Annotated in this window: 160 protein-coding genes and 2 pseudogenes (1 of these 162 running past the window's edge); 95 read left to right on the top strand and 67 right to left on the bottom strand. The window is 64.6% G+C overall.

The genetic code is table 11. The annotated features are described in order from the left end of the window. Positions 1–388 precede the first annotated feature (388 nt). Together NTD82_RS24395 and NTD82_RS24390 are read right to left on the bottom strand one after the other, a co-directional pair. On the bottom strand, positions 389–6,688 hold the full coding sequence (locus tag NTD82_RS24395) for a DEAD/DEAH box helicase (protein WP_262130617.1): 6,300 nt from the start codon (positions 6,686–6,688) through the stop codon (positions 389–391). A gap of 16 nt (positions 6,689–6,704) precedes the next feature. Next, positions 6,705–9,995, bottom strand: a complete 3,291-nt coding sequence (locus NTD82_RS24390; protein ID WP_262130616.1) for an STY4851/ECs_5259 family protein — start codon at positions 9,993–9,995, stop codon at positions 6,705–6,707. 518 nt (positions 9,996–10,513) lie between these two features. Between NTD82_RS24390 and NTD82_RS24385 the strand changes: the two genes are divergently transcribed. From NTD82_RS24385 to NTD82_RS24370, 4 genes are read left to right on the top strand one after another with little or no spacing between them, the layout of a single operon-like run. Beyond that, the gene (locus NTD82_RS24385) at positions 10,514–10,684 is read left to right on the top strand and encodes a hypothetical protein (protein WP_262130615.1); all 171 of its coding nucleotides are present in this window, start codon (positions 10,514–10,516) and stop codon (positions 10,682–10,684) included. Continuing rightward, positions 10,677–11,924 carry a hypothetical protein gene (locus NTD82_RS24380; RefSeq protein ID WP_262130614.1) on the top strand — a complete coding sequence of 416 codons (1,248 nt, stop codon included), beginning with the start codon at positions 10,677–10,679 and terminating at the stop codon, positions 11,922–11,924. Before NTD82_RS24385 ends, NTD82_RS24380 begins: the two co-directional genes overlap by 8 nt. 11 nt (positions 11,925–11,935) lie before the next feature. Then, on the top strand, positions 11,936–12,826 hold the full coding sequence (locus NTD82_RS24375; RefSeq protein ID WP_262130613.1) for a cupin domain-containing protein: 891 nt from the start codon (positions 11,936–11,938) through the stop codon (positions 12,824–12,826). Further along, positions 12,826–13,845 carry a radical SAM/SPASM domain-containing protein gene (locus NTD82_RS24370; RefSeq protein WP_262130612.1) on the top strand — a complete coding sequence of 340 codons (1,020 nt, stop codon included), beginning with the start codon at positions 12,826–12,828 and terminating at the stop codon, positions 13,843–13,845. The genes NTD82_RS24375 and NTD82_RS24370 overlap by 1 nt, the downstream gene beginning before the upstream one ends. Positions 13,846–13,907: 62 nt before the next feature. On the opposite strand, the gene NTD82_RS24365 is transcribed toward NTD82_RS24370, so the two are convergent. After that, on the bottom strand, positions 13,908–14,252 hold the full coding sequence (locus NTD82_RS24365) for a hypothetical protein (protein WP_262130611.1): 345 nt from the start codon (positions 14,250–14,252) through the stop codon (positions 13,908–13,910). A gap of 198 nt (positions 14,253–14,450) precedes the next feature. On the opposite strand from NTD82_RS24365, the pseudogene NTD82_RS24360 reads away from it, so the two are divergent. Continuing rightward, a pseudogene (locus NTD82_RS24360) lies at positions 14,451–15,263 on the top strand (autotransporter outer membrane beta-barrel domain-containing protein); the annotation flags it as partial. A gap of 33 nt (positions 15,264–15,296) precedes the next feature. Here NTD82_RS24360 and NTD82_RS24355 read toward each other — a convergent pair. After that, positions 15,297–16,277 (bottom strand): helix-turn-helix transcriptional regulator, encoded by a 981-nt coding sequence (locus NTD82_RS24355; protein WP_262130610.1) that lies wholly within the window; start codon positions 16,275–16,277, stop codon positions 15,297–15,299. A gap of 128 nt (positions 16,278–16,405) precedes the next feature. Then, a complete protein-coding gene (locus tag NTD82_RS24350) occupies positions 16,406–17,494 on the bottom strand; it encodes an HNH endonuclease (RefSeq protein WP_262130609.1) in 1,089 nt (362 codons plus the stop codon). Between the two features lie 288 nt (positions 17,495–17,782). Here NTD82_RS24350 and NTD82_RS24345 point away from each other — a divergent pair, with 288 nt between their 5' ends. The 15 genes from NTD82_RS24345 to NTD82_RS24275 all read left to right on the top strand — a co-directional run bounded on the left by NTD82_RS24345 (position 17,783) and on the right by NTD82_RS24275 (position 37,135). Next, the gene (locus tag NTD82_RS24345; RefSeq protein ID WP_262130608.1) at positions 17,783–19,384 is read left to right on the top strand and encodes an FAD-binding protein; all 1,602 of its coding nucleotides are present in this window, start codon (positions 17,783–17,785) and stop codon (positions 19,382–19,384) included. Next, on the top strand, positions 19,381–19,734 hold the full coding sequence (locus tag NTD82_RS24340; protein ID WP_262130607.1) for a ferredoxin family protein: 354 nt from the start codon (positions 19,381–19,383) through the stop codon (positions 19,732–19,734). The genes NTD82_RS24345 and NTD82_RS24340 overlap by 4 nt, the downstream gene beginning before the upstream one ends. A 29-nt stretch (positions 19,735–19,763) precedes the next feature. Beyond that, complete coding sequence (locus NTD82_RS24335) at positions 19,764–20,852, top strand: alkene reductase (protein WP_262130606.1); 1,089 nt, start codon at positions 19,764–19,766, stop codon at positions 20,850–20,852. 18 nt (positions 20,853–20,870) lie between these two features. Continuing rightward, positions 20,871–21,563: a peroxiredoxin-like family protein gene (locus NTD82_RS24330; protein WP_262130605.1), complete on the top strand. Its 693-nt coding sequence runs from the start codon at positions 20,871–20,873 to the stop codon at positions 21,561–21,563. 34 nt (positions 21,564–21,597) lie between these two features. Next, positions 21,598–22,926 (top strand): LLM class flavin-dependent oxidoreductase, encoded by a 1,329-nt coding sequence (locus NTD82_RS24325; RefSeq protein ID WP_262130604.1) that lies wholly within the window; start codon positions 21,598–21,600, stop codon positions 22,924–22,926. Between the two features lie 713 nt (positions 22,927–23,639). Next, positions 23,640–24,449, top strand: coding sequence for a class II aldolase/adducin family protein (locus tag NTD82_RS24320; RefSeq protein ID WP_262130603.1), 810 nt, complete (start codon positions 23,640–23,642; stop codon positions 24,447–24,449). Positions 24,450–24,459: 10 nt separating this feature from the next. Further along, on the top strand, positions 24,460–25,428 hold the full coding sequence (locus tag NTD82_RS24315) for an ABC transporter substrate-binding protein (RefSeq protein ID WP_262130602.1): 969 nt from the start codon (positions 24,460–24,462) through the stop codon (positions 25,426–25,428). Between the two features lie 177 nt (positions 25,429–25,605). Then, positions 25,606–28,044: a TonB-dependent receptor plug domain-containing protein gene (locus tag NTD82_RS24310; RefSeq protein WP_262130601.1), complete on the top strand. Its 2,439-nt coding sequence runs from the start codon at positions 25,606–25,608 to the stop codon at positions 28,042–28,044. Positions 28,045–28,096: 52 nt separating this feature from the next. Continuing rightward, positions 28,097–29,416: an LLM class flavin-dependent oxidoreductase gene (locus tag NTD82_RS24305; RefSeq protein ID WP_095153648.1), complete on the top strand. Its 1,320-nt coding sequence runs from the start codon at positions 28,097–28,099 to the stop codon at positions 29,414–29,416. Positions 29,417–29,425: 9 nt separating this feature from the next. Further along, entirely contained in the window at positions 29,426–31,027 is a 1,602-nt protein-coding gene (locus NTD82_RS24300) for an ABC transporter substrate-binding protein (protein WP_262130600.1), read from the top strand. Positions 31,028–31,030: 3 nt separating this feature from the next. Continuing rightward, a complete protein-coding gene (locus NTD82_RS24295; protein WP_262130599.1) occupies positions 31,031–31,990 on the top strand; it encodes an ABC transporter permease in 960 nt (319 codons plus the stop codon). After that, positions 31,987–32,829 carry an ABC transporter permease gene (locus NTD82_RS24290; RefSeq protein WP_262130598.1) on the top strand — a complete coding sequence of 281 codons (843 nt, stop codon included), beginning with the start codon at positions 31,987–31,989 and terminating at the stop codon, positions 32,827–32,829. Before NTD82_RS24295 ends, NTD82_RS24290 begins: the two co-directional genes overlap by 4 nt. Then, the gene (locus NTD82_RS24285; RefSeq protein ID WP_262130597.1) at positions 32,826–34,439 is read left to right on the top strand and encodes a dipeptide ABC transporter ATP-binding protein; all 1,614 of its coding nucleotides are present in this window, start codon (positions 32,826–32,828) and stop codon (positions 34,437–34,439) included. Before NTD82_RS24290 ends, NTD82_RS24285 begins: the two co-directional genes overlap by 4 nt. 503 nt (positions 34,440–34,942) lie before the next feature. After that, on the top strand, positions 34,943–36,331 hold the full coding sequence (locus NTD82_RS24280; RefSeq protein ID WP_262130596.1) for an MFS transporter: 1,389 nt from the start codon (positions 34,943–34,945) through the stop codon (positions 36,329–36,331). 54 nt (positions 36,332–36,385) lie between these two features. Continuing rightward, positions 36,386–37,135: an SDR family oxidoreductase gene (locus NTD82_RS24275; protein WP_262130595.1), complete on the top strand. Its 750-nt coding sequence runs from the start codon at positions 36,386–36,388 to the stop codon at positions 37,133–37,135. 20 nt (positions 37,136–37,155) lie between these two features. On the opposite strand, the gene NTD82_RS24270 is transcribed toward NTD82_RS24275, so the two are convergent. Next, positions 37,156–38,166: an Ldh family oxidoreductase gene (locus NTD82_RS24270; protein WP_262130594.1), complete on the bottom strand. Its 1,011-nt coding sequence runs from the start codon at positions 38,164–38,166 to the stop codon at positions 37,156–37,158. A gap of 149 nt (positions 38,167–38,315) precedes the next feature. Here NTD82_RS24270 and NTD82_RS24265 point away from each other — a divergent pair, with 149 nt between their 5' ends. The 6 genes from NTD82_RS24265 (at position 38,316) to NTD82_RS24240 (ending at position 43,612) form a co-directional block, all read left to right on the top strand. Beyond that, a complete protein-coding gene (locus tag NTD82_RS24265) occupies positions 38,316–39,185 on the top strand; it encodes a MurR/RpiR family transcriptional regulator (protein WP_262130593.1) in 870 nt (289 codons plus the stop codon). 32 nt (positions 39,186–39,217) lie between these two features. After that, on the top strand, positions 39,218–39,976 hold the full coding sequence (locus NTD82_RS24260) for a transporter substrate-binding domain-containing protein (RefSeq protein ID WP_262130592.1): 759 nt from the start codon (positions 39,218–39,220) through the stop codon (positions 39,974–39,976). A gap of 126 nt (positions 39,977–40,102) precedes the next feature. Beyond that, positions 40,103–40,822 (top strand): ABC transporter permease, encoded by a 720-nt coding sequence (locus tag NTD82_RS24255; RefSeq protein WP_095153658.1) that lies wholly within the window; start codon positions 40,103–40,105, stop codon positions 40,820–40,822. Then, complete coding sequence (locus NTD82_RS24250) at positions 40,819–41,529, top strand: ABC transporter permease (protein WP_262130591.1); 711 nt, start codon at positions 40,819–40,821, stop codon at positions 41,527–41,529. Before NTD82_RS24255 ends, NTD82_RS24250 begins: the two co-directional genes overlap by 4 nt. Positions 41,530–41,554: 25 nt before the next feature. After that, complete coding sequence (locus NTD82_RS24245; RefSeq protein WP_262130590.1) at positions 41,555–42,796, top strand: NAD(P)/FAD-dependent oxidoreductase; 1,242 nt, start codon at positions 41,555–41,557, stop codon at positions 42,794–42,796. Between the two features lie 30 nt (positions 42,797–42,826). After that, entirely contained in the window at positions 42,827–43,612 is a 786-nt protein-coding gene (locus tag NTD82_RS24240) for an amino acid ABC transporter ATP-binding protein (protein WP_262130589.1), read from the top strand. A gap of 58 nt (positions 43,613–43,670) precedes the next feature. Here the strand turns inward: NTD82_RS24240 and NTD82_RS24235 are convergent, their stop codons facing one another. Both NTD82_RS24235 and NTD82_RS24230 read right to left on the bottom strand, forming a co-directional pair. Next, entirely contained in the window at positions 43,671–44,228 is a 558-nt protein-coding gene (locus tag NTD82_RS24235; RefSeq protein ID WP_095153662.1) for a DUF4174 domain-containing protein, read from the bottom strand. Positions 44,229–44,441: 213 nt separating this feature from the next. Beyond that, positions 44,442–46,808 (bottom strand): DNA polymerase II, encoded by a 2,367-nt coding sequence (locus NTD82_RS24230; protein ID WP_262130588.1) that lies wholly within the window; start codon positions 46,806–46,808, stop codon positions 44,442–44,444. Between the two features lie 276 nt (positions 46,809–47,084). Here NTD82_RS24230 and NTD82_RS24225 point away from each other — a divergent pair, with 276 nt between their 5' ends. The 10 genes from NTD82_RS24225 to NTD82_RS24180 all read left to right on the top strand — a co-directional run bounded on the left by NTD82_RS24225 (position 47,085) and on the right by NTD82_RS24180 (position 61,257). Next, the gene (locus tag NTD82_RS24225; RefSeq protein WP_410017088.1) at positions 47,085–47,726 is read left to right on the top strand and encodes a sel1 repeat family protein; all 642 of its coding nucleotides are present in this window, start codon (positions 47,085–47,087) and stop codon (positions 47,724–47,726) included. 76 nt (positions 47,727–47,802) lie between these two features. Beyond that, positions 47,803–48,498 carry an AzlC family ABC transporter permease gene (locus NTD82_RS24220; protein ID WP_262130586.1) on the top strand — a complete coding sequence of 232 codons (696 nt, stop codon included), beginning with the start codon at positions 47,803–47,805 and terminating at the stop codon, positions 48,496–48,498. Next, positions 48,498–48,821 (top strand): AzlD domain-containing protein, encoded by a 324-nt coding sequence (locus tag NTD82_RS24215; protein WP_371864250.1) that lies wholly within the window; start codon positions 48,498–48,500, stop codon positions 48,819–48,821. The genes NTD82_RS24220 and NTD82_RS24215 overlap by 1 nt, the downstream gene beginning before the upstream one ends. Beyond that, positions 48,818–49,672: a helix-turn-helix transcriptional regulator gene (locus NTD82_RS24210; RefSeq protein WP_262130585.1), complete on the top strand. Its 855-nt coding sequence runs from the start codon at positions 48,818–48,820 to the stop codon at positions 49,670–49,672. The genes NTD82_RS24215 and NTD82_RS24210 overlap by 4 nt, the downstream gene beginning before the upstream one ends. A gap of 116 nt (positions 49,673–49,788) precedes the next feature. Then, positions 49,789–51,414 carry a methyl-accepting chemotaxis protein gene (locus NTD82_RS24205; protein ID WP_262130584.1) on the top strand — a complete coding sequence of 542 codons (1,626 nt, stop codon included), beginning with the start codon at positions 49,789–49,791 and terminating at the stop codon, positions 51,412–51,414. Between the two features lie 67 nt (positions 51,415–51,481). After that, positions 51,482–52,189: a GNAT family N-acetyltransferase gene (locus tag NTD82_RS24200; RefSeq protein WP_262130583.1), complete on the top strand. Its 708-nt coding sequence runs from the start codon at positions 51,482–51,484 to the stop codon at positions 52,187–52,189. Between the two features lie 162 nt (positions 52,190–52,351). Then, the gene (locus tag NTD82_RS24195; RefSeq protein WP_410017085.1) at positions 52,352–52,972 is read left to right on the top strand and encodes a cell wall hydrolase; all 621 of its coding nucleotides are present in this window, start codon (positions 52,352–52,354) and stop codon (positions 52,970–52,972) included. A gap of 208 nt (positions 52,973–53,180) precedes the next feature. Next, positions 53,181–54,032, top strand: a complete 852-nt coding sequence (locus NTD82_RS24190) for a CAP domain-containing protein (RefSeq protein ID WP_262130582.1) — start codon at positions 53,181–53,183, stop codon at positions 54,030–54,032. A 90-nt stretch (positions 54,033–54,122) separates the two neighbouring features. Further along, complete coding sequence (locus NTD82_RS24185; RefSeq protein WP_262130581.1) at positions 54,123–58,430, top strand: SpvB/TcaC N-terminal domain-containing protein; 4,308 nt, start codon at positions 54,123–54,125, stop codon at positions 58,428–58,430. Then, the gene (locus tag NTD82_RS24180; protein ID WP_262130580.1) at positions 58,423–61,257 is read left to right on the top strand and encodes an RHS repeat-associated core domain-containing protein; all 2,835 of its coding nucleotides are present in this window, start codon (positions 58,423–58,425) and stop codon (positions 61,255–61,257) included. The genes NTD82_RS24185 and NTD82_RS24180 overlap by 8 nt, the downstream gene beginning before the upstream one ends. 373 nt (positions 61,258–61,630) lie before the next feature. Here the strand turns inward: NTD82_RS24180 and NTD82_RS24175 are convergent, their stop codons facing one another. From NTD82_RS24175 to NTD82_RS24165, 3 genes are all read right to left on the bottom strand, one after another. Beyond that, positions 61,631–65,755, bottom strand: a complete 4,125-nt coding sequence (locus NTD82_RS24175) for a neuraminidase-like domain-containing protein (protein WP_262130579.1) — start codon at positions 65,753–65,755, stop codon at positions 61,631–61,633. Then, entirely contained in the window at positions 65,752–71,310 is a 5,559-nt protein-coding gene (locus tag NTD82_RS24170) for a Tc toxin subunit A (RefSeq protein WP_262130578.1), read from the bottom strand. Before NTD82_RS24170 ends, NTD82_RS24175 begins: the two co-directional genes overlap by 4 nt. A gap of 721 nt (positions 71,311–72,031) precedes the next feature. Beyond that, complete coding sequence (locus NTD82_RS24165) at positions 72,032–73,588, bottom strand: sensor domain-containing diguanylate cyclase (RefSeq protein ID WP_262130577.1); 1,557 nt, start codon at positions 73,586–73,588, stop codon at positions 72,032–72,034. Positions 73,589–73,962: 374 nt separating this feature from the next. Here NTD82_RS24165 and NTD82_RS24160 point away from each other — a divergent pair, with 374 nt between their 5' ends. Together NTD82_RS24160 and lpxO are read left to right on the top strand one after the other, a co-directional pair. Next, complete coding sequence (locus tag NTD82_RS24160) at positions 73,963–74,478, top strand: AidA/PixA family protein (RefSeq protein ID WP_095153674.1); 516 nt, start codon at positions 73,963–73,965, stop codon at positions 74,476–74,478. 159 nt (positions 74,479–74,637) lie between these two features. Continuing rightward, positions 74,638–75,537, top strand: a complete 900-nt coding sequence (gene lpxO, locus NTD82_RS24155; protein WP_095153675.1) for a lipid A hydroxylase LpxO — start codon at positions 74,638–74,640, stop codon at positions 75,535–75,537. Positions 75,538–75,580: 43 nt separating this feature from the next. Here the strand turns inward: lpxO and NTD82_RS24150 are convergent, their stop codons facing one another. Beyond that, positions 75,581–76,135, bottom strand: a complete 555-nt coding sequence (locus NTD82_RS24150; protein ID WP_095153676.1) for a helix-turn-helix domain-containing protein — start codon at positions 76,133–76,135, stop codon at positions 75,581–75,583. Between the two features lie 77 nt (positions 76,136–76,212). On the opposite strand from NTD82_RS24150, the gene NTD82_RS24145 reads away from it, so the two are divergent. Together NTD82_RS24145 and NTD82_RS24140 are read left to right on the top strand one after the other, a co-directional pair. Beyond that, positions 76,213–77,610 carry an L-lactate permease gene (locus tag NTD82_RS24145; RefSeq protein ID WP_262130576.1) on the top strand — a complete coding sequence of 466 codons (1,398 nt, stop codon included), beginning with the start codon at positions 76,213–76,215 and terminating at the stop codon, positions 77,608–77,610. A gap of 95 nt (positions 77,611–77,705) precedes the next feature. After that, positions 77,706–78,050: a carboxymuconolactone decarboxylase family protein gene (locus NTD82_RS24140; protein ID WP_095153678.1), complete on the top strand. Its 345-nt coding sequence runs from the start codon at positions 77,706–77,708 to the stop codon at positions 78,048–78,050. Between the two features lie 27 nt (positions 78,051–78,077). Here NTD82_RS24140 and NTD82_RS24135 read toward each other — a convergent pair whose 3' ends face one another. Continuing rightward, the gene (locus tag NTD82_RS24135) at positions 78,078–78,554 is read right to left on the bottom strand and encodes a GNAT family N-acetyltransferase (RefSeq protein WP_262130575.1); all 477 of its coding nucleotides are present in this window, start codon (positions 78,552–78,554) and stop codon (positions 78,078–78,080) included. A gap of 224 nt (positions 78,555–78,778) precedes the next feature. On the opposite strand from NTD82_RS24135, the gene NTD82_RS24130 reads away from it, so the two are divergent. The 4 genes from NTD82_RS24130 (at position 78,779) to NTD82_RS24115 (ending at position 81,623) form a co-directional block, all read left to right on the top strand. Then, entirely contained in the window at positions 78,779–79,336 is a 558-nt protein-coding gene (locus NTD82_RS24130; RefSeq protein WP_262130574.1) for a GNAT family N-acetyltransferase, read from the top strand. Positions 79,337–79,514: 178 nt separating this feature from the next. Next, a complete protein-coding gene (locus NTD82_RS24125) occupies positions 79,515–80,021 on the top strand; it encodes an HNH endonuclease (protein WP_262130573.1) in 507 nt (168 codons plus the stop codon). A 151-nt stretch (positions 80,022–80,172) separates the two neighbouring features. Further along, a complete protein-coding gene (locus tag NTD82_RS24120; RefSeq protein ID WP_262130572.1) occupies positions 80,173–80,955 on the top strand; it encodes an SDR family NAD(P)-dependent oxidoreductase in 783 nt (260 codons plus the stop codon). Positions 80,956–81,320: 365 nt separating this feature from the next. Beyond that, positions 81,321–81,623, top strand: coding sequence for a DUF3077 domain-containing protein (locus NTD82_RS24115; RefSeq protein WP_095153683.1), 303 nt, complete (start codon positions 81,321–81,323; stop codon positions 81,621–81,623). Positions 81,624–81,666: 43 nt separating this feature from the next. Here NTD82_RS24115 and NTD82_RS24110 read toward each other — a convergent pair whose 3' ends face one another. Then, positions 81,667–82,308 carry a LysE family translocator gene (locus tag NTD82_RS24110; protein WP_262130571.1) on the bottom strand — a complete coding sequence of 214 codons (642 nt, stop codon included), beginning with the start codon at positions 82,306–82,308 and terminating at the stop codon, positions 81,667–81,669. A gap of 361 nt (positions 82,309–82,669) precedes the next feature. On the opposite strand from NTD82_RS24110, the gene NTD82_RS24105 reads away from it, so the two are divergent. From NTD82_RS24105 to NTD82_RS24095, 3 genes are read left to right on the top strand one after another with little or no spacing between them, the layout of a single operon-like run. After that, a complete protein-coding gene (locus NTD82_RS24105) occupies positions 82,670–84,715 on the top strand; it encodes a TonB-dependent receptor plug domain-containing protein (protein WP_262130570.1) in 2,046 nt (681 codons plus the stop codon). Further along, the gene (locus NTD82_RS24100; protein ID WP_262130569.1) at positions 84,702–86,000 is read left to right on the top strand and encodes an ABC transporter substrate-binding protein; all 1,299 of its coding nucleotides are present in this window, start codon (positions 84,702–84,704) and stop codon (positions 85,998–86,000) included. Before NTD82_RS24105 ends, NTD82_RS24100 begins: the two co-directional genes overlap by 14 nt. Beyond that, positions 86,000–87,319, top strand: coding sequence for a di-heme oxidoredictase family protein (locus NTD82_RS24095; protein WP_262130568.1), 1,320 nt, complete (start codon positions 86,000–86,002; stop codon positions 87,317–87,319). Before NTD82_RS24100 ends, NTD82_RS24095 begins: the two co-directional genes overlap by 1 nt. An 87-nt stretch (positions 87,320–87,406) precedes the next feature. Here the strand turns inward: NTD82_RS24095 and NTD82_RS24090 are convergent, their stop codons facing one another. The 3 genes from NTD82_RS24090 to fepB are packed head-to-tail and all read right to left on the bottom strand — an operon-like array spanning position 87,407 to position 90,390. Next, positions 87,407–88,441 carry a FecCD family ABC transporter permease gene (locus NTD82_RS24090; RefSeq protein WP_262130567.1) on the bottom strand — a complete coding sequence of 345 codons (1,035 nt, stop codon included), beginning with the start codon at positions 88,439–88,441 and terminating at the stop codon, positions 87,407–87,409. After that, entirely contained in the window at positions 88,438–89,448 is a 1,011-nt protein-coding gene (locus NTD82_RS24085) for a FecCD family ABC transporter permease (RefSeq protein WP_262130625.1), read from the bottom strand. The genes NTD82_RS24090 and NTD82_RS24085 overlap by 4 nt, the downstream gene beginning before the upstream one ends. Before the next feature lie 39 nt (positions 89,449–89,487). Continuing rightward, positions 89,488–90,390 carry a Fe2+-enterobactin ABC transporter substrate-binding protein gene (gene fepB, locus NTD82_RS24080; protein ID WP_262130566.1) on the bottom strand — a complete coding sequence of 301 codons (903 nt, stop codon included), beginning with the start codon at positions 90,388–90,390 and terminating at the stop codon, positions 89,488–89,490. Positions 90,391–90,517: 127 nt separating this feature from the next. Here fepB and NTD82_RS24075 point away from each other — a divergent pair, with 127 nt between their 5' ends. Beyond that, positions 90,518–91,309, top strand: coding sequence for an ABC transporter ATP-binding protein (locus NTD82_RS24075; protein WP_262130565.1), 792 nt, complete (start codon positions 90,518–90,520; stop codon positions 91,307–91,309). Positions 91,310–91,352: 43 nt separating this feature from the next. Here the strand turns inward: NTD82_RS24075 and NTD82_RS24070 are convergent, their stop codons facing one another. Then, positions 91,353–92,123 (bottom strand): IclR family transcriptional regulator, encoded by a 771-nt coding sequence (locus tag NTD82_RS24070; RefSeq protein WP_262130624.1) that lies wholly within the window; start codon positions 92,121–92,123, stop codon positions 91,353–91,355. A gap of 284 nt (positions 92,124–92,407) precedes the next feature. Here NTD82_RS24070 and NTD82_RS24065 point away from each other — a divergent pair, with 284 nt between their 5' ends. Both NTD82_RS24065 and NTD82_RS24060 read left to right on the top strand, forming a co-directional pair. Beyond that, positions 92,408–94,498 (top strand): TonB-dependent receptor, encoded by a 2,091-nt coding sequence (locus tag NTD82_RS24065; RefSeq protein WP_262130564.1) that lies wholly within the window; start codon positions 92,408–92,410, stop codon positions 94,496–94,498. Positions 94,499–94,589: 91 nt separating this feature from the next. Continuing rightward, positions 94,590–95,894, top strand: a complete 1,305-nt coding sequence (locus NTD82_RS24060) for an NtaA/DmoA family FMN-dependent monooxygenase (RefSeq protein ID WP_410017084.1) — start codon at positions 94,590–94,592, stop codon at positions 95,892–95,894. A 45-nt stretch (positions 95,895–95,939) separates the two neighbouring features. Here NTD82_RS24060 and NTD82_RS24055 read toward each other — a convergent pair whose 3' ends face one another. Further along, a complete protein-coding gene (locus tag NTD82_RS24055; RefSeq protein ID WP_262130562.1) occupies positions 95,940–97,610 on the bottom strand; it encodes an AMP-binding protein in 1,671 nt (556 codons plus the stop codon). A 179-nt stretch (positions 97,611–97,789) separates the two neighbouring features. Here NTD82_RS24055 and NTD82_RS24050 point away from each other — a divergent pair, with 179 nt between their 5' ends. The 4 genes from NTD82_RS24050 to NTD82_RS24035 all read left to right on the top strand — a co-directional run bounded on the left by NTD82_RS24050 (position 97,790) and on the right by NTD82_RS24035 (position 103,437). Beyond that, entirely contained in the window at positions 97,790–98,953 is a 1,164-nt protein-coding gene (locus NTD82_RS24050; protein ID WP_095153692.1) for an isovaleryl-CoA dehydrogenase, read from the top strand. 99 nt (positions 98,954–99,052) lie between these two features. Then, positions 99,053–100,657, top strand: a complete 1,605-nt coding sequence (locus tag NTD82_RS24045) for a carboxyl transferase domain-containing protein (RefSeq protein WP_262130560.1) — start codon at positions 99,053–99,055, stop codon at positions 100,655–100,657. Between the two features lie 3 nt (positions 100,658–100,660). Further along, positions 100,661–101,479 carry a gamma-carboxygeranoyl-CoA hydratase gene (locus NTD82_RS24040; protein WP_262130559.1) on the top strand — a complete coding sequence of 273 codons (819 nt, stop codon included), beginning with the start codon at positions 100,661–100,663 and terminating at the stop codon, positions 101,477–101,479. Continuing rightward, positions 101,476–103,437, top strand: coding sequence for an acetyl/propionyl/methylcrotonyl-CoA carboxylase subunit alpha (locus tag NTD82_RS24035; protein WP_262130558.1), 1,962 nt, complete (start codon positions 101,476–101,478; stop codon positions 103,435–103,437). Before NTD82_RS24040 ends, NTD82_RS24035 begins: the two co-directional genes overlap by 4 nt. Positions 103,438–103,501: 64 nt before the next feature. On the opposite strand, the gene NTD82_RS24030 is transcribed toward NTD82_RS24035, so the two are convergent. Continuing rightward, a complete protein-coding gene (locus tag NTD82_RS24030) occupies positions 103,502–104,116 on the bottom strand; it encodes a LexA family protein (RefSeq protein ID WP_410017083.1) in 615 nt (204 codons plus the stop codon). Between the two features lie 126 nt (positions 104,117–104,242). Here NTD82_RS24030 and NTD82_RS24025 point away from each other — a divergent pair, with 126 nt between their 5' ends. The 3 genes from NTD82_RS24025 (at position 104,243) to NTD82_RS24015 (ending at position 106,721) form a co-directional block, all read left to right on the top strand. After that, on the top strand, positions 104,243–104,581 hold the full coding sequence (locus NTD82_RS24025; RefSeq protein WP_095153697.1) for a DUF6124 family protein: 339 nt from the start codon (positions 104,243–104,245) through the stop codon (positions 104,579–104,581). A gap of 438 nt (positions 104,582–105,019) precedes the next feature. Continuing rightward, positions 105,020–105,532, top strand: a complete 513-nt coding sequence (locus NTD82_RS24020; protein ID WP_262130557.1) for a sigma factor-like helix-turn-helix DNA-binding protein — start codon at positions 105,020–105,022, stop codon at positions 105,530–105,532. Positions 105,533–105,584: 52 nt separating this feature from the next. Beyond that, entirely contained in the window at positions 105,585–106,721 is a 1,137-nt protein-coding gene (locus tag NTD82_RS24015) for a M14-type cytosolic carboxypeptidase (protein ID WP_371864253.1), read from the top strand. A gap of 32 nt (positions 106,722–106,753) precedes the next feature. Here the strand turns inward: NTD82_RS24015 and NTD82_RS24010 are convergent, their stop codons facing one another. The 7 genes from NTD82_RS24010 to NTD82_RS23980 form a co-directional block, all read right to left on the bottom strand. Further along, on the bottom strand, positions 106,754–107,722 hold the full coding sequence (locus tag NTD82_RS24010) for a spore coat protein U domain-containing protein (protein ID WP_410017082.1): 969 nt from the start codon (positions 107,720–107,722) through the stop codon (positions 106,754–106,756). Continuing rightward, the gene (locus NTD82_RS24005) at positions 107,719–110,013 is read right to left on the bottom strand and encodes a fimbria/pilus outer membrane usher protein (RefSeq protein ID WP_218241193.1); all 2,295 of its coding nucleotides are present in this window, start codon (positions 110,011–110,013) and stop codon (positions 107,719–107,721) included. Before NTD82_RS24005 ends, NTD82_RS24010 begins: the two co-directional genes overlap by 4 nt. A 116-nt stretch (positions 110,014–110,129) precedes the next feature. Continuing rightward, on the bottom strand, positions 110,130–110,921 hold the full coding sequence (locus NTD82_RS24000) for a molecular chaperone (RefSeq protein ID WP_262130556.1): 792 nt from the start codon (positions 110,919–110,921) through the stop codon (positions 110,130–110,132). Positions 110,922–110,972: 51 nt separating this feature from the next. Then, positions 110,973–111,479 carry a spore coat U domain-containing protein gene (locus NTD82_RS23995; RefSeq protein ID WP_262130555.1) on the bottom strand — a complete coding sequence of 169 codons (507 nt, stop codon included), beginning with the start codon at positions 111,477–111,479 and terminating at the stop codon, positions 110,973–110,975. A 3-nt stretch (positions 111,480–111,482) separates the two neighbouring features. Further along, positions 111,483–112,010, bottom strand: a complete 528-nt coding sequence (locus NTD82_RS23990; protein WP_262130554.1) for a spore coat U domain-containing protein — start codon at positions 112,008–112,010, stop codon at positions 111,483–111,485. A 13-nt stretch (positions 112,011–112,023) separates the two neighbouring features. After that, positions 112,024–112,554: a spore coat U domain-containing protein gene (locus NTD82_RS23985; protein ID WP_095153705.1), complete on the bottom strand. Its 531-nt coding sequence runs from the start codon at positions 112,552–112,554 to the stop codon at positions 112,024–112,026. 34 nt (positions 112,555–112,588) lie between these two features. Continuing rightward, positions 112,589–113,101, bottom strand: coding sequence for a spore coat U domain-containing protein (locus NTD82_RS23980; RefSeq protein WP_262130621.1), 513 nt, complete (start codon positions 113,099–113,101; stop codon positions 112,589–112,591). A 225-nt stretch (positions 113,102–113,326) separates the two neighbouring features. Here NTD82_RS23980 and zapE point away from each other — a divergent pair, with 225 nt between their 5' ends. Then, positions 113,327–114,421 (top strand): cell division protein ZapE, encoded by a 1,095-nt coding sequence (zapE, locus tag NTD82_RS23975; RefSeq protein WP_262130553.1) that lies wholly within the window; start codon positions 113,327–113,329, stop codon positions 114,419–114,421. Positions 114,422–114,436: 15 nt separating this feature from the next. Here the strand turns inward: zapE and NTD82_RS23970 are convergent, their stop codons facing one another. Continuing rightward, positions 114,437–116,326: a propionyl-CoA synthetase gene (locus NTD82_RS23970; RefSeq protein WP_262130552.1), complete on the bottom strand. Its 1,890-nt coding sequence runs from the start codon at positions 116,324–116,326 to the stop codon at positions 114,437–114,439. A gap of 143 nt (positions 116,327–116,469) precedes the next feature. Between NTD82_RS23970 and NTD82_RS23965 the strand changes: the two genes are divergently transcribed. Then, positions 116,470–117,759, top strand: coding sequence for a leucine-rich repeat-containing protein kinase family protein (locus tag NTD82_RS23965; protein ID WP_262130551.1), 1,290 nt, complete (start codon positions 116,470–116,472; stop codon positions 117,757–117,759). Between the two features lie 77 nt (positions 117,760–117,836). On the opposite strand, the gene NTD82_RS23960 is transcribed toward NTD82_RS23965, so the two are convergent. Beyond that, entirely contained in the window at positions 117,837–118,547 is a 711-nt protein-coding gene (locus tag NTD82_RS23960; protein ID WP_262130550.1) for a YebC/PmpR family DNA-binding transcriptional regulator, read from the bottom strand. Positions 118,548–118,776: 229 nt separating this feature from the next. On the opposite strand from NTD82_RS23960, the gene NTD82_RS23955 reads away from it, so the two are divergent. Next, positions 118,777–119,364 (top strand): LysE family translocator, encoded by a 588-nt coding sequence (locus NTD82_RS23955; protein WP_262130549.1) that lies wholly within the window; start codon positions 118,777–118,779, stop codon positions 119,362–119,364. Here the strand turns inward: NTD82_RS23955 and NTD82_RS23950 are convergent. The 3 genes from NTD82_RS23950 to NTD82_RS23940 all read right to left on the bottom strand — a co-directional run bounded on the left by NTD82_RS23950 (position 119,353) and on the right by NTD82_RS23940 (position 123,354). Continuing rightward, the gene (locus NTD82_RS23950) at positions 119,353–120,138 is read right to left on the bottom strand and encodes an AraC family transcriptional regulator (protein ID WP_262130548.1); all 786 of its coding nucleotides are present in this window, start codon (positions 120,136–120,138) and stop codon (positions 119,353–119,355) included. The two genes, NTD82_RS23955 and NTD82_RS23950, sit on opposite strands and share 12 nt — an antisense overlap. 52 nt (positions 120,139–120,190) lie before the next feature. Further along, entirely contained in the window at positions 120,191–122,740 is a 2,550-nt protein-coding gene (locus tag NTD82_RS23945) for a hypothetical protein (RefSeq protein ID WP_262130547.1), read from the bottom strand. 74 nt (positions 122,741–122,814) lie between these two features. Next, positions 122,815–123,354, bottom strand: coding sequence for a helix-turn-helix domain-containing protein (locus tag NTD82_RS23940; RefSeq protein ID WP_262130546.1), 540 nt, complete (start codon positions 123,352–123,354; stop codon positions 122,815–122,817). A gap of 163 nt (positions 123,355–123,517) precedes the next feature. On the opposite strand from NTD82_RS23940, the gene NTD82_RS23935 reads away from it, so the two are divergent. Beyond that, on the top strand, positions 123,518–124,300 hold the full coding sequence (locus tag NTD82_RS23935; protein WP_095153715.1) for an aldolase: 783 nt from the start codon (positions 123,518–123,520) through the stop codon (positions 124,298–124,300). A 21-nt stretch (positions 124,301–124,321) separates the two neighbouring features. Continuing rightward, complete coding sequence (locus NTD82_RS23930; protein ID WP_262130545.1) at positions 124,322–125,206, top strand: dihydrodipicolinate synthase family protein; 885 nt, start codon at positions 124,322–124,324, stop codon at positions 125,204–125,206. A 15-nt stretch (positions 125,207–125,221) separates the two neighbouring features. Here the strand turns inward: NTD82_RS23930 and NTD82_RS23925 are convergent, their stop codons facing one another. After that, positions 125,222–125,464 (bottom strand): DUF2790 domain-containing protein, encoded by a 243-nt coding sequence (locus tag NTD82_RS23925; protein ID WP_262130543.1) that lies wholly within the window; start codon positions 125,462–125,464, stop codon positions 125,222–125,224. A gap of 146 nt (positions 125,465–125,610) precedes the next feature. Between NTD82_RS23925 and NTD82_RS23920 the strand changes: the two genes are divergently transcribed. After that, positions 125,611–127,044 carry a PLP-dependent aminotransferase family protein gene (locus tag NTD82_RS23920; protein WP_262130542.1) on the top strand — a complete coding sequence of 478 codons (1,434 nt, stop codon included), beginning with the start codon at positions 125,611–125,613 and terminating at the stop codon, positions 127,042–127,044. Here the strand turns inward: NTD82_RS23920 and NTD82_RS23915 are convergent. Genes NTD82_RS23915 through NTD82_RS23905 form a run of 3 tightly spaced genes read right to left on the bottom strand, consistent with a single transcriptional unit; the run spans position 127,037 to position 129,388 of the window. Then, the gene (locus tag NTD82_RS23915; protein ID WP_262130541.1) at positions 127,037–128,251 is read right to left on the bottom strand and encodes a cyanate transporter; all 1,215 of its coding nucleotides are present in this window, start codon (positions 128,249–128,251) and stop codon (positions 127,037–127,039) included. The two genes, NTD82_RS23920 and NTD82_RS23915, sit on opposite strands and share 8 nt — an antisense overlap. Further along, a complete protein-coding gene (locus tag NTD82_RS23910; protein WP_262130540.1) occupies positions 128,248–128,703 on the bottom strand; it encodes a nucleoside deaminase in 456 nt (151 codons plus the stop codon). Before NTD82_RS23910 ends, NTD82_RS23915 begins: the two co-directional genes overlap by 4 nt. Before the next feature lie 19 nt (positions 128,704–128,722). Then, positions 128,723–129,388, bottom strand: coding sequence for an ankyrin repeat domain-containing protein (locus tag NTD82_RS23905; RefSeq protein ID WP_410017081.1), 666 nt, complete (start codon positions 129,386–129,388; stop codon positions 128,723–128,725). 91 nt (positions 129,389–129,479) lie between these two features. Here NTD82_RS23905 and NTD82_RS23900 point away from each other — a divergent pair, with 91 nt between their 5' ends. Both NTD82_RS23900 and NTD82_RS23895 read left to right on the top strand, forming a co-directional pair. Further along, positions 129,480–130,331 (top strand): LysR substrate-binding domain-containing protein, encoded by an 852-nt coding sequence (locus NTD82_RS23900; RefSeq protein WP_262130539.1) that lies wholly within the window; start codon positions 129,480–129,482, stop codon positions 130,329–130,331. 125 nt (positions 130,332–130,456) lie between these two features. Then, positions 130,457–130,894: a carboxymuconolactone decarboxylase family protein gene (locus NTD82_RS23895; protein ID WP_095153723.1), complete on the top strand. Its 438-nt coding sequence runs from the start codon at positions 130,457–130,459 to the stop codon at positions 130,892–130,894. On the opposite strand, the gene NTD82_RS23890 is transcribed toward NTD82_RS23895, so the two are convergent. Further along, positions 130,891–131,901, bottom strand: a complete 1,011-nt coding sequence (locus NTD82_RS23890) for an AraC family transcriptional regulator (RefSeq protein ID WP_095153724.1) — start codon at positions 131,899–131,901, stop codon at positions 130,891–130,893. The genes NTD82_RS23895 and NTD82_RS23890 overlap by 4 nt on opposite strands. Before the next feature lie 176 nt (positions 131,902–132,077). Between NTD82_RS23890 and NTD82_RS23885 the strand changes: the two genes are divergently transcribed. Genes NTD82_RS23885 through NTD82_RS23875 form a run of 3 tightly spaced genes read left to right on the top strand, consistent with a single transcriptional unit; the run spans position 132,078 to position 134,737 of the window. Beyond that, positions 132,078–133,262, top strand: a complete 1,185-nt coding sequence (locus NTD82_RS23885; RefSeq protein ID WP_262130538.1) for an acetyl-CoA C-acyltransferase family protein — start codon at positions 132,078–132,080, stop codon at positions 133,260–133,262. A 14-nt stretch (positions 133,263–133,276) separates the two neighbouring features. Beyond that, on the top strand, positions 133,277–134,128 hold the full coding sequence (locus NTD82_RS23880; RefSeq protein WP_095153726.1) for a 3-hydroxybutyryl-CoA dehydrogenase: 852 nt from the start codon (positions 133,277–133,279) through the stop codon (positions 134,126–134,128). A gap of 6 nt (positions 134,129–134,134) precedes the next feature. After that, the gene (locus NTD82_RS23875; protein WP_262130537.1) at positions 134,135–134,737 is read left to right on the top strand and encodes a TetR/AcrR family transcriptional regulator; all 603 of its coding nucleotides are present in this window, start codon (positions 134,135–134,137) and stop codon (positions 134,735–134,737) included. Between the two features lie 3 nt (positions 134,738–134,740). On the opposite strand, the gene NTD82_RS23870 is transcribed toward NTD82_RS23875, so the two are convergent. The 6 genes from NTD82_RS23870 to NTD82_RS23845 all read right to left on the bottom strand — a co-directional run bounded on the left by NTD82_RS23870 (position 134,741) and on the right by NTD82_RS23845 (position 142,722). Next, positions 134,741–136,045, bottom strand: coding sequence for a T6SS phospholipase effector Tle1-like catalytic domain-containing protein (locus tag NTD82_RS23870; protein ID WP_262130536.1), 1,305 nt, complete (start codon positions 136,043–136,045; stop codon positions 134,741–134,743). 99 nt (positions 136,046–136,144) lie between these two features. Next, the gene (locus NTD82_RS23865) at positions 136,145–136,522 is read right to left on the bottom strand and encodes a response regulator (protein WP_095153729.1); all 378 of its coding nucleotides are present in this window, start codon (positions 136,520–136,522) and stop codon (positions 136,145–136,147) included. 56 nt (positions 136,523–136,578) lie between these two features. After that, positions 136,579–137,823, bottom strand: a complete 1,245-nt coding sequence (locus NTD82_RS23860) for a hybrid sensor histidine kinase/response regulator (RefSeq protein WP_095153730.1) — start codon at positions 137,821–137,823, stop codon at positions 136,579–136,581. Beyond that, a complete protein-coding gene (locus NTD82_RS23855; RefSeq protein ID WP_095153731.1) occupies positions 137,817–138,392 on the bottom strand; it encodes a chemotaxis protein CheB in 576 nt (191 codons plus the stop codon). Before NTD82_RS23855 ends, NTD82_RS23860 begins: the two co-directional genes overlap by 7 nt. Continuing rightward, positions 138,389–139,210: a CheR family methyltransferase gene (locus NTD82_RS23850; RefSeq protein ID WP_095153732.1), complete on the bottom strand. Its 822-nt coding sequence runs from the start codon at positions 139,208–139,210 to the stop codon at positions 138,389–138,391. Before NTD82_RS23850 ends, NTD82_RS23855 begins: the two co-directional genes overlap by 4 nt. Beyond that, entirely contained in the window at positions 139,207–142,722 is a 3,516-nt protein-coding gene (locus NTD82_RS23845) for a response regulator (RefSeq protein WP_262130535.1), read from the bottom strand. The genes NTD82_RS23850 and NTD82_RS23845 overlap by 4 nt, the downstream gene beginning before the upstream one ends. Positions 142,723–142,993: 271 nt before the next feature. On the opposite strand from NTD82_RS23845, the gene NTD82_RS23840 reads away from it, so the two are divergent. The 7 genes from NTD82_RS23840 to glgX all read left to right on the top strand — a co-directional run bounded on the left by NTD82_RS23840 (position 142,994) and on the right by glgX (position 154,512). Continuing rightward, complete coding sequence (locus tag NTD82_RS23840) at positions 142,994–143,350, top strand: response regulator (RefSeq protein WP_095153734.1); 357 nt, start codon at positions 142,994–142,996, stop codon at positions 143,348–143,350. A 446-nt stretch (positions 143,351–143,796) separates the two neighbouring features. Beyond that, positions 143,797–145,356 carry a glycogen synthase GlgA gene (gene glgA / locus NTD82_RS23835; RefSeq protein WP_262130534.1) on the top strand — a complete coding sequence of 520 codons (1,560 nt, stop codon included), beginning with the start codon at positions 143,797–143,799 and terminating at the stop codon, positions 145,354–145,356. Between the two features lie 3 nt (positions 145,357–145,359). After that, complete coding sequence (treZ, locus tag NTD82_RS23830) at positions 145,360–147,126, top strand: malto-oligosyltrehalose trehalohydrolase (protein ID WP_262130533.1); 1,767 nt, start codon at positions 145,360–145,362, stop codon at positions 147,124–147,126. Continuing rightward, a complete protein-coding gene (gene malQ, locus NTD82_RS23825) occupies positions 147,123–149,189 on the top strand; it encodes a 4-alpha-glucanotransferase (protein WP_262130532.1) in 2,067 nt (688 codons plus the stop codon). The genes treZ and malQ overlap by 4 nt, the downstream gene beginning before the upstream one ends. Further along, positions 149,186–151,987, top strand: coding sequence for a malto-oligosyltrehalose synthase (locus NTD82_RS23820; protein ID WP_262130531.1), 2,802 nt, complete (start codon positions 149,186–149,188; stop codon positions 151,985–151,987). Before malQ ends, NTD82_RS23820 begins: the two co-directional genes overlap by 4 nt. Before the next feature lie 2 nt (positions 151,988–151,989). Next, positions 151,990–152,265, top strand: coding sequence for a DUF2934 domain-containing protein (locus tag NTD82_RS23815; protein ID WP_262130530.1), 276 nt, complete (start codon positions 151,990–151,992; stop codon positions 152,263–152,265). A 93-nt stretch (positions 152,266–152,358) separates the two neighbouring features. Next, on the top strand, positions 152,359–154,512 hold the full coding sequence (gene glgX, locus NTD82_RS23810; protein WP_262130529.1) for a glycogen debranching protein GlgX: 2,154 nt from the start codon (positions 152,359–152,361) through the stop codon (positions 154,510–154,512). A 56-nt stretch (positions 154,513–154,568) separates the two neighbouring features. On the opposite strand, the gene NTD82_RS23805 is transcribed toward glgX, so the two are convergent. Further along, positions 154,569–154,814 (bottom strand): indolepyruvate ferredoxin oxidoreductase subunit alpha, encoded by a 246-nt coding sequence (locus NTD82_RS23805; protein WP_262130528.1) that lies wholly within the window; start codon positions 154,812–154,814, stop codon positions 154,569–154,571. 531 nt (positions 154,815–155,345) lie between these two features. On the opposite strand from NTD82_RS23805, the gene NTD82_RS23800 reads away from it, so the two are divergent. Next, positions 155,346–156,404, top strand: coding sequence for an autotransporter outer membrane beta-barrel domain-containing protein (locus tag NTD82_RS23800; protein WP_262130527.1), 1,059 nt, complete (start codon positions 155,346–155,348; stop codon positions 156,402–156,404). Between the two features lie 442 nt (positions 156,405–156,846). Here NTD82_RS23800 and NTD82_RS23795 read toward each other — a convergent pair whose 3' ends face one another. After that, entirely contained in the window at positions 156,847–157,743 is an 897-nt protein-coding gene (locus NTD82_RS23795) for a universal stress protein (RefSeq protein WP_262130526.1), read from the bottom strand. 133 nt (positions 157,744–157,876) lie between these two features. After that, complete coding sequence (locus NTD82_RS23790) at positions 157,877–158,224, bottom strand: hypothetical protein (RefSeq protein ID WP_262130525.1); 348 nt, start codon at positions 158,222–158,224, stop codon at positions 157,877–157,879. 304 nt (positions 158,225–158,528) lie between these two features. Here NTD82_RS23790 and fdnG point away from each other — a divergent pair, with 304 nt between their 5' ends. The 8 genes from fdnG (at position 158,529) to NTD82_RS23750 (ending at position 167,831) form a co-directional block, all read left to right on the top strand. Beyond that, the gene (gene fdnG / locus NTD82_RS23785; protein ID WP_262130524.1) at positions 158,529–161,579 is read left to right on the top strand and encodes a formate dehydrogenase-N subunit alpha; all 3,051 of its coding nucleotides are present in this window, start codon (positions 158,529–158,531) and stop codon (positions 161,577–161,579) included. A gap of 10 nt (positions 161,580–161,589) precedes the next feature. Next, on the top strand, positions 161,590–162,483 hold the full coding sequence (gene fdxH, locus NTD82_RS23780) for a formate dehydrogenase subunit beta (protein ID WP_095153745.1): 894 nt from the start codon (positions 161,590–161,592) through the stop codon (positions 162,481–162,483). Further along, on the top strand, positions 162,480–163,127 hold the full coding sequence (locus NTD82_RS23775) for a formate dehydrogenase subunit gamma (protein ID WP_262130523.1): 648 nt from the start codon (positions 162,480–162,482) through the stop codon (positions 163,125–163,127). Before fdxH ends, NTD82_RS23775 begins: the two co-directional genes overlap by 4 nt. Then, a complete protein-coding gene (gene fdhE / locus NTD82_RS23770; protein WP_262130522.1) occupies positions 163,124–164,011 on the top strand; it encodes a formate dehydrogenase accessory protein FdhE in 888 nt (295 codons plus the stop codon). The genes NTD82_RS23775 and fdhE overlap by 4 nt, the downstream gene beginning before the upstream one ends. 247 nt (positions 164,012–164,258) lie before the next feature. Continuing rightward, positions 164,259–164,858, top strand: coding sequence for a 2-hydroxychromene-2-carboxylate isomerase (locus tag NTD82_RS23765; RefSeq protein ID WP_262130521.1), 600 nt, complete (start codon positions 164,259–164,261; stop codon positions 164,856–164,858). A gap of 2 nt (positions 164,859–164,860) precedes the next feature. Next, complete coding sequence (locus NTD82_RS23760; RefSeq protein ID WP_095153749.1) at positions 164,861–165,565, top strand: SDR family NAD(P)-dependent oxidoreductase; 705 nt, start codon at positions 164,861–164,863, stop codon at positions 165,563–165,565. A gap of 67 nt (positions 165,566–165,632) precedes the next feature. Beyond that, entirely contained in the window at positions 165,633–166,223 is a 591-nt protein-coding gene (locus tag NTD82_RS23755) for a TetR/AcrR family transcriptional regulator (protein WP_262130520.1), read from the top strand. A gap of 84 nt (positions 166,224–166,307) precedes the next feature. Further along, on the top strand, positions 166,308–167,831 hold the full coding sequence (locus NTD82_RS23750; RefSeq protein ID WP_262130519.1) for an FAD-dependent monooxygenase: 1,524 nt from the start codon (positions 166,308–166,310) through the stop codon (positions 167,829–167,831). Here the strand turns inward: NTD82_RS23750 and NTD82_RS23745 are convergent. Then, on the bottom strand, positions 167,798–169,018 hold the full coding sequence (locus NTD82_RS23745) for a sugar transporter (protein ID WP_262130518.1): 1,221 nt from the start codon (positions 169,016–169,018) through the stop codon (positions 167,798–167,800). The two genes, NTD82_RS23750 and NTD82_RS23745, sit on opposite strands and share 34 nt — an antisense overlap. A 457-nt stretch (positions 169,019–169,475) precedes the next feature. Between NTD82_RS23745 and NTD82_RS23740 the strand changes: the two genes are divergently transcribed. The 3 genes from NTD82_RS23740 to dsdC all read left to right on the top strand — a co-directional run bounded on the left by NTD82_RS23740 (position 169,476) and on the right by dsdC (position 172,664). Continuing rightward, positions 169,476–170,156, top strand: coding sequence for an N-acetyltransferase (locus tag NTD82_RS23740; protein ID WP_262130517.1), 681 nt, complete (start codon positions 169,476–169,478; stop codon positions 170,154–170,156). Positions 170,157–170,397: 241 nt separating this feature from the next. Next, on the top strand, positions 170,398–171,735 hold the full coding sequence (gene dsdA, locus NTD82_RS23735; protein ID WP_262130516.1) for a D-serine ammonia-lyase: 1,338 nt from the start codon (positions 170,398–170,400) through the stop codon (positions 171,733–171,735). Then, a complete protein-coding gene (dsdC, locus tag NTD82_RS23730; RefSeq protein ID WP_262130515.1) occupies positions 171,735–172,664 on the top strand; it encodes a DNA-binding transcriptional regulator DsdC in 930 nt (309 codons plus the stop codon). Before dsdA ends, dsdC begins: the two co-directional genes overlap by 1 nt. 32 nt (positions 172,665–172,696) lie before the next feature. On the opposite strand, the gene NTD82_RS23725 is transcribed toward dsdC, so the two are convergent. From NTD82_RS23725 to NTD82_RS23710, 4 genes are read right to left on the bottom strand one after another with little or no spacing between them, the layout of a single operon-like run. Further along, on the bottom strand, positions 172,697–173,815 hold the full coding sequence (locus tag NTD82_RS23725) for an agmatine/peptidylarginine deiminase (protein WP_262130514.1): 1,119 nt from the start codon (positions 173,813–173,815) through the stop codon (positions 172,697–172,699). A gap of 37 nt (positions 173,816–173,852) precedes the next feature. Further along, positions 173,853–174,947, bottom strand: coding sequence for an extracellular solute-binding protein (locus NTD82_RS23720; RefSeq protein ID WP_262130513.1), 1,095 nt, complete (start codon positions 174,945–174,947; stop codon positions 173,853–173,855). Then, entirely contained in the window at positions 174,944–175,852 is a 909-nt protein-coding gene (gene aguB / locus NTD82_RS23715) for an N-carbamoylputrescine amidase (protein WP_262130512.1), read from the bottom strand. The genes NTD82_RS23720 and aguB overlap by 4 nt, the downstream gene beginning before the upstream one ends. Further along, positions 175,849–176,910: an agmatine/peptidylarginine deiminase gene (locus NTD82_RS23710; RefSeq protein ID WP_262130511.1), complete on the bottom strand. Its 1,062-nt coding sequence runs from the start codon at positions 176,908–176,910 to the stop codon at positions 175,849–175,851. Before NTD82_RS23710 ends, aguB begins: the two co-directional genes overlap by 4 nt. A 135-nt stretch (positions 176,911–177,045) precedes the next feature. Here NTD82_RS23710 and NTD82_RS23705 point away from each other — a divergent pair, with 135 nt between their 5' ends. Next, entirely contained in the window at positions 177,046–177,903 is an 858-nt protein-coding gene (locus NTD82_RS23705) for a LysR substrate-binding domain-containing protein (protein ID WP_262130510.1), read from the top strand. Here NTD82_RS23705 and NTD82_RS23700 read toward each other — a convergent pair. The 5 genes from NTD82_RS23700 to NTD82_RS23680 form a co-directional block, all read right to left on the bottom strand. Further along, entirely contained in the window at positions 177,894–178,625 is a 732-nt protein-coding gene (locus NTD82_RS23700; RefSeq protein ID WP_262130509.1) for a CPBP family intramembrane glutamic endopeptidase, read from the bottom strand. The two genes, NTD82_RS23705 and NTD82_RS23700, sit on opposite strands and share 10 nt — an antisense overlap. A 470-nt stretch (positions 178,626–179,095) precedes the next feature. Next, positions 179,096–180,766 (bottom strand): FAD-dependent oxidoreductase, encoded by a 1,671-nt coding sequence (locus tag NTD82_RS23695; RefSeq protein WP_262130508.1) that lies wholly within the window; start codon positions 180,764–180,766, stop codon positions 179,096–179,098. A 39-nt stretch (positions 180,767–180,805) separates the two neighbouring features. Next, positions 180,806–181,126 (bottom strand): NIPSNAP family protein, encoded by a 321-nt coding sequence (locus NTD82_RS23690; RefSeq protein WP_262130507.1) that lies wholly within the window; start codon positions 181,124–181,126, stop codon positions 180,806–180,808. Between the two features lie 2 nt (positions 181,127–181,128). Then, complete coding sequence (locus NTD82_RS23685) at positions 181,129–182,859, bottom strand: FAD-dependent oxidoreductase (RefSeq protein WP_262130506.1); 1,731 nt, start codon at positions 182,857–182,859, stop codon at positions 181,129–181,131. 10 nt (positions 182,860–182,869) lie between these two features. After that, a complete protein-coding gene (locus NTD82_RS23680; RefSeq protein ID WP_262130505.1) occupies positions 182,870–183,679 on the bottom strand; it encodes a shikimate dehydrogenase family protein in 810 nt (269 codons plus the stop codon). 145 nt (positions 183,680–183,824) lie between these two features. Between NTD82_RS23680 and NTD82_RS23675 the strand changes: the two genes are divergently transcribed. Continuing rightward, entirely contained in the window at positions 183,825–184,595 is a 771-nt protein-coding gene (locus NTD82_RS23675; RefSeq protein ID WP_262130504.1) for an IclR family transcriptional regulator C-terminal domain-containing protein, read from the top strand. A gap of 315 nt (positions 184,596–184,910) precedes the next feature. Here NTD82_RS23675 and NTD82_RS23670 read toward each other — a convergent pair whose 3' ends face one another. From NTD82_RS23670 to NTD82_RS23635, 8 genes are all read right to left on the bottom strand, one after another. Continuing rightward, entirely contained in the window at positions 184,911–186,554 is a 1,644-nt protein-coding gene (locus NTD82_RS23670; protein ID WP_262130503.1) for an acetolactate synthase large subunit, read from the bottom strand. A gap of 47 nt (positions 186,555–186,601) precedes the next feature. Further along, complete coding sequence (locus NTD82_RS23665) at positions 186,602–187,327, bottom strand: transporter substrate-binding domain-containing protein (protein ID WP_262130502.1); 726 nt, start codon at positions 187,325–187,327, stop codon at positions 186,602–186,604. Positions 187,328–187,418: 91 nt separating this feature from the next. Next, positions 187,419–188,672 carry an OprD family porin gene (locus NTD82_RS23660; protein ID WP_262130501.1) on the bottom strand — a complete coding sequence of 418 codons (1,254 nt, stop codon included), beginning with the start codon at positions 188,670–188,672 and terminating at the stop codon, positions 187,419–187,421. Positions 188,673–188,794: 122 nt separating this feature from the next. Continuing rightward, on the bottom strand, positions 188,795–190,111 hold the full coding sequence (locus NTD82_RS23655) for an MFS transporter (RefSeq protein WP_262130500.1): 1,317 nt from the start codon (positions 190,109–190,111) through the stop codon (positions 188,795–188,797). A 73-nt stretch (positions 190,112–190,184) separates the two neighbouring features. After that, complete coding sequence (locus NTD82_RS23650; protein ID WP_262130499.1) at positions 190,185–191,237, bottom strand: lactonase family protein; 1,053 nt, start codon at positions 191,235–191,237, stop codon at positions 190,185–190,187. A gap of 63 nt (positions 191,238–191,300) precedes the next feature. Further along, positions 191,301–193,979, bottom strand: a complete 2,679-nt coding sequence (acnA, locus tag NTD82_RS23645; protein WP_262130498.1) for an aconitate hydratase AcnA — start codon at positions 193,977–193,979, stop codon at positions 191,301–191,303. A 147-nt stretch (positions 193,980–194,126) separates the two neighbouring features. Beyond that, positions 194,127–195,017: a LysR family transcriptional regulator gene (locus NTD82_RS23640; protein WP_262130497.1), complete on the bottom strand. Its 891-nt coding sequence runs from the start codon at positions 195,015–195,017 to the stop codon at positions 194,127–194,129. A gap of 19 nt (positions 195,018–195,036) precedes the next feature. Further along, positions 195,037–195,600, bottom strand: a complete 564-nt coding sequence (locus NTD82_RS23635; protein ID WP_262130496.1) for a TetR/AcrR family transcriptional regulator — start codon at positions 195,598–195,600, stop codon at positions 195,037–195,039. A 143-nt stretch (positions 195,601–195,743) separates the two neighbouring features. Here NTD82_RS23635 and NTD82_RS23630 point away from each other — a divergent pair, with 143 nt between their 5' ends. Both NTD82_RS23630 and NTD82_RS23625 read left to right on the top strand, forming a co-directional pair. Beyond that, positions 195,744–196,541: a crotonase/enoyl-CoA hydratase family protein gene (locus NTD82_RS23630; protein ID WP_262130495.1), complete on the top strand. Its 798-nt coding sequence runs from the start codon at positions 195,744–195,746 to the stop codon at positions 196,539–196,541. A gap of 20 nt (positions 196,542–196,561) precedes the next feature. Beyond that, positions 196,562–197,431: pseudogene (locus NTD82_RS23625) on the top strand (alpha/beta fold hydrolase); the annotation flags it as partial. A gap of 4 nt (positions 197,432–197,435) precedes the next feature. Here NTD82_RS23625 and NTD82_RS23620 read toward each other — a convergent pair. Next, positions 197,436–198,140, bottom strand: a complete 705-nt coding sequence (locus NTD82_RS23620; protein ID WP_262130494.1) for a FadR/GntR family transcriptional regulator — start codon at positions 198,138–198,140, stop codon at positions 197,436–197,438. Positions 198,141–198,417: 277 nt separating this feature from the next. Between NTD82_RS23620 and NTD82_RS23615 the strand changes: the two genes are divergently transcribed. Genes NTD82_RS23615 through NTD82_RS23600 form a run of 4 tightly spaced genes read left to right on the top strand, consistent with a single transcriptional unit; the run spans position 198,418 to position 201,235 of the window. Further along, positions 198,418–199,197: a transporter substrate-binding domain-containing protein gene (locus NTD82_RS23615; RefSeq protein WP_262130493.1), complete on the top strand. Its 780-nt coding sequence runs from the start codon at positions 198,418–198,420 to the stop codon at positions 199,195–199,197. A gap of 10 nt (positions 199,198–199,207) precedes the next feature. Then, positions 199,208–199,873 (top strand): amino acid ABC transporter permease, encoded by a 666-nt coding sequence (locus tag NTD82_RS23610; RefSeq protein WP_262130492.1) that lies wholly within the window; start codon positions 199,208–199,210, stop codon positions 199,871–199,873. Next, positions 199,870–200,520 (top strand): amino acid ABC transporter permease, encoded by a 651-nt coding sequence (locus NTD82_RS23605; RefSeq protein ID WP_177431563.1) that lies wholly within the window; start codon positions 199,870–199,872, stop codon positions 200,518–200,520. Before NTD82_RS23610 ends, NTD82_RS23605 begins: the two co-directional genes overlap by 4 nt. Continuing rightward, on the top strand, positions 200,507–201,235 hold the full coding sequence (locus tag NTD82_RS23600) for an amino acid ABC transporter ATP-binding protein (protein ID WP_095153769.1): 729 nt from the start codon (positions 200,507–200,509) through the stop codon (positions 201,233–201,235). Before NTD82_RS23605 ends, NTD82_RS23600 begins: the two co-directional genes overlap by 14 nt. A gap of 72 nt (positions 201,236–201,307) precedes the next feature. Here the strand turns inward: NTD82_RS23600 and ycaC are convergent, their stop codons facing one another. Both ycaC and NTD82_RS23590 read right to left on the bottom strand, forming a co-directional pair. Next, positions 201,308–201,931, bottom strand: a complete 624-nt coding sequence (ycaC, locus tag NTD82_RS23595; RefSeq protein WP_262130491.1) for an isochorismate family cysteine hydrolase YcaC — start codon at positions 201,929–201,931, stop codon at positions 201,308–201,310. A gap of 65 nt (positions 201,932–201,996) precedes the next feature. Further along, positions 201,997–202,202, bottom strand: partial view of an amidohydrolase gene (locus tag NTD82_RS23590; RefSeq protein WP_262130619.1) — the final stretch only. Its footprint extends 1,642 nt past the window's final position; only the last 206 of its 1,848 coding nucleotides appear in the window; its start codon lies off the right edge, out of view — the gene reads right to left on this strand; it ends in the stop codon at positions 201,997–201,999.

The following is a 202,202-nucleotide window of genomic DNA, read 5'->3' as shown; positions in this document are numbered from 1 at the left end:
GTCTTCAAGGCCCTGGTTTTGCAGGTGGGTAGCCTTCAGCCCCCTGCTCTACACGCTCAATACCCCGACGGGCTACCAGTTTCGCCACATTTTCTTGGCGCCCTGGAATAGCTTTCTAGCCCAATTGCACGCCGATGCTTGCAGCAGTCAAAAGCAGCGGGACTGAAACTGGTGCCTCAGCGATCAGCCCGCCGATATCCGCCATGCCAACCAATCCGTCGATAACACCTGAACCTTTCTCTGCACTTCGATCTGACGCCTCAGCACCCGTACACTCGCCCTTGCAGTACTTGTAGCTGTCCTGGCCGATGATCAGTCCGCTCTGCACTACTAGGCCCGCCAATTTCCCCCCGTGCCATGAACCGCTGCAATGTTCCCAAATGCGCGATTACGTCTCGTTAATGCAGCTAATATATGTCGGCCACTGCCCACCCTGCTGCATCTGCGCCCGAGAATGCTTCTCTCCCATCTCGTCAATCTGTCGCTGTGCAGTCGCCTGAAAATCGAAACCCAGCTCATCTCGGTAAGGCATGCGCGGGCGCCAATAGCCCATTCCTTGATCCAGCAGAATCTGACTGACTCGCCCTGAACACCATGTCACCTTTAAGGACCTGCCGTGCAGTACATCGCGGCTACTATGCAGCAGCGAAACTTTCGGCTCGATGCCGACCTGCTGGGTCAACCATTCGGCCATGATAGCTCTCTGGTCCTCAGCACGTAGCCAGTCATGACTCATCAATGAGCTAGGCTGGCCACCGCCTACGGCCAAGGTATCCACGGAGATAGACTTGAGCTCGGACCCTTCAAATAATTTGACGAATTCTGTGAACAGCATCAGCGACCAAGGCGACTTCAAATACCGATCGGAATAGCTAATGGTTACGGCTTCATCTGTCGCCAGCAGTTGGGAAAGCTCAGGCATCTTGCTATCGATCAAGGCAGCCAATCGCTTGCTCAACGTATTCACCGGCCCATCCAGCTCGGAGGTAACTTCAACTATACGGGCTGCTTGGGTGTCGCTCTGCCACGAATTGGTATTGAGCGGCTGGCCTCGCAGCGTTGGCACTGCGCAAGTGGCAACCCAGGTGATGTTCCCTTGGCTGCTCAGCCAACCGGCACCTGGTAGTGCCGCTGATACCTCGCTCGCGTAAACGCCGTGGCAAAGGTTGCCGGTGTCGAGCTGTGCGAGCAGTAGCGCGCTGGGCGAGGCGCCGCTTTGAGAAAGCTCAGCGAGCTCTATGCCCATCCGAGCCAGTTGTAGCAGCACGTTTTTTTGATCGGCGCTCAGTGCACAGTCCCTAGAAATGCCAAGGGTAACCTTAAGGCCATCCGCTATTGCCCAGGTGAGCACCTGCTGCCTGAAGTTTGGGTGGTCCAGATCCCAGTCTTGTGGGTCGCCCTGCAAGCACAAGAGCAGCCGAGCTGGGTTAGCACTCTGCTCATGACTGTTCAATGCACTGGCCAGATAACGCAGCGGCCCGACTGGGCAGTAGCGCGCTCCAGGGATTCCATCGAATACTGTCGGCAAACCCAAATGGTCGACGAAGGCCGCGTCGATTAACCACTGCAAGGCAAGGCGGCGATCGAGCTCCTCGCGCTCGACTCGGCTATCTTGCCCAGCGAGGCAGTGCGAACACACGGTTTCGCAATCGGCCGGACAACTCAGGCGCACCATGGCTTTTGCTAACAGGCTAGTGATGTCGTTAAGCCCTTCGAGGACGAAGCCTGCCCCGCCGCTGACCTCGTCGTATAGCTGAATCACCGCCCTGCCCTGACGGCTTTCGCGGTCGCGGTCGACTCTATGACTAAAACCCATTTCAGTACTGACGATTCCGAGCTGGTCGGCGATTACGTCTCTGAGCGCAGCGCCTAAGGTCGCAGCGACGACTCGGCCATCGGCTGAGTCGGGCAACCATTGACCGGTCAGTGGATTACGCAGGTATAGCTCCAGCACGTCGGTGTGGATCTGGTAGCCCAGGTGCACTTGATGGGTCACCGCCTCCCCGGAGCAGTCTTTGTCCTTTCGGCTGCCAGCCAGCCCGCCGACCGGCCGATGTTGCTGGTCGGCGCGTAGGCCTCGAGGTACTTCCGCTCCCGGGAGCATCGATTCTGCCCGCCCGCAACTCAAGCATACGGCGTAACCTTGCTCGTGTTCACCGGACGAGTGATGGAAAACCGTGCCGTCGTGGCCGAAGTGGAAGAATCCGCAGCGAGGATCGGGCAAGGCGCTGATTTCCCCGTTCAGCTGAATGCGCGGTTCCTCGACGCGGATAAATTTCTGCGAAGTGACGTCGTTGGTAGTCTCTTCGTAAAAGTCAGTGACAAAACCGGCGGGGCGAAGCACGCGGCGACGTAACTCGGCGGGGATCAAGGTACTGCAATGGGTGCAGCGCACATTGTCGCTGTTGGCATAGGCGTTCTCGATCATGCCGCTGTTGCCGCACTCCGGGCAACGCCAGGCCAGGTCGAATTTCTGTGCTTCGTTGATCTCGCCATTGGCGTGCCATTGCAGGCTGACGCCGGCCGAGCGAAACACACGACCGTCGATGACGATTTGCGCACCCGGTGCATATTCGCGAATGGCTATGTTCAGGCCGCGCGAGGGCATTTCGCGGCTACTGGCTAAGCTATCTTCGCGACTGCCTCCTTTCTCTTTGCGCTCTTGCACGAAGTCTTCAATGTTATACGTCTTTAGGGCGACCACATCGGTCGGGAAGCCATAGCCCGGCAAAAACGCGCGCGAAGCAAGATCGCGTAGTAAGTACTCGCCCTCATGCCGCTGCTTCTCCAAGGTCAACGCGCGCTTATAGGCATCGTCCTTGGCACCCTGGATTTTTTCGTTGAGGTTGCGGTACTCGTCCAGCCAGCGCTGCTCCAAAGCGTTGAGCGCGACGAGGGTGCTCTCGACCACATAGTTCATGGCCCGCCCTGCGAGGCTGGTGCCTGCCACAAGCTGACGCACAGCTGGCGCGTATTCATCCGGGCAAGCCTGCAGCCACCCTGCCATGTTCTGGCAGGGCGAGCTGTCCGAGCCGAAGAACCAGTGCAAGGTCAGCTTGGTGCGGTCACCGTCGGAGCTGCTGCGCGCCCGCAAAAATATGCCTAGCAACAGCGAGTTAACATGCCGCTGCACGATACGCGTCGAGCTCAACGTGATAGCGGGCGCCGGAATAGCTGTAACGAACGGCCACTTGGGGTTGGCAAACGCACGCTGGTTATGCGGGTCGGCCTTGCATAGCGTATAGGCAATGGCGCGTGCCTCGTTACGCCGCCCGGCGCGGCCAGCTCGCTGCAAATAGTTGGCTGGATGCGGTGGCAGGTTGTTCATCACCACTGCGGAAATACCGCCTATATCCACACCCATTTCCATGGTGGTCGAACAGTTCAGCACGTTGATATCGCCACGCTTAAACTGCTCTACATACTTGTCGAGCAACTCTGCAGACTGTTGGGCAGAGTGCTCGGCGACACGGTAGTAGAAGCCACCCTCCAAGGTGCGGTCGCAGATGTCGCTCCACAGCCCTTTCTGGCGGAGGTCTGCAACAGTGGCGTCGGCATTGACGAGCTTGCGAACTTGCTGTTGCTTAGGCTCCGAGCTGGCATCCGGGCTCAGCGTAACGAAGTCAGGAAGATTGACGCGGGCGCAGTGATAATTCTGCGTGCCTACAGTTCGCGGCAGATAAGGGGTGAGCCCGCGAAACGTTGTTTCCAACAGCCGATGGGTAATCGGGCAAACCCACGCTTTGGTTGGCAATGAAAAATTCAGGGTTTCAAGCTTCAGGCGGTAGCCGGTGTCTGAAGATTCGAGAATATGAGCACCGACCAAAGCACCCCAAGCGGCCTCTAGCCAGCTGCCCATTGTTGCGGCGTCGCCGGGGGCGCGCCGGTCCATTCCGGTTGCCACTTCCAGCAACTTGACCAATCGGTGCGCGCTGTGAGGCTTTATTTGTGGCCACTTTTTGACGGTGCTGCTCTCCTGCACATCGCTGGTCGGCGCATACAGTGCTTTGGGGCTGAAACGGCTGCCCATCCAGCGGCGCATCTTGCTTTCCATCGAGATAAAGGTGTTCTCCCGCACGAAAAAGTCCAGAGCCACATGCAGAAAGTCGCGCCAGTCCTGCAGCGTCAATGCGGTACGGGGTGCCTGTGCCGGGCCACTGGCGACATAAGCTGGAGTAGCGGTCCAAAGTGGTGGGGTGATTGCGACCTTGTCCAGTCCGGTGTAACCGATTTGGATCAGCCCAAGGGTTTCGGAACTGTTCTGAAATTTCGGTCGTCTAGAGAACTCACGACTCATCAGGAGACGCGCCATGGTGACGCCGCCTTCATGGCCATCGAACAATGCACGGTTAGCTTGGCGGTTGTATCTGAGGATGAAGGGGTCGATATCCTTGGCTGCCGCCAACACCTGCAGGATCTCGGACCAGGTCAACGAAACAACGGTCGATGTAGCGGATACTCCAGCTTGCATCTCTGCTGCGGTTTGACGGAGTTTGGCCGCCTCTACCACCATGCCGATCGCATCCAGCGCAGCGGCGTTGGCGAGGAACTGCTCCGGGCTGCCAGTTGGCACATTCTGCGGTTGCGAATCAGCCTTGGCTTGAGCGTTTCTCAGGGTCTCGAACACCAGGCCGCGCAGTCGCGAACGTTCGGCCTCCTGTTGCATGCGCACCGCCATGCGCGCGGTGCCCTGGCGGCTATCGGTAAAAGTAATCAGTTTACGGCCACGGCCCGGCAGCTCTTCCGGGGAGCGCCCCTCTGTGTCGCTCTTTTCGGGATCCGGGCAAAACTCGAGCAAGGTTGGCACAGCGTTGGCCACATAGAAAGGCGCCCCTAGATAGGCGCGGCGCAGAAAACGGCTAGAACCGAACACTGCATGCTCGCAGGCGCTGCAGCAGGCGAAGATTTCAGGGCCATTGACGCTTTCATCCCGGCCTTCGGTGGCGATCGCAATATCCAAGGACCGTTGCGCGTTTACAGAGCCTAGTTTCTGCGTAACGAGGTCGAGTGGCTGGCGTTGGAATGGACCCGCAAGACTGGCTCCGCCTGCAATCACCAAACGCTGGGCAGGCGTTCGCACTCTTTTCAACGGGCCAGTATTCCCGCCCTCGCCTTCATCGGCGTCGTCATGATTCAGCGCAAACTCATCCCCGGCAAAGGCGCGCGGCTGCAGCAACTGACCATCCCGGTCTTCGGCCAAGAGGTGAGGCGCCTTGCATTCTTCGCAGAAGCCGATCTCGTATACCGGCGCTTCGCACTCACAGCGTACCTTTTGCAATACATAAACATTGCCGAACGGCCAATCCTGCAAATGTTCGGACTTGCTGGTGCATTGCGGATCGATACATGACCACAATCCGTGCAGCATCCGCTGAAACATGTGAATACGTAACTTAAGAAACGGCGGCTGGTTTGCCGCCGGGCGAGTGCCGGTCAAAACATCAAGCCACTGCAGCGCTTCACGTTGCTGCGCGGCGAGCGTAGTGCTATCAAACTGCGCGCACACTTCACCGACAAGGTCGTTCAACCCGAGCGGCTTCCCTGAGCTCACGACGGCGTGACGTAGTTGTCTTGCAATCGGATGATCACACAGCGCCTGATAGCGCTCATTGGACACTTCTTCCGCCGGCTGTATGGCCTGCAGCCTGGCGAGGCTCAATGCTTGATGGCTGCTCGCGTCAGGCAAATCTGGCCATTTACGCGAGCCATCGATCACATCCACCTGCTCTTCCGCAACTCCAGCCAAGCGCGCCAAATAGCGGCGCAGGCGGTCGGTGGCCTCAGGCCCGGCAATGGTTGCAGAAGTGGCGACAAACCTCAGTTGCTCTGGGCTGCGCCCAAAAGCATGTACTACCCTGCGCAATAGCATGGACAGTTCCGCAGCCTGCGAACCGACGTAGGTGTGTGCTTCATCGAGGACAATCCAGCGTAGCGACTGACTCTGGCGGGAAATCTCCAGTATCGGGCTGTCAACTTGGCGGACCAGCATGTACTCGAGCATTGTCGCGTTGGTCATCAGGATCGGAGCGGGCTCGCGGCGTAGCAACTCCCTGGACAGAATCTGGTTCTGCTTCAGCTTTTGCTCATTGCGAACATACGAAGCCTTGTCCGGTGTTTTGCCGTTGTACAAGCAAAAGCGGATGTTGTTCCCGTAGCGCTGAGTCCAAGCGTTCAGGCGCTCCTGTTGCGAATTGATTAGGGCGTTCAGAGGGTATAGAAATAAAGCGCGCACACCGACCAAAGCCTGTTTGGTGAGCTGATGCTCGCGAATCAAGTTCTCCAGAATCGGCACCATGAAGCACTCGGTTTTACCAGAGCCGGTGCCCGTGGTGACGATAGCCGAACGCGGCTTTTCGTTGAGCAAGGAGCGCCAGGCCTGCACCTGATGGATATAGGGCCGCGCAGTCTTGGGGAAGACGTAGGCCGGTGCTGTCGCCAGCGTTTCAAGGAGTTCAGCGCTGAGCAGTTTCTCCGCCTGAAGATCCTGCAGTTGCAAGCCAGCTTCATGCCAGCCGAAGGTATGTTCGAACACCGGAGGAGCGAGCAGGCAGCCCTCCGCCCCCAGCTCGGAACTCAGACTTTGGTGTAAATGACGCCGTAGCCCCCCATCATTGATACCGAGTACACCCAAGGTCGCCTCACGCGTACGGTCAAGGGTTTGCTCGACAAGATCAGTGAAGTTACGCATGGCAGTTCCCTAGCTATCAGTAATGGGTTGCAAGTAAATAAGAGACGGTGAGCGCATGTACCGGGTTGAACCATCCGTGTCGATCAAAATCGGCCAGCCACCGCGCGGCAAACTTGAAGTGAGCGGGTGGAATACCGAGATCGTTCACCGAAGCTTTGCCTGCGGTCACGTAGGCCATGAAGATTGGCAAGTAGGTGACCGCATCCGTGTATTCGGTCAAAGACAATGACTTGACGCGTTGCGGCAACTGTCGAGCCTCGACCCAATTCGCCAACGCTTCTCCGAGCACATTTGGCCAGTCGGAGTTAGCCGCATGAAAACGACGCAAGTCCTGGTACCACATCGGCAAAATGTCTTCGGCTGGCAGGCGCCTGAGTTCGGTACAGTCTCCAGTACCGAGATAATTGCCGACATAGTCGAAACCGGAAACGATGTAGCGCAACACGATGGCGCGGTCCTTCACCAGCCGGTCGACCAGTTCCGTCGGCAGCCCCGTCAACCTGATACCTTCGGCAAATACTTGATAGGCATGGGCCCACGTGGGCAAGGGTACGGTTTCCCACATGAGCGCCAGTTCATCGGCGATGCGAGCGCAAAATCCTTCGTCCATTTCCAGCCTGAAAACCGCCAACCCCAGTGCTTGAGGGTTTCTGGCCAGGGCTTTCCAAGCTTCGAATGAGGACAATGGCAGATGGGCATACTGACGCTTCAAATCGGCCAGGTATTGCCAGCCGTTGTGGCCAAAGTCTGTCGCCATCGCCTTTATCTGCTCTTCTATTGCCTCAGGGCAGTGGATCGGATGAAATATCTGGGCGGCATGGTGCAGGGAGCGAACCTGCTTATCAGCGGGCACGCTCATACAGGCAGGCAAATAGAGCTGAGGCCGGAATTGAATGGGCGATTCCTTACCAGGGTAAATTAACCAAGGGCCGTCAGTCATCATCGGCTGAGGGATAGAAAAGCACCCAGTTCCCACCCCTTCACTGGTCTTTTCAATCAGCTGCAAAGGCGACTTCCTAGGGTCGGATAGCAGCATTGCTTCGGCCCGAGCGCCATCAATGATGTTGGTACTTTCTACGCCACAAACGTAGAAGGCAGTGGCTTCTTCCATCAGCACCCTGCCGCCGTACCTTCTGATATCCAGCTGCATCAATGGCTGTTCGGTTTCGACGGTCAAGTGAACATAGGCGTCCTGCTCATCGACTGCAGCCAGCATGGTGTGAAGATCGGCGACATAACTGAAGAGGTTGAGGACGGTAGGCATCTGCCCGACGCGAAGGGCGAACACTCTTTTTGGTCGGGACTGCTCCCGGCACATCAGTTCAAGTTGTAGATAAAACATCTGCCCCTGTGGCAAGCCGGAACTAAGCTGAAGGCGATACCCGACCAGCTCGGCTAGGTTCAAAGCCTTGGCAGCGATAGATTGGCCTTTGGCATCGAGCAGGCGGGCACCTTGATACGGAAACGGCAAGCTCAATTCCACGGGATTCGTTGCGGGGCCGACTTGCAAAGTAAAAACTTGCGGGCATTGCTGAGCGCTCAGTTCCATCTGGTAGCCACCCTCGCTACGCATGCAGAGTAGCCCTTCACCCAATACCTGCAGCGCCAACTCTCCGGCATTCTTCACTAGCAACCGGGCAGGGCGCCGACCGTACGCAGGAATAAGTCCGAGCGCGAGTCCTCGGGGCAACACGCCGAACCGACGCCGCAGCAGTGTTTCTCCTTTGCGGCTTCGCACGGTGTAATTAATCGCGCCAAAAACTGGAGCATCACGCCGATCAAGCAACCGGCCGTTAGCGTATTCCGACAGCTCATCCCTACGGTAGGGACTACCCTCAGGTAACTCCAATACCGGCCAGCCCAAATAAACGGTAGATGGCGAACACTCGAATAGAGCGTAAACACCGGTCAGCACCAAAGGCGCGACATCGCCCCCTGGCTGCGCCGGACGTATCTCGTAGCGCTCGCTATCATCCCTGAGGATCAGATCCCCAGTCGCCTCAATCCACTTTCCACCCTCGGAGTCTGTGACCACTGGGGCAGTTGCCGGTACCGAATGACTGACGCTGAAGCGCTCAGGGACCCGTATCCGAACTTTGCTGCTGGCTAGTTTGCAGCTTGATGTCGCCACCAAGTGCCAGCGGTCAGCTCTGCATTCGAACACCAGAGGTACGTCTTGATAATCGAGCGCACTATTTTCAAAAACGAAAGTGTGGACGGTGCCGCCGTTCTCCATTACCCGCAAGCTCACAGGCTTATCCAAGAGTCGACGCCGCAGCGATACCTGCACGTTGGCAAAACGGATTTTCACCCCTTGCTCCGCCAGCTGTGCATACACTGCCGGACCTCGCTCGAGTAACGTTTCACCTTCAAAATAAGCCAGTTCAAGGCGTGTGTTGCGAAGAGAGGAGACGTCGATCGGCAATACCGTTTCTGGAGGCAGGTTGAGCTCGGTTAAGACTGTCCAATACGGCAACTGCCCTTGCTGAATATGCTCACAGGTGAAGGCTTTGGCTTTGGCCAACGCCTCTTTGCGCTCCTGTCTTTTGATGCCAGCGTCACGCAGCCATTCGTTGAGCAGATGACGCGCGTTGGTTTCGTCCAGCGGTATAGGAAACGCTTCGTGCCAATGCGGATCGACTCTGTCCAGATAGGCAGCCGGGTCTGCTTCATCTTTGATCGGGTAACGGTCGACCAGCGCCATCAATTGATCGACGATGCCAGCGAGGAGCGTTCGAGTTTCAAGATTCCGGAATGACAGCGGCAGTTCGTCTTCAAAGTCGGCAAGCAAATCGGAAGTAGTACGCCGGTGGCCCTCGGTCCGATAGAAGTGCTTGATTCCTCGGCGTACTGCCCGCCCAAATCCATGGGATTCGCTACTAAGCAGCGGCCAAGGCAGTCCACCTTCTGTAAACAATGTTCCGAGCCAGTCCCGACCTTGCTCTCGAGTGCGTACTTCACGCTTCCAGTAACCGAGGCCCTTGCTAGTGAGGCTAGCGTGCTGCTGTGGGGAAAGGGTCACACCTATCCGGGACTCAGGCCCCTGCCATGACCAGTTACCGTCGTAATGTCGGCGGTAGTTCTCACTGACGAACAAGCAAAAACAAGCCGCTACATAAAGCTCATGAGTAGGGCTATCAGCTGCCAAAGCCTTCTTGAGCATTGCCGCCAGCCCAGAATACTCGTCCTCAGTAACATGGTAGCTGTAAAGTGGTAGGCCACTGGGCCCTTTGAACAGGGCTCGGGTGAGCAGAAATTCAGTCAGCCAAGCTTTGGCTGGGAGGTGGTTAACTGCCAACTGAGTCATCGAAAATCCCTTTTAGATCTTGGCCGCTGAGAGCAGTGCCCCTTCATCCAGAATTAAGCTGCTGATGCATTAGGCTTTGAAACTCAAGGCGCGACTCTTGAGGTTATCTGTGCGTGTGAAATTCTCAAGCAGATCAAAAGTTAGGTTTCACCTCTCTCCCTGCAATTCGAGCTCCCCTCTCAAGCAGCTGTCAGAAAAACGTCAACGCTGAAACTCAGGATGCATCCAGCAAGCAGTCGAATCTAGCGTTTTCCAATCTGCCGCGCCAGCCCGCACATCATGCTCTACGACTCGTTTAAACCTCTGATTCACACGCTCGCACTCAAATGCCGCTGGGTCGAGAGCACCTCCATGCTATTCAACCATGGCGAATGCGGAACGCTCATTTTGGCAAAATTCCCCCTCCCGCCCGCGAAATAATCGTTCAAGCTCAGACGCTCGACCAGTTGCCAGAGGGATCCAATACGGCCTAACATCGTGCATTCATACCCAGCTCAATCCGATAAGGGACACTCGTGATGCAAGCCAAAAAAACTGAAATGCAGTTCTCAGCGCTGGATCAAGCGACCGAAGTCAAACGCCAGACGCTTAAATTGAGTGACCTGGATCAGAGTACGCTTTCCGACTTCGAAGCGATGTTTGGCTTGTGGAAAGAAGCAGATCACTGCGACAAAGACCTGCGTGACTAACGCGGAAGTCCACCGCGTCGATGGTAGAGCGGGCGATCTGCAGATTGTTTCAGGCTTGCCATCGACTTCACCGCTTCTGAACCAATTTAGCAACGCCCTCGCATCTCGTGGGTATCGCATCCCGCCCTGTATTCAGTTGCTCGATACCAACACTCATGAGGGTACGAGCTATCCGACGCTTGGGGCGCAAACTACGATCTTGCTAGTGCTACCTATTCTGGGTGATAACGACCTGCCATCTGAACAGTTTCGGATGATTCAACACTGGCGAGATACGCAATCCTTAGCAGGACAGCGGATCTTCATTCTGCTTAAAGGTGATCGTCATATTTCGGATGAGTTTGTTTCTCCGCACTATCCCATCCACATAAAACTGAGAAAGCTGTTCTATTTCCTCTCGGGCCTGAACATTCTGCCCATGAAGCTGGACCTGGATACCGCCGAACGGATTGCGGCGCAGATTGCCGATGCGCTGGAAACAAACATCTTCTCTCCCTGCAAAAATTGGGATCACCTAGTCGAATTGATGGGGAGACCGCCTTTGTGGGACTCCAGCTGCAAGTTGCTTGATTTTGATGACAGAGAGACAGGATCTAGCCTGCTCCACGAGATTCCCTTCGCGCAAATGGACCGCATATTTCGAGCGGCTCTTTCGCTTGCTCCTCATGTCCTCAAACTCAATCATGCACGCCTCACAGACAACAAGATAATGCGCATGCCTGCTTCACCCAGCGTGCTGGCAGCGGAGTTGAACAGCAACTGCCTGAGCCTGCGAGGCGTGGCTGCTGCATTCCCTAACTGCGCCTGGATCAGCTTGGGAGCGAATGGGCTTACAACGCTAGACCTGACAGCTGCGAGCCCATCGCTGCATACCTTATTGGTTCACAAGAACTGCCTAGAGGAATGGCAGTGGCCAACAGTGGCACGCTACCGCCTGAAACACGTGAGCCTCTACCGCAACAGATTCCGTGACATCGAATGGCATGCTCAGCAGACGGAGATCGAACGGCTCAACCTGGGAGCTAACCCTATTAAGGCATTGCCCGAACAGTTGGCAAATGCCCGACACCTGCGCTATCTGGGCATTGCCAGAACTCACATACGGCATCTGCCGGACTGGCTATTCGAGCTCCCAGCATTGGCGGAAATCGACATCAGTCACATTGAAGACAGATTGCCGTCGACCCAACTGCAAAAATTGACCGATTCGGGTATCACGCTCATAAAAAAGCCTGCTTAGAGCCCTACACCATGACAATCTTCAGCTTCGTGTTTGAACTCATCAGCAAACAACAGTTTTTGAACGACTATTTCGACCGCGCTCCCCTGCACATCAAAGGGAGCCGAGAGAAGTTCTCCGATTTATTCGACATGCAGGCCTTCAATCAGATTCTCAATAGCAACACACTGCTGTACCCGAAAGTGCGTATCACAAACCATAACAACACCATCCACAAATACAACCTTATCGACGATGTAGACCGCTATTCGAACAACCAGAACAACATTCTGAACAAACAGAAGATGTTGCACGCGATTGCCCGAGGTGGCACCCTGGTGTTCGATAATATCCAGCAGCACAGCCCACGACTGGAAGACTTCAGCGACAAACTCGCTGAAGAACTGAACACCCGCGTCAGCATAAATGGCTACTACACGGCTGCACATCAAACAGGCGTCAATCCTCACTTTGACAGGCATGATGTGCTGGTGCTCCAGACTCACGGCAGCAAACGCTGGTACTACCGTAGCGATCAGCATGTGTTGTCAAAAGCCATCCGCCATCAGGCAGTTCCGCTGATCGACACCGATGCCACAGGATGGTCTTCGGTACTGCTCGAACAGGGTGATGTTTTTTATTGCCCTCGCGGCGTTTGGCACTTCACTCGCACAGAGGCTCAACACTCGGGTCATTTGGCCGTGGGGCTATACCCGCTCACGCTGAAGGATTGGCTGCTGCGCCAAGAACAGGACGAAAAATTCGCCTCACTGCTGGAAAGCTATGTCCGCCAGCCTTTCCAGAACCCAGTATCGCTCATCGAAACAGCTCCACTGCATTCGCTCGTGAATCATTTGGTGAACGCCGCGCAGAAGGATTTCGACGTTGACCTGCAGCCACGCCCCTATCTCGAGCTCGAATAATGGAACAGTTCTACTTCGTCCTGACTGAACGCTGCAATCTTGCATGCAGCCACTGCATCCGGGACTCTTCACCCTATCGCGATGAGACTGCCGAAAGGACGATGATCCTCGACACTCTCTCGCAGATCCACCGCCACTTTGCAGGTAGCCTGATCCTGCTGACTGGCGGAGAACCTACCTTACATCGCCATTTCGACAGTATTCTGGAAACCAGTCTTTCACTCGGAGAGCAGACCAAGATCAACAGCAACGGGGTGACATCGTTCTACAAAAGACACGCCCTTAAGCGATGGGCCAATCATCCAGCACTGTCAGTACAGATTTCTCTGGATGGTACAGAAGCTGAGCATGACCGAGTCCGCGGTAGGGGCACCTACAAACGGGCACTCCGGACACTCTCCACCCTGCGAGCAGAAGGTATTTCGTGCAGTGTGTCAGCCACCGTCATCGACCTCGATTTCTTCGAGCGAATAGAAGACTTCATCCGACCTCTGGATGCCTTGGGACTGACTCATATTGCGATCAAGCGGGCGACTTATGCAGGACGCGCGTCATCAGGCATGGAAGTCTGTAGCCAGGTATGGAACCAGCATGTTTACGCTTTGAGGGAAAAAACCTACAGGACACGCATATTGGCATTTCCAATGTACGACTTCAGTCGGCTGGATGCATTGGGCGACGATGCCATTGCCGAACTCGGCAGAACGATCACGACAAAAAACTGCGGTGCCGCAACCGCAAAAGTCTATATCTACCCTAACGGGGACGTGTGCTCCTGCACCTGCTTCAAATCTCATCCAATGGGTAATCTCTACGAACAACCGCTGTCGGCCATTCTCGAACAGCCATTCGACATCAAGGTGGAACATCCCATCTGCCAAAGCTGCCGCTATTTTTCCGTTTGCAACGGTGGTTGCCTGGGTAGTGGTTATCAACATAGTGGTGAACTGGGGCAACCGGACCCCCGATGCCCGCAGATTCAGGCCGGGCGCAGTGAGATTCCAGTTTTCAATCTCTGATGCGCGTTAAGGCCTAACCAGCTTGACACACTCCGGCCAGCCATTGACTACCACGCTAACTGTTACGCGCCATTCCTGAGTCCACAGTCGAGCGCAGAGGTCTCAATCTGCTCGTCATAACGCTCACTCAGGTAGTGGAAGTACTGATTGCGCGACCCGACCCAGTTACGCAGAGTTTCAGATCGAGTGGCGTCATACGTCTCACCCACTAGGACATCAGTGGACGCCAGCAAGTCCTCGGCTCCTGCCGGCGCGATCTCGTGATCTTCGGCCAGTGAGTATCCGCTGATACCATCACGGGCAATCCCAGCACCTGTACGCCTTGGCCACAAGCGCCAGCCCCATAATTGGGTGATCACGTGGTCTTCAAAGGCAGACGCAGTTTTCTGGCAAGGGGACTTCGGCATGAGAGCCGCGTGCTGGAAATGCCGGCGCACGACGAGCTAGTGGTCAAAAACCGATTTCAGTGATTTCGTCTTTTGTGCCATACCTGATGGATCTTATTCGCTGTAAATGACCACAATGCGATAAGAGCTGGGTGGACTGCAGACCTTTACTTACGGCGCTTAGCAGCATTTGAGCGCACTCAGCGACGATCAAAATTCCTGTACCGCATTGGCCTCGCCGGCTATCTCGGCACCGACGGCTCGGCCCAGGCGGCCAGCAGCAACGAACACACCCAAGGCGCGCTGTTCGGCCTGACCCAACGCTTCTCCGAACAGCTCAGCGGCCATGCCGGTTTCGGCTACAGCCGTGGCAGCGTCGGCAGCAGCAGCGGTGATGTCGACACCGACCTGACCTTCCTCAAAGCCGGCGCCCGCTATGCACCGGGCAGCCTGGAACAGGGCCTGTTCATCGACGCCGGGATCAACGCCGGCTGGCTCGACTACAACGGCAAACGGGAACTGGGCACCGGGCTCGGCAGCGCCAAGGGCGATACCCACGGGACATTGAGCGGCGCCAGCCTTGCGCTGGGCTATCGCATTCCATTGAGCGGCATGACCCTGGAGCCGAGCCTGGGCCTGCGGGTCAGCCATCTCGACCTCTCCGGTTTCCAGGAAAAAGGCAGCGAACTGGCGCTGGACGTCGATGGCCTCCAGGCCACCCGGCGCAGCGCCACGGCAGGCGTGAAAGCCACCTTCGCTGCGCTCGGCCTGAGCGGCGGCTGGCAACTGGTGCCGGGCATCGAACTGAGTTACGACCATGCCCTCGGCGATCATCAGGTGCAAAGCGATGGCCGCCTACTCGGGCTGGATATCCAGCAACGCGCAGCCTTCGACAACCGCGACCAATTCAACGGTGCCTTCAGCCTGACCGCAAGCCTGGATGCCCTGAGCATCGGAGCAGAGGTCGGTGCCGTCGCCGGCGGTGAAAGCCACGGTGTCAGTGGCGGCCTCAAGGCCAGCTATCAGTTCTGACCGAAAGCTAGCCCGGCCTTACGACCGGGCGAGCTAGCGGCCCCGCCTGAGTTCTGCCGGACTCACGCCGTATGCATTCTGGAAGTACTGACAGAAGCGTCCCACGTTGCTGAAGCCCAGGCTTAGCGACAGCTCGCTGATGGACTGACCGCAATCCGCCCGCAGCGCCGCATGCGCCCGTTCCAGACGCACCTGTCGCTGATAGCCGACGATCGAATTGCCCACGAAACGCCGGAACCCGTCTTGCAACGCCCGCAGACTGACGTTGCTCAGTGCCGCCAGCTCGGTGCCGCTCACCAGCGCATCCGGATGCTCACGGATGTACTCGACGGCCAGCTTCACATGACGCGGCGCAATCTGCGGGGCCGGTGCGCGCAACGCGTCACTGTGGTTGTGCGGCCAGGCCTCCAGCACCGCGTCCACCAGCATCTCCTGCAGACGCAGCGGCATCAGCGCGCTGGAATTGATCAGCCCGTCGAACGCACTGCCGGTGGCCATCGAGATAATCGCGCGGATGCCCTGGAAGCTGTCGGCAGTCAGGTCCACCAACGGCTGGAAGTGCACCTTGTCCATCACCGGCCTGCCGAGCAGCGTCGCCAGCCGCCGGGCGAACAACTCGCGCCGCACGGAAATGCCGTACTGCTGATGGCCATCGACAAAACTCACCGAGCGCACCTCGGCCTTCTCCACCGCCAGGCCATAGCGCGGAGTACCCACCTGATCGTCGCCCAGCGCGAAAACGATCCGCCCCGCCGTAGGAAAGACAAAGGTGATCTCGTCGTCCATATCGGGCAATTGCGTCGTGAAATCGCCGAGGTAACTCATCCGCCGGAAGCTGACGCCCTCGTAGCGGCCATAGACCCCGGCGATGACTACCTTGCGGTCGAGGCGCGGCAGATGGGCATAAAGGCTGCCGAACATCCGGGTGAAGAGCGCGCCGAACTCGTCGGCACTGAGGTCCGTCGAGCGGATCAGGAACTGCTTGCGGGGTGGGGCGGAAATCACCTGGGTCATCAACCTTTTGGCGGCGGGCGCCGAGATGCTGGCAGGTGGCGATGACCGTTATGTTTCAGGGCGTTACCAGTGACAGCCAATGCGTTGCGAAACGGGCTGGATGAAGCACCCAGCCCACGCAACCACCGTCAGTGCTGGAACACCTGCTCCCGATGATAATCCAGGTAGTCCCCCACCCCCTCTGGCACAAACCGCAACCCGCGCGGCAGCCCCAACGCCGCGCAACTCGCCTCGCCCAGGCGCTTCGAAACGAACATCTGCCCGCGTGAATCGAAACTGATCAACCCGCGATAGAACAGCGCATCCAGATTCGCCGCCAACAGCAGGCCATTGCTGCTATCCAGCCGTTCCTTCGCCGTCGATTCCGCCCAGGGTTTGATATGTGAAGCGCGCAACACTTCGGTACAGGCCAACCCCGTCACAGCACACGCGCTGCCCCAGACCTCAAGCAAGTCCTGGCGGAATTTCCCGCGCCCGCGTCGGGCCTGGATCTGGGCCATGACCTCGGTAACGTGCTCGGTGCCCTCCAGCAACTCATCCCGCTCCGAAGCCGCCACGGGTTCAGTGGGCGCACATTGAATGGCGTCCATCAGGCGGACCCATTTGTCGCCGCGTTGCTCCTGCGGGATCGCATCCATGATCCGGCCAACCAGCGCCAGGTCCAGCTCGGTGTAGCTCTTCTGCTTGCCACCGACGACGCTCGGGTCGAGGGTCACGGGCTCATCGAACCACCAGAAGTAATCGTCCGGGCACACCCAGTTGGGGATCCAGTGCAGGTGCTGTTTCCAGTTCTTGAGGAAGTGGTGGCGGTCATCCTCGTGGATCCTGCGTACTTTGGTGACGGCCCAGGCTTCTTCCCAGAGGTCGTTCAGGGCCAGCTTCTGGACGATTTCTTCGCGCTGGGCCTGGAGGCGCTCATCGAACAGGCCGACGGCGTTGCCGGCGATGCCGACCAGTTGCAGGATGCCGTTGTGCGCGGCGGTCATGAAGACGAAGGTCTGGCCGGCGTTGTCGATCAGCGGCGCAGTACCAAAACCTTCGGTGTGGAAGACGCGGAAGCGCTCAGCGCCACGCCGCAGCAACAAGCGCGGGGAGTTGTTCCACTCTTCGTGGCCGTAGCCGTTTTCCTTGGGATAGCCGCTGGTGGCAAAGGCGCCAGAGGGGGCCACGTAGTTGTTGGTGTTCCAGAAAACCGGCTTTTGTACGAATAACGCCATTACCTTCGATCCTTGTGTCAGCAGCCTTCATATCCGCAGGCTCTCGTTGTAGAGCGATGATAGCAAAAAGACAGCAGTCATTCCCGCTGCTGGACGGCCTCTGGCGATGGCCGGCACAAAATAACCAAATGTAATTTTAAGAAGTCAATAAATACCAAACTCACATAATTAGCTTAGAACCAAAAAGCCTTTCCCTCGCGCCGAACGCAGGCATATCGTTCTACCAGACCCGACCCCACTCCTGGCGGAGGCCGTCCCCCAACGACCTCTGCAGGAGCCTGCGCATCCATGATTCCCCTGTTTCACAACGCCCCCGCCCCGCTCCACCTGCGCGCCGATGTGCTGGTGATCGGCGGCGGCCTGGCCGGCACCTGGGCGGCGGTTGCCGCGGCGCGCAAGGGCGCGAAGGTGGTTCTTGCCGACAAGGGTTACTGCGGCACCAGCGGCGTGACCGCCACCGCCGGCCCCGGCCATTGGTGGGTGCCGCCTGAACAACGCGAAGCGGCGATCGAGAAACGCACCCTCAGTGCCGAAGCGCTGGGCGATCCGCGCTGGATGGCGCGGATTCTCGACACCACTTGGCAATCGCTGCCGCAACTGGACCGCCTTTACGGTTTTCCTCGCGACGAGCGCGGCAACAAGCAGTACCGCGCCTTGCGCGGCCCGGAATATATGCGGGCCATGCGCCAACTGACGCTGGAGCACGGCGTCACCGTGCTGGACCAGAGTCCGGCGCTGGAGCTGTTGAAGAATGATGCCGGCGAACTGGCCGGCGCGCGTGGCTGGCAGCGCCAGGCCAAGCGCGAGTGGCAGGTCAGCGCGCCGGCGGTGGTGCTGGCCACCGGCGGCTGCGGTTTTCTTTCGCGGCTGCTGGGCAGCCACACCAACACCGGCGACGGTTACCTGATGGGCGTCGAGGCCGGCGCCGAGCTGTCGGGGATGGAGTTTTCCAACTACTACTGCATCGCCCCGGCCGGCAGCACCATGACCCGCTCGATGGTCTACAGCTTCGGCCGCTATTTCGACGCGGCCGGTCGTGAGCTGGAAATTACCCAGGGCCCGGGCTTCAACGACGCCCTCGCCCGCGCGCTGTTGCAAGGCCCGGTGTTCTGCCGGCTGGACCGTATTCCCGAAGACATCCGCGCGCGCCTGCCGTATGTGCAGCCGAACCTGATGCTGCCGTTCGATCGTCAGGGCATCGATCCGTACCGCGACAAATTCCAGGTGACGCTGCACGGCGAAGGCACCATCCGCGGTGTCGGCGGCCTGCGAATTGTCGATGAGGACTGCCAGACCGGCGTGCGCGGCCTGTTCACCGCGGGCGACGCGGCCAGTCGCGAAGCGGTGACCGGGGCGATCTCAGGCGGCGGCGCGGTGAATTCGTCCTGGGCCTTGTCCAGCGGCCAGTGGGCCGGCGCCGGCGCGGCACGGCATGCCTTGGCGCAGCCGGCGAAAGATACCGTGGTACGTAGCGTGGCACAGGCCGGACTCCTGAAATCTGGCAATGCCGGGGACGATCACCGCAAGACCGTCCGCGCCATCCAGGACGAACTGCACCCCTACGACAAAAACCTGTTCCGCAGCGGCGCGCAGTTGCAACGCTCCCTCGGCGTGCTGGAAAACCACTGGGACCGCCTGCGCGAGCAGCGCAGCGTCGACGATCCCGCCGCGTTGTTGCACTGGCGGGAAACCGCGGCGCTGCTGGCCAGCGCCCGCTGGTGCTACCAGAGCGCCCTGGCGCGCAAGGAAAGCCGCGGCATGCACCAGCGCAGCGACGCGCCAACCCGCCTCGCCAGTTTCGATGTCCATCTGCGCAGCGCCGGGCTGGACACGCCCTGGGTGCGCCGCGATGCGCTGGCCACCCTTCACGCGAACGAGGTGCCGGCATGATCGAGTTGATCTTCAGCGACCGCTGCAACGGCTGCAGCCAGTGCGTGACGGCGTGCCCCAGCAACGTCCTCGCCGTGGGCAGCGACGGCAAGCCGCGCATTGCCGATCAGTCGGCCTGCCAGACCTGTTTCATGTGCGAGCTGTACTGCCACAGCGACGCGCTCTACGTGCACCCCGATTGCGAGCAGCCGGTCAGCCTTGATCCGGCGCAGGTGCTCGCCAGCGGCCTGGTCGGCCAATACCGCCGGGATTCCGGCTGGGACGAATTCGCCACCAACCCGCGCTACGAAAACCAGCACTGGCGCATGGAGGGCATCTTCGTCCTGGCCCGTGAACTGGCCACCCACTGAACCCGTTTCCCCCTGAGCAGGAGTCATTCATGAGTCTTTTCAGCAACGCACCGCTGGGCAACCTGACCCTGGCCAACCGCGTGGTCATGGCCCCGCTGGGCCGGGCCCGCTCCGACCAACAGACCCGCCAGCCGCTGCCGCGGGTCGCGACCTACTACCGCCAGCGCGCCAGCGCCGGGCTGATTATTTCCGAGGCCACCCATGTGTCCGCCGAAAGCGTCAGCCGCCCCGGCGGCTCGGCGATCCACGATGACGCCCAGGTCGAGGCCTGGAAGCCGGTGACCGCCGCCGTGCACGCCGAAGGCGGGCGGATCTTCCAGCAACTGTTCCACCTCGGGCGCAAGGCGCATCCGCACCGCCTGCCGGGTAACCTGCTGCCGGTGGCGCCGTCGGCCATCGCCGCGCTCGGTGAAATCGCGACGCCCAGCGGACAGCAGCCCTTCCCGGTGCCCCGCGCCCTTGAAACCGGCGAAATCGCCCAGCGCGTCGAAGACTTCCGCCTCGCCGCGCGCAATGCCGGACGCGCCGGGTTCGACGGCGTGGAAATCCATGCCGCCAACGGTTACTTGATCGACCAGTTCCTGCGTGACGGCGCCAACCAGCGCGACGACCGCTACGGCGGCAGCGTGGAAAACCGCACGCGCTTCCTCCTGGAAATCGTCGATGCCGCCATCGCCGAGCTGGGCGCCGAGCGGGTGGGCGTGCGCATCTCGCCGAACGTCGAATACGACGGCATCCGCGACAGCGACCCGCTGGCGCTGTACAGCCATGTCGGCCGCGAACTGCACCAGCGCGGCATCGCCTACCTGCACCTGATCGAGCCGGATGCCACCCCGCCCGCGCGCCGCCTGGCGCCGACCCTGCGCGAGCTGTTCACCGGCCCGCTGATCCTCGCCGGCGACTTCGACCGCGACAGCGCGCGCCAGGCCGTCGAGCAGGGCCGCGCCGATTTCGTCGCCTTTGGCCGGCTGTTCATCGCCAACCCCGACCTGGTCGAGCGCTTCCGCCAAGAAGCGCCGCTCAATACACCGGACGAAGCCAGCTTCTATGTCGGCGGCGACCAGGGCTACATCGACTACCCCTTTCTCGAACCACGCCGCGAAGCCGTTGCCGGCTGACCAACACAGGAGCCTTTCATGAGCGAATCCGTCAATCACTTGCTGGCAGAACTGCACGCTGAACGCCTGCGCACCTGGACCCCGGAAGCCCTCAAGGTCAACGTCGACCAGCGCCAACGCCTGGTGGATGAGGCCGACCCCGAGCGTTTCATCAGCGCCGGCGATATCGTCGATCCGTTCACCCTGCTCAAGGTCGAAGGCGGCAGCCTCAGCCTCGAACAACTGGTGAGCAAGGGGCCCGCAGTGCTGGTGTTCTTCCGCTACGCCGGTTGCCCGGCGTGCAACATCGCCATCCCTTATTACGAACGCAACCTGCTACCGGCGCTGAAACGGCGCGGCGTGCCGCTGGTGGCGATCAGTCCGCAGGTGCCGGAGCGCCTGAAGGAAATCAAGGACAAGCACGCCTTGACCCTGCACGTCGCCAGCGACAAGGACAACGCCCTCGGCCAGCGCTTCGGCATTCTCTACAGCTTCGACGAGCCCTCGCGCCAGGCGTCGCTGGCGAAAGGCCCGGGCATTGGCGCCCTCACCGGCACCGGCACCTGGGAGTTGCCGCAACCCACCGTGGTGGTGATCGGCCGCGACCGCCGCGTGCACTTCGCCCAGGTCAGCCCGGACTGGCTGGTGCGCAGCGAAGCACAACCGATCATCGACGCGGTCGACGCCGCGCTGGATGCCGACAGCCTGCTGATACGGCACGCCTGGGCCTGAGCCCTTCTTTCTTCAACCCGACAGGACCTGAACCATGAGCACACGGCAGTTGCACCTCGGCGCCATCCTTACCGGCGTCGGCACCGACCCGCAGGAATGGCTGGACCCACAGATCCCCGGCACCGCCAGCATCGACATCGACTGGTACAAACAGCAGGCCCGCGCCGCCGAAGCGGCAAAGTTCGACTTCGTGTTCATCGTCGACAGCCCGTACATCACGCCGGACTCGGCGCCGCACTTCCTCAACCGCCTGGAGCCGCTGACCCTGCTCTCGGCGCTGGCCGGCGCCACCGACAAGATCGGCCTGGTGGCGACCCTGACCACCTCCTACACCGAGCCTTTCAACGTCGCCCGCCAGTTCGCCTCGCTGGACCAGATCAGCCATGGCCGCGCCGGCTGGAACGTGGTCACCACCGGACTTGAAGGCGCCGCCGGCAACTTCGGTCGCGAGCAGCATATCGACCACGGCGAGCGCTACCGCCGCGCCCACGAACATGTGGCGGTGGTCCAGGGCCTGTGGGACTCCTACGAGGACGACGCCTTCCCCCGCGACCGCGCCAACAAACGCTTCCTCGACCCGGCCAAGCAACACCGCCTCGACCACCGCGGCGAGTTCTTCTCGGTCACCGGGCCGTTGAACATCTCCCGCTCGGAGCAGGGCCAGCCAGTGATCTTCCAGGCCGGGGTGTCCGAGTCCGGGCGCGGGCTGGCGGCACGGATCGCCGAAGGGATTTTCGCCGGCGTCGACAACTTCGAAGATGCCCGCGAGTACTACGCCGACATCAAGCGCCGCGCCGCCGAAGCCGGACGCGACCCGAACCAGGTGCTGGTCTTCCCCGGCATCTCGCCGATCATTGCCGACACCGACGAAGAGGCCCAGGCGCTGTTGCTACAGCGCACCGGCGAACTGGACCTGAAGAAAGCGCTGGTGCAACTGGGCCGGCCGTTCAACTACCACGATTTCAGCCAGTACGACCTTGATGCGCCCTTCCCTGACCTCGGCGAACTGGGCAGCAACGGCTATCGCGGGCATGCCGAGAAGATCAAGCGCGTGGCTCTCGAACAGGGGTTGACCCTGCGCCAGACGGCGCTGCGCTTTGCCCGGCCGTTCACCGGTTTCGCCGGCTCGGCGCAGACCGTGGCGAACGAAATCGAGCGCTGGTTCAAGGATGGCGCGGTGGACGGCTTCAACATCCACGTCGGCGCGCCGGCGGCGTTTGCCCGGTTTACCGATGAAGTGGTGCCGCTCCTGCGCGAGCGCGGGTTGTTCCGGGACGAGTACCAAGGCCGGACGTTGCGCGATCATCTTGAGTTGGAAGTGCCGGTGAATCGGCACAGTGTGAAGGCGGCCGAGGTGGCTTGATTTCAGGCCTTGCTGGGTGCTTTTGGGCCTCATCGCTGCGGTTCGGCGCCCCGACAAGCCACACAGTGTGTGAGCTGGCTTGCCAGCGATGAGCATGGGTATCTACACATCTTTCGGTCATGTGGTGGCTGGAAGACCGAGCGCCGCCCGCGCGGCGCATCGCGACGGTTCGGCGCCCCGACAAGCTCGCTCCTACATTGGTTGCAACGTGCCATGGTCTGACAGAGAGGTGTTGCCCGCCCTTGGCGCCTGGCGATGAATCGCGGGGAGGCTGTTGAAGTTAACCTGATACCGCTTCGTACAAACAAGGCGTTCAACTATGGCCTGACAGGCATAGGTACGTTGCAACCAATGTAGGAGCGAGCTTGCTCGCGATGCGCCGCGCGGGCGGCGCTCGGTCTTGAGAGCGCTAGAAAATTTCCGGCATGCGCCTGGTGGCCATCACTCGGTCTTTTGACAAACGCCCTCCAGCCTCCACATGACCGAAAGATGTGTAGATACCCATGCAGCGATGAGGCCCGAAGCACCCCAAAAAACGCCCCTAAGAAAATGCAATTCTTAAATATCCATCCAATTTTTTATTCTGAAAAATAATAATAAAAATAGATCAAAACAGTATTTATTCCCCGCCCCGCCCCCTTGTTACAGTCCCTCTCAGACCCGACCCCTCGCACGGTGGAGGCTCCCGATTCCATCACCTGCGAGTACGCCCGATGAGCCACAGCATCACCACCCTGCCCAACCACAACCACCGCCTGCAACTCAGCGCCCCGCCCGTCCATGCCGACCCGCTCGCCGAACGCCTGCACCGCAAGCAGCGTCTGGCCGCGTCGTACCGGCTGTTCGCCGAGCTGGGTTTCGAAGTGGGCCTGGCCGGGCATTTCACCGCCCGCGACCCGATCGAAACCGACCATTACTGGATCAATCCGCTGGGTGTGCCCTTCTCGCAGATCCGCACGAGCGACCTGCTGCGGGTCAACGGCGCAGGCCAGGTGGTGGAAGGCGACGGCCTGCTCAACACCAGCGCCCTGGAACTGCACTACGAGCTGCAACGGGCGCGGCCGGAGGTGGTGGGCATCGCCCATTTGCACGGTTTCCATGGCCGGGTCTGGTCGTCGCTGGGGCAGCTGTTCCAGCCGATCACCGCCGAGTCCTCGGCCTTTATCGGCGAGCAGGTGCTGTTCGACCGCCACGCTCTGCGCAATGCCGAAGGCGGCTTGCTGCAAGACCGCGACCTGGTTGCCCAGGCCTTCGTCGAGACCTTCGCCGACAACAATCTGCTGGTCTGGCAGAACCACGGGCTGTGGGCCGCCGGCCAGACCGTGGAAAGCGCCGCATGGCGTTTCATCCTCGCCGACGACACCGCTCGCGCCCATCTGCTGGCGTATTCGGCCGGTCAACCGCGCATTCCCGAAGTGAGCGAGGACAGCTTCAACCCGGCGCAGCGCGAGCTGTTCGGCTGGCTGAATTTCCTGCCGCTGTGGGACCGCATCGTCCAGCAACAACCTGATCTGCTGGACTGAGGAGCCCGTCATGGCAATCAGCATCAGCCGCCGCGCGTTCCTCCAGCACAGTGCTGTCGCCGGCCTGGCCGCCGGGCTCGCGCCTGTTCTGGCCAATGCCAGCGAAGCGCTGCGGGTCTGGCGCTACAAAGGCCAGGCCGCGAGTTTTCTCGCCGACGCCGGCCAGGCCGCGACGCCCTACCCGCTGGAATGGATCGACGTGCCCGGCGGCAGCATGGTGCTGGAAGCCTTTGCCAGCGGCAGCCTGGACTACGCCTTCATGAGCCCGGTGCTGCCGCTATTTGCCAGCGCCGCCGGCAATCCGCTGGTGTTGATCGCCAGTTACCAGGGCGAGCAGAACCGCAGCAGCCTGATCGTCAAGCGCGACAGCGGCATCGCCTCGATTGCCGACCTGAAGGGCAAGCGCGTGAGTTTCGTCCGCGCCACCGACACCCATTACCTGATCCTCAACCTGCTGCGCGATAACCACCTGACCCTCGCCGATATCCAGGCCCGGCCCATGCCGGCGCGGGATGCGCTGGTGGCGTTCCAGAACGGCCATGTCGACGCCATCGTCGCCGGCGGTATCGGCGCGCTGCAGGCGCAGACCGGCATGGACGGTGTGATTCTCGCCCAGGCCAGCCAATACCACTGCGGCAACTACCTGATCGCCACCACCGAGCGGGTCTTGCAACAACCGGGCAAGCAGGCCGCCATCAGCGACTTCCTGCGCCGGGAACAAGCCACCTGGGACTGGGTCGAGCACAACCCCCAGGCCTGGGCCGAACGCAACGAAAAACTCACCGGGATTTCCCGCGAGCTGTACCTGCAACAGTTCAACCAGCGCCAGCGCCCCAGCCGGCTGCTGCCGGTGAGCGAGGCCGACATCCTCGCCCAGCAGCGCATCGCCGACCTGTTCCACGACAGCGGGCTGATTCGTCAGTCGCTGGACGTCCGCGGTTTCTGGGACGAGCGCTTCAACCTCCTGCTCAGCGGCTAGGGACCTGCCGGAGCACAACGCACCGGCGCGCGCCGGACGACCAACAGGCACGCCAGCCACGCAAGCAACGGACCTTGCGCGAGCCCGGCCGCGCCCGTGATGCGTGAAAAACCCTATGAGAGCCCGTTCGATCGCACATCCAGGGCCTGATCTGCCAATCGAACCCAAGGAACAATCATGAAGTCTGTGTTCACCCATTTGTCCATGGCGCCGGCGTTGCTCGCCGGCTACCTGCTCACCCCGCTGGCGGTCGCCGCCGACAAAGACACCGCCCTCGACACGGTGATCGTCACCGGCTCGCGGGGCAGCGAAGTGCGCACCGTCACCAGCAGCCCGGCACCGATCGACGTGATCGACAGCACGCAACTGGAAAAAACCGGCGAGTCCAGCCTGCGCGGCGCCCTGCAGAAAACCCTGCCGTCGTTCTCGCAGCGGCCCTCCGGCACCTCCAACGACAGCATCGCCCGGCCTTATAGCTTGCGCGGCCTGAACGGTTCCAACGTGTTGGTGCTGGTCAACGGCAAGCGCCGCCACAACAGCGCGGTGATCAACCTCGACTCCACCGCCGCCTACGGCACCAACCCGGTGGACCTGGACCTGATCCCGATCAGCGCCATCGATCACGTCGAGGTGCTGCGCGACGGCGCCTCGGCGCAGTACGGCTCCGACGCCATCGCCGGGGTGATCAACATCATCCTCAAGCAGAAGGACAACGGCGGCTCGGTCACCACCCAATATGGCGAGTACTACGAGAACGGCGACGGCGGCAACCTGCGCCAGTCCCTCAACCAGGGCCTGGCCCTGGGCAGCGACGGCGGCTTCTTCAACTACGCGCTGGACGCCAAGTCAGTGCAGACCGCGACCCGCTCCCGCGAAGCCACCGGCAACCTGTACTTCGCCGGCGACCCGCGCAACGCCACCGCCGACCGCGAAGTGCAGAAGAACGGCCTGCCGAAGATCAAAGCCATCAACCTGTCGTACAACGCCGAACTGCCGGTCAGCGACGACCTGACCCTGTACTCGTTCTCGACCTTCAGCAAGCGTGATGCCCGCGGCGGCCAGAACTACCGCCGGCCCAACTCCACCAACATCATTCCCGAGATCTACCCGGACGGCACCGCGCCCTTCTACACCCTGGAAGAAACCGACTACCAGGCCGCCGCCGGCGGCAAGGGCGAGATCGCCGACTGGCACTGGGACCTGAGCTCCACCTTCGGCCGCGACAAGGGCCAGGCCGGCGCCGACGAAACCCTCAACGCCTCCCTCGGCCCGTCGAGCCCGACCCGCTTCGACACCTACACCAACTACTTCGACCAGTGGACCAACAACCTCGACCTGACCCGCGCCTTCGACGTCGGCCTGAGCAAGCCACTGCAAGTGTCCTGGGGCCTGGAACACCGGCACGAGCGCTACAAGACCGAGTCCGACGACCCGCTCTCGTACATCAACGGCGGCTACATCTACCCCAGCGGTCCGCTGGCCGGGCAGCCCGGCTCGGTGGGCGCCCAGGGCGCGATCACCCTCACCCCCGAAGATGCCGGCCAGCTCAGCCGCAACAGCTACGCCAGCTATGTCGACTTCGGCGTGAACCCCACGGAAAAACTCTGGCTGGGGGTCGCCGCGCGCTTCGAAAAATACGACGACAGCAGCGGCAACACCCGCAGCGGCAAGTTCTCCGCGCGCTATGACTTCACCCCGACCTTCGCCCTGCGCGGCACCATCAGCAACGGCTTCCGCGCACCGTCGCTGTCGCAGTCGGTGTACGCCCAGACCGCCAACCAGTACACCACCGTCAACGGCATCGCGCAGTTCGTCGAAGCCAAGACCGTGCGGGTCGACTCACCGCTGGCCAAGGCCCTCGGCGCCGAAGACCTGAGCCCGGAGAAATCGCGCAACTTCAGCCTCGGCCTGACCTGGCAACCGCTGCCCCAGACCAGCGTGACCCTCGACGCCTACCAGATCGAGATCCGCGACCGCATCGCCCTCACCGGCTTCCTCTACGGCAACGGCGTCGACCAGCAACTGATCGCCAACGGCTTCAAGCCTGGCTACCGCATCAAGTACTTCACCAACGCCGCCGACACCACCACCCGCGGCATCGATCTGGTGGCCGACTACCGCGTCGATTACGGCCAGTTCGGCAAGGTCAAGTACGGGGTCGGGCTCAACTACAACAAGACCGAGATCGACGACATCAAGGAAACCCCGGCGTCGCTCAGGGCCGCGGGCAACAATCTGGAACTGTTCGACCGCGTCGCCCAGGGCTACCTCACCGTGGCCAACCCCAAGACCAAGGTCATCCTCAGCGCCAACTGGCAGATCGACCGCTTCACCGTCAACGCGGGCCTGACCCGCTACGACAAGGTCGTCGCCCTCGACGCCAACCCGACCTACGACGTGACCTACGGCGCCAAGTGGCTGACCGACCTGGAAGTGGCCTACGCCCTGACCGACAACTTCGATATCGCCGTGGGCGCCAACAACCTGTTCGACGTGCGCGCCGACAACAACGGCTTCCCGGCCGGCGACGTCAATGGTTTCGCGAAATTCGGCTCGATCTCGCCGTTCGATCCCTACGGCGGCTTCTGGTACACGCGCATCGCCTACAACTTCTGAGCCCACGCAAGCGGCGCTCGCGCAGTGGCGCGGGCGCCCGGAGGAACACCCCATGAGTCACGCACCCTTCGTCCTCGGCGCCTTTATCCCCGGCACCCTCAGCGGCAGCGCCTGGCGCCTGCCGGAAGCGCCGCTGGACACGTTCAAGAGCCTGGAACATTACCAGTACATCGCCCGCAAGCTGGAAGCCGGGCGCTTCCACTCGCTGTTCTTCAACGACACCCTTGACGTCAAACTCGACCTGGCCTTGCAGCGCGGCCCCAACAGCGTGCGCTGGGACCCGCTGATCCTGGCCCCGGCGCTGGCCGCCAGCACCCGCCATATCGGCCTGATCGCCACCGCCAGCACCACCTACAACGAGCCCTACAACGTGGCGCGCAAATACGCCGCGCTGGACCACCTCAGCGGCGGTCGCGCCGGCTGGAACCTGGTCACCTCGCTGGGCGGCGGCGAGAACTTCAACCGCCAGGACCACGTCGATCACGAAGACCGCTACGCCCGCGCCGAAGAGTTCTACGACGTGGTCAGCGGGCTGTGGGATAGCTGGGCCGACGACGCCTTCGTCCAGGACAAAGCCAGCGGCACCTGGCTGGACATCGACAAGCTGCATGTTCTCGACTATCAGGGCGAGCACTTCCAGGTGCGCGGCCCGCTCAACGTCTCGCGCTCGCCGCAAGGTCATCCGGTGGTGGCCCAGGCCGGCGCCTCGACCTCCGGCAAGCGCCTCGCCGCGCGTGTTGGCGAACTGATCTTCACCGCCCAGCACACCATCGAGCAGGGCCAGGCCTTCTACCAGGAAACCAAGCTCGCCGCCGCCGGCTTCGGGCGCGGCGCCAACGAGCTGAAAATCCTCCCCGGCGTCTCGCCGGTGGTGGGCAAGACCCTCGCCGAAGCCCAGGCCAAATACGACCGCCAGCAAGAGCTGCTGGAGCCCAAGGCGTTTCTCAGTTCCATCTCGAAATTCGTCAGCCTCGGCTACGACCTCTCCGAGCTGCCGTTCGACGAAGTGGTGCCGCTGCCGCCGGAATCCTTCACCACCAACACCCACCAGAGCCGGCAGAAACTGGTGTTCGACCTGATCCGCCGCGAACGGCCGACCGTGCGCCAACTGTTCAACCAGCTCACCTCCGGCGGGCATCGCATCCTGATCGGCACCCCGCAAAGCATCGCCGACGACCTTCAGGCCTGGTACGAAGCCGGCGCCGCCGATGGCTTCAACATCATGTTCAGCGGCCTGCACTCGGCGATCGACGACTTCGTCGACGGCGTGGTCCCGGAGCTGCAACGCCGCGGCCTGTTCCAGCGCGAATACGCCGGCACCACGCTGCGGGAAAACCTCGGTTTGCCGTATCGCACCAACCGGTTCTTTTAAGGAGCGCCCATGTCTCGACCCTTGGCTTCACTAAGCCTGGCAATCGCCCTGGCCCTCGCCGGCTGCGATAACCCATCCGGGCAGCAGGCCAACTCCGACGCCCCCACGCAGCCCCAGGCGGGCGGCGTGTTGCGGGTGGCCTTCGACGGCGATCCGAACTGCATCGACCCGCAACAGGCAGGCAACAACACCGCGCTCAATGTCGGCCGGCAACTGGTGGACTCGCTGACCGACCAGGACCCGCAAACCGCCGAGATCGTGCCCTGGCTGGCGGAGCGCTGGGAGGTCAGCGACGACTCGCGGCAGTTCACCTTCCACCTGCGCGAGGGCGCGACCTTCGCCGATGGCAGCGTGCTCGACGCGGCGGCGGTCAAGGCCAACGTCGAGGCCATCATCGCCCTCGGCGCCCAGGCGCAACTGGCCGGGACCTACCTGGCCGGGCTGGAATCGGTCGAGGTGACCGGGCCGCTGAGCGTGCGGATCAGCTTCAAGCAGGCCAACGCGCAGTTCCTTCAGGCCAGCTCGACCATGAGCCTGGGGCTGCTGTCGCCCGCCACCCTCAAGCGCAGCGCCGAGGAACGTTGCCAGGGCGCGCTGGTCGGTTCCGGGCCGTTCACGGTGAAAAGCTTCGAGCACAACAAGCTGGTGCGTATCGAGGCCCGCGCCGACTACGCCTGGCCGTCGTCCCTGGCGCAACACAAGGGGCGTGCCTGGCTGGACGCCATCGAGTTCCACATCCTGCCGGAATCCGGCGTGCGCCTCGGCAGCCTGGTTTCCGCGCAGATCGACGTGAACACCAGCGTGCCGGTGCAGGACGAAGCGGTGCTGGACAGCCAGGGCATTCCCTCCATCGCCCGGCCCAATCCCGGCATCGTCTTCAGCCTGACGCCCAACGAATCCCGCCCGCCGCTGGATGACGTGAACGTGCGCCGGGCACTGAACAAAGCCATCGACCGCAGCCAGTTCAAGGGCGTGATTTCCCGCTACCAGAAACCGGCCAGTTCGGTGCTGGCCAGCAGCACGCCGTATTACCAGGACCTCAGCGCCCAGCTCGCCTACGACCCGCAAGGCGCCGGCAAACTGCTCGATGCCGCCGGCTGGAACAAGGGCGCCGATGGCTGGCGCCAGCGTGACGGCAAGCGCCTGAGCTTCGCCCTCGACTACTGGCAGGCGACTACCCCCGTGCTGGAACTGGTGCAGCAGCAACTGCGCCAGGTCGGCGTCGAGCTGCGCCTGAACAAGTCCACCATCGGCCAGGTCAGCCTGTTGCAGACCTCGCTCAACTACGAGCTGTGGTTCTTCAACCTGACCCGCGCCGACCCGGACGTGCTGCGCACCGTGTTCCTCTCCAGCGGGCGCAACGTCAACGTCCGCGGCCCGGCTTCGTTGGACCAGACGCTGCAGGACTCGGCGGCCAGCCTCGATCCGCAGAAACGCGGCGCGCTGATCCAGCAGGCCAGCGCCGAACTGCTCGACCAGGGCCACGTGATTCCGCTGGTGGAAGCGGCCACGGTGACAGCGTTCCGCGACGTCGTGCGCGGCCTGCATTACGAGGCCTCGACCCGCCTGCAGTTCTACGACACCTGGCTGGCACAACCGGGGAGCCACTGACCGATGAGCATCCTGACCAACCACCGCGCACTGCGCTGGCGCGTGGCCCAGGCCGCGCTGGTGCTATGGGCGGCGTTCACCCTGTCGTTCGCCATTCTCTATGCGCTGCCGGGTGACCCGGTGGCGATCCTCCTGGCCCAGAGCGGCGAGCCGGGCGCGGTGGACCCGGCCAAGGTCGCCGAACTGCGCGCCCGTTATCACCTCGACGGCAGTCTCTGGCAGCAATACGGCGGCGCGCTGTGGCGGTTGCTGCACCTGGACCTCGGCACCTCGCTGCAAACCGGCAAGCCGGTGACGCTGACACTCGCCGCAGCGCTGCCGGCGACCCTGTCGCTGGCGTTCGCCGCACTGCTGCTGGCGGTGCCGCTGGGCATCGGCCTGGCGCTGGCGGCGCATCAGGTACGGCGGCGGCCGTTGCAGAGCGCGCTGCGCAATGCGCCGGCGGTGGTCGTCTCGCTGCCGACCTTCTGGGTCGGGCTGGTGCTGCTGCAACTGTTCTCCTTCAAGCTGCACTGGCTGCCGGCGATGGGCGACCACGGCCTCGCCAGCCTGGTGCTGCCGGCAGTGACCCTGGCCCTGCCCTGCGCGGCGATGATCGCCCAGGTGCTCGGCCGCTCGATCGCCAGCGTCAGCCAGCAACCGTTCGTTCAGGCGCTGCGCAGCAAAGGCGTCGGTCCCTGGCGCCTGCTTTGCGGGCACATCCTGCACAACGCGTCGATTCCCCTGCTGAGCCTGGCCGGCACCTTGCTCGGCAACCTGCTGGCCGGCGCGGTGGTCACCGAAACCGTGTTCTCCCGCGACGGCGTCGGGCGCCTGGCCCAGGCCGCCGTCGCCAGCCAGGACATCGCCGTGGTCCAGGGCGTGGTGCTGCTGGCCGCGACCCTGTATGTGCTGACCAACCTGGCCACCGATCTGCTGTACCCGCTGCTCGATCCCCGCATCCGCCAAGGGAGCCGTCCATGATCCTGCAACCCGCCTATGCCGCCCGCCGTCCGCTGCGCTGGCCCGGCCTGTCCGTGGCGCTGAGTCTGGCGCTGTTCGCGGTGGTCCTTGGCTGGGCCTTCTGGCCCGGCCTGTTTACCAGCGCCGACCCGCTGCTGGCCGACCCGACCCAGACCCTGCAAGCACCCTCCGCCCGCCACTGGTTCGGCACCGATCACCTCGGCCGCGACCTCTACGCCCGCTGCGTGCACGGTGCGGCGCTGTCGTTGCAGGCCACCAGCATTGCCGTGCTGATCGCGCTGGTCGCCGGCAGCCTGCTGGGCGGTATCGCCGGCTGGTTCGGCGGCGTCGCCGACCGCGTGCTGGCGGTCATTGTCGAAGTGCTGATGGCAATCCCGGCGCTGCTGCTGGCGATGGCCATCGTCACCGCGCTGGGCTTCGGCACCCTGGAAATCGCCCTGGCGGTGGGCCTGTCGTCGGTGGCGATCTTCGCCCGCCTGGCCCGTGGCGAAGTGCTGCGCTGGCGCAGCCGGACCTTTGTCGAAGCGGCGCGGGTGGCCGGTGTCGGTTCCTGGACCAACCTCTGGCGGCATGTCCTGCCCCACGCCGCCGGACCGCTGCTGGCCTTGGCCGCGCTGGAATTCGCCAGCGCCGTACTGGCGGTGTCGGCGCTGAGCTTCCTCGGTTTCGGCGCACCGCCGCCGCAACCGGAATGGGGCCTGCTGATCGCCGAAGGGCGCAACTACATGGTGGTGGCCTGGTGGTACACCACCCTGCCAGGGCTGGTGGTGGCCACCGTGGTGCTCGCCACCCAGCAACTGGCCCGCGGCCTGCAACGTCTTCAGGGAGAAGCTTCATGAGCGCACCACTGGTTCGTATTCACCAGTTCGGCGTGGAATACCCCGGCAGCCAGCAGGCCGCCGTGGCAGGACTGGACCTGGAAATCGCCGCCGGCGAAATCGTCTGCCTGGTGGGCGAGTCTGGCTCGGGCAAATCCACCACTGCCGCCGCGCTGGCCGGCTTGCTGCCGCCCGGTGTGCAACAGACCGGCCAGTTATGGCTGCAAGGCCAGGCCCTCGACCAGCTCGACGAACACGACTGGCGCAAGCGGCGCGGCCGTCTGGTCGGCTTCGTCCCGCAAGACCCGGGCACCTCGCTGGACCCGGTGAAAACCATCGGCACCCAGCTTGTCGAAGCCATGACCGTACACGGTGTGGCCAAGGCCGAAGCGCGCCTGCGCGGCGTGGCGTTGCTGCATCAGGTCGGCCTGAAAGACCCGGAGCAACTGCTCAAGCGCTACCCCCATCAACTGTCCGGCGGCATGTGCCAGCGCGTGCTGATCGCCATCGCCCTGGCCAACGACCCGCCACTGCTGATCGCCGACGAACCCACCAGCGCCCTCGACGTCAGCGTGCAACGACAGATTCTCGACCGCCTGCAACACCTGGTGCGCGAGCGCGGCAGCAGCCTGCTGCTGATCACCCATGACCTGGCGGTGGCGCTCGACCGTGCCGACCGCATCCTGGTGATGCGCCATGGCCGCCTGCTGGAAAGCGGCACGCCGAGCCAGTTGTGGCATGCGCCGGAACACCCCTACACCCGCCAGTTGCTCCAGGCCTCGCCCCTGGCGCGACTGCAACAACGACGCTCGGCGCCCGCCGTGGCAGCGGGCGAGCCGCTGTTGCAGGTCAGCAGCCTGCAACGGCGCTTCAACCGCCATGGACCGGCGGCGGTGGAGGACGTCAGCTTCAGCCTGCAACGGGGCACCACCACCAGCCTGGTGGGCGAGTCCGGCTCGGGCAAATCGACCACGGCGCGGATCATCCTCGCCCTGGAACAGGCCAGCGCCGGCAGCGTGTGCTTCGACGGCGAGGAAATCCTCGGCGCCGGGCGCAGGCAACTGCACGGCTATCGGCGACGGGTGCAACTGGTCTATCAGAACCCGTGGGCCGCCCTCGACCCACGGCACGACCTGCTGGACATCATCAGCGAACCGTTGCGCGCCTTCGCCATCGGCCAGCGCCGCGATGACCGCGAGCGCGTGCTGGAACTGCTGGAGCGGGTCGGCCTGCCGGGTAACCTGCTGCACCGTCGTCCTGGCCAGCTTTCCGGTGGCCAGCGCCAGCGCGTCGCCATCGCCCGCGCGCTGGCCGCGGAGCCGGAATTGCTGGTGCTGGATGAACCGCTGTCGGCGCTGGATGCGCCGGTCCAGGCGCAAGTGCTGGACCTGCTGCAACACCTGCAAAGGGACCTGGGCTTGACCTACCTGTTCATCTCCCACGACCTCGCCACCGTGCGCGGCATCAGCGATCAGGTGCTGGTGATGAGCCAGGGTCGGCTGGTGGATCACGGGCCGACCGAGCAGGTGTTCGAAAGGCCGGCGAGCGACTACACGCGGCGGTTGCTGGAGGATATGCCGGGGCAGTTATTGCCGTTGCGGGGGCGGGAGTTGCAGGTGGCGGGGTTGTGAGGTTCGGGCTCTCCGTCAAAAGACCGAGTAATGGCTACCAGGCGCATGCCTGAAGTTTTTCAGCGCTCTCAAGATCGAGCGCCGCCCGCGCGGCGCATCGCGACGGTTCGGCGCCCCGACAAGCTCGCTCCTACATTGGTTGTAACGTGCCTATGTCTGCCAGGCCATGGTTGACTGCCTTGTTTGTACGACAGCCTCCCAGCGATTCATCGCCAAAAGGCAAAGGCGGACAACACCTCTCTGACAGGCCATGGCACGTTGCAAAAAATGTAGGAGCGGATTCATCCGCGATGCGCCGCGCGGGCGGCGCTCGATCTTGAGAACGCTGAAAACCTGTCGGCTAGCACCTGGTCGCCATTACCCAATTCCCTGACTGGCACTTCATGGTCTCAAGACAGTCCCGAGATGCGTAGCTACCTAAGCTTAGGCCCGAAAAGTCTTTCACAACCCCAACCCCCGCCGCCTATCGTCCCCACCTGCCCTTCGTCGCAAAGGATTGTCTGATGTCCTCCGCCGTACCCTCGCCCAATCCGTGGCTGGCCCTCACCGGGGTGGCCATTGCCAGTTTCCTCGGCTGTATCGACTTCACCATCGTCAACACCGCCCTGCCCGCCCTGAGCCAGGAACTGGGCATCGGCCTGCAACAATCCCAATGGTTGATCACCGCCTTCGTCATGGCCCTGTCCACGTTCATGGTCAGCGCCGGGCGGCTGGCCGATCTGTTCGGCCGGCGTCGGTTGATGCTCGTCGCAATGCTGTTGTTCGGTCTGGCCTCGCTGGCCGCCGGGCTCAGTCACAGCCTCGCGGCGCTGGTGTTCTGGCGGGTGGTGCAAGGGCTGTCTTGCGCGGTGCTGTACACCGCGTCGAGCGCGATTGTCAGTAATGCCTTCGACGAGGCGCGCCGCGGCCGTGCCATCGGCCTGTTGTTCAGCGCCAACGGTCTCGGTCTGGCGATCGGGCCGGTGGCCGGCGGGTTGCTGGTGGCAAGCCTCGGCTGGCGCTGGGTGTTCCTGCTCAATGTGCCGCTGATCGCTATCGGCCTGTTGCTGTGCTGGCGCCATGTGCGTGAATCCGCCGCCGAAGGCGACGGCCAGCGCCTCGACCTGCCCGGCCTGGCGCTGCTCAGCCTGAGCCTGCCGCTGTGGGTCTTGCTGCTGGTGCATGGCGGCAATTGGGGCTGGTCATCGCCGTCGGTGCTGGGGCTGTTCGGCCTGGCGCTGGTGCTCTCGGGGCTGCTGGTGTGGACCGAGCGCCGTGTGCCGGCGCCGCTGCTGCGTTTCGATTTCCTGGCCAGACCGGCCTTCACCGGTGCCTGCCTGGCAACAGGCGGGCTGGCCTTTTTCTACTGCCCGGCGTTTTTGCTGATGCCGTTGTACCTGGCGGATGTGCGCGGCCTCGATGCCGCCAGCGTCGGCCTGTTGCTGCTGCCCACCACCGCGGTACTGGCGCTGCTGTCGCCCTGGGCCGGACGCTGGGCGGATCGCCATGGCACGCGGCCGGTGTTGCTGGCCGGGTTTGTGTTGCTGGCAGCCTCGGCGCTGCTGCAAACGCGCTTCGCCAGCGACAGTGCCTGGCCGCTGGTGATCGCCGCCTTCGCCCTGATGGGCGCGGGCTGGGCGTGCATTCTCGGACCGTCCACCGTGGCGGCGATGGCCTCGGTGCCGGCGCAGGATGCCGGGGTGGCGATGGGGATGTCGTGGACGTTCCACAACCTCGCCGGCGCCTTGGGCCTGGCGATTACGGCGGCGTTGTTCCAGCACAGCGGCAGCGCTTTCGTTTCCGGCTACCAGGACACCATGGTGCTGCTGGCCGCAGCCAGCGGCCTGGTGTTGCTGGGGTTGGTCGTGCTGGTGAACCGGGCACGGCCGCTTGCCAGCGTTGATTCGGTTTAAGCGATCCGGGCCGCTGTAGCGGCCCTCAGACTCCCCTCGGCAAAGGCCATTTCAATGAGCAGACTCAAAGACAAATACACCCTGATCACCGGCGGCACGGGCGGCATCGGCCTGGAAACCGCGCGGCAGTTTCTCGCCCAGGGCGCCAGGGTGGCGATCACCGGACGCAGTGCCGAGGCCCTGCGCCTGGCCGGCGACGCCCTCGGCGACGAGGTGTTGCTGATCGAAAGCGACGCCGGCGATATCGCCGGGCAACGCCGCGTCGCCGATACCCTCGCACAACACTGGCCGCGTCTGGACGTGCTGTTCATCAACGCCGGCGACGTTACTCACCGCCCGCTGCAAGATTGGGACGAAGCCACCTGGGACCGCCAGCAGGACACCAACCTCAAAGGCCCGTTCTTCCTGATCCAGGCCCTGCTGCCGCTGCTGCATGATCCGTCTTCGGTGATCCTCTGCGGCTCGGTCAGCGCCCGTATCGGCCTGGCGCAAAGCAGCGCCTACGCCGCCAGCAAGGCCGGGCTGTTGTCGCTGGCACGAACCCTGTCGGGTGAATTGATCGGCCGCGGCATCCGGGTCAACGGCCTGAGCCCCGGCCCCACGGATACCGCCGCCCTCGGCAAACTCGGCCTGCCGCCGGAAGAAGAACAGGCCCTGCGCGATAGCATCCGCCAACTGGTGCCGCTCGGGCGACTGGGCAAGCCATGGGAGCTGGCCCAGGCGGCGGTGTTCCTGGCGTCGGATGAGTCGTCGTTCGTGGTCGGGACGGAACTGCTGGTGGACGGCGGCGTGGGCAATATCTGAGCGCACGCCGCGAGCGGCTATCAGCTCAACGCCTGCAACTGCTCCAGTTCTTCCTGCGTCAGGCTCACGCCTTCACGCGCTGATTTCTCCCGCTCGTGGAAGCGGCGCTCGCCCGGCAGGCGAGTGACGCCCACCGCTTCCATCTGCCGCACCAGTTCGCGGCTGCGCTCGGCGAAGCGTTCGCCCTGGGCCAGGCGCGGGTCGATGACGATCAGCAGTTGCCCGGTCCAGGGGGTCTTGGCGCCGGGGTGCTGCGACCAGTCGAATTCGAAGGAGAAATTGCCGCCGGTCAGCGCCGCCGCCAGCAACTCCACCATCATCGACAGCGCCGAGCCCTTGTGTCCGCCGAACGGTAGCAGCGCGCCGCCGTCGAGGATCGCCGCGGGGTCGCGGGTCGGCTGGCCGAGACGATCGACGCCCATGCCTTCGGGCAGCAATTCGCCTTTGCGCGCGGCAATCTGCACATCGCCGTGGGCGATGGCGCTGGTGGCCATGTCGAAGACGATCGGCGCCCCGCCCGCGCACGGCGCGGCAAAGGCGATCGGGTTGGTCCCGAACAACGGCCGCTCGGCGCCCTGCGGCACCACGCAGGTCATGCTGTTGACCACGCTCAGCGCCACCAGGCCTTCGTCGGCGAACGGCTCGACATCCGGCCACAAGGCGGCGAAGTGGTGCGAGTTATGGATCGCCAGCACGGCGATGCCGGCACTGCGCGCCTTGCTCACCAGCAACTCGCGGGCCGCAGCCAGCGCCGGCTGGGCGAAGCCGCCGCCGGCATCGACGCTGATGTAACCACTGGCCACATCCTCGACCTTCGGCACGGCCTGACCATTGACCCAGCCGCTGGCGAGGGTCGAGACATACCCGGGAATACGGAACACACCATGACTGTGGGCGCCGTCGCGCTGGGCGCTGGCGCAGTTGAATGCCAGCGCGCGGGCCACCGCCTCGCTGGTGCCGTGACGCACGAAAATGCGCTGCAGCAGGGTTTCCAGTTCGTTGAAGGGAATCTGTGTGGCAGGTGCGGACATTCTGTAGCTCCGATGATTGGAATTGGACTGGGCAACAGGGATGACGGTGTTCGGACTTTCCTCTTTTTGACAGTTAGCTGTCAAATATTGACTTGATGACAGAAAACATTCATTTTCTCTTCCACCGCAGCCGTCATTGAGCATCGCCCGTGAGCCAACCCATCAAGCAACGCCTGGAAAGCAGCCTGCCCAATGCGTCGGCCTCGGGGCGCAAGATCGCCACCTATATGCTCGCCCACCTCACCGACCTGCCGTTCGAAACCTCCGCCAGCCTTGCGGAGAAGATCGGCGTCAGCGAATCCAGTGTCGGGCGCTTCTGCCGTTCGCTGGGCTACGAGCACCTCAAGGCACTCAAGCAGGACTTGAAGGACGACCTCGGTGACGGCCCCTGGCTGGTGGGCGATCGGCTGCAAGAATTCCGCCAACACTCCAGCGATGACCGCGAAGACCACAGCCGCAGCCTGGAGCTGGAAGTCGCCGCGCTGGTGCGGGTTTACGAATACAGCCGCACCGCCGAGTGGGACCGTGTCGCCACGCGCCTGGCGCAGCGTCCGCGGGTGTTCGTCGCGGGCTTTCAGACCGAGCGCGGCATCGCCCACTGCATGGCCCACCTGCTGCAATACTTGCGCGACGGCGTGCAGGTGGTGGACGGCAGCGCCGGGCATTTCGGCGAAGTCCTGCTGGGCGATCCAGCGCACTGCGCGCTGGTGGTGTTCGAGGCGCGGCGTTATTCCCGCCATGCCCTGCTGCTGTGTCACAAGGCACGCGAGGCGGGCATCCCGGTAACACTGGTTACCGACACCTTCTGTGATTGGGCCGATGCGAATGCCGACGAGGTGTTCCGCATTCCCACTCAGTTCAACCTGTTCTGGGAGTCCACCGCGACGATGCTGTCGTGGGCTCACCTGATGGTCAACGAGGTCTGCAAGAAGCTCGGGCCTGATGTTGAAAAACGCTTGGACGCAACTGCCGCTCTACACAACGAGTTCGTTGGCTACACGTCAACGGCAAAACAATAGCAAGAGAGTGCAACTACAGATCGAGGTGTCACATGAAACCTGTTCTTCGCTTCGCAGGGGCCTGCGCATTGCTGCTGGCCGGCATCACGTCGGCCCAGGCCGAAACCCTGAAGATCGCCACGGAAGGTGCCTACCCGCCCTTCAACTACGTTGATTCGGACAACAACCTGCACGGCTTCGACGTCGATATCGCCAAGGCCCTGTGCGAGCAGATGAAAGTCGAGTGCACCGTGGTCGCCCAGGACTGGGAAGGCATCATCCCGGCCCTGATCGCGCGCAAGTACGACGCCGTGGTGGCGTCGATGATCAACACCGAGGAACGGCGCAAGAAGATCGCCTTCACCAACCACTACTACCGCACCCCGCTGGCGGTAGCCGTGCCGAAAGACAGCGAAATCACCGACGCCCAGACCAAATTCAAGGGCTACACCGTCGGCGCCCAGGCCTCTTCGACCCAGGCCATCTATGCCGAAGACGTGTACGGCAAGGCCGGTGCCGATGTGAAGCTGTACCCGACCCTGGACGAAGCCAACGCCGACCTCGCCGCCGGCCGCCTCGACGGCGTGATCGCCGATAAATTCCCGCTGCTGGAATGGCTGGGCAAGGCCGGCAAGGACTGCTGCAAAACCCTCGGCGATGTCGACGGCACCCGCGCCGACGCATCGATTGCCGTGCGCAAGGAAGACGAAGCCCTGCGCGAGCGGCTGAACAAGGCGCTGGATGCCATCGTGGCGGACGGGACGTATCAGAAGATCGCGGGCAAGTACTTCGACTTCGATATCTACCAGTGACCGTTTAGGGCTGCTTACGGCCTTATCGCGAGCAAGCTCGCTCCTACACCTTTCTCCCCCTCCCTGTAGGAGCGAGCTTGCTCGCGATAGCGGCCCTCAAGACTGCCCCTTCCCGAGGCTTCGCCCATGCTCGAACATTTGTCACTCCTCTCCTTCGCCAGCGGCGGCTGGGGTCAGGCGTTGCTCGCCGGTGCGCTGGTGACCCTGGCGCTGGCCCTCGCCTGCCTGCCCATCGGCCTGCCGCTGGGCCTCGGCATCGCCCTCGCCGCGCGTTCGAAAAAACGCCTGCCACGGGCTTTCGCCACGGTGTTTTCCACGGTGTTCCGCGGTCTGCCGGAATTGCTCACGCTGCTGATCATCTACTACGGCTGCCAGATCGCCGCGCAAAAAATACTGGCCGCCATGGGCTATGAAGGCGAGGTGATGATCAACACCTTCCTCGCCGCCATGGTCGCCTTCAGCCTGGTGTTCGCCGCCTTCTCCAGCGAAATCTGGCTGGCCGCGTTCAAGACCGTGCCCAAGGGCCAGTACGAAGCCTGCGCCGCCCTCGGCCTGGGCAAACGCACCGCGTTCGGCAAGGTGGTGTTCCCGCAACTGCTGCGCATCGCCCTGCCCGGCCTGTCGAACAACTGGCTGTCGCTGCTCAAGGACACCTCGCTGGTCTCGACCATTTCCCTGGTCGACCTGATGCGCCAGACCAATCTGGCCGTCAGCGTGACCAAGGAGCCGATGCTGTTCTACGGCGTCGCCTGCCTCTGCTACCTGCTGTTCTCGGCGCTGTCGGGCCGAGTCTTCCACTTCATCGAGAACCACTTCAGCCGCCACCTGCGGAGCGCCCGTCCATGAGCTTCGACGAACTGCTGGCAATGTTCCTCAATCCCGACCTGCTGGAGCGCTATGGCCCGCGCTTTATCGACGGCCTGCTGGTGACCGCCAAGCTGGTGGCGATCTCCTTCACCCTCGGCGCCCTGCTGGGCATGCTCCTGGCCCTGGCGCGGATGTCGAAAAGCCTCACGCTGCAACGCCTGAGCGCCGGCTACGTGTACTTCTTCCGCGGCTCGCCGCTGCTGGCGCAACTGTTCCTGCTGTATTACGGCCTGGGTTCGTTCAAGGGCTTCTGGCAGGACGTCGGCCTCTGGTGGTTCTTCCGCGACGCCTGGTTCTGCACCCTGCTGGCCTTCACCCTGAACACCGCTGCCTACCAGGCGGAAATCTTCCGCGGCAGCCTGCTGGCCGTCGCGCCCGGGCAATACGAAGCGGCCAGCGCGCTGAGCCTGAAACGCTCGACCACCTTCTTCAAAGTGATCCTGCCGCAGTCACTGGTAGTGGCGATCGGTCCGCTGGGCAACGAACTGATCCTGATGATCAAGGCCAGCGCCATTGCCTCGCTGGTGACCATCTACGACCTGATGGGCGTGACCAAGCTGGCCTTCTCGCGCAGCTTCGACTTCCAGATCTACCTTTGGGCCGCCGTGCTCTACCTGCTGATCGTCGAAATCGTACGACGCAGCCTCAAACACATCGAAGCCCGCCTGGGCCGCCACCTGCGCTGAACCCTTGCCGTAGAGGATCCTTGTCATGCACTGCCAAACCATCGTCCTGGGCGCCGGAATCGTCGGCGTCAGCACCGCCCTGCACCTGCAAGCGCGCGGCCGCAAGGTCGTCCTGATCGACCGCGACGAACCGGGTAGCGGCACCAGCCACGGCAACGCCGGGCTGATCGAGCGCTCCAGCGTGATCCCCTATTCCTTCCCGCGCGCGCTGCCGAAACTGGTGCGCTATGGCCTCAATCAGCAATCCGACGTGCGCTTCAGTTGGCGCTACCTGCCCAAGGCCGCGCCGTGGCTGCTGAGCTACTGGCGCAACTCCGCGCCCGCGCCGCTGGCCGTGGCGACCCAGGCGATGCTGCCGCTGGTGGAGCGTTGCGTCGAGGAACACGACGCGTTGATTGAGGCGGCCGGCGTGCAGTCGCTGGTCAAGGCCAACGGCTGGATCGAGGTCTACCGCAACGACGCCGCCTTCGAAGCGGCCAAGGTCGAAGCCGAAGCGCTGAAGTCCTATGGACTGGTCTTCGAGATTCTCGACCGCAGGCAACTGCACGAACGCGAAGCCGACCTGACCCAGGGCGCGGTGGGCGGCATTCATTGGCGCGACCCGAAGACCGTGAGCAACCCGAGCGCCCTGGTGCGTGGCTACGCGGCGCTGTTCGTGCAGCGTGGCGGCCACTTCATCCACGGCGATGCGCGCAGCCTGCGCCAGATCGCCGGCGAGTGGCAGGTGGACAGCCGCCGCGGCCCGATCACTGCCCCTGAAGTGGTGATCGCCCTCGGCCCGCAGGCCGCCGAGCTGTTCAAGCCGCTGGGCTACCGGATTCCGCTGGAAATCAAGCGCGGCTACCACGCCCACTACAAAGCTCGCGGCGGCGCACAACTGACCCATTCGATCTGCGATGCCCAGGCCGGCTACGTCCTGGCGCCGATGGAACAAGGCATCCGCCTGACCACCGGCATCGAGTTCGCCTCCAGTAGCGACGCCGCCAACGAGATCCAGTTGCAGCGCTGCGAAGCCGTGGCCCGCGAGCTGTTCCCCCTCGGTGAACGCATCGAAGAAACCCCGTGGCTAGGCCGCCGCCCGTGCCTGCCGGACATGCGTCCGGTGATCGGTCCGGCCAGCCGCCACCCCGGCCTCTGGTTCAACTTCGGCCATGCCCACCACGGTCTGACGCTGGGTCCGGTGAGCGGTCGCCTGCTGGCCGAGATGATGACCGGCGAACAGCCTTTCACCGACCCCGCGCCCTACAGCGCCGAGCGTTTCAACTGAGTTCCGCCCACCCGCCGGAGAACAACAATAATGAGCGCCTCACTCAGCCTTGCCGCAACCCCGCAAGCGACCACCGACTCGCGCAACGTCGCGGTGCATATCAGCGGCCTGGAGAAATACTACGGTCCCTACCACGTGCTGCGCGGTATCGACCTGACGGTGCACGAGGGCGAACGCATCGTCCTTTGTGGCCCCTCGGGCTCGGGAAAATCGACCCTGATCCGCTGCATCAACCGCCTGGAAGTCGCCGAGCACGGCACGATCCTGGTCAACGACACCGACCTCGCCGGCAACAGTCGCGAGGCGGCGAAAGTGCGCAGTGAAATCGGCATGGTGTTCCAGCACTTCAACCTGTTCCCGCACATGAGCGTGCTCGACAACTGCACCCTGGCGCCGATGAGCGTGCGCGGCCTCAGTCGCGCCCAGGCCGAGGAGCTGGCGCAGTTCTACCTGGACAAGGTGGGCATCTCCAGCCAGGCGGCGAAGTACCCCGGCCAGCTTTCCGGAGGTCAGCAGCAGCGCGTGGCGATTGCCCGGGCGCTGTGCATGAAACCGAAGATCATGCTGTTCGACGAGCCGACCTCGGCGCTCGACCCGGAGATGGTTGCCGAAGTGCTGGACGTGCTGGTGAAGCTGGCCGACAGCGGCATGACCATGCTCTGCGTGACCCACGAGATGGGCTTTGCCCGGCAGGTGGCGCAGCGGGTGCTGTTCCTCGACGGTGGTCAGATCATCGAGGACGCCCCGCCGGAAACCTTCTTCAATGCTCCGCGCAGCCCGCGGGCGCGGGATTTCCTCGCGCAGATCCTGCACTGAAACCAACACGGGCCGACGTCAGGATGACGCCGGCCCGTGTTTTCCAGCGGCCTGGAACTCAGTCGTCCAGCGGCTTGGGCGGTGGCAGGGGTTTGGCCGGCTTGGCCGGTTTTGCAGGCTCACCGGCCTTCGCGGGCTTGCCGGCCTTGGTCTCGGCGACCGGCACCGGTTCCGGCGCGGTAATGGCTTTTTCCTCGGCCGGCAAGGCATCCACTGCGGCGAAGATTTCCTGGGGATCGAGCGTGCCGTCATGCTTGATTTCGTGCTTCTGGCCGTCCTTGCCCACCAGAATCACCTGGGTGCCATTGCGCGCGCCCAGGGACAGCTCGCGGATCAGCGCCATGGTGGTCTGCTGCTCAAGGAATTTGTCGTCACGCTTGCCGACCATGCCGGCGACACTGTAGAGCACCAGATTGCGCTCCTTGAATCCGGCCTGGGCGGCGGGGTCCTTGAGCGCTTCGTTGATACCGCGCAACACCGGGTCGGCGGTACTCGGGGCTATCACCACCAGGGGACGAGCCTTGCCCAGATCCTGGGCCAGAGGGGCGTCATCGGCGACAACCAGGGGAGCGGCGATGGCGAGCAGAGTGGCGAGGGTCAGTGACCGGGCAAGCATGTGTTTCTCCTTCTTTTTTCCTCGTAACAAATGACTACAGACCTGTAGGAAAGATCCGAAGGCCGCAGCCTAAACGAACGCAATCACCTGGTGGACGGGACAAAAGTAACTTCCGGTGTCAGAAGGATAGCTGATGGATTTGGGATGGCGGCGGATGGGCGTGTGTATCGCGAGCAAGCTCGCTCCTACAGCACGATGAGCCTTCAAAACCTCTCAGTCCTGAAACAACCCCATCTGCCGATCAATCAACCCACTGAAATCATCCCCCACGAACGGCAATATCGCGTCCGCCACCGGCTGCAACTGGCGGCTCAGGTAATGCTCGTAGTCGATCGGACTGCGCCGCGCCTCCAGCGGTTCCGGGCCACTGGTGGTGATGACGTAGCTGATCCAGCCACCATTCTGGTACTGCCGCGGCCGGCCCAGGCTGTCGTTGAAGTCATCGGCCAGCCGCGCCGCGCGGACATGCGGCGGGACGTTGCGCTGGTAGTCATCCAGCGGCCGGCGCAGACGCTTGCGGTACACCAGCAAGTCATCCAGTTCGCCGGCCAGGGTGCGTTGCACGTATTCACGCACGAATTCCCGGTACGGCTCGCGACGGAAGATGCGCAAATACAACGCCTGCTGGAACTGCTGGGCCAGCGGCGACCAGTCGGTACGCACGGTTTCCAGGCCCTTGTAGATCACCTCTTCGCTGCCATCGGCACGCTGCACCACGCCGGCATAGCGCTTTTTGCTGCCCTCCTCGGCGCCGCGGATGGTGGGCATCAGAAAGCGGGTGTAGTGGGTTTCGTACTGCAATTCCAGGGCGCTTTCCAGGCCGTATTGCTCGCGCAGGTGGTCGCGCCACCAGGCATTGACCTCACGCACCAGGGTCTGGCCGATCTGGCTGGCTTGGTCCTGGTCGTGGGCACGCTTGAGCCAGACGAAGGTGGAATCGGTGTCGCCGTAGATCACCTGGTAGCCACGCGCCTCGATCAGCTTGCGGGTGCGCTGCATGATCTCGTGCCCGCGCAGGGTGATGGACGACGCCAGGCGCGGGTCGAAGAAGCGGCAGCCGCTGGAACCGAGCACGCCGTAGAAGGCGTTCATGATGATCTTCAGCGCCTGCGACAACGGCGCGTTGCCGTCGCGCTTGGCCGCCTCGCGGCCCTGCCAGACGCGCTCGACGATGGCCGGCAGGCAATGCTGCGTGCGCGAGAAACGCGCCTCGCGAAAACCCGCCACCGAGTGTTCGTCGTCCGGCTCGCGCAGGCCCTCCACCAATCCCACCGGGTCGATCAGGAAGGTGCGGATGATCGATGGGTAAAGGCTTTTGTAGTCCAGCACCAGCACCGATTCGTAGAGGCCGGGCCGCGAGTCCATGACGAAGCCGCCAGGACTGGCCTCGCCTTCGCGCCCGCCAAGGTTCGGTGCGACAAAGCCCAGGCGGTGCATCAGCGGAATGTACAGGTGACAGAACGCCGCCACCGAACCGCCGCTGCGGTCCACCGGCAAACCCGTGACCGTGGACCGCTCCAGCAAGAAGTCCATCAGCCGGGTCTTGTCGAAGATCCGCGTCACCAGCTCGCAGTCCTTGAGGTTGTAGCGGGCCAGCGCCGGGCGGTCCTCGGCGAACATGCGGTTGATCTCGTCCATGCGTTGGTACGGCGTGTCGATGGCCTTGCCCTCGCCGAGCAGGGTCTGGGCGACGTTTTCCAGGCTGAACGAGGGGAAACTCCAGGTCGCCGAGCGCAGCGACTCGATGCCATCGATGATCAGCCGCCCGGCGGCGCTGGCGAAGTAGTGAGTGCGGCTGCCGTGTTCGCGCCATTCCATGGGCTGGCTGTCGCGGCCCAACAGCAGCGGCACGTTAAGGCGCTTGCTGTGTTCGTGCAAAACACGCAGGTCGAACTGCACCAGGTTCCAGCCGATGATCGCGTCCGGGTCGTGCTCGGCCAGCCAGCCGTTCAGGCGCTGCAGGAGGTCGGCGCGGCTGTCGCACCATTCGAGCTGGAAGTCGATGCCGCTGGCGTCGCCATTGGCCGGGCCGAGCATGTACACCTGGCGCTGCCCGCAACCTTCCAGGGCAATCGAATACAGCTCGCCGCGTTCGCTGGTCTCGATGTCCAGCGACACCAGTTTCAGCCGTGGCCGGTAGTCGTTGGCCGGTTTCAGTTGGACGTCGAGCCAGACGCCGTCGCTGTCGGGCTGGCCGCTGAAATCCACCGGCGCGGTGATAAAGCGCTCCATCAGGTAGCGCTCGGGCGGGCGGATGTCGCCCTCCAGCAACTCGATGCCGGCGCCGCGCAAGCGTTTCTCCAGTTGCATCAGTTGCCGGTGCTGCCGGCAATACAGGCCGAGGACCGGGCGCTGGGCGAAATCTCTCAGCGCCAGCGGGCGCAGTTCCACGTCCTTTTCGCCGCGCAGCAGCTCGCCGAGCCGCTCGCGCTGATCCGCCGCAACGAAGGCCACTGACGTCTGCGCCGGCAGGCGCACACGCCGCGGCCCTGCCTCGGTCGCCAGCCAGAACTCCACCAGGGTGCCTTGCGGCGTATCCCGCCAATGACGGGTCAGGACAAAGCCCTGTTCTACCTGCACCGCTGTTTCCTCGACAACATTCACTCAAAGGGCACGGAGTCTACCCGAGCCACCGGCCCGGAGCGCCCCTTATCGGCGCGACAGTGCGACGGGTTTCGGCGCGCTGCCTCTCCCGCTAGAATGCGCCCTCAAAGGAAATGCTTCATCCACTACGGACAGTGCCTATCGCCATGAATCACGCCCCAGCCTTTTCCCGCCCTCACCCTACGGGGCACAAGGATCTACCACGTGCGTTGTGATCGCTCCCTGCTCTCCCTGTTGTGCCTGCTGCCCGTCATGGCCGTGGCCGGTGATCCCGTCATCGATCCCCACGCCGACCTGCTGTATCGCCAGGCCCTGCCCCTGCTGGAGAAAGCCGACGCGCAGAGCAACACCCTGCCCACCGACACCGCGCCCAACGATCAGGAACTGATCCGCAAGGTGCAGTCGCTGGACCAGGCCCTGCAACCGGCGGTGGCGCTGTTGCAACGCGCCGCCCTGCTGCATCACCCGGTGGCCGAGTACCGCCTGGCCCTGCATTACATCACCCACCTGCCGGTCAATCAGATTTCGGCCGAGGCCTGTCCGCTGCTGCGTTCGAGTCTGTCCCAGGGCTTTACCCCGGCGGCGCTGGAAGTGGGCAACTGGTGCCCGGAGCTGCGCAACAGCGCCGAATACCGCCAGGCCCTGGAACAGGTGCCGACTCGCGACTCGCTGTACGCCGGCTATTTCCCGCAACCGGCGGTGCGCCTGCAGTGCCTGAGCGAACGACCGCAAGGGCTGGCGCTGCAATGGGGGCGCCAGCGCGACTTCCAGGCCGAGGTCTATCGCCTGCTTGCCGGCCTGGACCCGAACGAGCGCGCCCGCTATCAAAAGAAAGCCGTGGAGATCAACGGTTGCCGGGCGGTGCGCCCGCAGGTGGTCAATCGCCACCCGTGAGCTGAGCAAGATTGTTCAATCCAGCCGGGCGGCACTCTGGCATCCTGTCTGGCCATCAATCATCACGCTGTCGCTCATGCCCGGATCCCGCCTCGCCCGCACTGCTTACCTGCATGGCGCCATCGCCAGCATGCCCCTGTCACTGGCCGTCGCGCCCTGGGGTTTGCTGGCCGGCTCCATGGCCATCGAAGCCAACCTCACCCCGCTCGAAGGCCAGGGCCTGTCGGCGATCGTCTTCGCCGGCGCCGCGCAACTGGTGGCGATCGGCATGCTCAAGGGCGGCGCCAACCTGCTGTCGATCCTGCTGACCACCTTGCTGCTGACCTCCCAGCACCTGCTTTACGGCCTGTCGATGCGGCCGGTGATCTCCGGGCTGCCAGGCCGCTGGCGGGTCGCCCTGGGCTTTCTGCTGACTGACGAGTTCTTCGCCTTGGTCAGCCAGTACGACCGCGAACAGTTCAACCGCTGGTACGCGCTGGGCGTCGGCTTCACGTTCTACCTGGCGTGGAACCTGTTTACCCTGGCCGGGATCATCCTCGGCCAGAACATCCCGCACCTGGACAAACTGGGCCTGGACTTCTCCATCGCCGCCACCTTCGTCGCGCTGATCGCCCCCTGCGTGCGCAACGTGCCAACGGTGGTGTGCGTGGCGGTGTCGCTGTTCTGTTCGGTGCTGTTCAGCTACTGGCACTGGGAAACCGCCCTGGTGATCGCCGGCCTGCTGGGCATGGGCGCCGGGTTCATCTGTCAAAAACTCTGGGGTGCACGCTGATGGTTTTCCTGCTGATCCTCGCCATGGGCCTGATCGTCTTCCTCAACCGCTACGCTTTTCTCGAACCGCGCCTGCCGCTGCGCCTGAGCTCCAACGCGCGGCAGTTCCTCGGCTTTGCCGTACCCGGCATGCTCACCGCGATCTGCGGGCCGATCGTGTTCCTGCCCGACCACCAGCTCAACCTGGACCCGCTCAACCCTTACCTGCTGGGTTCGCTGGTGGCCATCGGGCTGGTACTCTGGACGCGCAACACCCTGCTCAGCATGCTGTTGAGCATGGGCTTCTTCTTCGTCTATCGCTGGTGGCTGGGCGGTTCGCCATGACCCTTGCATCCCGGGAACAAACACACTTCTGGCAAGCCGCGGCGCTGGACAACCTCGAGCTGCTGCAAGCCCGCTACTTCCAGCAGCGCTTCGCCCCGCACGTGCACGAAGGCTATTCCATCGTCGCCCTCGAGGCTGGCGCGCAGTGCTTCTGGCACCGCGGCGCCGACCATGTGGCGCCGGTGGGCAGCGTGGTGGTGATCAACCCGGACGAAATGCACACCGGCGCCCGCGCCCATGAGGCCGGCTGGAGCTACCGCGGCTCCTACCCGGACGTCATGCACCTGACCAAGGTGCTGGACGAACTGGACATTCGCCACGGCGGCACGCCCGCCTTCACCGGCAGCGTGCTGCACGACCCGCAACTGCATGCCGCACTGATCGGCCTGCACCGCTCGGCCCAGGGCGGCGCCAGCGCGCTGGAGCAGCAATCGGCCTGGCGCGAGGCGGCGCTGCTGCTGATGCAGCGCCACGCCCGGGTTGGCGATGCCCGCGCGCCGGGCAACGAGCCGCTGGCGGTGATCCGCGCCCGGGAACTGATGGATGCCCGCCTCGACTGCCCGCCGTCGCTGGAAGAACTGGCCGCCGCGGTGAACCTGTCGCCGTTCTATTTCGCCCGGGTATTCCGCCAGGCCACCGGCCTGCCGCCCCACGCCTGGCTCAAGCAGCGCCGCCTGGGCCGGGCGCGGACCTTGCTGCGTCACGGCGGCCTGCCGTTCAACGTGGCCTTCGACCTCGGTTTCTCCGACCAGAGCCACCTCAATCGCCAGTTCAAGCAAGCCTATGGCGTCACTCCCGGAGAATACCGCCGCGCCTGCGCCGAGCGGCAGCCGGTAATCTCTGTTCGATAATCGAACCAAACCCCGCTTGCACCCCTCAAGTCGTCACCCTGCGCCTCCGATAGCCATTGAACCGTCCGGTACAAAAAGTGACGGACCTTGAAACTGCCTACAGGAGCCTTGCCCGCATGTTCGTCGACCTGAAAATCCGCACCGGAATGTTCTGGGTGCTGTCGCTGTTCAGCCTGACCCTGCTGTTTTCCTCCGTCAGCGCCTGGCGCGGCGCGGTGGGCAGCGACGCACAGATCAACGAACTGGACGACACCGCGCACCAGTCCGACCGGCTCAACAACGCGCTGCTGATGGCCATCCGCGCCAGCGCCAACGTGTCCTCGGGCTTCATCGAACAACAAGGCGGCCATGCCGACAGCGCCAAGGCCCGCCTGGTGCGCTCCGAAGAACTGATCGGCGAGAGCCTGAAACTGGTGGCGTCCTTCGTCGACAACGTCCAGGACCCGGCGCTCAAACCGGTGGCCGACGACCTGCAACGCACCTTCGCCGCCTACGCCAAGGCCGTCGCCGGCCAGCGCGAGGCGACCCTGGCGAATTCGCTGGACCATTACTTCGCGGTCAACGTCGATGCCGGCAACGCCATGGGCCGTTTGCAGAACCTGCGTCAGGAGTTGGTCAAGGCCCTCAGCGAGCGCGGTCAGCAGATCATGGCCGAGTCCGAACGGCGCCTGCACATTGCGCAGATCACCAGCCTCGCCTTGCTGGCCGTGACGCTGTTGCTCGCCGCGCTGTGCTGGAGCTTCATCCAGCAGCGCGTGCTGCGACCGCTGCGTGAGGCGGGCCGGCACTTCCAGCGCATCGCCGGCGGCGACCTGAGCGAGTCGGTGCAGGTGCCGGGCAACAATGAAATCGGCCAATTGTTCGCCGAACTGCAGCGCATGCAGCACAGCCAGCGCGACACCCTCGGCCGTATCAGCGGCTGCGCCGGACAACTGGCCGAGGCTGCCCAGGCCCTCAACGCGGTGACCGAGCAAAGCGCCGAAAGCCTGCGCCGCCAGGATGAAGAGCTGGAGCAGGCAGCCACCGCCGTGACCGAAATGACCACTGCGGTGGAAGAAGTCGCGCGCAATGCAGTGTCCACCTCCCAGGCCGCCAACGACTCCAACCGCCTTGCCGAACAGAGCCGTCGTCAGGTCAGCGAAACCCTCGACGGCACCCAGGCCATGGCCGGCGAAGTGCAGGCCGGCAGCGAGCGCCTGCAACTGCTGGCCGGCGAGATCCGCGATATCGGCAAGGTGCTGGAAGTGATCCGCGCGGTGTCCGAGCAGACCAACCTGCTGGCCCTCAACGCCGCCATCGAAGCGGCGCGGGCCGGTGAGGCCGGGCGCGGTTTCGCGGTGGTCGCCGACGAGGTGCGCACCCTCGCCTACCGCACCCAGCAATCGACCCAGGAAATCGAACAGATGATCGGCAGCGTGCAGAGCGGCACCGAAGTCGCGGTGAGTTCAATGCACACCAGCGCCGAACGGGCCCGCGCCGCGCTCGACACCACCCAGGCGTCCGAGCAGGTACTGGAAGGTATCTACGCCGCCATCGGCCAGATCAACGAGCGCAACCTGGTGATCGCCAGCGCCGCCGAGGAACAGGCCCAGGTCGCCCGTGAAGTGGACCGCAACCTGCTGAACATCCGCGAACTCTCGGCGCGCTCGGCCGAAGGCGCCGAACAGACCAACGCGGCGAGCCACACCCTGTCGGGGCTGGCCAAGGAACTGACGGCGCTGGTCGGGCGCTTCCGCGTGTAAGCGCGGGAACTCCGGACGGGGCTGCTGTAGACTGGCGCCCCGCCCTTTTTCCGGAACTGCCCGCCCGATGCCTGTTGTCACCCTGCTCCAGACCCCGCCCGAAGAACCGCTGAAAAGCCAACTGCTGCAGTGGGTGGTGGATGACTTCAGCCAACTGAGCAGCACCGCCCTGCCGCCGAGCAATCCGCTGTACAACCTCTATCAGTACGGCCTTGGCTTCGAAGTGCACCTGTACCTCGAAGCCCTGGGCGGCTCGCGGCTGCCGGTCGAGTTGCTGCTGGCCTGTGACGACGACGATACGCAGCAGTTGCACGGCTTTGCCCTGTGCCTGCCGATCGACGGCGAACCCGGCGCCTGCGCGGTGGCCTGGATGGCGGTGCGGCCTGATCTGCGCCGGCGCGGGATTGCGCGGTCGCTGCTGGACCACCTACGCCAGCGCTACAACCGTATCGAACTGGCCTGCGGCCAGGGCAAGGTGCCCTGCTTCGAGGCGCTCGGCTTCGCGGTAGTGGGCGTGCGCGATACCCAGGTGCTGATGGCCAGCGGCGCGGCGCCGGGCGACGGCGTGCTGCTGATGCTCGACGTCGCGCCGGTGTGGCGGACGGTCGAAGTGCAGCAGATCCACAGCTACCTGCTCAAGCAGCACGGGCGCAAGGCGATGGTCGAGGCGGAGAAAAAGCGTGACCGCCATCTGGATGAACTGAGCCGGCATGCGCGGGCGTTTGTGCTGGAGCGGATTGCGCAGGTGCAGGTTCGCGAGATCCGCCTGGTCTGAGCCTGTACTGTAGGAGCGAGCTTGCTCGCGAAAGGCCGGCAAACCTCGCGCGCCCCTTCGCCAGCAAGCTCGCTCCTACCGTCCGGCGGCAACTTCGGAATGATTGAACTTCAGCCAATGTCTACCGAATCAGGTAGCTCTCGTTGCGGGAAGGGTTCGATCATGCGCCTCATGCTGAATACCGTCTGCCTGTCGATCATGCTTGTGCTCACAACCACCGCCAGCGCGGCCGACCCCGCCATCGCCGTCAAGGCCGAGGAAAAAGCCGAAGCCCTGGAACACGCGGTCGCCACCCAGGCCACCGACGCCAAACCCGCCCCCAGCGAAACCATCACCCCCACCGAAGCCAAGGCCGTGGACCCGCAAGGCGCCGCGCCCCTCGACGACACCCTGACGTGCCTGGCCCGCACCATCTACTGGGAATCCAAGGGCGCCAGCGACGCCGATATGCAGGCGGTGGCCAATGTGGTGATGAACCGGGTCGGCCACGAGGGCTTCCCCGACACCGTCTGCGCGGTGGTCAAGGACGGCTCCGAACGCCATGCCTGCCAGTTCTCCTGGTGGTGCGACGGCCGCGCCGACCAGATCAAGGAAGACGAGCAATACCTGAAAACCAAGGAAATCGCCCGCAAGGTGCTCAACCGGCAACTGCCGGACAACAGCCGCGGCGCCCTCTATTTCCACGCCCGCAACGCCTCCCCCGCGTGGTCGAAAACCTTCCTCAGAACCGCACAGACCGGCAAATTCGTCTTCTATCGACCGAAGAATGGCGCCGCCCACTGATTACCTGCGGAACCCTCAAGGCCTTGCGCCAGACAAAGACGACACGCGCACGCCATATCTGGCTACCATGCACGCCATCAGGCAACCATTCCCCAATTGACCGGGGACCACCGGCCGGCCATGACCGCGGACCCGCCGGATTTACCGCAAGACGTGCCACACCGGGCCCTCCAGCACGCCCCGTGGCGCCAGATCAAGGGAGATTCAAATGCGCGTCAGTTCATCCATCCTGCGTATCGCCATGCTCTGCCTGGCCCCGGTGTTCGCCAGCCAGGCCATGGCCAGCGAAGAGACGCAACTGATCGATGCGATCAACGGTTTCCGCAACCAGCCACAACACTGCGCCGGCCAAGGCTCGCTGGAGCTGCCGCCACTGGCGAGCGATCCGCGTCTGGTGCTGTCGGTCACCGGCATGGGCGACTTGCAACAGCAACTGGCCCGGGCCACGTACCCGATGGTCAACGTCCAGGCCATCAGCCTGTCCGGCCCGCGCGACGCGGCGGCCGCCATGCAGGCGATCCGCGAAAGCTTCTGCCAGGTGGTGCTCGACCCGCAGTTCGTTGATATCGGTGTCAGCCGCGTTGACCGCGAATGGCGCATCGTCGTCGCCCGCCCCCTGCTCAGCGCCCGCCTCGGCGACTGGCAGAGCGAAGGCCAGCAACTGCTCGAAGCGATCAACAGCGCCCGCGCCCAACCGCGCCAGTGTGGCAACCAGGCGATGGCCGCCACCAGCCCGCTGGCCTGGAACACCACCCTGGCCGGGGTCGCCCAGAGTCACAGCCGGGCCATGGCCAACCAGAACTTCTTCGACCATATCGACCGCGACGGCCGCACTCCCGGCGACCGCGCCGAGCTGGCCGGCTACAACGGCCAGCGCATCAGCGAGAACATCGCCGCCGGCCTCGACAGCCCGCGCAAGGTGCTCGACGGCTGGCTGGCCAGCCCCGGCCACTGCGCCAACCTGATGAACCCGGCCCTGCGCGAACTCGGCGCGGCGTATGCCACCGACCCGAAAAGCGATGCAGGAATCTACTGGACGGCGCTGTTCGGCACACCATGAGGACCGCGCCACCTGTTATTTCTGTCAGTTAACGGAAAGCGCCTGACAGTGCACTCTTGACGCCATGCCCAACGGACATGGAGCAAGGACATGCAGGACCAGACGCCCGCCGTCACCCCACCCGCGCTGCCCAAGGGCGGTGGCGCAATCCAGAGCCTCGGCGGTAGCTGGGGGGGTGCCGGCGGCAGCGGTGCCGCCGCCTTCGAGATTCCGTTGCCGCTCTCGCCAGGTCGCGGCTACGCCCCGACACTGTCCCTGAACTACCGCAGTACCATCAGCAACGGCGTGTTCGGCATGGGCTGGAGCCTGTCGCTGGGCTGCGTTGCCCGGCGCACCAGCAAAGGCGTGCCGCGCTACAGCGACGACGATGTGATCATCGGCCCCGACGGCCAGCCCTGGCTGGCGGAACTGGACGGCAACGGCGCGCCGCTGTTCAGCGAAATCGACACCTACCGTGGCCTGGCGCTGGACCAGCGCTATCAGGTCATCCGTCATTTCCCGCGCATCGAGGGCGCCTTCGAGCGCATCGAACACTGGCGCGCGGACCCCGGCGACCCAGGTTTCTGGCTGATTCATGGCGCCGACGGCAGCCTGCACCTGTATGGCCGCACCGCCGCCTCGCGCCATGTCGATCCGGATGATCCGCAACGGGTCGCCGAATGGCTGCTGGAAGAAAGCCTGAACGCCCACGGCGAGCACATCCTTTACCAGTACAAGATCGAGGACTTGGCCGGCCTGGCGCCGGACACCCCGCGTGACTTCCGCGCCCAGCGCTATCTGGGCCGGGTGCGCTACGGCAACGCCGAGGCGTATCCGTGGCTGTACCTGTGGCAGCCGGAGGACATCGAGCGCCAGCAATGGCACTTCGACCTGCTGCTGGACTACGGCGAACGCCCGGTCGGCATCGACGACAAACCGCAGTACGGCGCATCCACACCCTGGCCCGTGCGCAGCGATCCCCACAGCAGCTTCGCCTACGGTTTCGAGCTGAGCACGCTGCGCCTGTGCCGGCAGTTGCTGATGTTCCATCACTTCCCAGGCGAACTGGGCCCGGACCCGGTGCTGGTGTCCCGTCTGCTGCTGGACTACCAGACCACGGCGCTGTCCTACACCCTGCTCGCCGCCGTGCATCAACAGGGCTGGGGCGCCGACGGTCGGCGCAGCAGCCTGCCGCCACTGGGCTTCGCTTACAGCGCCTTCGACAGCCAGGCCGAGCGCACTTTCAGCGAATTCCCGACCATGCCGGGGCTCAACGACGGCCAGTTCTACCAGTTGGTGGATCTGTATGGCGAGGGCTTGCCCGGTGTGCTGCACGGCAATGACCAGGGCTGGTACTACCGCGAACCCCTGCGCCTTGCCGAGGCTGAGCAGCCCGATGCGGTGACCTACGGCGAATGGACCGTCCTGCCGCGCATCCCCCTGGCTGACCGCAGTCGGCCCGTGCACCAGCACCTGACGGACATGACCGGCGATGGCCGGCTCGACTGGTGCGTCAGCGCGCCGGGCCTGAACGGCTTCTTCACCCTTGATCCGGACCGGCAGTGGTCGAACTTCGTGCCCTTTGCCGTCGTTCCCGACGAGGCGCTGCACCCGCTGGCGCAACTGGCCGACCTGAGCGGCGCCGGCTTGTCCGACCTGGCGCTGATCGGCCCGCGCAGCGTGCGGCTGTATCCGTCGCGCCGCGAACGGGGCTACGGCCAGGGCGTGGACGTCGAACACCACGACGACAACCTGCCGGTGATCAGCGATGGCCGCGCCGAGGTGGTCGCCTTCAGCGATGTGCTCGGCAGCGGCCAGCAGCATCTGGTGCGCATTCGCCACGACGAGGTGCGCTGCTGGCCGAACCTGGGTCATGGCCGCTTCGGCAAGGGCTTTCGTCTTGCTGATCTGCCGTTCGGCCACGATGAATTCGATGCCTCGTGTCTGCTCCTCGCCGACCTGGACGGCTCCGGCGCCAGTGACCTGCTGTACCTGCAAAGCGATGGCGTGCAGGTGTTCATGAACCGCAGCGGCTTCGGCCTGGAAGCGCCCGTGCTTTACCCCTGGCCGGACGGCGTGCGCTACGACCGCCTGTGCCAGGTCAGCGCCGCCGACCTGCAGGGTCTCGGTTGTGCCAGCCTGGTGTTGACCGTGCCGCACATCAACCCACGCCACTGGCGCATGGACTTCACCATTCGCAAGCCCTACCTGCTGCACCGCACTGACAACCACATGGGCGCGGTCGGCTGCGTCGAATACCGCAGCTCGGCACAGGAATGGCTGGACGAAAAACAGGAGCGGCGCCAGGCCGGCCAGTCGCCGGTCAGCCAGTTGCCCTTCGCCCTGCACCTGGTGACGCGGCAGAGCCAGCTCGATGAAATCACCGGCAACCGCCTGGTCCAGTGCATGCGCTACCGCGGTGGCTACTACGACCGCCACGACCGCGAATTGCGCGGTTTCGCCCTGCTGCTGCAAACCGACAGCGAGAGCGCCCAGGGCAGCGACGACGCGCACTTCACTGCGCCGCTGCTGAGCAAGCACTGGTTCCACACCGGCGAGTACCCGGCGCCGGCACTCGACACGCCCTGGCACGACCCCGAAGCCCCGACCCTTGGCCCCGACCTGCTCAGCCGGCTTGACCCGCACACGCAAGACGAGCAACTCATCGACAGCCCAGGCGAACCGCAACGGCACGCCATGGCCCACGCCCTCAGCGGCCTGCCGATCCGCAGCGAGCGTTATGGCCTGGACCCCGGCGCCGACAGCACAGTGCCGTACTCGGTGGAACAACACCGCTACCGGGTGCGCGAACTGGCAGCGGCCAGCCCGCACCAGCCCTATGCGCAGATGCTGCCCCTGACCCTGGAAACCGTGCGCCACGACTACGAACGCCAGGCCGACGACCCGCGCTGCCAGCACCAGATCAACCTCGCCCACGATCGGTTCGGCCAACTGACCCACGGCGTCACCCTCAGTTGTGCGCGGCGCCGCCAGGTCAGCGATCCGCCACCGTTCGACACGGAGCACGAACAGACCTGGTGGCGCGACGCGCACGACGAGGCCCAGTACCAGCACTACTTGCACGAAACCCGCGCCGAAGCCATTCACCTGACCGATCCGCAGGGCTGGCGCATCGCCCTGCCCTGGCGCCAGCGCGGCAACGCCCTGGTGCTGCCACGGGCGCAACTGCCCGCCGGGCAACGCCGCTACGAACACTTCGCCAGTGCCGACGGCCCGCTGCACGCGGAGGCCGAACGCGCCCTGACCGGGCAAACCCTGCAACGCTACCAGGCCGCCGACAGCCCGCTTCGCACCGATTTGCCGGACGGTGAAGCAACCTTCGAAGCCCTGCCCGGCTTCCTCGAAAGCGCCGAACTGAACGACAGCGCGCTAGCGGCCTACGACCGGGTGATGAGCCGCGAACAACTGCGCGAGAAGCTGCTGAGCCTGGGCTACCAACGCATGCCGGCCTTCCTCCCGGCGCAGCCGGAGATGGAACTCTGGTCCGTGCGTCAGGGCTTCACCCACTTCGGCCCGGCCAGCGCCTTCCACCGCACCGTGGAGTTTCGCGAAACCCACAGCCACGGCCTGACCCAGGTCGGGCACGACCCTTATCACTGCCTGATCAGCGACATCACCCTGGCCGATGGCTGCCGGACCCACGCCCGGTTCGACTATCACTGCCTGCAACCGGTGCACATCACCGACCCCAACCAGAACCACCAGGAAGCCCTGTATGACGGCTTCGGGCGCGTGCTGGCGAGCAGCATCCACGGCACCGAGGCCGGCCAGCCAGTGGGGTTCGCCCCGCTCAGCGATTACCAGCGCGACAGCGACAGCCTCGCCGCCGCCCTCGCCGACCCCGCCCGCGCCCTGCAACAGGCCGCCAGCGCCTGTTACTACGACGCCTTCAGCTGGATGCAACCGGCCGAACTGCGCCAGCCGGTGCACAGCGCGGTGTTGCTGGCCGACCGTTACCCCGGCGATCCCGAAGTGCAGGTGCGCATCAGCCTGAGTTGCAGCGACGGCTTTGGCCGGGAGTTGCAGGGCAAACAGCAGGTCGAACCGGGCATGGCCTACGCCGTGGATGAACAGGGCGAACTGCTGATCGAGGACGGTCAGCCGGTGCTGGTGGACAGCCCCGAGCGCTGGCGGGTCAGCGAGCGTGTCGAATACAACAACAAGGGGCTGGCGGTGCGGGTCTACCGGCCGTATTTCGCCAATCGCTGGCGCTACATCAACGATGCCTCGTTCCGCCTGTTCGGCTACAACGACCAGCAGTTCTACGACCCGCTGGGCCGGGTGCTGCGCACCCTCACCGCCAAGGGCTACCTGCGCCGCCAGCGCCACCTGCCCTGGTACAGCATCAGCGAGGACGAAAACGACACGTGGGAAGAAATGCGGGGACCGGATGCGTAGCGCAACCCACCTGCACACGCCTGATCTGAACGTCGGCGACAGCCTCGGCCGGCCGCTGCGTCAGGTGGCTTACTGTCGGGACACCCCGGAGCAGACGGCTGAACGCCGAGTCACTTTGAGCCGGTACGACGCCGCCGGGCAGTGGTCACGGCAATGGGATCCGCGGCTGTTCGAGCGACTGGATCAAGGCGACAGCGTCGCGCCTGGCCAGGCGCTGCTGTCATCGCTGTCCGGTAATCCGTTATGGCTGGAAAGCGCCGACGCCGGCTGGCGCCTGACGCTGTTCGGTGATGCCGGGCAGTCGCTGGAGAACTGGGACAGCCGCGACAGCCATTGGCAAACCGACTACGACGAGCGTCTGCGCCCGGTACTGATTCGCGAAACCACAGCCGAGCAGCCCGCGCGCGCTGCCGAGCGTTTCAGCTACGGCGGAGCCGAAGCGTCTGCCGACAACCGCTGCGGCCGCCTGCTGCGCCACGACGATGAAGCCGGCAGTCGCCTGATTCCCGGCTACAGCCTGGGCGGTGCGGAACAGGGCGAGATTCGCCTCTTTCTAGCCGACCTCGACCTGCCCGACTGGCCCGCCGCAACCGGCGAACGCGATGCCCTGCTGGAGCCCGGCGACGGCGCCCACACCACCTTTCTCCACGGCCCACTGGGCGAGGTGCTGGAACAGACCGATGCTCTCGGTAACCGCCACAGCTCGCGCTTCAACCTCGCCGGCGAATTGGCCTCGATCACCTTGCGGCTGGAAGACGGCAGTGAGCATGAGCTGCTGGGCGACGTCCGCTACAACGCCTTCGGCCAGATCGAAAGCCAGACCGCTGGCAATGGCGTTATCAGCCTCGCCCACTACGACCCCGCCGACGGTCGCCTGCAACGCCTGAGCGCCAGCCGCCCAGAGCGCGGCGCCCTGCAGGATCTGATTTACGCCTACGACCGGGTCGGCAATGTGCTGCGTATCGAAGACCTCAGCCAGCCGGTCAGCCATTTCTCCAATCAGAAAGTCGACCCGGTCAGCACCTTTCACTACGACTCGCTGTACCACCTGATCGAGGCCACCGGCCGAGAAGCTACCGGCGCGGCGATCAGCCCCGGACTGCCACCAATGACCCCGGCACCCGGCGATACCAGCCGCCTGCTCAACTACCGCCAGCACTATGAATACGACGCCAGCGGCAACCTGCTCAGCCTCCAGCACATCGGTTGGCAGGCTTATAACCGCCATATGGCGGTAGCGGACGACAGCAATCACGCGTTGCCATGGGTCGATGGCGTTGCCCCTGAAAATCCCCGCGCCGGCTTCGACCGCAACGGCAACCTGTTGCACCTGCAACCCGGTCAGCCCTTGCAGTGGAACGCCAGCAACCAGTTGCACAGCACGCGGCAGGTCGCTCGCGAAGATGGCGAGAATGATGAAGAACACTACCGCTACGGCGGCGATGGCCTGCGGGTGCGCAAGGTCACCACGCGTCTGGTTGGCGGCCGCTTGCAGCGCAGTGAAGTGCGCTATCTCCCCGGCCTGGAATTACGCAACCGTGACGGCGAGCGCCTCAGCGTGATCAACCTCCAGGCCGGCCGCTGCGCGGTGCGTTGCCTGCACTGGCTTGAAGGCAAACCCGACGGCATCGACACCCCGCAGTTGCGCTACAGCCTCGGCGACCACCTCGACAGCGGCAACCTGGAACTGGATGGCGAAGCGCGGATCATCAGCCACGAAGGCTATTACCCGTTCGGCGGCACGGCCTGGTGGGCGGCGCATTCGGCGGTGGAAGCGGGTTACAAGGTGCGCCGTTACGCGGGCAAGGAACGGGATGCCAGCGGGTTGTACGACTATGGTTTGCGCTACTACGCACCGTGGCTGGCGAGGTGGATCAACCCTGACCCCGCGGGAGATGTGGACGGGCTGAACCGCTTTGCGTTCGTGCGCAATAATCCGCTGACCTGGCGCGACCTCCACGGGCTGAACGCCAACTACGCTGTCCAGCCCTTCAGTAAAGAGGCAAAGCGTTCGCTACCTGCCGGGCTGATCAACAGCGGTAGTTCTCAGGGTGTTTCTCTACGAGCGAGTGAAGGACCGGCAGTTGATTTTGCCTACAACGTCATCTGGAGCACCAAGCGCTATCTTTCCCGAGGCGCCGGCAATCAGCTCGGCGATGTCCTGCGCAGCGCTTATACCTCGGCGATTTACAGCAGCATGCTGCGTCAGACGATCGATCCGGCAGGCGGGCCAACCGACTGGAGGGCTCATGCCGAACATGGCCTGGCCACCGCAACCGGCTTGTGCGATGAGCACGCGGCAGTGTTCGTGCACTTGGCAGCTTCGTCCGCCCAATGGCCCGGAACGCCGGTATCCATTGCGCAAACACAGGATCACAGCTTCGGGATGCTGGGTGATCCGCGTCTCACCGATCCGATAGTGGTCGATCCGTGGGTGACTGCTCCGGTTCCCCACCCGCTGTCATGGGGACAGAACAGCATCGACCAGCCAACGCTGGACTTCACACCGCGAATGCCCGGTGACCCGGGCTTTGCCATCAGTACCGAACGCGTCGCTGAACTGCGCGCGCAACATTATTCGACGATGCCTGCGTTAAGCCAGAACTGGCTGGCGAACAATCTCATGGAGGGGGTCAACAGCCGCTCGGTATGGTCTCAAACAGCTTCGCTGAGCGAAGCACAAAGCATTTATTACCGGTTGGACGGCCAACAGTTCGATGCAGCCCTGGTGCCGGCTTCGCAATTCGAGGCTGTCGTTCAGTCACTGCAGCTTGCCGGCAAGCACAGCGCGAATCCACGCATCGGGCCGCTGTTGCGGCGCTTTTGAAAGCGCCGGGGCCGGTGTGGGCATGAGGCGCCAGTCAGTAGACCGGGTAGCGGCGACCAGACGCATGCCGAGAGTTTTCTGCCGTTCTCAAGATCGAGCACCGCCCGCGCGGCGCATCGCGACGGTTCGGCGCCCCGACAAGCTCGCTCCTACATTGGTTGCAACGTGCCATGGCCTGTCAGAAGGGTGTTGCCCGCCTTTGGCGATTGGCGATGAACCGCAGGGAGGCTGTCGTACAAACAAGGCAGTCAACCATGGCCTGACAGACATAGGTACGTTGCAACCAATGTAGGAGCGAGCTTGCTCGCGATGCGCGGGCGGCCCTCGATCTTGAGAGCGCTGAAAAAATCCCGGCATGCACCTCCCGGCCCCCTCAACCACCCAGCAACCCCTCCACATGCGCCGCAAAGTCCGGCCCACCGTCCAGGGCCGTATAGCGGACCTGCACGATGATGTCGGTCAGGCTCTGCAGCAACACCTGTTGCTGTGCCGAGCTATGGTGCGGAAAGCGCAGTTCCCAGCGCGACAACGCACCGGTGCCTTCGAACGGCAGGTAACGCTCGTCATTGAAATCAAGCTGGAACACGCCGTGGTCGTCCAGCCCGCGGGACAGGCAGATGCTCTGACTGGCCCGCGGGTTGTAGAGGATATGACGGGTGTCGCTGTCGGGTTTGCCATAAAGGTGGTTCATGGCCCGTGGGTCGGCCTTGAGCACGGTGCGGCTGGAAATCTGGGTCAGCACGGCACGCACGTCCTGGTAGGGACCCACCAGCCCCGGCAGGGTCACCGAGACGCTGACCAGCTGGCGCAGGAAATGGCCGGGGTAGTCGTCGTCGAACAACCGGGCGAACAGCTCGAAACCGAGGCTGCCGCTTTCGCCCTCGGCCAGCTCTTCGAGTACCGCCGCCCAGGACGTCTCGGGGTAGGACTGGCTGTCAAAGAGGGCCTTGAGCGAGAAGGTCCTGACCAACTCCTGGCGCCGTTCGAAACGCTTGAGATAAGCCGATTCCATGCGCAGCAGTTGCAGGCGCAAGGCATCGCCGGCCGTCAGCCCGTAGTAATTGTCGAACCAGACATTGGGCTGGATGAAGCGGGTCTGGTAGTCGCCCATCTCGTACTGCCAGCACGCTTCGCCGTTCAGGCACAGGGCAACCACTGCGTCGTAGGCCTGGAAGTAGAAGGTCGACATCTGCCCGAGCAGCCACTGATACAGGTCGGCGTTGGTGCTGCGGGTTTTGAGGAAGCGGTAATAGTCCTGGGACTGCTGCTCGCCCTTGCGCACCTGCGCCAACTGGATACGCGCCATCTCGATGGCGGTGCGCTGGCCGGCGATCTGCTCATCGATGGCTCCCAACTCGGCCTCTGCCAGGTCACGCTGCAGGGTCCACTCCTCCAGGCGCCGACGGTACTGCTCGGTGACCCCGAGCCGGTCGGCGGCGGTCCTGGTGATGGCCGCGACCATGTCGAGGCCCTCGGACGCCGCCAGCACCGCCGCCCCGACGCGAATGTGACCGCCACCGAATGCCGTGGCGATGAACGAGCCCATCTGCGTCGCGCCAGCGGCGATCTGCATCACTTGCGCGCTGGTGCCGAGAATCGTCGACGTCAGGTACGAGTCCATGACGTGTTGCTCGGTGCTGGAGATGTTTTCCGCCGCCAGGGCCTGGAAATGCCCGAGGCGTTTGTCGATCACGCGCCGGCTCGCCTCCAGCGCCAACAACCCGGCTTCGGCGTGCTCCAGCGCCGCGCCCTGCAACTGGATCGAGAACTGCGAGAGCTCCAGCACATGGGACTGCTGCAGTTCTTCCTGGAGGGCGCGGTCCTTCATTTCGCGGTACAGGCGGACCTGTTCGCCAAACCGGCCGAGGGTTTCCACGGCATTTTGCAGGCGCGGCAACAGCGCCCGAAAGCGGAACGGCGGAATCGGCGCCAGGCTGCCGACGCTGCGCTGCACCAGGCCACTGCCGCTGTTTTGCGCGCGCAGCAGGTCTTTGGGGTCAAGCGCCGGGGCGTACAACGGCACCATCAGCGGCTTGCCGTCGAGCGTGCGGTTGTTGCGCAGGTTGTTCAGGCGGCTGGCCAGTTGGTCCCAGAGTTCAAGCAGTTCGGTATTGACCGGCAGGCGAAAACGCGGGGAATCGAGCAGCTCCAGCCACGGCCCGCTGCTGACCGGCAGGTGCAGCGACAGCGCCTGCGGCAGTGTCGCGTCAATGCCGGCGAGCAGCGCGCTGTCGGGCTCGGCGGCCTGTTCCAGGTTCACCGGTTCCCAGCGCCCCACCGTGCGGTTATCGGGCTTGGGCCCGAGCAGGTTCAGCGCGCGGGTGTACATCAGTTGCGCCTCGGTCAGCGCATCGCGGGTCAGGCGCCGGTACAGCAGGTCACCGTAGGCCAGCAGGTTGCGCACGTAGAAGGCGAAGATCGCCTTGCGGTAGTGCACCGGTTGCGAATAGCAGATGGCATCCGGGTCGGTGATGCCGTCCACTTCGTACTCGCCCCGGCCTTCCTCTTCCAGCGGTCGCACCGACCAGTAGAACGGGCTTGGCGGATGGGTCGGCTTGATGCGGGCCTGCGGGTTGAACAGGTAGTTCAGCCACTGCTCGGCGGCGAGGTAGTCGAATTCGTGGTGCAGGCGCCACGCCACCGCATGCGGGATGTGGAAGAACAGCTCCCAGAAATAGCGCCCGTTGGCGCCATGGAAATCCATGAGCTGGCTGGCCGAGCTGCCGGGCAACGGCGGTTCTTCGATGTGCTGGGTATCCCAGCTCAGCAGCGCATCGACCGAGACCATGGCGCGGGCCACCAGATCCTTGGCAAACAGCGTGTTCAGGCGAACGTAGCGCAAGCCTTGCAGGTCGAGCGCGGCCAGGTCGAGAAATTGACTGCCGTCGGGCTGCACAACGATGCTCGGACGCGCTGTCGCCAACGCGCCCACCTCCACGGCGAACTGGACGACGCCATGAAGATCATCCGGGCCCAGGCTGAAACTCAGGGCCAGGACCGGAGGAATGGCGTCGAAATCCCGGCCCAGCGGGATCTGCATCAACCTCATCTGGGCGCCCCCGTTCAGCAGCACCTCTTGCTCCAGCGTCTGCTCCGCGCCTTGGCTGGGGTGATAGGTGATCCGCAGAACGCCGCGCCGCAGTTGCCAGTACTCACCATCCCAGCCCATCAGCAGCAGGTCGCAAATCCCCTGGCACAACAGCAGATAGCTGCCGTCGGTGGCCTGCCCAAACCCTGCCCACAACGACAGTTTGGCGTTGTGCGGCCCTGGTTCGTTGTGCTCGCCGTCGGGGTCCCGGTGTACCGATGTGTGGGCGGCGCGGTCTGTCGCCAGCGGGTGCTGGAACTCGTGCGAGTCGCTTGAGAAATGCCCGAGGGCATTGACGATCTTGTCCAGGTAGCTGCCATCCGTTGGCAAGCCGCCCACCACTTCGTGCAACACCGTGCCAAAGCGCATGTTCAGCACAATGACCTCGAAATCCTTGGCCCACGCATTGTCGGCGCCGTAGGCCAGGACGATCCGCTTGTCGTGCGGGTCGGACTCGCTGACGAAGGCGGCGAACGCGTCGGCGCCGACGACATGATCCTGGCTGCTCAACAACGGCAGGCTCATCGGTACGGACCAACTGCCGTCCAGGGTGCGATACGCCAGGTTGACGCTGTAGCGCGAGACCTCTTCGAACAGGCCGGGAATGTCGGCACGCCGCGCCGGTATCGGTTTCTGCTCCAGGCGGTGCTCGATCCAGGCCACGTGCAGGCGCCCTTCGATCACCAGCGGACGGATGTGCAGCACGCTGTGCCCCTTGGGAATCTCGACCGGCAACCACTCGCTCCAGGCCGTCGGGCTCAGGTAATCGTCGGCACGGGCAGCCGCGTCCTCGGCGGCGAAACGCACGCTGACCTTGCGCCAGTAGTAGGCGTGCGGCTCGACGTTCTGCTGGCCGATCAGGTAGTACTCGGCGTGGCGGAAATCCATGCCGTCGATATAGCCGCTGAGCACGTCGAGGTTGCTGATGTGTTCGAACTTGCCAAGGTAATGCTGCAGCGCCTTTTGCACCGCGTCGGTGGAAATCCGGCTCTGGTTGATGTCATTGACGAACGCGCGGAAGCCCTGGGTCTGCTTGAGGCGCAAGCCCGGATCGATGTAGTTCTCCGGGTAGTCCTGGAGCATCTGGTTGGCGGCCCACACGGCGTACTCGCTTTTGCTCGATCGCCATTCCTGCTGCGCCTTGCTGTCGAACACGCCCTGGTAACCGGGCTCCATGCCATTGAGGATCGCGTGAAGGTACTGCTGGACACTGGCCATGCCCATGGCCACGCGGCTGGTGTCCACCTGCGCGCTGACCTGGTTGTCGATCAGCAGGAATTCGTAGAGGTCCTGCTCGGTGACCAGCCCCTGCCCGGCTGGCACCGTGTGTTGGGGCACGATCTGGCCGAGGTAATAGGCGACCAGGGCATCGCGATGGTCCTGTGCGAGGGTGCCGAACAGAGGGGTCATGATGCATCTCCCGAAGGCAGGTCGTCAGTGATGGGGAAGTCGGTCGGACCCAGCAGGTACAGGCGTTGACTCGTGGGGAATGACAATCCGATCTCCAGGCTGCCGGGCACCGGTGTCGACAGCCAGACGCTCGACCCTTGCACACGCCGTGGGTCGCCCTTGAACGTGACAGGGTTGAGTGCGCCGCCCTCTATCCTGAAAAAGCCATACCAGGTGTTGGTTGAGCCGAACACTTGCTCTTCACGTCGGGAGAACTCCACCGACGCCTTGACCTTTCTGGCTCCAAGATCGATTTGGAGGTTCGTATCCATGACCACGAACTCGCAGACGCGCACGTCGATTGTTTCGCCCACAGCCCCAAAGATCAGTGGCATGGAGGACGCTACGCAATCGGCATTGCGTGTATCGACCGTCAGCAGCATGTCGCCCGCCTGATCGCTCAACCCATCACTGGTGTACAACGCGCCCCGCAGGTTCAGGCTTGGCCCCAGCAAGCGCACGCCGCTGATCCCCCCGGACCCATCGCTGACATTCAGCACGAAGCGGTGAATGCTGCCGTGGTCCAGCAGATAGTCGCCGTCCAGTTCGATCAGCGCGTCCGACGGCGTTGCCGTGACGGTAATCCGGGCGGCCTTGCTGAGCGGTTCCGGTTCGATGCTGTTCGTCACCAGGTGCAGGCGTTTCTCCAGGCCATCGACCGGCTCGAAGGTGCAATGGGGCTTCAGGGCCCCCGGCCCGCCAAACACAACGGGGTAGTAAATCCACACCCGTCCGGCGCTGTCGGTGTGCAAGGCGCTATCGGCGCTGTGGGTCGCCCCGCGGACCGTCAGGCGCAAGGTATTGGCCGTCTCACGAACACTCGGCGCGGCGTTGCCATTCAAGCGCCGCAGGTAGCCGGACAACCCTGCGTAGGAAGCAAGTTCGTTGCTGTCCAGGGCGAAACGCAACGTGCCGAGGGTCAGGTCCACGACCTCCCGCAGACGAACCCGCAGGACCAGCGTCACGCCAAGGTTCGACAGCACGTTCAGCACGACTTCGTTGTTGTACGGGTCGCTGTTGGCCTCGAAGGCGGCTCGCGTGGCGTCGATGCTCAACAGCACTTCTCCTTTGGCATCGCAGTCCACCGGGCTGCCCATCGGCGGGTCGAGTTGCAGGCCAAGGCGCGAGGGATCGGCGCCGCTGCCGAGGCTGAATGTCAGGCGGCAATCGGCGTCACCCGAGCCGTCGCTGCGCACGGCGCGGATCAGCACGCCGCCGGCAAAACCAAGGTCCACGGCGAACGTCTCCGCCGCCCCCACCACCGGCAAGAGCCCGGCACTGTCATCGGCGATATGGGCCGTGAGCTGGTCATGTGCGCTGACCACCCGGACCTTGTAGTCGAACACGTCATCTTCGCGAATCGAACGCACCTGGATGGTGTGCTCACCCAGCTCGGCCTGGGTGAAGTGACGCTGATACTCGGCCTTGCCATAGCGGTCGGTGGCGGTGGTCGCCAGCAATTGCTCGCCTTCCCACCAGGTGACCGGATAACCCGCCGCTTCCGGCATCAGTCCGACCTCGAAGTGGGCCGGCCTGCTTTGATAAATGACGAAGTCCTGCTCTTCCGGATACATGTAGAACAGCCTTGGCAGTTCGTGCACCGTCACCGCATCGGAGGTCAGTGTCTGCAACGGCACGTCCTTCACCTCGGCATTGACCGTCACCCGCACCTGACCGGTCACGGCACTGAGGAAGGTGATACTGGCAATGCCCTGCGCATCGGTCAGGCTGTGCGCCGGGTCTTCGACAAAGCCGCCGAGGTCCGCGGTCCAGTCCACCGAGGCGCCGGCCACCGGGCTGCCGTCGAGGTTGACCACCCGGCAGGTCACGGTCACTTCCTGGGTGGTCGCCGCCGGGCCGCTGAAGCGCACGTACTGGAAGTACGGCTGTTCAAGGAAGGTGACCGGTTCGAAACGCTCGCGCTCGCCGTTGCTGGCGAAATCGACGATGACCAGCGCCAGCCCCGATGACAGGCTGCGCAGCCCCGCACGGCTGAAGCCCTGGGCGTCGGTGCGGGTTTGCGGGCGCTCGAACGTGCCGAGGTCGGTGCTCCACGCCAACACCCGGTCCCGCCCGGGGTTGTCGTACTTGTCGAGCAACTGCAGATGAAAGCTGATGGTTTGCAGATTGTCGGCCAGCGCCTCGGTCGGCTCGCAGACAGGGTCCTTGAAGCGCAGCGAGGCCTCGTCGCAGTCGATGTGAATCAACGGCGCCAGAATCCGCCGGTCCAGGCCGAAGCGCGCAATCACCTGGGCCACGCCCATTTCTCCGGCGGCCAGCAGTTCGACGCTGACCTGGCCGTTTTCGTCGGTACTGGTCGAGGATGGCGCGTGCAACTGGCCCAGGCTGCTTTCCCAGGTGACCGTGATGTCGGCCATCGGCTGGCCGAGAAAGTTCTTCACGGTCAGCAGGCACAGGGCCTTCTCACCGGAGCCCGCCACCAGTTGCTGGGTGTCGACGACGATCCAGGAGGCCTCGCTTTGCCCGAGTTCGCCCTGGTCCACACCGACCTGATCCTGCAGATGCCCGGTCAGGCTGCTCAGGGCGCCCTCGGCAGCATTGCGGTAGTGCTCGCGCGAGCTGTTGCTGCGCAGCCGGCTCAAGGCGATGGCCGCGCTGCTGCCCAGTTGCAGGGTCTGGCAGGCCTGGCGCACGCGCACCAGGTGATCAAGCTGGCGCACCGTGGTGACGAAGCCGGTGGCGGTGATTTCCGCCATCGTCTCCAGCACATCGCGAATGCCGAAGCCGGTGAACAGCGCGATCTTGCCGGCCGCATCCTCACGAATCATCAGCAGGTCCTGCTCGGTCAGGTCCGGCGGCAGGCTGTTGACCAGCTTCAGGTAATCGAGAATCGCCTGTTCGCCCTGGCGGGTCCGCTCCAGCAGCGCACGGTATTGCACCAGCACATGCAGCCGGGAAAAGCTGATGTCGGCCGCATCTGGGCCGGGCTCGCCCGCCGCATCAAACCACTCCGGGTGGGCGATGTAGCTGCGCAAGGCCAGCGGGCTGAGGGACAGGTGCTCGACGATGCCCATGCGGTGAGTCAGGCGCGCCAGCAACGCCAGGACCTCGTCGCCCACCGGCACCGGCAATGGCGTCGGGTCGCTGCCGTCGAACAGACGCAAGACCTCCTGAAGCAACTGATAGCTGTTGCCGCCGGTCCAGACCAGCAACTCGCGGCTCAGTTCGGCGCTGCCGCCCAGGGTGTTGGCCAGTGATTCCCAGACCAGGCTCTGCTGCGCGGCGCGGGCGCCCATCACCAACTGGAACAGGCGCACCAGCAGCTCCGGTGCCGGGGACAATTCCAGGTTGTCGATGATGATCTGCAACCGCGCCTTGAGGGCCTCTTCATAGGCATCGGTGTTGCGGTAGCCGGGCAACTCGCGGACCAGTCCCTGCGCCGAGACGAAGTGATCGAGCTGCTGCAACCAGTCGATGGGCACCGGATGATCGATCCCCGCCTCCATGGGCACGCCAGCATCGATGAAGGTCGTCTCGCTGAGGATCGCCGGCAACATGCGTCCGTTGATCTGCTTGAGCAGATCGAGCTCACGGTCGCTGGCCGCGGCGACCGGCGCCAGCGGCATCAGGTGCTGGTACAGCCACGCGACCGTGAGGTCGTTGTCGCGGCACCACTGCACCGTGTCGGTCAGCGACTGGATCACGCTGAGGGTATCGCTCAGGTGCGTGTGCTGGTGCACCGCCAGTTCAGGCCGGATCAGCCGGGACACGTATTGATGGCCGCGCTGGCCGATCAGTTGCAGCAGCGCGATCGCCTCGATGCTGCTCAGCCCCAGCAAGGCCGGCAAGCGCGTCAGGCGGTAGAAGGCCGACACCACCGCCGGCGACCAATGCAACTGCTGGTGCACCGTGCCGTCCAGAAGCTGCTGCTCGCCAAGCGTCTGGGCAATGTAACGGGCGACGTACAGGTAAGTCTCGAAGCTGATCCCCAGGGCGCTGCACAGATGATGGACCTTGCGGTACTGCGCCTCGGTGGACGGCGCGATGTCAAAGACACTGTCGTCCAGCAGCAAGGGTTCGCTGAACAGCGTCGGGTCGTTGAACACCCGGTCGAACTGCGCCACCTCGCTGCCCAGCGCGTACAGCGCCAGGCCGTTCAACAGGGCGGCGAAGTCCTCGGCGCTGACCTTGAAATCACGCCGCAGCCGACAGAACAGGCCCAACGCCCTTAGGGTGTTCTCGCTGATGTCCGCGCCGCGCCCCGCTTCGCCATGCTCGGCCAGCAGCGCCGCATCGAGCAGACGGTCGGTTTCACCCAGCGCCAGGCCCAGCCCGCGCGACAGGCGAATGACCCGCTGCATGCGGTCGAAATGGTCCTCGGTCCAGTCGGTCAACGTGTGCCTGCCGTCCTTGCTGACCAGTGAAATCACCGGTTCCTGGCCGGCGTTGATGTAGGTCGAGCCAAAGCGCGCCGGACTCGCCGGCGCCAGCCCCGGGACGTTGGGCGAGGCCGTCGGCGCATGGTGTTCGATCGACAGCAGCGACGCCACGGAGTCCTGGTCAAGGGTGGTGCGCAGGCTGAACGCACTCAGGTCCAGCAGATTCTTGGCCGCATCCACGCCGTAATGACGCATGAAAAACCCGCTCTGGGCGGCGTGTACCGATTCGCGCAACAGCGTGCGCGGGTGGGTCCGGGTCTGCACCGAGCGCGTGCTCGCCCGCCTGGCGCCACGCGGGAAGTAAGGACTCTCCAGCAACAAGGCTCGCAGTTCCGGCCCCATGGCCATGTCCATTTGCAGGGCATCGTCGGAACGCTGCGAATGCAGCCCGCCCTGGCAGAAGTACGGAAAGTCCGGGTCCAACTCGCGGATAAGGTCACCCAGGCCATAGTCTTCACGCTGCAGCACCGCACGAATCTGCGACAGGTAACGCTCGAACGGCAGCGTGAACGGGTAGCGCGTTTCGGCCAGGGCATCGTCCACCGTGCGGTCTTTCTGGTTATGGTCGTCCAGGTGTTTGCGGGCCGCATGCTCGAGGATGCCGTTGACGATGCCGATGGTTGGCTCGACCCGCTCGAACGCCTGGTTGTCCAGCATCAAGGCGGCGAGGTCCGGGCGGCGCTGCGCCAAGGTGATGGCTTGGTCATTGGCCATCGGCTCGATGACCGTGGTCACCCACTGGTACAACGCCACGAGGTAGGCCACGGGCGAGGTCGTCGCTTCGATGGCGCCGGGCAGGCAGTTATCCCCCCAACTGGGCTGGAACTGGCTTTCAAAGGTCGGCCCGTCCACCAGCGCGCGCAGGCCGGTGCGCCAGGGCTCACTGGCGGAGACGCTGCCGGTCAGTCGCTGTTCGCGGTAGTGCCGCGCTGCCAGCACCGCCAGGGTGCTGGCGCGCTGGTGCAGCGCGCGCGCCTCGTCACCGGCCAGGTCCGGTCGCCGCGCCATCAGTTGCTCCACGGTCCCGCGAGCAATGCTGAACGCGGAATCGAGTCCCGTCTGTAACAGGTCCCGGGGCTGAGCAGCAGGTGCGGAAACACGGGAGCGCCGGGGCATGAGGTGTTCTCCTTCGGTAGAGGAACGGCGCCAACTGGGCCGCCCTCCGCCGAAACTAACCAGAGATTGATTTTCCGACTACTGACAGAAATAACAGGTGCTGGCCCGGAAGGGGCTGGCACAGGGCCAGGCGGGCGGGATAACCTGCGTTTTTTTTCGACTGGACCGTGTCCCGGCGCGATCCCGCGCAGCCCGCACCTGAGAGCATGGGTATCTACACATCTTTCGGTCATGTGATGGCTGGAAGTCGCTTGTCATAAGACTGAGTAATGGCCACCAGGCGCATGTCGGGAATTTTCTAGCGCGCTCAAGATCGAGCGCCGCCCGCGCGGCGCATCGCGACGGTTCGGCGCCCCGACAAGCTCGCTCCTACATTTGCTGCAACGCGCCATAGCCTGTGGGATTCGCGTAGTCAGCCTTGGTGCATGGCTGGAGAGTGCAAGGAGGCTGAAAGCCCCCCAGCCTTAAAATCGAGTCGAACCACCAAGGCAGTCAACCATGGCCTGACAGGCATAGGCACGTTGCAAAAAATGTAGGAGCGAGCTTGTCGGGGCGCCGAACCGTCGCGATGCGCCGCGCGGGCGGCGCTCGATCTTGAGAGCGCTGAAAACCTTTCGGCTAGCGCCTGGTCGCCATTACCCAGTCTCCTGACTGGCAATCTTCACCAACATGACCAGCTTCGGCTCGCGTATCCACGTCGAGCCGACCGCCGAGGTCAGCTTCACAGCGGCTCGCTGAGCACCCGGTTACGCCCGGCCTGCTTGGCCTGGTACATCAAGTCGTCAGCCCGCTTCAGCGCCTCGGCGAAATCCCCGCCGTCGGCGCAGTGGGCCACGCCGAGCGATACGGTGACGTGACCCACCGGCTCGATCCGGGTCAGTTCCACCAGCCGTCGCAAGCGCTCGGCAACCTCGCTGGCATCGGCCACCGAGGTGTCCGGCAGCAGCAGTAAAAATTCCTCCCCGCCCAAACGAAACGCCAGATCACCGTCCCGCGAGCACTGGCGCAGCAACCCGGCCAGACGCGCCAGCACTTCGTCGCCGACGTCGTGGCCGTAGGTGTCGTTGATCGACTTGAAGTGATCGACGTCCAGCGTCACCAGGGCACACGTTCGCTGCCGCTCGACCATCAAGCCAGTCGCCTCGCCCAGGGCGCGGCGGTTGAACAGCCCGGTGAGCGGATCGGTCTGCGCCTGCAGGTTGAGCCGGCCCATGCGCTCCTGCATCAGGGCAATGCCGCGCAGCAAGGCACGCTTGATGTGGTCCGCCTCGAAATACCACGCACGCACCTTGTCGATGCGCTCCGGAGAACTGGTGGCCTCCATGGCATTGGCGCTGTCCGCAAGCTGGCGCAGCGGCCGGGTGATCAGCCGCGTCATCCACCAGATCCCCAGCAGAATCAGCAGCCCCACGGGCGCTGTGCGGTAGAGCATCTGCCACATCAGGCTGTCGAGCGGGGCCACGGTGTCGCGGTAGGGTTTCTGCGACACCACGCCCCAGCCGGTCAGCGGGATATTGGCGAAGCCGGCGAGCATCTCCACCCCTTGCGAGTTGGTCAGTTGCATCGCGCCGCTGTCGCCGGCCAGCAGCGCGTCCACCGCGGGGTTCGCCCCGACCACGCTGCCCACCCGGTCGAACTGCGGGTGATAAAGCAGGCGGCGGTTGTTGTCGACCACGTAGCTGAGGGTGCCGTCGCGGTAAAAGTGGTTGCTGATCAGGGTGTGCAGGATGCCCTTCTCGCGCAGGTACACGGCGCCGCCGACAAAACCCAGGTAGCGCTTCTGCGCATCGAACACAGGATGGGAAATGAACACCACCAGGTTGCCGGCGCTGGAGGTGTAGGCATCGCTGATCAACGGCACGCGGCTGTTGAGCGCGTGCTCGGCGCCGCTGGACGTCAGCGCCTGGCCATCGCGCAGCAGCGACGGTGGCCACGCGGCCAGCACATGGCCCTCGGCATCGACGATGGTGATGGCGTTGAAGCCCTGGTCCTGCTCCTGGATGCGCCGGGCTTCGACATGCAGCAGGCGCGGGTCATCGAAGTTCACGTTCATGCGGCCGACGCTGTAGGCCAGTTGCTGCTGCGCCGAGAGCAGAAAGGCCTCGATGCTCGACGCCACCTTGGCGGCATAGGCACGGTTGGCCTCCAGCGCATTCTCCACCAGCACCTGATGCTGAACCTGCCGGGCCGCGTAAAAACTGTTGGCCAGGGTCACCCCGGCGGTAACCAGGGCGAACAGCAGGATGAGCGTGCGCAGGTCGATGTGCTTGAAGGTCATTGGGCCTCATCCGTGTCCGGTAAATCCTCAGAACGATAGATCACAAGCCGCGATGGAGCGCGCGCGGGCGGGGGACAGACAACGGAAACAGCCAGGAGTTTCTGACAGCTAGCGTCAGCCATTTCCCATAGGCAGCACAGGAGAATCGCCTGGAACGAGGCGCGACATTATCGACAAGTGAACGGATTCAAGGAGATGGATGCGCCGTCCTTGAAGAGCGTACTGGGTGCGTCAAAAACCGGAAAGTTGACATTGAAGTGCCATCATCCACGCTTGAGTCCGCTACCGCACCCAAGGACGGGGTAACGGACACCCCTGGCAGCCGGCCATGGGTGCGGTCGCACACTGCCCATCACACCTCAAGGAGCAACACCATGTCTGGAACGACACAAACCGTCGACGTACTTCTGCTGGTCAACGCCGATCACCTGATTGCCAATCCAAGCGACGTCCCCGGCGCGGTTTCGCTGGTAGTGAGCGACGATCTGGTGGACAAGGCAGCAACCGGCAATGAACTCGATGGCGGCAACGAGCTGTGGTTCGACGTCAAGCGCAATGACAACATCCGCTGGCGCGCGACCACCCTGTCGCGCAACTTCGACACCACTGCACTGATCACCAAGGTGACCCAGGGTCGCTCCCAACCGGGCTACGACGGGGCCATTTCGGATCCGACCTTCATCACCGTGTATGACGCGCCGGTGGCCTACCTGGCCGGCATCAACCCGATCAAGGTCGCCGGGAACAAAGTGACCTACACCGAGTGGCAAGCGACCGCCGAGAAGCCGGGCAAAATCTGGTACACGATTGAGTTCGTGCTGTTGAACCAGGAACTGCAACAAATCGGCGGCACCCATTCCTGGGACCCGTACATCACCATCACCGACTGACCGCCTGCTGAAACGGCTCACCCCACGGCATACGCCAGGGTGAGCCTGATACCAATGTCTCCCCCACTCCCCGCAACATTTTGTACAAACCCCAGGGCCGATTGTTTATGCTGGCGGGCTCATGCCATGGCGCATCGCCACATCGACAAGTAAACGCCCATGAAAGTATTTATCGTCCTGCTGTTTGCCCTCTCCATCGCCTACGTCCACTTCCGCGGCCGCGTACGGCACAAGATCAGCCGCCAGTTGGGTGACCACTCCAGCTTCCTCGCGCCGGTCAACGCCTTCCTTTACCTGTTCTCGAAACTGCCGGCCAAGCCCTACCTGCCGACCGAATCCTTCCCGGAGCTCAAGCCGTTGCAGGACAACTGGCAGGCGATCCGCGAAGAAGCCCTGCAACTGCTGCACGGTGGCGAGATCAAGAGCTCGAAGAACTACGACGACGTCGGCTTCAACTCATTCTTCAAGAGCGGCTGGAAGCGCTTTTACCTGAAGTGGTACGGCGAGAGTCACCCCTCGGCGATGAAACTCTGTCCGCGCACCACCGAATTGCTGCAGAGCATCGGCACGGTCAAGGCCGCCATGTTCGCCACCTTGCCGCCGGGCTCGAAACTTGTACGCCACCGCGACCCGTATGCCGGTTCGTACCGCTACCACCTGGGGCTGGACACGCCGAACGACGAAGCCTGCTACATCTGCGTCGATGGCGAGAACTACCACTGGCGCGATGGCGAGGCGGTGGTTTTCGACGAAACCTACATCCACTACGCCGCCAACCAGACCGAGCACAACCGGGTGATCCTGTTCTGCGACGTCGAGCGTCCGCTGAAATACCGCTGGGCTACCGCGTTCAACCGCTGGTTCAGCACCAACGTCATGGCCGCCGCTGCCGCACCGAACGATGCCGGCGACAAGACCGGCGGCATCAACCGCCTGTTCACCCGCATCTACAAAATCCGCGAACGCGGCAAGGCCCTGAAAAAACGCAACCGCGCGCGGTATTACGCGGAGAAATGGGCGGTGGTGGCGGCGATTGCATTGGTGTTTATCTATATCTGATCTGCCACTGCAGGAGCCGGCCAGACGGCTCCTGCACTGTCCGCTACTTCATGATGGTCAAAACAATCCGCACATCCTCATCCCCGACATTGCGGAACCAGTGCTCGCAATCCACCCGCACCGTCGCGGTATCCCCGGCCCGCAACTCGATCACCTGATCCCCGGCATTCACTTCCAGCGTTCCCGAGAGAATGTGGAAAATCTCCCGCCCGCCGCTCCTGTGCGGGGCAAACCGCGCCGATGACGCCCCTGGCGGCACGGTGTACGACAGCAACTCCAGGTCCGCACTCGGCCGTGCCAGCGCCAGCCTGACAATCCCCGTCGCCTCATCGACAAAGCGCAGGTTCTCGCCCGCCCGAGTGACTTCGGCATAGTCCTGCTCGATCAACTCCGAGAGATCGCAACCCAACCCCCGCGCAATCGCCAGCGCATTGCGCAGGCTCGGGCTCAGCATCCCTCGCTCTACCCGCGACAGCGCCGCCGCCGATACGCCGCTGCTCTGCGCCAACTGATCCAGGGTGACGCCCAACTGCAGCCGCCGCTGGCGCACCGCCGCGCCAAATTGCCCCTGCTCCGCCTGTTCGCTGTTGTCTTTCATCCTGAGCCTTTTTTTAGTCTTGCGATTTTACCGTTACGCAAATAATAATTGCGCATACGCAAACGTCGAGTGTCGAAATGAACGCCTTTCTCGCAGCCTCCCCCGTTTTATCCTCCATCCTGGCCCTCGGCTTCGGCATGCGCTCCTTGCATGCCGCGATGCTGGGGGTGGTCGCCGCGCTCGTTGCGGCGATTATGGCGTTTCCACTGCCCGCAACGGAAATCGGCTACGCAAGTCTCAAGTGGCTGCCGTTGGTGGCGGAGGTCGTGTTGATCGTCGGCGGCGGTCTGCTGATGTCCGAAGTGCTGCGCCATGCCGGCGCGCAGGCGGCGCTGGCCAACTGGATCAAGGGCCGCGCCGGCACCGGCGTCGCCGCCGTGCTGCTGGTGGTCCACGGCATCACACCCTTCGCAGAATCGGTCACCGGCTTCGGCATCGGCGTGACCATCGGCATTCCGCTGCTGGTGTTCATGGGCCTGCCGGCGCGCCAGGCGGCGTTGATCGGCCTGCTCGGCCTGTGCGCGGTGCCGTGGGGTTCGATGGGGCCGGGCACCATGATCGCCGCCAGCCTGGCCGGCATCGGTTTCGATGAACTGGGCATCGCCTCGGCGCTGCTGAGCATCATCCCCTTCGGCATCACCGGCGGCGTCGCCGCCTGGCTGATCAGCGTGCCCGGCGAACGAGGCCGTGCGCTGGCCTTGGCCGGCGTCTCGGCCCTGGTCTTCGCGAGCGTCGTCGGGCTGTCCAACCTGGCGTTCGGCACCGCCCCCGCCGGCGCCCTCGGCAGCGTGGCGATCATCTGCCTGCACCTGCTCTGGAGCAGCCGACGCGGCCCCGACAGCGAACCGCTTCTGCCCATCGGCCGTCGTGCGCTTCAGGCCTACGGCCTGTTGCTGGGCGGCGTGCTGGTGATGGGCGCGGTGATGCGTTTCGGCCACCTGCCGGAGCAATGGCGCTACCTCGCCTCCCCCGCGCTCTGGCTGTTTGTCGCCGCACTGTGGTTCTGCGCGGGGCGTCCGCCCGCCGAGCCCTGGACCCGCGCGTGGAAAGCCTGGCTGCAAGTGGCACCGGTGACCGCGCTGTTCATCTTCATGGGCATCGTCATGGCGGTCACCGGCACCGCGGCGCACCTCGCCCGCCTGCTGGCCGAAATCGGCTCGGGCTACCTGGCGATATCACCTTACGTCGGCGCACTGGGCGGTTTCGTCACTGGGTCGAGCAGCGGCTCCAACGCCATGTTCGCCGCCACCCAGGCCGAGATTTCCCGCTCGCTGGGCGCCGACCTGCTGCTGTTCATGGCCACCCACAACGTCGCGGCGGCGATCTCCATCCTCGCCTCACCGGGCAAGATCGAAATGGCCATTCAACTGGCGGGAGGCGACGCCGCGTTCCAGCGCCGCTGGATCCAGCGCATGGCGATTGCGGTGGTGTTGGCCGTGGTCAGCCTGTTGGCGGTGGTGAACGTACTGGCCTAAAGCACTAACGGCTTGCGACCAACGACCAGCGGCCAGGCAATCTGGAAAAAACTAGCTTCACTGTTCAATTTGTCGCAACGCACAAGGTGAAGCAGATGAGCATGATGGACTGGGATGCCTACCGTAAGCAGTTGATGGCCGGCATCGGTGACCTGAAGCAACTTTCCCCCGACACCGTCAGCGGCTACATGACCGCCAGCGGCGCCGGGGCCAAGACCAACCACCTCGACGCCAAGACCCGCGAACTGATCTCCCTCGCCGTGGCCGTCACCACCCGCTGCGACGGCTGCATCGCCGTGCACTCGCAGCAGGCGGTCAAGCATGGCGCCACCCGCGAGGAAATCGCCGAAGCGCTGGGCGTCGCCGTCGCCATGAACGCAGGTGCCGCCCTGGTCTATTCCGCCCGCGCGCTGGATGCGGTGGGCAAGGCCAGCGAATAAGCCGACACCACCACGGCCTGCCACTGCTCAGTCGGTGACAGGCCGCTCCATAGTCACCACCGCGATCGGCGCCCCGCCCACCCCGTGGGAAAACACGCCATGGCCGAGCGTCACAAACCCGTGGCGCTGATAAAATCCCTCGGCATTCAGCGTCGACTCCACCCTCACCCGCTCCACCCCCGGCGCCTGCGCCTTCTCGATCCCGACCTGCAATAACCGGCTGCCCAACTGCTGACCCGCCGCCTGTTCCAGCACAAACAGCCGCGTCACCTCGCCCGGCTCGGCATCGACAAAGCCGACGACCTGATCCGCGAGACAGGCCACCACCATCCCGCCCTTGGCGATCGAGCGTTCGTAGTCCTCTGGCGTGCGCTCGCCCATCCAGCCGAGCAACTGATCACTGGAATAACGCTCGCGGCCGAGGCGGCTGATCGACTGGTGCGTCACCGCGAACACCGCGGCGCCGTCGCCGGCCTGGGCCGGACGCAGAACAATGGAATTCATGAGTATCCTTCTCTGACATTGAATGAGTGCCGGCCCAACGCTAGGCTCTGTACGAAATGCATCCGAACTCGGCCATGCTGCGTTGAAAACAGGCTCGGAATGCTCATTTACAACCAGTAAACTCCGCTTCCTCGCCTGTTTTCGCCTTGCCTGGCCTTCGCTCGAATACATTTCGTACAGACCCTAGCATCTCCCCACTGCCCGATCACCTGCCAAGGAACACCATGCTCCACATCCGCCCGATGACCGCTGCTGACTTCGACCGCTTCTGGCCCACCTTCCAGAGCATCATCGCCGCCCGGGAGACCTACGCCTACGACCCGGCCATGACCCTCGAACAGGCCCGCAACCTCTGGCTGGACGTCCCGCAACACACCCTTGTTGCCGAAGAAAACGACGAACTGCTCGGTGCCTACTTCCTCAAGGCCAACGCCGCCGGTCCCGGCAACCATGTCGGCAACTGCGGCTACATGGTCAGCGAAGCCGCCCGCGGCCGCGGCATCGCCCGGCAGATGTGCGAACACTCCCAACAACTGGCCCGCGCCTCGGGGTTTCTCGCGCTGCAATTCAATTCCGTGGTCGCGACCAATGACGCCGCGGTTGCGCTGTGGCAGAAGCTTGGATTCGAGGTGGTGGGAAGATTGCCGAAAGCGTATCGGCATGGGCGGTTGGGGTTGGTGGATTGTCTGGTGATGTACAAGTGGTTGGGGGAGTTGGAGCAGCCGAAGTTGATTGGGCGGAAGAATATTGAGGCGGTGGTTTCGCGGAAGCGGGGACGGTGAATCTCCCATCAGCGCTCGCATTCAGCGCAACGGCACTCGAGCATTACTAGCGGGGGGCGATATGGAAAGTGGACCGAAATTGGAAATCGAACGCGCCACAGCTAAAAAATACTAATTCGCACTTCTCGCAAACTTCAAAAATCGAGTATCCATGAAGGGAACAAGGCACTTTTCAAGAATGAATTACAACGTGCGACGGGGTCTGCGAGAAATCGTGGCGTCATCACACCGCTTGAACAAAGCCGACTGGATCAGCATCCTCGAAGAGTTCGACGGGCGCTGTTCCTATTGTGGCAGTGAGGCAAGCGCAGAGAACCGAGGCATTGTTGCCGATCACCTCATACCCGTCACCGAATTTGGCGAACTGGTCGCCGGTAATACCGTTCCTGCTTGCCAGACCTGCAATGACTCCAGGGGAAACCGAGATTGGAAAAATTTTCTAACCGCTCGCTATCCTGACTATGCGGTTATGCGCATTGCAAAAATCGAAGAGCATATAAATCGGTTCAACTATCGCCCTGCAATCTTAGAAAATGCGTTAACACCATCAGAGCAGGTTGAATATATAGAGATCGTGCGCGAATGGGAAAAACTGCTTGGCAGAGCAAAAGCTTTGAAAGCGGAGGTCGAAAATCGCAGAGCAGAAGAAACCCTGATCATTGAGAATCAGGGCCGTTGCACATGATCTAGGCAATACGTTCTACAACACTAGAAGCGCCTACTAGAATCTCTCCACCAAGGAATTTCTCCAGACGCCCAACTTCATAGCCACATGTAGTTCAGGCCGCCAAGCGCTGATACGCCACGCAAAAAAACCACCCTCAGCCGGAGTAACTATGGACAGACTAAAGGGAAAAACCTGCCTGATCACCGGCGCCGCACGGGGCATCGGGCGGGCCATCGCCATCCGTTTCCAGGAAGAAGGCGGTCACGTCATCGTGACCGATATCGACGAGGCGAACGGTGCCGCCATCGCCCGTGAAATCAGCGCGCAGTTCATCAAGCTCGATGTCGCTGACGAAACCGACTGGCTCCGCTTGGCGCAGCAGGTGCCGACACTGGATGTGCTGGTGAACAACGCCGGCATCACGGGGTTCGAGGCGGGTGTGGTGGCCCACGATCCCGAGCACGCGAGTCTGGAGGATTGGCGTGCGGTGCATCGGGTCAATCTCGATGGCACCTTTCTCGGTTGTCGCTATGCAATCGGCGCAATGAAGGGGCACGGCGCGGGCTCGATCATCAATATTTCTTCGCGATCCGGGCTGGTGGGGATTCCAGGGGCGGCGGCCTATGCGTCGTCGAAGGCGGCGATCCGTAATCACACCAAGACAGTGGCGCTTTATTGCGCGCAGCAAGGCTGGCGGATTCGCTGCAACTCGATTCATCCGGGGGCAATTCTGACGCCGATGTGGGAAGCCATGCTCGGCGACGGCCCTGATCGCGATACGCGGATGGCTGCCTTGGTCGCGGACACGCCGCTCAAGCGCTTCGGCACGGTCGAGGAAGTAGCGGCGGTGGCGCTGATGCTGGCGTCGGATGAGGCGGCGTATATGACGGGGACGGAAGTGAATATCGACGGTGGTTTGTTGGCAGGGTCGGCGGCCAGTCCGGGCGGTTGAACTCGCTTGAACGATGACGCAAAAAGCTACGAAATCCCTTTGATGTACGACTTTCCCGTAGGCAATTTCCGAATCATACTGCCGCGCCTCCTGAGCGGTTGTTTCCCACGGCATCAGTGCCTACGCTTCGCCGGTCGCTGCACATCAGCGAGCAGGTTTGGTCACCTGTCTGGAACTTAACGCTCAGGCGTCCGCATCCGATTCAGCAGCAAGTAATGGCTGCTGTTCCGTGTTATGGCGGTTGTGCGTGGGGCACCTTCGTGTGCGCCGGGTTCCAAGTTCCCCGGTTGACCAACCTGCGTACAGCCGCCACCCATCGTTTGGTCACGTATGCGTGGCGGCGCCACTGAACTTGGAGCACCGCAATGATCAAGATCGTCCCCGATCCACCCGCCCCTCGCCTCACCACTGCCCACACCCGTTTCAGCACCTGCAATGACAGCCATCAGGCGTTGTTTGCCGTGTGCGAAGGTGTCGATATCGAAGATGCCCTGGTGCATCTGTCCACGACCTTGAGGTCAGCCTTCGAAACCAATGCCCAGCTCTGCGAGATGATCGACACCCCGCCGCTCGACAGGGTGGCGTGGGCGACGTGTCATTCGCTGGAGATTTGCGAGGCGCTGGTGGAGTCGTTGCTGGGCCGGGTCGAAAGGCCGCAGGTGAGGTGATGGACCGTAAAGGGGCCGCGCTCGCGGCCCCTTTATCGCAGCCTTACGCCCCCTGCCGCCGCAACGTCAGAATCGCCGCACCAAAGCCAATGAACGTCGTGCCCACCACCCGGCTCACCCAACGCGACAGCGAGGGCCGGGTCAGCACACCCTTGGCCCGCGAGGCGAGCGCGGCGTAAAGGCTCAACGACGTCACCGACAACGTCATGAAGATGCCGGTCAGGATGAAGAACTGCGGCAGCAGCGCCGCGCTCTGGTCGATGAATTGCGGAAACAGCGCAGTGAAGAACATCGTCGCCTTGGGGTTGGTGACCGCAGTCAAAAAAGCCGATTTGTACAGTTTGAGGCGGGTGGGCCGGACCTTCTCGGCGCCCTCTTCGATGCCGTCGGCGAGCATCGGGCGCTTGTTCAGCAGTTGCTTGGCGCCCAGGTAGAACAGGTAGCCGGCACCGAGGATTTTCACGGCGTTGAACAGCCATTCCGAACTGAGCAGCAGCGCGCCCAAGCCGAGCATCGCCGCCGCCGACAGGCAGAACAGGCCGCTCGCATTGCCGAGGGACGACCACACGGCGCTACGCTGGCCGTGGGCCAGGCTGTTGTTGATGGCCATCAAGGTCGCCGGCCCGGGGCTGGCGATGGCGATCGCGGCGACCAAGGTGAAGGCGAGTATCGAGTGAAGATCCATTTTTCCGGCTCGTGAACGGTTGAAAGGCTGCATGTTACCGAATGCTTCGGGCTAACAGGGCACGAAACGCGCAGGATGACGCGAGCATCGACAGTGCCATTACGGCAATATCGTTATGCATTTTGATATACAGCGTTGTCAGCAGGCAGCCGGCAACGCTAGTATTCGCTCCGGCCGGGTTGTCCTCCGGGTCAGATATCCGTTCGGTCGCCAGGATTCGAGCTCTCCGGGGAGGGAGGTTTCGGGTCTTTTTACGGGTGTCGCTGTATACAAGAATATATAACGATGAGGCTGGGTCGCGGTTTTGTGGCGCTCTTTGGCGCGTGAAACAACACGCCAGCCTCCATAACATGGAGCAGTCATGAAGTCGTTCACCCCTCGCGCCCTGGTCGTGGCCATTGCCGCCATCAACGCTCAGTACGTTATCGCCGCCGAAACCAGCAAGCCCTTCAGCCTCGGTGAAATCCAGATTTCCGCCCCGCAGGACGAGAAACTCGCCACCGGCAGCACCGTGGTCGAGTTGCAGGACATGCGCCTGCACGACCGCGAAACCGTGGACCGCGCCCTGGCCCTCGCCCCCGGCGTGAACCAGAGCTACATCGGCGGCCGCGCCGAGCAGGTGGTGTACGTGCGCGGTTTCGACCGGTTGCAGGTGCCGGTGTTTATCGACGGCATCCCGACCTACGTGCCGTATGACGGCAACATCGACCTGGGCCGTTTCACCACCTACGACCTGTCGCGCATCGAGGTGGCGAAGGGCTTCGCGTCGCTGCTGTACGGGCCGAATACCCTGGGCGGGGCGATCAACCTGGTGACCCGGCGTCCTACCGAGGCCTTCGAAGGTGAAGTCGGCGGCGGCCTGGAGCTGACCGACCACGGCAACGTCAACGCCTACCGCAGCTACGCCAACGTCGGCTCCAACCAGGGCAACTGGTGGATGCAAGGCGGCGTTTCCTACGTCGATTACGACTACACCCTGCTGCCGGACGACTTCGAGCCGACCAACAACCAGCAAGGCAACGGACGCCGCGAGAACAGCGACAAGCGCGACGGCAAGTTCAGCTTCAAGCTCGGCTTCACCCCCAACGAAACCGACGAATACGTGCTCGGCTACGTCCAGCAGGAAGGCCGCAAGGGCCAGCCGCCCTACGCCGGCGACCTGCCCGCCACCGGCCAGCGCAAGCGCTGGTGGGAATGGCCGACGTGGGACAAGACCAGCCTGTTCCTGGCCACCAACACCCGCTTCGGCGAGCACGGCCTGAAGACCCGTATCTACCACGACACCTTCAAGAACTCGCTGGAAAGCTTCAACTACAACAACGGCATCCCCGGCACGCTGCAGTCGGGCTTCCCGAGCAAGTACGACGACGAATCCACCGGCTTCTCGGTCGAAGGCGACCTGGCGATCACCGAGGGCAACCGCCTGGGCGTGGCGTACCACTTCAAGGAAGACGTGCACCGCTCCCGCGACGGCAGCGACCCGCAGACAAACTTCCGCGACCAGACCCAATCCATCGCCCTGGAAGACACCCTGCGCCTGAACGACATCTTCAGCGTGGTCGGCGGCGTCTCGTACAACTACCGCAAGAGCCTGGACGCCGAGAACTTCGGCACCAACCCGGCCTCGACACGGGTCAAGACCCTGTACGACGAACCCACCGGCAGCGACGACGCGGTCAACAGCCAGCTCGGCCTGTTCATGAACACCGGCCCGTTGCTGGACATCGACCACAACGGCCAGGTGCGCCTGACCGTGTCGCGCAAGAGCCGCTTCGCCACCATCAAGGACCGCTACTCCACGCGCTTCGGCACGGTGATCCCGAGCCCGGACCTGAAGTCCGAACGTGCCACCCATTACGAGTTGGGCTACAGTGGCGCGCTGACATCACAGTGGAGCCTGGATGCAGCGTTGTTCGTGGCCAATATCGAGGACTCCATCCAGCAGGTCACCGTGCCGGCGCAACTCAATTGCGCGGCGCCGTGCGGGCAATACCAGAACATCGCCAAGGCGCGTAACCAGGGCTTCGAACTGGGCCTGAAAGGTGATCTGGGCGACTGGGAGCTGGGCGCCAGCTACACCTTCCTCGACCGCGAAAACCGCAGTAATCCCGAGCTGCACCCGATCGACACACCGCGCCACAACCTGTTCGCCTCGGCCACCTGGAACCTGGATGCCTTGCGCCTGACCGGCAGCGCCGAAGCCGCGTCGCGTCGCTACAACGTGTCCGATGGCAGCCAGATGTCCGGCGGCTACGCGGTGTACAACTTCAAGTCCGGCTACCGCTTCAGCAACGACGTGCTGGTGGAAGCCGGCGTGCGCAACCTGTTCGACCGCCTCTATGAATACAGCGAGGGATACCCGGAAATTGGCCGTAACTACTTCGTGCAGTTCAATGTTCCGCTGTAAGGCGTGGCTGCTGGCCCTGGCGCTCGGTTCGACCAGCGCGCTGGCCGCGCCGAAGCCGGTGGTGGTGATGACCAGCTACCCGGAAGAGATGATGACCCGCTTCGAGGAAGCCTTCGAACAGGCCAACCCCGATTACCGCCTGCAGATCCTCTGGCGCCAGGGCTTCGATGCCCTGCCCTTCCTGCGCCAGGCGGACCAGGGCGGGGTCGATGTCTACTGGGCGCCGTCGCCGGGCAATTTCGCCCGGCTGGCCAGGGACGACAGTTGGCAGCCGCTGGGTGTCGATCTGCAAGGGCTGCCGGAACGGATCGGCGGCACCGCCCTGCGCGACCGCGACGGCCGTTACCAGGCCACGGAACTGGCCGGCTACGGCTTCGCCACCAACCCGAAGGTGCTCGCCGAACTGGGCGTGGCGCCGCCGAAGGACTGGCCTGACCTGCTCGACGCCCGGCTGCGCGGACGCATTGCCCTGCCGGACCCGGCGCGTGTCGGTTTCGCCCCGGTGTTGCTCGACATCGTCCTGCAAGCCTACGGCTGGGAACGGGGCTGGGCGTTGTGGAGCGAGATTGCCGGGCAGTCGCGGCTGGTCAGTCGCGGCGGCACCCTGGTCAGCGACGAGGTGGCCAGCGGACGCTCGGCGGTGGGTTTGTCGATCGACTTCTTCGTCGCTTCGGCGGTGAGCAACGGCCAGCCGGTGGACTTCGTCTACCCGGCCCACGGCGGGCTCAACCCGGCGCACATTGCGATTACCCGCAGTGCGAAGGACGTCGAAGGGGCGCGGGCGTTCGTGCGTTTCGTGTTGTCCGACGCCGGGCAGAAACTGCTGGCCGACCCGGACATCCGCAAGCTGCCGGTGCGCCCGAGCGTCTACGCCGAACTGCCAGCGGGTTATCACGACCCGTTCGCGGCGGCGCGCGACGGCGCCTACCAATACGGCGACAAGATGTCCCGCGAGCGCCTGTCGTTGATCACCTCGCTGTTCGCGCAATGGCTCAGCCAACCCCATGAGCGCCTCACGGCCTTGTGGGCGCGGGTGCATGCCGGTGAAGCGGCGGGCCGCGATCTGAGCGCGGTGCGGGCGTACCTCACGGTGCCACCGATCAGCGCTGAACAGGCCGCCGCGGCGGACCTGCTCAGCCTGTTCGGCCAGCGCCAGGACAGCGGCATGGAGCAACAGCCCGTCACCGACCAGGACGAACTCGGCAAGCGCGAAATCGCCTGGCAGTTCTACAGCGCCACCCGGCATGCCGAGGCGGCGCGACAGCTTGACGAGATGGGCCTGTAATGCGCGTTTGGTTAGTGGCGGTAGTCGCGGCGCTGGCGAGTTTTTCCGCCAGCGCCGAGGCCGACCGCGAGGCCTTCGCCCAGCCCTTGGCGGGGATGGACGACGAGGCGCAACTGGAACGGTTCTTCCGCGGACGCGGGCTGTTTCGCCAGGCCTGGGTCGTCGCCCCGTCGCGGGATGAGGCGGTGGACGGCCTCGGCCCGCTGTACAACCGCATCACCTGCATTGCCTGCCACCCGAAAAACGGCCGTGGCCAGGCACCGATCAATGAACATTCGCCAATGCGCACCATGCTGGTCCGCCTGTCGTTGCCGGGGCGCGATGCCCACGGCGGACCGCAGCCGCATCCGGCCTATGGCGACCAGCTCAACGAGCTGGGCATTCCCGGCGTGCGCGGCGAAGGTCGGGCGCAGATTCTATGGCAGGAAAAACAACTCACGCTGTCTGCTGGTGAGACCGTCAGCCTGCGCCGGCCGCAACTGAAATTCAGCGAACTGGCCTACGGGCCGCTAGGCGATATCCACACGTCGGCGCGGGTTGGCACGCCAGTGTTCGGCCTTGGCCTGCTGGAAACAGTCAGCACCACCACCCTGCAACGCATGGCCGACGAGAGCAAACCGGATGGCGTGCGCGGGCGGGTCAACAAGGTCTGGAGCGTCGAGCGCCAGCGCCTGGAAGTCGGGCGCTTCGGCCTCAAGGCCAACCAGCCGAGCCTCAACCAGCAGATCGCCAGCGCCCTGCATGGCGACATGGGCCTGACCACGTCGCTGTACCCGCAGGAAAACTGCGCCCCGCAGCAAAGTGCGTGCAAGCAGGCCGTCAGTGGCGGGCAGCCGGAGGTGGACGGGATGCAACTGAGCGAGCTGCATTTCTACCTGTCCCATCTGGCGCCGCCGCCTCGGCGTGACCGCGATACGCCGGCGGTGAAACGCGGCGAACGGCTGTTCGCCGAGGCCGGTTGCACCCTCTGCCATCGGCCGCAACTGACCACCGGGGTGCACCCGGACTACAAGGCGTTGTCCGGGCGCAAGATCGAGCCCTACACCGACCTGCTGTTGCACGACATGGGCGAAGGCCTGGCCGATGGCCGCGAAGACTACCTCGCCAGCGGCCGGGAATGGCGCACGCCGCCGTTGTGGGGCGTGGGCCTGATCGAACAGATCAACCCCGGCGCCGGCTACCTGCACGACGGCCGCGCCCGCAACCTGACCGAAGCGGTGTTGTGGCATGGCGGCGAAGCGGCGGTGGCGCGGCAGCGGTTTGCGGCGTTGTCGGCTGAGGATCGGGGGGCGTTGTTGGGGTTTCTGAAGTCGTTGTGACGGTACGGGCCTCATCGCGAGCAAGCTCGCTCCTACAGGTGGGGCGCTGTCTGTAGGAGCGAGCTTGCTCGCGATAAGGCCCACCCTTCACATCCGCCGATTCCGCGCCAACAGCCACAGCAAGTACACCCCACCCAGCATCCCCGTGGTCAACCCGATCGGCATGTTCAGCGACAGCGGAAAGCGTTGGCTAAGCATGTCCGCCGCCAGCAACAGCACCGCGCCCATCAACGCCCCGGACACCAGCGGCACGCCGGCGCTGCCGGTCAGGCGCCGCGCCAGTTGCGGCGCGGCCAGGGCGATGAAGGCGATCGGCCCGGCCGCGGCGGTGGCGATGGCGGTCAGCGCCACCGCCGCCAGCATCATCAACAAGCGCGTGCGCTCCACCGCGATCCCAAGCTGGCTGGCGCTGTCGTCGCCCATTTCCAGCAAGTTCACCCGCCGCGCCTGGTACAGCGCCACCGGCACGATCAACAACAAGCCCAACGCCGCCGGCAGCACATGGGACCAGGTGCGGGTGTTGAGCGAGCCGGCCAGCCACAGTTGCGCGATCATCACCTGGTCGAGGTTGCCGGTCACCAGCAGGATGGTATTGAGCGCCGAGAGCATGGCGCCGATGCCGATACCCACCAGCACCAGCCGATAACCGCCAGTGCTGCGCCCTTTCATCGACAGCAGGAACACCAGCGCCGCCGTGGCCATGCCAGACGCGACCGCCGCAACGGAGGTGCCGAGCGGACCGGCATCGAACAGGATGATCTGGACAATCGCGCCGCTGGCCGCGCCGGTGGTGAAGCCGATGATGTCCGGCGAGCCGAGGGCGTTGCGCGACAGCGACTGGAAGATCGAGCCAGCCATGCCCAGCGACGCGCCGACCAGCAAGGCGGTCAGCACCCGTGGCAGGCGCACGCGGGTGATCACCCGCTGCAAGGTGGGATCGTCCGCCGTGCCGAACAGGCCGGCGACCACCTGCGCCGGCGTCAGTTGCAGACTGCCAATGCCCAGCAGCAAGATGCCCAGCGCCAGCGCGGTTGCCACCAGCAGCAAACAAACCAGCGCCACCCGCGGGCGCCAGAGAAAGGAACAGCCGCCGAGGCGGAGGACCGAAGCGCTTTTGCTCATAACGTGTTCAACCGGTATTTACGCACCACGGCGATAAAGAACGGACCGCCCAGTAAGGCGGCGATGACCCCGGCGGCGATCTCCGCGTTGCCGCCCACTACTCGCCCGAGCACGTCGGCGGTCAATAACAGGATCGCGGCGAACAGCGCCGAGTAAGGCAGCAGCCAGCGGTAATCCGGCCCCACCAGCAGCCGCGCCAGGTGCGGCGCCACCAGCCCGACGAAGGCGATCGGCCCGGCGCCGGCAGTGGCCGCGCCGGCCAGCAGCATCACCGCCAGGCACGCCAGCAGCCAGGTGCCGCGTACACTGGCACCCAGTGCCTGGCCAAGGTCATTGCCCAAGGCCAGGACATTGAGGCTGCCAACGATGGCGAAGGTTGCCAGTGCACCCAGCGGCACCGCCACCAGCAGCACCGCCACGGCCTCAAAACCCGCGCGCTCGATGGAGCCGGAAGCCCAGTGGCGGAACTGGTCGAACACATCCGCCGGGGCGTTGAGGATGATGACCCCGGTCACTGACGCCAACAGCACCGACAGCCCTGCCCCGGCCAGCACCAGACGCACCGGGTTGGTGGTGGTTTCGTGGGCCTGGCCGAGCATGAACACCACAGCGCCAGCCAGCCCGGCGCCAAGAAAGGCGAACCAGACATAACTGGCCATGTTCGCCATGCCGAAGGCTGCAGCGGCGCCGATCACTGCGAGGGCGGCGCCGGCATTGATGCCGAGCAGACCGGGTTCGGCCAGCGGATTGCGCGTCACCGCCTGCATGATCGCCCCGGCCAGCCCCAGCGCCAGCCCGGCGAGGATCGCCACCAGGGTGCGCGGAATACGCATCTCGCGCACGATCAGGTGCAGGTCGTTATGCCGGTCATAAGCACGCAGGGCTTGCAGCACGTCGGCGGGCGGCACGGTGCGCGAACCCACCGTCAGGCTCAGCACCACCGCCAGCGCAAGCAACGTCAGGCCAAACACCAGCCCCTGCAAACGTCTACGCCGCCGACGCTCCATCAGCGTCAGCGGCGCACACGAAGAAAAACCGACGGCCACTTAACGGAAATTCCGCGCCACGGCGTCGATCATTTCCCGTCCTGAGTAGTAGTCGATACGGAACGAGCTGGGCCCCAGCGGATACACCCGTTTGTTGATCACCGCCGGCAGGTTGGCCAGCACCGGATCGGCAAGGAACGCCTGAACATCGGCGTCGGTGGCGCTGAGCAGGAACACGCTGTCGCCGGTGATCGCCGCCGACAGGTTCTCGCGGGAAATAAAGGCCACGTCGGAACTGCGCTTGACCTGCGACTCCAGCACCGTCGGCAGCCCTGCCACCTTGAAGCCGAGCGCCTCAATCACCCGCGCCTGCGGGCTGTTCTCGCGGGCGATGGAATAACTGCCGCCGATGTTGTAACCCACCACACTGACACTGCCGGCCGGCACCTTGAGCTGCGCGCCGACGTCGGCGGTGTAGTCGTCGAAGCGCTTGATCGCGGCGGCGGCCTGGGTTTCCAGTCCGGTCTGGCGACCCAGTTCGGTGGCGATCTGCTGCCAGCTCTGGTTCGAGTAGTTGACCACCAGCGTCTTCACGCCCTGGGCTTCCAGCTCGGCCTTGTGCTGGATCACGCTGTCGGCGCCGGTGGCGGAAATCACCAGCAGGTCCGGGTCCTGGCCGATCACCGACTCGATGTCGAACACCAGGTTCTTGTACAGCACCTGCACGCCGCGCTGATCGGCGACGTCAGCCCACTGGGTGAAGAAACCCTTGCCGTCGGACAGCCGACTCGGCGTGGTGGCAGCACTGGCCACCAGCGGCGCATCCATGGCCAGCAGAATGCCGGTCACGCTGGGCGTGGTGGAGACGATGCGTTTGGACGGGGTGTCCGCGGCCTGGGCGAAACCCGCCAGCAGGGCCAGGGTGGTGGCGCCGGCGAGGCGCAACAGCGAAGAAGTCGTCATGGTGAGGTCGATATCGGCAGATGGAATGCGAAGTGATACGATTTGAGATCGTTTCGCATTCCATATTGCGGAATAAATTCCGCACATGCAATACTGCCGCGCCATCATTGCCGAGGAACCCGCCCCCATGACGCACCGCCTGCAGGCCGATGCGCTGACGTTGCGCTACGAACAGCGCACCATTTCCACGGACCTTTCGCTGCGCATTCCAGACGGTTCCTTCACCGTTATCGTCGGCCCCAATGCCTGCGGCAAATCTACCCTGTTACGCGCCCTCTCCCGCCTGCTGGCTCCGGCTGCCGGCCAGGTGCTGCTGGACCAGCGCCCGATCGGCGAGTTTCCCGCTCGCGAAGTCGCCCGTTGCCTCGGCCTGCTGCCGCAGAGTGCCACCTCGCCGGACGGCATCACCGTGGCTGACCTGGTGGCACGTGGGCGCTATCCGCATCAGTCGTTCTTGCGGCAGTGGTCGAAAGCGGATGAACAGGCGGTAAAGGAAGCGATGGCGGCGACCGGCGTCAGCGAGCTGGCCGAACGTGCGTTGAACGAATTGTCCGGTGGTCAGCGCCAGCGGGTGTGGATTGCCATGGTGCTGGCGCAACAGACGCCGATCCTGCTGCTGGACGAGCCGACCACCTACCTGGATATCGCTCATCAGGTCGAACTGCTCGACCTGCTGGCGGACCTCAACCGCCAGGGTCGCACCGTCGTCGCGGTGCTGCATGACCTCAACCAGGCCTGCCGCTATGCCTCGCACCTCGTGGCGATGAAGGACGGCGCGATCGTCGCCAGCGGCGCCCCGGCGGAGATCTTCACCGAGGAACTGGTGGAGCGGGTGTTCGGTCTGGCGTCTCTGATCATTGCCGATCCGGTAACGGGTACACCGTTGCTGGTGCCCAAGGGCCGGGTGTTGCGGGGGTAGAGCCCCCAACAACAACGTCATTCCATCCGGCCATATCTCTCAATCACCCCTCCCAAGCCTGCCCACCCGTGGACTGGTTCACCCGCTTCGCCTCGCGAAACAACGCATCCCGGTCTTCCGGCGAATTCAGCCGGCCGAGGTCGGTCACGGTGGTCATGCAGCACACGATCTCGCCCTGCGCATCGAACACCGGCGCGGCCTGGCCGGTGACGTTGGACAGCAAATGGCTGGTCAGCTCGGCCCAGCGACTGTCGCGCACTTCATCCAGCACGGCCTTGCTCGGCGGCGTGCCGCGAAAATGCGCGGGCTGCTGCTTGCGCGCAGCGTCGATGGTGGATTTGGGCAGGAACGCCTGGAACACCAGGCCGCACGCGGTGTTGTCCAGCGGCAGTATGTCACCCAGCGCCAGCGGGTTCACCGAGAAATACGCGCTGCGGTACCAGCGCACCAGGGTCGGACCACGCTCGGTCCAGATCGCCACCCCGCCGCTGGCCGCCTGATGATGAGCCAGGGCCTTCATGTGTTGCGCAGCGATTTCCACCGCATCCACACGCTTGAGCGCGGCAATGCCGATGCTCAGCGCCGCCGGGCCGAGGTCGTAAAGGCCGGTGGCCGGGTCCTGCCGGGCCAGCCCTTCCTTCACCAGGCTCTGCAGGTAACGGTGCGCGCTGGAGCCACCGGTGCCGGTAAGCCGGGCGACTTCGCCAAGGGCCAGTTCGCGCTCGGCACTGGCCAGCACCTTGAGAAAGCGCGTGGCAATGGCCACCGACTGGATGGTGCCGGAGCGCTTTTCGTTCTGGGGCGCATCGTCCAGTACGGACTCGTCTGACTTCAAATGTCCTCTCCTCGCCGCTGTCTCGCGGCTGTTTCTCAACAGGCTGGGGTGCAGCGCCGCAGGCCGGTGGCGGCGCGACGCATGATACCGATTTTGCGGGCCAGCACATCAGGCAACGCGGCGCAGAGCCCTGCGTGGGGCCGCAAAACGAGCTTATCCGATCCCGGCACAAACCACATTGTGGAATCAATTCTTTATTGAGGAACGTAATAGCCACATGCTACGATCCGCTAAAGCTTAATAATTCTCATTTGGAGTGTCCCTTGAAGGCCTATTCACCCCTCACCCTCGCCCGCGGTTTCAGTGTTCTGACCCTCTCGACGCTGTTGGGCGCCACGGCGGCCATGGCCCAGGAAACCGCCGCCAGCACCAGCGCCGACAGCGTCACTTTCGAGCCCATCGTCATCACCGGGGAAAAGATCGAACGGGAACTGAAGAACACCGCGTCGTCGGTGACGGTGAAGACCGGGCGCGAGATCGACAAGGAGAAAACCGGCAGCTCCACCGTCACCGAAGTGCTCAATGACGTGCCCAACGTGATCTACACCGACAGCGTCGGCGCGCCGGTGATTCGCGGCATGGACAGCCAGGGCCCGAACAACGGCCAGAACGTGTTCTGGGGCGGCACCGTGCCACGGGCCACCATCAACCTCGACGGCCATTACCTGAATTACAACGAGATGTACTTCGGCGCGACCTCGGTCTGGGATCTGGACAGCATCGAAGTGTTCCGCGGCCCGCAGACCACCTCCCAGGGCGCCAACGCCATCGCCGGCGCGATCATCGTCAACACCAAGGACCCCAGCTTCACCCCGGAAGCCGCCTACCAGGCCGAGGTCGGCAACTACGATTCCCACCGCACCTCGCTGGCCGTCTCCGGCCCGTTGCTGGAAAACGAACTGGCCGCACGCCTGGCGGTGGACCACTCGGCCCGTGACACCTTCATCGACTACACCAGCAGCGCCTTCCAGAAAGGCAAGGCCGACAAGAACTTCAGCTCGCTCAACGCCCGCGCCAAGCTGCTCTGGCTGCCCAGCGCGCTGCCCGGCCTGGAAGCCAAGTACACCTTCTCCCACGGCGATTCCAACCGGCCCAGCCAGGAAGCCGCCGCGGCGCCGTACCACAAGCTCAAGCACCCGACCACGACCATGCCGAGCTGGGAACAGTCGACCAACACCAGCGTGCTGGACGTGAGCTACGACTTCGACAACGGCCTCAAGCTGCTCAACCAGGCGCAGTACTCGCTGTCCCATGTGCAGCGCTACACCGGCATCCCCGGCAACGGTGACGCCGATATCCAGCAGAAGAACCTGTCCAACGAAACCCGCCTGAGCTTCGGCGACCAGGACAGCAGCGTCAGCGGCGCCACCGGGGTCTACGTGGCGCGCACCAAGTCCGATGAAATGCTGTTGTTGAGCGGTCTCTCGACCTTCGACGACACCAAGGAAAACCTCGGCGTGTTCGGCGAACTGAGCTGGCGCCTGGACGACCGCTGGACCCTCGGCACCGGCCTGCGTTACCAGGAAGACCGCATCGAGCGCGAAGGCCGCTCGGTCCTGGCGCCGACCGCGCTGGACTACGAAAAAACCTTCTCCGCGCTGCTGCCGAAAATCTCCCTGGCCTACGCCGTGACCCCGGACTGGACCGTCGGCGGCATGGTCAGCCGCGGCTACAACCCAGGCGGCGTGGCGCTGAACCTGACCACTCGCAACTGGACCTCGTTCAAGGACGAATCGGTGTGGAACTACGAGCTGTTCAGCCGCGCCAGCGTGCTGGATAACCGCCTGCAACTGAGCGGCAACCTGTTCTACATGGACCACAAGGACGCCCAGTACAACATCCCGGTGGTGATCTCCACCGGCGTGTCGCAGTCCTACACCATCAATGCCGAGAAGGCCCACGCCTATGGCCTGGAACTGAGCGCCGACTACCGCGTGCTGGACAACCTGACCCTCAAGGCCAGCGCCGGCACCCTGCGCACCCGCATCGACAAGATCTCCGCCAACAACAGCTACGAAGCCAACGAATTCGCCCGCTCGCCGGGCTACACCCTGAGCTTCGGGCCGAGCTGGGACATCACCGACAAGTGGAACGTCTCGGCCCAGGTTCGCCGGATCGACGGGTACTATTCCGACACCGCCAACACCAAGAGCTACGCCACGGACGCCTACACCCTGGCCGATGCGCGGATGAGCTACCAGTTCAGCAAAGCGGTTGAGCTGTATGGGTACGTGAAGAACGTCTTCGATGACCGCACCGCGATCTACATGCAGCAGAACCGCGGCATCGGCGGCACCGAGGCGAGCATGACCACGCCGCGGATGTTCGGCGCCGGGATCAAGGGCTCGTTCTGATCTTGTCCTTCGCGAGCAAGCACGCGCCTACAGAAAACCTGTAGGAGCGAGCTTGCTCGCGATCCGTTATTGGCCCCACAGGAACCCCGTGATGACCCAACGCAAACTCCATATCGGCCTGTCCCTGGCTCCCACCTGGCTCAGCGGTGACGGCTGGCGCCAGGACAACAGCAATATAGAAGGTGTCTTCAGCGCCGACTTCGCCATCGACCTAGCCCGCCGTGCCGAAGCCGTGCACCTGGACTTCGTGTTTCGCCCGGATGTCAGTTGCCTGACCACCGAGATAATGGAAACCGCCCCCGGCTTCGCCAGCCTCGACCCGACCGTCCTGCTCGCCGCCGTCGCCCAGGCCACCTCGCGTATCGGCCTGGTATCGACAGTATCAACCACCTTCTACCCGCCTTATGTGGTGGCCCGGCAACTGCAATCACTGCACTGGGTCAGCAACGGCCGCGCTGGCTGGAACATCGTCACCGCCCTGCAGGGCCATGAGAATTTCGGCCTGGAACAGATGCCCGGCGCCGAGGAACGCTATCAGCGCGCCGGCGAGTTCACCGCGCTGGTGCAGGCGCTGTGGGCCAGCTTCCCCCACGAAGCGCTGAAGATCGACCGCGCCGCCGGCCGCTACGCCGACACTGCGCAGATCCGCCCCATCAGCCATGAGGGCGAGCACTTCAAGGTCAAGGGCCCGCTCAATGTGCCGGCCTTCCCCGCTGCGCGGATTCCGTTCGTGCAGGCCGGCTCGTCGGAGTCGGGCCGCGACTTCGCCGCCTCGGTGGCCGACCTGGTGTTCGCCCCGACCCCGGACAAGGAAGCCGCCCTCGAACTGCGCCGCGACCTGTCCCGACGCGCCGAGCGCCATGGCCGCGCACCCGCCGACATCCGTCTGTTACCGGGCCTGAGCCTGTACCTCGCGGCGACCCGCGAAGAAGCCCGCGCGCTGTTCATGCAGACCCACGCCCGCCTCGACCGCGGGCGCAAATTCGCTTCGATCAAGGAAATGACCGGGCTGGACCTCAGCGACTGGCCGCAGGACCGCCTCGTGACTCGCGACGACCTGCCGCCGCCGCTGGCGACAACCAGCAGCCGCACCCACACCAACCTGCTGCGCCGGCTGATCGAGCGGGAGTCGCTGACGGTGGACCAGTTGTTGCTGCGCCCGGAAGTGATCTCCGCCGCGCACTGGCAGGTGATCGGCACGGTGGACGATGCCGTCGAGCAGATCGCCGACTGGGCCGAGGCCGGGGCCATGGACGGTTTTATCGCCGCGCCGGGGGGCTCGGTGGAGTCGGTGCACCTGTTCCTCGACGAGGTGGTGCCAAGGCTGGTGGAGGCGGGCTTGTTCCGCGAACGCTACAGCGGCTCGACGTTCATCGAGCACCTGAGCGAGTACTGAAACCCTCGTCCTTGGGGCTGCCGGGCGGCAGCCCCGAAGACGTTTTCAGCGGCGCAGTTCCTCAATGCTGATCTCGCGCATGCGGAACTTCTGGATCTTGCCCGTCACCGTCATCGGGAATTCCTCGACGAAGCGGAAGAAACGCGGCGTCTTGAAGTGGGCAATGCGGCTCTTGCACCAGGCCTGCAATTCCACATCGGTCGCGCTGTGGCCGGGGTGGAACTTGATCCAGGCGACGATCTCTTCGCCATAGCGGTCATCCGGAATGCCGATGACCTGCACGTCCGCCACCGCCGGGTGGGTGAAGAAGAACTCCTCCAGTTCGCGCGGATAAATGTTCTCGCCGCCGCGAATGATCATGTCCTTGTTGCGCCCGGCAATGCACACGTAGCCCTGCTCATCCATGCTCGCCAGGTCGCCGGTGTGCATCCAGCCCGCCGGGTCGATAGCCTCGGCGGTGGCCGCCGGGTTGCCCCAATAGCCGAGCATCACGCTGTAGCCACGGGTGCACAGCTCGCCGATCTGCCCGCGCGGCACCACGCAGCCGTGCTCGTCGATGATCTTGCTCTCCAGTTGCGGCTGGGTCCGGCCGACCGTGGTCACCCGCAGTTCCAGCTCGTCGTCCGGGCCGGTCTGCAGCGACACCGGGCTGGTCTCGGTCATGCCATAGGCGATCTGCACTTCGTTCATGTTCAGTTCGCTGATGACGTGGCGCATCACTTCGATCGGGCAAGTGGCGCCGGCCATGATCCCGGTGCGCAGGCTCGCCAGGTCGAATTCCCGGCGTTGTGGCTGGTCCAGCAGGGCGATGAACATGGTCGGCACGCCGTACAGCGCAGTGGCGCGCTCGGCGGCGACGGCTTGCAGGGTCAGCAGCGGGTCGAAGGCATCGTTGGGGTAGATCATGGTGGTGCCGTGGGTCATGCAGCCGAGGTTGCCCATGACCATGCCGAAGCAGTGGTACAGCGGCACCGGGATCACCATGCGGTCCTGCTCGGTGAGGCCCAGGCTCTCGCCGACCATATAGCCGTTGTTGAGGATGTTGTAGTGACTGAGGGTCGCGCCCTTGGGGAAACCGGTGGTGCCGGAGGTGTACTGGATGTTCACCGCCTGGTCGAATTGCAGGCTCCGCTGACGGGCCTGGAAGTCATCTTCGCTGACCTGCGCGGCCAGTTCCGCCAGCGCGTTCCATGCCAGGAAGCCTGGCGGCGGCTCATCCGCCAGGCTGACCAGCCCGCGCAAGTCGGGCAGGCGCTCGCTGTTGAACTGGCCAGGCACCGCGCGCGGCAGCTCCGGCAGCAGCTCGCCGAGCATGCCGTGGTAATCCGAACTCTTGAACGCCCCCGCGCTGATCAGCCACTGGCAACCGGACTGTTTGAGCACGTATTCCAGCTCGCTGGTGCGGTAGGCGGGGTTGATGTTGACCAGAATGATCCCGGCCTTGGCGCTGGCGAACTGGGCGATGCACCACTGCGCGCAGTTGGGCGCCCAGATACCCAGGCGGTCGCCGGTCTTCAGGCCCAGGGCCATGAACGCGCGGGCATGCAGGTCGACGCTGGCGGCAAGTTCCGCCCAGGTGTAGCGCAGGTCTTGGTGACGAACCACGAGGGCTTCGCGGTCGGCGAAACGTGACACCGTATGGTCGAATGCCTGACCGATGGTCATGGCCAGCAAGGCTTTGTCCTGACGACCCTGGGTGTAGCTCGGTTGATTCATGGCGATCCCTTTTTGTGTTTGTTCTGGGAGCTGATCGGGGCGCGGACTACTCTGGCGCAAATTAACGTTAACGTAAAGGTCATGGTGATGATTGACAGTAAAGGGACTCAGGTTTACGTTAACGTAAAGGTGATTACCCAGACCCACACCCCTCCAAAAACAATCAAAGGTGGCAGAGCATGCTTTATCCCTCCCTGAACTTCGCCCTCGGTGAAACCGTCGACATGCTGCGTGACCAGGTACAGGCCTTCGTCGCTAGCGAACTGGCGCCACGCGCCGCGCAGATCGACCACGACAACCTGTTCCCCGCCGACATGTGGCGCAAGTTCGGCGACATGGGCCTGCTGGGCGTGACCGTCAGCGAAGAATATGGCGGCGCCGGCCTGGGCTACCTGGCCCACGTGGTGGCCATGGAAGAAATCAGCCGCGGCTCGGCCTCGGTCGCCCTCTCCTACGGCGCCCACTCCAACCTCTGCGTCAACCAGATCAACCGCAACGGCACCCACGAACAGAAAAGCAAATACCTGCCCAAGCTGATCAGCGGCGAGCACATCGGCGCCCTGGCCATGAGCGAACCCAACGCCGGTTCCGACGTGGTGTCGATGAAGCTGCGCGCCGAGAAACGCGGCGACCGCTACGTCCTCAACGGCAGCAAAACCTGGATCACCAACGGCCCCGACGCCAACACCTATGTGATCTACGCCAAGACCGACCTGGAAAAGGGTGCGCACGGCATCACTGCCTTTATTGTCGAGCGTGACTGGGCCGGCTTCAGCCGCAGCAACAAGTTCGACAAGCTGGGCATGCGCGGCTCCAACACCTGCGAGCTGTTCTTCGACAACGTGGAAGTGCCGGAAGAAAACATCCTCGGCGCGCTCAACGGCGGCGTAAAAGTCCTGATGAGCGGCCTCGACTACGAGCGCGTGGTCCTCTCCGGCGGCCCGACCGGCATCATGCAGTCGTGCATGGACCTGGTGGTGCCGTACATCCACGACCGCAAACAGTTCGGCCAGAGCATCGGCGAGTTTCAGTTGATCCAGGGCAAGATCGCCGACATGTACACCCAGCTCAACGCCAGCCGCGCCTACCTGTACGCGGTGGCCCAGGCTTGCGACCGAGGCGAGACCACCCGCAAGGACGCCGCCGGCGTGATCCTCTACACCGCCGAACGCGCCACGCAAATGGCCCTCGAAGCCATCCAGATCCTCGGCGGCAATGGCTACATCAACGAGTTCCCGGCGGGCCGCCTGCTGCGCGACGCCAAGCTGTACGAAATCGGCGCCGGCACCAGCGAGATCCGCCGCATGCTGATCGGTCGCGAGCTGTTCAACGAGACGCGCTAGAAGCAGCGGCAAGTTTCTAGCGGCAAGCTGCAAGAAAAAGCAGCTTGCCCCCCGATCCCTTCTTGCAGCTTTGACGTTTGAAGCTGCCGAGGACCTCCGATGATTCTGAAGTCTCAGTTGAACACCCGCGCCCCCGAGTTCACCGTCAACAGCGCCGCCATGCTGGAGCAGGTCAATGCGCTGCGCACCCTGCTCGCCCAGGTCCATCAGGGCGGCGGCCCCAAGGCTCAGGAACGCCATATCTCGCGCGGCAAACTGCTGCCCCGCGAGCGTATCGACCGCCTGCTCGATCCGGGCTCACCCTTCCTGGAAATCGGCCAGCTCGCCGCCCATGAGGTGTACGGCGAAGACGTCCCCGCCGCCGGGGTGATCGCCGGCATCGGCCGGGTGCAAGGCGTCGAATGTATGATCGTGGCCAACGACGCCACGGTGAAAGGCGGCTCCTACTATCCGTTGAGCGTGAAAAAACACCTGCGCGCCCAGACCATCGCCCAGCAGAACCGCCTGCCCTGCCTTTATCTGGTCGACTCCGGCGGCGCCAACCTGCCGCGCCAGGATGAAGTGTTCCCCGACCGCGAGCACTTTGGCCGGATCTTCTTCAACCAGGCCAACATGAGCGCCCAGGGCATCCCGCAGATCGCCGTGGTGATGGGCTCGTGCACCGCCGGCGGCGCCTATGTGCCGGCGATGTCCGACGAAACCATCATGGTCCGCCAGCAAGCCACCATCTTCCTCGCCGGCCCGCCGCTGGTGAAAGCCGCGACCGGTGAAGTGGTCAGCGCCGAAGACCTCGGCGGCGCCGACGTGCACTGCAAGACCAGCGGCGTCGCCGACCACTACGCCGACAACGATGAACACGCCCTGGCCATCGCCCGCCGCTGCGTGGCCAACCTCAACTGGCACAAGCAGGGCGAGCTGCAACTGCGCACGCCAATTGCCCCGCTATACACCGCCGATGAGCTGTACGGCGTGGTCCCGGCCGACGCCAAGCAGCCGTTCGACGTGCGCGAAATCATCGCCCGCCTGGTGGACGGCTCGGTGTTCGATGAATTCAAGGCGCTGTTCGGCACCACCCTGGTCTGCGGCTTCGCCCACCTGCACGGCTACCCCATCGCCATCCTCGCCAACAACGGCATCCTCTTCGCCGAAGCCGCGCAGAAAGGCGCGCATTTCATCGAACTGGCCTGCCAGCGCGGCATCCCGCTGCTGTTCCTGCAGAACATCACCGGCTTCATGGTCGGCCAGAAATACGAGGCCGGCGGCATCGCCAAGCACGGCGCCAAGCTAGTCACCGCGGTGGCCTGCGCCAAAGTGCCGAAGTTCACCGTGATCATCGGCGGCAGCTTCGGCGCCGGTAACTACGGCATGTGCGGCCGCGCCTACGACCCGCGTTTCCTGTGGATGTGGCCCAACGCGCGGATCGGCGTGATGGGCGCCGAGCAGGCCGCCGGCGTGCTGGCCCAGGTCAAGCGCGAACAAAGCGAGCGCAGCGGCCAGCCGTTCAGCGCTGACGACGAAGCGCGCCTGAAACAGCCGATCCTCGATCAGTACGAGCACCAGGGCCACCCCTACTATTCCAGCGCCCGGCTCTGGGACGACGGCGTCATCGACCCGGCGCAGACCCGAGACATCCTCGGCCTGGCCCTGTCGGCCGCGCTCAACGCGCCGATCGAATCCACCCGCTTCGGCATTTTCCGGATGTGACCGATGACCGACTTCAGCACCCTCGAACTGATCAAGGATCCCCGCGGCTTCGCCACCTTGTGGCTGAGCCGGGAAGACAAGAACAACGCGTTCAACGCGCAGATGATCCGCGAACTGATCATCGCCATCGACCAGCTCGCCACCGACACCAGCCTGCGCTTCGTCCTGCTGCGCGGCCGTGGCCGGCACTTCAGCGCCGGCGCTGACCTGGCGTGGATGCAGCAGAGCGCGGCGCTCGACTACCAGAGCAACCTCGACGACTCCCGCGAGTTGGCGGAACTGATGTACAACCTGGCGCGGCTCAAGCTGCCGACCCTGGCGGTGGTTCAGGGCGCGGCCTTCGGTGGCGCGCTGGGACTGATCAGTTGCTGCGACATGGCGATCGGCGCCGACGACGCGCAACTGTGCCTGTCGGAAGTGCGCATCGGTCTGGCCCCGGCAGTCATCAGCCCGTTCGTGGTCCAGGCCATGGGCGAGCGCGTCGCCCGCCGCTACGCCCTCACCGCCGAGCGCTTCAGCGGCGCCCGTGCCCGCGAACTGGGCCTGCTGGCGGAAAGCTACCCAACGGCGGAACTGGACGCCCGTGTCGAAGAATGGATCGCCAACCTGCTGCTCAACAGCCCGCAAGCCATGCGCGCCAGCAAAGAACTGCTGCGTGAAGTCGGCGCCGGCGAACTGACCCCGGCCCTGCGTCGCTATTGCGAGAACGCCATCGCCCGCATCCGCGTCAGCCCCGAAGGACAGGAAGGCCTGCGCGCCTTCCTGGAAAAACGCACGCCGGCCTGGCAGGCCGAACCGACCCCCAAGGAGCCACGCCCATGAGCCGTCCCGAGCTGACCACCCTGCTGGTCGCCAACCGTGGCGAGATCGCCTGCCGGGTAATGCGCACCGCCAAAGCCCTCGGCCTGACCACCGTCGCTGTGCACAGCGCGGTCGATCGCGAGGCCCGCCACAGCCGCGAAGCCGACATCCGCGTCGACCTCGGCGGGACCAAGGCGGCGGAGAGCTACCTGGTCATCGACAAACTGATCGCCGCGGCCAAGGCCAGCGGCGCCCAGGCCATCCACCCAGGCTACGGCTTCCTCTCGGAAAACGCCGGCTTCGCCAAGGCCATCGAACAGGCCGGGCTGATCTTCCTCGGCCCACCGGCCAGCGCTATCGAGGCCATGGGCAGCAAATCCGCGGCCAAGGCGCTGATGGAAATCGCCGGCGTGCCGCTGGTGCCCGGCTACCACGGCGAAGCCCAGGACCTGGAAACCTTCCGCGCCGCCGCCGAGAAAATCGGCTACCCGGTGCTGCTCAAAGCCACCGCAGGCGGCGGCGGCAAAGGCATGAAGGTGGTCGAGCAGGAAAGCCAACTGGCTGAAGCCCTGGCCTCGGCCCAGCGCGAGGCGCTGTCGTCGTTCGGCGATGCGCGGATGCTGGTCGAGAAATACGTGCTGAAGCCGCGCCACGTGGAAATCCAGGTGTTCGCCGACCAGCACGGCAATTGCCTGTACCTCAACGAGCGCGACTGCTCGATCCAGCGCCGGCACCAGAAAGTCGTCGAGGAAGCGCCGGCCCCGGGCCTGAGCGTGGAACAACGCCGCGCCATGGGCGAAGCGGCAGTGCGCGCGGCGCAGGCTATCGGCTATGTCGGCGCCGGCACCGTGGAGTTCCTGCTCGACGCCCGCGGGGAATTCTTCTTCATGGAGATGAACACCCGCCTGCAGGTGGAGCACCCGGTCACCGAAGCCATCACCGGCCTTGACCTGGTCGCTTGGCAAATCCGCGTCGCTCGCGGCGAGGCGCTGCCGATCAGCCAGGAACAGGTGCCGCTCAACGGCCACGCCATCGAAGTGCGGCTGTACGCGGAAGACCCGGCCAACGATTTCCTGCCGGCCACCGGCACGCTGGCGCTGTACCGCGAAAGCGCGCCGGGCGCCGGGCGCCGGGTCGACAGCGGGGTCAGCGAGGGCGACGAAGTCTCGCCGTTCTACGACCCGATGCTGGGCAAGCTGATCGCCTGGGGCGAAGACCGCGAACAAGCGCGCCTGCGCCTGCTGGCGATGCTCGACGAGTTCGCCATCGGCGGCGTGAAGACCAACATCACCTTCCTGCGGCGCATTCTCGCCCATCCGGCGTTCGCCGCCGCCGAATTGGATACCGGTTTCATCCCGCGCTACCACGACGACCTGCTGCCAGCCCCGGGCACCCTGCCCGCAAGTTTCTGGCAAGCAGCGGCGGAGGCGTTCGTGCAGGGCCTGCCGAACAGCGTGCGCGACGATGATCCGCATTCGCTGTGGTCCTCACGCCAGGGCTTGCGCGCCGGCGTGCCGGCGCATATCAGCCTGCACTTGAGCTGCAACGGCGAGCAGCAGGCGCTGAGCCTCGACCGCCAGGCGGCCTCGACCTTCCAGCTCGATGGCGAACAACTGCGGGTCGATAACGATGGCCTGCGCCGTCAGCACCTGGCGATCCGTCGCGGCGAAACCCTGTACCTGCGCTGGAATGGCGAGCTGCACACGGTCAACGCCTACGATCCGATCGCCGAGGCCGAGGCCAGCCACACCCAGCAAGGCGGCCTGACGGCGCCGATGAATGGCAGCATCGTGCGGGTGCTGGTGGAGCCGGGTCAGGTGGTGGAAGCCGGCACGCAACTGGTGGTGCTGGAAGCCATGAAGATGGAACACAGCATCCGCGCGCCGCACGCCGGCACCGTGGCGGCGCTGTATTGCCAGGAAGGCGAGATGGTCAGTGAAGGCAGCGTGCTGGTGGCGCTGGAGGAAGTGGCGGGCTGACGGGCCCGCCTGCAACAACGGCGCCCTCGCCCATGGCGGGTGGCGCCGTTGTGTTTTTCAGAAATCAGAGTTTGAGGTTGGCACGCACCACCACGCCGACCAGTTCGCAATCGTCGTCGCAGAGCATCATCGGGTAGGTCGGGTTCAGCGGCTTGAGAAAGCGTTGCCCGCCTTCCTGCACCAGTTGCCGGAAGATCCCCTGCGGACTGCCCGGCAGATGGGCGATCACCAGCTTGCCGACCTGCACCTCGACGCCGCTGTCCACCAGGATCAGCATGCCCGCCGCGATGCTCATGCCCGACGGCGCCGTCATCGCGTCGCCTTCGACCCGCAGCCAGTACGCCTTGCCCAGCGCACGGTATTCGGTGAGTTCGCCGCTGTCGGTCGCCTCGTCGCCCTCTTCTATTGCCCCCAGGCGCTGCCAGCCCGACAACGGATAGCGGTAGGCCGTGGGCAATTCGTAGGAGGCGGGTTCTTCAGCGAGGGCGGTGGCGCCCATTTCCATCTCGAGTTCGAGTGCTACAAGCACTTTGTTCATTTTTTCGAGAGAAATGCGCCGCTTGCCACGCAACCAGTGGCCAACAGCGCCCTGAGTGACCCCGAGGCGTTCGGCGAGTTGTTCTTGCGTGAGGTTCAGCGCACGCATCCTGATCTTGACCAGCTCAATCCATTTTTCCATCGCAGGCACGATACGGACTGTCTCCGGCCGCTCAATACACAAATTGTAGTATTTAAAATGCTGATAGAAATACATTGAGTACTATATTGCGAACTACCATCCACTCCTCTCAAGGAAGACCGCCCCATGAGTGCGCCCTCTCTCACCTACCTCGACAGCGAGGCAGCCCGCCGCGCCATTGATTTCTACCTTAATCCCGAGCCGCAACCCGCGACGGGGCTGAGTGATATGCAACTGGTGGTAGCCCGCCACGACCTGTCGTCGGAGGACGCCGGCGAGCAGGCAACCTGGCTGCTGCGCTGCGCCTCATCCAGTGCTTCGGACGCGGCGCAGCGCCTGCAAGGCAAAGCGCGGGAACAAATGCTCACGGTGATGCACCTGGTCAACCTCGCGCGCGCGATGCTGGAACACAGCCTGGTTCAGGCAGTGAGAAACGAAGAATGCGAAGCGCAGGCGCCGTGCTGAGGGAGGAAGAAAACCAAGGGGAAGGCCCGGGAAGCCTGGAGAGCGGAAACAGGGAGAAAGAATTTTCGTAGAATTACAGAAAATTCATTTGACTTGAAAATGAGAACGATTATTATTGCTCGCAACTGGTCGCGAGACTGGTTGGATAAACTGAAAGCCCTTAGGTCGGACTCTCAGATTATCTCCTCATCAGGCTAATCACGGTTTTTGACCCGGCTTTTTGCCGGGTCTTTTTTTTTGGCTCTTCAGGCTAATGAAGGCGGTGTGTTTCTTAATGTGGCGATGATATCAAAGGAATGTCTCAGGATGTAACCCCGAAGCACGGCTTTGCGGAATTTAGCACTTGAGAATCAATCTCGTTACTATTAATCTCATACCCGCATCAAGGACGATGCCCCCTTCCCCGCCTCCTCCGTTTTTCCAGCAAGGAGCTTGAATATGACCCGTCTGTTGCTGCCTCTGGACCATCACGCCGCGTGCGCCGATTCCACGGAACTGGCGTTGCTGCACCGCCTGAAAAAGCTGCCACGCCGGGTACAGCAGGTGTTCTTGCTGAACCGCCTCGATCAACTTTCCTACGCCGATATCGCTCGCCGCCTGGACCTGTCCGACGCCAGCGTCGAACGGCACATGAAACAGGTCCTGCAATGCACCCTGCCCGCGCCGTCCGCCATCGCCCGCAGCGCAGGCGAGTGGTACGTGCGTTTGCAGAGCCCGCAGGTCACCGCCAGCGAGCGCATCGACTTCCGCCGCTGGCTCGACGCCGCGCCGGAGCACCTGGCCGCCTTCCATGCCACCGAACTGCGCTGGCGCACCTTGCTCGCGCCCGCCCGCCTGCTCGGCGAAAACCAGTGGTACCGGCAAGGCCGCGCGGCGTTTTCCCTCGGCGGTTGCACCGTGGCCATGGGCCTCGGAGTGGCGGCGCTGCTGGCGTTGGGTTTCTGGTCCTGACCCGGGTTGTGTAGAGTAATGGGCCTCCATGACTCTACACAGGAACCTGGCAATGACTGCACTGAGCATCGACTGCGACTTCGATTCCGGCAATATCCTGGTACGGGATTCCAGCAATCCCTTGCAGGTCCGCCTGGCGATCCGTAACGACACCAGCAGCGCGCATTTCCAGTGGTTCCACTTCAAGGCCAGCGGCCTGACGCCAGGACAGTCCCACGGGTTCGTCCTGGAAAACGCCGGCGAGTCTTCCTACAACAAAGCCTGGGACGGTTATCAGGCCGTCGCCTCGTATGACCAGCAGAACTGGTTCCGCGTCCCGTCGCACTTCGACGGCAAGGCCCTGCACTTCAGCCTGCAGGCGAGCGAACCCCAGGCCTGGTTCGCCTACTTCGAGCCCTACTCCCGCGCCCGCCATAACCAGTTGATCGAACGCGCCACCCGCCTCGACAACGTGACCCTGCTGGCCACCGGGCGCAGCGTCGAAGGCCGTGACATTCAGCTGCTACGGGCCGGTGACGGCGCCCCAGGCAAACGCAAGGTGTGGATCATCGCCCAGCAGCATCCGGGCGAACACATGGCTGAATGGTTCATGGAAGGCGTTATCGAGCGGCTGGAGCGCAACGACGCCACGCTGCAAGCCCTGCTGGCTGCCGCCGACCTCTACCTGATCCCGAACATGAACCCCGACGGTGCCTTCCACGGCCACCTGCGCACCAACGCCAAGGGCCGCGACCTCAACCGAGCCTGGCAGGACGCCAGCGTCGAGCAGACCCCGGAAGTACTGTTCGCCCAGCACCAGATGAAACTCCACGGCGTCGACCTGTTCCTCGATGTCCACGGCGACGAAGAAATCCCCCACGTCTTCACCGCCGCCTGCGAAGGCAACCCTGGCTACACTCCGCGCATCGCCGCGCTGGAAGCGCGTTTCCGTAAAACCCTGTGCGGGCTGACCCGCGACTTCCAGGACGTCCACGGCTACCCGCGCAGCGCCCCCGGCAAGGCCAACCTGACCCTGGCCTGCAACGCCGTCGGCCAGACCCATGATTGCCTGTCCCTGACCCTGGAGATGCCATTCAAGGACCACGACGACGCGCCGAATGCGCTGACCGGCTGGTCGGGCAAACGCTCGCGCGAGCTGGCGAGTTCGGTGCTGGATTGCATCGGGGAGATGGTTGGCGAGTTGCGCTGATTCAACTCAGGGACTGAAATGCTGTGGGGCCCTCAAAACTGCACATCCAGAATCACGCTGTCCTGATAAGCCGCGGCCGGTGGCGTGGGCTGGTCGGTGTAGACCTTGGCGTTGTAGTTGAACACCTGGCTGCCGGTCCCGGTGCCGTTGCCGGGATTGATGTCGGCGTCGCTGCTGGAGCGCCGGGCGCTGGTCAATGAGCCCCAGCGCACCGCAGTGGCGCTTTTGAAGATGTCGTAGGACAGGTAATTGTTGGCCGTCGATTTCATCCGCCGTCTTCCGCCGGAACCGTACAGCCCGTCATTGAGACCGACCGTATACGCACTGCCCTTGGTGCAGGACAGGCTGACGCTTTGGCTGACCGTGGAAAAACCGCTGACCACCGGCGCCGTGCCGAAGTTGATGGTCGGCGTGGTGATCTGGCAGTCGGCGGTCACCTGCAGGCTCACGGTCATCGAGGTGGTCCCGGTCAACACCTGGCGACCGATGCACGCACCGAGCACACCGATGCCGTAGCAGTAGTCCCAATCCCAGTACACGCTGAAGGTTTCCTGGTAAGTGCCGGCGGCAACGTTGCTGCCGGTCAGGGTCTTGACGTAGAGCGGCACGGTACTGGGCACGATGCTGCCCAGCAGGCCCAGCGCTTCGAGAATGCCGTGGCGGGCGAAGTCGAAGGGCTGGCCGCGGGTGATCGGGTAGGACGTGGTGTTGTCGGCGTAGATCGTGTAGCGGATCACGTCTCCGGTCGGCCCGACCATGCCCGTGGATCCGCCCGAAGGGGTCAGCGTCAGTTTGAAGAAGTCGTCCGTGCGCAACAGGCTGAGCAGCGCGCCGCTGCAACGCAAGCCGGCGTTGGCGGTGGAGCTGGGCTGCACGGTGGTGTTGACCGAGGTCGAGGCGACATTGCCGAACGCCACGTTGGTGGCCTGCACCACCGCACACTGGGCCTCGGCCCGCACCCCGGCCAGGCACAGGACGAGCGCCAGCAACAGGCGTTTCACCGGCACACCAGCGGGCCGATCAGCGGCACGTCGTCCTGCGCGGCATCCAGCGCGAACTCCACCTGGCAACGCGCGCCACCGGCCAACTGCACTTCCAGGGTGTTCTGGTCGGCCAGCCCTTCCAGGTACACCAGCCCGTCCCAGCCCACCACCGCCAGCGCGCCGCTCTGCCGATGGGTGACCTGGCTGCCCAGGGGCAAGTCCTGGTGATTGCCATCCACCAGTTCAACCGTGGCCGCACGCACCCGGTTCAGCGGGAAGTTGAGCAGGTAACCGGCGCCACGGCGCACCGCGACGCGCTGCTCGACGTTCTGGCTGACCACGTTGGCCGGCAGGTCGAGGGTGTCGATCTCGTATTTGCCGCGGTAATAGGCGCTGCTCCACGGCACCAGCAGATGCCCTTTGCTGTCGGTACGACCGACCAACTGATTCTCGTAGCGCACCGGGACATCGGCGAAGCCCTCGGTGCTGACCACTACGAAGGCGTCATCGATGCGATTGGCGGCAAACAGCCCGGCGTCCATCCACACCAGCGACCCACTGGCATCGGCCCAGCGGGTCATGGCGTCGCGGGTGCCGTAGGTGCCGGCCTGCAACTGCACCGATTGCAGACGCCAGGTCAGGTCGGCCTGGCGGTAGGCCTGCTGGTCGCCACCGGCATAGCCGATATTGAAGCCCACCCCGCCCTCGCTGGGCACGCCGCGGCTGTAGTTGACCCGCTGCAGGCGCTCGCCGCTCTGGTTGCGTTCCATGCTCAGGCTGATGGTGCCGCGCAGGTCGAAGGGGATCACCAGTTGCGCCTGGGTCGCCCACTGCCCGCCGCCCACCTCGCGGTTGGCCGAGAGGTATAGGCTGGTGTTGCCCCACAGCGATTTGCTCCAGCTCAGGTTGAGCAGCCGGGTGCGGGTGTCGTTGCCGGCACGCACGTCGAAATAGCCAGCGCCGAAACTGCCATAGCGCTCCAGGTTCAGGCTCAGGGTCACCTGTTCGCTGCGCTGGCTGAGGCGGATGTAGGGGCTGTCGAGCAAGGACGCGTCGGCATAGTCGCCGTAGCGTTCGAGGCGCTGGTAATTGAAGCCGACGCGCTGGCTGTTGTACTGGTAGCCGAGGCTCGCCTGACGACCGCTGCGGCTGTCGAAACTGCTTTGGCTGAGCGCCGCATTGATCACCCCGAAACTGCCCACCAGCAGGTTGCCGCCCAAGCCCCCAAGGGCCAGTGATTCGGCGGCTTCGGCATGGGTTTCGAGGGTGAAGCTGTCGCTGACGCCATAGCGCAGGCTGGCCGAGGTCAGCGCCGGGCCGTAGCCAAAATCGCGCAGGCCATAGTCACGGCGCAGGCTGCCGGCGGCCACCGAGAAGTCGCTCAGGCCTTTCTGCAGCAGGGTGCTGGTGACATAGAACGGCAGCGTCGTGGCGATCTGCCGACCCTGGGCATCGGTGGTCACCACCACCGCGTCGCCCGCACCGTTGATATACGGCACGTTGGTCAGGGTGTACGGACCGGGTTGCAGGTCGGCGCTGGCGCTTTTGTAGCCGTTGATGAACAGGTCGACCGAGGACGGCACCGCCGCCTCGCCGGCAAAGGCCGGCAGCGGGTAGGTCACCAGGTCAGGGCGTACCGCGAAGTCCCGCGACAACTGAATACCGCCCAGGCGCACCGAGCTGGTCCAGGGCAATGAGCCGCTGATTACGTCACCGGCCTCGAAGGTCAGCAGGCGCGTTTCGTCGGTGTAGCGGAAGGTGGTGTCATAGCGCAGGAAACCGCGCTGGCTGTCGTCGTAACTGCGGCCGCTGAGCTGTTGTCGCCACTGGCCGGTGGTGGACAAGGTGCCCCAACTGTCGAACAGGCGCAGCTCGTTCCAGGCCGACAGGCTGGTGCCGGCGTCGTCGGTGTCGTTCAGGTAGAGGTCGTAGTTGAGCAGCGCGCCGAAGCTGCTGTGGGCCTGGCTGCCGTCGAACAGCGCGCGGTTGCCGATGCGTTGGTTCGGCAGCCAGCCGGGCGGCACTTCGATCAGCAGGCGCTGGGTCTGGCTGTCGTAGTCGCTGTGCAGGCCGCCGATGGTGTCCAGCGCCACCTGCTCCGGCACCTCGCCGGGGAGTTCGATGCCAGCGGCGCGCAGGTCGGCGCTGGCCATGTACAGATGACCCGAACGCTGCTGGACGGCGACCACGCTACCGCTGCTCATCTGGTTGACCACCAGTTCCAGGTACAACTGGGCATCGCTCACCGCCTCCAGCCCCGAGGGCGGCGGCGGCAGTTCGCCGGCCATCAGCGGGGCCGCCGCGAGCATCGCCATGCCACCCGCCAGCGCGAGCCGGCGGGTACTGGCCAGAAAGCCCATCACGCACTGCATCTCACCATTGGCTGGGCCTCCTTGGCCCGGATCCATCACTTATCCGCTCACGTTCAATTCCCCTGACCTATGGTCTGGGCCGCTTCACTGCCATTGATCCTGCCCTTGAGCACCGTCGCCGCCGAAGCCTGCAACGGCGCCGGCCAGCGCATCGTGGCGCCCGGCAGCACGTAGCCGAGCAGGCCTTCGACCACCGGCCGGTTTTGCCCGCCTTGCTGCATCACCACGTCGGTCAGGCGCGCGTGCACCGGGCCGGTGTTGCGAATCTCGACATAGGAACGCCCCTGCACCGCCACCTGCCGCCAGCTCAATTGCGGCTTGCCGACCCCGGCTGCGTCGCGCTGCCCCTGCGGGTCCGGCTTGCCCCACAGGCCCTGGCCGTAAACGAACAGCGGCACCGAGTAGCGCATCTGGAAGCGGATCGCCGCCTGTGGCCCGCTGGCGTTTTCGCCGGAGGGCATGGCCGGTGGAATCTCGTCGATGATGATGCGATAGGCCTGTTCCTGGCCCGCCGGCGAGGTGCCGGTGCGGGTCAGGCGGATCAGTTGTTTGCCGCCTGCGGGAATCTTCGCCACCGGCGGGCTGCCGATCACCTCGCGCTGGTTCTGGTACTGGTCGTCGAACTCACCCTGGCGCCAGGCGAAAATCCGCACCTGCAGGTTGGCGTCCTCGCTGCCGCGGTTTTCCAGCCACAGCGCGCCGGCCTTCTGCTCGGCCTCGATGACCGGGTCGATCGGCCAGATCAGCACCGAGGTCGCCGCCTGCGCCGACCCCGCCCCCAGCAGCGTCAATCCCAGTGCCAGCCTCGCCCCCCACGTACTCCGACGCTGAGCCTCTGTGCCCATGCCACTCTCCTTCGGCGATATTGTTTTCTTATGGACCGGGCGAGCACAGGCTCACCAAGTCAATGTCACTTGCAGCACGTCGCTGTAACTGCCCGCCGGCAGCGCGCCGCTCAGTTGGGCGCGGGCGTAGACCGGCAATTTGATCGTCGTCGGGTCGCTGTAGCTGACGTTCACCGTCTGGTCGATGCCCAAGGCCTGGCTGAAACCGGCATCACGAAACAACTGGTAGACCAGCAGGTCCGCGCTGGTGCTGCGCTTGAGGTTGCGGCTGCCATTGTTGTTCTGCCCACCGCCGACCTTCATGGTCATCGTCACCCCGGGCGTGCACTGCAACGTCACCGTGGTGCCGCTCAACTGGGTGGTCACCGCCGCGCTCGACAGGGCCGAATAGCTGCCGAAGTCCAGGTTGCCGTAACTGGTCACCCCACCGACCACCAGGCACCCCGCCTGCACCGTGGCGTTGACCAGGAAGGTGCTGCTGAGCGCCGCGTCCAGTGGCGTCGGCGCAACCGCCACCACTGCCGTCAGCGCCAGCGCCACCGCCAGCCGCCCGCTCATGACTTAGAAACTCAATTCGACCGCCACGGTGTCGGTGTAGACGCCCGGCGGCAAGCCGGCCTTGCCCACGGCCTTGCCGTACAGGTCGACGGTTTGCGCCACGCCCGTGCTGGTGGGCAGGGTGATGGTGCCGTTGATCGGCAGCAGCGTAGAGGTGCCGGCGTCGGTGTAGAAGTCATAGGGCACGAAGTTGGTGCCGTCGGACAACGCCCGGGTGCCACCGGTCGAGGCACCGTCATGGCTGCCCAGGCCGACCTTGATCACCGGTATCGCGCCTTTCGAGCAGAGCACGCTGATCGCCCCGCCGCCGCTCTGCACCTGGCCCGAAGCCTGTGTGAATAGCGCGTTCTGGGTGCCGAAGTTGAGGGCGCCGAAGTTGACCCCGCTGGTGGCGGTGGAGCCATTGACCTGACAACTGGCGATCAATGTCAGCGTGGCGTTGATCACACCGGTGACAGTGGCCGCCTGGGCCTGGGAAGCCAGTGCCAGCGCGACGCCAGCGATGAGGACACGGGAAAGACGAGGTTTCATGGTTCACTCCTTGTTACCAGTCCAGCGTCACCGTCAGGGTGTCGCGGTAAATGCCCGCAGGCAGGGCTTTGGGGTTGGCGGTTACCACGCCGTAGATGGGGATGGGAATTTGCGCCGCGCTGCTCACGGAAAAGTTGAGCTGCTGACCGATGCCGTAGTTGGAACGCCCGGCCGGGTCGGTGGAAAGCTGGTAGGGAATGAGGACGCCGCCATTGCTCAGGCGTCGGGTGGTGCCATCGGGGTTGGCACCGCCATTGATAGTGACGGTGAAAGCACGCACCTGCGGGTTGCAGCTGACCTGCAGGTTGCTGCCGCCCGGCTCGTCGAGGTTGGCCCGCAGGGTGTCGTTCCACACCGGGCCCTGCTGGCCGAAGTCGAGCACACCACCAGCGCCGGCAGGAGGCGCGCCGGGCTGTTCGCTGCTGATCTGGCAGGCGGAGGTAATCACCAGGCGCGCCTGAATATGGCCATTCAGCGCGCCGTTGACGCTGGTGCTGAGCAGGAGTGGTCCAAGGCTCAGCAAAAGAATGCGGGTCGTTTGCATGCTGCTCACTCCTTAAGCAGTGCCACCGTGACCATCACCAGGTGACGGTCACCTTCAACATGTCCGAATAACGTCCCGTCCTTGGAAGCTCGGTTTGAGTGTCGATACGTGCGTACAGGGGAAGTTCAACCGATCCGCTGTCCGGTACGCGCCCATGCTGGGCCGTGTTGACCGACAGCGGCGCGCGCCAGGCAGCATCCTGGTACAAGCGGTAGGGAATGGGTTTGGCCTTGGGGTCTGCGGCCACCAGATAACGCACTTCACCGGTGCCACCGTGCAGGCCGCCATCGACTTCGATCTGATAGGCGGTATCGGGATTGCACTCCAGCCGCGGCGGACGCAACACCAGCAATTGGCTGCTCAGCGGACCCGCGGGATCGTCAAGCCGTGGGCTCTGACCAAAATCCAGCACACCCAAGGCCTCGGCGGACGCTTCGCGGGGCTGATGGATCAGCAGACAGCCGCGCTGAACGTCGACACGCACCTCGACGAGAAACTCCGTGGCAGCAACACCCTGGGCCGCACACAGCCCGAACAGCGTCGCCAGTGACCATCCCTTCACTTGCCCTCCCTGTCCCTTACAGGACTTCGTGAATTTCAGGGTAGCAGCCGAGGACAAAGCTGCCAGCCGATCAAGAAATGTACAGCTCATGTACAAGAACTATCCGACGAGCACAAAAGACACGACTGGCAGCACTTTTCACTATTTGGTTAATATTGCCGCCGCTCGTTATCTGCCTGCCGGCTTCACGCTCTACGAGGAACCCTGCCCGTGCCCGTTTTCTCCTGGCTCCGCTCGCCACTGCACGCCCTGCGCCAGCGCCTTGGCGCTTCCACGGTCGCGACGCCAGGGCCGGACAGCCAGATCCAGGCGTACTTCCGGGACAAAGCCAGCCAGCAGGGCTACACCCTCAGCCAAGGCCAGCAACGGGTGATCGCGGCGATGGCCGAACAGGTCGCCCGCCTTCCCGCTGGCCGGGCCCGCAGCTTGTACCTTCACGGCCAAGTGGGTCGTGGCAAAAGCTGGCTGCTCGACGGATTCTTCAACGCCCTGGGCGAGATCCCCAAGCGCCGCCTGCACTTCCACGACTTCTTCGCCCGTCTGCACCAGGGCATGTTCGACCATCGCCAGGCACCCGACGCCCTGGCGCTGACCCTCGACGCCCTGCTCGGTGATTGCCGGGTGTTGTGCTTCGACGAATTCCACGTCCACGACATCGGCGACGCCATGCTCCTCACCCGGCTGTTCCAGGCCCTGTTCGAGCGCGGCATTTTCGTCCTGGTGACCTCCAACTACGCCCCCGAGGGATTGCTGCCCAATCCGCTCTACCACCAGCGTTTCGAGCCGGTTATCCGCCTTATCGAGGCGCGCATGGACGTCCTCGAAGTCGGCGGCGATCAGGACTACCGCGCCCTGCCTGGCGCCGGAACCCAACAACGCTTCACCCAAGGCCTGTACCTGTGGCCTGGCAGCCCGCAACAGCGCCACCAACTGGGCCTGAACGAAGCCACCGAAGACGTGTTGCTGAACGTCGGCAAACGCCAGTTGCGCGCGCGGGTTCGCGATGAACACAGCGTGGTTTTCGACTTCTCCGCCATTTGCGAACAAGCGACCGCAGTCATCGACTACCTGGACCTGGTGCAGCGCTTCGAACACTGGACCATCGAACACCTGCCGAACCTGGAAGACTGCACCATCGCCGCGCAACAGCGCTTCATCAATCTGGTGGACGTGCTCTACGACCGCGACAAGCAACTGTTGCTGATCGGCGAACTGCCGCTGGAGCAAAGCCTCGGCGGCAGCGTCGCGGACCTGGCGCGCACCCGCAGCCGGCTGGGGCAGTTACGGCAGATGGGGCCGGCCTGACGCGGTGCATGCCAGTCACCCCGCCCGCGCCAACCCCGCCAGCACTTCCTCGATTTCCACCAGCACCGCCGGATCATCCAGGGTCGAGGGCGGTGTGTAGGCCTGCTGGTCGGCGATCTTGCGCAGCACGGCGCGCAGGATCTTGCCCGAGCGGGTCTTGGGCAGGCGCTTGACCACCCGCACCTGGTTGAAACAGGCCAGCGCGCCGATCTGCTCGCGCACGGTGGCGACCAGTTCGGACTGCAACTGCGCCTCGCCCATCCCGACCCCGTCCTTGAGTACCAGCAGCGCCAGCGGCACCTGGCCCTTGATCTCGTCGCGCACGCCGACCACGGCGCACTCGGCGACAGCCGGGTGGCGCGCCACCAGGTCTTCCATCTCGCCGGTGGAAAGGCGGTGCCCGGAGACGTTAATCACATCGTCGGTGCGGCCCATGATGTAGACGAATCCGTCTTCATCCAGGTAGCCGCCGTCGCCAGTGTGGTAGTAGCCGGGGAAGGTGTTGAGGTACGAATCCAGGTAGCGCGAATGATCGCCCCACAAGGTCTGGCTGCAGCCCGGCGGCAGCGGCAAGGTGATGACGATCGCGCCCTGCTGGTTGGCACCGAGCAACTGGCCGTCTTCGTCCAGCACCCGCACGTGGTAGCCCGGCACCGCCCGGTTGCTCGAACCTGCGCGGCCGCCACTGCCATCGAGGCCCAGGCAGGGCGCGGTCACCGGCCAGCCGGTTTCGGTCTGCCACCAGTGGTCGTGCACGGTCTTGCCGCTGATGCTTTCCAGCCATTGATGGGTACTTGAATCGAGACGCTCACCAGCAAGGAAAAACTCGCGCAGCGAACTCAGGTCGTAGCCGCGCAGCAGCAGGCCTTCCGGGTCTTCCTTGCGGATCGCGCGCATGGCCGTTGGGGCGCAGAACAGGCCGTTGACCCGGTATTGCTCGACCACCCGCCAGTAAGCGCCGGCATCCGGGGTGCGGATCGGCTTGCCCTCGTAGAACACCGTGGTGCAGCCGTTCATCAACGGGCCGTAGACGATCAGCGAGTGCCCGACCACCCAGCCGACATCGGAAATGCCCCACCACACTTCACCCGGCTGCATGCCGTAGATGTTCTTCATGGCAAAGCGCAGGGCCACGGCGTTGCCGCCGTTTTCGCGGACGATACCCTTGGGTTTTCCGGTGGTGCCGGAGGTGTACATGATGTACAGCGGATCGGCGGCGCCCAGCTCCACCGGCGGCACCGGCCTGGCATCGGCCAGCGCGGCGTGCCAGTCCAGATCGCGGCCGTCCTTCAAGGTGGCGCGTGCCTGCGGCCGTTGCAGCACCAGCACCTTGCGCGGCTGATGGCGGGATTGTTCCAGGGCGCTGTCCACCAGCGGCTTGTATTCGATGACGCGATCAAACTCGACGCCGCACGACGCCGTCAGCAGCAGGGTGGGCCGCGCGTCATCGATGCGCAGCGCCAGCTCATGCGGGGCGAAACCGCCGAACACCACCGAATGCACCGCGCCGATGCGGGCGCAGGCGAGCATGGCCATGGCCGCCTGCGGGACCATCGGCATGTAGATCACCACCCCGTCGCCCTGCTGGACACCGAGGTCGCGCAGCAAGCCAGCCAGGCGCGCCACTTCGTCGCGCATCTGGCGGAAGGTGAAGGTCTGTTGGCTGTTGGTGACCGGCGAATCGTAGATCAGGGCAGTCTGCTCGCCGCGACCCTCGTCGATCTGATGATCCAGCGCCAGGAAGCAACTGTTCAGGCGCCCGTCGGCAAACCACTGATGGGTGCCATCGGGATTGTCGCGAAGGATTTCCGTGGGTTTGCGAAACCAGGCCAGGTCATGGGCGTGCTCGGCCCAGAAATCGGCGGGCGCCGCGATGGAACGGTCGTAGCTGTGCTGATAACTCATCGACGAATAACCCTACGCTTGTTGTTATTAAAGGGCGAACGTCGAGTATGGCCAGTTGGCGCCGGCCCGCTATCGAACTTAAGTCGCATGCCACGAAGTCTTTGCCGCTATCATGGCCGCCGTTTTGACTGACGACCCTGTCCATGCACACTCTTGAAGACCTCAAAGCCGGCCGTCTGGCAGGTATTACTCGCCTCGACCTGGCCTGTGGCCTTGAGCGGTTCCCGGAGGAAATCTTCGCGCTGGCCGACAGCCTCGAAGTCCTCAACCTGACCGGCAACGCCCTGACCGACCTGCCCGACGACCTCGGCAGGTTGCACAAACTGAAGGTGCTGTTTTGTTCAGAGAATCGCTTGAGCCAACTGCCCGTCGGCATCGGCCAGTGCGCCAGCCTGGAAGTGGTCGGCGTCAAGAGCAACCTTATCGAGGACGTCCCTGCCGCTGCGCTGCCGCCGCGGTTGCGCTCGCTGGTGCTGACCGACAACCGCCTGGAGCAGTTGCCCGAAGCCCTCGGTGATTGCGTCGAGCTGCAAAAGCTCATGCTTTCCGGCAACCGCCTGCGCAGCCTGCCGGCCAGCCTCGCCCGCTGTAAAAAACTCGAATTGGTAAGGGTCGCCGCCAACCGCCTGGAACAGCTCCCGGAATGGCTACTGGGCCTGCCCAACCTGGCGTGGCTGGCCTATGCCGGCAACCCGCTGCCCGAGGGCTATCGCCCGCCCGCAGTGGACGGGCACTGCGCCCGGCTGGACTGGCAGGACATCACGCTGGAACAAGTGCTTGGCCAGGGCGCGTCCGGGGTGATTCATCGTGCGCGGCTCAACGGACACGCCAGCGCCGTGGCGGTGAAACTCTACAAAGGCGAGATCACCAGCGACGGCACGCCGCTGGACGAGATGAACGCCTGCATCGCTGCCGGCCAGCATCCGCACCTGATTCCACTGCTGGGGCGCATCGACAACCATCCGCAGCAGCTTCCCGCGCTGGTGATGGAACTGATCGACCCGGCCTGGTTCAGCCTCGCCGGCCCGCCCAGCCTACAAAGCTGCACGCGGGATAGTTACCCCGCCGAACGCCGCCTTGAGCCACAGGGCGTACGCCGGCTCGTGTCGGCCATCGCTTCGGTCGCGGCGCACCTGCACCAGCGCGGGCTGAGCCACGGTGATTTGTACGCGCACAACATCCTTTGCGATGAGCACGGGCACAGCTTGCTGGGGGATTTTGGCGCGGCGTCGTTCCATCCGCTGGATGGCGGCAGCGCGGCGGCGGCGCTGGAGCGCATTGAGGTGCGGGCGTTTGGGGTGTTGCTTGGGGAGTTGCTGGAGCGTTGTGACGGGGATTTGCCGCTGTTGAGGGCGTTGCAGAGCGATTGTGTGCGGGCTGAGGTGTGTCGGCGACCGGGGTTTGCCGAGGTGGTGGTGAGGCTCGGGAAATAGCAGCGCGCTGGGGGCCTGCCTGACAACCGCAACAAAAAGGCCGCATCAAGCGGCCTTTGTTCAGCGATAGGCTCGACTCAAGCCGTCAGGCCCACATAGACGTTCTGCACATCATCGTGGTTATCGATCGCCTCGAGGAACGCCTCGACCTCAGCCAGAGCCTCTTCGCTCAGGCTGGCAGCGCTGACCGGGTTTTTCGGGGTGTAGCCGATTTTCGCCGAAATCACGGTGAAACCCTGCTCCGGCAGGGCTTTCTGCACGCTGTCCAGGTCGGTGGTTTCGGTGATGAACAGGGTCGCGCCCTCATCAGCCGGTTCGAAATCCTGGGCGCCGGCTTCGATGGCGGCCATTTCCGGGTCAGCGTCTGCGCTGTCCGGGGTGGCTTCGATCAGGCCGACGTGGTTGAAGTCCCACGACACCGAACCCTCGGCGCCCAGTTGACCCTTGCGGAACAACACGCGGACTTCAGCGACGGTGCGGTTGATGTTGTCGGTCAGGCACTCGACGATCAGCGGCACCTGGTGCGGCGCGAAACCTTCGTACTTCACCGCGTGGTACTGCACCTGCTCGCCCAGCAGGCCCGCGCCTTTCTTGATCGCGCGTTCCAGGGTCTCGCGGGTCATGGAGGCTTTCTTGGCCTGCTCGATCACCAGACGCAGACGGGCGTTCATGTCCGGGTCGGCGCCGCTGCGCGCGGCGATCTGAATTTCCTTGGCCAGCTTGCCCATGACCTTGCCTTTGGCATTGGCAGCTTGTTCTTTATGTTTGGCTTTCCACTGTGCGCCCATATCGACTCTCTTGTTTCAACGGCCGGTTCAGGAAGCGACCGGCAAAGGGGTGCAGTTTATACGCCCTGTTACCTGCAATCGACAAGAAAAGCCGGGGGACCGTGCCGCCATCGCACGCCTCAGGCCCCGGCACTGAGACATAACGGTGCAACAGGGCAGTTTTCTTCAATACCCGCCAACGACCGCCCGATAGGCTCCTGACTTTCTTCACTGACAAGAGAGACGCTGCATGAGCCTGTTGCTGTCCATGGCCGCCTTTGCGCTGGCCGCTTCCATTTCCCCCGGCCCGGTCAACCTGGTCGCCCTCGCCGCCGGCGCCCAGCATGGGCTGCGCCCGGCCATGCGGCATGTCAGCGGTGCCACCCTGGGCTTCTGTCTGCTGCTGTTGCTGGTGGGCTACGGCCTGCATGCGGTGCTGCGGGAGTGGCCGGGGCTGACCGAGGTGCTGCGCTGGGCCGGCATTCTGTTTTTGCTGTACATGGCCTGGAAACTGGCCGCCGATGACGGCAGCCTCGGCGATGGCAGCCCCGGCAAGCCGCCAAGCATGGCCTACGGCGCGCTGATGCAATGGCTCAATCCCAAGGCGTGGCTGGCCTGCGTGGCCGGGGTCGGGGCGTTCGTCGGGCAAGGCGAAACGGCGCTGCTGTGGCAGTTCACGTTGATCTATCTGGTGATCTGCTACCTGTCGGTGGGCTGCTGGGCCTGGGCCGGGACGGTGATTCGGCGCTACCTCGACAACCCGCGGCGCATGCGCCTGTTCAACCGCGCCCTGGCCTTGTTGCTGGTGGCCAGCGCGCTGTACCTGTTACTGGGCTGAGCGATAGTGCCCGGGCGTGGCCGCCAGATGGTGCTTGAACGCGCGTTGCAGGTGCGCCTGGTCGGCGAAACCCGCCTCGTGCGCCACCTCGGCGATCAGCCGGCCCTGGCGCAACTGGGCGCGGGCATAACGCACGCGGTGATCGAGCAGGTAACCGTGGGGCGTCATTCCATAATGCTGCTTGAACGCGCGGATCAGGTAGGAAGTGGATAGCCCCGCCGCCTCGCCGATGTCTTCCAGCTTCAGCGGTTCGGTGCAGTGCTGGCGGATATAGCACGCCGCCCGTTCAAGGCGTTCGTTGCCCTGCCCCGCCAACGCCGGTGCGGCCTGCACCTGGGCACGCAGCTGACTGAAAAACGCTTCGGCGGCGATGCGCTTGTGCTCGCTGTCCAGTTGGTTGTCGATCAGTTGTGCGTAGAGCCCGGTCAAGGCTTGATACAGCCCTGGCGCAGTGCTCAGGGTGCGGGCCAGCGGCTTGAAACCAAGACCGCGCAGCCAGGGCATGTCGACATACAGCATCAGGTAGGACCAAGGCTGGTCGGCAATCGGGTTGCAGGCGTGGACCACCCCCGGATTCATCATGACCACCGTACCGGTCTCGATTTCGTGCCAGCGCTGGCCATCGAAGTAAGTGCTGCACCCGGCAGTGATGGCACCGATGGAAAAGCCTTCGTGGGAGTGTCGGGCATAGCAGACTTTGCGGCCATCGGCGACGCCACGGGCTTCGATGAAGGGCAGCGCTGGATCACGCCAGAAGTGCGAAATGCTGCTCATCAAAAAACTCCCGAGTAACCGTACGAAAACACGCACAGAAGCCTAACACCCGTCAGTCCTGCTCTCCAGCGGCTTGCGGACCGAACAGCCCGAAGCGGGCCACTTTCAGTTGTCGCGAAGGCTCGATGTCGCGGTTGACCAGCGGCAGGATCAGCGCCATGGCGCCTTGATAGAGCGCGCCACTGCCCGTAGCGGGTTCGCGGCAACGGTCGAACAGCGCGAGCAATAGAACGCCAATCGCGCCCGGCCACGGAGGCTCGTAGCGCGCGGCCACGTAGATTGTCTCGAAAAACCCGTGATGACCGTTGCGCAACAGGAAAGCGCTGATCGCCAACTGGAACCGCCAATAATCCTCCGGCGCGGGCACACGACCGAACCATTGCGGTAACTCCCCGCTCAGCACCGCGCAAATCGGACTGATACCGGCGACGAAGGGGCTGTCCAACGACTCCATATAGCGGCTCGCGAGGCTGTCCGGCTCGGGCACGAACTGATGGTAGCCGCGGTATTTGTCCTCGGCGATCAGCCAATCGTCGTCCGTCAGCTCGGAGCGGCTGTTGAGGATCAGGTAAGGATCAACCGCTCCGCGCCGGCCCGACCAAGGGCCGTCTCCCAGCGGCGGGTGGCTGTTGACCGGTGCATACGACTGATCGGAGTGACGGGCGAGGGACACCAGTACCTGGCACACCGCCTGCCGGCGAAGCGCGCGGCCCGCGTTACTGTCCAACAACGTCCCGGCGCGGGCGCACAGCGCTGAATCGGCATCGGTCAGCGCCGTTTCGCCCAGCAATAACAGGCGCAATAACGTCAGCGCCTTTACCCGGTAGCCCATCGGTTCCAGCAGTGCGCCCAGCAACTGCCCGGCACGGCCCACGGTTGCCTGCAGGTAGGCATCTCCCAGCAATTTCGCCAGCCCCTGCTGGACAAGGTTTTCCCCCAGACCAAACAACAAGGTTTCCAGCGGCGGCCAGTGCCATACGCAGTGGGCAAAAGCCCGCTCCCAGAGCACCTTGCCCAGGTGATTGCCCTTGATATCCCGCAGGCTGTCGCGCACCACTTCCGGCGCCGTCAGGATCCCGCCCGGGGTCAGGTGATTGCGCTCGAGCAGGCGCAGCCACTGCGCGCAGAACGCCGCGTGTTCGAGCGGATAGCGGAACCATGGGCAGGCCTCCCTGCCCCTCTCGCGCAACTGTTCAAGCCGGAGGAAGAACAATCCGTTTTGCACCCAGACTCGACGCAGCTCGGAGACGCTGAGCAGGTGACTGCCCTTTTCGGTCACCGCGGCGAAGGGGGTCGCTGCCAGAAACCGGCCATCTCGGTGCAGTTCCAGCAGGTACAGACGTTCACCAAAGCCCAGCGCCTGCTCCCACTGACGAAGGCTGACAAACGTGCCATCGCGATCCGGGTCGTAATGCGTGCGGGCGTAACTTTCCAGAGCAATGGTCTGGAAGCTGCTGATATCGGCGTAACGATCAAGCAGTTCACTCAGGGCATGAGGCAGATCCACGTTGCGCACCTGATGCCCCGTGCGCCGCTCGTTGAAGACCTGCATGGCCACCTGGTTGGGCACCTTGCGGTCGACATTGAGCACACGGATCCGCGCGCCCTGGTTCAGCACCTGCACCAGAAAGCCTTTGCGCAGGGTCTGCTCGGACACCAGATAAAGCCCCAGCAGGTCGACCACGAACCCGGTGCGGACCAGCACCGAGCGGATCGGCGCGAAGGTCGGCGAGCGCGCGTGCGCAGGCTCGTGCTTGAGCCGGTACTGCTGCTGCCAGGACAGGGAGCGGTCGGTGGTGCCGAACGAAAAGTTCATCACCCCGTTGGCCTGCACCACCAGCTTGCCGTGGTCCAGGTACAGGTCCTTGAAGCGGCCGTCGTCGCTCGGGTCCACCAGCGCGACGTTCAGACGGACATAGCCGGGGCGCTCCTCCATCAACAGCAGCGACAGGTTGACCGGCAACTCATCCGAAGCCGCCGGGATCTCCTCCAGCGCCGCCAGGGCCGCTGGCCGCGCGCTCAGCGGCGCTTCGAGCACGGCGCGATAGCGCTCGGTCACCGTCTGCCAGCCCTGGGCGCGAGCGAACAGCTGGGTTCGCTGCTCGCCTGGCACAACCTGCGCGTCCAGCTTGCGCTGAGCCAGATGGCCGAGACGCTGCAAGCGCACCAGCAGCCCCTGACACGGCACCGCCAGGCCATTGCCGGCGACCAGCAGTTTCAGCGCCTTGCGCCAGGCCTGTTCGAAGCCTTGCATGGCCGCTTGCTGGCGCACGTAGAGCAGAATTTCGCCGTCCAGCCGACGGCCGTAATCATCACGCGCGGGCGTGGCTTCCTGCCGGTCCAGTTGCGCACGATAACGCCGCAAAAGGTCCAGGTGCTCGTCGATGGCGCGGGGTTTGTCCTGCGTGGTGTAGTACTGCGCGGCGAGGATATTGAGGGTCGTGCGCTGCATTTCCAGCAGGCGCCGGTCGACTTCGGCCAGGTAGTCGGCGCGCTCGCCGGGGGTCATGTGGAACCACGGGCTGCGCCGACCGGCCTCGGCAATACGTTGGTCGATCAGGGTATTGAGCAGGCGGGTGTAATCCCGCGAAGGGTGCGCCATGGGGATCGTCCGTGAGGGCCTGGGGAAGGCCGCGATGCTAACGCGCCAACCCGCCACACACGGACAGGGAACCGCTACCCGGCGTCGTGCACCACCACCAGCAACTGCGCCTGCACTTCACCCAGCGAGCGCAGGCGATGGGGGGTCTGGGCGTTGAAATACAAGGCATCGCCGCGTTCCAGCACAACCCGTTCGGTCATGAAATCGACCTCGACCCGGCCTTCATGGACGAACAGGAATTCCTCGCCCAGGTGCTCCTTGAACGTGGAATCGCTGAAGTCCGGCGGCGGGCTGATCAGGAACGGCAACAGGCTGCGCTGGCCGATCTGGTTGGCCAACACCGCATAGCCCGGCCCCTGGGAACTGCCCGAGAGCGACTGGCGCTCGCCCTGGCGAACCAGGCTGTAGCGGGCCTGGTGCGGAGCATCTTCGGCGAACAGTTCCTCGACATTGACGTTCAGCGCCCGCGCCAGTTTCAGCGCCGCGGCGATGGACGGCGTGTTCAGGCCGCGCTCGACCTTGGACAGGTAACTCTTGGTCATGCCGGATTTTTCGGCCAGCACCTCAAGGGTCACGCCAAGTTTTTTTCTCAATAATTTCAATCGGATAGACATGCGCCGCGCTTGATTCCAGTTCGTTGGGCAACTTTTCCCTTGCCTATGACACTTTGTGTCATATAGCCTTTGCTGTGTCATTCGACTGACCGCCCCGCTCACTTTCCAGGCAACCGGGACGGGCAAGCCATGACGCTTCATCACACCACCCGAGGACACCCGAATGGCCAACACAATGGCACTGCCCAAGGACCAACTGGTCCAGCAGGCCCTTGCGCGGATGCAAGGCTCGCTTGCCGATAATACGTGGACTGTACGAGAAAAGCTGGCCCTGACCTGTCGCATTCTCTTCGACCGCGGCCATGATTCCGGCCTGGCCGGGCAGATCAGCGCCCGTGGCCCGCAGCCCGGCACCTTCTACACCCAGCAACTGGGCCTGGGTTTCGACGAGATCAGCGCCAGCAACCTGCTGCTGGTCAACGAGGACCTGGAAGTGCTCGAAGGCCAAGGCATGGCCAACCCGGCCAACCGCTTCCACAGTTGGCTGTACCGCGCCCGCCCGGACGTCAACTGCATCATTCACACGCACCCGACCCACGTCGCGGCGCTGTCGATGCTGGAAGTGCCGCTGCAGGTGTCGCACATGGACGTCTGCCCGCTGTATGACGATTGCGCTTTTCTCGAAAGCTGGCCGGGCGTGCCGGTGGGCAACGAAGAAGGTGAGATCATCGCCGCCGCGCTGGGCGACAAGCGCGCCATCCTGCTGACGCACCACGGACAGTTGTCTACCGGAGCCGATATCGAACAGGCCTGCGTCACCGCCAACCTGATCGAGCGCGCGGCGCAGTTGCAACTGCTGGCCATGTCCGCCGGGACCATCAAGCCCATCGACCCGGCCCTTGGCCGCGAGGCCCATGACTGGATCGACCGGCCCAAGCGCCACGGCGCCGCTTTCAACTATTTCGCCCGGCAAAGCCTGCGCCAGCACGCCGACTGCCTGAACTGAGCCCTTTCTGGAGTACGTTTCATGTCCACGACTTTTCACGGCATCATCGGCTACACCGTCACCCCGTTCAGCGCCGACGGCGAGCAACCCGACCTCGCCGCCCTCGGTCAGTCCATCGACCGCCTGATCGATGGCGGCGTGCAATCCATCGCCCCGCTGGGCAGCACCGGTGAAGGCGCCTACCTGAATGACCGCGAGTGGAGCCAGGTCGCTGAATTCAGCCTGGCCCATATCGACCGGCGCGTGCCGACCATCGTCAGCGTCTCCGACCTGACCACCGCCAACGCCATCCGCCGTGCGCGCTTCGCCGAAGCACAGGGCGCCGACGCCGTGATGGTCCTGCCGGCGGCCTACTGGAAGCTCAGCGAGGCGGAAATCCTCCGGCATTACCAGCGCATCGGCGACAGCATCGGCATCCCGATCATGCTCTACAACAACCCCGCCACCAGCGGCACCGATATGTCCGTGCCGTTGATCCTGCGCATTGTCGCGGCGGTGGAGAACGTGACCATGGTCAAGGAGAGCAGCGGCGACATCCAGCGCATGCACGCCCTGCACCAGCTCGGCGAAGGCCAGGTGCCGTTCTACAACGGCTGCAACCCGCTGGCCCTGGAAGCCTTCATCGCCGGCGCCAGCGGCTGGTGCACCGCCGCTCCCAACCTGATCCCGGCGCTGAACCAGCAGTTGTACCAGGCGGTGCTGGACAACGACCTGGAACAGGCGCGGGCCTTGTTCTACAAGCAGTTGCCATTGCTGGAGTTCATCCTCAAGGGAGGTTTGCCGGCGACGATCAAGGCTGGCCTGAAGCTGGACGGGCTGGATTGCGGCGCGCCGCGCGCGCCGGTGTTCCCGCTGGATGACACGGGGATTGGGCGGTTGAGTGCGCTGCTGGAGCAGCTGCGCTAAGGGTCTGGAACTGACTTACCCCTGATCGGAGCACACCTCGGCCAGCTTCAGATACCGCAGCGTGTGCTCCTGCCCGGACGAGTCCAGGTAGGTCATGGCAGCCCTGATCACCTGACACTCCTCGGTGACCGGCTCGGTCATGCTCAGCACTCTGGCGACGTCGAGACGCATGCCGTAGTGGTAATCGGTGGCGACATCCTGTGCCTGGGCGGCAGCCGCGAACAACAGGCCAAGCGACAGCAACAAATGCACTTTCATGGTGAATCTCCTCGTTGCATGAGCAACGCGATGAGAACCGATGCAACCCTTTGAGTGTGGGCGCAGACCGCGGATTCCGTCGCCCGGGGGGATCAACGGCAACAAATCGGTTAACCTGCGCTCCCTGCCCCGACAAGCCATTCCCCATGGAACTGCATATCGTCCTGCATGGCCGCAAAGGCCTGGCCGACCAGCTTTACCAGCAACTGCGCGACGGTATCGACAGCGGACGGCTGGCCGCCGGCACGCAACTGCCGCCCACGCGGCTGCTGGCGGAGCAATTGGGCGTGTCACGCAAGACCGTGGCCGAGGCCTATTCGCGGTTGACCTACGACAACCTGCTCAGCGGCCAGGTCGGCCGCGGCACCTTCATCACCCCGCAACTGACCAGCGCCGCGCCCGCGCCGACCGCCACACCGCTGGCCGGCGAGGACAGCCTGGCCCGTTGGCGCGCCCGTGGCATTCCCATGGGTCGCCCAGCGCTGGCGCAACCGTCGCGCTACGACTTTATCGGTGGGGCGTCGAGCAAGGCCCATTTCCCGTTCGACGCCTGGCGCCAGTGCAGCCTGCATGCGCTGCGCCAGTGCCAGCGCACCGACACCCGCTACAGCAATGCTCAAGGCTTGCCCGAACTGCGCGAAGCCATCGCCCGGCACATCGCTTTTGCTCGTGGCGTGCATTGCAGCGGCGCCGATGTGCTGGTGTGCAACGGCGCGCAGCAGGCCCTCGACCTGATCGCCCGGGTGCTGATCGAGCCGGGCTGCACGGTGGCAATGGAAGATCCCGGTTATCCGCCGGCGCGGCACCTGTTCGAAGCCCTCGGCGCGCGCATCCAGCATGTGCCGGTGGATGCCGAAGGCCTTTGCGTGGAGCGGATCGACGCCGGTGTCCGGCTGATCTACGTCACGCCCTCGCACCAGTTTCCGCTGGGCATGCCGATGAGCCTGCCGCGCCGTCGCGCCCTGCTGGCCCGGGCCGCCGAACTGGGCGCGGTGATCATCGAGGACGATTACGACAGCGAGTTCCGCTACGAAGGCCGGCCCACCGACGCCCTGCAGAGCCTCGATGAACACGGCCTGGTGGCCTATGTCGGCACCTTCTCCAAGACCGTGCTGCCGGAACTGCGCCTGGGCTACGCCATCCTGCCGCCGGCGCTGCTGGAGCCGGTACGCATCGCCAAGCAGTTGAGCGACTGGCACACCTCGACCCTGAGCCAGTGGGCCCTGGCCCGCTTTATCAGCGAGGGCCATCTGCTCAAGCACATCCGTCGCTGCCACGACCTGTACGCGGCGCGCCGCGAACGCATCCTGCAACGCTTGCAAGGCGACCTCAGCCCGTGGTTCGAAGCGGTGCCCACCACCGCGGGCTATCACCTGAGCGCGCTGGCCAAGGGCGAGCTGGACGTGGATTTTCTGATTGCCCTGGCGCGCAAGGTAGAAGTCGGGCTGTATTCCATCGCGCCGTTCTTCACCGAGGCAACGCCGCGCCACGGCCTGCTACTGGGTTTCGGCGCCATCGAGCTGCTGGATATCGACCCGGCGCTGGACCGGGTGCGCGACACCCTGCAGCACCTCAGTTGACGGCGCTGGCCGGGCTCGCCGTGACCTTCATCGCCGCGGTGTAGCCATTCGGCGCGAAGCGCCCGGTGACCAACAGCATCAGCACCACGGTGACGGTCAGCAGTGTCCACGACGCCTGGAAATCGCCGCTGATATCCCGCAGCCACCCCGTCAGGTACGGCACCAGCCCGGTGATGATAAAACCGATGCCCTGGACGAACGCCGCCAGCCCGCCGGCCTGGCGTGGGTCTTTGCAGTGTTCGAGGGTGAGCGTCAGGCTCAGGCTGAAGCAGGCGCCGAGCCCGAAACCGATCAGGCCGACCCACAAACCGGGTGACAACGCGGGGTCCAGCAACAGGCCGGCAAATCCGATTAACTGCGCGAGCAGCGCCAGCCACAGGCCGGGGCGGCGGTCCGCCAACCGGCGCAACAGCAGCGGCAAACCGAGCGCGCCGAGCACCTGGAAGATCGTCATCAGACCCACCAGTTCTCCACCGCCGCGTGCGCTGCCGCCGACCTGCTGATAGTAGGCCGGCAGCCAGGCCACCATGCTGGTGTAGCCGCCATTGATCAGGCCGAAGTAAATCGCCAGCAGCCAGGCCCGACGGTTGCCGAAGAAGTGTCCGCCGCCATTCCCGCCGCGGCCGGCGGCGGCTTCCAGTTTCGGCCCGACCAACCCGAGCAGGAGCAACGCCAGCAACACCGGCAACAGCCACACGCCCAGCCCCGCCTGCCAGTGTCCGAAATGCTCGGCGACCCGCGGCCCGAGCACCGCGGCCAGCCCGCCACCGCTCATCAAGGCCGCCGAATACACGCCCATCGCCAGCGCCAGCCGCCGGGAGAACCAGCGATTGACCAACCCCGGCATCAGCGCCTGGACGAAGGCCACGCCAAGCCCGGCCAGCACCGCACTGGCGATCAGCTCCGTGCCGCTGCCCAGCAACAGGCGCCAGAAACAGGCCAGGCCAATGGCGCCCAGGCCCAGCAACAAACCGCCCTGCTCGCTCAGCCAACGGCGCAACCACGGCTGCAACAACGGCACCAGGCCCATGCACAACACCGGCAATGCCGTCAGCAACGCGGCCTGCTGGTAGCCGATGCCGGTGCCGCTGCGGATGTCTTCCAATAGCGGACCGATGCTGGTGAGGATCGGCCGCAGGTTGACGGTCACCGCGACCACCAGCAGCAACAGCGCGGCGCTACGCCAGCGCGACGAGGCCTCGGTCATGCCGGGCGCACCTGCTGCCAGAGGCCGTACAGCCCGTCCTCGCCCTCCGGTTTCAGCGGACGCAACGGCAACGACTGCTGTTGCGGCGGGCGGGCCATCTGCGCGTAGACCGCGGCGGTGGACAGGCCGTAGGGCTCGCCCTCCTCGTTGCTGTAGGCGAACCAGGCCCGCTCGATCCCGCACAAATGCATGGCGGCCAGGCACATCGGGCACGGATGGCCCGTGGCGTAGACCTCGCATCCGTCCAGACGCGGCCCCAACTGCCGGCTGGCCAGGCGGATCGCCTGCATTTCGGCGTGGGCGGTGGGGTCCTGGGTGCAATGGATTTCGTTGACCGCGCGGGCGATTACCTGCCCGTCACGCACCAGCACCGCGGCGAATGGCCGGCCACCGGCCTGGATATTTTCCCGGGCCAGGGCCAGGGCTTCACGCATGAACGCGTCGTTACTCATCGGAAATTCCTCGGTGATTTCAGTGGGCGCCGGCAGCCAGCAACCGCTCGACAATCGCCTGCTGGCCGCGCTCGCGGGCGTGTTGCAGCGGGGTGACGCCATTGCGGTCGGCCAGGTTCACCTTCGCGCCGGCGTCGATCAGCAGCGTGACGATGGCCTGATGATCCGGCCCGCCGTCGCTGAGCAGGATGGCTTCGAGCAGGCCGGTCCAGCCGAGGTTGTTGATGTGGTCGGGGTTGACACCGGCCTTGAGCAAACGCGCCACCACCGCCACATGACCGCGCTCGCAGGCGGGAATCAGCGCGGTGCCGCCGTAGCGGTTGGTGCTCTTCAGGTCGGCGCCGTGGGCCAGGGTCAGTTCGAGAATCTCCAGGTGACCCTCGGCCCCGGCCAGCAGGTAGGGGCTGTCGTGGATGGCATTTTTGGCGTTGACGTCGGCACCGGCCTCGATCAACTGGCGAGCGGCATCGAGGTCGTTGCGCGCGGTGGCCAGCAGCAGCGCGGTGTTGCCGCGAGCATCACGCTGGTCCACGGCGGCGCCGGAGCGCAGCAGCGTCTGCAGTTGCTGACGGTCACCGCTGACGACCGCTTGCGGCAGATCAGCGCAAGCGACGCTACTGGCGGCCAGCCCGAGGCCGGCGAGCACGCCGCGCCAGGGCTGTTTGCGGGTTCGGTTCGGGCGCATGGCATTCCCTCTGTCGATTGAGCCGCGATTATCCCGAGCCAGCGGTGTAGCATGAAATTAATTCATTTCATGCATACCAGTGGACTTGTGAATGCTTGACCCCCTCCTGCTCCGCGCCTTCGTCACCGTGGTGGAAACCGGCAACTTCACCCGCGCCGGTGACCGCCTGCACCTGACCCAATCCACCGTCAGCCAACAGATCATCCGCCTGGAACAGAGCCTCGGCAGCCGCCTGCTCGACCGCAGTCAGCGCCAGGTCTGGCCCACCGAGGCGGGCGAGCGACTGCTGGGCTATGCGCGGCGCATCCTGCGCCTGGAAGAAGAAGCACGCCTGGCGCTCAACCCCACCCAGACCCAGACCGCACTGCGCCTCGGCGCGCCGGAAGACCTTGCCGGCGAGTTGCTGACCGAAGCCCTGCGCGGCTTTATCGGCGAACGCCCGCACCTGCGCCTCGAAGTCGAGAGCGGCCTGAGCAATCCCCTGCTGCACCTTTACCGCAACGGCGAGCTGGACGTGCTGCTGGTCAAGCAGTGGGGCGCCGACCGCGACTGCCACGCGCGCTGGCCGGAGCCGTTGTCCTGGGTGTGCAGCGCCCGCGGCATGGTCGCCCACGACCCGTTGCCGCTGGTGGTGTTCCCGGTGGGCGCGCTGTACCGCCAGGAAATGATCCACGCCTTGGAAAGCGCCGGCCGACCCTGGCGAATCAGCTACTCCAGCACCAGCCTGGCCAGCCTCGGCGCCGCGGTCAGCGCGGGCTTGGGCGTCAGCCTGATCCCCAGCCGCTGCGTGCTGCCGGATCACCGGAAACTGAGCGAAGACGAAGGTTTTCCGCCGGTGGACGGGCTGGAACTGGCCCTGTATGCCAGGCCAGGGCTGGATGGGGATGGGCTGGCGTTACGGGATTTGTTGATGGGCCTGGGTGAAGCGCGGGGCCGAGGGTGAAGCGGATTGCGGCAACCCGATTGGCCTCCCCACAAATCCCGAAATTGGCTATCTGAAACCCGCCTCTCGCCGATTAAGGTGTGCTCCATCCCGCGCTGTCGCGGAACCACAACGGAGCTACCAGCATGACCACCCGCATCGAATGGGCCAAACACGCACCCGAAGCCTACAAAGCCATGATCGGCCTGGAGCAGGCCCTGGCCAAATCCGGGCTGGAGAACTCGCTGCTGGAGTTGATCCGCCTGCGCGCCTCGCAGATCAATGGCTGCGCCTACTGCGTGAACATGCACGCCAATGACGCGCGCAAGGCCGGCGAAACCGAAGCCCGGCTGCAGACCCTGAGTGTCTGGGCCGACACCGCCTACTTCACGCCTCGCGAGCAAGCCGCGCTGGCCTGGACCGAGAGCCTGACCCGGCTGCCGGAAAAACATGCGCCGCAACACCAGTACACGGCGCTGCTGGAGCATTTCAGTGAAACCGAAGTGGTCAACCTGACCCTGGCCATCGCCACCATCAATGCCTGGAACCGCTTCGGCGTGGGCTTTGCGATGGTTCCGGCCTAAGCCGGCCGCAGGCGCTGGCGATAGCTGCCAGGGCTCTCCCCCGTCCATTTCTTGAACGCCCGGTGAAACGCGCTGGGCTCCTGGAAGCCGGTCTGCTCGGCGATCTCGGCGACGCTGAGGTCGCTGTCGCGCAGGCATTCGAAGGCCATGGCCTGGCGCACTTCGTCCTTGATCTGCTGGAACGAGCAGCCTTCGCGCTCCAGTTGCCGGCGGAAGCTGCTGGGGCTCAGCCCCACTTGCCCGGCCAGGCCCAGCAGGGTCGGCCATTCGCCGTACTGGCGTAGGCGCAAATACCGATAGACCCGCGCCGCCAGGCCGTTCTGGTTGCGGTAACGCACCACCAGCCCTTGCGGCGCACTGCGCAGGAAGGTCTTCAGCGCGCCAAGGTCCTGCACCACCGGCAATTTCAGGTAGTCGGCGGAGAATTCCACTTCGGTGCGGCCGGTGCCGATCTGCAGGTTCGGCCCCCACAACAGCGCATCGTCGTCCAGTGCTACCCGCGCATCGCTCAGTTCAGTGCGATCAATGGCGATACGCCGTCCGCCCAGCCAGCACAGCAGGCTGATCACCAGCACCAGCAAGGTTTCCTCGGCATAGACGCGCCGCTGCGGGTCGTCGATGCGCGAGTGCAGGCTGATCACCGCGCGTTGTCCGCGCAGGGTCAGGGTGCCGCGCATGTCCCGCAGGAACAGGCCGAAGTTGCCCAGGCACTGGCGCAGCGCTTTCTCCAGGTTCGGCTCCTGGATCAAGCCGCGGCAGATCAGCGCGAAGCTGCCCAGCGGCATGCCGTGGCTGTCGAGGTTGAAAAATTCGTCGTCCAGCGCTTCGATAAGGATCAGCCACAGCCGGGCGAAGGCCGAGGCCGGCACGCGGGCGTTGAGTTCGTGGATCAGCACCGGATCGATGCCGGACTGCTGCAACAGCGCCGCGGCCCGCGCGGGCTGGTCGCGCAGGCTGTAGAGCATGATATGGACGAAGTACATCGCGACCGAATCGTTTTCCCGCATGACAGCTTCCGCATTGACCTCGACGGCATGGCAAAAAGTAACAGCCCGGCTGGGCACTTAAGGCATAGGCCCGAACGCCCCCAGTGCCTAGACTCGACACACCCCGGGCGTGGCCGGGCGTCATTCTCTCAGAGCCACGTGGCTCCACGCCACGTCTTCGCCCATTGGAGTCGATCATGAACAACAACGATATCTACGTAGTCAGCGCCGTGCGCTCGGCCATTGGCACCTTCGGCGGTTCGCTCAAGGACCTGCCACTGGCGGACCTGGCGACCCAGGTCACCCGCGCCGCCATCGAGCGCTCCGGCGTCGCCCCCGAGCAGATCGGCCACGTCGTGATGGGCAACGTGATCCCTACCGAAGCCCGCGATGCCTACCTGGGCCGGGTCGCCGCGATGAACGCCGGCATCCCCAAGGAAACCCCCGCTTTCAACGTCAACCGCCTGTGCGGTTCCGGCCTGCAGGCCATCGTTTCGGCGGCGCAGACCCTGCTGCTGGGCGAAGCCGAAGCGGTGATTGCCGCCGGCGCCGAATCCATGAGCCGCGGCCCGTACCTGCTGACCCAAGCCCGCTGGGGCGCGCGCATGGGCGACATGAAGAGCATCGACTACATGCTCGGCATCCTGCACGACCCGTTCGAAGGCTTCCACATGGGCATCACCGCGGAGAACGTTGCCGAGAAGAACGGCATCACCCGCACCATGCAGGATGAAGTCGCGATCACCAGCCAGCAACGCGCCGCCCGCGCCATTGCCGAAGGCCGCTTCGACAGCCAGATCGTGCCGATCGAAATCCCCGGCCGCAAAGGCCCGGTGCAGTTCAAGGTGGACGAGCACGTGCGCGGCGACGTCAGCAGCGAACAACTGGCCGCAATGAAAACCGCGTTCAAGAAAGACGGCACCGTCACCGCCGGCAACGCCAGCGGCCTGAACGATGGCGCCGGCGCGCTGGTGCTGGCCACCGGTGAGATGGTCAAGCGCCAGGGCCTGAAGCCGCTGGCCCGCCTGGTGGCTTACGCCCACGCCGGTGTCGAGCCGGAACTGATGGGCCTGGGCCCGGTGCCGGCGACCCGCAAGGTCCTGGAAAAAGCCGGCCTGAAGGTGTCCGACCTGGACGTCATCGAATCCAACGAAGCCTTTGCCGCCCAGGCCTGCGCGGTGTCCCAGCAACTGGGCTTCGACCCGGAAAAGGTCAACCCCAACGGTTCGGGCATTTCCCTCGGCCACCCGGTGGGCGCTACCGGCGTGATCATCGCCACCAAGGCGATCCATGAATTGCAACGCATCAAAGGCCGCTACGCGCTGGCGACCATGTGCATCGGCGGCGGCCAAGGCATCGCCGTGCTGTTCGAACGGGCTTGAAGGAAACCATGAAGATGACGCTTGAAAACATCGCCGTGATCGGCGCCGGGACCATGGGCAACGGCATCGCGCAGGTCTGCGCCGTGGCCGGTTACCAGGTCACCCTGATCGATGTCTCCGACGCCGCGCTGGAGCGTGGCGTGGCGACCCTGCGCAAGAACCTCGATCGCCAGGTCAGCAAGCAGACCCTGGAAGCGGCCCAGGCCGAAGCCGCGGTCACCCGCATCCGCACCAGCACCGACTACGCCGCGCTCAACGACGCGCAGTTGGTGATCGAAGCGGCGACCGAAAACCTCGAGCTGAAAAAACGCATCCTCCAGCAGGTCGCGGCCAACGTCAGTGAACAGTGCGTGATCGCCACCAACACCTCATCGCTGTCGGTGACCCAACTGGGCGCGGCCATCAGCGCGCCGCAGCGGTTTATCGGCGTGCACTTCTTCAACCCGGTGCCGATGATGGCGCTGGTCGAGGTGATCCGCGGTCTGCAAACCAGCGACGCGACCTACGCCACGGCCATGGAACTGACCGGCAAGGTCGGCAAGACCGCCATCACCGCCGGCAACCGCCCAGGCTTCGTGGTCAACCGCATCCTGGTGCCGATGATCAACGAAGCGATCTTCGTCCTGCAGGAAGGCCTGGCCAGCGCCGTGGACATCGACACCGGCATGCGCCTGGGCTGCAACCAGCCGATCGGCCCGCTGGCGCTGGCCGACCTCATCGGCCTGGACACTCTGCTGGCGATCATGGAGGCCTTCCACGAGGGCTTCAATGACAGCAAATACCGCCCCGCCCCGCTGCTCAAGGAGATGGTCGCGGCCGGCTACCTGGGCCGCAAGAGCGGTCGCGGTTTCCACACGTACGAGTAAGCCACCATGCCCAAGACCTGTGCCGAACGCTGCGCCGATTACGAAGACCGTCGCGACAAGGCTCTCGAACTGTTCGCCGCCAAGGGGTTCGGCCAGGTCAGCATGCGCGAGCTGGCTGCCCATGTGGGCCTCACCGCCGGCTCGCTTTACCACCATTTCCCGAGCAAGCAGCACCTGTTGTTCGACCTGATCGAAGAACTGTTCGAAGAGCTGCTTGCCACCCTGCATCCGGCCGGCCGGGGCAAGCCCATCAACGTGCGCCTGTCCGCGGTGATCCGGGCGCACTGGGCGCTGCACGCGGAACGGCCGCTGCATTTCCGCCTCGCCGAACGCGACCTCTGTTGCCTGAGCGATGAGCAACAGGCGCACATCGCGCAAATGCGCCGGCAGTACGAGAGCCACCTGCTGCGCGCGATCGCCCCTTCCACCAGCCTCACCGGCCCGGCCCTGGAGGCTGCGGCGCATGTCGTCGCCTGCATGCTCAACAGCCTGCCGGGCTGGCTGCAACATTCGCCATTGCCCCAGGCCCAGCGCCTGGCGTTGATGGAGAGCATGCTGCTGGGCGCCATCGAACGCACGCTGCCGGAATGCATCAGTTCTGCGGCGTGAGTGTCATCGATTCGGGTGAATGACCCGCTGCCCCTCGGCGTCAGGCCGATGGACGAACAACCCGTCGAGCAAGGGGCTGTTCGAGTGCAACGGGGCGTTCCAGTGCGCGGAACGGTGGATGTAGCGGCGTCGCAACAAGGCGATTTCGCGCTCATCCAGCCCATGCGCCGCCGTCTGGCCGAGACCATAGGCCTGCAGTTTCGCGGCAATTCCGTGCAATTCCGTGGGCAGCCTGAGTTCGGCGCAGTCCGGCACAGGCGCCAGCGGCACGCCAGCGCGCACGGCCAAGGCATGCATCAGCCTCAGGTACACCAGCGACAACTCCCCCCGTACCCGCCGCGTCCCCACGACCTGCGCTGCCACGCGTTTCTCACGCTGGAGGTCGCGCTTGGGCAAGAAAGGCTGGTCGCTGCTGTGAAGGTCGATGCTCAGTTCGAACCCCTGCGCCTCCCACTGCCCGCGCTGCTGCTCCAGGCATTGACTGGCCTGCAACCACGCACGGCTTTGGCGCTCGGGCAGGTGCCGCGCTTCCAGGCTGCTGAACGGGCGCGCCAGGCGCAGTCGTTCCTGCTCGTCCGGCAAGTAGCCGCCGCCGATGTCAGTGTGCGAGCCCGGCAGCGGCAGGTCGTTGTCGCTGGCCACCAGCGGGAAATTCACCCGGCGCTCGTCGGCCGCCACCAGTTGCACGACCTGCCGCGCCAGTCCGGCGCGCAGGCCGAGTTGCAGCCCGTCGTAGTCGCTGTTGGCGGCGCTGAAGTTGCCTTTGAGCGGCGCCCAGATCCCGGCCACGGTGTCGAACAGGCCGATGAAATTGAGTAGCGGCGGACAGTCGGGACAGATACCCGCCAGCCCGTTGGCGAAATGCCGAGCCGCCGCCGCACCGCGACTGAAGCCGAACAGATCGACTTCGACAGCGCGAATCCCGCGCCCGGGATTGTGCTGGGTGAATAGCTCGATCAGTCCGCTGATGCGCACGGGAAGCGGCTCCAGCAGCGCCCGCACGCCCTGTTCATGGCGGCCGGTGGCCTGGCCCAGCAGCGAATCCGCCGCGCCGCGCCGGGTGCCCGCCCCTTCGACGTACAGCGCCATCGCCGCCCGCGTCTGTCCCGGTTCGAGGCCGAGCCGCGCCTGTTGCGGATACAACTCGAACAACCGCGCCACATTGCTCTTGCCGGTGACGTAGCTGCCCGAGGTGTTGCCGGAGACGGCGCCTTGCTCGTGGTTGTGCAGATTGAGCCCGGTGCCGTCGAAGAACAGCCCCAGGTGCAAGGTGATCGCGTGAGGGTCGGCGGGTGTGGACGGATTCATGACGGTTCCTGTGTCGAGAAAACAAGGAACCGATCGGATCATCCCGCTGAAAGACGGGATGCAGGAAAATTTCCCTTAATTCGTATGAATCGCCTGACGCTAGCGGAGCAATCGCTGAATCTGCTCGCGCAGGCTGTCCAGGTCGAACGGCTTGGCCAGGATCGGCGCGCGGAACGCGATCGGGCTGCCTGACTCGCGGATTTCCGCGGGGTAGCCGCTGATGAAAATGACTTTCAGGTCAGGCCGCAGCTTGACCGCGGGCTCGGCGATATCGACCCCGGAAATGCCGCCCGGCAGGCGAAAGTCGGTGACCATCAGGTCCAGGTGCGGCTTGCTGGCCAGGATCTCGAACGCCTGCGCGCCGTCCTCGGCCAGCAGGACGCGGTAACCCTCGCCCGACAGGTAGTCATTGAGGACCATCCGGATAACCGGCTCGTCTTCGACGACCAGTACTACATCTTGTGCATCTTCACTCATGCCAACGCCTTGATTCGGTTCATTCGGGTGGTGTCGTTCGTTGATAGACCCCTGGCTTACGCAGAGGTTGCCTGTTGAAGATCACTTTCGTTTTCCGCAGCATTTCCCTGCATATCGCATACCAGCGGCAGGCTGACGCGGAACGTCGCGCCCTCGCCTTCGGCGCTTTGCACCACGATGCTGCCGCCATGGGCCAGGACGATCTGCTCGGAAATGTACAGCCCGAGGCCGAGCCCGGCGACGCTCAGGTTGGAACTGACCCGCTCGAACTGCTGGAAAATCCGCTGCTGGTTTTCCGGGCTGATGCCAATCCCTTCGTCGCGCACCTCGACGCAGGCCATGTCCGCGTTCGCCGACACCCGCACATGCACCGGGCGCTTGGCGCCATAACGCAGGGCGTTGCTGAGCAGGTTGGCGATCACCTGCTCGATGCGGAATTCATCCCAGACGCCTTCCACGCCGTCGTTGATCACCAGCTCGATCGACGATCCGGCGGCGGCGGCCTGGGCGGAGAAGTTCTCCACCAGGCCACTCACCAGTTGCGCCAGGTCGAAGCGCGAAGGCCGTATCGACAGTTTGCCGGTGCGGATCCGCGAGACATCGAGCATGTCCTCGATCAGGCGGATCAGGCTGTTGATCTGGCGCTCGTCGCGCTCGACCATGGCGCGCATCTTGTCCAGGGTGAAGGCATCGGCGTTGTCCCGCGCCAGGTGCAGCTTGCGCAACTGGGTTTCGAGAATCAGACCGTTGAGCGGCGTGCGCACTTCGTGGGAGACGATCGACATGAAGTCATCGCGCATGCGCACCGCGCGCTCCAGCTCGCCGCGCGCCACCTGCAACTGTTCCAGCAGCAGTTGCTGCTCCTGGCGACCACGCTCCAGCGCCTGCAATTGCTGGTCGAGGGCCTTGCGCTGGCGGTACAGCTCGACGAACACGGTGACCTTGCTTTTCACCGCGTGGGTGTCCAGCGGTTTGTGCAGGAAATCCACCGCGCCGCTTTCGTAGCCCTTGAAGGCGTAGTTCATCTCGCGCGCCGCGGCGCTGACGAAGACGATGGGAATGTGCTTGGTCTTTTCCGTGCCGCGCATCAGTTCGGCCAGCTCGAAGCCGTTCATGCCCGGCATCTGTACATCGAGGATGGCCAGGGCGAATTCGTGCTCCAACAGCAGCGACAGCGCCTGGTCGGCGGAACTCGCCTGGTACACCGTGCGATCGTTGCCCTTGATCAGCGCTTCGAGCGCCAGCAGGTTCTCCGGGAGATCGTCGACGATCAGCAGTTTGGCTTGGATATGGCTTAGCATTCTTGTGCTTCCAGCTTGGCGAGCAGATGCCCGATGCCGTTCAAAGGGAGTATATGGTCGGGCCGGTGCAGCGCCAGCGCAGCGTTTGGCATGGTGGCGACCTGAGCCTGGGCCGGGTCCTGGACGACGGTAAGACCACCGTACTCACTGATTCGTGCCAGACCACTGGCACCGTCTTCGTTGGCACCGGTCAGCAGCACGCCGACCAGCCCCGGGCCAACGGCGTCGGCGGCGGATTCGAAGAGCATGTCGATCGAGGGCCGCGAGTAATGCACCCGCTCTTCCTGGCTCAGGGACAGCGAGCGGTCACGCTCCAGCGACAGGTGATAGCCGGGGCAGGCGACATAGATCATCCCCGCCTCGAGGCTTTCCTTGTCCCGCGCCTCGCGCACCGGCCGCTTCAGCCGGCGGGCGAAAACCTCGGCCAGTTGGCTTTCGTGGTCGTCCGGCAGGTGCAGCACGCAGAGCACCGGAATCGCGAACGCCCGCGGCAGCAGCGCCAGCACCGAGAGCAGCGCACTGACGCCGCCCGCCGAGGCCCCCATGACGATCACTTCGGCCCTGTTCATAGTTTGCGGTAGATCCGTTCCGGCTTGACCAGCGCTTCGAAGCGGTCGGCGTAGGCGGAAAAATCCAACGTTTCCTTGCTGCCCAGCACCAGGAATCCACGGTGGCAGAGCGATTCGTGGAACAGCCCGAAAGAGCGGTCCTGCAGGCCCTTGTTGAAGTAGATCAGCACGTTGCGGCAGGACACCAGTTGCGTCTCGGAGAACACGCTGTCGGTGGCCAGGCTGTGGTCGGCGAAAGTAACGTTATCGCGCAGGCTGCTGTCGACAATGGCGTTGCCATAGGCGCAGGTGTAGTAGTCGCTGAAGGCACGCTGGCCGCCGGCGGCGATGTAGTTCTGCTCGTAGTCGCGCATCGACTGCATCGAGTAAATGCCCTGTTTGGCCTTCTCAAGCGACTTGGGGTTGATGTCGGTGGCGTAAATGATGGTGCGTTCGAGCAGGCCCTCTTCGCGCAGCAGGATGGCCATGGAATAGACCTCTTCACCGGTGCTGCAGCCGGCGATCCAGATCTTGATCGACGGCCAGGTCTTCAGGTGCGGCACCACCTCCCGGCGCAAGGCCAGGAAGTGGCTCGGGTCACGAAACATCTCGCTGACCGGGATGGTCAGGAACTGCAGCAGTTGCATGAACATTCCCGGATCGTGCAGCACCCGCTCCTGCAGGGCGGTGATCGTCGCGCAGTCGAAATGCCGCGCGGCATGCAGGATCCGGCGCTTGATCGAAGCGCCGGAGTAATCGCGAAAGTCGTAGCTGTACTTGAGGTAGATGGCCTCGATCAACAGCCGGATTTCAATGTCGGTGTTACGTTCGCTTGTCAAATTCGCTCCAGTTGCGGCAGCCAGACACGGATCAGGGAAAACAGCCGGTCCAGGTCAATCGGTTTGGCCAGGTAATCATTGGCGCCGGCCTGCAGACAACGCTCCTGGTCGTCCTTCATCGCCTTGGCGGTCACCGCGATGATCGGCAGCTTGCGCCAGCGCGGGTCCTTGCGGATCAGCCGGGTGGCCTCGAAACCATCCATCTCCGGCATCATCACGTCCATCAGCACCAGGTCGATATCGCCGCCCTGCTCGAGTTTTTCGATGGACTCGCGGCCGTTGCGGGCGATCTCCACCAGCGCGCCCTTGTGCTCCAGGGCGCTGGTCAGGGCGAAGATATTGCGCACATCGTCGTCCACCAGCAGGATCCTGCGGCCTTCGAAGACCTTGTCGCGGCTGCGCGCGGTCCTGAGCATGCGTTGCCGTTCATGGGACAGCGTCGATTCGACTTTGTGCAGGAACAACGTCACTTCATCCAGCAGGCGCTCCGGCGAGCGCGCGCCCTTGATGATGATCGAGCGCGAGTACTTGAGCAGTTCGGTTTCTTCGTCGCGGGTCAGGTTGCGCCCGGTGTAGACGATCACCGGCGGGAAGGCGCGGATCTCGTCGATGGTCATGCGCTTGAGCAGCTCGTTGCCGAGCATGTCCGGCAGTTTGAAGTCGATCACCATGCAGTCGTAGATGTTCTCGCGCAGCAGTTCCAGCGCTTCCTGCGCGGTCGCCACGGCGGTGATCTGCACATCGTCATCGCCGATCAGGCGGGCGATGCTTTCGCGCTGCAGGTCGTCGTCTTCCACCAGCAGGATGTGCTTGAGTTTCTGGGTCAGCTTGTCTTCCAGGCGGGCGAACACGGTTTTCAGCTCGTCGCGGCTGGTCGGCTTGACCACATACCCCACGGCGCCCATGTGCATGGCGGTCTCGACCCGGTCCTCGACGGAAATCACGTGCACCGGGATGTGCCGCGTGGCGGCCTGTTCCTTGAGCCGTTGCAGCACGGTCAACCCGGAATGGTCGGGCAGGCGCATGTCCAGCAGGATGGCGTCGGGAATAAAGCGTTCGGCCAGCTCGAAGCCGTCGTCGGCGGCCTGCGCCACCAGGCAGTTGTAGCCCAGCTCGTGGGCCAGGTCGAAGAGGATGCGGGCGAAGTTCGGCTCGTCCTCGATCACCAGGATGCAGCGGTTGGAGAACGGTGCCAGTTGCCGGTCGTCCTCGAAGGACAGGCGCTTGGCCGGCGCCGCCAGCGGGGTCGGCGGCAGCGGATCGATCAGCGCCGGCGCGACCACCACCGGCTGGGACAATGGCTGTGGACGCGAGATAGGCGAAGGCCCGACCTGTTCGACGATCGGCTCGTACGCCTCCGGCAGAATCAGGCTGAACACGCTGCCCTTGCCCGATTCGCTCTGCACCTGGATCTGCCCGCCAAGCAAACGCGCCAGATCGCGGGAAATCGACAGGCCCAGGCCGGTACCGCCAAAGCGGCGGTTGGTGGTGCCGTCGGCCTGATGGAAGGCTTCGAAGATGAGTTGCTGCTGGTCCGCCGCGATGCCGATGCCGCTGTCGCGCACATGGAACACGATGCCGCTGCCAGGCTGGTGGGTGACGGTCAGGCCGACCTGGCCGCGATCGGTGAACTTCAGCGCGTTGGACAGCAGGTTCTTGAGGATCTGTTCCAGGCGCTGGCGGTCGGTGTAGAGAGTCGCCGGCACATCCGGCTCGATGGAGACGCTGAAGGCCAGCCCCTTGTCCGCCGCCAACGGCTCGAACATGCCGCGCAGGCCCTCGGCCAGGCGTGCCACCTGGGTGGTTTCGGCGCGCACGTCGAGTTTGCCGGCCTCGACCTTGGCGATGTCGAGGATGTCGTTAATCAGATTGAGCAGGTCGTTGCCCGCGGAGTAGATCGATTCAGCGAACTTGACCTGCTCGTCGCTGAGGTTCTCCTGCGGGTTCTCGGCCAGCAATTTGGCCAGGATCAGCGAGCTGTTGAGCGGCGTGCGCAGCTCATGGGACATGTTGGCGAGGAATTCGGACTTGTACTTGCTGGAGCGTTGCAGCTCCTCGGCGCGTTCCTGCAATTGCACCTGGGCTTCGTTCAGCTCGGTGTTCTTGTGGTCCAGGGCATCGCGCTGGGACGCCAGGGCATCGGTGCGCTCGGCCAGTTGTTCGTTGGTCTGCTCAAGCTCGGCGCGCTGGGTTTCCAGGTAGGCCTGGGACTCCTTGAGCACCCGCGATTGTTCTTCCAGCTCTTCGTTGGCGGTTTTCAGCTCTTCCTGCTGCACCTGCAGCTCTTCGTTGAGTTGCTGGGTCTGGGCCAGCACTTCCTGCAGGCGCTGGCGGTAACGCGCGCTCTCGATGGAGGTGCCGAGGTTGTTGGCGACCCGCTCCAGCAGTTCGCCATCGCGCGGACTCAGCGGACGCAGGAAACCCAGTTCAAGCACGCCATTGACCTGGCCGTCGTTGCTCGACGGCATCACCAGCACGCTGCGCGGCAGGCCCTCGCCGAGCCCGGAGCTGACCTTGAAGTAATCTTCCGGCACATCGTCCAGCACCATCAGACGGCTCTGGCTGACAGCCTCGGCCAGCAACCCTTCGTGGGAGCCGACCACCTGGTCCCGGGCTTCCTGCTCGCGGGAGAAACCGTAGCTGGCGACGCGGTGCAGATCGCCTTGCTCGTCACGCACGTACAGCGCGGCGACCACGCTGCCCAGGTAGTTGGAGAAGAACTGCAAAATGTTGTGGCCCAGGGTCGGCAGGGTCTGCTGGCCCAGCACCCGCTCGGCCAGTTGCGACTGGCCGCTGCGGATCCAGGCCTGCTGTTGAAGGTGCTCGGTGGCACGTTCCTGGGCCTGGAGGTTTTCCTGATAGCTGGTGGAGAGGTTGATCAGGTCGCGCCGGCCAATCCAGGCCAGCAGGCCACTGATCAGGATGATGAACGCCAGGTACAGGGAAATGGATACCCAGGTGGTGGTACTGACCTGTTCGTTGCGCTTGGCCCGCAGTTGCTGCTCCAGGGCGACGAAGTCTTCGTATTCCTTGCGGGTCTGGTCGGTCAGGCGCTTGCCGCGACCGGCCTCGATATCCGAGCGGTAGTCACCGCCACCGCGGCGCGACTGGATCATCTCCCGGGCGAAGATGTCCCACTCGGCCTGCAGCGCTTCCAGGCGGCCGAGGCGATCGATCTGTGTCGGGTTGTCCGCCACCAGCTCGCGCAGGGTCTTCATCTGCGCGCTGATCCGTGGCTTGGCCAGTTCGTAGGGATCGAGAAAATGCTCGTCGCCCGTGAGCAGGTAGCCCCGCATGCCGGTTTCCATGTCGATGGACAGCTTCAGCGACTCGTTGGCGTTGTTGATCACCCGGTCGGTGTGGCCGACCCACTGGATGACCGAGAGCAGGTAGGCGATTACCGTGACAAACACCACGGCACTCAACAGGCCGACCCCGAGGGGCAGGCTGATATTGCGCACCAGCAGCTTGCGGAAGCGCTGTTGGTCGGTTGTTGAGGCTGAATGATTCATCTGTAGGGTCCGGGCGGCAGAATTGGGTTGATTTTTTTGTCTTATGGTTCAGGTTTTCGATCTGACATGCAAACCGCAACCACGCTGCCCCTCCCAGTCTATCCATGTTCACGGCAATCGACAGGGCACAAAGCCAGTATTTGAGGCATCGGTTCGCCAATCGTTCCCTGCTTCAACGTCGACCGCTATGCTGCACATCACTGATGCCGGGGAACTTCCTGCGGCGTTGCGTTTACAGAGTCAGTAATACCTATTGCCGCAGGAGCAACCCATGCCCGCTATTCCCCCTCTTCTGGTCGTTGAAGACGACAACATCGTGCGCATGCTGTTGGTCGATGTGCTCAATGAACTGGGGTACGAGGTTACCGAGGCCCAAGACGGCGAAGAGGCACTCAAGCTGATCGAAGACCCGCAACAGCCCTTTTCGCTGATGCTCACTGACGTCGGCCTGCCCGGCATGAACGGCCAGGAACTGGCCCGCCTGACCCGCGAATTGCGCCCGCTGCTGCCGATCGTGTTTGCCAGCGGCTATGGCTCGACCATGGATGTGCCGGAAGGCATGCATGTGATTGGCAAGCCGTTCACCATCGATCAGTTGCGGGACAAGATGAAGGGGATTCTTGGTTGAACCCAGGTTGTCAGCGCCCTTGAGATCGAGCGCCGCTTGCGCGGCGCGACCCCCCAATAACCAAACTACCCCCTTCCCTTCCTCCCTTATGCAAAAACCCACCCATGTGTCTTCAATCTGAAATATGACCAGCGGGTCACATTTTCTCCGATCCCTCTCCTACACTGGCAAATCCTGCGTGGTACCGCCCGGACAACCCGACCGAAAAAAGTTGAAACTTTCGGATCACGGTACCGGTCAGGAATTTAAGTAGGTCATCGCTTCCGGCGTTCCCGGGCGCGGCCCACCCATCCCTACACTTCGTCAGTTCGCCAATGGCAGGAGCGCCATTTGGCGTAGCGCTTGCACGGGTGACAGGGACGCAACACTGCACAGCAGAAGAGAGATAGACCGAACAGGCATCGCATTAGGGTGATTCACCCGCAGAACAAGGGATGGAGAGAAGTATGATCAGTGCCGCTGTCGAACCGCATACCGAGCATTTCAATCCGGACACCAGCGCCCCCGTGGGCAGTGACATCGTCGCAACGAGCCGTGGCTATGCCGCCGACGCCAGACAGAACCGGCACAAACGCAAAGTCTTGTTCGTTACTTCGGAAATCGCCGACCTGGTCAAGACCGGCGGCCTGGGCGACGTCTCCGCCGCCCTGCCCCGCGCCATGAGCCACTTGCACGATGTCCGCGTGCTGATCCCCGGCTACCCGCAAGTGATGGAAAGCGACAACCCGATCCATGTGGTCGGCGAACTGGGTGGCCACGCGGCGCTGCCCGCTTGCCAGATCGGGCGCATGGACCTGCCGGACGGCCTGGTCATCTACGTCCTCATCTGCCCCGAGCTGTACCAGCGCGAAGGCACGCCCTACGGCGCCAACAACGGCCGTGACTGGCCCGACAACCACATCCGCTTCGCCCGCCTGGGCCTGGCCGCCGCCGAAATCGCCGCAGGCGAAGGCATGGTCCACTGGACCCCGGACCTGGTCCACGCCCACGACTGGCCCGCCGGCCTGGCCCCGGCCTATATGCACTGGCGCGGCCTGAGCACCCCGACCCTGTTCACCATTCACAACCTCGCCTACCAGGGCGTGGTCAGCCGCGCCTGCTGCCCGGAACTGGCGATCCCCGAACACGCCCTGCAACAGGAAGGCATGGAGTTCTACGGCAAGCTGTCGTTCCTCAAGGCGGGCCTGGCCTACTCCAGCCACATCACCACGGTCAGCGCCACCTACGCCCGCGAAATCACCACGCCGGCATTCGGCTGCGGGCTCGACGGGTTCCTCGACAGCAAGGCCCAGCAAGGGCTGCTCAGCGGCATTCCGAACGGCATCGACGAGAGCTGGAACTCGGCCACCGACAGCCACCTGGAACACCGCTTCGGCCTCAATGACTGGGAAGGCAAGGCGGCCAACGCCACGCAGGTGCGCGAACTGTTCGGCCTTGAGCCGTCCACCGGCCCGCTGTTCGCCGTGGTCTCGCGACTGGTCTATCAGAAAGGCCTCGACCTGACCCTGGGCGTGGCCGAGTTCATCGTCGAGCAAGGCGGCCAGCTCGCCATCATCGGCCGCGGCGAACCCGAGGAAGAACAGGCCATGCGCGAGCTGGCGGTGCGCTTCCCCGGCCGCATCGGCGTGCGCATCGGCTTCAACGAAACCGATGCCCGGCGCATGTTCGCCGGCAGCGACTTCCTGCTGATGCCGTCGCGCTACGAGCCCTGCGGCCTGAGCCAGATGTACGCGCAGCGCTTCGGTTCGTTGCCGGTGGCGCGCAATACCGGCGGCCTGGCCGACACCATCGAGAGTGGCGTCACCGGCTTCCTGTTCGACGAATCCACCGTGGAAAGCTACCGCGAGGCGCTGCAACGGGCCTTCTACGTCTTCGAGAAGAAACCGCTGCTCAACGCCATGCGCTGCCTGGCGATGACCCAACCCTTCAACTGGTGCCAGGCGGTGGAACCCTACGCCCGGCTGTACGAGGAACTGGTCGTCCGCGCCACTAGCCAGCGGGGGTAAGCCATGCCGCCCCTGCCCCTGTGCTTCAACCATGGGGCGCTGGTCGAGGACGGCCAGCGCACCCGCTTCGCGTTGTGGGCGCCCGACGCCCGCAGCGTCGAACTCGAACTGGATGGCGCGACCTTCGCCATGGCTCCCGAGGCCGATGGCTGGTTTCGCCTGCAACGGCGCTGTCCGCCGGGCAGCCTGTATCGCTACCGCATCGACGGCGACCTGTCGGTCCCCGACCCCGCTTCGCGCTTCCAACCCCAAGGCGTGCACGGCCCCAGCCAGGTCATCGCACCCCAGCGCTACCGCTGGCGTCACGATGGCTGGCGCGGCCGGCCCTGGTCGGAAGCGGTGATCCAGGAACTGCATGTCGGTCTGCTCGGCGGCTACGCCGGGGTGATGAAGGAATTGCCGCGCCTGGCCGAACTGGGCATCACCGCCATCGAACTGATGCCCATCGGCCAGTTCCCCGGCGAGCGCAATTGGGGCTACGACGGCGTTCTGCCCTTTGCCCCGCAGCACAGCTACGGCTCGCCGGAACAACTGCAAGCGCTGATCGACCAGGCCCACGGCCTCGGCCTGATGGTGCTGCTGGACGTGGTCTACAACCACTTCGGCCCCGACGGCAACTTCCTGCACCACTACGCCAGCGAATTTTTCCGTGAAGACCGGCAGACCCCCTGGGGCGCGGCCATCGATTTTCGCCGCACGGAGGTGCGCGACTTCTTCATCGAAAATGCTCTGATGTGGCTCAACGACTACCGTTTCGACGGCCTGCGCCTGGATGCGGTGCACGCCATCGACGACCCGGACTTTCTTCGCGCATTGTCTGGCGCCGTGCGCCAGCACTGTGCCCCGGACCGCCACTGCTGGCTGGTGCTGGAAAACGAGTTCAACCAGGCGCACCTGCTCGGGGCCGATTTCGACGCGCAGTGGAACGATGATGGGCACAACACCCTGCATGTGCTGCTGACCGGCGAGGAAGAAGGCTATTACGCCGATTTCCGCCAGCAACCGGCGCAGCGCCTGGCCCGCAGCCTGAGCGAAGGTTTCGTCTACCAGGGCGAAGCCGACCGCCATGGCCGGCCGCGCGGCGAGCCCAGCGGACACTTGCCGCCGAGCGCCTTCGTGCTGTTTTTGCAGAACCACGACCAGACCGGCAACCGCGCTTTCGGCGAGCGCCTGTCGACCCTGTGCGAACCCCGCGCGCTGCGCGCCGCGACCACCCTGCTGCTGCTCTCGCCGATGATTCCGCTGCTGTTCATGGGCGATGAATGGGCCAGCGAACAGCCGTTCCTGTTCTTCACCGATCACCACGACGAGCTGGCCGATGCCGTGCGCGAAGGCCGCCGCGCCGAATTCCAGGGCTTCGCCGCGTTCACCGAACCAGAGCGCCGGGAGCAGATCCCCGACCCCAACGCGTTGCAGACTTTCATCGACTCCCGCCCCCGGCGCAACAGCCACAGCGCCGCCTGGGAAGACTTCTACCGACAGCTCTTGGCTCTGCGCCGCCGTCACATCGTGCCGCACCTCGACGGCGCCCGGGCGCTGGGCACCCAAGTGCTCGGCGACAAGGCACTCAGCGCCCATTGGCGGCTGGGCGACGGCAGTGAGCTGCGCATCGACCTCAACCTCGGCCCGGAACCGGTGCAATCGGACCTGACCGAGCGTCATCAACCGTTGTTCCAATGCACTGAAGCAGTGCAACAACCAGGGACCCTGCCCCCCTTCAGCGCCCTGGTCAGCCGCATTCCTCCTTCCGCCGCGGAGTCTGCCCAATGAGTGACCTGCATCTGCACCACCTGGCCCGCCTCGCGGGCCTGGCTGTCGACTGGATCGACGCCAACGGCAAGGCGCAAAAGGTCAGTGATCCGGACTTGCGTGCCATCCTCGCCGCCCTCGGCCATCCCGCCGAGGATGCCGACAGCGTCGCCCACAGCATCAAAGCCCTGGAACAGGCCGAGGATACGCAGCACCTGCCGCCGCTGTTGACCGTCGACCTCGGCGAAGCCCTGCCGCTGGCGCACTGGTTCGACGCCGGCAACCTGTGCCACGCCGTGCTCGAAGACGGCAGCGAACAGGCCCTGCGCCTGGACGCCCAAGGTGCCCTGCCCGGCGGCCTGCCGCTCGGCTATCACCGCCTGAGCATCAACGGCCAGGGCTTCACCCTTGCCGTGGCGCCGCTGCGCTGCTTCACCCTGGCCGACGCCGACGACCACTCGAACCCGCGCAGTTGGGGCGTCAGTGCCCAGCTCTACAGCCTGCGCCGCCAGGGCGACGGCGGCTTCGGCGACTGCCTGGCCCTCGAAGCCCTGGCCCGCAGCGCCGCCGAACGCGGTGCCGATGCCCTGGCGATCAGCCCGACCCATGCCATGTTCGCCAACAACAGCCACACCTACAGCCCTTATTCGCCCTCCAGCCGGCTGTTCTACAACAGCCTCTACGCCAGCCCGGAAATCCTCCTCGGCGAACGCGCCGTGCGCGTGGCGCGGGAAAGCCTGGAACTGCCTTTCGACGAACTGGAGCAGTTGCCGCTGATCGACTGGCCACGGGCGGCCGGTGCCAAGCAGAAACTGATGCGCGTGCTGTACCGCGACTTCAGCCGCGGCGACCACCCGCAACGCGAAGACTTCAACAGCTTCCGCAAGGCCGGCGGCCAGGCGCTGGAAGACCACTGCCGCTACGAAGCCCTGCTCGACGCCGCCGCCACCAAGGGCAGCAGCCAGGACTGGCGGCGCTGGTGGGACGGCTGGCGCGAGCCGCGCAGCGTGGAGGTCGCGCAGTTCGCCGATCACTACCCGGCGGCCATCGAGTACTACGCCTTCTGCCAATGGCTGGTGGCCCGCGGCCTGGAACGGGCGCAGCAGGCGGCACGCGGCCAGGGCATGGCGGTCGGCCTGATCGCTGACCTCGCGGTCGGCGCCGACGGTGCCGGCAGCCAGGCCTGGAGCCGCCAGGACGAACTGCTGGCCGACCTGCACGTCGGCGCGCCACCGGACATCCTCAACCGCGCCGGACAGAACTGGGGCATCTGCGCCTTTTCGCCGAAAGGCCTGCGCCGCAACGGCTACCGCGCCTTTATCGAAATGCTCCGGGCCAACTTCGCCCATGCCGGCGGCCTGCGCATCGACCACGTGATGGGCCTGCAACGGCTATGGCTGATTCCCAACGGAGCCGCGGCCAGCGCCGGCGCCTACCTGCACTATCCGCTGGACGACCTGCTGCGCCTGCTCGCCCTGGAATCGGTGCGCCACCGCGCCATCGTCCTCGGCGAAGACCTCGGCACCGTGCCCGACGGCCTGCGGGAGAAACTCGCGGCGCGGGGCATCCTCGGCATGCGCGTGCTGCTGTTCGAACAGGACCCGCCGGGGCACTTCAAGCCGATCCTCGACTGGCCGGACAACGCCCTCGCCACCACCAGCACCCACGATTTGCCGCCATTGGCCGGCTGGCTGTCATCACGGGATATCGACTGGAACCACCGCCTGCAACTGATCGACGCCCTCACCGAACGGCACTGGCGCGACACCCGCCAGGGCGAAATCCGTGGCCTGCGCCAGTTGCTCGAACGCAACTACAACCAGCCCATGGACAACGACGACACGGTCATCGACGCCAGCGTGCGCTTGCTCGGCCACACCCGAGCACCGCTGGTGCTGCTGCCACTGGAGGATCTGCTGGGCGTGGACGAACAACCGAACCTGCCCGGCACCACCGAAGGCCATCCCAACTGGTGCCGCCGCTTTGCCCCGCAAGCCCGCGACCTGCTCGACGACTACGACGCCGCGCGGCGTCTGGAACTGCTGGCCCAGGCCCGCGAACAAGCCTGGGAGCGTGACCGATGAGCCCACTGACCGCGACCTTGCGCCTGCAATTTCATGCCGACTTCACCCTCGATGACGCGGTGCCGCTGGTGCCCTACTTCGCGCGCCTCGGCATCAGCCACGTCTATGCGTCGCCGCTGCTGGAGGCCCGCCCCGGCTCGCGGCACGGCTACGACGTGGTCGACCCGACCCGGGTCAGCCCGGAGCTGGGCGGCGAGGCCGCACTGGAACGCCTGGTTGCGGCGTTGCGCCAACACGGCATGGGCCTGATCCTCGACATCGTTTCCAACCACATGGCCGTGGGCGGCGAGCACAACCCCTGGTGGCAAGACCTGCTGGCCTGGGGCCGGCGCAGCCGCTACGCGGAGTTCTTCGATATCCAGTGGCATTCGCCCGACCCGCTGCTGGAAGGCCAGTTGCTCCTGCCCTTCCTCGCCGACGATTACGGCAAGGTGCTGCAGGCTGGCGAGACGCCGCTGCGTTTTTCAGCGGACACCGGGCGCTTCCAGATTCATCACCATGAACACCGCTTCCCGGTCAGCCCGCCGGACTATGCGCTGGTCCTCGCCGCCAGTCAGTTGTCGAGCCTGCGCGACCTCGCCGGGCGCTTCGCCGCGCTGCAAAACGCCGACGACGCCGAGCCGCTGCACCGCGAACTGATCGACCTGGCCCGGCTGGCCCAGGTCGCGGTGGATATCGAGCGTCTGCTGGAAGGCTTCGATGGTCGCCAGGAAGCCGGCTTCATCCGCCTGCACGGGCTGCTGGAGCGCCAGCACTATCGGCTGGCGAGTTGGCGCACGGCGGCGGACGACATCAACTGGCGGCGCTTCTTCGACGTCAACGAACTGGGCGGCCTGCGCGTCGAGCGGCCGACGGTGTTCGAAGCGACCCACGGCAAAGTTTTCGAGCTGATCGCCCGCGGCCTGGTGGACGGCCTGCGCATCGACCATATCGACGGCCTCGCCGATCCGCGCGGTTATTGCCGCAAGCTGCGCCGCCGGACCCGCGCCCTGCTGGCGCAACGGCCCTTGCACGCGGCGCTGGAGCACCTGCCGATCTATGTCGAGAAGATCCTCGGTGTCGGCGAACGCCTGCACCGCGACTGGCAAGTGGACGGCACCACCGGTTATGAATTCATGAACCAGGTGTCGCTGTTGCAACACGACCCGGCCGGCGAGGCGCCGCTCGCCAACCTGTGGCACGAGCTCACCGAGCGCCCGCCGTTCAGCGAGGAAGTCCGCCAGGCCCGGCAACTGGTGTTGCAAGGCTCCCTCGCCGGCGACTTCGAATCCGTGGCCCAGGCGCTGTTGCAGGTGGCGCGCAATGACGTGATGAGCCGCGACCTGACCTTCGGCGCGATCCGCCGCGCCTTGCAGGCACTGGTCGAGCACTACCCGGTCTACCGCACCTACATCACCGCCTGCGGTCGGCCAGAGCAGGACGAAGAGTTTTTTCAGTCCGCCCTGGAACAGGCGCGGATCAGCCTCGGCGACAGCGACGCCGGCGTGCTCGACTACCTGCAACGCTGGCTCGGCGGCGAAGCCTGGCGCCGGCTGCCACCGGGGCGGCCGCGCAAGCAACTGCGCCATGCCTGCGTGCGCTTCCAGCAACTGACCTCGCCGACGGCCGCCAAGGCAGTGGAAGACACCGCCTTCTATCGCTCGGCGGTGCTGCTCTCGCGCAATGACGTGGGCTTCGAGGCCGAGCGTTTCAGTGCGCCCGCCGAGGACTTCCACGCCCACTGCCAGCAACGGCTGGCCGAGTTCCCCGACAACCTGCTGGCGACCGCCACCCACGACCACAAGCGCGGCGAAGACCTGCGTGCCCGCCTCGCGGTGATCAGCGAGCGCGCCGACTGGTTCGCCAGCCGCATCGAACATTGGCGCGAGCTGGCCGAACCGCTGCGCCAGGCACTGGCCGACGGCCCCGCGCCCACCGCCGGCGATGAACTGATGCTCTACCAGACCCTGCTCGGCAGTTGGCCCCTGGAGTTGCGCGCCGACGATGAGCCGGGGCTGCGCCGCTACGCCGAACGCCTGCATGAATGGCAACGCAAGGCGCTGCGCGAGGCCAAGTTGCGCAGCAGTTGGAGCGCGCCCAACACCGACTATGAAGACGCCTGCGCCGCCTTTATCGACGGCCTGCTGCTGGACCGTCAGTCCCAGCAACTGCGTCATTCCCTGGCGGACGCCGCTAACGCGCTGGCCTGCCCCGGAGCGCTGAACAGCCTGGTGCAGTGCCTGTTGCGCATGACCGCGCCGGGCGTGCCCGATCTGTACCAGAGCAACGAATTCTGGGATTTCAGCCTGGTCGACCCGGACAACCGCCGCCCGGTGGATTTCGCGGTACGCCGCCAGGCCCTCGACGACAGCCAGGCACCCGAGGCGCTGCTTGGCGCGTGGCGCGACGGGCGCGTCAAGCAGGCGTTGATCGCCCAGGTGCTGGAGCGGCGCCGGCAATACGCCGACCTGTTCCTGCGTGGCGCCTACCTGCCGCTTGAAGTGCGCGGCGAACACGCCGGAAACGTCCTCGCCTTCGCCCGTCTCGGCGAAGAGCAACGGGCCGTCGTCATCGTTCCCCGCCTTGCCGGCAATCTGCTCGGCAACACCGCACACCCGCTGATCCCGGCACAGAACTGGGGCGATACCCGGGTGGTTCTGCCGTTCGCCTTGTCCACTGCCAATTGCACGGGACTTTTCGATCAGCGCGCAGTCACAAGCATCAAGGAGCCCGGCTCCCGGGAGCTGTGGCTGAACACCGCGCTGGAGCGCTTTCCCGTGAATCTTTTCATTGAGCACATTGAGTCATCAGGAGCGTAGCCATGAGTGTCGAGGAAAAACGTATCCGCGAATTCGCGTATCAGATCTGGGAGTCGGAGGGTAAGCCGGAAGGCCACGAAGCGCGTCATTGGGAAATGGCGCGCAAGCTGGCCGAAGCCGAGGCGCTGGCGCCCAAGGCCAGCACCGCGAAAAAACCCAAGGCCAGTGCCAGCGCCAAGCCTAAAGCCGAACCCGCGCCCACTCTGGGCAAGGCCACACCGGCCAAGAGCGAGCCGGCGAAAAAGCCGCGTACACCGAAGAAATCCGCTCCACTCTGACCCTGCGTCGGTCCCGTTTCGTTCACCACCCGCCGCGGTAGCGCTTGCTACCGCGTCGGCTGGCCGTTCCCGTCAACCCGCTTCAGGTGCCCAATGAGCCGAACCGATAAACCCGAAACCGCCCACACCGAACCCTCGCGCATTCGTGAAGGCCTGCCCTTTCCCCTGGGTGCTACCTGGGACGGACTGGGGGTCAACTTCGCCCTGTTCTCGGCCAATGCCACCAAGGTGGAACTCTGTCTGTTCGATGCCAGCGGCGAAACCGAAATCGAGCGGATCGAGCTGCCGGAATACACCGACGAAATCTTCCACGGCTACCTGCCCGACGCCCACCCCGGGCTGATCTACGGCTACCGCGTGCACGGCCCGTACGACCCGGGCAACGGCCATCGCTTCAACCCCAACAAACTGCTGATCGACCCCTACGCCAAGCAGCTGGTGGGCGGCTTGAAATGGTCCGAAGCGCTGTTCGGCTACACCATTGGCCACCCCGACGGCGACCTCAGTTTCGATGAGCGCGACAGCGCGCCCTTCGTGCCCAAGTGCAAGGTCATCGACCCCGCCTACACTTGGGGCCGCGACCGCCGCGTCGGCACCCCGTGGGAAAAGACCATCCTCTACGAAGCCCACACCCGTGGCATCAGCATGCGGCACCCGGCCGTGCCCGACGCGTCCCGCGGGACCTTCGCCGGACTGATGAATGACGAGTTGCTGGACCACATCAAGCAACTGGGCGTGACCGCCATCGAGCTGCTGCCGATCCACGCCTTCGTCAACGACCAGCACCTGCTGCAAAAGGGCCTGAACAACTATTGGGGCTACAACAGCATCGCCTTCTTCGCGCCGCATCCGCGCTACCTGGCCAAGGGCAAGATCGCCGAGTTCAAGGAAATGGTCGCGCACCTGCACGACGCCGGTCTGGAGGTGATCCTCGACGTGGTCTACAACCACACCGCCGAGGGCAACGAGCTGGGCCCGACCCTGTCGATGCGCGGTATCGACAACGCCTCCTACTACCGCCTGATGCCCGACGACAAACGCTACTACATCAACGATTCCGGCACCGGCAACACCCTCGATCTCAGCCACCCGTGCGTGCTGCAACTGGTCACCGACTCGCTGCGCTACTGGGCCGGTGAGATGCACGTGGACGGCTTCCGCTTCGACCTGGCGACCATTCTCGGGCGCTACCACGAAGGTTTCGACGAACGTCACAGCTTCCTTGTCGCCTGCCGCCAGGACCCGCTGCTGAGCCAGGTGAAATTGATCGCCGAACCCTGGGACTGCGGCCCCGGCGGTTATCAGGTGGGTAACTTCGCCCCTGGCTGGGCGGAATGGAACGACCGTTTCCGCGACACCGTGCGTGCATTCTGGAAAGGCGACGAAGGCCAGCTCGCGGATTTCGCCGCGCGCATGACCGCCTCCGGCGAGCTGTTCAATCGCCGCGGCCGGCGGCCCTACGCCTCGGTCAACTTCATCACCGCCCACGACGGTTTCACCCTGCGCGACCTGGTCTCGTACAACGACAAGCACAACGAGGACAACGACGAAAACAACCAGGACGGCAGCAACAACAACCTGTCCTGGAACCACGGCGCCGAAGGCCCCACCGACGACCCCGAAATCAAGGCCCTGCGCCTGCGCCAGATGCGCAACTTCTTCGCCACTCTGCTGCTGGCCCAGGGCACGCCGATGATCGTTGCCGGCGACGAATTCAGCCGCACCCAGCACGGCAACAACAACGCCTACTGCCAGGACAGCGAGATCGGCTGGATCAACTGGGACCTGGACGAAGACGGCACGGCGCTGCTCAAGTTCGTCAAGCGCCTGACCCGGCTGCGCCAGGCCTACCCGATCCTGCGTCGGGCGCGGTTCCTGGTCGGCGACTACAACGAGGCCATCGGCGTCAAGGACGTCACCTGGCTGGCGCCCGATGCTAGCGAGATGACCGTGGAGCAATGGGAAGACAGCCAGGGCCGCTGCCTCGGCATGTTGATGGACGGCCGCGCCCAGGCCAGCGGGATTCGCAAACCGGGTGCCGACGCGACCCTGCTGCTGATCGTCAACGCCCACCACGACACCGTCCCCTTCACCCTGCCCGAAGTGCCGCAAGGCGAATACTGGAACTGCCTGATCGACACCGACCGGCCCACCTTGCGCAAAGGCCACAAGCTCGAGTTCGGCAGCGAATTCCAGGTCACCGGGCGCAGCCTGTTGCTGCTGGAGTTGCAGCGGGACGAAGACTGACGCCATGACCCGCCGCGCTGCCACGGGCCGGGCAGCGCGGCGGGTCATACCGTTACTCAGTACTTTTTGGCTTCACGGTGAGTACGGCTTTGGTCCAGGTTGAGCTTTATGAACTTCGGATCGGGAACCTCTTCATCGAGGTAGATCGCGTGATGCGGGCACACCTTTGCGCACTCGTCACAATCGATACAGGTGTCGGGGTCTATCACCAGTGTGTTTTTGCCCTGGAAGATGCAGACAACCGGACACACTTTCAGGCATGACTTGTCGTTTTTGCATTTATCCGTAATGACGTAGGCCATCATCCTTCCTCCCTCACCGCAGCGGTAACTCCATACTGAACGTGAGGAGAAAAAACACACCTGGCAAAAATGTCAGTCTTGCCAAGCGAATCGTTATTAGCAGCATGCCTTTAATGCGCTAATGCCAATCACCGCAGCGTGACACCGCGCCTGAGTACGCCAATGTGTGACGTGGGTTTTACAGACGCACCGCCCTGTCACGCACAATTCGCCCGCCACCTGCAACCATTCGAAATAGCCGGCCCCGTGTAAATTCACTCTCTGACTATGCGCCGCGCAAGTGCTCGGTTATTCAGCCACTTAGGCTGTTCACCGATCTGTTCACACCGGCTTCACACATTCTTGACGCGCCTGCCCTGATCTCCTTGACTTCACTTTAGCTTCACCCGTGAAAACTCAATCCGAGCCTCTAGCTCGCGCGTTCGCGCGCGGGTCGTGGATCGTTTTGCTGGTTTGGGTCGCCCCTCTGTGCTGGTTTGCAGGCCGTGACATCAGGCCAGACCCTTGGCTGTTACACAGAGGAGATCCGCCATGAAAAAACCGTCGACGGCCACAGGCCTTGAGTCGATTTTCTTTGCGGTTTCCACGTCGCTGCTCATGGCAACCCCGGTGGAATCACAAGCAATCGGCCTGGAAGACCAGGACCCGCTGTTCAAACTCGACGTCCCCACCCTGTCCCTGCAACCGGTGAGTTTCCCCGGGCTTGGGCGCGACACCCTGAGCGCGTTTTCCGAGCGCATGGCCGAACGCAGCGGCCCGGCGCAACCGGAGCTGATGCAGAGCCAATGGGCGCAATTCTTCCCGACCGCGAGCAAGCCAGCGCAAACCGATGCCCGCTTGCAGGCACCGGGCAGCGACCTGCGCATGAGCCCTGATCTGTTCATCCGCGAAACCGCCGGCGGCAGCACGCACCGGGCGGGGATTTTCGTCGGGCACAGCACCCTGCAAAGCGGCTTCGACGGCAAGCGCCCGAGCGTGGGCGAACGGCAGAACAACGTCCGTCTGGAAGGTGAAAGCCTGGGGATGTACTGGAGTTTGCAGCATGACCAGGGCTGGCATGTCGACGCCGTGGCCATGGGCACCCGCTTCGACGCCAGCGGGCGCAATGCTGCAGGCGAGCGCATCGACGGCGACGGGCATGCGCTGACCTTCTCGGTGGAAGGTGGCTTCCCCATCGGCCTGGGCAAGAACTGGGTGATCGAGCCACAGGCGCAGTTGATCAACCAGCAGTACTTCGCCGGCAACCCGGCGCAGGCTGATGCCTTGCAGGCGCTGGACGGCCAGCCGAGCTGGAGCGGCCGGGTCGGTGCGCGGCTGTCCGGGCACTATGAAGTGCGCGGCATGCCGATCGAACCCTATGTGCGGACCAACGTCTGGTACGACTTCTCCAACGCCGACACGGTGACGCTGGACAAGGTCGACAAGATCAGCAGCGGGCGTAATTCGGCCACAGTGGAACTGGGTTTGGGGCTGGTGGCGCGGGTCTCGCCGAAGGTGGCGCTGTTCGTCAGCGCGGATTACAGCAGTGATGTGGATGACAACGATTTGAATGGGTTGATCGGGAATCTGGGGGTGCGGGTGAGGTGGTGAACGATGGCTAATTGCAGGGGCATGCCGGGAGTTTTCCAGCGCTCTTTAGATCGAGCGCCGCCCGCGCGGCGCATCGCGACGGTTCGGCGCCCCGACAAGCTCGCTCCTACATCGGTTGCAACGTGCCTATGCCTGTCAGGCCATGGTTGGCCGCCTTATTCGTACGACGCGGTCTCGAGTCGACCTCAACAGCCTCTCCGCGATTCACCGTCAAACACCAAAGGCGGGCAACTCAATTCATACAGACCATGGCACGTTGCAACCGATGTAGGAGCGAGCTTGCTCGCGATGCGCCGCGCGGGCGGCGCTCGATCTGGAGAACGCTGAAAAGCTTTCGGCTAGCGCCTGGTCGCCATTACCCGGTTTTCTGACTGACGCTTCATGGTCTTCATACAGCCAAAAGATCTGTAGATACCCATGCAGCGATGCGACATGCGCCGCTCTATTCCTCCCCGCGCACCGCCAGCACATTGCACGGCAAATGCTGCAACACATGCTCGGTCGTACTGCCCAGCAACCCGCTCGCACCGCGCCGCTGGCTGCTGCCCATGACGATCACATCCGCCCGGTGATGCCCGGCATATTCGCCAATCGCATGGCTCGCCGGCCCGCTGACGAAATGCCGGTTGGCCTCGGGTACGCCGTGGCTGTCGGCCAGGTGTTCGAATGCCAGTTGCGCCGAGCGCCGCACTTCGCTGTTGAAGCCGGGCATGGTCACGGCGCCGGCACCGAAATCGGCGATGTGGGTCTGGGCCACGTCCCAGGCATGCAGCAGGTGCAGGTCGGCATCGCATTGCACGGCCATGGCGTTGGCGGCACGGATCACCCGTTCGTTGATGCGGGTGTGCTGGCTGTCCGGGTGCAGGGTGTCCACGGCGGCGATGATCACCCGCGGCAACGGGCAGCGCACTTCGCTGACCAGGTGCAGCGGCACCGGGCAATCGCGCAGCAAGTGCCAGTCCGGCGGGGTGAGGAAAACCCGGCGCAGGGCGGATTCGTGATGCACGTCCTTGACCACCAGGTCCGGCTGCATCTCTTCCACATGTTCGATGATGTCTTTCAGCACCTCGCGGCTCACCTGCACCTCGCAGGTCACTTCCAGGCCGTCGTGGCGCAGTTGCCCGGCTTCGTCGCGCAGCCAGGTCCAGGCTTCCTGCTCCATCGACTGGCGCAGCGCCGAACCGCTGGACATGCGCCCGAGCAGGTCACCTTCTTCGATGAAAACAGCGATGTGCAGGGCCGCGTCGGTGGCTTTGGCAATGGCCACGGCACGTTCCAGGGCCGGGGTATGCCGCAGGCTCGGCGCGGCGATCATGAAGATTCGTTGATACTGGCTCATGAGACACCTCCAAACGGGTTGTCCGCTCGCGCCCCCACGTACAGCGAGGATGATCAACGCACCCGGCCAATGCGGCCAAAGGCGGTCGATACCGGCACAACGCCGGTATCGTTACTTCAGTATATGCCCGTGCTCAGAGACAGGTGGCCAGGGCCGCCATACGGCGCTGGGCCAGGGCGTCATCCTTTTGCGCGTAGAACTTGACCAGGCTGCCGCCGCCGGCCGCGGTGATATCGGCAAAGTACTCGCCGCCACGGGTGGAAACCGTGACCACGCCGCTCACCTGCTCCTGGTAGCCGCTGGCATCGACACCGAACGAAGCCTCGTCCTGCCAGGTGAACTGGACGCACTCGGCGACCTTGGCTACGTCTTTGGTCGAATTGAAAATCCTGTCCGGTTGGCCAACCCGGGCCTGGTTCATGGCCGACGAGGCGCAGCCCGCCAGCAGGGTCGCGGCGACGATCGCCAGTGCAGTGCGCATGTTTCACCTCTGTGAACGCAAAAGGGAGCGACTGTAGCACTGGCCGGGCCAGCCCCGAAAACCCTGTTTTTTGTGCGCCAATAGACAGGGTCGATCACGCCATCAACAAGGTCGATTAGTCACACAAAAAACGCGGGAATACACTCCCCCGCGAATGCGACAAATAGTCCTCCCTAGAGAAGGGACAGCGGCGTATTCCCTGCATGCTTTTGCCTGAAGACCACTTACCGATCCTGACGCTTTTCCCGGCGGGCACTCCTGTGCACGGCCGTTTCGTGAGGTCGTCCGTAATAAGGAGATAATCATGGGACTGGGTAGACGACAGTTCTTCAAACTGTGCACCGTCGGCGCGGCCACCGCGACCTGCGCCACCCTGGGATTTGCGCCGGGTATGGCCCAAGCCACCCAATCGCGGCAGTACAAACTGCTGCGCGCCAAGGAAACCCGCAACAACTGCACCTATTGCTCAGTGGGCTGCGGCCTGCTGATGTACAGCCTCGGCGACGGCGCGAAGAACGCCAAGGCGCGTATCTTCCACATCGAAGGCGACCCGGATCATCCGGTCAGCCGCGGCTCGCTGTGCCCGAAAGGCGCGGGGCTGGTGGACTACATCCACAGCGACCAGCGCCTGCTGTTCCCCGAGTACCGCGCGCCGGGTTCGGACAAATGGCAGCGGGTCAGCTGGGACTACGCCATCGAGCGCATCGCGCGCCTGATGAAGGACGACCGCGACGCCAACTTCATCGAGAAGAACGCCAAGGGCACCACCGTCAACCGCTGGCTCAGCACCGGCATGCTCTGCTCTTCGGCGGCCAGCAGCGAGACCGGCTCGCTGGACCAGCGCTTCACCCGCGCCCTGGGCATCCTCGGCACCGACAGCCAGGCCCGGGTCTGCCACGCGCCGACCGTAGCCGCGCTGGCGCCGACCTTCGGCCGCGGTGCGATGACCAACAGTTGGGTCGACATCAAGAACGCCAACGTCGTGATGATCATGGGCGGCAACCCCGCCGAAGCGCACCCGGTGGGCTTCAAGTGGGTGATCGAGGCGAAGATTCGCAACGGCGCCAAGGTCATCGTGGTCGATCCGCGCTTCAACCGCAGCGCTGCGGTGGCGGATATCTACGCGCCGGTGCGCGCAGGCTCCGACGTGACCTTCCTGATGGGCATGGTCAATTACCTGATCACCCACGACAAAATCCAGCACGAATACGTGCGCGCCTACACCAACGCCAGCCTGATCGTGCGCGAGGACTACCACTTCGACGAGGGCCTGTTCAGCGGCTATGACGCCAACAAGCGCAGCTACGACCGCGCCTCGTGGAACTACGAGCTGGACGAAAACGGCTTCGCCAAGCGCGACATGAGCCTGAGCCACCCGCGCTGCGTGTGGAACCTGCTCAAGGCCCACGTCGCCCGCTATACCCCGGAAATGGTCAGCAATGTCTGTGGCACCGCGCAGGAAGATTTCCTGAAGATCTGCGAAATCCTCGGCGAGACCAGCGCCCCGGACAAGACCGCCACCTTCCTCTATGCGCTGGGCTGGACCCACCACACCAACGGCGCGCAGATGATCCGCGGCTCGGGCATGCTGCAGTTGCTGCTGGGCAACATCGGCATGGCCGGCGGCGGCGTCAACGCCCTGCGCGGTCACTCCAACATCCAGGGCTACACCGACCTCGGCCTGCTGTCGCTGCGCCTGCCGGGCTACATGAACCTGCCCTCCGACGCCCAGACCGACCTTGCCACCTACCTCAAGCAGACCACGCCGAGCGCGGTGCTGCCCGACCAGGTCAACTACTACAAGAACACCCCGAAATTCTTCGTCAGCCTGATGAAGAGCTTCTGGGGAGACAAGGCGACCAAGGAAAACGACTGGGGCTTCGACTGGCTGCCGAAGTGGGATGACAGCTACGACGTCATCAACTTCACCAACCGCATGTACGAAGGCAAGGTCAACGGCTATATCGCCCAGGGCTTCAACCCGGTGGCGGCGTTCCCGGACAAGAACAAGGCCCAGGAAGCCCTGGCCAAGCTCAAGTTCCTGGTGATCATCGACCCGCTGGCGACCGAGACCTCGAGCTTCTGGAAGAACCACGGCGAAGAGCACAACGTCGACACTGCGGCGATCCAGACCGAAGTGTTCCGCCTGCCCTCCTCCTGCTTCGCCGAGGAAGACGGTTCGATCGTCAACTCCTCGCGCTGGCTGCAATGGCACTGGGCGGGCGCCGCGCCACCCGGCGAGGCCTGGCACGACGGCAAGATCCTCGGCCACCTGTTCATGAAGCTGCGCGAGCTCTACCAGAAGGAAGGCGGCGCCAACCCTGCGCCGCTGCTCAACATGGCCTGGGACTACGCCGACCCGCTGGACCCCAAGCCCGAGGAAGTGGCCAAGGAATCCAACGGCCGCGCGCTGGTCGACCTGTTCGACGACAAGGGCGCGCTGATCCTGCGCAAGGGCCAGTTGCTCAATGACTTCGGCCAACTGCGCGATGACGGCAGCACCGTGTGCTTCAACTGGATCTTCGCCGGCTGCTGGACCGAGCAAGGCAACCAGATGGCCCGTCGCGACAACACCGACTCGGGCCTGGGCAACACGCCGGGCTGGGCCTGGGCCTGGCCGCAAAACCGCCGCGTGCTGTACAACCGCGCCTCGGCCGACCCTGCCGGCAACCCGTGGGATCCGAAGCGCAAGCTGATCGGCTGGGACGGCACGCGCTGGAGCGGCGTCGATGTCCCGGACTTCGCCCCGACCATTGCCCCCGGCACTGGCACCTGCCCGTTCATCATGCTGCCCGAAGGCGTGGGCCGGCTGTTCTCGGTGGGCGCGCTCAACGACGGGCCGTTCCCCGAGCACTACGAGCCGACCGAAAGCCCACTGGCGAGCAACCCGCTGCACCCGGCCGTGACCTACAGCCCGACCGCGCGGATCTACGACCACGACCGCTCACGGATGGGCAAGCGCGAGCAGTTCCCATACGTCGCCACCACCTACTCGATCACCGAGTTGTTCCGGCACTGGACCAAGCACTCTCGCCTGAACGCGATCATCCAGCCCGAGCAGTTCGTCGAGATCGGCGAAAAGCTCGCGGCGGAAAAAGGCATCAAGCAGGGCGATCGGGTCAAGGTCAGCACCCAGCGCGGCTACATCAAGGCCAAGGCCGTGGTGACCAAGCGCATCCAGCGCCTGACCATCGACGGCCAGCCCGTGGACACCATCGGTATCCCCTGCCACTGGGGCTACGAAGGTGCGGCGCGCAAGGGTTTCCTGGCCAACACCCTGACCCCGGGCGTCGGCGACTCCAATACCCATACGCCGGAATACAAGGCGTTTCTCGTGAACGTGGAAAAGGTCTGAGGGAGCACTCATGTCATACCAATCCCAGGACATCATCAAACGCTCCGCCACCAGCGCGCTGACGCCGCCCCCCCAGGCGCGCAGTCACCAGGCCGAAGTGGCCAAGCTGATCGACGTGAGCATCTGCATCGGCTGCAAGGCCTGCCAGGTCGCGTGCAACGAGTGGAACGACCTGCGTGACGAGGTTGGCCACAACGTCGGCGTCTACGACAACCCCGCCGACCTGACGGCGGAAACCTGGACGCTGATGCGCTTCGACGAAGTCGAGAGCGAAAGCGGCAAGCTCGAATGGCTGATCCGCAAGGACGGCTGCATGCACTGCGCCGACCCCGGCTGCCTGAAAGCCTGCCCGCAACCGGGGGCGATCATCCAGTACGCCAACGGCATCGTCGACTTCCAGTCCGAGCACTGCATCGGCTGCGGCTACTGCATCGCCGGCTGCCCGTTCGACGTGCCGCGGATCAACAAGAAGGACAACAAGGCCTACAAGTGCACCCTGTGCGTCGACCGCGTGTCGGTCGGCCAGGAACCGGCCTGCGTCAAGACCTGCCCCACCGGCGCGATCAATTTCGGCAGCAAGGACGACATGAAGCACCTGGCCGCCGAGCGTGTCGAGGAGTTGCACGGTCGTGGCTTCGCCGGGGCCGGCCTGTATGACCCGCAAGGCGTCGGCGGCACCCACGTCATGTACGTGCTGCAACACGCCGACAAACCGCACTTGTACCACAAGCTGCCCACCGACCCGCGCATCAGCGGCGCGGTGCAAGGCTGGAAAGGCTGGCTCAAACCCGTGGCGGCGGCGGCCTTCTTCGCCACCCTGGCCGGGACCATCTTCCACTATGTCGGCGTCGGTCCCAATGAAGTGGACGAGGAAGAAAAACACGACGAGGAGACCCCCGCATGAACAAGGACAAACTGATCCTGCGCACGCGCTTCATCGAACGCGCGAGCCACTGGCTGATGGTGATCTGCTTCTTCACCGTGGCGCTGTCCGGGCTGTCGTGGTTCTTCCCGTCGCTCAACGGCCTCAACGCGGTGTTCGGCACGCCGCAGATGGCGCGCATCCTCCACCCGTTTTTCGGCGTGGTGGTGTTCGTGCTGCTGATGTTCCTGTTCGTGCGTTTCGTGCGCTACAACCTGCCCGAGGCCGAAGACCGTATCTGGTTCAAGAACCTGCCGCAGGTGCTGTCCGGCAAGCATGAGCCGGCGCTGCAGATCGGCAAGTACAACGCCGGTCAGAAGGTGCTGTTCTGGGGAATCATGGGGCTGATCAGCCTGTTGCTGCTCAGCGGTGTGGTGATCTGGCGGCCGTATTTCGCGCCGCTGTTCTCGATTCCGACCATCCGCATCGGCCTGCTGGTACACGCCCTGGCCGGCATCGGCCTGATCCTGCTGGTGATCGGCCACGCGTACCTGGCGTTCTGGGTCAAGGGCTCGATCCGCGGCATGGTCACCGGCTACGTGTCCCATCGCTGGGCGAAAACCCACCATGACCGCTGGTATCGGCAGATCAGCAACAAGCAGAGCAGCAACGGGAAAAGCCAATGAGCAGTATCCAGATGACCCCGGTGGAACCGCTCAAGGCCGCGGTGGGCGAGATCCCGCCGGTGTTCCTGCCGCTCAACGCCGGGCGCTACACCGCGCGGGCCGCGCGCCTGCGCCAGTTGGCTGAAGACCACCCGATGGCCGACTACCTGGGTTTCGTGGCCGGGCTGGTGGAGGCACAGCAGCACGTGCTGGATTCGTTGCCGCTGCCGTCCGCGCTGATCGACGCCCTGCCCGACCGGCTTGGTCAGGACCATCCGCCGCTGGAATGCAGCACCTTCCCCCGTGACGGTTACTGGCTGGCCGTGCTGCGGCAACTGGGCGAGCACCTGGAGCATCCGACCCTGCAAGGTCTGCTGCAACAGAATGCGCTGAGCCTGGAAGCCGCCGCCGATGCGTTGCTCGCCGGCGACTACGAGCAGGTCGACAGCGGCCAGGCGTTGTTCCTGTGGAGCGCGTTGTCGCTGTACTTCAGCCAGATGGCCGCGCATTTGCCGGCCAGCGGCAAGGCCCACGGCGAACAACGCCAGCACTGCCCGGTGTGCGCCAGCGCGCCGGTGGCCAGCAGCATCCTCACCGGCGCCCAGTCCGGGTTGCGCTACCTGCATTGCGGCTTGTGCGAAAGCCGCTGGCATATGGTCCGGCTCAAATGCAGCAACTGCGAAGCGACCGGCGCGCTGGACTACTGGTCGCTGGACAGCGAGAAAGCGCCGGTCAAGGCCGAAAGCTGCGGCGAGTGCCAGAGCTACCTGAAAGTGTTCTACCCGGAACATGACAAAGACCTGGAAGTGCTCGCCGACGACCTGGCGTCGCTGGGGCTGGATGCCGAGGTGGAGCGTGAAGGGTTTGGGCGCAGTGGCGTGAGTCCGTTCTTGTTTCCGGGGTAACCCATCGCGAGCACGCTCGCCCTACCGTTTAGCACGCCTCCCGTAGGAGCGAGCTTGCTCGCGAAGCGCCGCACAAGCGGCGCCGCACCCCAGCGGCAACAATCGCCTGCCGCGCCTCACTCAATCTCACACCCCCCCTCCATAAAACCCACACCCTCGCCCATCAGGATGTCAGTTGACATCCAATCAGGATGACAACTAACATCCACCACCAGCAACACCCCCTCACTCCCACAGGAAGAGATCCATGAATCTCCAGTCTGTCTTCGATTACCGCAGCCCCTACGCGTACCTCGCCAACACCCGACTGCCGGGCCTGAATCATCCGGTCAGCTACTTCCCCGTCGATATCCTCGCCGTGATGAAACAGGTGAATAACCAGCCATCCCCCGCCTGCCCGCCGAAAGCCCGTTATTCGGGGATCGATGCCGGACGCTGGGCGGCGCTTTATCAGGTGCCGTTCGCGCCCAACGGCGCGCTGTTCCAGGCGATGCGTGACGGCCAGTTCGACGGCGCGTGGCTGGTTCGCGCCGCGCTCGCCGCGACCGAGGCCGGGGTGTTCGACGTGTTGCACCCAGCGCTGTTCAAGGCCGTGTGGGCCGGCAATGACGATCTGGCGAGCGCCCAAGGCCGCACGGATTTCCTCCGCGCCCACGGCGTGGACGCGGATATCTGGCAACTCGCCGACAGCGCCGCGATCCGCGAGCAACTGGCCGCCAACAATGACGCCGCCGCACAACGCGGCGTGTTCGGTGTGCCGACCTTCTTCTGTAATGACGAGATGTTTTTCGGCAACGACCGCCTCGACTTCGTCCGCGCCGCCCTCCAACAAGCAACAGGAGCTTGACCATGACCACCCAGAAAACCGCCATCGTCACCGGCGTCGGCCCAGGCACCGGCGCGTCCATCGTTCGTCGCCTGGTGGCGGACGGCTACCAAGTGGCGATGATCGCCCGTGACGCCCAGCGCCTCGACGACCTGGCCCGTGAGCTGCCAGGCACCCACGCCTTCCCCGTCGACGTGACCGACACGCCGAAACTGGAGCAGACCCTGGAGCAGATCGAAGCCCGCCTCGGCCACGCCGATGTGCTGGTACACAACGCCGTGGGCGCCACCTTCGGCACCTTCATGGAGATCGATCCGCAGGCGCTCGAGGTCAATTTCCAGACCAACGTCCTCGCGCTGTTGCACCTTGCCCGCAAGCTCTCGCCGGCCATGGTCGAAAAAGGCCAGGGCGCGATCATCGTCACCGGCAACACCTCGGCGCTGCGCGGCAAAGGTCACTTCGCCGGCTTCGCCCCGACCAAGGCGGCGCAGCGCATCCTCAGCGAGTCGATTGCCCGCGAGCTGGGCCCCAAAGGCGTGCACGTCGCCTATGTGGTCATCGACGCGGTGATCGACGTGGCCTGGACGCGCAAGCTGCACCCCACCGCGCCGGACAGCTTCTTTATCCAGCCGGCGGACATCGCCGCCGAAGTCGGCCACCTCATCCAACAACCACGCAGTGCCTGGTCGTTCCTGACCGAAGTCCGCCCATACGGCGAGACCTGGTGAGGTAAACCGGGCGCCGGGGACGGGTGCTATCATCCCGCCCCCGGATCACGCTTGAAGGACAGCGACAATGGGCCACTCCCAAGCCAGCAAACAGACCACCCATGACCGCCTCGTCAGCATCGCGGCCGAACGCTTCTGCGAGCTGGGGATCGACGGCCTGAGCATCGCCAACCTGATGAAGGAGGCCGGCCTGACCCACGGCGGTTTCTACAAACACTTCGAATCCCGCGACCAACTGGTGGCCGAGGCGCTAACCGCAGCGTTCCAGCGCTCTGAAGACCCGCAGCGCAGCCATCGGGCGGACTTCACCAGCCTGGTCGACGAGTACCTGAGCCCCGAACACCGTGACGGCGTCGGCACAGGCTGCGCGGTCGGCGCACTGGTCAGCGATATCGGCCGGGTGCAAGGCGAGGCGCGCGAGCTGTACACGCGCAAGCTGCGGGCGAATTTCAGCGGCATCGCCACCCTGCTGGGCGATGCCCAGGACACTGAAAAACGCGCGCAAGCGATCGTCGCCTTCAGCGCCATGGTCGGCGCCCTGGGGCTGGCACGCGGCGCGGCCGACGAGGCGCTGTCGCTGGAAATCCTCTCGACCGTGCAGCGCTTTCTGCTCGACAGCTTCGGCGGCGACAGCGAGGCACCCGCGCAGCCCACCTGACCGCGTCGTTTCCTACCCATCGCAACGGCACAATCCCACCGCCGCTCTACACTCATCTGACGATCCCAGCGCGGAGGGTGTGGCATGAGCAGCACTGAAGTCCTGATCATCGGAGCCGGTCCTACCGGGTTGGCATTGGCCCTGTGGTTGAGCAAGCTGGGCGTGAACATCCGCATCATCGACCAGGCCAGCGGCCCCGGCACCACCTCCCGGGCGCTGGCGGTGCAGGCGCGAACCCTGGAGCTGTACCGCCAGCTCGACCTCGCCGACGCGGTGGTCGAGCGCGGCCATCAGGTGCCGGCCGCCAATCTCTGGGTCAAGGGCCAGCAGGCCACCCGCCTGTCGTTGCAGGACATCGGCGCCGGCCAGACGCCCTACCCGTTCCTCGAAATCTTCCCCCAGGACGAACACGAACGCCTGCTGATCGAGCGCCTGCAGGGCTTCGGTGTGCAAGTGCAGTGGCAGACCGAGTTGCTCGAACTGAACCAGGATGAACAGCGAATCCGCGCCCGCCTGCGCCTGGCCGACGGCCGCGAAGAAGACTGCGAAGCGCGTTACCTGGGCGGCTGCGACGGCGCCCGTTCGACGGTGCGCAAGGCGCTGGGCATCGGTTTTCCCGGCGGCACCTACGAGCAGGTGTTTTATGTCGCGGATGTGCAGGCGTCGGGGCCGGCGATCAATGGCGAGCTGCATGTGGACCTGGACGAAGCGGATTTTCTGGCAGTGTTCCCGCTGGCCGACAACGGGCGCGTGCGGTTGATCGGCACGGTGCGCGACGAGCGCGCCGAACAGCCTGAAGAGTTGCGTTTCGAAGACATCAGCCGCCGCGCCATCGAGCACATGCAAGTCACGGTCGAGCAGGTCAACTGGTTTTCCACCTACCGCGTCCATCACCGCGTCGCCCAGCAATTCCGCCGCCACAACGCCTTCCTGCTCGGCGATGCCGCCCATGTCCACAGCCCGGCCGGCGGCCAGGGCATGAACACCGGCATCGGCGACGCCATCAACCTGGCCTGGAAACTGGCCAGCGTGCTGCACGGCAAGGCCACCGAAGAACTGCTGGGGAGCTACGAGATCGAACGCAAGGCCTTCGCCGAACGGCTGGTGGCGACCACCGACCAGGTCTTCAACTTCATCACCGCCGACAGCCGCCTGGCCACGCTACTGCGCACCCGCTTCGCGCCGGCGCTGCTGTCGCGGTTGACCGCCATGGCCACGGTGCGCAACTTCATGTTCCGCACCGTCTCGCAGATCGGCCTGAACTACCGGCTGATGCCGCTGAGTTTCGGCAGCGCCGGCCATGTGCATGGCGGCGACCGCATGCCCTGGGTGAGTAACGAGACGGGAGACAACTTCGCCGAACTGCGACGGCCATGCTGGCAGGTGCAGGTTTACGGGCTGGCCAGCAAGGACCTGGTGGGCTGGTGCGCGGCGCGGCAGATCCCGTTGCAGGTATTCGCCTGGAGCCCGGCGCATGAAGCCGCCGGGCTGGCGCGCAATGCGCTGTATCTGTTGCGCCCGGACAGCTACGTAGCGCTGGCCGAGACGTCATCTTCCACCGCGGTGCTGGAGCGTTACTTCGCCGAGCGCTCGCTCAGGCCCTGCTGAGCCGGCGCCGCGACCGCGATGACGAAATAGCGCCGGGTGGCGTAAAGACACAGTAGCAGGCCAGCCACCGCCAGCGCGCCGCCGAACAGGCCAATATCGCCAAGAGCGACATGGGTCGCGACCATGCTGCCCAGCAGCGCGCCACCGCCGATGCCGACGTTGTACAGCCCGGAAAACATCGCCATCGCCACGTCGGTGGCATCCGACGCCAACTTCAGCACTTTCGACTGCAACGCCAGGCTGAAACACATGATGCCCATGCCCCACAACGCGCTCATCGCGCACAACAGCCATGGCACGCCGGCCAGCGGCAGCAGCATCAGCAGGCAGAAACCCAGCGCGGCGATCGAGGCGATCAGGAAGCCGTGGGGGAAACGCTCGCTGAAATGGCTGAACAGGATCGAACCGAACACCCCGGCACCGCCGAACACCAGCAGCAGCACCGTAGTCATCTCGCCGCTCATGGCTGCCACCTGCTGAGTGAACGGTTCGATGTAGCTGTAGGCGGTGAACTGCGCGGTGATCACCAGCACCACCAACGCATACACCGACATCAGCGCCGGACGCTTGAGCAGCACCGGCAGGCTGCGCAGCGAGCCGGAATTCTGGCTCGGCAGCAGCGGCAACGAGCGCAGCAGCCAGAGCAGGGTCAGCACGGACACGCCGGCGATACCGTAGAACGTCGTGCGCCAGCCCAGCGCCTCACCGACCACCCGTCCCAGCGGAATACCCAGCACCATCGCCAGCGTGGTGCCGGTGGCCAGCAGCCCCAGCGCCTTGGCCTGCTGGCCCGGCGGCGCCACGCGCACCGCCAGCGATGCGGTGATCGACCAGAACACCGCATGCGCCAGGGCAATCCCCACCCGGCTGACCAACAACATGCCGAAGCTGGTGGCCAGGCCCGACATCACATGGCTGAGGATGAACAACACAAAGAGAAAGCCCAGCAGCCGGCGGCGCTCGATATTGCGGGTCAGCAGCATCATTGGCAGCGACGTCAGCGACACCACCCAGGCATACACCGTGAGCATCAGCCCGACTTGGGCGCTGGGCATATCGAAACTGCGGCCGATATCGCTGAGCAGCGCGACCGGGACAAACTCGGTGGTATTGAAAATAAAGGCACCCAGGGCCAGCGCGAAAACGCTGAGCCAACTGCCGTTACGGGGTTCAACGGGGCTATTCATGCGGTGACTGGAACTCCTGAAAGCTGGACAAAACACGGACGTGACAAAAGCACCCATGAACCGGTGGTTCGGGTGTGCCAAGCGGGCTTTGTAAGGAAAAGTGAATAGACGGCAGTCTACGTGAGCCGAACCCGCGTCGCAAACGCTTGCGGTGCGATCCGTCAGTGGCGAGGGAAAACAGGCGCCAGAATCTCGTCAAAAAACCGCCATCACTTTCCGACCACCTGTAACGCTACCGCAACCCGCTAAACAGAGCGGTTAATGACAATTTACATAATTTGATACAACTGCCCCGCTGGCTTTTTGACACGATGGCAAAACGCTGCGCTATACCATGAAAAAAGTTTCATCTTCGCCGCGTTCACTTGCCGGGCCACCGCCAACGCTGACTTGCCAGCACGCCGCCATTGCCCGCATCGACACACCCGAACCGCCCTAGAGCAGGACAGGAGGCAACATGCGTGCACTGAACCACATCAAACGAAAAGGCCTGCGCCGGACCCTTGCCACCCTGTGGCAACGCTACGTGTTCTTTCACTGGGAACTGTTGTGGATGGAGCGCGACCTGACCACCCCGGTCGGCCCGCACAACCTCAAGGACCACCCGCCGGTAAACCTTGCGCTGATCACCGAAACCAACGCCGACGCCTTCGCCCGGCATTTCGGCGACCGCGTCGAGACCATGCGCGAGCTGGCCCGCGAAGGCCACACCGGGCACATGTACCTGGACCAGGCCGGCGACGCGATCGCGTTCATCTGGGCCAGCACCCGCGATTATCACGACCGGCATTACTACGGCTGCACCTTTCCCGTGGCACGGGGAGATTTCTTCGAATTCGGCGGCGAAATGATCCCGGCATTCTTCGGCAGCCGGCTGTCGGTGGATGCCCAGGTCAACCTGTGGAACGCCATGCAGGCCAAAGGCTGCACCCGGGTGGTGGACGTGGTGGAAACCCACAACGTGCCGGCGCTCAAGCTGCACCTGCGCATGGGCTACCACGAACAGGGGCGCGTGGTGCACGTGTACGGACTGTTCGGGCGCTGGAAGCTGTTCCGAAATGCCCAATACAGCGGCTCGCGGCTGAAACCGCTGTGCGCACCGCGCTCGGCGCCGGTGCCGAAGGCGGAACTGGCCTGAGGGTGTTTTGCGACGGACAGATGATTTGAAATCACCTGTCCGCGGCCGGGATATCCCTTGTTCTCTGGCGGCGCACTGGCGCTAAATGGCAACCCTGAAGCCCTCACAGGCAGCGTTGCTCTGACCGGCGCCATCGCCGGCAAGACCGGCTCCCACCCGCCAGCCCCGCAGCTCTGTGGGAGCTGCCTTGCCAGCGATAAGGCCCGCCGCCGCCCCGACACCCCAGCCCGGAGAGCCACTGATGCCCCTGGAAAAACCCGCTCAAGACTGGTGCAACGAACACCCCCTGCTCGCCGATTTGGTCGCCCTCAAGGAAAGCACCTGGTTCAACCCCGCCATCGCCCCGAGCGCCGAAGCGCTGGGCGATGTGCCGCTGACCCGCGCCGACATGGATGACGCCAGCGCACGCCTGCAACGTTTCGCAGCCTTTATCCAGTCCGCCTTTCCGCAGACCCGCGAAGCCGGCGGCCTGATCGAATCACCGCTGCATCCCCTGCCCGCCCTGCAAAAACTGTTGGGCGCGGATCAAGGCCAGCTCTGGCTGAAAGCCGATAACGAACTGCCGATCTCCGGCTCGATCAAGGCCCGCGGCGGCATCTACGAGGTGCTGGCCCATGCCGAGCGCCTGGCCCTGGCGGCCGGTTTCCTGCAACCGGGCGACGACTACGCGAAGCTCGACAGCGACGCCGCCCGGACCTTCTTCGGCCAGTACCGCATCGCCGTCGGCTCCACCGGCAACCTCGGCCTGTCGATCGGCATCATCAGCGCGCGGCTGGGCTTTCAGGCCACGGTGCACATGTCCGCCGACGCCCGCCAGTGGAAGAAGGACAAACTCCGCGCCCACGGCGTGACCGTGGTGGAGTACCCCACCGACTACAGCGTCGCCGTCGCCGAAGGCCGCCGCCAGGCCGAGGGCGATCCGTACTGCCACTTCGTCGATGACGAGAATTCCCATCAGCTCTTCCTCGGCTATGCGGTGGCCGCCCTGCGCCTGCACGGTCAACTGCAACAGGCCGGGATCCGCGTCGATGCCGAGCATCCGTTGTTCGTCTACCTGCCGTGCGGTGTGGGCGGCGGTCCTGGCGGCGTGGCGTTCGGCCTCAAGCAGGTGTTCGGCGACGCCGTGCACTGCCTGTTCGCCGAGCCGATCCACTCGCCGTGCATGTTGCTGGGGGTCTACACCGGCCTGCATGACGCGGTGTCGGTGTACGACTTCGGCATCGACAACGTCACCGCCGCCGACGGCCTCGCGGTGGGCCGCCCTTCGGGCTTCGTCGGCCGGGCCATGCAGCGCCTGATCGACGGCTACTACACCGTCAGCGACGAAAACCTCTACCGCCTGCTGGCGCAACTCGACGCCTGCGAAGGCCGGCGCCTGGAACCGTCGGCCCTGGCCGGGGTGCCGGGCATCCTGCGGGTGCTGCGTGAGCAGCAGGGTTATCGCGAACGCCTCGGGCTGACTGCGCGCCACCTGGCCAACGCCACCCATCTGGTCTGGGGCACCGGCGGCAGCATGGTGCCGGAGGCAGAAATGGCCGCCTACCTCGCCACCGGCCGCCAGTACCTGGGCGCGCACTGATGCTCAACCTTCCGCCGCGGCTGGCGACGCGACTGGGCAGCAGCCAGTTCGCCAACCTGCACACCTTCCTCGTCGCCGCCCGGCATTTGAGCTTCGCCCTGGCGGCGGAAGAACTGTGCCTGACCCCCAGCGCCGTGAGCCACCGCATCGCCCGGCTGGAACAGGCCCTGGAACTGCGCCTGTTCGAGCGCCTGACCCGACGCATCCGCCTGACCGCCGAGGGCGAGCGAATCTTCGCCATCCTCGATGACGCCGTCGAAGCCCTGGACACCGCCCTGCACAGCCCCGACGCGGACCTCAGCGGCCCGCTGGCGCTCTACGCCCGCCCGTCCATCGCCAATGACTGGCTGGTGCCGCGGCTGGCGGACTTCCACCGCCGTTACCCGCGCATCGCCCTGGATGTGCGGGTCGGCAATGACCCGGTGGATTTCCGCACGCAGAACCTCGACCTCGCGCTGGTTTACGCCCGCGGCGAGACGGCCGGGCTGGTCAATCATCACCTGATGGACGAGGCCGTCACTCCGGTGTGCAGCCCGCGCTATGCCGAAGAGCACGGATTGCACGACGCCCCGCACAACCTGCGCCAGTGCACCTTGCTGCACGATGCGCTGGCCTGGGAACACGCGCCGTTCGATGCCGAATGGCGCCGCTGGGCCGAGGCCCGCGACCTGGCGCATTGCCTGCCGGAACGGCGCATGACCTTCGACCGTTCCGACCTCTGTGCCAATGCCGCGATCCATCACACCGGCATCGCCATGGGGCGCCAGCGTCTGGTGCAGCGTTATCTGGATGAGGGGTTGCTGGTGACGCCTTTTGGTGGTTTTGCGCAGCCGGGGGCGTTGGGTTATTACCTGCTGCATCCGCCTTGCCGGGTGTTGCCGGCGCGGGTGGGGGCGTTGTTGGAGTGGTTGTTGGAGCAGGGTGGATAGCGCATCGCGACGGTTCGGCGCGATAGGTCAACCTACACCCAAGGCATCTGATGCGTCACACAATGAATCCCCCCGCCACCCGCAGCAATCGCGTCGATCTCCACCTGCACGATGTCCCGGTCCGGGTACAGCCCCGACAACAATTCAAACGCCGCCCTGTCCGCCTCACGATCCCCAAACTGCGGCGCGATCACCGCGCCGTTGATGACGAAGTAGTTGATGTAACCCGCAGCGAAATCCGGGTTGTTGCGGCTGAACGGGCTCTTGCGCGGTTTCAGCGGTGGCGACACGGTGTGCACGGTGAGCTTGCGGCCCTCCGCATCCGTCGCGTTGCGCAGAATCTCCAGGTGCGCGCGGGTCACCTCGTGGTCATAGGACTCCGGGTCGGTATCAAGGTTGGCGATCACCACGCCGGGGCTGACGAAGCGGGCGTAGAAATCCACATGGGCATCGGTGATGTCCTTGCCGCGGATGCCCGGCAGCCAGATGATCTTGCGCAGGCCCAGGCAGGCTTTCAGTTCCGCTTCCACGTCGTCCCGGCTCCAGCCGGGGTTGCGGTTGCCGTTGACCCAGCAGCTCTCGGTCATGATCCCGGTGCCGTGGCCGTCCACTTCGATCCCGCCGCCCTCGCCCACCAGTTCGCTGCGCAGATGCCGCGCCCCGCTTTGCCCGGCCAATAACGCGGCGATCCGCGCGTCCTTAGAATGCCGTTGTTTGTTGCCCCATCCGTTGAAGTTGAAGTCCAGCGCGGTCAGGCCGCCCTCCTCGGTGGTGAGAAAGTTGGCGCCGATGTCGCGCATCCAGATGTCATCCAGTTCGGTGACCAGGAACCGGGTGTTGTCGCTGCCGCACAGTTCCTCGGCCAGTTCGCGCTCGGCTTCACGGCACAGCACGGTCACCGGCTGGTAACGGGCGATGGCGCGGGCGATACGGCCGAGGGCCGCCTGCACATCGGCGGTGAAGTCTTCCCAGATCGCCTCCTGCGCACCAAAGGCGATGAAGGCGTGACGCTGGCGTTCGCCCTCGTCGGGCATGAACCAGTCGTCGTCTCCTGCGGCAAAGGCCCGCAACGGCAGCAAACCGCTGCTGGCGATCAGTCCCAGGCTGCTGGCCACGGAAACCTGCCGGATGAACTGGCGGCGTGTCGGCATTTCTTTGTCTCTCACTTCGAGTTGGGGGTACGTGGGGCTAACCGCCGCTGGCGGTCTTGAACTTGGTCCAGGTGCGCATCCGTGCACGCATCGCCGACTGGGCGATGTCCTTGCCGGGAATCAGGCGCTGGAAGCCCGCTTCATCAGGATAGATATCCGGGTTGTCGCGCATCGCCGGATCGACCTGCGGTCGCGCCTTGGCGCTGGAGGTCGGGTAGCCGGTGAAGTTGCTGATGGCCGCCATGTTGTCCGGGCGCATGACGAAGTTGATGAAGGCGTAGGCGTACTCCGGGTGTTTGGCATCCACCGGGATCGCCATGTTGTCCATCCACACCGTGGTGCCCTCGCGCGGGATGCGGTACTGGAAACGCACCGGCTTGCCGGCGGCATCGGCGGCGCGCTGGGCCTGGGTCATGTCGCCGCTGTAGCCTAGGGACAGGCACAGGTTGCCGTTGACCAGGTCGGTGACCGGCTGCGACTGGAACTTGCGGATATACGGTCGCAGCTTCAGCAGCAGTTCGCTGGCCGCGGCCAGGTCTTCGGGTTTGGCGCTGCGCGGCTCGCGGCCCAGGTAGTTGAGCACCACCGCCAGCACCTCGTCGGGCGAATCGATGATGGAGATCCCGCAGTCGGCGAACTTCGCTGCCAGCTCCGGCTTGAACAGCAGATCGAGGCTGTTCACCGGCGCGTCGGCGAGGCGCTGGCGGACCATCTCCTCGTTGTAGGTCAGGCCGATGGTGCCCCAAGTGTAGGGCACGGTGGCGCTGGCGGAATGAGGATAGTGCTTGCGCAGTTGCTGCAGGCCCGGCTCGATATCCGCCAGCGCGGTGATCCGCGCAGGGTCGAGGGCCTGCAGGCTGCCGGCGCGCATCAGTCGCTCGGCCACGGTGTCGCCGGGGAAGATCAGGTCGTAACCACTGCCGGCGGTCATCAGCTTGGCCTCCAGCACCTCGCTGCCGTCCATCACATCGTAGATCACCTTGATCCCGGTTTCGGCGGTGAAGCGCGACAGCGTGTCTTCGGCAAAGTAGTCGGCCCAGTTGTACAGACGCAGGGTCTTGCCCGGGTCGTCAGCCTGGGCAGTGCCAACCGCCAGACCCAGAAACGCGGCGCATAGCCAGTGGCGATTCATCGCGCACCTCCCTGACCCCAGACGCTGTTCTGGCGGCCGTCGAGGCCCAGCAAGGTGCCGTACATTTCCGGGCGACGGTCGCGGAAGATGCCCCAGGTCAGGCGCTCGTCGCGCATCGCGGCGAGGTCGAGGGTCTGCACCACGACACCGGGCGTCTGCCGATCGGCCTCGGCCAACAGCTTGCCCTTGTGGTCGCAGATAAACGACGAGCCGTAGAAATCCATGTGCAGTTCCGCGTCGCCCGTCGCCACTTCGCGCCCGACCCGGTTGGCCGCCACCACCGGCAGCAGGTTGGCCGCCGCGTGGCCGCGCATGGTCATCTGCCAGTGGTCGCGGGAGTCCAGCGCGGCGGCGCCGGGCTCGGAGCCGATGGCGGTGGGAAACAGCAGCACCTCGGCGCCCATCAACGCCAGGCAACGCGCCGTTTCGGGGAACCACTGGTCCCAGCAGATGCCCACGCCGAGACGGCCGAAAGCGGTGTCCCAGACGCGGAAGCCGGTATCGCCGGGGCTGAAATATTCCTTCTCCTGATAGCCGACAGCGTTGGGAATATGGGTCTTGCGGTAGACCCCCAGCAGGCGGCCATCGGCATCGGCCACGCTCAGCGAATTGAAGAACGCGTTGCCGGCCTTCTCGAACCAGCTCAACGGCAGCACCACCCCAAGCTCGCGGGCCAGCGCGGCGAAGCGCTGGAGCACGCGGCTGTCGCGGTACTCCTCGGCCAGGGCGAGGTGCTTGTGGTCCTGCTCGATGCAGAAATACGGCGTGGCGAACAGCTCCTGCAACAGGATCACCTGCGCGCCTTGCGCAGCTGCTTCGCGGACCCGTTGTTCGGCGCGGTCGAGGTTGTCCTGCAGGTTCCAGGTGCAGTGCATCTGGGTGGTGGCGACGGTCAACAGGCTCATGGTTTCACCCCCACTACCGGCCAGGCCGGCTGCTGCTGGGTGATGCAGTGCACCCCGCCGCCGCCGTGGGCCAGGTGGTTGATCTGCACCGGCACCACTTCGCGCCCCGGGAATGCGGCGGCCAGTACCTGGGCGGCTTCGCGGTCGGCGTCGATACCGTAGGCCGGCATGATGATCGCGCCGTTGGCGATGTAGAAGTTGGTGTACGAGGCGCAGAACACCTCGGCCTTCGGATCCACCGCGGCGCTGGCTTCGTACAGCTCGATCAGTTCGAACGGGCGACCTTTGGCATCCCGCGCCAGCTCCAGGGCGCGGCGGTTTTCCCGCACCACTTCGGCGTACACCGAATCCTGCTCGCGGGTCGCGTCCACCAGCAGCACGCCGGGGCGGGCAAAGGCGCAGACGCCATCGACATGACCGTCAGTCATGTCGCCGGTGACGTAGTCGGGGTCGCCCGGCAGCCAGATAGTCTTGGTGATCCCCAGCAGGCGGCTGAAGATCTCTTCCATCTCGGCCTTGCTCACCCCAGGGTTACGGTTGGGGTTGAGCAGCACCGACTCGGTGGTGATCAGGGTGCCTTCGCCATCGACATGAATGGCGCCGCCTTCGTTGGCCAGCGGCGTGCCGAAACAGTCCAGGCCGAGCGGGTTGAGCACGCGCCGGGCGAGGCTTTCGTCGAGGTCATGAGCCGACTTGCCGCCCCACGCATTGAAGCGCCAACTGACCCCGGCCACGCCGTGTGTCGGGTGGCAGACGAAGCTTGGCCCGGAATCCCGGCACCAACTGTCGTTGACCGCGTGCTCGATCAGCTCGACGTTAGGTCCGCAGAGATCGGCGGCGCTGGCCCGGCCACTCGGGTCCACCACCAGCTTCACCGGTTCGAAACGGGCAATGGCATTGGCGACCCGGGCGAAATCCGCCTGCACATCGGCCAGGGTCACACCCCAGATGCCTTCCCACAGAGCCTGGTTGTGCGGCCAGACCATCCAGGTCGCCGCATGAGGAGCCCACTCCGCGGGCATCGTCCAGCCGCTCGTTCCAACGCCATTGCACAGCATGTCTGTCACCTTTCAGTTAAGTATTTTTTATGACTGAAATCCGCTGAGTGCGGAATGGAGTTCATGCTATGGCTTCAACTACGGCGCAACAAACGATAGATTTAGCGCACAACTGATTAGCCGAGCTTATCGATAATGCTGAAACACTGGCCCCCGCTGAACGCCCTGCGCGGCTTCGAAGCCGCTGCCCGCCTCGGCAGCTTCCACAAGGCCGCGGACGAACTGCACCTGACCCAGTCGGCGATCAGCCAGCAGATCCGCAGCCTGGAAACCTTCCTCGAACAACCGCTGTTCTTCCGCACCGGGCGCAGCGTCAGCCTGACCGATGCCGGCCACGACCTGCTCAGCACCACCCAGGCGTTGCTGCAGGACCTGTCGGTGGGCATCCGCCGCCTGGAGCAGTACCGCAAACCCAACCAACTGGTGGTCAACACCACGCCGGCGTTCGCCCGCCACTGGCTGCTGCCGCGCCTGGGTGACTTCCATCGTCAGCACCCGGAGGTGGATTTGTGGCTGTTCACCACCTTCGAAGCGCCGGACATGGCCACCCAGACCATCGACCTGAGCCTGCGCGATGACCTCGAACCGCAGGTGGAATGCAGCTATCAGCCGCTGTTCGACGACCGGCTGTATCCGGCCTGCCACCCTGACCTGATCGACCAGCCGCCCGCGCAGCGCACCACCCTGCATGGCGAGCGCAACATGGACTGGAGCCGCTGGCAGGTACTGGGCGGCGAGGATGTCGGCCAGCGCGGCAACGGCCTGAACTTCTCCGATCCGGGGTTGCTGCTGGATGCCGCCTGCGAGGGTCATGGGATCGCCCTGGTCAGCCAGTTGCTGGCGGCGCGGGCGCGGGAAAAAGGCTTGCTGCAACCGCTGAGCGAACGCAGCGTGGCCGGCGCGACCTGGGCGTGCTTGATTCATCAGGACAGCGAAAAAAGCGCGATGACCCGGGCGTTCAGTCAGTGGTTGCGGGAGGCCATTCAGCCCTGACTCATCGGTACCGCGATCAACAGGATCGCCGTGCCGTGCGCCGCGATGGCCGCGAAGATGCCGTAGCGCATCCGCAGCAGTGCGCACACCAGCCCCTCGATCAAGGTGAACGCAAGAATCGGCCAGCCCACTTGCGTGACGCTCAAGGCCAGGAGCGCGTGGCAGGCAGCAAAGGCGACGGCGCTGCCGAGAGCGGCGCGCAGGGCGCTGGTGTGCTGCTCGAGGTGACCTTGCAGCATCCCGCGAAACAGCACCTCTTCCAGCGCGTTGCCGCCGTAGGCGAGTACCAGCAGTCCGCCGAACCAGAGGCCGCTGACGTCGAGTCCGTTGCCCTGATACAGCCGCAACGGCAGACCGATGGCGAGCCCGGCCAGCAGGCCGAGGAACAACCCGAGGCCAACATTTCCCCTGCGCCAGACCAACAGCGCCCACAACTCCGGCGCCACCCTCGCCAGCAGAGCGATCAGCACCAGTGACAGCAGGCCCAGCGCGGCCAGCACCAGCGGGTTGGCGATGAAGGCGATCTGGACCTGATCCGACAGCGACCACAGACCTTGCGGCGTCATTGCGTCGCGAAGCAGTACGAAGGTCAGCAGCAGGACAAGGATGCGCATGCCGGCCTGGTGCTTTGGCGTTAGCCAGAACCACAGGGCGCAGAGCAGGAAACCGGGCGTGAGGTAGAGCAGGTAGGCGCTGAGGCGGGAAAGTCCTTCTTCGAGCATTGCGCGGGGTCCGTGGGCGGCGGTGGGGTGGGCAGTTTAGATGAGGTTTGTGGGGGGCTGCAGATATTGGCACTCCATCATGGGGGCTAGCCGACAGATCTTCAGCGCTCTCAAGATCGAGCGCCGCCCGCGCGGCGCATCGCGACGGTTCGGCGCCCCGACAAGCTCGCTCCTACATTGGTTGCAACGTGCCTAGGTCTGTGAGGCCATGGTTGAACGCCTTGTTTGTACGACGCGGTATCGAGTCGACTTCAACAGCCTCCCCGCGATTCATCGCCAAGCGCCAAGGGCGGGCAACACCTCTCTGTCAGGCCATGGCACGTTGCAACAAATGTAGGAGCGAGCTTGTCGGGGCGCCGAACCGTCGCGATGCGCCGCGCGGGCGGCGCTCGGTCTCAAGAACGCGAGAAACTTGTCGGCTAGCACCTGGCGGCCATGACCAGATCCTCTGCCAACCCCCTTCTCTCCAATCACTCCCCCCCAGCCAACGCCACCCCCGCCAAATACCCAAAGGTCATCCCCGGCCCAAGAGTGATCCCACCACTCGGGTAATACCCGCCCATGATGCTGTTCATATCATTGCCCACAGCATGCAGCCCCAGAATCACCGCACCGGCGCCATCCAGCACCCGCGCCTGTTCATCCGTCTTCAACCCGGCAAAAGTCCCAAGGCTGCCCGGCACCAGTCGCACCGCATAGAACGGCCCGCTGAGCGGTCGCAATGACGGGTTGGGCTGGTTCGATGGATCCCCCGAAGCACGGTTGTACGCCGACTGCCCGCGCCCGAATTCGGGGTCGTGCCCCACCCGCGCATGCTGGTTGAACCGCTCGACCGTAGCCTGCAACTGCGCTGCATCAATACCACAACGCTGCGCCAGTTCGACAAGGTCGCGGCCTTTGACGAGGTAGCCGCAGCGCCGGTAATACCCGGTCGGAAACGGAAACGGTTTGGCCCAGCCAATACCGAAGCGGCGCTGCGCCTGGTGGTCGCAGATCATCCAGGCCTCGGGCGCCTGTCCGGCCGGGGTGCGGGCGAACAGGTCGTTCATGAAGTCGTGGTAGCAGTCGGCTTCGTTGGTGAACCGTCGGCCATCAGCCCCCACGGCGATAAAGCCGGGCTTGCCCCGGTCGATCAGATGCGGAAAACGTCCGGGTGGCCCCTTGCGCCGTGGCACCAGCGATACCGGTGCCCAGGCGGCGTCGTGGGCGAGGTCGTCGGCCATCAGGCCACCCGCTTGTTCGCCAAGGCGCAAGCCGTCGCCGCTGTTGCTCAAGGGCGCCGCGCAGTGATGATCATGACCAAGGCGTTGTTGCAGGCGCTGCGAGTCGTGGGCGAAACCACCACAGGCGAGGACCACACCCCGCCGGGCGCGCACCTCGCACGCCACGCCATCACGCTGCAGCACCGCCCCGCTCACCCGGCCACCTTCGCGCAGCAGGCGCAGCGCCGGGCTGTCGGTCAGCAGGTTGACCTGCAGGTCGAGCGCGCTCTTCAGCAGGCGCGCCACCAGCGCATTGCCGTTGACCAGGTGCATGCCGCGCCGATAGCGCAGCAGGTCAGCGCCATGCCGCAGCAGGCGCTTGCCCACATGCCACGCGGCTTTCGCCGAACGCCGGGCATTGAAGAACGCGCTCATATCGGCGCCGCCCGCAATGCCCATGCCGAACAGGCTGACGATATCCAGCGGCGGGCGCAGCGTGTCGATCCACGCCCCGAGCGCTCGCCCATCGAACGGCTGCGCACACAAAGAACGCCCGCCCTTCGCCGCGCCGTCACCGTCGCGCATGTCCGGCATTGTGCTGCCGGAGTAGAACTGCACGGCGGTGTGACGCTGGAAGAACTCGACCATTTCCGGGCCACGGCGCAGGTAGACCTGCTGCTGCGCGGTCAATGCTTCGCCGCGCACCTGCTCCAGCAGATAACGCTCGGCCCCCTGCTCCGCTTCAACCGTGCCTTCGGCCAGCGCCAGCGGATTGCGCGGCACCCACAACCAGCCGCCGGACCAGGCGCTGGTGCCGCCGAGCAGCGCGGTTTTTTCCGCGACGATCACTTTCAGTCCGCAGTGCGCCGCGGTAACCGCCGCCGCCAGGCCTGAAGCCCCGGAACCGATCACCAGCACGTCGCATTCAAGCTGTTGCATTGCGTATTGCCTTTGTTGAGGCGAAGCCAGCTCGCGGGGTCACTTCAGCGGCGAGAAACCGGTCGGGCGCATCAGCCGCGATTCCAGCTTGAGCACCGCGCCGAGTTCTTTGTTCTTGCGACCGAACTCGGCCCAGCGCGGGTCGGCGGCCATGCTGGCGCGGCGGGCGGCGCGGTCGTCGAGGCTCTCGTAGGCCCAGATGTGCACGACCTGGTTGGCCTCGCCGAATTCAGTGGTGAAGAAGCCCACCAGGTTGCCCAGATGCTCGGTCTGCACCGCCAGCGCATCGCTCTGGTACAGGGCCAGCCAGTCGGCCATACGGGTCGGGCTCAGGGTGTAGGTGCGCAGTTCGTAGTACATGGTTATTGCTCCAGGACAGGTGAGGGAAGAGTCGCCAGCCGTTCGGCGGCGTGGCAGGCCGCGAGCCAGCCGAAAGTCAGGCCGGGGCCGATGGTGATGCCGGGGCCGGGATAGGTGCCGTCCATCAGCGAGTTCATGTCGTTGCCAGCGGCATACAGGCCGGGGATCGGCGCGCCGCTGGCGTCCAGCACCCGCGCCTGGCCATCGGTGGCCAGGCCGCGGGCCGAGCCGAGGTCGCCGGTGTGCAGGCGGACCGCGTACCACGGCGCCTTGAGCAGCGGCGCGTTGCACGGGTTGGGCTGGTGGTCGGGGTCGCCCATGTAGCGGTTGTAGCTGTTGCCGCCCTTGCCGAATTCGCGGTCGAGGCCGTCGCGGGCATCACGGTTGTAGCGTTCGAGGGTGCGGCGCAGGCCTTGGGGATCGACGCCAATGCGCGTGGCCAACTGCTCGGCCGTGTCGGCGCGGTAGAGGTAGCCGGCGTCGATCAGCGCGCGGTTGTCCACCGGCTTTGGCCGGGCCAGGCCGAGGCCGTATTTGTTCAGGGCATCGGCATCGCAGATCAGCCAGCACGGTGTGTTGCCGGTTGCGAACATGGTCTGGACGAAGTGGTGATAGGAGTTGGATTCATTGACGAAGCGCTCGCCGGCCCGGTTGACCGCAATCACACCGGGCTTGGCGCGATCGGTCACCAGGTGCGGAAACCGCTCGCGCACGCCGTTCTTGTGCAGCACCTCGGAGACCGGTGCCCAGAAGAAGTTGGCGGCGAGCTTCTCGCCCGCCACCGCGCCGGCCGCCTGACCCAGGCGCAGGCCGTCGCCGACGTTGGTGTCCGGCGACATGGTCAAATGTGCGGCATCGCTGTGCGGACGCTGCGCCGCCGCATCCGGCCCCGCAGCAAAACCACCGGTGGCGCAGACCACGCCGCCACGGGACAGCACCCGCTGCGGGCGACCGTCGCGGGTGATCATTGCGCCGACCACCGCGCCGTTCTCGAAGATCAGCGAGTCGGTGCGGCTGTTCAGCCACAACTGCAGGCCATCGGCGAACGCGCTGGTCGCAAGCCTTGCGATCAGTGCGTTGCCGGTGGTCAGCCGCGTGCCGCGCGGATGACTCAGGCGGTCGATGGCGTAGCGGCCCATGAGTTTCAGGCAGTGCAACAACGAACGCGGCGAGCGGCGGAAGCTCAGGAAATGCTGGATATCGACGCGGTTGACCATCATCCCGCCGAACAGCAGCATGCCCGCCGGCGGCATCTTCAGGTCCTTGAAGTGCGCGCCGAGGCGACGGCCATCGTATTCGAGCATTTCCAGCGCGCGGCCGCGGTCGGTGCCGCCCTCTTCATCCGGGTAGTAATCCGGCGACAGCGGACGCAGCGCGTATTTGAGCTCGGTATTGGCTTCAAGCCAGCGCAGCGCGGCATGGCCCTGGTCGATATAGGCGTCCACCAGCGCGGCGTTGTAGCCGGGGCCGATGGTTTTTTGCAGGTAGCGGCGCATGGCTTCCGGGCTGTCTTCGATGCCCGCGGCGCGGGCCTGGTCGGTGCCGTGCAGCCACACCGCGCCACCGGAAATCGCCGAGGTGCCGCCGAACTGCGCGGCCTTTTCCACCAGCACGACCTTCAGGCCCTTGCGTGCGGCAGTCGCGGCGGCGGCGAAACCGGCGGCGCCACTGCCGAGCACGATCAGGTCGACAAGCGCATCGCCGTCAGCGGGAAAACGGGTTGCCGTATTCATCGCCCGCCCCTCACAACTGCAAGGGCGTGACGCCCATGAAATGGCCGAGGTTGCCGAGTTGGGCGAAGGCCATTTGCGGCCCGGTCTGGATGCGGCAACCGCGTGCGCGGGCGGCGGCCAGCAACGGCGTGATTTCCGGCGAAGTGACCACGTCGGCGACCAGGGTCGAGGCCTGCAGCCCGTCCAGTTGCGACGCGGGCAACGGCAGTTCACCGGTGCCGCCCATGCCGGCCGGGGTGGCGTTGACCACCAGGTCGAAGCCGGCGAGCGTGTCGTAACCGATGTCGATGCGGACCTCGCCGAACGCCTTGCGCAGCAGCGCGGCCAGCGTCTCGCAGCGCGACAGGCTGGCATCGCTGAGCACCAACGACGCCACCCCGGCCTGGCACAGCGACCAGGCGATGGCGCTGCCGACACCCCCGGCACCAATCACCAGCGCACGCTTGCCGCGGGCCTGGAAACCGTTGAGGCAGGCGGCGTTGAGAAAGCCCTCGCCATCGACGTTGTCGCCCAACAGACGCCCATCGGCCTGGCGACGGATGACATTCACCGAGCCCAGCGCCCCGGCCCGCTCGCTGACCTCATCGAGACGCCCGGCCAGCACCTGCTTGTACGGCACGGTCACCACCACGCCGCGCAGGTTCTGCCAGCCGCGCAGGGTATCGATGAAGGCGTCGAGGGCGTCCTCGCGGATATCGATGGGCAGCATCGCCAGGTTCCGGCTGTTGTCCTGGAACCAGCGGTTGAAGTTTTCCGGGGATTTGACCTGGGTGATGGGCGACCCGACGATCGCCACCAGTTCGGTGGATCCGTGCAGCATGCTGACCTCCAGAGGGTCCGTTTTGTTGTGCGCCAAGGGTGCGTCCTGGCGCCAGACGGGCCAATCGCGGCGATCGGCTTTCTGGTTGTTATTCGCAGCATGACTGCGATAATCGCACTCTTCGTCGATATTCCCCGGAATCGCCATGGCCCACCCCACCATCCACCCGCGCGACCTGATCGCCGGCCTGCAAAAGGGTCTGGCGCTGATGCAACTGTTCAGCGTCGATCAGCCGAAACTCACCGTGCCCCAGGCCGCCGCGCTGTCGGGCATGACCCAGAGCGCTGCACGGCGCTTTTTGCTGACGTTGGTGCATGAGGCGTTCATCGAGACCGATGGCCGCCATTACTGGCTGACCCCCAAGGCGCTGCGCATCGGCCAGGCCTACGTCGATTCGGCGCAACTGCCGCGCATGCTGCGCCCGGTGGTGGAACAGGTGGCGCGGGTCACCCAGGAGCACGTCTCGGTGGGCACCCGCGACGGCGACGAGATGGTGCATATCGTCCGCAGCCGCTACAGCCACGTCGCCTCGCTGTCGATCCGCCCTGGATCGCGGGTGCCGATGTACTGCACCGCCAGCGGACAGTTGTGGCTGGCGGCGCTCGGCGAGGAGGCACTGGATGCCTATTTCGCCCGCACTCAATTACGGGCGTTGACGCCCTACACCTGCGTTGACGAGCAGGCATTGCGCGAGGAATTGCGGGTTATTGCGCGCCAAGGCTACGCCGAGGTGGATCAGGAATTCGAAGTGGGCATGCGCGTGCTTGGTGTGCCGCTGCTGGACCGGCACGGCGTGCTGCGCTCGACGCTGGCGATCACCAGCCATGCGTCGCGGATCAGTGTCGAGGACATGAGGAAGCGGTTTTTGACACCGCTGTATGAGGCGCAGGCGTTGTTGCGGCCGGTGCTGGAGTGAAGCAAACCCGCTGATTGTAGGAGCGAGCTTGCTCGCGAAGGCCCGCAAGACAGCTCAAAAAGCCGGCTGATCTCACCCGAACCTGGGCCTATGGAACGCGAGATTCGGGTGTTCTTGAGGACGCTATCGCTGGCAAGCCAGCTTCCACAGGGTTGGTGGCAGCCGCAGAACCTGGCTTGCCAGCGACGGCGCTTGGGCCGGGGTGCGAGCTTCATCAAGCGCTTAGCCCGTTTCTCCAGCCCATAAAAAAACCGCCGCGTTCCGGAAACCCGGAACGCGGCGGTTCTTCATCATCAACGGAACAGCGTCAAACCCTTAGACCGCCAGGGCGCGCTCACGCAGTTCGATGTTGAGGATGCGATCGTTCTCGCTGTAGTCGACCGGGCAGTCGATCACGTGCACGCCCGGGGTCTTGATGCAGTGCTCCAGCAGCGGCAGCAGGCCTTCGGCGCTTTCCACGCGGTGGCCGTTGGCACCGTAGGCTTCGGCGTATTTGACGAAGTCCGGGTTGCCGTAGTCGAGGCCGAAATCGGTGAAGCCCATGTTGGCCTGCTTCCAGCGGATCATGCCGTAGCCGTCGTCACGCAGGATCACCACGGTGACGTGCATGCCCAGGCGTACCGCAGTTTCCAGTTCCTGGCTGTTCATCATGAAGCCGCCGTCGCCACACACCGCGATCACCGGACGGTCCGGGTACACCAGGTGCGAAGCCATGGCCGACGGCAGGCCGGCGCCCATGGTCGCCAGGGCGTTGTCCAGCAGCACGGTGTTGGGCTTGTGCGCCTTGTAGTTGCGGGCGAACCAGATTTTGTAGATGCCGTTGTCCAGGGCAACGATGCCTTCGGACGGCAGGGCGCGACGGATGTCGGCGACCAGGCGCTGCGGGTAGACCGGGAAGCGGTTGTCGTCCTTGCCTTCGGCGATCTGCAGTTCGTTGGCTTCGCGGATCGCCAGCAGGCGGGTGAAGTCCCAGTGCGAGGTGTCACCCAGGCCTTCGGCGATCTGCCAGACGGCGTTGGCGATGTCGCCGATCACTTCGATCTGCGGGAAGTACACGGCATCGACTTCGGCGGAGCGGAAGTTGATGTGGATGACTTCGGTGCCGCCACGGACCATGAAGAACGGCGGCTTCTCGATCACGTCGTGGCCGATGTTGATGATCAGGTCGGCCGCTTCCACCGCGCGGTGCACGAAGTCACCGGAGGACAGCGCGGCGTTGCCGAGGAAGCGCGGATCGCGCTCGTCGACCACGCCTTTACCCAGTTGGGTGGTGACGAACGGGATGCCGGTCTGGTCGATCAGTTGCTTGAGGACCTTGGCGGTCATCTTGCGGTTGGCGCCGGCGCCGATCACCAGGATCGGGCTGCGGGCGGTGCGCAGCTTGTCGATCGCGGCGTCGATGGCGACGTGCTCGGCCAGCGGGCGACGGTGCAGGCTCGGCGGGATCGGCATGGCGTCGGTCTGCTCGGCGGCGATGTCTTCCGGCAGTTCCAGGTGCACCGCGCCCGGTTTCTCTTCCTCGGCCAGACGGAAGGCTTCACGCATGCGCGAAGGAATGTTGTCGGCGGAAGCGAGCTGGTGGGTGTACTTGGTGATGGGGTCCATCATTCCGCACACGTCGATGATCTGGAAACGGCCCTGCTTGGATTTCTTGATCGGCTTCTGGCCGGTAATCATCAGCATCGGCATGCCGCCCAGGTAGGCGTAGGCGCCGGCGGTCACCAGGTTGGTCGCGCCCGGGCCGAGGGTCGCCAGGCTGACGCCGGTCTTGCCGGTCAGGCGGCCATAGGTCGCGGCCATGAAGCCCGCGGACTGCTCGTGGCGGGTCAGAACCAGCTTGATCTTCGACTTGCGCAGGGATTCCAGCAGGTCGAGGTTTTCCTCACCGGGAATGCCGAACACATACTCGACACCTTCGTTTTCCAGGCATTGCACAACGACATCGGCGGCCTTGGCCATCTTGCTTGCTACCTCAAGTGGGATTGCACGGGTTAAAAATCGATCACTCAGCGTGGAGCGCTGACATCGGTCTGTCCGGTGGCCAGCAATGCGCCACGAACAAAGCCTTGACGCAGGCAACGCTCGATAAAGTCACGCACATAAGCGGCGCCATTGTCGCACCTTTTCGGCACCGCCATCGCCTGGCGAATAGCGGTAAAGGCGCCGTCGAGCACCCGATAGCGCGAATCGGCGGCCGCGACCTTCTGCAACGGCTGGCGAACACCGGCCGCGGCGTCCAGATTCTGCGCGATGAACAGGTCCACGGCACCGGCCGAAGTGCCCGCCCGTTCCAGTTGTGCATGTTGCAGGGTGCGGCTGAGGAACAGGTCATAGGCCGCGCCCTCACCCACCGCCAGGAGCAGGCCGGCCTGATCGAGGTCTTCGACCTGCTGGAACGGCGCTTCGGCGCGCACCAGGTAAGTGCCTTCGATCAGCACATAGGGCTCGCTGAAGGCGATTTGCGCCTCGCGCACCGGCTCGATGGCGAGGAACGCCAGGGTCCAGGCGCCCTCGTCGAGCGCGGCGAAAACCTTGCCGGCGGCGTCGAAGGTGCGCATTTCCAGCGCTACGCCGAGTTCGTCGGCCAGCGCCTTGGCGAGCGCCACGGAGACGCCCTGTGGCTCGCCGTCCGGGCCGCGCTGGGCCAGGACTGGGTTGCCGAAGTTGATGGCGGCGCGGAGGATGCCGTCGGGAGCGAGGTCGGCGAGGACGGCGGCGTTCGGGGTGGTCATGCGATCAAACTCCAGAGGTGAGTGGGCCTGCCGAGCAGGCCATCGCGGGTAAGTCCGCGACTACGGACGGCCTGCGCAGCGGGCTTTGGTATTACCAGATCGGCAAGGTATAGGAAACGATCAAGCGGTTTTCATCGGCACCACGGGCAAAACTCGAGCGGTACGCCGCATTGCGCCATTTGACCCCGACATTTTTCAGCAGCCCGGACTGGAACACGTAGCCGAGGTCGGTATTGCGCTCCCACTCATGCCCGGCGCCGACCGCGGTGGCGGCGTCGGCCTGGTCGCCCTTGACGTAGCGGCTCATGAAGGTCAGCCCCGGCACACCGATGGCGCTGAAGTCGTAGTCATAGCGCACCTGCCACGAACGCTCGCCGGGCTCGGCGAAATCGTTGATCTGGATGTAGTTGGTCAGGTACGGGTCGGTGCCGTTGATGAACGGCATCGACGTGGCGCCGTTCATTTTCTGCAGGCCAAGGCCCAGGGCATGGCCGCCGAGGCTATAGGTGAACAGCGCGTTCAGCGCCCCGCTGTCGATCCGCCCGCCGCGGGCCGCACCGGCGTCGTCGCTGAGCATGTAGCGCAGGTCGCTTTTCAGCTTGCCGGGACCGAAGTTTGCGGTATGCACCAGCGCGAAAAAGTGCTGACGATAGACCTCTTCCAGCTCGGCGTACTGGTAGCTCAGCAGCACCTGCTTGCCGAGGGCGTAGTCGGCACCACCGATCAGGTACGCATCGCCATCGGCAGTGCTGCTGAAACGGCGGTTCTTGTTGTTCAGGGTCAGGCCGACGGCGTTGGTGGAGTCGCGGTCGGTCATGCGCTCGAAACGTGCGCCGGTGATGGTCAGGCCGTCGAGTTCCTTGATCGTCAGCAGGCCGCCGTCGAACGTCTGCGGCAGGATCCGTCCGGTGTTGGCCTGCAGGGTTGGCAACTTGGGAATCAGCGTGCCGTACTTCAGCTCAGTGTTGGACACCCGCACCTTGCCGGTCAGCCCGACGCGGCCGAACTGGTCGGCGGCGCGGCCGTCGTCATGGGTGGGCAAGAGGCCGGAGCCGGTACGGTCCGGGCTGGAATCCAGTTTCAGGCCGAGCATGCCCAGAGCGTCGAGGCCAAAGCCAACGGTGCCGGCGGTGTAGCCCGAACGTAGATCGAGGACGAAGCCCTGGGCCCATTCCTCGCGCTTGTTCTGCCCGGCGCCGTCGCGGAAGTCGCGGTTGAAGTAGTAGTTGGACAGTTGCAGGCTGGCCTTGCTGTCCTCGATGAAACCGGCGGCGCTGGCGGTGCCGGCGGCCAGGCACGGGGACAGCGCAATCAAGGTCTTGATGGTGTTTTTGTTGTTGTGCATCGGGGTGTCCGTTTTTTATAGGTATGGGGGTGCCGTGGCCCCGTGGTGGGGGCCAGGCTGGGAGCGTTGGAAAGGTCGGATCATCGCGACCGCAGGAGCGAGCGCGCTCGCGATGGCGACAGTCAGTGCGCCGAAGCCGCCACTGGCTGGCCGGGCTCTTTGTTGTTCACCCGCATCAAGGCGGTCATGAGGAAGGCAATCGCCAGCAGCACACTGAGGAACACCAGCCCGGTGGCCGCGCTCTGGCTGTTGCCCTTGACCACGCCGATCATCGACGGGCCGACGAAACCGCCCAGGTTGCCAATGGAGTTGATCACGGCGATGGACACCGCCGCAGTGGTGCGGTCGAGGAACAGGGTCGGCAGTGCCCAGAACGGCGACTTGAAGCTGTACAGACCAGACAACGCGACACAGATCATCGCCATCGACAGCACCGGGCTACCGAGCATGCCCGCGCCCACCAGGCCCAGCGCCGCCACCAGCAATGGCAGTGCCGAGTGCATCTTGCGCTCGTTGCGGCGGTCGGAACTGCGCGACCAGGCCACCATCACGCCAGTGGCGACGATATACGGCAGCATGGCGATCAGGCCGATCTGGGTGTGGCTCAGCTCGCTGGAAAAGCCCTTGATGATCTGCGGCATCCAGTAGCCGACGCCGAGGCTGCCGCACTGGTAGACGAAGTAGATGAACGCCAGGTACAGCACCTTGGGGTTGGTCATGGTCTTGAACACGCCCAGGCTCTTGACGTTCTTGCGGCTCTGGCGGTCGCGCTCGAGTTCGGCCAGCAGCCACGCCTTCTCCTCCGGTTTCAGCCATTTGGCCTGCTCCGGTTTGTCGGTGAGGAAGAAGTAGCAGGCCACACCCAGCAGCACCGCCGGGATGCCTTCGAGGAACAGCATCCAGCGCCAGCCGCTCCAGTCGAACCACTTGATGTTGTCCATGATCCAGGTCGAGAGCGGCGCGCCGATGATGTAGCTGACCGGGATCGCCGCGGTGAACAGCGCCACGGTGGTGGCCAGCTCGCGGGAGCGGAACCAGAAGGTCAGGTAGACGATCACGCCCGGGAAGAAACCGGCTTCGGCCACGCCGAGCAGGAAGCGCAGCACATACAACTGGTTGGCGCTCTGGGCGAAGGCGGTCGCTGCGGCGATGACGCCCCAGGTCACCAGGATCCGGGCGATCCACACCCGTGCGCCGAACTTGTTGAGCATGATGTTGCTCGGCACTTCGAAGAGGAAGTAGCCGATGAAGAAGATCCCGGAAATGAAGCCGAAGGCCTCGCTGGTCAGGGCCAGTTCCTTGTTCATTTCCAGGGCCGCGTAGCCGATGTTGGCGCGGTCCAGGTAGGACACGATGTACAGCAGGAAGACGAACGGGATGATCCGCAAGGTGACCTTGCGGACGATCGCATGTTCGTCGAGCGTATTGTTTTTGTTCATGGCGACCTCATTGAGAGCAAGCTTGCGCCCGCTCCGTGCGTTTTTATAGTGACCGGGCCGAAGTCCGGGTGGATCAGGCAGAAAAAACCATGCACACCGGGCTGCCGGTGGCGATCGAGAAACCGCTGTCGCGCAGGCGCCCGCTCGTTGCATCGACGGCCAGCGAGACGATCGAATCGCTGTCCTCGTTGAGGGCGAAGACGAACCGCTGGTTGGGCGTGAGGGTGAAGAAACGCGGGGTGCGGCCCTGGCTCGGGGCAAACTCCACCGGGGTCAGCACGCCGTTGGCGGCGTCGATGGCGAACACCGCGATGGAGTCGCAGCCACGGTTGGAGGCGTAGAGAAAGCGCCCGTCGCGGCTCACGTCGATTTCCGCGGCGCGGCTGTTGCCGGTGAAGTTCGACGGTAGCGACGGCAACACCTGCACCGCCTGCAATGCGCCGCTGGCCGGGTCGAAACGGTAACTGGTGACGCTGGAGTCCAGTTCGTTGATCGCGAAGGCCAATGGCGCCTCGGGATGCAGCACCACATGGCGCGGCCCTGCGCCTTCACGGCTGGCAACGAAGGCCTGTTCGGTGGGCGTCAGGCGACCGTTGTCGAAGCGGAACACGAAGATCCGGTCCAGGCCCTTGTCCGGCACCAGGACGAACTGACCGCTGCCATCGAAGGCATTGAAATGCGGCTTGGCGAACGGCTGCTCGATCCGGTGCGGACCGGTCGGGCCGTGCAGCTCAACCACTTGGCGCACGCTGCCGAGGGCGCCATCGGGTTCGATGTCGAGCACCGCCAGGGTGCCGCTGAGATGGTTGGACACCACCAGAAACCGCTCGCTCGGGTCCAGCGCCAGGTGCACCGGATTCTTGCCTTCACAGCTCTGTTGGTTGAGGAAGGTCAGCCGGCCGCTCGCCTTGTCGATGCTGAAGGCGCTGACCTCGCTGCGGTCGCCGTGCACGGTGTAGAGGCGATCGCCCTGGCGGTTGAGGGCCAGGAACGAGGGATTGACCAGGCCATCGACCGTTTGCACCAGGCGCAGGCTGCCTTGTTCCGGATCGACGGCGAAGACGCTGATACCGTCGCCACGGGCGTTGCGCTCACGGGTGGTGCGGGAGCCGACGTAGGCGTACATGGGGTTACTCCGGATCTTGTGTTGTTATTGAGGGCCTTTCACTGGCAAGCCAGCGCGCACCCGCTAGCCCTTGGTCCTGGCGACGACCTTGCGAATCACATACGGCAGCACTCCGCCGTTACGCAGGTAGCGGACCTCCTGGGTCGAGTCGATGCGCACGTTCAGGTCCACGTCGCGGCGCTCGCCATTGGCCCGGTGAATCACCAGGGTCACCGAGTTGTCGCCTACCCGCAGGTCGTCCAGGCCGACGAAGTCGAGCAGTTCGCAACCGTCCAGGCCGAGGTCGTCCACGCTTTGTCCGTCGCGGAACTGCAGGGGAATCACGCCCATGCCGATCAGGTTGCTGCGGTGGATCCGCTCGATGCTGCGCGCCACCACCGCCTTGACCCCGAGCAACGCCTGAGCCTTGGCCGCCCAGTCGCGGCTGGAACCGGCGCCGTAGTTGATGCCGGCGAACACCACCATCGGCGTGCCTTGCGCGGCGTAGCTGCTGGCCGCCTCGTAGAGCGGCAGGCAGGCGCTGTGGTCAGCGGTCCAGGCCCAGGCGCCGGGCCCAGGCTGCTGCTCGCCGAGCAGGCGGTTCTTTACCGATTTGTTGGTGAACGCGCCGCGCAACATGACTTCGTGGTTGCTGCGCCGGGTCGAGTACTGGTTGAGGTCATGCGGGTCTTCGCCGCGCTCCAGCAGCCACTGCCCGGCCAGGCTGTTGGCAGGAATCGCGCCGGCCGGCGAGATATGGTCGGTGGTGACGTTGTCGCCCAGCACCATCAATACCCGTGCACCACTGATCGCCAGGCTGCTTTTCGGCTCGGCCTGGATATCCGCCAGGTACTGCGGGCGGCGCAGGTAAGTGGACTGCGGGCTCCACGGAAACTGCACGCTGCCCTCGGCGGAGAGCGCCTGCCAGTGATGGGTGCCGTCCCACACCGTGGCCAGCCGTTGCTGGAAGAATTCCGGGCGCACGACCCTGGCCACCTGCCCGGCCACCTCGCTGTCCGACGGCATCAGGTCGTGCAGGTAGACCGGCTGGCCGTCGGCGCCTGTGCCCAGGGCATCGCGGCTCAGGTCGATGGCGATGCTGCCGGCGATGGCATAGGCCACGCACAGCGCTGGGGACGCCAGGTAGCCGGCGGGCACCTTCGGGTTGACTCGGCCTTCGAAGTTGCGGTTGCCGGACAGCACCACCACGCCCTTGAGGCCCTGCTCGGCGAAGGCTTCGACATGGCTTTCGAGCTTGCCGGAGTTGCCGATGCAGGTCATGCAGCCGAAGCCGGCCAGGTCGAAGCCCAGCGCCGAAAAGTCTTCCAGCAAGCCGGCCTCGGCCAGGTAATCGGCCACCACCCGCGAGCCGGGCGACAGCGACGTCTTGACCCAGGGTTTGCGTTGCAGGCCGAGCTGGCGGGCACGGCGCGCCAGCAGGCCGGCCTGGATCATCAGCGACGGGTTGGCGGTGTTGGTGCAACTGGTGATCGCCGACATCACCACCGCGCCATGGGTGATGGGCTGCTCGAACGATGGCTCGAAGAATTCCCGGGCACTCGGCCCGGCGATCAAGCCCTCGCCGCCCAGCACTTCATCGCGGAACGACGCAGCGGCCGCCGACAACGGCTGGCGCTGGTGCGGCTGATGGGGGCCGGCGACGCTCGGCTCGATGCTGGCCAGGTCCAGTTCGATCAGTTCGTCGAACTGCGGCTGCGCCAGCTCGTCGCGGCGCCACAGCGGCTGGGCGCTCATGTAGGCGATCACTTGCTCGCGCAACTCGGCGGAGCGGCCGCTGAGTTCCAGGTAGCTCAGGGTTTCGTCGTCGAACGGGAAGAACACCACGGTGGCGCCGTACTCCGGCGCCATGTTCGACACCGTGCCGCGGGCGGCCCAACCCAGGGTGGCAAGCCCGGGACCGGTGAACTCGACGAACTTGCCCACTACCGAACGCTGACGCAGGATCTCGGCCACATGCAGGGCCAGGTCGGTGGCCGTCACGCCGGCGCGCAAGGCATTGCTCAGACGAATGCCGATGACCTGCGGAAAGCTGATCGGCACCGGTTCGCCGACCATCGCCGCCTGCCCTTCCAGGCCGCCGACACCCCAGCCCAGCACACCGATGGCGTTGATCATCGGCGTGTGGCTGTCGGTGGCGACCATGTCGTCCGGGTGCAGCAGGCGCTGGCCGTCAGCCGTGCGGCTTTCCCAGATCACCTTGGCCAGGGCTTCCATGTTCATCTGGTGGATGATGCCGGTGCCCGGCGGGATCACGCCGAAATTGTCGAGGCTCTTCTGCGCCCACTTGATGAAGCGGTAGCGCTCGCTGTTGCGGCGAAAATCGATATCCAGGTTGGCTTCCACGGCGTCGGCTTCGGCGTAACGCTCGACGATCACTGAGTGGTCGATGGTCAGCACGGCGGGAATCAGCGGGTTCATCGCCTGCGGATCGCCACCCAGCTCGGCCACCACATCGCGCATGCCGGCGAAGTCGGCCAGCGCCGGCAGGCAGGTGGTGTCGTGGAACATCAGGCGGTTGGGCTGGAACGGTACTTCGCAGTCCGGACCCTGGCCGGTGGCGCGGGCCAGCACCGACGGCAGCGCCTCGGGCGAGCAACGCGCGACGTTCTCCAGCAGGATGCGGACCGAGTACGGCAGGCGGGCCACCTCGGCCGGCGTCAGCAGCTTGTGCAGATCGACATAGGCAAACGCCTGTTGATCGATCACCAGGGGGGAAAGGAGGTCGCGGGCAGTCTCGGTCATGCGCTCATCGCTCGGCTTTTTTTCTGTTTTTACGGGCCAGGCAAAGCCGGGACGCCGTTGATGAGGCCGATACTAGGAGCAGCGTGCAAGGATGAAAATTGATCAATTACCACGGAAGCGTTCTCCGATGGAGAACGCTCGTAAGCATCACGCCTCAGGCAGTTTGAGGTGATCGATGAAGGTGCGCAGGGTTGGCGAAGCCGCGTCGTATTTACGGAAGGCCAGCAGCAATGAACGTTTGGCCCAAGGTTCGGCGAGGGTCACAGTCTTCAGCGCATGACTGCGCTGGTACTGGCTGACCACACTGCGCGGCAGCACCGCAACGCCAAGGCCGTTGGAAACCAGGCGGCACATGCAGTCGAAACTGCTGATGCGGATCCTCAGGCGCAGCGGCAGCTCGAGCTTCTCCGCTTCGCGGGTGAGCAGGCTGTGGACCGAACTTTCCAGGTGCGGGCCGACGAACTCGTGCTCCAGCGCATCCCGGAACGCTACCGTTTTGCGCTGGGCCAAAGCGTGCCCGGCGGGCACCACCAGCACCAGTTCGTCATCGCGGTACGGCAGGGTTTCCAGCCCTTGCGCGGCGGTCTGCGCGGCGATGATGCCAAGGTCGGCACGGCCATCGGCCACCGCTCGGATCACCGCCGAACCGACCCGTTCCTCGATATCGAACCTGATCTGCGGGTACAGCTCGGCGAAACCGGCCACGTCCTGCGGGAGGAACTGCGACAGCGCCGAGGTGATGGCATGGATGCGGATATGCCCCTTCACGCCGCTGGCGTAATCGCTCAGCTCGGTGTCGAGCTGGGCCAGGGTCTGTTTCAGTTGCCGGGCGTAGAACAGCAGCGACTGCCCGGCCGGTGTCAGCTCCACGCCGCGAGCATTGCGGATCAGCAGCGGCGAGCCGATCTGCGCTTCCAGTTCGCTGATCCGCTTGCTGATCGCCGACACCGCCAGGTGCTTGATCCGCGCCGCGCGCGTGAGGTTGCGCTCCTGGGCGACGGTGATGAACAGGTCGAGACTGGTGAGGTCGTAGCGCACGCGGAAGAGTCCTCGGCAGTCAGTGGGTGTTCAGGCGGTCGAGCGCGCGTCGGGTCACCCGCTCGATAAAGCTGGCGTCATCGTAGATGCGCGCCAGCAGGATTGCACCCTCGTAGTCGGCGACCATCTGCCGGCCCAGTTCGCTGGCCTCCTGCGCCGTCGCGACATCGCGAAACAGCAACGCGCAGGCCGCGGCCCAGTCATCGAAGAACGCGCGAATCGGCGCCATCAACTCGCTTTTGCCGTAGCTGGCATCCACCGCAACCACGCCCATCAGGCAGCCAATGGCATCGTCCTGGAACAGGCGCATGGCCTTGCGGCCCATCTTCGCCAGACGCTCATCCGCCGCGAGGCTGTCGTCACCCGCCACGGCGAACAGGTTCTGGGCGAGGCCCTGGTGGGTCCACTCCAGCACATCGCGCAACAGCGATTCCTTGTTCGGGTAATGGTGATAGAACGACGCCTTGGTCAGCCCGCACGCGGTCGCCAGCGCATCCATCGTAGTGCCGTGGTAGCCCAGGCGCTTGAACGTGCGGGCGCATTGGCGCAGGAGGTCATCGCGGGAAATCTTCGGCGGGCGCATGGGTTCGGGCTCTCGATCACGGTCAGTGATTCTAGGGTATAAGCCTTGGTGGCTCAATTTGACGGTTACCGAATGTTTGTTTAGTTTCATCAAAGAAAACCAAACAAACGGTCAGTAACCAATCAATGCAGGAGAGCATCGACATGAGTGAAGCCAACAGCGGCCCGGGTCGGGTCACCCGTGAACAGCGCGGTCATGTGTTTCTCATCGGCCTGGACCGGGCCGGTAAACGCAATGCCTTCGACAGCGCCCTGCTCGGCGAGCTGGCGCTGGCGCTTGGTGAATACGAAGGCAACGACGACCTGCGCTGCGCGGTACTGTTCGCCCATGGCGCGCACTTCACCGCCGGGCTGGACCTGATGGAACTGGCGCCGAAGCTGGCCGATGGTGGCTTTGCTTATCCCGAGGGCGGCATCGATCCCTGGGGTGTCAGCGGCACCCGGCGGACCAAGCCGGTGGTGGTCGCGGTGCAGGGCACCTGCTGGACCGCCGGCATCGAGCTGCTGCTCAACGCCGACATCGCCATTGCCGAGCACGATGCCCGCTTCGCCCACCTGGAAGTGCTGCGCGGCATTGCCCCGGCGGGAGGTTCCAGCGTGCGCTTCGTTCGCGCCGCGGGTTGGAGCGATGCCATGCGTTACCTGCTGACCGGGGATGAGTTCGATGCCGCCGAAGCGCTGCGCATGCGCTTGCTGACCGAGGTGGTGGAACCGGGCCAGGCGCTAGCCCGGGCCATCGAGTACGCCGAGCGCATCGCCCGGGCTGCGCCGCTGGGGGTGCGGGCCACACTGCTGTCGGCCTTCACCGCGCTGGATGACGGCGACACCACCGCCCTCGCCCTGCTCGACCAGCAGTTGTTCAGCCTGATCCGCAGCGAAGACGCCCGCGAAGGGGTGATGGCGATGCTGCAAAAGCGCGCCCCGGTGTTCAAGGGCCGCTGAGTGTCGTTACCCATTCAGCGATGACCTCCTCAGACCCACTCAAAAGACATGGAACCGACCCAATGATCAGCCCCCTCACCCTCACCGCCCGTGACGGCTACCCACTGGCGGCGACCCGCTACAGCGCGATCGGGACGGCCCATGGCAACCTCATCCTGGCCGGCGCCACCGGGGTGCAGCAGCGTTTCTACCGGCGCTTCGCCGAGCATGCCGCACGCCGTGGCTTCACTGTGCTGACCCTGGACTACCGCGGCGTCGGCCAGTCGCGACCGGCGTCGCTCAAGGGTTTCGAGATGTCCTACCTGGACTGGGCGTACCAGGACCTCGCCGCCGCCGTCGATCTGCTGGCGGCGCAAGAACTGCCGCTGTACTGGGTCGGTCACTCCTTCGGTGGCCATGCCATCGGCCTGCTGCCCAACCACCAGGCGATCCACGCGTGCTACAGCTTCGGCAGCGGCGCGGGCTGGGCGGGCTGGATGGCACCGCTCGAAGCGTTGAAAGTACGGGTGCTATGGCGCTGCATACTGCCGCTGATCGTCGCGACCAAGGGCTACATGGCCTGGAGTCTGCTGGGCATGGGCGATGACTTGCCGCTGGGCGTGTACCGCGACTGGAAACGCTGGTGCGCCTGGCCGCATTACTACTTCGACGACCCAGACATGAGCCATCTGCATGCGCGCTACGCCAGCGTGCGCATGCCGTGCGTGTTCGCCACTGCGGAAGATGATCCCTGGGCGCCACCGCGTTCACGGGATGCCTTTGTCAGGGCCTACGGCAATGCGCCATTGACCCTGCGCGACCTGAAACCGGACGCCGGGCGCGGCATCGGCCATATGGGCTATTTCCGCGAGGGCTCGCAAGCGCTGTGGGATGAAGCCCTGGACTGGCTGCTCGTCACCCGCCAAACACGATCCCGGTCCGCGCCGCCGCATTGCGGATATGTTCCTGCATCGCCTTCTGCGCCGCGCTCGCTGAATGGCGGCTCAGGGCGCGAAGGATCTTGCGGTGTTCCTGCCAGGTCTCCATCGCCCGCTCCGGGCGGATGAACGGCAGCTTCTGGCTCTCGGCGAAGATCGCTTCGCTGGCGGTGACGATGTGCAGCATCGCCCGGTTGCCGCTGGCTTCGAGCAGGCGCCGGTGGAAGGCGAAGTCCAGCTTCGCCGCCGCCTCGAAGTGGCCGGCACGCAATTGCTCGCGCATGGCTTCGACGTTGACCGCCAGTTCATCCAGGTCGTCGGCGGTCAGGGCATTGGCCGCCTGCCCCGCGGCGAAGCCTTCGAGCACGTAGCGCAACTGGAAAGTGTCCGCCGCGCCGATCTGCTCGGCGAACGGCCAGGAAAACCACGACGATTCCGGCGCCTGCTCGCTCTTGGCGCCCTGCACGAAGACGCCTTTGCCCGGCTGCACGCTGACCACGCCCAAAGCACTCAGCGACGACAAGGCTTCACGCAATGACGCGCGGCTCACCCCCAACTGGTCGGCCAGGTCGCGCTGCGAGGGCAAGGCATCGCCGGGCTGGTAGTCGCCCTCGCGGATCAGCCGCTGGATGGCCTGCAAGGCCTGTTCGGGAACGGCACTGCGGGTGGGAATGTCGAGCATGTGTTCAGACCAGTCAGAACGAAGAATGCGCTGTTTTACGTCCTTTTCCCTGTACCACGCAAGTTTGGCCCCATCCTGGCGCAAGCCCGTAAACATTGCCTTTTCTCGGGGCAAAATGCGTTTGCGTGGCGGTCGCCGGCGGGCCAACTGTTCAGACCAGTAATACCGCGCAGAACCGGGCTTCCAGGTAATTTTTCAAGATTTTTCCGCGCATGGCACGCCGGCTGCAATGGGCTCGAAACGTTTCAGCCCATTGATCCGCCCCGAGGTACTGACCATGAGTAAACTGCGCACCCTTCTGCTGGCCACCCTCCTCTGCGGCAGCGCCGCCGGCGCTCAGGCCGATGTGCTGGGCGACATCGCCCAGCGCGGCGTCCTGAAAGTCGCCGTGCCCCAGGACTTCCCGCCGTTCGGCTCGGTCGGCCCCGACCTCAAGCCGCGCGGCCTGGACATCGACACCGCGCAACTGCTGGCCGACAAGCTCGGGGTGAAGCTGGCCCTGACGCCGGTCAACAGCACCAACCGCATCCCCTTCCTCACCACCGGCAAGGTCGACCTGGTGATCTCCAGCCTCGGCAAGAACCCCGAGCGCGAGAAGGTCGTGGACTTCTCCAAACCCTACGCGCCCTTCTACCTCGCCGTGTTCGGCCCGCAAGACAGCAGCGTCGACAGCGTCGAGGCGCTGGCCGGCAAGACCATCAGCGTCACCCGTGGCGCCATCGAAGACATGGAACTGAGCGCCGTGGCCCCGCAAGGCACCACCATCAAGCGCTTCGAGGACAACAACTCGACCATCGCCGCCTACCTCTCCGGCCAGGTCGACCTGATCGCCAGCGGCAGCGTGGTGATGGCGGCGATCGCCGAGAAAAACCCGAAGAAAGTCCCGGTGCTCAAGGTCAAGCTCAAGGACTCCCCGGTCTACGTCGGCATGGCCAAGGAACAGCCGGCGCTGCTGGAGAAGGTCAACGGCATCCTCGCCGAAGCCGTCGCCGACGGCAGCCTCAACCGCAACGCCGAGAAATGGCTGAAACAGCCGCTGCCCGCCGATTTCCAGTGAGCCCCTGCGCATGGCCTATCAATTCGATTTCGCCGCGGTACTGGCCCAGGGTGACCTGCTGCTCAAGGGCGCGGCGTTCACCCTGGAGCTGACGCTGATTGGCACCGTGTTCGGCGTTGCCCTGGGCATCGTCGGCGCGGCGGTCCGCGCCTGGAACCTGCGACCGTTCAACTGGCTGTTCGCGGTGTATGTGGAACTGATCCGCAACACCCCGTTCATCGTCCAGTTGTTCTTCATCTTCTTCGGCCTGCCGGCCCTCGGCGTGCGCATGAGCGAATGGCAGGCCGCGGTGCTGGCGATGGTGATCAACCTCGGTGCCTATTCCACCGAGATCATCCGCGCCGGCATCCAGGCGATCCCGCGCGGGCAACTGGAAGCGGCGGCGGCCCTGGCCATCAGTCGCTTCGAGACGTTCCGCTACGTGATCCTGCGCCCGGCCCTGGCCAAGGTCTGGCCTGCGCTGTCGAGCCAGGTCGTGATCGTCATGCTCGGCTCGGCGGTGTGTTCGCAGATCGCCACCGAGGAGTTGTCGTTCGCCGCCAACTTCATCCAGTCGCGCAACTTCCGCGCCTTCGAAACCTACCTGCTGACCACCCTGATCTACCTGCTGATGGCCATCGGCGTGCGGCAGTTGCTCAACCTGCTGGGCCGCCGCCTGATCGTGAGGAGAGGCTGATGGATTTCACTCTGTGGGACATCGTGCGCAACCTGCTCACCGGTTTGCAGTGGACCCTGCTGTTGTCGCTGGTGGCCTTTGTGTGCGGCGGCGCGGTCGGGCTGCTGATGCTGGTCGGGCGGATTTCGCAGAACACCACGCTGCGGGTGCTGAGCCGCGGCTATATCGAGCTGTTCCAGGGCACGCCGCTGCTGATGCAACTGTTCATGGTGTTTTTCGGCATCGCCCTGTTCGGCATCGATGTCTCGGCCTGGGTCGCCGCGGCGGTGGCGCTGACCTTGTTCACCAGCGCCTTTCTCGCCGAGATCTGGCGCGGCTGCGTGGAGTCGATTCCCCGTGGCCAGTGGGAAGCCAGTTCGAGCCTGGCGCTGAGCCGTTACGAGCAACTGCGCCATGTGATCCTGCCGCAAGCGCTGCGCATTGGCGTGGCGCCGACCGTGGGCTTCTCGGTGCAGGTGGTCAAGGGCACCGCGGTGACGTCGATCATCGGCTTCACCGAGCTGACCAAGACCGGCGGCATGTTGGCCAACGCTACCTTCGAACCCTTCCTGATCTACGGCCTGGTGTCCCTGGGCTACTTCATTCTGTGTTTTCCACTGTCGCTGGGTGCCCGTTACCTGGAAAGGAGGCTGCATGCCGCTGGTTAGAGTGTCTGCGTTGCACAAGTACTACGGGAATAACCATGTGCTCAAGGGCGTCGACCTGAGCATCGAACAAGGCGAGGTGGTGGCGATCATCGGCCGCAGCGGCTCGGGCAAGAGCACCCTGCTGCGCACCTTGAACGGCCTGGAGTCGATCAACGACGGGGTGATCGAAGTGGACGGCGAATACCTCGACGCCGCGCGCGCCGACCTGCGTTCGTTGCGGCAGAAAGTCGGGATGATCTTCCAGCAGTTCAACCTGTTCCCGCACCTGAGCGTCGGCGAGAACGTGATGCTCGCGCCGCAACTGGTGAAGAAGACCTCCAACGCCGACGCCCGCACGCTGGCGCAACAGATGCTGGACCGCGTCGGCCTGGGCAATCGCTTCGACGCCTACCCCGACCAGTTGTCCGGCGGCCAGCAGCAACGGGTGGCGATCGCCCGGGCGCTGGCGATGTCGCCGAAGGTGCTGCTGTGTGACGAAATCACCTCGGCGCTTGATCCAGAACTGGTCAGCGAAGTGCTCAGCGTGGTGCGTGAACTGGCCCGCGAAGGCATGACCTTGGTGATGGTCACCCACGAAATGCGCTTCGCCCGCGAGGTCGGCGACAAACTGGTGTTCATGCACCAGGGCAAGGTGCACGAGATGGGCGATCCGAAAGTGCTGTTTGACGCGCCGCAAACGCCGGAGCTGGCGAACTTCATTGGCAGCGTTGCCTGACCTGATACCCCGTGAACGACAACGGGCTTGCCGCATCCGCGACAAGCCCGCTGGAAGAACCGCCGAATGCGCTTACTTGGCGGTCAGCGCCGCGTAGCTGTTCATCAGGTTGCGGTAGTTGGGGATGCGCTGGGACAGCAGGTTGCCCAGGCCCTCGATATCGTTGCGCCAGTCGCGGTGCAGCTCACAGGCCACCGAGAACCAGTTCATCATCTGCGCGCCGGCCGCGGTCATGCGCGCCCAGGCCGCTTGCTGCACGGTTTCGTTGAAGGTGCCGGAAGCGTCGGTCACCACGAACACGTCGAAGCCCTCGGCCAGCGCCGACAGGGTCGGGAACGCCACGCAGACATCAGTCACCACGCCGGCAATGATCAGTTGCTTGCGCCCGGTGGCCTTGATCGCCTGGACGAAGTCTTCGTTGTCCCAGGCGTTGATCTGACCAGGGCGGGCAATGTACGGCGCGTCCGGGAACAGCGCTTTCAGCTCGGGTACCAGCGGGCCGTTGGGGCCCTGTTCGAAGCTGGTGGTGAGGATGGTGGGCAAGCCGAAGAACTTCGCCAGGTCGCCCAGGGCCAGGACGTTGTTCTTGAACTCGTTGGGCGAGAAGTCCTGCACCAGGGAAATCAAACCTGTCTGGTGATCCACCAGCAATACCACGGCATCGTCTTTGTTCAGGCGTTTGTAGTTGGCGCTCATTACATGACTCCCAGGGGTTGAATGACGCGGGATGGCGCGGGCTTGAAGCCCGCGCCGAGGTGAAATCAGAAGGCGAAGCAGGAACAGCCGAACGCGCCCCAGAAGCCCTGGAAGTCGCTGACCGGCACGTTTGACAGGCGCGCCCGCTCATGGCCGTGGGCATGCACGCCGCACGGGCCGCTGCACTGGTGCACCTGCGCCTGCAACGGCGAGGCCGGACGCCAGTGACCCGGCACCTTGACCACCGGCGACCAGTCCGGCAGCACCGGAA

It is taken from the genome of Pseudomonas sp. 5P_5.1_Bac1 (assembly GCF_025466015.1).
Lineage (GTDB): Bacteria > Pseudomonadota > Gammaproteobacteria > Pseudomonadales > Pseudomonadaceae > Aquipseudomonas.
The sequence above is the reverse complement of the archived record's forward strand: the minus strand, read 5'-3'. Positions and strand labels throughout refer to the sequence as shown.

What these genes read in the sequence shown, in the direction of transcription:
- NTD82_RS24385 (WP_262130615.1), top strand. Translation starts at nt 10,514, where the DNA reads ATGCAAGCCAAAAAAACTGAAATGCAGTTCTCAGCGCTGGATCAAGCG.
- NTD82_RS23600 (WP_095153769.1), top strand. Translation starts at nt 200,507, where the DNA reads ATGCCGCTGGTTAGAGTGTCTGCGTTGCACAAGTACTACGGGAATAAC.
- NTD82_RS23930 (WP_262130545.1), top strand. Translation starts at nt 124,322, where the DNA reads ATGTCCACGACTTTTCACGGCATCATCGGCTACACCGTCACCCCGTTC.
- NTD82_RS24300 (WP_262130600.1), top strand. Translation starts at nt 29,426, where the DNA reads ATGTCTCGACCCTTGGCTTCACTAAGCCTGGCAATCGCCCTGGCCCTC.
- dsdA (WP_262130516.1), top strand. Translation starts at nt 170,398, where the DNA reads ATGCCCCTGGAAAAACCCGCTCAAGACTGGTGCAACGAACACCCCCTG.
- NTD82_RS23965 (WP_262130551.1), top strand. Translation starts at nt 116,470, where the DNA reads ATGCACACTCTTGAAGACCTCAAAGCCGGCCGTCTGGCAGGTATTACT.
- fdhE (WP_262130522.1), top strand. Translation starts at nt 163,124, where the DNA reads ATGAGCAGTATCCAGATGACCCCGGTGGAACCGCTCAAGGCCGCGGTG.
- NTD82_RS23940 (WP_262130546.1), bottom strand. Translation starts at nt 123,354, where the DNA reads ATGTCTATCCGATTGAAATTATTGAGAAAAAAACTTGGCGTGACCCTT.
- NTD82_RS23790 (WP_262130525.1), bottom strand. Translation starts at nt 158,224, where the DNA reads ATGCGCACTGCACTGGCGATCGTCGCCGCGACCCTGCTGGCGGGCTGC.
- NTD82_RS23895 (WP_095153723.1), top strand. Translation starts at nt 130,457, where the DNA reads ATGACCACCCGCATCGAATGGGCCAAACACGCACCCGAAGCCTACAAA.
- NTD82_RS24370 (WP_262130612.1), top strand. Translation starts at nt 12,826, where the DNA reads ATGGAACAGTTCTACTTCGTCCTGACTGAACGCTGCAATCTTGCATGC.
- NTD82_RS24075 (WP_262130565.1), top strand. Translation starts at nt 90,518, where the DNA reads ATGACGCACCGCCTGCAGGCCGATGCGCTGACGTTGCGCTACGAACAG.
- NTD82_RS24120 (WP_262130572.1), top strand. Translation starts at nt 80,173, where the DNA reads ATGGACAGACTAAAGGGAAAAACCTGCCTGATCACCGGCGCCGCACGG.
- NTD82_RS23635 (WP_262130496.1), bottom strand. Translation starts at nt 195,600, where the DNA reads ATGCGCCCGCCGAAGATTTCCCGCGATGACCTCCTGCGCCAATGCGCC.
- NTD82_RS24390 (WP_262130616.1), bottom strand. Translation starts at nt 9,995, where the DNA reads ATGACTCAGTTGGCAGTTAACCACCTCCCAGCCAAAGCTTGGCTGACT.
- NTD82_RS24215 (WP_371864250.1), top strand. Translation starts at nt 48,498, where the DNA reads ATGGTTTTCCTGCTGATCCTCGCCATGGGCCTGATCGTCTTCCTCAAC.
- NTD82_RS24190 (WP_262130582.1), top strand. Translation starts at nt 53,181, where the DNA reads ATGCGCGTCAGTTCATCCATCCTGCGTATCGCCATGCTCTGCCTGGCC.
- NTD82_RS23760 (WP_095153749.1), top strand. Translation starts at nt 164,861, where the DNA reads ATGACCACCCAGAAAACCGCCATCGTCACCGGCGTCGGCCCAGGCACC.
- NTD82_RS23610 (WP_262130492.1), top strand. Translation starts at nt 199,208, where the DNA reads ATGGCCTATCAATTCGATTTCGCCGCGGTACTGGCCCAGGGTGACCTG.
- glgA (WP_262130534.1), top strand. Translation starts at nt 143,797, where the DNA reads ATGATCAGTGCCGCTGTCGAACCGCATACCGAGCATTTCAATCCGGAC.
- NTD82_RS23865 (WP_095153729.1), bottom strand. Translation starts at nt 136,522, where the DNA reads ATGAGTGAAGATGCACAAGATGTAGTACTGGTCGTCGAAGACGAGCCG.
- NTD82_RS24295 (WP_262130599.1), top strand. Translation starts at nt 31,031, where the DNA reads ATGAGCATCCTGACCAACCACCGCGCACTGCGCTGGCGCGTGGCCCAG.
- NTD82_RS24110 (WP_262130571.1), bottom strand. Translation starts at nt 82,308, where the DNA reads ATGGATCTTCACTCGATACTCGCCTTCACCTTGGTCGCCGCGATCGCC.
- NTD82_RS24090 (WP_262130567.1), bottom strand. Translation starts at nt 88,441, where the DNA reads ATGAGCAAAAGCGCTTCGGTCCTCCGCCTCGGCGGCTGTTCCTTTCTC.
- dsdC (WP_262130515.1), top strand. Translation starts at nt 171,735, where the DNA reads ATGCTCAACCTTCCGCCGCGGCTGGCGACGCGACTGGGCAGCAGCCAG.
- NTD82_RS24165 (WP_262130577.1), bottom strand. Translation starts at nt 73,588, where the DNA reads ATGACCTTCAAGCACATCGACCTGCGCACGCTCATCCTGCTGTTCGCC.
- NTD82_RS23745 (WP_262130518.1), bottom strand. Translation starts at nt 169,018, where the DNA reads ATGAATAGCCCCGTTGAACCCCGTAACGGCAGTTGGCTCAGCGTTTTC.
- ycaC (WP_262130491.1), bottom strand. Translation starts at nt 201,931, where the DNA reads ATGAGCGCCAACTACAAACGCCTGAACAAAGACGATGCCGTGGTATTG.
- NTD82_RS23740 (WP_262130517.1), top strand. Translation starts at nt 169,476, where the DNA reads ATGCGTGCACTGAACCACATCAAACGAAAAGGCCTGCGCCGGACCCTT.
- NTD82_RS24205 (WP_262130584.1), top strand. Translation starts at nt 49,789, where the DNA reads ATGTTCGTCGACCTGAAAATCCGCACCGGAATGTTCTGGGTGCTGTCG.
- lpxO (WP_095153675.1), top strand. Translation starts at nt 74,638, where the DNA reads ATGAAAGTATTTATCGTCCTGCTGTTTGCCCTCTCCATCGCCTACGTC.
- NTD82_RS24250 (WP_262130591.1), top strand. Translation starts at nt 40,819, where the DNA reads ATGAGCTTCGACGAACTGCTGGCAATGTTCCTCAATCCCGACCTGCTG.
- NTD82_RS23720 (WP_262130513.1), bottom strand. Translation starts at nt 174,947, where the DNA reads ATGAATCGCCACTGGCTATGCGCCGCGTTTCTGGGTCTGGCGGTTGGC.
- NTD82_RS24170 (WP_262130578.1), bottom strand. Translation starts at nt 71,310, where the DNA reads ATGCCCCGGCGCTCCCGTGTTTCCGCACCTGCTGCTCAGCCCCGGGAC.
- NTD82_RS23860 (WP_095153730.1), bottom strand. Translation starts at nt 137,823, where the DNA reads ATGCTAAGCCATATCCAAGCCAAACTGCTGATCGTCGACGATCTCCCG.
- NTD82_RS23820 (WP_262130531.1), top strand. Translation starts at nt 149,186, where the DNA reads ATGAGCCCACTGACCGCGACCTTGCGCCTGCAATTTCATGCCGACTTC.
- NTD82_RS24335 (WP_262130606.1), top strand. Translation starts at nt 19,764, where the DNA reads ATGAGTCTTTTCAGCAACGCACCGCTGGGCAACCTGACCCTGGCCAAC.
- NTD82_RS23710 (WP_262130511.1), bottom strand. Translation starts at nt 176,910, where the DNA reads ATGCTGTGCAATGGCGTTGGAACGAGCGGCTGGACGATGCCCGCGGAG.
- NTD82_RS24195 (WP_410017085.1), top strand. Translation starts at nt 52,352, where the DNA reads ATGCGCCTCATGCTGAATACCGTCTGCCTGTCGATCATGCTTGTGCTC.
- NTD82_RS23840 (WP_095153734.1), top strand. Translation starts at nt 142,994, where the DNA reads ATGCCCGCTATTCCCCCTCTTCTGGTCGTTGAAGACGACAACATCGTG.
- NTD82_RS23805 (WP_262130528.1), bottom strand. Translation starts at nt 154,814, where the DNA reads ATGGCCTACGTCATTACGGATAAATGCAAAAACGACAAGTCATGCCTG.
- NTD82_RS23910 (WP_262130540.1), bottom strand. Translation starts at nt 128,703, where the DNA reads ATGAGTAACGACGCGTTCATGCGTGAAGCCCTGGCCCTGGCCCGGGAA.
- NTD82_RS24135 (WP_262130575.1), bottom strand. Translation starts at nt 78,554, where the DNA reads ATGAATTCCATTGTTCTGCGTCCGGCCCAGGCCGGCGACGGCGCCGCG.
- NTD82_RS23655 (WP_262130500.1), bottom strand. Translation starts at nt 190,111, where the DNA reads ATGAACAAAAACAATACGCTCGACGAACATGCGATCGTCCGCAAGGTC.
- NTD82_RS24025 (WP_095153697.1), top strand. Translation starts at nt 104,243, where the DNA reads ATGAGTGCGCCCTCTCTCACCTACCTCGACAGCGAGGCAGCCCGCCGC.
- NTD82_RS23855 (WP_095153731.1), bottom strand. Translation starts at nt 138,392, where the DNA reads ATGAACAGGGCCGAAGTGATCGTCATGGGGGCCTCGGCGGGCGGCGTC.
- NTD82_RS24060 (WP_410017084.1), top strand. Translation starts at nt 94,590, where the DNA reads ATGACCCAACGCAAACTCCATATCGGCCTGTCCCTGGCTCCCACCTGG.
- NTD82_RS24210 (WP_262130585.1), top strand. Translation starts at nt 48,818, where the DNA reads ATGACCCTTGCATCCCGGGAACAAACACACTTCTGGCAAGCCGCGGCG.
- NTD82_RS23620 (WP_262130494.1), bottom strand. Translation starts at nt 198,140, where the DNA reads ATGCTCGACATTCCCACCCGCAGTGCCGTTCCCGAACAGGCCTTGCAG.
- NTD82_RS24145 (WP_262130576.1), top strand. Translation starts at nt 76,213, where the DNA reads ATGAACGCCTTTCTCGCAGCCTCCCCCGTTTTATCCTCCATCCTGGCC.
- NTD82_RS24140 (WP_095153678.1), top strand. Translation starts at nt 77,706, where the DNA reads ATGAGCATGATGGACTGGGATGCCTACCGTAAGCAGTTGATGGCCGGC.
- NTD82_RS24290 (WP_262130598.1), top strand. Translation starts at nt 31,987, where the DNA reads ATGATCCTGCAACCCGCCTATGCCGCCCGCCGTCCGCTGCGCTGGCCC.
- NTD82_RS23905 (WP_410017081.1), bottom strand. Translation starts at nt 129,388, where the DNA reads ATGCGCCCGAACCGAACCCGCAAACAGCCCTGGCGCGGCGTGCTCGCC.
- NTD82_RS23880 (WP_095153726.1), top strand. Translation starts at nt 133,277, where the DNA reads ATGACGCTTGAAAACATCGCCGTGATCGGCGCCGGGACCATGGGCAAC.
- NTD82_RS23670 (WP_262130503.1), bottom strand. Translation starts at nt 186,554, where the DNA reads ATGGCCAAGGCCGCCGATGTCGTTGTGCAATGCCTGGAAAACGAAGGT.
- NTD82_RS24270 (WP_262130594.1), bottom strand. Translation starts at nt 38,166, where the DNA reads ATGTCCGCACCTGCCACACAGATTCCCTTCAACGAACTGGAAACCCTG.
- NTD82_RS24260 (WP_262130592.1), top strand. Translation starts at nt 39,218, where the DNA reads ATGAAACCTGTTCTTCGCTTCGCAGGGGCCTGCGCATTGCTGCTGGCC.
- NTD82_RS24150 (WP_095153676.1), bottom strand. Translation starts at nt 76,135, where the DNA reads ATGAAAGACAACAGCGAACAGGCGGAGCAGGGGCAATTTGGCGCGGCG.
- fepB (WP_262130566.1), bottom strand. Translation starts at nt 90,390, where the DNA reads ATGACGACTTCTTCGCTGTTGCGCCTCGCCGGCGCCACCACCCTGGCC.
- NTD82_RS24330 (WP_262130605.1), top strand. Translation starts at nt 20,871, where the DNA reads ATGAGCGAATCCGTCAATCACTTGCTGGCAGAACTGCACGCTGAACGC.
- aguB (WP_262130512.1), bottom strand. Translation starts at nt 175,852, where the DNA reads ATGAGCCTGTTGACCGTCGCCACCACCCAGATGCACTGCACCTGGAAC.
- NTD82_RS23700 (WP_262130509.1), bottom strand. Translation starts at nt 178,625, where the DNA reads ATGCTCGAAGAAGGACTTTCCCGCCTCAGCGCCTACCTGCTCTACCTC.
- NTD82_RS24105 (WP_262130570.1), top strand. Translation starts at nt 82,670, where the DNA reads ATGAAGTCGTTCACCCCTCGCGCCCTGGTCGTGGCCATTGCCGCCATC.
- NTD82_RS24320 (WP_262130603.1), top strand. Translation starts at nt 23,640, where the DNA reads ATGAGCCACAGCATCACCACCCTGCCCAACCACAACCACCGCCTGCAA.
- NTD82_RS23900 (WP_262130539.1), top strand. Translation starts at nt 129,480, where the DNA reads ATGCTTGACCCCCTCCTGCTCCGCGCCTTCGTCACCGTGGTGGAAACC.
- NTD82_RS23690 (WP_262130507.1), bottom strand. Translation starts at nt 181,126, where the DNA reads ATGTACTACGAACTGCGCACCTACACCCTGAGCCCGACCCGTATGGCC.
- NTD82_RS24160 (WP_095153674.1), top strand. Translation starts at nt 73,963, where the DNA reads ATGTCTGGAACGACACAAACCGTCGACGTACTTCTGCTGGTCAACGCC.
- NTD82_RS23750 (WP_262130519.1), top strand. Translation starts at nt 166,308, where the DNA reads ATGAGCAGCACTGAAGTCCTGATCATCGGAGCCGGTCCTACCGGGTTG.
- NTD82_RS24200 (WP_262130583.1), top strand. Translation starts at nt 51,482, where the DNA reads ATGCCTGTTGTCACCCTGCTCCAGACCCCGCCCGAAGAACCGCTGAAA.
- NTD82_RS23995 (WP_262130555.1), bottom strand. Translation starts at nt 111,479, where the DNA reads ATGAGCGGGCGGCTGGCGGTGGCGCTGGCGCTGACGGCAGTGGTGGCG.
- NTD82_RS23615 (WP_262130493.1), top strand. Translation starts at nt 198,418, where the DNA reads ATGAGTAAACTGCGCACCCTTCTGCTGGCCACCCTCCTCTGCGGCAGC.
- NTD82_RS23725 (WP_262130514.1), bottom strand. Translation starts at nt 173,815, where the DNA reads ATGCCGACACGCCGCCAGTTCATCCGGCAGGTTTCCGTGGCCAGCAGC.
- NTD82_RS24315 (WP_262130602.1), top strand. Translation starts at nt 24,460, where the DNA reads ATGGCAATCAGCATCAGCCGCCGCGCGTTCCTCCAGCACAGTGCTGTC.
- NTD82_RS23705 (WP_262130510.1), top strand. Translation starts at nt 177,046, where the DNA reads ATGCTGAAACACTGGCCCCCGCTGAACGCCCTGCGCGGCTTCGAAGCC.
- NTD82_RS24125 (WP_262130573.1), top strand. Translation starts at nt 79,515, where the DNA reads ATGAATTACAACGTGCGACGGGGTCTGCGAGAAATCGTGGCGTCATCA.
- NTD82_RS23955 (WP_262130549.1), top strand. Translation starts at nt 118,777, where the DNA reads ATGAGCCTGTTGCTGTCCATGGCCGCCTTTGCGCTGGCCGCTTCCATT.
- NTD82_RS23775 (WP_262130523.1), top strand. Translation starts at nt 162,480, where the DNA reads ATGAACAAGGACAAACTGATCCTGCGCACGCGCTTCATCGAACGCGCG.
- NTD82_RS23915 (WP_262130541.1), bottom strand. Translation starts at nt 128,251, where the DNA reads ATGACCGAGGCCTCGTCGCGCTGGCGTAGCGCCGCGCTGTTGCTGCTG.
- NTD82_RS23960 (WP_262130550.1), bottom strand. Translation starts at nt 118,547, where the DNA reads ATGGGCGCACAGTGGAAAGCCAAACATAAAGAACAAGCTGCCAATGCC.
- NTD82_RS23885 (WP_262130538.1), top strand. Translation starts at nt 132,078, where the DNA reads ATGAACAACAACGATATCTACGTAGTCAGCGCCGTGCGCTCGGCCATT.
- NTD82_RS23665 (WP_262130502.1), bottom strand. Translation starts at nt 187,327, where the DNA reads ATGACCACCCCGAACGCCGCCGTCCTCGCCGACCTCGCTCCCGACGGC.
- NTD82_RS24045 (WP_262130560.1), top strand. Translation starts at nt 99,053, where the DNA reads ATGATTCTGAAGTCTCAGTTGAACACCCGCGCCCCCGAGTTCACCGTC.
- NTD82_RS23795 (WP_262130526.1), bottom strand. Translation starts at nt 157,743, where the DNA reads ATGAGCCAGTATCAACGAATCTTCATGATCGCCGCGCCGAGCCTGCGG.
- NTD82_RS24225 (WP_410017088.1), top strand. Translation starts at nt 47,085, where the DNA reads ATGGCCGTGGCCGGTGATCCCGTCATCGATCCCCACGCCGACCTGCTG.
- NTD82_RS24015 (WP_371864253.1), top strand. Translation starts at nt 105,585, where the DNA reads ATGACTGCACTGAGCATCGACTGCGACTTCGATTCCGGCAATATCCTG.
- NTD82_RS24345 (WP_262130608.1), top strand. Translation starts at nt 17,783, where the DNA reads ATGATTCCCCTGTTTCACAACGCCCCCGCCCCGCTCCACCTGCGCGCC.
- NTD82_RS23765 (WP_262130521.1), top strand. Translation starts at nt 164,259, where the DNA reads ATGAATCTCCAGTCTGTCTTCGATTACCGCAGCCCCTACGCGTACCTC.
- fdnG (WP_262130524.1), top strand. Translation starts at nt 158,529, where the DNA reads ATGGGACTGGGTAGACGACAGTTCTTCAAACTGTGCACCGTCGGCGCG.
- NTD82_RS23800 (WP_262130527.1), top strand. Translation starts at nt 155,346, where the DNA reads ATGAAAAAACCGTCGACGGCCACAGGCCTTGAGTCGATTTTCTTTGCG.
- NTD82_RS23935 (WP_095153715.1), top strand. Translation starts at nt 123,518, where the DNA reads ATGGCCAACACAATGGCACTGCCCAAGGACCAACTGGTCCAGCAGGCC.
- NTD82_RS24305 (WP_095153648.1), top strand. Translation starts at nt 28,097, where the DNA reads ATGAGTCACGCACCCTTCGTCCTCGGCGCCTTTATCCCCGGCACCCTC.
- NTD82_RS24100 (WP_262130569.1), top strand. Translation starts at nt 84,702, where the DNA reads ATGTTCCGCTGTAAGGCGTGGCTGCTGGCCCTGGCGCTCGGTTCGACC.
- NTD82_RS24115 (WP_095153683.1), top strand. Translation starts at nt 81,321, where the DNA reads ATGATCAAGATCGTCCCCGATCCACCCGCCCCTCGCCTCACCACTGCC.
- malQ (WP_262130532.1), top strand. Translation starts at nt 147,123, where the DNA reads ATGAGTGACCTGCATCTGCACCACCTGGCCCGCCTCGCGGGCCTGGCT.
- NTD82_RS23970 (WP_262130552.1), bottom strand. Translation starts at nt 116,326, where the DNA reads ATGAGTTATCAGCACAGCTACGACCGTTCCATCGCGGCGCCCGCCGAT.
- NTD82_RS24340 (WP_262130607.1), top strand. Translation starts at nt 19,381, where the DNA reads ATGATCGAGTTGATCTTCAGCGACCGCTGCAACGGCTGCAGCCAGTGC.
- NTD82_RS24055 (WP_262130562.1), bottom strand. Translation starts at nt 97,610, where the DNA reads ATGAATCAACCGAGCTACACCCAGGGTCGTCAGGACAAAGCCTTGCTG.
- NTD82_RS24395 (WP_262130617.1), bottom strand. Translation starts at nt 6,688, where the DNA reads ATGCGTAACTTCACTGATCTTGTCGAGCAAACCCTTGACCGTACGCGT.
- NTD82_RS23650 (WP_262130499.1), bottom strand. Translation starts at nt 191,237, where the DNA reads ATGTACGCCTACGTCGGCTCCCGCACCACCCGTGAGCGCAACGCCCGT.
- NTD82_RS24310 (WP_262130601.1), top strand. Translation starts at nt 25,606, where the DNA reads ATGAAGTCTGTGTTCACCCATTTGTCCATGGCGCCGGCGTTGCTCGCC.
- NTD82_RS24285 (WP_262130597.1), top strand. Translation starts at nt 32,826, where the DNA reads ATGAGCGCACCACTGGTTCGTATTCACCAGTTCGGCGTGGAATACCCC.
- NTD82_RS23660 (WP_262130501.1), bottom strand. Translation starts at nt 188,672, where the DNA reads ATGCACAACAACAAAAACACCATCAAGACCTTGATTGCGCTGTCCCCG.
- NTD82_RS23875 (WP_262130537.1), top strand. Translation starts at nt 134,135, where the DNA reads ATGCCCAAGACCTGTGCCGAACGCTGCGCCGATTACGAAGACCGTCGC.
- NTD82_RS23990 (WP_262130554.1), bottom strand. Translation starts at nt 112,010, where the DNA reads ATGAAACCTCGTCTTTCCCGTGTCCTCATCGCTGGCGTCGCGCTGGCA.
- NTD82_RS23630 (WP_262130495.1), top strand. Translation starts at nt 195,744, where the DNA reads ATGAGTGAAGCCAACAGCGGCCCGGGTCGGGTCACCCGTGAACAGCGC.
- NTD82_RS24185 (WP_262130581.1), top strand. Translation starts at nt 54,123, where the DNA reads ATGCAGGACCAGACGCCCGCCGTCACCCCACCCGCGCTGCCCAAGGGC.
- NTD82_RS23925 (WP_262130543.1), bottom strand. Translation starts at nt 125,464, where the DNA reads ATGAAAGTGCATTTGTTGCTGTCGCTTGGCCTGTTGTTCGCGGCTGCC.
- NTD82_RS23985 (WP_095153705.1), bottom strand. Translation starts at nt 112,554, where the DNA reads ATGCAAACGACCCGCATTCTTTTGCTGAGCCTTGGACCACTCCTGCTC.
- NTD82_RS23815 (WP_262130530.1), top strand. Translation starts at nt 151,990, where the DNA reads ATGAGTGTCGAGGAAAAACGTATCCGCGAATTCGCGTATCAGATCTGG.
- NTD82_RS23920 (WP_262130542.1), top strand. Translation starts at nt 125,611, where the DNA reads ATGGAACTGCATATCGTCCTGCATGGCCGCAAAGGCCTGGCCGACCAG.
- NTD82_RS23675 (WP_262130504.1), top strand. Translation starts at nt 183,825, where the DNA reads ATGGCCCACCCCACCATCCACCCGCGCGACCTGATCGCCGGCCTGCAA.
- NTD82_RS24280 (WP_262130596.1), top strand. Translation starts at nt 34,943, where the DNA reads ATGTCCTCCGCCGTACCCTCGCCCAATCCGTGGCTGGCCCTCACCGGG.
- NTD82_RS24020 (WP_262130557.1), top strand. Translation starts at nt 105,020, where the DNA reads ATGACCCGTCTGTTGCTGCCTCTGGACCATCACGCCGCGTGCGCCGAT.
- NTD82_RS24030 (WP_410017083.1), bottom strand. Translation starts at nt 104,116, where the DNA reads ATGGAAAAATGGATTGAGCTGGTCAAGATCAGGATGCGTGCGCTGAAC.
- NTD82_RS24035 (WP_262130558.1), top strand. Translation starts at nt 101,476, where the DNA reads ATGAGCCGTCCCGAGCTGACCACCCTGCTGGTCGCCAACCGTGGCGAG.
- NTD82_RS23845 (WP_262130535.1), bottom strand. Translation starts at nt 142,722, where the DNA reads ATGAATCATTCAGCCTCAACAACCGACCAACAGCGCTTCCGCAAGCTG.
- NTD82_RS24220 (WP_262130586.1), top strand. Translation starts at nt 47,803, where the DNA reads ATGCCCGGATCCCGCCTCGCCCGCACTGCTTACCTGCATGGCGCCATC.
- fdxH (WP_095153745.1), top strand. Translation starts at nt 161,590, where the DNA reads ATGTCATACCAATCCCAGGACATCATCAAACGCTCCGCCACCAGCGCG.
- treZ (WP_262130533.1), top strand. Translation starts at nt 145,360, where the DNA reads ATGCCGCCCCTGCCCCTGTGCTTCAACCATGGGGCGCTGGTCGAGGAC.
- NTD82_RS24040 (WP_262130559.1), top strand. Translation starts at nt 100,661, where the DNA reads ATGACCGACTTCAGCACCCTCGAACTGATCAAGGATCCCCGCGGCTTC.
- NTD82_RS23685 (WP_262130506.1), bottom strand. Translation starts at nt 182,859, where the DNA reads ATGAATACGGCAACCCGTTTTCCCGCTGACGGCGATGCGCTTGTCGAC.
- NTD82_RS23680 (WP_262130505.1), bottom strand. Translation starts at nt 183,679, where the DNA reads ATGCTGCACGGATCCACCGAACTGGTGGCGATCGTCGGGTCGCCCATC.
- NTD82_RS24180 (WP_262130580.1), top strand. Translation starts at nt 58,423, where the DNA reads ATGCGTAGCGCAACCCACCTGCACACGCCTGATCTGAACGTCGGCGAC.
- glgX (WP_262130529.1), top strand. Translation starts at nt 152,359, where the DNA reads ATGAGCCGAACCGATAAACCCGAAACCGCCCACACCGAACCCTCGCGC.
- NTD82_RS23945 (WP_262130547.1), bottom strand. Translation starts at nt 122,740, where the DNA reads ATGGCGCACCCTTCGCGGGATTACACCCGCCTGCTCAATACCCTGATC.
- NTD82_RS24000 (WP_262130556.1), bottom strand. Translation starts at nt 110,921, where the DNA reads ATGGGCACAGAGGCTCAGCGTCGGAGTACGTGGGGGGCGAGGCTGGCA.
- NTD82_RS23890 (WP_095153724.1), bottom strand. Translation starts at nt 131,901, where the DNA reads ATGCGGGAAAACGATTCGGTCGCGATGTACTTCGTCCATATCATGCTC.
- NTD82_RS24005 (WP_218241193.1), bottom strand. Translation starts at nt 110,013, where the DNA reads ATGCTCGCGGCGGCCCCGCTGATGGCCGGCGAACTGCCGCCGCCGCCC.
- NTD82_RS24050 (WP_095153692.1), top strand. Translation starts at nt 97,790, where the DNA reads ATGCTTTATCCCTCCCTGAACTTCGCCCTCGGTGAAACCGTCGACATG.
- NTD82_RS24325 (WP_262130604.1), top strand. Translation starts at nt 21,598, where the DNA reads ATGAGCACACGGCAGTTGCACCTCGGCGCCATCCTTACCGGCGTCGGC.
- acnA (WP_262130498.1), bottom strand. Translation starts at nt 193,979, where the DNA reads ATGACCGAGACTGCCCGCGACCTCCTTTCCCCCCTGGTGATCGATCAA.
- NTD82_RS24240 (WP_262130589.1), top strand. Translation starts at nt 42,827, where the DNA reads ATGAGCGCCTCACTCAGCCTTGCCGCAACCCCGCAAGCGACCACCGAC.
- NTD82_RS24350 (WP_262130609.1), bottom strand. Translation starts at nt 17,494, where the DNA reads ATGGCGTTATTCGTACAAAAGCCGGTTTTCTGGAACACCAACAACTAC.
- NTD82_RS24275 (WP_262130595.1), top strand. Translation starts at nt 36,386, where the DNA reads ATGAGCAGACTCAAAGACAAATACACCCTGATCACCGGCGGCACGGGC.
- NTD82_RS24375 (WP_262130613.1), top strand. Translation starts at nt 11,936, where the DNA reads ATGACAATCTTCAGCTTCGTGTTTGAACTCATCAGCAAACAACAGTTT.
- NTD82_RS24255 (WP_095153658.1), top strand. Translation starts at nt 40,103, where the DNA reads ATGCTCGAACATTTGTCACTCCTCTCCTTCGCCAGCGGCGGCTGGGGT.
- NTD82_RS23950 (WP_262130548.1), bottom strand. Translation starts at nt 120,138, where the DNA reads ATGAGCAGCATTTCGCACTTCTGGCGTGATCCAGCGCTGCCCTTCATC.
- NTD82_RS24095 (WP_262130568.1), top strand. Translation starts at nt 86,000, where the DNA reads ATGCGCGTTTGGTTAGTGGCGGTAGTCGCGGCGCTGGCGAGTTTTTCC.
- NTD82_RS23755 (WP_262130520.1), top strand. Translation starts at nt 165,633, where the DNA reads ATGGGCCACTCCCAAGCCAGCAAACAGACCACCCATGACCGCCTCGTC.
- NTD82_RS24130 (WP_262130574.1), top strand. Translation starts at nt 78,779, where the DNA reads ATGCTCCACATCCGCCCGATGACCGCTGCTGACTTCGACCGCTTCTGG.
- NTD82_RS24235 (WP_095153662.1), bottom strand. Translation starts at nt 44,228, where the DNA reads ATGCTTGCCCGGTCACTGACCCTCGCCACTCTGCTCGCCATCGCCGCT.
- NTD82_RS24175 (WP_262130579.1), bottom strand. Translation starts at nt 65,755, where the DNA reads ATGACCCCTCTGTTCGGCACCCTCGCACAGGACCATCGCGATGCCCTG.
- NTD82_RS24245 (WP_262130590.1), top strand. Translation starts at nt 41,555, where the DNA reads ATGCACTGCCAAACCATCGTCCTGGGCGCCGGAATCGTCGGCGTCAGC.
- NTD82_RS23695 (WP_262130508.1), bottom strand. Translation starts at nt 180,766, where the DNA reads ATGCAACAGCTTGAATGCGACGTGCTGGTGATCGGTTCCGGGGCTTCA.
- NTD82_RS24355 (WP_262130610.1), bottom strand. Translation starts at nt 16,277, where the DNA reads ATGACCCAGGTGATTTCCGCCCCACCCCGCAAGCAGTTCCTGATCCGC.
- NTD82_RS24365 (WP_262130611.1), bottom strand. Translation starts at nt 14,252, where the DNA reads ATGCCGAAGTCCCCTTGCCAGAAAACTGCGTCTGCCTTTGAAGACCAC.
- NTD82_RS24085 (WP_262130625.1), bottom strand. Translation starts at nt 89,448, where the DNA reads ATGGAGCGTCGGCGGCGTAGACGTTTGCAGGGGCTGGTGTTTGGCCTG.
- NTD82_RS23870 (WP_262130536.1), bottom strand. Translation starts at nt 136,045, where the DNA reads ATGAATCCGTCCACACCCGCCGACCCTCACGCGATCACCTTGCACCTG.